Annotated in this window: 213 protein-coding genes and 4 tRNA genes (2 of these 217 cut by a window edge); 130 read left to right on the top strand and 87 right to left on the bottom strand. The window is 67.1% G+C overall.

Annotated features, from left to right (window positions below):
• The 5 genes from A3OK_RS0110200 to rpmG form a co-directional block, all read left to right on the top strand.
• On the top strand, positions 1-560 hold the 3' portion of the coding sequence (locus A3OK_RS0110200) for a M48 family metallopeptidase (RefSeq protein WP_019904764.1). 538 nt of this gene lie to the left of the window's left edge; only the last 560 of its 1,098 coding nucleotides appear in the window; its start codon lies off the left edge, out of view; the stop codon is at positions 558-560.
• 160 nt (positions 561-720) lie between these two features.
• Complete coding sequence (locus tag A3OK_RS0110195) at positions 721-3,948, top strand: efflux RND transporter permease subunit (RefSeq protein WP_019904763.1); 3,228 nt, start codon at positions 721-723, stop codon at positions 3,946-3,948.
• Between the two features lie 13 nt (positions 3,949-3,961).
• Positions 3,962-5,305: an efflux RND transporter periplasmic adaptor subunit gene (locus A3OK_RS0110190; protein ID WP_019904762.1), complete on the top strand. Its 1,344-nt coding sequence runs from the start codon at positions 3,962-3,964 to the stop codon at positions 5,303-5,305.
• A gap of 123 nt (positions 5,306-5,428) precedes the next feature.
• Positions 5,429-6,601 carry an MFS transporter gene (locus tag A3OK_RS0110185; protein ID WP_019904761.1) on the top strand — a complete coding sequence of 391 codons (1,173 nt, stop codon included), beginning with the start codon at positions 5,429-5,431 and terminating at the stop codon, positions 6,599-6,601.
• Positions 6,602-6,707: 106 nt separating this feature from the next.
• On the top strand, positions 6,708-6,875 hold the full coding sequence (gene rpmG, locus A3OK_RS0110180; protein ID WP_018044575.1) for a 50S ribosomal protein L33: 168 nt from the start codon (positions 6,708-6,710) through the stop codon (positions 6,873-6,875).
• Positions 6,876-6,953: 78 nt separating this feature from the next.
• On the opposite strand, the gene A3OK_RS0110175 is transcribed toward rpmG, so the two are convergent.
• A complete protein-coding gene (locus A3OK_RS0110175) occupies positions 6,954-7,598 on the bottom strand; it encodes a general stress protein (protein WP_019904760.1) in 645 nt (214 codons plus the stop codon).
• Between the two features lie 49 nt (positions 7,599-7,647).
• Positions 7,648-8,034 carry a hypothetical protein gene (locus A3OK_RS0110170; protein ID WP_026597107.1) on the bottom strand — a complete coding sequence of 129 codons (387 nt, stop codon included), beginning with the start codon at positions 8,032-8,034 and terminating at the stop codon, positions 7,648-7,650.
• A gap of 384 nt (positions 8,035-8,418) precedes the next feature.
• On the opposite strand from A3OK_RS0110170, the gene A3OK_RS0110165 reads away from it, so the two are divergent.
• The 6 genes from A3OK_RS0110165 (at position 8,419) to A3OK_RS0110140 (ending at position 16,581) form a co-directional block, all read left to right on the top strand.
• Entirely contained in the window at positions 8,419-9,417 is a 999-nt protein-coding gene (locus A3OK_RS0110165) for a calcium-binding protein (RefSeq protein ID WP_019904758.1), read from the top strand.
• Between the two features lie 208 nt (positions 9,418-9,625).
• The gene (gene gor, locus A3OK_RS0110160) at positions 9,626-11,011 is read left to right on the top strand and encodes a glutathione-disulfide reductase (protein ID WP_019904757.1); all 1,386 of its coding nucleotides are present in this window, start codon (positions 9,626-9,628) and stop codon (positions 11,009-11,011) included.
• A 94-nt stretch (positions 11,012-11,105) separates the two neighbouring features.
• Entirely contained in the window at positions 11,106-13,403 is a 2,298-nt protein-coding gene (locus tag A3OK_RS0110155) for an FdhF/YdeP family oxidoreductase (RefSeq protein WP_026597106.1), read from the top strand.
• Positions 13,404-13,487: 84 nt separating this feature from the next.
• A complete protein-coding gene (locus A3OK_RS0110150) occupies positions 13,488-13,787 on the top strand; it encodes an RNA polymerase sigma factor region1.1 domain-containing protein (RefSeq protein ID WP_019904755.1) in 300 nt (99 codons plus the stop codon).
• Positions 13,788-13,921: 134 nt separating this feature from the next.
• On the top strand, positions 13,922-15,064 hold the full coding sequence (opgC, locus tag A3OK_RS0110145) for an OpgC domain-containing protein (protein ID WP_019904754.1): 1,143 nt from the start codon (positions 13,922-13,924) through the stop codon (positions 15,062-15,064).
• Between the two features lie 134 nt (positions 15,065-15,198).
• On the top strand, positions 15,199-16,581 hold the full coding sequence (locus tag A3OK_RS0110140) for a 3-deoxy-7-phosphoheptulonate synthase class II (protein WP_019904753.1): 1,383 nt from the start codon (positions 15,199-15,201) through the stop codon (positions 16,579-16,581).
• A 292-nt stretch (positions 16,582-16,873) separates the two neighbouring features.
• On the opposite strand, the gene A3OK_RS0110130 is transcribed toward A3OK_RS0110140, so the two are convergent.
• The 10 genes from A3OK_RS0110130 to rpmI form a co-directional block, all read right to left on the bottom strand.
• Complete coding sequence (locus A3OK_RS0110130) at positions 16,874-17,617, bottom strand: NUDIX hydrolase (protein WP_019904752.1); 744 nt, start codon at positions 17,615-17,617, stop codon at positions 16,874-16,876.
• Positions 17,574-18,053, bottom strand: coding sequence for a DUF983 domain-containing protein (locus A3OK_RS0110125; RefSeq protein ID WP_019904751.1), 480 nt, complete (start codon positions 18,051-18,053; stop codon positions 17,574-17,576). Before A3OK_RS0110125 ends, A3OK_RS0110130 begins: the two co-directional genes overlap by 44 nt.
• A 103-nt stretch (positions 18,054-18,156) precedes the next feature.
• Positions 18,157-20,469, bottom strand: a complete 2,313-nt coding sequence (gene rnr / locus A3OK_RS0110120) for a ribonuclease R (RefSeq protein ID WP_019904750.1) — start codon at positions 20,467-20,469, stop codon at positions 18,157-18,159.
• Positions 20,470-20,618: 149 nt separating this feature from the next.
• Positions 20,619-20,945: a hypothetical protein gene (locus A3OK_RS0110115; RefSeq protein ID WP_019904749.1), complete on the bottom strand. Its 327-nt coding sequence runs from the start codon at positions 20,943-20,945 to the stop codon at positions 20,619-20,621.
• A 58-nt stretch (positions 20,946-21,003) separates the two neighbouring features.
• On the bottom strand, positions 21,004-21,582 hold the full coding sequence (locus A3OK_RS0110110; protein WP_019904748.1) for an NAD(P)H-dependent oxidoreductase: 579 nt from the start codon (positions 21,580-21,582) through the stop codon (positions 21,004-21,006).
• A 127-nt stretch (positions 21,583-21,709) separates the two neighbouring features.
• Positions 21,710-22,546: a DUF1186 domain-containing protein gene (locus A3OK_RS0110105; protein WP_019904747.1), complete on the bottom strand. Its 837-nt coding sequence runs from the start codon at positions 22,544-22,546 to the stop codon at positions 21,710-21,712.
• A gap of 52 nt (positions 22,547-22,598) precedes the next feature.
• The gene (gene pheT / locus A3OK_RS0110100; protein WP_019904746.1) at positions 22,599-25,022 is read right to left on the bottom strand and encodes a phenylalanine--tRNA ligase subunit beta; all 2,424 of its coding nucleotides are present in this window, start codon (positions 25,020-25,022) and stop codon (positions 22,599-22,601) included.
• Positions 25,023-25,149: 127 nt separating this feature from the next.
• A complete protein-coding gene (pheS, locus tag A3OK_RS0110095) occupies positions 25,150-26,232 on the bottom strand; it encodes a phenylalanine--tRNA ligase subunit alpha (RefSeq protein WP_019904745.1) in 1,083 nt (360 codons plus the stop codon).
• A gap of 180 nt (positions 26,233-26,412) precedes the next feature.
• Positions 26,413-26,787 carry a 50S ribosomal protein L20 gene (gene rplT / locus A3OK_RS0110090; protein WP_019904744.1) on the bottom strand — a complete coding sequence of 125 codons (375 nt, stop codon included), beginning with the start codon at positions 26,785-26,787 and terminating at the stop codon, positions 26,413-26,415.
• Positions 26,788-26,833: 46 nt separating this feature from the next.
• Positions 26,834-27,037, bottom strand: coding sequence for a 50S ribosomal protein L35 (gene rpmI / locus A3OK_RS0110085; protein ID WP_018044555.1), 204 nt, complete (start codon positions 27,035-27,037; stop codon positions 26,834-26,836).
• Positions 27,038-27,356: 319 nt separating this feature from the next.
• Between rpmI and A3OK_RS0110080 the strand changes: the two genes are divergently transcribed.
• The 4 genes from A3OK_RS0110080 to A3OK_RS0110065 all read left to right on the top strand — a co-directional run bounded on the left by A3OK_RS0110080 (position 27,357) and on the right by A3OK_RS0110065 (position 28,605).
• Positions 27,357-27,433: transfer RNA gene (locus A3OK_RS0110080), tRNA-Asp, on the top strand.
• Between the two features lie 57 nt (positions 27,434-27,490).
• Positions 27,491-27,567, top strand: a tRNA-Asp gene (locus A3OK_RS0110075).
• Between the two features lie 108 nt (positions 27,568-27,675).
• Positions 27,676-27,891: a hypothetical protein gene (locus A3OK_RS0110070; RefSeq protein ID WP_019904743.1), complete on the top strand. Its 216-nt coding sequence runs from the start codon at positions 27,676-27,678 to the stop codon at positions 27,889-27,891.
• Positions 27,892-28,089: 198 nt separating this feature from the next.
• Positions 28,090-28,605, top strand: coding sequence for a CAP domain-containing protein (locus A3OK_RS0110065; RefSeq protein ID WP_051092917.1), 516 nt, complete (start codon positions 28,090-28,092; stop codon positions 28,603-28,605).
• Between the two features lie 41 nt (positions 28,606-28,646).
• Here A3OK_RS0110065 and A3OK_RS0110060 read toward each other — a convergent pair whose 3' ends face one another.
• From A3OK_RS0110060 to A3OK_RS0110030, 7 genes are all read right to left on the bottom strand, one after another.
• On the bottom strand, positions 28,647-28,901 hold the full coding sequence (locus A3OK_RS0110060) for a hypothetical protein (protein ID WP_019904741.1): 255 nt from the start codon (positions 28,899-28,901) through the stop codon (positions 28,647-28,649).
• Positions 28,902-28,931: 30 nt separating this feature from the next.
• Positions 28,932-29,007 (bottom strand) — tRNA-Val (locus tag A3OK_RS0110055).
• 132 nt (positions 29,008-29,139) lie between these two features.
• Positions 29,140-31,569 (bottom strand): endopeptidase La, encoded by a 2,430-nt coding sequence (gene lon / locus A3OK_RS0110050; protein ID WP_019904740.1) that lies wholly within the window; start codon positions 31,567-31,569, stop codon positions 29,140-29,142.
• 254 nt (positions 31,570-31,823) lie between these two features.
• A complete protein-coding gene (clpX, locus tag A3OK_RS0110045) occupies positions 31,824-33,095 on the bottom strand; it encodes an ATP-dependent Clp protease ATP-binding subunit ClpX (protein ID WP_019904739.1) in 1,272 nt (423 codons plus the stop codon).
• A 222-nt stretch (positions 33,096-33,317) separates the two neighbouring features.
• Positions 33,318-33,944, bottom strand: coding sequence for an ATP-dependent Clp protease proteolytic subunit (locus tag A3OK_RS0110040; RefSeq protein WP_026176059.1), 627 nt, complete (start codon positions 33,942-33,944; stop codon positions 33,318-33,320).
• Positions 33,945-34,074: 130 nt separating this feature from the next.
• On the bottom strand, positions 34,075-35,511 hold the full coding sequence (gene tig, locus A3OK_RS0110035) for a trigger factor (RefSeq protein WP_026597104.1): 1,437 nt from the start codon (positions 35,509-35,511) through the stop codon (positions 34,075-34,077).
• 174 nt (positions 35,512-35,685) lie between these two features.
• Positions 35,686-35,770, bottom strand: a tRNA-Leu gene (locus A3OK_RS0110030).
• A 216-nt stretch (positions 35,771-35,986) separates the two neighbouring features.
• Between A3OK_RS0110030 and A3OK_RS0110025 the strand changes: the two genes are divergently transcribed.
• On the top strand, positions 35,987-37,546 hold the full coding sequence (locus tag A3OK_RS0110025; RefSeq protein ID WP_026597103.1) for a multicopper oxidase family protein: 1,560 nt from the start codon (positions 35,987-35,989) through the stop codon (positions 37,544-37,546).
• A gap of 237 nt (positions 37,547-37,783) precedes the next feature.
• On the opposite strand, the gene A3OK_RS0110015 is transcribed toward A3OK_RS0110025, so the two are convergent.
• Positions 37,784-38,710, bottom strand: coding sequence for a calcium-binding protein (locus A3OK_RS0110015; RefSeq protein WP_019904735.1), 927 nt, complete (start codon positions 38,708-38,710; stop codon positions 37,784-37,786).
• A 417-nt stretch (positions 38,711-39,127) separates the two neighbouring features.
• Positions 39,128-40,618: a bifunctional ADP-dependent NAD(P)H-hydrate dehydratase/NAD(P)H-hydrate epimerase gene (locus A3OK_RS0110010; protein WP_026597101.1), complete on the bottom strand. Its 1,491-nt coding sequence runs from the start codon at positions 40,616-40,618 to the stop codon at positions 39,128-39,130.
• A 261-nt stretch (positions 40,619-40,879) separates the two neighbouring features.
• Here A3OK_RS0110010 and A3OK_RS0110005 point away from each other — a divergent pair, with 261 nt between their 5' ends.
• The 4 genes from A3OK_RS0110005 to A3OK_RS0109990 all read left to right on the top strand — a co-directional run bounded on the left by A3OK_RS0110005 (position 40,880) and on the right by A3OK_RS0109990 (position 43,944).
• On the top strand, positions 40,880-41,218 hold the full coding sequence (locus tag A3OK_RS0110005) for a P-II family nitrogen regulator (protein WP_003600526.1): 339 nt from the start codon (positions 40,880-40,882) through the stop codon (positions 41,216-41,218).
• Positions 41,219-41,439: 221 nt separating this feature from the next.
• A complete protein-coding gene (glnA, locus tag A3OK_RS0110000) occupies positions 41,440-42,852 on the top strand; it encodes a type I glutamate--ammonia ligase (protein WP_019904733.1) in 1,413 nt (470 codons plus the stop codon).
• 164 nt (positions 42,853-43,016) lie between these two features.
• A complete protein-coding gene (locus A3OK_RS24565) occupies positions 43,017-43,670 on the top strand; it encodes an RNase A-like domain-containing protein (RefSeq protein WP_245259337.1) in 654 nt (217 codons plus the stop codon).
• Position 43,671: 1 nt separating this feature from the next.
• Positions 43,672-43,944, top strand: a complete 273-nt coding sequence (locus A3OK_RS0109990) for a hypothetical protein (RefSeq protein ID WP_019904731.1) — start codon at positions 43,672-43,674, stop codon at positions 43,942-43,944.
• Positions 43,945-44,079: 135 nt separating this feature from the next.
• On the opposite strand, the gene rocF is transcribed toward A3OK_RS0109990, so the two are convergent.
• Together rocF and A3OK_RS0109975 are read right to left on the bottom strand one after the other, a co-directional pair.
• A complete protein-coding gene (gene rocF, locus A3OK_RS0109985; RefSeq protein WP_019904730.1) occupies positions 44,080-45,009 on the bottom strand; it encodes an arginase in 930 nt (309 codons plus the stop codon).
• Positions 45,010-45,101: 92 nt separating this feature from the next.
• Complete coding sequence (locus A3OK_RS0109975; protein ID WP_019904728.1) at positions 45,102-46,142, bottom strand: ornithine cyclodeaminase; 1,041 nt, start codon at positions 46,140-46,142, stop codon at positions 45,102-45,104.
• 464 nt (positions 46,143-46,606) lie between these two features.
• Between A3OK_RS0109975 and A3OK_RS0109970 the strand changes: the two genes are divergently transcribed.
• Together A3OK_RS0109970 and A3OK_RS0109965 are read left to right on the top strand one after the other, a co-directional pair.
• Positions 46,607-48,019 (top strand): amino acid permease, encoded by a 1,413-nt coding sequence (locus A3OK_RS0109970; RefSeq protein ID WP_019904727.1) that lies wholly within the window; start codon positions 46,607-46,609, stop codon positions 48,017-48,019.
• A gap of 69 nt (positions 48,020-48,088) precedes the next feature.
• The gene (locus A3OK_RS0109965; protein ID WP_019904726.1) at positions 48,089-48,346 is read left to right on the top strand and encodes a hypothetical protein; all 258 of its coding nucleotides are present in this window, start codon (positions 48,089-48,091) and stop codon (positions 48,344-48,346) included.
• Positions 48,347-48,361: 15 nt separating this feature from the next.
• On the opposite strand, the gene A3OK_RS0109960 is transcribed toward A3OK_RS0109965, so the two are convergent.
• Positions 48,362-49,102, bottom strand: coding sequence for a trypsin-like peptidase domain-containing protein (locus A3OK_RS0109960; RefSeq protein ID WP_245259336.1), 741 nt, complete (start codon positions 49,100-49,102; stop codon positions 48,362-48,364).
• Positions 49,103-49,438: 336 nt separating this feature from the next.
• The gene (locus tag A3OK_RS0109955; protein WP_019904724.1) at positions 49,439-49,660 is read right to left on the bottom strand and encodes a hypothetical protein; all 222 of its coding nucleotides are present in this window, start codon (positions 49,658-49,660) and stop codon (positions 49,439-49,441) included.
• Between the two features lie 619 nt (positions 49,661-50,279).
• Here A3OK_RS0109955 and A3OK_RS0109950 point away from each other — a divergent pair.
• From A3OK_RS0109950 to A3OK_RS0109855, 20 genes are all read left to right on the top strand, one after another.
• Complete coding sequence (locus tag A3OK_RS0109950) at positions 50,280-52,160, top strand: methanol/ethanol family PQQ-dependent dehydrogenase (protein ID WP_026597098.1); 1,881 nt, start codon at positions 50,280-50,282, stop codon at positions 52,158-52,160.
• A gap of 239 nt (positions 52,161-52,399) precedes the next feature.
• Positions 52,400-53,287: a methanol oxidation system protein MoxJ gene (gene moxJ / locus A3OK_RS0109945; RefSeq protein ID WP_019904722.1), complete on the top strand. Its 888-nt coding sequence runs from the start codon at positions 52,400-52,402 to the stop codon at positions 53,285-53,287.
• 86 nt (positions 53,288-53,373) lie between these two features.
• Positions 53,374-53,964, top strand: coding sequence for a cytochrome c(L), periplasmic (moxG, locus tag A3OK_RS0109940; RefSeq protein ID WP_019904721.1), 591 nt, complete (start codon positions 53,374-53,376; stop codon positions 53,962-53,964).
• Positions 53,965-54,055: 91 nt separating this feature from the next.
• Positions 54,056-54,346, top strand: coding sequence for a methanol dehydrogenase [cytochrome c] subunit (locus A3OK_RS0109935; RefSeq protein ID WP_019904720.1), 291 nt, complete (start codon positions 54,056-54,058; stop codon positions 54,344-54,346).
• Positions 54,347-54,456: 110 nt separating this feature from the next.
• Positions 54,457-55,488: a MoxR family ATPase gene (locus A3OK_RS0109930; protein ID WP_019904719.1), complete on the top strand. Its 1,032-nt coding sequence runs from the start codon at positions 54,457-54,459 to the stop codon at positions 55,486-55,488.
• Between the two features lie 23 nt (positions 55,489-55,511).
• A complete protein-coding gene (locus tag A3OK_RS0109925) occupies positions 55,512-56,342 on the top strand; it encodes a DUF58 domain-containing protein (RefSeq protein WP_245259425.1) in 831 nt (276 codons plus the stop codon).
• Between the two features lie 7 nt (positions 56,343-56,349).
• The gene (locus tag A3OK_RS0109920; RefSeq protein WP_019904717.1) at positions 56,350-57,270 is read left to right on the top strand and encodes a hypothetical protein; all 921 of its coding nucleotides are present in this window, start codon (positions 56,350-56,352) and stop codon (positions 57,268-57,270) included.
• Between the two features lie 11 nt (positions 57,271-57,281).
• Positions 57,282-58,325 (top strand): vWA domain-containing protein, encoded by a 1,044-nt coding sequence (locus tag A3OK_RS0109915; RefSeq protein ID WP_155912146.1) that lies wholly within the window; start codon positions 57,282-57,284, stop codon positions 58,323-58,325.
• Positions 58,326-58,459: 134 nt separating this feature from the next.
• Positions 58,460-59,077 carry a hypothetical protein gene (locus A3OK_RS0109910; RefSeq protein WP_019904715.1) on the top strand — a complete coding sequence of 206 codons (618 nt, stop codon included), beginning with the start codon at positions 58,460-58,462 and terminating at the stop codon, positions 59,075-59,077.
• Positions 59,074-60,063 carry a vWA domain-containing protein gene (locus A3OK_RS0109905; RefSeq protein ID WP_019904714.1) on the top strand — a complete coding sequence of 330 codons (990 nt, stop codon included), beginning with the start codon at positions 59,074-59,076 and terminating at the stop codon, positions 60,061-60,063. The genes A3OK_RS0109910 and A3OK_RS0109905 overlap by 4 nt, the downstream gene beginning before the upstream one ends.
• Positions 60,064-60,066: 3 nt before the next feature.
• Positions 60,067-60,618 carry an SRPBCC family protein gene (locus A3OK_RS0109900; protein WP_019904713.1) on the top strand — a complete coding sequence of 184 codons (552 nt, stop codon included), beginning with the start codon at positions 60,067-60,069 and terminating at the stop codon, positions 60,616-60,618.
• Positions 60,615-61,568 (top strand): YncE family protein, encoded by a 954-nt coding sequence (locus A3OK_RS0109895; protein ID WP_019904712.1) that lies wholly within the window; start codon positions 60,615-60,617, stop codon positions 61,566-61,568. The genes A3OK_RS0109900 and A3OK_RS0109895 overlap by 4 nt, the downstream gene beginning before the upstream one ends.
• Positions 61,565-62,095, top strand: a complete 531-nt coding sequence (locus A3OK_RS0109890) for a hypothetical protein (RefSeq protein WP_026597096.1) — start codon at positions 61,565-61,567, stop codon at positions 62,093-62,095. The genes A3OK_RS0109895 and A3OK_RS0109890 overlap by 4 nt, the downstream gene beginning before the upstream one ends.
• A gap of 43 nt (positions 62,096-62,138) precedes the next feature.
• Positions 62,139-62,774 (top strand): response regulator transcription factor, encoded by a 636-nt coding sequence (locus A3OK_RS0109885; RefSeq protein WP_019904710.1) that lies wholly within the window; start codon positions 62,139-62,141, stop codon positions 62,772-62,774.
• Between the two features lie 161 nt (positions 62,775-62,935).
• The gene (locus A3OK_RS0109880) at positions 62,936-64,258 is read left to right on the top strand and encodes an SLC13 family permease (RefSeq protein ID WP_019904709.1); all 1,323 of its coding nucleotides are present in this window, start codon (positions 62,936-62,938) and stop codon (positions 64,256-64,258) included.
• Positions 64,259-64,414: 156 nt separating this feature from the next.
• The gene (gene sdhC / locus A3OK_RS0109875; RefSeq protein WP_019904708.1) at positions 64,415-64,816 is read left to right on the top strand and encodes a succinate dehydrogenase, cytochrome b556 subunit; all 402 of its coding nucleotides are present in this window, start codon (positions 64,415-64,417) and stop codon (positions 64,814-64,816) included.
• Between the two features lie 12 nt (positions 64,817-64,828).
• Positions 64,829-65,242 carry a succinate dehydrogenase, hydrophobic membrane anchor protein gene (sdhD, locus tag A3OK_RS0109870; RefSeq protein ID WP_019904707.1) on the top strand — a complete coding sequence of 138 codons (414 nt, stop codon included), beginning with the start codon at positions 64,829-64,831 and terminating at the stop codon, positions 65,240-65,242.
• A gap of 28 nt (positions 65,243-65,270) precedes the next feature.
• Entirely contained in the window at positions 65,271-67,091 is a 1,821-nt protein-coding gene (gene sdhA / locus A3OK_RS0109865; protein WP_019904706.1) for a succinate dehydrogenase flavoprotein subunit, read from the top strand.
• A gap of 56 nt (positions 67,092-67,147) precedes the next feature.
• Entirely contained in the window at positions 67,148-67,708 is a 561-nt protein-coding gene (locus A3OK_RS0109860; protein ID WP_036302755.1) for a hypothetical protein, read from the top strand.
• Between the two features lie 67 nt (positions 67,709-67,775).
• Positions 67,776-68,579, top strand: a complete 804-nt coding sequence (locus A3OK_RS0109855) for a succinate dehydrogenase iron-sulfur subunit (RefSeq protein WP_018044517.1) — start codon at positions 67,776-67,778, stop codon at positions 68,577-68,579.
• A 109-nt stretch (positions 68,580-68,688) separates the two neighbouring features.
• Here the strand turns inward: A3OK_RS0109855 and A3OK_RS0109850 are convergent, their stop codons facing one another.
• Positions 68,689-68,871 carry a hypothetical protein gene (locus A3OK_RS0109850; protein ID WP_019904704.1) on the bottom strand — a complete coding sequence of 61 codons (183 nt, stop codon included), beginning with the start codon at positions 68,869-68,871 and terminating at the stop codon, positions 68,689-68,691.
• Positions 68,872-69,087: 216 nt separating this feature from the next.
• Here A3OK_RS0109850 and A3OK_RS22650 point away from each other — a divergent pair, with 216 nt between their 5' ends.
• The 4 genes from A3OK_RS22650 to A3OK_RS0109830 all read left to right on the top strand — a co-directional run bounded on the left by A3OK_RS22650 (position 69,088) and on the right by A3OK_RS0109830 (position 73,511).
• Positions 69,088-70,326 (top strand): glycosyltransferase, encoded by a 1,239-nt coding sequence (locus tag A3OK_RS22650; protein WP_081631243.1) that lies wholly within the window; start codon positions 69,088-69,090, stop codon positions 70,324-70,326.
• 325 nt (positions 70,327-70,651) lie between these two features.
• Positions 70,652-71,011: a phasin gene (locus A3OK_RS0109840; RefSeq protein WP_019904702.1), complete on the top strand. Its 360-nt coding sequence runs from the start codon at positions 70,652-70,654 to the stop codon at positions 71,009-71,011.
• A gap of 269 nt (positions 71,012-71,280) precedes the next feature.
• The gene (locus A3OK_RS23305) at positions 71,281-71,970 is read left to right on the top strand and encodes a hypothetical protein (protein ID WP_019904701.1); all 690 of its coding nucleotides are present in this window, start codon (positions 71,281-71,283) and stop codon (positions 71,968-71,970) included.
• An 89-nt stretch (positions 71,971-72,059) separates the two neighbouring features.
• Positions 72,060-73,511 (top strand): DegQ family serine endoprotease, encoded by a 1,452-nt coding sequence (locus A3OK_RS0109830; protein WP_019904700.1) that lies wholly within the window; start codon positions 72,060-72,062, stop codon positions 73,509-73,511.
• 36 nt (positions 73,512-73,547) lie between these two features.
• On the opposite strand, the gene A3OK_RS0109825 is transcribed toward A3OK_RS0109830, so the two are convergent.
• Positions 73,548-74,402, bottom strand: coding sequence for an intradiol ring-cleavage dioxygenase (locus A3OK_RS0109825; protein ID WP_019904699.1), 855 nt, complete (start codon positions 74,400-74,402; stop codon positions 73,548-73,550).
• Positions 74,403-74,820: 418 nt separating this feature from the next.
• Between A3OK_RS0109825 and A3OK_RS0109820 the strand changes: the two genes are divergently transcribed.
• Complete coding sequence (locus tag A3OK_RS0109820) at positions 74,821-76,137, top strand: replication-associated recombination protein A (RefSeq protein WP_026597093.1); 1,317 nt, start codon at positions 74,821-74,823, stop codon at positions 76,135-76,137.
• 50 nt (positions 76,138-76,187) lie between these two features.
• On the opposite strand, the gene A3OK_RS22640 is transcribed toward A3OK_RS0109820, so the two are convergent.
• The gene (locus A3OK_RS22640) at positions 76,188-77,276 is read right to left on the bottom strand and encodes a calcium-binding protein (RefSeq protein ID WP_196805429.1); all 1,089 of its coding nucleotides are present in this window, start codon (positions 77,274-77,276) and stop codon (positions 76,188-76,190) included.
• Between the two features lie 282 nt (positions 77,277-77,558).
• Between A3OK_RS22640 and A3OK_RS0109810 the strand changes: the two genes are divergently transcribed.
• The 8 genes from A3OK_RS0109810 to A3OK_RS0109775 all read left to right on the top strand — a co-directional run bounded on the left by A3OK_RS0109810 (position 77,559) and on the right by A3OK_RS0109775 (position 86,316).
• Positions 77,559-79,055, top strand: coding sequence for a carboxypeptidase M32 (locus tag A3OK_RS0109810; RefSeq protein WP_019904696.1), 1,497 nt, complete (start codon positions 77,559-77,561; stop codon positions 79,053-79,055).
• A gap of 153 nt (positions 79,056-79,208) precedes the next feature.
• A complete protein-coding gene (locus A3OK_RS0109805) occupies positions 79,209-79,766 on the top strand; it encodes a TerB family tellurite resistance protein (protein WP_019904695.1) in 558 nt (185 codons plus the stop codon).
• 76 nt (positions 79,767-79,842) lie between these two features.
• The gene (locus tag A3OK_RS0109800; RefSeq protein ID WP_019904694.1) at positions 79,843-81,090 is read left to right on the top strand and encodes an Hsp70 family protein; all 1,248 of its coding nucleotides are present in this window, start codon (positions 79,843-79,845) and stop codon (positions 81,088-81,090) included.
• A 55-nt stretch (positions 81,091-81,145) separates the two neighbouring features.
• The gene (locus A3OK_RS0109795; protein WP_019904693.1) at positions 81,146-82,564 is read left to right on the top strand and encodes an RluA family pseudouridine synthase; all 1,419 of its coding nucleotides are present in this window, start codon (positions 81,146-81,148) and stop codon (positions 82,562-82,564) included.
• Positions 82,565-82,688: 124 nt separating this feature from the next.
• On the top strand, positions 82,689-83,072 hold the full coding sequence (locus A3OK_RS0109790; RefSeq protein WP_019904692.1) for a hypothetical protein: 384 nt from the start codon (positions 82,689-82,691) through the stop codon (positions 83,070-83,072).
• A 45-nt stretch (positions 83,073-83,117) separates the two neighbouring features.
• Complete coding sequence (locus A3OK_RS0109785; protein ID WP_019904691.1) at positions 83,118-83,816, top strand: HAD-IA family hydrolase; 699 nt, start codon at positions 83,118-83,120, stop codon at positions 83,814-83,816.
• A gap of 57 nt (positions 83,817-83,873) precedes the next feature.
• A complete protein-coding gene (locus A3OK_RS0109780; RefSeq protein WP_019904690.1) occupies positions 83,874-84,668 on the top strand; it encodes an ATP12 family protein in 795 nt (264 codons plus the stop codon).
• Positions 84,669-84,783: 115 nt separating this feature from the next.
• Complete coding sequence (locus A3OK_RS0109775) at positions 84,784-86,316, top strand: acyl-CoA carboxylase subunit beta (protein ID WP_019904689.1); 1,533 nt, start codon at positions 84,784-84,786, stop codon at positions 86,314-86,316.
• Between the two features lie 88 nt (positions 86,317-86,404).
• Here the strand turns inward: A3OK_RS0109775 and A3OK_RS0109770 are convergent, their stop codons facing one another.
• Complete coding sequence (locus A3OK_RS0109770) at positions 86,405-87,253, bottom strand: FkbM family methyltransferase (protein WP_026597092.1); 849 nt, start codon at positions 87,251-87,253, stop codon at positions 86,405-86,407.
• Between the two features lie 423 nt (positions 87,254-87,676).
• On the opposite strand from A3OK_RS0109770, the gene A3OK_RS0109765 reads away from it, so the two are divergent.
• Positions 87,677-89,023: an MFS transporter gene (locus tag A3OK_RS0109765; RefSeq protein WP_019904687.1), complete on the top strand. Its 1,347-nt coding sequence runs from the start codon at positions 87,677-87,679 to the stop codon at positions 89,021-89,023.
• Positions 89,024-89,183: 160 nt separating this feature from the next.
• On the opposite strand, the gene A3OK_RS0109760 is transcribed toward A3OK_RS0109765, so the two are convergent.
• Complete coding sequence (locus tag A3OK_RS0109760; protein ID WP_019904686.1) at positions 89,184-89,630, bottom strand: SRPBCC domain-containing protein; 447 nt, start codon at positions 89,628-89,630, stop codon at positions 89,184-89,186.
• 264 nt (positions 89,631-89,894) lie between these two features.
• On the opposite strand from A3OK_RS0109760, the gene A3OK_RS0109755 reads away from it, so the two are divergent.
• Positions 89,895-90,659 carry an alpha/beta hydrolase gene (locus A3OK_RS0109755; protein ID WP_026597091.1) on the top strand — a complete coding sequence of 255 codons (765 nt, stop codon included), beginning with the start codon at positions 89,895-89,897 and terminating at the stop codon, positions 90,657-90,659.
• Positions 90,660-90,683: 24 nt separating this feature from the next.
• On the opposite strand, the gene A3OK_RS0109750 is transcribed toward A3OK_RS0109755, so the two are convergent.
• The 10 genes from A3OK_RS0109750 to A3OK_RS0109705 form a co-directional block, all read right to left on the bottom strand.
• Positions 90,684-91,475: an ABC transporter permease gene (locus A3OK_RS0109750; protein ID WP_019904684.1), complete on the bottom strand. Its 792-nt coding sequence runs from the start codon at positions 91,473-91,475 to the stop codon at positions 90,684-90,686.
• Positions 91,472-92,398 (bottom strand): ABC transporter ATP-binding protein, encoded by a 927-nt coding sequence (locus tag A3OK_RS0109745; protein WP_019904683.1) that lies wholly within the window; start codon positions 92,396-92,398, stop codon positions 91,472-91,474. Before A3OK_RS0109745 ends, A3OK_RS0109750 begins: the two co-directional genes overlap by 4 nt.
• Positions 92,399-92,562: 164 nt before the next feature.
• Positions 92,563-93,048, bottom strand: coding sequence for an ATP F0F1 synthase subunit B (locus tag A3OK_RS0109740; RefSeq protein ID WP_196805478.1), 486 nt, complete (start codon positions 93,046-93,048; stop codon positions 92,563-92,565).
• A gap of 74 nt (positions 93,049-93,122) precedes the next feature.
• Positions 93,123-93,683, bottom strand: a complete 561-nt coding sequence (locus A3OK_RS0109735) for a hypothetical protein (protein WP_019904681.1) — start codon at positions 93,681-93,683, stop codon at positions 93,123-93,125.
• Positions 93,684-93,786: 103 nt separating this feature from the next.
• Positions 93,787-94,014 carry a F0F1 ATP synthase subunit C gene (locus A3OK_RS0109730; protein WP_018044493.1) on the bottom strand — a complete coding sequence of 76 codons (228 nt, stop codon included), beginning with the start codon at positions 94,012-94,014 and terminating at the stop codon, positions 93,787-93,789.
• A gap of 90 nt (positions 94,015-94,104) precedes the next feature.
• Entirely contained in the window at positions 94,105-94,860 is a 756-nt protein-coding gene (locus A3OK_RS0109725; protein WP_019904680.1) for a F0F1 ATP synthase subunit A, read from the bottom strand.
• An 81-nt stretch (positions 94,861-94,941) separates the two neighbouring features.
• The gene (locus A3OK_RS22635) at positions 94,942-95,355 is read right to left on the bottom strand and encodes an AtpZ/AtpI family protein (RefSeq protein ID WP_051092916.1); all 414 of its coding nucleotides are present in this window, start codon (positions 95,353-95,355) and stop codon (positions 94,942-94,944) included.
• A gap of 206 nt (positions 95,356-95,561) precedes the next feature.
• Positions 95,562-96,215 carry a DsbA family protein gene (locus tag A3OK_RS0109715; RefSeq protein ID WP_026597089.1) on the bottom strand — a complete coding sequence of 218 codons (654 nt, stop codon included), beginning with the start codon at positions 96,213-96,215 and terminating at the stop codon, positions 95,562-95,564.
• Positions 96,216-96,344: 129 nt separating this feature from the next.
• Entirely contained in the window at positions 96,345-96,836 is a 492-nt protein-coding gene (locus A3OK_RS0109710; RefSeq protein ID WP_019904677.1) for a DciA family protein, read from the bottom strand.
• 76 nt (positions 96,837-96,912) lie between these two features.
• Positions 96,913-97,203 (bottom strand): TM2 domain-containing protein, encoded by a 291-nt coding sequence (locus A3OK_RS0109705; RefSeq protein ID WP_019904676.1) that lies wholly within the window; start codon positions 97,201-97,203, stop codon positions 96,913-96,915.
• A 161-nt stretch (positions 97,204-97,364) separates the two neighbouring features.
• On the opposite strand from A3OK_RS0109705, the gene mutY reads away from it, so the two are divergent.
• A complete protein-coding gene (gene mutY / locus A3OK_RS0109700; RefSeq protein ID WP_036302741.1) occupies positions 97,365-98,669 on the top strand; it encodes an A/G-specific adenine glycosylase in 1,305 nt (434 codons plus the stop codon).
• A 60-nt stretch (positions 98,670-98,729) separates the two neighbouring features.
• Here mutY and A3OK_RS0109695 read toward each other — a convergent pair whose 3' ends face one another.
• Positions 98,730-99,923, bottom strand: coding sequence for a site-specific DNA-methyltransferase (locus tag A3OK_RS0109695; RefSeq protein ID WP_026597088.1), 1,194 nt, complete (start codon positions 99,921-99,923; stop codon positions 98,730-98,732).
• A 635-nt stretch (positions 99,924-100,558) separates the two neighbouring features.
• Here A3OK_RS0109695 and A3OK_RS0109690 point away from each other — a divergent pair.
• From A3OK_RS0109690 to A3OK_RS0109670, 6 genes are all read left to right on the top strand, one after another.
• Complete coding sequence (locus A3OK_RS0109690) at positions 100,559-100,864, top strand: septal ring lytic transglycosylase RlpA family protein (RefSeq protein ID WP_196805428.1); 306 nt, start codon at positions 100,559-100,561, stop codon at positions 100,862-100,864.
• Positions 100,865-101,078: 214 nt separating this feature from the next.
• Complete coding sequence (locus A3OK_RS0109685) at positions 101,079-101,396, top strand: polyhydroxyalkanoic acid system family protein (protein WP_019904672.1); 318 nt, start codon at positions 101,079-101,081, stop codon at positions 101,394-101,396.
• Between the two features lie 83 nt (positions 101,397-101,479).
• Positions 101,480-101,695, top strand: coding sequence for a hypothetical protein (locus A3OK_RS24560; protein WP_081631180.1), 216 nt, complete (start codon positions 101,480-101,482; stop codon positions 101,693-101,695).
• A gap of 57 nt (positions 101,696-101,752) precedes the next feature.
• The gene (locus tag A3OK_RS0109680; RefSeq protein ID WP_019904671.1) at positions 101,753-103,567 is read left to right on the top strand and encodes an ATP-binding cassette domain-containing protein; all 1,815 of its coding nucleotides are present in this window, start codon (positions 101,753-101,755) and stop codon (positions 103,565-103,567) included.
• A 220-nt stretch (positions 103,568-103,787) separates the two neighbouring features.
• Positions 103,788-105,860 (top strand): BON domain-containing protein, encoded by a 2,073-nt coding sequence (locus A3OK_RS0109675; RefSeq protein ID WP_019904670.1) that lies wholly within the window; start codon positions 103,788-103,790, stop codon positions 105,858-105,860.
• 15 nt (positions 105,861-105,875) lie between these two features.
• Entirely contained in the window at positions 105,876-106,163 is a 288-nt protein-coding gene (locus A3OK_RS0109670) for a hypothetical protein (protein WP_019904669.1), read from the top strand.
• Between the two features lie 81 nt (positions 106,164-106,244).
• Here A3OK_RS0109670 and A3OK_RS0109665 read toward each other — a convergent pair whose 3' ends face one another.
• Positions 106,245-108,551, bottom strand: coding sequence for a lytic transglycosylase domain-containing protein (locus A3OK_RS0109665; RefSeq protein ID WP_019904668.1), 2,307 nt, complete (start codon positions 108,549-108,551; stop codon positions 106,245-106,247).
• A gap of 185 nt (positions 108,552-108,736) precedes the next feature.
• On the opposite strand from A3OK_RS0109665, the gene dapA reads away from it, so the two are divergent.
• The 3 genes from dapA (at position 108,737) to A3OK_RS0109650 (ending at position 111,274) form a co-directional block, all read left to right on the top strand.
• On the top strand, positions 108,737-109,630 hold the full coding sequence (gene dapA, locus A3OK_RS0109660) for a 4-hydroxy-tetrahydrodipicolinate synthase (protein WP_019904667.1): 894 nt from the start codon (positions 108,737-108,739) through the stop codon (positions 109,628-109,630).
• 197 nt (positions 109,631-109,827) lie between these two features.
• Entirely contained in the window at positions 109,828-110,301 is a 474-nt protein-coding gene (gene smpB, locus A3OK_RS0109655) for an SsrA-binding protein SmpB (RefSeq protein WP_019904666.1), read from the top strand.
• 199 nt (positions 110,302-110,500) lie between these two features.
• Positions 110,501-111,274, top strand: coding sequence for a prephenate dehydrogenase/arogenate dehydrogenase family protein (locus A3OK_RS0109650; RefSeq protein ID WP_036302226.1), 774 nt, complete (start codon positions 110,501-110,503; stop codon positions 111,272-111,274).
• 79 nt (positions 111,275-111,353) lie between these two features.
• On the opposite strand, the gene A3OK_RS0109645 is transcribed toward A3OK_RS0109650, so the two are convergent.
• Both A3OK_RS0109645 and pyrE read right to left on the bottom strand, forming a co-directional pair.
• On the bottom strand, positions 111,354-112,025 hold the full coding sequence (locus tag A3OK_RS0109645; RefSeq protein WP_019904664.1) for an NYN domain-containing protein: 672 nt from the start codon (positions 112,023-112,025) through the stop codon (positions 111,354-111,356).
• Positions 112,026-112,362: 337 nt separating this feature from the next.
• Positions 112,363-112,962, bottom strand: a complete 600-nt coding sequence (gene pyrE, locus A3OK_RS0109640; protein ID WP_019904663.1) for an orotate phosphoribosyltransferase — start codon at positions 112,960-112,962, stop codon at positions 112,363-112,365.
• 165 nt (positions 112,963-113,127) lie between these two features.
• Between pyrE and A3OK_RS23955 the strand changes: the two genes are divergently transcribed.
• Complete coding sequence (locus A3OK_RS23955; RefSeq protein ID WP_155911990.1) at positions 113,128-113,280, top strand: hypothetical protein; 153 nt, start codon at positions 113,128-113,130, stop codon at positions 113,278-113,280.
• A gap of 4 nt (positions 113,281-113,284) precedes the next feature.
• Here A3OK_RS23955 and A3OK_RS0109630 read toward each other — a convergent pair whose 3' ends face one another.
• Together A3OK_RS0109630 and rpoZ are read right to left on the bottom strand one after the other, a co-directional pair.
• Positions 113,285-115,519 (bottom strand): bifunctional (p)ppGpp synthetase/guanosine-3',5'-bis(diphosphate) 3'-pyrophosphohydrolase, encoded by a 2,235-nt coding sequence (locus A3OK_RS0109630; RefSeq protein ID WP_019904661.1) that lies wholly within the window; start codon positions 115,517-115,519, stop codon positions 113,285-113,287.
• Between the two features lie 179 nt (positions 115,520-115,698).
• The gene (gene rpoZ / locus A3OK_RS0109625) at positions 115,699-116,109 is read right to left on the bottom strand and encodes a DNA-directed RNA polymerase subunit omega (protein WP_019904660.1); all 411 of its coding nucleotides are present in this window, start codon (positions 116,107-116,109) and stop codon (positions 115,699-115,701) included.
• A gap of 248 nt (positions 116,110-116,357) precedes the next feature.
• Here rpoZ and A3OK_RS0109620 point away from each other — a divergent pair, with 248 nt between their 5' ends.
• The 9 genes from A3OK_RS0109620 (at position 116,358) to A3OK_RS0109580 (ending at position 124,768) form a co-directional block, all read left to right on the top strand.
• On the top strand, positions 116,358-117,080 hold the full coding sequence (locus A3OK_RS0109620; RefSeq protein ID WP_019904659.1) for a carbonic anhydrase: 723 nt from the start codon (positions 116,358-116,360) through the stop codon (positions 117,078-117,080).
• 233 nt (positions 117,081-117,313) lie between these two features.
• Positions 117,314-118,255, top strand: coding sequence for an ACP S-malonyltransferase (gene fabD, locus A3OK_RS0109615; protein WP_019904658.1), 942 nt, complete (start codon positions 117,314-117,316; stop codon positions 118,253-118,255).
• A 14-nt stretch (positions 118,256-118,269) separates the two neighbouring features.
• Positions 118,270-119,010, top strand: coding sequence for a 3-oxoacyl-[acyl-carrier-protein] reductase (gene fabG / locus A3OK_RS0109610; protein ID WP_019904657.1), 741 nt, complete (start codon positions 118,270-118,272; stop codon positions 119,008-119,010).
• Positions 119,011-119,304: 294 nt separating this feature from the next.
• Entirely contained in the window at positions 119,305-119,541 is a 237-nt protein-coding gene (locus A3OK_RS0109605) for an acyl carrier protein (protein ID WP_018044468.1), read from the top strand.
• Positions 119,542-119,635: 94 nt separating this feature from the next.
• The gene (fabF, locus tag A3OK_RS0109600) at positions 119,636-120,898 is read left to right on the top strand and encodes a beta-ketoacyl-ACP synthase II (protein ID WP_026597087.1); all 1,263 of its coding nucleotides are present in this window, start codon (positions 119,636-119,638) and stop codon (positions 120,896-120,898) included.
• A gap of 384 nt (positions 120,899-121,282) precedes the next feature.
• The gene (gene mltG / locus A3OK_RS0109595) at positions 121,283-122,662 is read left to right on the top strand and encodes an endolytic transglycosylase MltG (RefSeq protein ID WP_026597086.1); all 1,380 of its coding nucleotides are present in this window, start codon (positions 121,283-121,285) and stop codon (positions 122,660-122,662) included.
• A gap of 149 nt (positions 122,663-122,811) precedes the next feature.
• Complete coding sequence (locus A3OK_RS0109590; RefSeq protein ID WP_019904654.1) at positions 122,812-123,690, top strand: YicC/YloC family endoribonuclease; 879 nt, start codon at positions 122,812-122,814, stop codon at positions 123,688-123,690.
• Between the two features lie 12 nt (positions 123,691-123,702).
• Positions 123,703-124,356, top strand: a complete 654-nt coding sequence (gene gmk / locus A3OK_RS0109585) for a guanylate kinase (protein ID WP_019904653.1) — start codon at positions 123,703-123,705, stop codon at positions 124,354-124,356.
• A gap of 13 nt (positions 124,357-124,369) precedes the next feature.
• Complete coding sequence (locus A3OK_RS0109580; protein WP_019904652.1) at positions 124,370-124,768, top strand: glyoxalase superfamily protein; 399 nt, start codon at positions 124,370-124,372, stop codon at positions 124,766-124,768.
• A gap of 49 nt (positions 124,769-124,817) precedes the next feature.
• On the opposite strand, the gene A3OK_RS0109575 is transcribed toward A3OK_RS0109580, so the two are convergent.
• From A3OK_RS0109575 to A3OK_RS23300, 10 genes are all read right to left on the bottom strand, one after another.
• Positions 124,818-125,933, bottom strand: a complete 1,116-nt coding sequence (locus A3OK_RS0109575; RefSeq protein ID WP_019904651.1) for a lysylphosphatidylglycerol synthase domain-containing protein — start codon at positions 125,931-125,933, stop codon at positions 124,818-124,820.
• A 180-nt stretch (positions 125,934-126,113) separates the two neighbouring features.
• Complete coding sequence (locus A3OK_RS0109570) at positions 126,114-126,413, bottom strand: (2Fe-2S) ferredoxin domain-containing protein (RefSeq protein WP_245259335.1); 300 nt, start codon at positions 126,411-126,413, stop codon at positions 126,114-126,116.
• 144 nt (positions 126,414-126,557) lie between these two features.
• Entirely contained in the window at positions 126,558-127,922 is a 1,365-nt protein-coding gene (locus A3OK_RS0109565; RefSeq protein ID WP_019904649.1) for a sigma-54 dependent transcriptional regulator, read from the bottom strand.
• Between the two features lie 53 nt (positions 127,923-127,975).
• Entirely contained in the window at positions 127,976-128,320 is a 345-nt protein-coding gene (gene fliN, locus A3OK_RS0109560; protein ID WP_019904648.1) for a flagellar motor switch protein FliN, read from the bottom strand.
• Positions 128,321-128,372: 52 nt separating this feature from the next.
• Positions 128,373-128,960, bottom strand: coding sequence for a FliH/SctL family protein (locus tag A3OK_RS0109555; protein WP_019904647.1), 588 nt, complete (start codon positions 128,958-128,960; stop codon positions 128,373-128,375).
• Positions 128,957-129,946, bottom strand: a complete 990-nt coding sequence (fliG, locus tag A3OK_RS0109550) for a flagellar motor switch protein FliG (RefSeq protein WP_245259424.1) — start codon at positions 129,944-129,946, stop codon at positions 128,957-128,959. The genes A3OK_RS0109555 and fliG overlap by 4 nt, the downstream gene beginning before the upstream one ends.
• 144 nt (positions 129,947-130,090) lie before the next feature.
• Positions 130,091-131,704 carry a flagellar basal-body MS-ring/collar protein FliF gene (fliF, locus tag A3OK_RS0109545; RefSeq protein WP_019904645.1) on the bottom strand — a complete coding sequence of 538 codons (1,614 nt, stop codon included), beginning with the start codon at positions 131,702-131,704 and terminating at the stop codon, positions 130,091-130,093.
• A gap of 303 nt (positions 131,705-132,007) precedes the next feature.
• Positions 132,008-132,283 (bottom strand): DUF1153 domain-containing protein, encoded by a 276-nt coding sequence (locus A3OK_RS0109540; RefSeq protein WP_018044452.1) that lies wholly within the window; start codon positions 132,281-132,283, stop codon positions 132,008-132,010.
• Between the two features lie 104 nt (positions 132,284-132,387).
• Positions 132,388-133,068, bottom strand: a complete 681-nt coding sequence (locus A3OK_RS0109535) for a flagellar hook capping FlgD N-terminal domain-containing protein (RefSeq protein WP_019904643.1) — start codon at positions 133,066-133,068, stop codon at positions 132,388-132,390.
• 10 nt (positions 133,069-133,078) lie between these two features.
• The gene (locus A3OK_RS23300; protein ID WP_019904642.1) at positions 133,079-134,449 is read right to left on the bottom strand and encodes a flagellar hook-length control protein FliK; all 1,371 of its coding nucleotides are present in this window, start codon (positions 134,447-134,449) and stop codon (positions 133,079-133,081) included.
• Positions 134,450-134,719: 270 nt separating this feature from the next.
• Between A3OK_RS23300 and mnmA the strand changes: the two genes are divergently transcribed.
• The 4 genes from mnmA to A3OK_RS0109510 all read left to right on the top strand — a co-directional run bounded on the left by mnmA (position 134,720) and on the right by A3OK_RS0109510 (position 139,101).
• Positions 134,720-135,892: a tRNA 2-thiouridine(34) synthase MnmA gene (gene mnmA, locus A3OK_RS0109525; protein ID WP_019904641.1), complete on the top strand. Its 1,173-nt coding sequence runs from the start codon at positions 134,720-134,722 to the stop codon at positions 135,890-135,892.
• A 50-nt stretch (positions 135,893-135,942) separates the two neighbouring features.
• A complete protein-coding gene (locus tag A3OK_RS0109520) occupies positions 135,943-136,593 on the top strand; it encodes a class I SAM-dependent methyltransferase (RefSeq protein ID WP_019904640.1) in 651 nt (216 codons plus the stop codon).
• A gap of 22 nt (positions 136,594-136,615) precedes the next feature.
• A complete protein-coding gene (locus A3OK_RS0109515) occupies positions 136,616-137,398 on the top strand; it encodes a VTT domain-containing protein (protein WP_019904639.1) in 783 nt (260 codons plus the stop codon).
• Between the two features lie 242 nt (positions 137,399-137,640).
• Complete coding sequence (locus A3OK_RS0109510; protein ID WP_051092998.1) at positions 137,641-139,101, top strand: HAMP domain-containing sensor histidine kinase; 1,461 nt, start codon at positions 137,641-137,643, stop codon at positions 139,099-139,101.
• Between the two features lie 3 nt (positions 139,102-139,104).
• Here the strand turns inward: A3OK_RS0109510 and bioB are convergent, their stop codons facing one another.
• The 3 genes from bioB to A3OK_RS0109495 form a co-directional block, all read right to left on the bottom strand.
• A complete protein-coding gene (bioB, locus tag A3OK_RS0109505; RefSeq protein WP_026597084.1) occupies positions 139,105-140,124 on the bottom strand; it encodes a biotin synthase BioB in 1,020 nt (339 codons plus the stop codon).
• A gap of 90 nt (positions 140,125-140,214) precedes the next feature.
• Entirely contained in the window at positions 140,215-141,207 is a 993-nt protein-coding gene (locus tag A3OK_RS0109500; RefSeq protein WP_019904636.1) for a DUF808 domain-containing protein, read from the bottom strand.
• 121 nt (positions 141,208-141,328) lie between these two features.
• Positions 141,329-142,213, bottom strand: coding sequence for a fumarylacetoacetate hydrolase family protein (locus A3OK_RS0109495; RefSeq protein ID WP_019904635.1), 885 nt, complete (start codon positions 142,211-142,213; stop codon positions 141,329-141,331).
• Between the two features lie 387 nt (positions 142,214-142,600).
• On the opposite strand from A3OK_RS0109495, the gene A3OK_RS0109490 reads away from it, so the two are divergent.
• Entirely contained in the window at positions 142,601-143,923 is a 1,323-nt protein-coding gene (locus A3OK_RS0109490) for a porin (protein ID WP_019904634.1), read from the top strand.
• Positions 143,924-143,927: 4 nt separating this feature from the next.
• On the opposite strand, the gene A3OK_RS0109485 is transcribed toward A3OK_RS0109490, so the two are convergent.
• Both A3OK_RS0109485 and phaC read right to left on the bottom strand, forming a co-directional pair.
• On the bottom strand, positions 143,928-144,395 hold the full coding sequence (locus A3OK_RS0109485; RefSeq protein ID WP_245259334.1) for a GNAT family N-acetyltransferase: 468 nt from the start codon (positions 144,393-144,395) through the stop codon (positions 143,928-143,930).
• Positions 144,392-146,194, bottom strand: a complete 1,803-nt coding sequence (gene phaC / locus A3OK_RS0109480) for a class I poly(R)-hydroxyalkanoic acid synthase (protein WP_019904632.1) — start codon at positions 146,192-146,194, stop codon at positions 144,392-144,394. The genes A3OK_RS0109485 and phaC overlap by 4 nt, the downstream gene beginning before the upstream one ends.
• Positions 146,195-146,307: 113 nt before the next feature.
• Here phaC and A3OK_RS0109475 point away from each other — a divergent pair, with 113 nt between their 5' ends.
• From A3OK_RS0109475 to A3OK_RS0109465, 3 genes are all read left to right on the top strand, one after another.
• A complete protein-coding gene (locus A3OK_RS0109475; RefSeq protein WP_019904631.1) occupies positions 146,308-146,679 on the top strand; it encodes a hypothetical protein in 372 nt (123 codons plus the stop codon).
• Between the two features lie 135 nt (positions 146,680-146,814).
• The gene (locus tag A3OK_RS0109470; protein WP_019904630.1) at positions 146,815-148,032 is read left to right on the top strand and encodes an LL-diaminopimelate aminotransferase; all 1,218 of its coding nucleotides are present in this window, start codon (positions 146,815-146,817) and stop codon (positions 148,030-148,032) included.
• Positions 148,033-148,164: 132 nt separating this feature from the next.
• Positions 148,165-148,377 carry a hypothetical protein gene (locus A3OK_RS0109465; protein WP_019904629.1) on the top strand — a complete coding sequence of 71 codons (213 nt, stop codon included), beginning with the start codon at positions 148,165-148,167 and terminating at the stop codon, positions 148,375-148,377.
• A gap of 99 nt (positions 148,378-148,476) precedes the next feature.
• Here A3OK_RS0109465 and A3OK_RS0109460 read toward each other — a convergent pair whose 3' ends face one another.
• The gene (locus A3OK_RS0109460; RefSeq protein WP_019904628.1) at positions 148,477-148,764 is read right to left on the bottom strand and encodes a hypothetical protein; all 288 of its coding nucleotides are present in this window, start codon (positions 148,762-148,764) and stop codon (positions 148,477-148,479) included.
• A gap of 229 nt (positions 148,765-148,993) precedes the next feature.
• Between A3OK_RS0109460 and A3OK_RS0109455 the strand changes: the two genes are divergently transcribed.
• Positions 148,994-149,317 carry a hypothetical protein gene (locus A3OK_RS0109455; protein WP_036302734.1) on the top strand — a complete coding sequence of 108 codons (324 nt, stop codon included), beginning with the start codon at positions 148,994-148,996 and terminating at the stop codon, positions 149,315-149,317.
• Here the strand turns inward: A3OK_RS0109455 and A3OK_RS22625 are convergent.
• A complete protein-coding gene (locus A3OK_RS22625; RefSeq protein WP_019904626.1) occupies positions 149,276-149,710 on the bottom strand; it encodes a DUF2809 domain-containing protein in 435 nt (144 codons plus the stop codon). The genes A3OK_RS0109455 and A3OK_RS22625 overlap by 42 nt on opposite strands.
• A gap of 168 nt (positions 149,711-149,878) precedes the next feature.
• Here A3OK_RS22625 and prfB point away from each other — a divergent pair.
• A protein-coding gene (prfB, locus tag A3OK_RS0109445; protein ID WP_155911988.1) for a peptide chain release factor 2 occupies positions 149,879-151,007 on the top strand; the annotation gives its coding sequence in 2 pieces (ribosomal slippage) (positions 149,879-149,947 and positions 149,949-151,007; 1,128 coding nt in all).
• Between the two features lie 70 nt (positions 151,008-151,077).
• On the opposite strand, the gene A3OK_RS0109440 is transcribed toward prfB, so the two are convergent.
• Positions 151,078-152,340 (bottom strand): M23 family metallopeptidase, encoded by a 1,263-nt coding sequence (locus A3OK_RS0109440; protein ID WP_019904624.1) that lies wholly within the window; start codon positions 152,338-152,340, stop codon positions 151,078-151,080.
• A 116-nt stretch (positions 152,341-152,456) separates the two neighbouring features.
• Positions 152,457-152,924: a peroxiredoxin gene (locus A3OK_RS0109435; RefSeq protein ID WP_019904623.1), complete on the bottom strand. Its 468-nt coding sequence runs from the start codon at positions 152,922-152,924 to the stop codon at positions 152,457-152,459.
• Between the two features lie 170 nt (positions 152,925-153,094).
• On the opposite strand from A3OK_RS0109435, the gene A3OK_RS0109430 reads away from it, so the two are divergent.
• A complete protein-coding gene (locus A3OK_RS0109430) occupies positions 153,095-156,553 on the top strand; it encodes an AsmA-like C-terminal region-containing protein (RefSeq protein WP_019904622.1) in 3,459 nt (1,152 codons plus the stop codon).
• Positions 156,554-156,640: 87 nt separating this feature from the next.
• Here A3OK_RS0109430 and tyrS read toward each other — a convergent pair whose 3' ends face one another.
• Positions 156,641-157,930 (bottom strand): tyrosine--tRNA ligase, encoded by a 1,290-nt coding sequence (tyrS, locus tag A3OK_RS0109425; protein ID WP_019904621.1) that lies wholly within the window; start codon positions 157,928-157,930, stop codon positions 156,641-156,643.
• A gap of 121 nt (positions 157,931-158,051) precedes the next feature.
• On the opposite strand from tyrS, the gene A3OK_RS0109420 reads away from it, so the two are divergent.
• The 3 genes from A3OK_RS0109420 to ribB are packed head-to-tail and all read left to right on the top strand — an operon-like array spanning position 158,052 to position 161,466.
• Complete coding sequence (locus A3OK_RS0109420) at positions 158,052-159,191, top strand: anhydro-N-acetylmuramic acid kinase (protein ID WP_019904620.1); 1,140 nt, start codon at positions 158,052-158,054, stop codon at positions 159,189-159,191.
• Positions 159,192-159,238: 47 nt separating this feature from the next.
• The gene (gene aroC, locus A3OK_RS0109415) at positions 159,239-160,342 is read left to right on the top strand and encodes a chorismate synthase (protein ID WP_019904619.1); all 1,104 of its coding nucleotides are present in this window, start codon (positions 159,239-159,241) and stop codon (positions 160,340-160,342) included.
• A gap of 47 nt (positions 160,343-160,389) precedes the next feature.
• Positions 160,390-161,466, top strand: a complete 1,077-nt coding sequence (gene ribB, locus A3OK_RS0109410) for a 3,4-dihydroxy-2-butanone-4-phosphate synthase (RefSeq protein ID WP_019904618.1) — start codon at positions 160,390-160,392, stop codon at positions 161,464-161,466.
• A 7-nt stretch (positions 161,467-161,473) separates the two neighbouring features.
• Here ribB and A3OK_RS0109405 read toward each other — a convergent pair whose 3' ends face one another.
• Positions 161,474-162,403: a histone deacetylase family protein gene (locus tag A3OK_RS0109405; RefSeq protein WP_026597081.1), complete on the bottom strand. Its 930-nt coding sequence runs from the start codon at positions 162,401-162,403 to the stop codon at positions 161,474-161,476.
• Between the two features lie 190 nt (positions 162,404-162,593).
• Here A3OK_RS0109405 and A3OK_RS0109400 point away from each other — a divergent pair, with 190 nt between their 5' ends.
• The 3 genes from A3OK_RS0109400 to A3OK_RS0109390 all read left to right on the top strand — a co-directional run bounded on the left by A3OK_RS0109400 (position 162,594) and on the right by A3OK_RS0109390 (position 166,218).
• On the top strand, positions 162,594-163,295 hold the full coding sequence (locus tag A3OK_RS0109400; protein WP_019904616.1) for a L,D-transpeptidase: 702 nt from the start codon (positions 162,594-162,596) through the stop codon (positions 163,293-163,295).
• A 206-nt stretch (positions 163,296-163,501) separates the two neighbouring features.
• Positions 163,502-163,954, top strand: coding sequence for a hypothetical protein (locus A3OK_RS0109395; protein WP_019904615.1), 453 nt, complete (start codon positions 163,502-163,504; stop codon positions 163,952-163,954).
• 260 nt (positions 163,955-164,214) lie between these two features.
• Complete coding sequence (locus tag A3OK_RS0109390; protein ID WP_026597080.1) at positions 164,215-166,218, top strand: acetyl/propionyl/methylcrotonyl-CoA carboxylase subunit alpha; 2,004 nt, start codon at positions 164,215-164,217, stop codon at positions 166,216-166,218.
• 123 nt (positions 166,219-166,341) lie between these two features.
• Here the strand turns inward: A3OK_RS0109390 and A3OK_RS0109385 are convergent, their stop codons facing one another.
• Positions 166,342-167,754 (bottom strand): HD-GYP domain-containing protein, encoded by a 1,413-nt coding sequence (locus A3OK_RS0109385; RefSeq protein WP_019904612.1) that lies wholly within the window; start codon positions 167,752-167,754, stop codon positions 166,342-166,344.
• A gap of 177 nt (positions 167,755-167,931) precedes the next feature.
• Here A3OK_RS0109385 and A3OK_RS0109380 point away from each other — a divergent pair, with 177 nt between their 5' ends.
• The gene (locus A3OK_RS0109380) at positions 167,932-168,363 is read left to right on the top strand and encodes a gamma-glutamylcyclotransferase family protein (protein WP_019904611.1); all 432 of its coding nucleotides are present in this window, start codon (positions 167,932-167,934) and stop codon (positions 168,361-168,363) included.
• Between the two features lie 129 nt (positions 168,364-168,492).
• The gene (map, locus tag A3OK_RS0109375; protein ID WP_019904610.1) at positions 168,493-169,245 is read left to right on the top strand and encodes a type I methionyl aminopeptidase; all 753 of its coding nucleotides are present in this window, start codon (positions 168,493-168,495) and stop codon (positions 169,243-169,245) included.
• A 267-nt stretch (positions 169,246-169,512) separates the two neighbouring features.
• Here the strand turns inward: map and A3OK_RS23550 are convergent, their stop codons facing one another.
• Positions 169,513-170,415 carry an SRPBCC domain-containing protein gene (locus A3OK_RS23550; protein WP_019904609.1) on the bottom strand — a complete coding sequence of 301 codons (903 nt, stop codon included), beginning with the start codon at positions 170,413-170,415 and terminating at the stop codon, positions 169,513-169,515.
• Positions 170,412-170,765 (bottom strand): metalloregulator ArsR/SmtB family transcription factor, encoded by a 354-nt coding sequence (locus A3OK_RS0109365; RefSeq protein WP_036302219.1) that lies wholly within the window; start codon positions 170,763-170,765, stop codon positions 170,412-170,414. The genes A3OK_RS23550 and A3OK_RS0109365 overlap by 4 nt, the downstream gene beginning before the upstream one ends.
• Before the next feature lie 292 nt (positions 170,766-171,057).
• On the opposite strand from A3OK_RS0109365, the gene A3OK_RS0109360 reads away from it, so the two are divergent.
• The 3 genes from A3OK_RS0109360 (at position 171,058) to A3OK_RS0109350 (ending at position 172,566) form a co-directional block, all read left to right on the top strand.
• Positions 171,058-171,357: an acylphosphatase gene (locus A3OK_RS0109360; RefSeq protein ID WP_019904607.1), complete on the top strand. Its 300-nt coding sequence runs from the start codon at positions 171,058-171,060 to the stop codon at positions 171,355-171,357.
• Between the two features lie 166 nt (positions 171,358-171,523).
• A complete protein-coding gene (locus tag A3OK_RS0109355; RefSeq protein ID WP_019904606.1) occupies positions 171,524-172,261 on the top strand; it encodes a DUF599 family protein in 738 nt (245 codons plus the stop codon).
• Positions 172,258-172,566 (top strand): DUF3253 domain-containing protein, encoded by a 309-nt coding sequence (locus tag A3OK_RS0109350; RefSeq protein WP_019904605.1) that lies wholly within the window; start codon positions 172,258-172,260, stop codon positions 172,564-172,566. Before A3OK_RS0109355 ends, A3OK_RS0109350 begins: the two co-directional genes overlap by 4 nt.
• On the opposite strand, the gene A3OK_RS0109345 is transcribed toward A3OK_RS0109350, so the two are convergent.
• From A3OK_RS0109345 to epmA, 3 genes are read right to left on the bottom strand one after another with little or no spacing between them, the layout of a single operon-like run.
• Positions 172,563-173,408 (bottom strand): YdcF family protein, encoded by an 846-nt coding sequence (locus tag A3OK_RS0109345; protein ID WP_019904604.1) that lies wholly within the window; start codon positions 173,406-173,408, stop codon positions 172,563-172,565. The two genes, A3OK_RS0109350 and A3OK_RS0109345, sit on opposite strands and share 4 nt — an antisense overlap.
• A 52-nt stretch (positions 173,409-173,460) precedes the next feature.
• A complete protein-coding gene (locus A3OK_RS0109340) occupies positions 173,461-174,516 on the bottom strand; it encodes a lysine-2,3-aminomutase-like protein (RefSeq protein ID WP_019904603.1) in 1,056 nt (351 codons plus the stop codon).
• A 20-nt stretch (positions 174,517-174,536) separates the two neighbouring features.
• Entirely contained in the window at positions 174,537-175,610 is a 1,074-nt protein-coding gene (gene epmA / locus A3OK_RS0109335) for an EF-P lysine aminoacylase EpmA (protein WP_019904602.1), read from the bottom strand.
• A 160-nt stretch (positions 175,611-175,770) separates the two neighbouring features.
• Between epmA and efp the strand changes: the two genes are divergently transcribed.
• The gene (gene efp, locus A3OK_RS0109330; protein ID WP_019904601.1) at positions 175,771-176,337 is read left to right on the top strand and encodes an elongation factor P; all 567 of its coding nucleotides are present in this window, start codon (positions 175,771-175,773) and stop codon (positions 176,335-176,337) included.
• A 57-nt stretch (positions 176,338-176,394) separates the two neighbouring features.
• Here the strand turns inward: efp and A3OK_RS0109325 are convergent, their stop codons facing one another.
• Entirely contained in the window at positions 176,395-177,396 is a 1,002-nt protein-coding gene (locus tag A3OK_RS0109325; RefSeq protein ID WP_019904600.1) for a heparan-alpha-glucosaminide N-acetyltransferase, read from the bottom strand.
• A 481-nt stretch (positions 177,397-177,877) separates the two neighbouring features.
• Here A3OK_RS0109325 and A3OK_RS0109320 point away from each other — a divergent pair, with 481 nt between their 5' ends.
• The 9 genes from A3OK_RS0109320 (at position 177,878) to A3OK_RS0109280 (ending at position 183,945) form a co-directional block, all read left to right on the top strand.
• Positions 177,878-178,495 (top strand): cold-shock protein, encoded by a 618-nt coding sequence (locus A3OK_RS0109320; RefSeq protein ID WP_019904599.1) that lies wholly within the window; start codon positions 177,878-177,880, stop codon positions 178,493-178,495.
• 63 nt (positions 178,496-178,558) lie between these two features.
• Positions 178,559-178,993, top strand: coding sequence for a DUF192 domain-containing protein (locus A3OK_RS0109315; protein WP_245259423.1), 435 nt, complete (start codon positions 178,559-178,561; stop codon positions 178,991-178,993).
• A 154-nt stretch (positions 178,994-179,147) separates the two neighbouring features.
• Positions 179,148-179,609, top strand: a complete 462-nt coding sequence (locus tag A3OK_RS0109310) for a hypothetical protein (protein ID WP_019904597.1) — start codon at positions 179,148-179,150, stop codon at positions 179,607-179,609.
• 84 nt (positions 179,610-179,693) lie between these two features.
• Positions 179,694-180,593: a dienelactone hydrolase family protein gene (locus tag A3OK_RS0109305; RefSeq protein ID WP_019904596.1), complete on the top strand. Its 900-nt coding sequence runs from the start codon at positions 179,694-179,696 to the stop codon at positions 180,591-180,593.
• Between the two features lie 236 nt (positions 180,594-180,829).
• Positions 180,830-181,264: a response regulator gene (locus A3OK_RS0109300; protein ID WP_019904595.1), complete on the top strand. Its 435-nt coding sequence runs from the start codon at positions 180,830-180,832 to the stop codon at positions 181,262-181,264.
• 114 nt (positions 181,265-181,378) lie between these two features.
• Positions 181,379-181,588: a hypothetical protein gene (locus tag A3OK_RS0109295; protein ID WP_019904594.1), complete on the top strand. Its 210-nt coding sequence runs from the start codon at positions 181,379-181,381 to the stop codon at positions 181,586-181,588.
• 162 nt (positions 181,589-181,750) lie between these two features.
• Entirely contained in the window at positions 181,751-182,941 is a 1,191-nt protein-coding gene (locus tag A3OK_RS0109290; protein WP_019904593.1) for an alpha/beta hydrolase, read from the top strand.
• Positions 182,942-183,066: 125 nt separating this feature from the next.
• Positions 183,067-183,678 (top strand): glutathione S-transferase family protein, encoded by a 612-nt coding sequence (locus A3OK_RS0109285; protein ID WP_019904592.1) that lies wholly within the window; start codon positions 183,067-183,069, stop codon positions 183,676-183,678.
• A gap of 66 nt (positions 183,679-183,744) precedes the next feature.
• The gene (locus A3OK_RS0109280; protein WP_019904591.1) at positions 183,745-183,945 is read left to right on the top strand and encodes a hypothetical protein; all 201 of its coding nucleotides are present in this window, start codon (positions 183,745-183,747) and stop codon (positions 183,943-183,945) included.
• A gap of 61 nt (positions 183,946-184,006) precedes the next feature.
• Here A3OK_RS0109280 and A3OK_RS0109275 read toward each other — a convergent pair whose 3' ends face one another.
• Positions 184,007-184,819 carry a MipA/OmpV family protein gene (locus A3OK_RS0109275; RefSeq protein ID WP_036302726.1) on the bottom strand — a complete coding sequence of 271 codons (813 nt, stop codon included), beginning with the start codon at positions 184,817-184,819 and terminating at the stop codon, positions 184,007-184,009.
• A 319-nt stretch (positions 184,820-185,138) separates the two neighbouring features.
• The gene (locus tag A3OK_RS0109270) at positions 185,139-186,320 is read right to left on the bottom strand and encodes an amidinotransferase (protein WP_019904589.1); all 1,182 of its coding nucleotides are present in this window, start codon (positions 186,318-186,320) and stop codon (positions 185,139-185,141) included.
• A gap of 209 nt (positions 186,321-186,529) precedes the next feature.
• On the opposite strand from A3OK_RS0109270, the gene A3OK_RS0109265 reads away from it, so the two are divergent.
• From A3OK_RS0109265 to hpnK, 5 genes are all read left to right on the top strand, one after another.
• Positions 186,530-187,693 (top strand): flippase-like domain-containing protein, encoded by a 1,164-nt coding sequence (locus A3OK_RS0109265; RefSeq protein WP_019904588.1) that lies wholly within the window; start codon positions 186,530-186,532, stop codon positions 187,691-187,693.
• Positions 187,684-188,322 carry an ABC transporter substrate-binding protein gene (locus tag A3OK_RS0109260; protein WP_019904587.1) on the top strand — a complete coding sequence of 213 codons (639 nt, stop codon included), beginning with the start codon at positions 187,684-187,686 and terminating at the stop codon, positions 188,320-188,322. Before A3OK_RS0109265 ends, A3OK_RS0109260 begins: the two co-directional genes overlap by 10 nt.
• Before the next feature lie 106 nt (positions 188,323-188,428).
• On the top strand, positions 188,429-189,658 hold the full coding sequence (gene hpnI, locus A3OK_RS0109255; RefSeq protein WP_019904586.1) for a bacteriohopanetetrol glucosamine biosynthesis glycosyltransferase HpnI: 1,230 nt from the start codon (positions 188,429-188,431) through the stop codon (positions 189,656-189,658).
• A gap of 59 nt (positions 189,659-189,717) precedes the next feature.
• Positions 189,718-191,151: a hopanoid biosynthesis associated radical SAM protein HpnJ gene (gene hpnJ, locus A3OK_RS0109250; protein WP_019904585.1), complete on the top strand. Its 1,434-nt coding sequence runs from the start codon at positions 189,718-189,720 to the stop codon at positions 191,149-191,151.
• 189 nt (positions 191,152-191,340) lie between these two features.
• On the top strand, positions 191,341-192,180 hold the full coding sequence (gene hpnK, locus A3OK_RS0109245) for a hopanoid biosynthesis-associated protein HpnK (protein ID WP_019904584.1): 840 nt from the start codon (positions 191,341-191,343) through the stop codon (positions 192,178-192,180).
• 84 nt (positions 192,181-192,264) lie between these two features.
• On the opposite strand, the gene A3OK_RS0109240 is transcribed toward hpnK, so the two are convergent.
• The gene (locus tag A3OK_RS0109240) at positions 192,265-194,937 is read right to left on the bottom strand and encodes an MMPL family transporter (RefSeq protein WP_019904583.1); all 2,673 of its coding nucleotides are present in this window, start codon (positions 194,935-194,937) and stop codon (positions 192,265-192,267) included.
• Positions 194,938-195,626: 689 nt separating this feature from the next.
• Here A3OK_RS0109240 and hpnH point away from each other — a divergent pair.
• On the top strand, positions 195,627-196,790 hold the full coding sequence (gene hpnH / locus A3OK_RS0109235; RefSeq protein WP_018044393.1) for an adenosyl-hopene transferase HpnH: 1,164 nt from the start codon (positions 195,627-195,629) through the stop codon (positions 196,788-196,790).
• Between the two features lie 103 nt (positions 196,791-196,893).
• Here the strand turns inward: hpnH and A3OK_RS0109230 are convergent, their stop codons facing one another.
• Positions 196,894-197,589: a phosphorylase gene (locus A3OK_RS0109230; RefSeq protein ID WP_026597075.1), complete on the bottom strand. Its 696-nt coding sequence runs from the start codon at positions 197,587-197,589 to the stop codon at positions 196,894-196,896.
• A 265-nt stretch (positions 197,590-197,854) separates the two neighbouring features.
• Here A3OK_RS0109230 and A3OK_RS0109225 point away from each other — a divergent pair, with 265 nt between their 5' ends.
• From A3OK_RS0109225 to A3OK_RS22610, 3 genes are all read left to right on the top strand, one after another.
• Positions 197,855-199,879, top strand: a complete 2,025-nt coding sequence (locus tag A3OK_RS0109225; RefSeq protein WP_019904581.1) for a hypothetical protein — start codon at positions 197,855-197,857, stop codon at positions 199,877-199,879.
• Positions 199,876-200,406, top strand: coding sequence for a TadE/TadG family type IV pilus assembly protein (locus tag A3OK_RS23295; RefSeq protein ID WP_019904580.1), 531 nt, complete (start codon positions 199,876-199,878; stop codon positions 200,404-200,406). Before A3OK_RS0109225 ends, A3OK_RS23295 begins: the two co-directional genes overlap by 4 nt.
• A 65-nt stretch (positions 200,407-200,471) precedes the next feature.
• A complete protein-coding gene (locus tag A3OK_RS22610) occupies positions 200,472-200,882 on the top strand; it encodes a TadE family protein (RefSeq protein WP_019904579.1) in 411 nt (136 codons plus the stop codon).
• Between the two features lie 22 nt (positions 200,883-200,904).
• Here the strand turns inward: A3OK_RS22610 and shc are convergent, their stop codons facing one another.
• Genes shc through hpnA form a run of 5 tightly spaced genes read right to left on the bottom strand, consistent with a single transcriptional unit; the run spans position 200,905 to position 207,059 of the window.
• Positions 200,905-202,902, bottom strand: a complete 1,998-nt coding sequence (gene shc, locus A3OK_RS0109210; protein ID WP_026597074.1) for a squalene--hopene cyclase — start codon at positions 202,900-202,902, stop codon at positions 200,905-200,907.
• A 38-nt stretch (positions 202,903-202,940) separates the two neighbouring features.
• A complete protein-coding gene (hpnE, locus tag A3OK_RS0109205) occupies positions 202,941-204,257 on the bottom strand; it encodes a hydroxysqualene dehydroxylase HpnE (RefSeq protein WP_019904577.1) in 1,317 nt (438 codons plus the stop codon).
• Positions 204,257-205,111: a presqualene diphosphate synthase HpnD gene (hpnD, locus tag A3OK_RS0109200; RefSeq protein WP_019904576.1), complete on the bottom strand. Its 855-nt coding sequence runs from the start codon at positions 205,109-205,111 to the stop codon at positions 204,257-204,259. Before hpnD ends, hpnE begins: the two co-directional genes overlap by 1 nt.
• Positions 205,108-206,022, bottom strand: a complete 915-nt coding sequence (gene hpnC / locus A3OK_RS0109195; RefSeq protein WP_019904575.1) for a squalene synthase HpnC — start codon at positions 206,020-206,022, stop codon at positions 205,108-205,110. The genes hpnD and hpnC overlap by 4 nt, the downstream gene beginning before the upstream one ends.
• Positions 206,019-207,059, bottom strand: coding sequence for a hopanoid-associated sugar epimerase (gene hpnA / locus A3OK_RS0109190; RefSeq protein ID WP_019904574.1), 1,041 nt, complete (start codon positions 207,057-207,059; stop codon positions 206,019-206,021). The genes hpnC and hpnA overlap by 4 nt, the downstream gene beginning before the upstream one ends.
• Before the next feature lie 296 nt (positions 207,060-207,355).
• Here hpnA and A3OK_RS0109185 point away from each other — a divergent pair, with 296 nt between their 5' ends.
• Both A3OK_RS0109185 and A3OK_RS0109180 read left to right on the top strand, forming a co-directional pair.
• Entirely contained in the window at positions 207,356-207,616 is a 261-nt protein-coding gene (locus A3OK_RS0109185) for a hypothetical protein (RefSeq protein ID WP_019904573.1), read from the top strand.
• 5 nt (positions 207,617-207,621) lie between these two features.
• Positions 207,622-207,903 (top strand): type II toxin-antitoxin system RelE/ParE family toxin, encoded by a 282-nt coding sequence (locus A3OK_RS0109180; RefSeq protein ID WP_019904572.1) that lies wholly within the window; start codon positions 207,622-207,624, stop codon positions 207,901-207,903.
• Between the two features lie 93 nt (positions 207,904-207,996).
• Here A3OK_RS0109180 and dxs read toward each other — a convergent pair whose 3' ends face one another.
• Positions 207,997-209,958: a 1-deoxy-D-xylulose-5-phosphate synthase gene (dxs, locus tag A3OK_RS0109175; protein WP_026597073.1), complete on the bottom strand. Its 1,962-nt coding sequence runs from the start codon at positions 209,956-209,958 to the stop codon at positions 207,997-207,999.
• Between the two features lie 318 nt (positions 209,959-210,276).
• On the opposite strand from dxs, the gene A3OK_RS22605 reads away from it, so the two are divergent.
• The 7 genes from A3OK_RS22605 (at position 210,277) to A3OK_RS0109135 (ending at position 216,660) form a co-directional block, all read left to right on the top strand.
• Positions 210,277-210,558: a hypothetical protein gene (locus tag A3OK_RS22605; RefSeq protein ID WP_155911987.1), complete on the top strand. Its 282-nt coding sequence runs from the start codon at positions 210,277-210,279 to the stop codon at positions 210,556-210,558.
• 104 nt (positions 210,559-210,662) lie between these two features.
• Positions 210,663-211,535 (top strand): DNA/RNA non-specific endonuclease, encoded by an 873-nt coding sequence (locus tag A3OK_RS0109165; protein ID WP_245259422.1) that lies wholly within the window; start codon positions 210,663-210,665, stop codon positions 211,533-211,535.
• A gap of 26 nt (positions 211,536-211,561) precedes the next feature.
• Positions 211,562-211,846: a hypothetical protein gene (locus A3OK_RS0109160; RefSeq protein WP_019904568.1), complete on the top strand. Its 285-nt coding sequence runs from the start codon at positions 211,562-211,564 to the stop codon at positions 211,844-211,846.
• Positions 211,847-212,142: 296 nt separating this feature from the next.
• Positions 212,143-213,795 (top strand): energy-dependent translational throttle protein EttA, encoded by a 1,653-nt coding sequence (gene ettA / locus A3OK_RS0109150; protein WP_019904566.1) that lies wholly within the window; start codon positions 212,143-212,145, stop codon positions 213,793-213,795.
• A 168-nt stretch (positions 213,796-213,963) separates the two neighbouring features.
• Entirely contained in the window at positions 213,964-214,572 is a 609-nt protein-coding gene (locus tag A3OK_RS0109145) for a phospholipase A2 family protein (protein ID WP_019904565.1), read from the top strand.
• A gap of 308 nt (positions 214,573-214,880) precedes the next feature.
• Positions 214,881-215,747, top strand: a complete 867-nt coding sequence (locus A3OK_RS0109140; RefSeq protein ID WP_019904564.1) for a hypothetical protein — start codon at positions 214,881-214,883, stop codon at positions 215,745-215,747.
• 163 nt (positions 215,748-215,910) lie between these two features.
• The gene (locus tag A3OK_RS0109135) at positions 215,911-216,660 is read left to right on the top strand and encodes a class I SAM-dependent methyltransferase (RefSeq protein WP_019904563.1); all 750 of its coding nucleotides are present in this window, start codon (positions 215,911-215,913) and stop codon (positions 216,658-216,660) included.
• Between the two features lie 23 nt (positions 216,661-216,683).
• Here the strand turns inward: A3OK_RS0109135 and A3OK_RS0109130 are convergent, their stop codons facing one another.
• From A3OK_RS0109130 to A3OK_RS0109120, 3 genes are read right to left on the bottom strand one after another with little or no spacing between them, the layout of a single operon-like run.
• Positions 216,684-217,550 carry a formyltransferase family protein gene (locus tag A3OK_RS0109130; RefSeq protein ID WP_019904562.1) on the bottom strand — a complete coding sequence of 289 codons (867 nt, stop codon included), beginning with the start codon at positions 217,548-217,550 and terminating at the stop codon, positions 216,684-216,686.
• Positions 217,547-218,317 (bottom strand): SDR family NAD(P)-dependent oxidoreductase, encoded by a 771-nt coding sequence (locus A3OK_RS0109125; protein ID WP_019904561.1) that lies wholly within the window; start codon positions 218,315-218,317, stop codon positions 217,547-217,549. The genes A3OK_RS0109130 and A3OK_RS0109125 overlap by 4 nt, the downstream gene beginning before the upstream one ends.
• Positions 218,318-218,371: 54 nt before the next feature.
• Positions 218,372-219,679, bottom strand: a complete 1,308-nt coding sequence (locus tag A3OK_RS0109120) for a capsular biosynthesis protein (protein WP_019904560.1) — start codon at positions 219,677-219,679, stop codon at positions 218,372-218,374.
• Between the two features lie 319 nt (positions 219,680-219,998).
• Here A3OK_RS0109120 and A3OK_RS0109115 point away from each other — a divergent pair, with 319 nt between their 5' ends.
• The 3 genes from A3OK_RS0109115 to A3OK_RS0109105 all read left to right on the top strand — a co-directional run.
• Positions 219,999-221,480 (top strand): capsular biosynthesis protein, encoded by a 1,482-nt coding sequence (locus A3OK_RS0109115; protein ID WP_026597071.1) that lies wholly within the window; start codon positions 219,999-220,001, stop codon positions 221,478-221,480.
• Positions 221,477-222,949 carry an LTA synthase family protein gene (locus A3OK_RS0109110; protein WP_019904558.1) on the top strand — a complete coding sequence of 491 codons (1,473 nt, stop codon included), beginning with the start codon at positions 221,477-221,479 and terminating at the stop codon, positions 222,947-222,949. The genes A3OK_RS0109115 and A3OK_RS0109110 overlap by 4 nt, the downstream gene beginning before the upstream one ends.
• A 271-nt stretch (positions 222,950-223,220) precedes the next feature.
• Positions 223,221-223,838, top strand: the 5' portion of a protein-coding gene (locus A3OK_RS0109105) for a polysaccharide biosynthesis/export family protein (RefSeq protein WP_019904557.1). Its footprint extends 552 nt past the window's final position; only the first 618 of its 1,170 coding nucleotides appear in the window; the start codon lies at positions 223,221-223,223; its stop codon lies beyond the right edge, outside the window.

The raw sequence follows: 223,838 nt of genomic DNA, 5'->3' as shown, positions 1-223,838 counted from the left end.
CGGCAGTGACCATCCGCAGGCACGGCATCGCCAACGCACTGACCCTTCCTGGCGGCCGGGTCGTCGTGCTCTCGGAGCTCATCGACAAGTCCGACACGCCCGACGAGTTCGCCGGCGTGCTCGCCCACGAATTCGGCCATGTCGCCGCGCACGATCCCATGCGGGCTTTGCTAGCAGCGAGCGGAAGCTCGTTCCTCCTCAGCCTCGTTCTCGGCGATCTCACCGGCTCGACGATCATTGTGGCGGTGGGCCAGGCCGCCATCTCCGCAGGCTATTCGCGCGAGGCCGAGAATGCGGCGGATGCCTATTCGGTGGAGGTGATGCGGCGGTCGGGCGGTGACGCCACCGCTCTCGCCACGATCCTCCGGCGCATCGCCAAGGACGACGCCAAGGACGAGTTCGCGAGCCTGCTGCGCAGCCATCCCTACACGGCGGAGCGCGCCGACCGCATCGCCGAGATGGCGGGCACCGAGACCGTCGGCCGGCGCATTCTCGACGAAGCGGAATGGGCAACGCTCAAGGGCATCTGCCGCAACCTGCCGGCCAAATCCGTGAAATAGGCAGGGAGCCCATCCGGGCCGCATCCGCGCGCGAGTTACATCCGGAAACAAATTTCCTGGCCGTGCCGGCTCATTGCGTCGCGTCGTCACGGCTACAGATCTCCCCGTGGCATGCGACGAACGTGGTACACCAGTTCGGCCAGGGAAACGCGGAGATCGGATGGGCCTCGTCCAGTATGCTCTGAAGTTTCGCATCACGATCTACGTGCTCGCCGTGCTGATGATGCTCGGCGGAGCCGCGGCCGTGGTCGTGGCACCTAAGGACGTACTGCCGACCGTCGATATCCCGGTCGTCGTCGTGGTGTGGACCTATACCGGCCTTTCGACCTCCGAGATGGAGCGTCGCATCACCACCTACGCGGAGTTCTCGCTCTCCAACAACGTCAACAACATCGCCCGAATGGAATCGACGACGCTCCAGGGCACGGCGATCCAGAAGATCTATTTCGATCAGGCGGTGAGTATCGATCTCGCCATCGCTCAGACCGTCTCGGCGATGAATTCGATCCGGTCGACCATGCCCCCGGGCGTCCAGCCGCCCATCGTCCTGCGCTTCTCAGCCTCGTCCGTTCCGGTGATCCAGCTCTCGCTCTCCTCCACGAGTGAGAGCCTGACCAAAGTCTACGATTACGCCCAGTACCGCATCCGGCAGCGGCTGACCCAGGTGCCGGGCTCGACACTGCCTTCGCCCTTCGGTGGAACGCCGCGCCAGATCATGGTCGATCTCGACCTCCAGGCGTTGCGCGCGCTCGGTCTGACCGCCCTCGACGTCACCAATGCCATGACGGCGCAGAACCTGACCGTACCGTCGGGTCTCGCCAAGATCGGAGAGCAGCAATATCCGATCCAGCTCAACGCGACTCCCGATGCCATCGAGGCGCTCAATCAGGTCCCGATTAAGGTAGTGGGCGGGCAACCGGTGCTGGTGCGCGATGTCGCCAATGTGCGTGACGGCGGCCCGCCGCAGGTGAACATCGTGCGGGCCGACGGCCTCAACTCGGTGTTGATGCGCATCTTCAAGAACGGCACCGCCTCGACCCTCGATGTCGTCAACAACGTGAAAAAGGCCTTGCCCGACATCCGCGCCGCCGCGCCCGAGGGCATGGCGCTCCGCGAATTGTTCGACCAGTCGGTCTTCGTCTCGGCCGCCATCGAGGGTGTGATCCACGAGGCGATCATCGCCGCCGGCCTCACCGGCCTGACGATCCTGCTGTTCCTCGGCTCATGGCGTTCCACCATCGTGGTGCTGGTCTCGATCCCGCTCTCGATCCTGACATCGCTGGCGATCCTCACGTCGCTCGGCGAGACCATCAACGTCATGACGCTCGGCGGTCTCGCCTTGGCGGTGGGCATCCTCGTCGATGACGCGACGGTTGCGATCGAGAACACCTATCGGCTGTTCGAAGAGGGCGAGCCGTTCCGCAAGTCCGTGGTCGAGGGTGCGGCGGGCATCGCCAAGCCGGCGCTGATCTCGACCCTCTCGATCTGCGCCGCCTTCGTCTCGGTCTTCGCGCTCACCGACACGCCGAAATACCTGTTCACGCCGCAGGCGCTGGCGGTCGTGTTCGCGATGCTGACGTCCTACGTCCTGTCACGCACCCTGGTGCCTGTTCTCATCGACGTGCTGGTGGCGCGCGAATACGAACAGCATCACGGGACGGGTGGGGAGCCGCCGCGAAGGGGCCGCATCGCGCGCGCGCTGGGGTGGGTGTTCGGACCGATCTTCCGCCTCGCCGGGCGTTTCCGCCAAGGTTTTGAAACGCGCTTCGCCCGGTTCCACCGTGGCTATCTCGGTCTGCTGCACGTGGTCCTGCGGCGCCGCTTCGTCACGCTCGCGACGGTGGCGGTGATCTTCATGGGGACGGCCGTTCTGTTCGGCTTCGTCGGGCAGGATTACTTCCCGCAGGTCGAATCGAGCCAGATGACGCTGCACCTGCGCACCCGGCCGGGCATGCGCATCGAGACCGCCGAACAGACCTTCGCCGAAGTCCATTCCGTCGTCCGCGAGATCATTCCCGAGGGCGAAATCGATCAGATTCTCGACAATATCGGCCTGCCCGCGAACAACTACAATTTCGCCTTCTCGGACGGATCGTTCGTCGCCAACAACGACGGCCAGATGCTGATCAACCTCAAGGAGGGGCACGGCTCGGTAGCGGGATACACTAAGCGCCTGCGCGAGATGCTGCGCGACCGATTCCCCGATCTGATCGTCTATTTCCAGCCGTCCGACATCATCACGCAGATCCTCAATTTCGGCACGCTGGCACAGATCGACATTCAGGTGTCCGGCCGCAACACGGCCAAGGATCTCGCGGTCGCGCAGAACATCGTCCGGCGCCTCAAGGAGACGCGCGGCGCGGTGGACGTCCATCTCCACCAGATCGTCGGCACCCCGCAATTCTTCGTCGATGTGGACCGTCGCCTGGCCTCCGAGCTCGGCCTGACCGAGCAGCAGATCGCGCAGGGGCTCAACGTCTCGCTGTCGGGCTCCTTCCAGGTGACACCGAACTTCTGGACCGACCCGAAGACCGGCATTCCCTACCAGCTCTGGGTGCAGACCCCGGAATACCGGAACGACAGCCTCACCGCGCTCCAGAACACCCCGCTCCTCGTCAACGGCAATTCCGATGCGCCGGGGGTTCTCACCCTCCTCTCCAGCGTATCGACCATGCGCCGCGAGGGCTCGCAGACGGTGATCAACCACGTCAACACGCAGCCGACCTTCAACATCTACGCCGCGGTCCAGGATTCCGATCTCGGCTCGGTGGCGAAAGACATCCGCAGGATCGTCGAGGAAGAGCAGAAGGCCCTGCCGGCGCCGGACAAGATCACCGTGCGTGGGCAGATCGAGAACATGCAATCGGCCTTCTTCCGCATGGGCGTCGGGCTCTCGATCGCGCTGGTGGCGGTCTACCTGCTCATGGCCGTGAACTTCCAGAGCTGGGGCGATCCTCTCGTTGTGCTGGCAGCCCTGCCGCTCGCCTTCTGCGGAATCGTGGCGAGCCTGTTCATCACCGGCACGACCTTCTCGATTCCGTCACTCTTCGGGGCGATCATGTCGGTGGGTATCGCCAGCGCCAATTCCATCCTCCTCGTCACCTTCGCCAAGGAGCATCGGGAGGCGACGGGCTGCGGCGCGGCCGAAGCGGCGCTTCTCGCCGGCGAGACGCGGCTGCGGCCGGTGCTGATGACGGCGGGTGCGATGTTTCTGGGCTTGATCCCGATGGCGTTGGGGACCGGCGAGGGCGGCGAGCAGAACGCGGCTCTGGCGCGCGCGGTGATGGGTGGGATCGCCATCGGTACGCCGTCGACGCTGCTCTTCGTGCCGTTCCTCTACACCCTCCTACGCCGGGGCAAGGTCGAGCCGCTTCAGGATTACGCATGAGCCAGAATTACGCATGAGCAAGGATAGCCCCGGCGATACTCTGGATCGGCGTCCCGATGGAAACACGGACGCGTCGACGCCGCACGGGCCAACCCGCGCGCCGGCCGAGGTGCCGCCGCCACCCGGAAAGGGGCCGTTCCTGCTCGTCGGCCTCGTCGCTCTCGGCCTTCTCGGCTGGGGCGGCTACGGCCATTGGCATCAGCGTGCCGCCGCCGAGGAGACGCAGCGCAAGGCCAAGGATTTCGTGCCGAAGCTGCGCACGGTCGCCGTCGAGCGCGCCACCCAACCGATCGAAGTGACCCTGCCGGGCCAGACCGACGCATTTGCCCGAGCCGCCCTCTTCGCCCGTGCCACCGGCTACATCGCCGAGCGTCGTGTCGATATCGGCAGCCGGGTCAAGCAGGGCGACATCCTCCTGCGCATCGCGGCCCCGGACCTCGACCAGCAATTGGCCCAGGCGGAAGCCCAGGTGGGGCAGCTCGATGCCCAATTGCTCCAGGCGAAGGCATCGGTCGATCAGGCCAAGGCCAACGTGAATCTGGCCAACGTCACCAACAGCCGCACGTCGACCCTGGCGGTGCAGGGCTGGGCCTCGAAGCAGAATGCCGACAATTCCCAGGCCAGCGTCCTGAGCCAGGGCGCGACATTGGCTTCCGCCGAGGCCGGCGTGAAGGTGGCCGAGGCCAACATCAAGGCGCAGCGCGCCACCGTGGATCGGCTGAAGGCGCTGACCGGCTTCAAGGACGTGACGGCGCCGTTCGATGGCGTCATCACCAGCCGCAGCGTGGATATCGGCGATCTCGTCCATGCCGACGGGACCGGCACGGCCCTGCTCTCCATGGACCGCGACGACATCCTGCGTGTGGTGGTGAACGTGCCTCAAAACCTGGCTGTCGGCGTGCGACCGGGGGTCACCGCCACGATCAAGGTCCCGCAGATGCCGGACCGGACCTTCTCCGGCGAGGTCGAGCGCAGCTCCGTCGCCCTGCTGACCTCGTCGCGAACACTCACAACCCAGGTCGACGTCCCCAACCGCGACGGCCTTCTGCGGCCGGGCCTCTACGTCTATGTGACGCTCAATGTGCCGCGGACGGGCCAGAACGTGGTGATCCCGGCGGAAGGCCTGGTCTTCAACCAGCGCGGCACGCAGGTGGCGATCTCCCGCGACGACGGCACGGTGGAATGGCGCGGCATCCATATCAAGCGTGACCTCGGCACGACGATCGAGATCGATCAGGGCCTGGACGGGGGCGAGCAGATCGTTCTGAGCCCGCCCGTCGACCTGCGCGACGGGCAGAAGATGGAGCGCCAACCGACGAAGCAGGACGGCAAACCGCTGAAATCGGCGGCTCGGTAAAGCCCTCGCTCCAGCGACGCAGCCCAGCCCATCCGATCCACCGGTTCCGTCCGAGTACGGGATTGGGGTAGAGGCACGCGTTCCCATGCGCCCCGCGCGCATCTTCCGGACCGCCGCCTCGCCATGCTCGACCGTCACGTCCGTGAGAACCTCGATCGCGCGCGCGTCGCGGCAATGAGCGCCGCGATCACCTGCGTCGCTGTGGTTGGAATCGGCCTCAGCCTGTCCATCCCGCTGCTCTCGCTCGAAATGGAGCGCATGGGCGCATCGAGCACGCTCATCGGCATCAACACGGCGGTGGCAGGGTTCGCGAGCATCGTCACCGTGCCGTTCGTGCCCAAGCTCGCCGCAAGGATCGGGGTCGTACGCCTCCTCATCCTGGCGATCTGCGTCGGTTCGGCATCGCTCATCGGGTTCAAGCTGTTTCACGAGATCCGCTGGTGGTTCCCCCTGCGCTTCGTCTTCTCGGCGACCCTCGGCGTGTTGTTCGTCCTGTCGGAATTCTGGATCAACGAGGTCGCCCCTCCGGCACGGCGCGGCCTCGTGATGGGCATCTACGCGACCGTGCTCGCACTCGGCTTCGCTATAGGGCCGACGCTGCTCGTCCTGCTCGGAACCCAGGGCTACGCGCCGTACTGCGCCGGAGCCGCCTTGTTCCTGCTCGGGACGGTGCCGATCGCCCTGGCGCGCGGCCTCTCGCCGGAGATCGAGGGTACGGGTAGCCGTGGCTTTCTGGGATACGTCCGGCTCGCGCCGGCTGCGACCTGCGCCGCCCTGGTCTACGGCGCGGTCGAGACCGGCGGCTTCGCCATCCTGCCGCTTTACGGCCTTCGGATCGGGCTCGATGCGGAGAGCGCGGCTGGCCTCGTCAGCATGCTCGCCCTCGGCAACGTCGTATTCCAAATCCCCTTCGGCCTGCTGGCCGACCGGTTCGACCGCCGCCGCGTTTTGCTGGCCTCGGCCGTGGGTGGGGCCATCGGTGCCGCGCTGATCCCCGCGGCATCGACCTCTTTGCTCTCTCTGGCCGTCCTGTTGATCGTCTGGGGGGGCCTCGCCGGCACGCTCTACACGGTGGGGCTGGCCCATCTCGGCGCAAGCGTGCGAGGTGCGGAACTCGCCGGCGCGAATGCCGCCTTCCTCGTCCTCTACAATGTCGGCCTGATGATCGGTCCGCCCCTCATCGGCGGCAGCATGGATCTGATGCCGCCCCAGGGCTTCGCCTATGCCCTCTGCGGGCTCTTCGTCGCTTATGCCGGACTGGTCCTTTGGCGGCTCCGGAAACCCGCTCGGCCTTGACGAAACGAGCCCGATGAGGCAATGACCGCGCGGAATTCAGCCGGTTCGTGCCGGCCATTTTGCGTTTCGCTCATGCGGAATGCCGCAATCTCAGGAGCACCGCGCCATGGCCAAGGCCGTCACCGTTAAAGTCAAGCTGATCTCGACCGCCGATACCGGCTACTTCTACGTCACGAAGAAGAACTCGCGGACGCAGACCGAGAAGCTCTCCATGAAGAAGTACGACCCCGTCGTGCGCAAGCATGTCGACTTCAAGGAAACCAAGATCAAGTAACGCTTTTCTCCTGACCGAGGAGACATGAAAAAGCCGCCCTTCCGGGCGGCTTTTTCCGTTGTCAGGTGACGTTGGCGATTACAGCGGGCCCGTGGGGTAGGAGCGGACGCCGGGGCGCGCACCCGGCAGCGTCGCGGTGTCGGATGGGGTCGCGCTCGGTGCCGTCCAGCCATCGGCCTTCCAACCCTCGGCGCGCTCGGTGACGTTGACCGATCCGTGCTCCTCCAGGACGTCCATGACGTGGGAGGCCCTGGCGTCGTCGACCTTCACCGTGACGAGCGTACCGCCCCGACGCACACCTTCACTGTAGGTATGGGCATCCGCCTCACTCAATCCGGCACCGGTGAGACCACCGACCAGTCCGCCCGCCGCAGCGCCGATCCCGGCACCGGTGAGGGTGGTCACGAGCCAACCCGCCGCGACAACCGGACCAACGCCCGGGATCGCCAGAAGGCCGAGTCCGGTCAGAAGTCCGGCCGCGCCGCCGAGCAGCGTGCCGACGCCCGCGCCGGTTCCGGCCCCGGTCGAGGCGGTTTCCGCGGTCTCCGTAGTGTGCCTGCGTGTGGTATCGGTGCTTGCGAGACGTCCGGAATGCCGGTCATTCTCATTGCTGCTGACGATGCTGATGTCGCTGTGGCTGATGCCCGACGATTCGAGCTTGGCCACCGCATTGCTGGCGTCATCGTAGGAATCGTAGAGAGCGGTGATGGTCTGATGGGCCATGGGATCGTTCCTCACATGTTTCGGCTGGCTGGGGACGTCGAAGGCGCTGCTACTTGGCTGAAACATTGCCCTTGAAGTCGACGCCGACCGTGACGGGCTTTCCGTTGAGCGAGGCCGCGCCGCGCCAGATGCCCTTGTCGTCCTTCTTGAGTTCCTTCACGTCCTTGTAGCCAGCCTGCTCTAAACGGCTCCGGGTCTGGCCTTCGGTGAAGCTGTTGGCGCCTTCCTCCAGCTTGGCGTTCGTCGCCGTGTTGGTGGAGGCGGGGTTGTTCGCGTCCGGCTTGTCGGTGTTCGGCCGCGTCACGGATTCCTGACCGCCGGATTTGGCACTCGTCGCCGCATCGGGAGCGGGCTTGCCGGTCACGGTGGTTTGCGCATAGGCCGCGCTCGAGCCAAGGAACGCCACAAAGGCGAGTGTAGCCAGCTGTCTTTGCATGATCATCTCCCTCAATCAGACTTATCCAATCACGAGGGCAGCCAAAGCGTTCCGTAGAGACATCGCAAAGCGTCGTCATCAAGCTTCGCTTTACCTCTCACATCGTCCAGTTGTCCTATGATGCCAGCACCACTCGGATCGATTATGCTTCGGGATTCGATGCGGATGCACGCCGTCCACGCCGAATTCCGATTCTTTCCGTTGGAGCCGCTGCTACCGCCACGAGCATGAGGCGCAGTCATGACAACCGCGCCGCCTCGCATCCGCCGGTCACGGCTGTGTGAATGTACATCCCCCACGACGCCCCATACCAAAGCGACAAGGCCGTGATCCCTCGCGTCTCCATGCGGTTCAGGGACCACAGTTAGAACAGGGGTGGAGACGATGGCGACGTACAGCGTCTACGACAAAGTCGATTTCAGAACGCTGGATATCTGGCACCTCGATAAGACGGGAGGGCGTTATTACGATACCGCATCCGACGGATACGAGCTCGATTTCAACGATGGGACAGCCATCCTCGTCCAGGGCCACGACCTGACCTATGCCACGAACGGTTCGCCGACCTCCGGGACGACGACGGCCCTGGATTATGCCGATGGCGCGGGCCTCTACAGCACGCTGCGAGACATCGATATCACCGTCGCCCACGAGCAGAAATTCTTCGATCACAACAGCACGCAATACGTGCTGAAGGACATCTTCTCCGGAGCCGACACGATCACCGGATCGCGATATTCGGATTACATCGACGGATTTACCGGCGCCGATACGATGAAGGGTGGAGACGGCAACGACGTCTACATCGTCGACAATATCGGCGACCGTGTCATCGAGCGGAGCCTGGAGGGCGTCGATCTCGTCAAGGCCTCAGTCTCTTTCTCCATGGCCGGGCAATTCATCGAGAATCTCACCTTGACGGGAACGGCAGCGATCAACGGCAGCGGAAATACCGGGGACAACGTCATCGTCGGCAACTCCGCCGAGAACACGCTGAAGGGCGGAGCCGGAAACGACACGCTGATCGGTGGCCGTGGCCAAGACGTGCTCCTCGGCGGGACGGGCGACGATACCTTCGTGTTCAGGTCGATCAAGGACAGCGCTCCGGGTGTGGAGCACCGCGACACGATTTCGGACTTCACCATCGGAGCCGACCAGATCGACCTGCACGTGATCCAGGCCGTCACCGGCGCTGGCACCGACCGGGCCTTCAGCTTCATCGGTGACGCGGCCTTCACCAAGCAGGCCGGCCAACTCCATGTCGTCCATTCCGGCAGCGCCACGATCGTCGAAGGCGACACGACCGGCGACGGCAAGGCCGATTTCCAGATCGCCCTCAAGAACGTCGTGGATGCCCTGCACGCGAGCGATTTCATCCTCTAGCCGAAGCGTCGGTCGGACACCGCCCTCGGCGCCCGACCGCCAAATCGACGGCGCCGCGAACACGTCGATGGCGTCACGAGCGTCGAGACGGTGGATTCTCGTCGTGCGGCGATGACGGGTACCCTCCACCTGCGATAGAGCGGGCAACGCCGGCCGTCTTGTCGGCCGGGATTGCCGACCGCCGACCCATCGCTACGAGGAGCCTGCCATGACCGAAGAGTTCGATGTCGATCTGTTCGTCATCGGTGGTGGTTCGGGGGGCGTGCGTGCGGCGCGCATCGCCGCCGGCTACGGCGCCAGGGTCAGCCTCGCGGAGGAATACCGCATCGGCGGCACCTGCGTGATCCGCGGCTGCGTCCCGAAGAAGCTGATGGTCTATGCGGCACGCTTTGCCGATGAATTCGAGGATGCGGCCGGTTTCGGCTGGTCGGTGGGCGAGCCGCGTTTCGACTGGAGCGTGCTGAAGGCGCACCGCGACGCCGAGGTCGCGCGCCTGGAATCGATCTACGACACCAATCTCGAACGGATGGGCGTCACCGTCATCGCGGAGCGGGCGGTGATCGAGGATGCCCATACGATCCGCCTCGTCGGCTCGAACCGCCGCGTGACGGCGAAGTACATTCTCGTCGCGGTCGGCGCGCATCCGGTGAAGGCCCCGGTCATTCCCGGCGGCGATCTCGGCATCACCTCCAACGAGGTCTTCGACCTGGAGAGCCTGCCCGAGCGCATCCTCGTCATCGGAGGCGGCTACATCGCGGTGGAATTCGCGGGCATCTTCGCGAGCCTCGGGTCGCGTACGACGCTGCTGCACCGGGGAGACCGTCTCTTGCGCGGGTTCGACCACGAGGTCCGCGATGCCCTGGGCCTCGCTTATGGCAAGCGCATGGACCTGCGCCTCAACCAGATCGTGGAGCGGCTGGAGCGGCGCGACAGCGGCATCGCCGCGACCCTCGGAGACGGCAGCGTCATCGAGGTCGATCAGGTCCTCGTCGCCACGGGGCGGAACCCGGCGGTGGCGGGCCTCGGCCTGGAGGCGGTCGGCATCGAGACCGACGCGAGCGGCGCGATCCCGGTCGACGCCTTCTCGCAGACCTGCGTTCCGTCGATCTATGCGGTCGGCGACGTCACCAACCGCGCCGCCCTGACGCCCATCGCCATCCGCGAAGGTCACGCCTTCGCCGACACCGTATTCGGCGGCAAGCCCTGGGCGGTGAACCATCACCTCATTGCTACGGCCGTGTTCTCCACGCCCGAGATCGGCACTGTCGGCCTCACCGAGGATCAGGCGCGCGAGCGTTGCGAGAGGATCGACGTCTACAAGTCGAGCTTCCGCCCGATGAAAGCGACGTTGTCCGGCAGCGAGGAGCGGGTTCTGATGAAGCTCATCGTGGATTGCGCCACCGACAAGGTCCTTGGCGTCCATGTCGTCGGCCACGATGCCGGCGAGATCATCCAGGCCGTCGCCATCGCGGTGACGATGGGAGCGACGAAGGCCGATTTCGACCGGACGATCGCGGTGCATCCGACAGCGGGCGAGGAACTGGTGACCATGCGCGTCCCGGCGGTGACGAAGCGGCCGGAGGGGGTGGGCTAGACGCGCCCAAAGCCGCACCCCGGAACAGGGACTCGACGCTGCCGTTGGACTTGAAAACGACGCAGCCTCGAGGGCTTTGTGAATGACCGACAAGATGGCCGAGCCCAAGATCGAACCCTATGACGGTCCGGCCGGAGGGTGGGGCTCGGCCCAGTCGCTCACCGAAATCCTGCTCCGCGAGGAGATTCCTGTCTCCGGGGCGACGCTGCTGATGAAGCAGAACAAGCCGGACGGGTTCATGTGCGTGTCCTGCGCCTGGGCCAAGCCACCCAAGCCACTGACCTTCGAATATTGCGAGAACGGGGCGAAGGCGACCGCCTGGGAACAGACCGCCAAGCGCTGCGGTCCCGATTTCTTCGCCGAGCATTCGGTGACCGAACTCCTCGACTGGACGGATTACGCTCTCGAGGAGCAGGGTCGGCTCACCCATCCCCTGCGTTATGACGCGGCGAGCGACCGCTATGTGACGGTGTCGTGGGAGGAGGCGACCACGGCGATCGGGCGGGAATTGCGCGCCCTCGATCCAAAATCGACGGTCTTCTACGCGTCGGGCCGTGCTTCGCTGGAAACGTCGTACATGTACGGGCTATTGGCCCGGATGTACGGCAACAACAACCTGCCGGATTCCTCCAACATGTGCCATGAGCCGACTTCGGTCGGGCTCAAGGCCTCGATCGGCGTGCCGGTCGGAACGGTGGTCCTCGATGATTTCGCGACGACCGACCTGATCCTGTTCTTCGGCCAGAATGTCGGTTCGAACGCGCCGCGGATGCTCCACCAGCTTCAGGAGGCGAGGAAGCGCCGGGTCCCGATCATCACCTTCAATCCCTTGCGCGAGCGGGGTCTGGAGCGCTTCACCAATCCCCAATCGGTGGTGGAGATGGCGACGGGCCACGCCACCGAGATCTCGACCCAGTACCACCAGCTAAAGGCCGGCGGTGACCTCGCGGCGATCACCGGCATGTGCAAGGCGCTCATCGCCGCCGACCGGGAAGCCCACCGGGTGGGTAGGCCCCGCATCCTCGATGTCAGCTTCATCGACGAGCATACACACGGGTTCGAGGCCTTCGCCGCCTATTGCGAGGCCCAGGATTGGAAGGCGCTTGAAGCCCGATCGGGGCTGACCCGCGCCGCGATCGAGGCGGCCGCGACCGTCTATGCCCGCTCGCGCGCCGTCATCGGTGTCTACGGCATGGGTTTGACCCAGCATCGCAAGGGCACGGAATCGGTGCAGATGCTGGTGAACCTCCTGCTGCTGCGAGGCAATGTCGGTCGGAAGGGGGCCGGCCCCTGTCCGGTTCGCGGCCATTCCAACGTTCAGGGCCAGCGCACGGTCGGGATCACCGAGAAGCCGGAACTCGCGCCCCTCGACATCCTCAAGGAGCAGTACGGTTTCGAGCCACCGCGCGAGAAGGGCCTCAATACGGTCGAGGCTTGCGAGGGGATCCTCTCCGGGGATGTGAAGGCCTTCATCGGCCTCGGCGGCAACTTCGTCCGCGCGATCCCCGAAACGGTGCGGATGGAGGAGGCATGGGCGGACATGCGCCTGACCGTGCAAGTCTCGACGAAGCTCAATCGCTCCCACCTCATCAAGGGCGAGATCGCCTACATCCTTCCCTGCCTCGGCCGGATCGAGATCGACAACCAGACGAGTGGCCCGCAGGCGGTCTCCATGGAGAGCTCGACCTCCTGTTTCCACGGGTCACGCGGCAAGACGAAGCCGGTGAGCGATCAGGTCCGCTCGGAGCCCTGGATCGTCGCCGAGATCGCCAAGGCGGCCCTGGAGCCGAACCCGAACGTCCCATGGGACGAGTGGGTCGGCGATTATTCCCGGATCCGCGGCGCGATGGAGGCGACCTATCCGGCGGTGTTCGACGATCTCGAACACCGCATGTTCGAGCCCGGTGGCGTCCACAAGAAGCTCGCCGCGCGCGAACGTCGCTGGGAGACGGAAACGGGCAAGGCCAACTTCGTGGTGCCGGAAGGAATCGATGCCGATCCCGACATGCCGCTGCGGGGCGCCGATGCCCTCGACCTCATCACCCTGCGCTCGAACGACCAGTTCAACACAACGGTCTACGGCTACGACGACCGCTTCCGCGGCGTGAAGGGCACGCGGATGATCCTGTTCATGAACCCGGCGGATATCGCCCGCCTCGGATTCGTCGATGCCGAGATCGTCGACCTCGCGACGGACGCCGATGACAGGGCTCGTTCGGTGACGGGGCTCCGCATCGTCGCCTACGACATCCCGCTCGGGAACTGCGCGGGCTACTATCCCGAACTCAATCCGTTGATTCCGCTCTGGCACCATGACGAACAGTCGAAGACGCCGGCTGCCAAGGCGATCCCGGTGAGAATCACCCGCTCCGGCGCGACGATTCACGAGTGAGGGTGCCGCCCGCCTGGGACACATGGATATCCGAGACGGCGGGCTCCCTTGTTTCGAGCGCCTTTCGCGCTCCATAACAAGAGCATGGCAAAGAACGACGAGGCGCACGACCGGCGTCAGGCGATCATCGACCGCATGCTGGCGCAGGCCTTGTTCCCCGAGGCCGACCGTCGTCTGCCGAGCCACGATGCCCTGGCGGACGACATGCGCGACACGGTCGACCGCCTCCTCGCCAAGGCGGATGCCCAACACGCCCGACGGCTGACCTACGAAGATCTGGAAGAGGCGCTGCCTCCGAGGGACGTGACCGCCGAGGATCTCGAAGCGATCTTCTGGATCCTGTCGGAGCACGGCATCGCCGTGGAGGATGGCGAGGGAGAATAGGCGGCCCATCGGCCCATCGATTGAATTTGCGACACCGCCATTTACCTATATATTTATAGAGCCCGTTATAAATTCAATCTTAAGGTGCGCTACTCCAGAATAAGGGTGCAGGGCAACCTTTAGACGAGATTTCCGTGATTGCGCGGCGAACGACAATCGATGCCATTCGCGGCCTGTGTCTCGTCAATATTTTCGTCAATCACCTCGAGGGCGGACATTTTTCGCAGATTTCGCCATCCCGCCTCGGCTTTTCCGACAGTTCCGAGATCTTCGTCCTGTTGAGCGGCATCTCGACGGCGCTCGCTTACTCGAACAACTCTGACACCGCCCCTTTTTCGAGCCTCGTCAGAACTCTCTGGTTGCGGGCACTGCGGTTGCACGCCTTCAACATCGCCCTCGTTCTGGCAACGCTGGCCGTGCTCAATCTGGCATTGGAGATGCTCGGGCCGGCCGGAGTGACCTCGGGCGACGCGGCGCTTCTTGCCGAGCACGGCTCCTGGACGATGTTCTGGCACGCGGTGACGTTTCGCCAGAACGTCGGCTATTCGTGCGTCCTACGCCTGTACGTGGTTCTGATGCTGCTCGCGCCCGTCTTCGTGCGCTTGGCGGAGTGGCGCTGGTGGGCACCGATCCCTCCCGCCCTGGTCACATGGGCTGCCGCCGGCCATTTCGATCTCGTCATACCCAACAGCCTTTCCGGCCAGCCGTTCACGTTGACGGTCCTGCCCTGGACGCTTCTCTTCGCGACAGGCGTCGCCATCGGTCGGGCGATGAAGCTGGATATGCCCCTGCCTTACAACGGCCTGGCGCTCGCTCTGGCCCTTGCCAATCTCGCCGGCTACCTGATCTTCGCCACCTGGGTCGTGCGCATCTCGCCTTCAGCCCTCGAATGGGCGGAGTCTCGCAACACGTCGTTCTGGTTCGGTGCCAGCAAGACCTACCAGTCTCCACTGCGCGTTCTGCACGTTCTGACCTTGGCTTACGTCGTCGCCGCCATGCCGCGGGCACCGCTGATTCGGCTGCTGCATCAAATGCGCCCGGATCACCCCTTATGCCGGCTCGGCAGGAACTCCATCGTCGTCTTCACCATCGGCGCCGTCGCCTCCGTAGCGGCGAGCGAGACGCTCCACATCGCCAGCATCGTCCTGGCCGATGCGCTGCTCGTGAAGATCGCGATCGAGATCGTGCTGATCGGTGCCTTCATCCGCCTCGCACTCTGCATGTCGCCCAGGCCGACATCCTCTCGCTCGAACGCCGTTGCCGACGCCGTGGCGTGATCCATCGCCTCGCGCGCCGGCAACCATGTCGCTGCGTATAGCTCGCTTCTCTTCGAGAACCGCTCTATAAGCCCCGCTCTTCGCGAGGGATTTCCCCTCGGCGAAGCCGGCCGAGAGGTGGACGGGAGATCATCATGGGCGAGCGTTGGACACCGAAGACTTGGCGAAACCTGCCGATCCAGCAGGTGCCGGCCTATCCGGATGCCGCTGCCCTTCAGGCGGTCGAGACCCAGCTCGGCAGCTTTCCGCCCCTCGTTTTTGCAGGTGAGGCGCGCAAGCTGAAATCCGCGCTGGCCCGCGTCTCCACCGGCGAAGCGTTCCTGCTCCAGGGCGGCGATTGCGCCGAGAGCTTCGACGAGCATTCGGCCGACAACATCCGCGATTTCTTCCGCGTGTTCCTGCAGATGGCACTGGTGCTCACCTTCGCCGGCGGTTCGCCGGTGGTGAAGGTCGGTCGCATCGCCGGACAGTTCGCCAAGCCGCGCTCCTCGCCCACCGAGACGATGGATGGGGTGAGCCTGCCGAGCTACCGGGGCGATATCGTCAACGGCCTCACCTTCACCGAGGAGGCACGCATCCCGGATCCGCGCCGGCAGTTGGAGGCCTACCGGCAATCGGCGGCGACGCTGAACCTGCTGCGCGCCTTCGCCACCGGCGGTTACGCCAACCTCGAGAACGCGCATCGCTGGATGCTCGGCTTCGTCAAGGACAGCCCGCAATCCTCGCGCTACCAGGATGTGGCGGAGCGGATGACCGATGCGCTCGATTTCATGCGCGCCATCGGCATCAATCCGGAGACGCACCAGGAGGTCCGCACCACCGACTTCTTCACGAGCCACGAGGCGCTCCTCCTCGGCTATGAGGAGGCCCTGACCCGCGTCGATTCCACCAGCGGCGACTGGTACGCCACCTCGGGCCACATGCTCTGGGTCGGCGACCGCACCCGTCAGACGGACCATGCCCATATCGAGTATGCGCGCGGCATCAAGAACCCGATCGGGCTGAAATGCGGGCCGTCGATGACCTCCGAAGGGCTGATCAAGCTGATCGACCAGCTCAACCCGGAGAACGAGGCGGGGCGTCTCACTCTGATCTGCCGCTTCGGCGCGGACAAGGTCGGCGATCACCTGCCCGGGCTGGTCCGCACGGTCGAGCGTGAGGGTCGCAAGGTCGTGTGGGTCTGCGATCCGATGCACGGCAACACCATCTCGGCCGGCCGCTACAAGACGCGTCCGTTCGAGCGGGTGATGACGGAGATCGAGGGCTTCTTCGGCGTGCACGGGGCCGAACGCACGGTCGCCGGCGGCATTCATCTGGAGATGACCGGCAAGAACGTGACGGAATGCACCGGCGGCGCCCGCGCACTGACGGCCGACGACCTGCAGGATCGCTACCACACGTATTGCGATCCCCGCCTGAATGCGGAGCAGGCTCTGGAAGTGGCGTTCCTCACCGCCGAACTCGTGAAGCGTGAGCGGGCGGATATCGTTCGTCCTCGCCTCGACGCCGCCGAATGAGCTCCCGTCGACGTCGCAGGACACGCGATTGAAACAAGAAGCCCCTCTTCCTGGCCAGGAAGAGGGGCTTTTCGTTTTCATGATCTACGACGATGACGTCTCGGATCGAGGCTGGCGAATCAGCCTGCCTCCGTGCATCTCAGTGCAGCCAGGACGTGAAGAAGTAGATCAGCAAAATGATCGGTAGAGGAATACCGATCAGCCACAGCAAACCACCCTTCAGCATCGTCGTACTCCAGCTACATCATCATCCGATCAACGGAATGTGAGCGGATACGGTTCCTGATGCCGCCTACAGAACCTCGCGGACGTTCTTGCCGTTACGGTCGTAGAAGAACGGTATCGGCAGATAGGGTGCGAATCCGCCGGCGATGTGCACTTCCAATTCGTCGAGGACGACGCGGGTAATGCGCGGCAGGTCGAGTTCCCGCGCCTCGGCAAAGCTCACCCAGGCGAGCTCCACCAACTCCGATGTCGGCGTGACGATGCCCGGCTGTTCGGCGACGACCGCCTTGCGGTCGATGGTGAAGAAGCGCGTGTCGAACCGGCGCGGCCGGCCGGGCGGCGTGATCGCCCGAGCGACGAGATGCAGCGCTTCGAGGTCGGGCATCACGCCAAGCTCTTTGAACGCCGACCAGCTTCCCTCCGGCGTGGTTTCCGGCGGCCCATAATCGGTCGTGCCGAGAAAGAGACCGGTCTCCTCGGAGGTCTCGCGGATCGCCGCCAAAGCGAGCGCCCGTCCCAGGGAATGCGAGGCGCGGGGCACGCGCTTGGCCAGCGCATCGTCCGCCCGCGACGAGAGCGCGCCAGCGACGCTCATGCGGCGGTCGCCGGGTTCGATCCGCCCGCCGGGGAATACGAATTTGCCGGGCATGAAGGCGAGGCCTTCGTGGCGCTTGCCCATCAGGAACTTGGGCTGACGTCCCGTGCGGTCGATGATGATGAGGGTCGCCGCATTACGCGGCCGCAGAGTGACCTTGCGCTTGGGAGAGTCAGGCGCGGCCGAGGTCTGGGATAGGATTGTCGCTTGGTCCAAGCTGAACCTCCTCGGATCGCGCAATTGCCACGCTTGAGCCCGTCGGTAGCGTGGCAAAGCCCCCCATGCCAAGGGCGTACTGCAATCCGATCACCGAGCCCTTCACCGGCTGGAGCAGCGCGAGGGCCGATCCGAGGGTGACGATCGGCCAGAACGAGAGCTGAAACCACAACGGCACGTCGTAGTTCGTCTCCAATTCCAGAATGAAGTAGCCGACGATGTGGCCGATGATGAAGATCACGACATAGGGAGGAAGATCGTCGGCTCGGTGGTGGTGGAACTCGAGTCCGCACGCGTCGCAGGAAGGGCGGACCTTCAGGAACTTGCCGAAGAGCTTGCCCTCGCCGCAATGCGGGCAGCGGCAGAGAAAGCCGCGGGCCATCGCCTTCATAAGGCCCACGCGCTCGCCGGGCAGGGTCTGGACGCTCGCAGTCATTGGCGTGCCTCTCCATTGCTCCCACCGCCGACCCCGCCACCCCGGAACGAGGCGATCGAGGAGGGGCGAAGAGCCCATCGACCATTCACCTACACGATGCCCCTCAGCGGCGCGACCCACGGTGGCGCGACCCGGTGCTGCGGATGCCTGCGGGCCGGCCTGGCGGACCGGCCTTATGGAAGCCGCGCGGCTTGGAAGGCTTCGTCCCACCGGCCTGCGGCCTCGCCTGCCCTTCGGAGAGAAGCTCGAAGCGCAGCGCACCCGCCACGGCCGCCGCCTCCACCAACCTCACTTCGACGCGGTCGCCGAGGCGATGGGTCTCGCCGCTGCGCTCGCCCACCAGGGCATGGCGCGCCTCGTCATGACGATAGAAATCGGCACCGATGGTCGAGATCGGCACGAAGCCATCGGCCCCGGTCTCGTCGAGCTTGATGAACAGCCCGGCGCGGGTCACGCCGGAGATCTGGCCGGTGAAGTTGGCGCCGACCCTGTCGGCGAGGTGATGCGCGATGAGCCGGTCGATCGTTTCGCGCTCCGCTGCCATGGCCCGGCGCTCGGCGGCGGAGATCTGCTCGCCGATCTGGTCGAGGGCCCCCACCGTCACGTCGGACGACAGACCGTCCGGGCCGAGCCTGCAGGCCGAGATCAGCGCCCGGTGGACGATGAGATCGGCGTAGCGCCGGATCGGCGAGGTGAAATGGGCGTAACGCCGGAGGTTGAGGCCGAAATGGCCGAGATTCTGCGCGGCGTAGACCGCCTGAGCCTGCGAGCGCAGCACCACCTCGTTGATGAAGATCGCGTGCTCCGTCTCCGCCACCGAGCCGAGGATGCGATTGAAGAGGGCAGGGCGCAGGGCGCCCTCTTTCGGGATCTTGATGCCGATGGAGGCCAACACCTCGCCAAGCGCCCGCATCTTCTCCAGGGCCGGCTCGTCATGGACACGGTAGATTAGCGGCTGCTTGGCCTGTTCCAGGGTCTCGGCGGCCGCGACATTGGCCTGGATCATGAACTCCTCGATGAGCCGATGCGCATCGAGGCGGGCGGGCACCACCACCCGGTCGACGGCGCCGTCGGGCGTCAGCAGCACCTTCCGCTCCGGCAGGTCGAGGGCGAGCGGTCCGCGCGCATCACGCGCCTCGGTGAGGGCGGCATAGGCGGCCCAGAGCGGACGCAGGACCGGCTCCAGCAACGGCTCCGTCGTCTCGTCGGTGAATCCGTCGATGGCCGCCTGTGCCTGCGCGTAGGACAGCTTGGCGCGCGAGCGCATCATGATCCGGTGGACGCTGTGACGACGCTTCACCCCGTCGGCGCCGAAGACCATGCGCATGGCGATGGCCGGGCGGTCCTCCTTCTCCCTCAGCGAGCAGAGATCGTTCGAGATGCGCTCGGGCAGCATCGGTACGACGCGGTCGGGGAAATACACCGAGTTGCCGCGCATCAGCGCCTCGCGGTCGAGAGCCGAACCGGGGCGGACATAGGCGGCGACGTCGGCGATGGCGACGGTGACGAGGAAGCCGCCGGCATTGGCCTCGTCCGGGTCCGGGATCGCCATGACGGCATCGTCATGGTCCTTGGCGTCGGGCGGGTCGATGGTCAGCAGCGGCTCTGCCCGCCAATCCTCGCGACCCTTCATCCCCACGGGCTCCACCGCATCGGCTTCCGCCAGGGTATCGGCGGCGAAGACGTGCGGGATGTGATGGAGATGCAGCGCGATCAGGCTCACGGCGCGCTCGGAACCGAGTGACCCGAGGCGCTCGGTCACCCGTCCCTGCGGCAGCCCGAACCGCGTCTCGCGCACGAGGCCGACGCTGACGAGATCGCCGTCCCGCGCCTCGCCTTCCTCGCCGGCCGGGATCGCGATCTCGCGCCCCTGCGCCCGCTTCTCGACAGGGACGATGCGGCCACCGTCCGGGCCGGACCGGTAGACGCCGATGATCTCGGCTTTGTTCTTGCCGATGACCTTGATGACGCGGCCGGAATATCGCCCGCTCTCGCCCTGGATCGGTTCGACGCGGAGCATCACCCGGTCGCCGATGCCGGGCGCGGCCCGGCCGGGCTTCTTGCCGCCGCGCGGCGACGAGACCAGGATCTTGGGAGGCGGCCCCTTCGCATGGTCCCATTCGACGGGGACGGCGAAGAAATCGCCGTCGCGATCCCGAGACTTGATGTCGGCCAGCGTCACCGCCGGCAAACGGCCGGCCTGGACGAGGCCGCTTCTGCCGCGCTCGATCTCGCCCTCTTCTTCGATCTCCTTGAGAATGCGCTTCAAACCGATGCGGTCGGCGCCCTTGATGTCGAACGCCGCCGCGATCTCGCGCTTGCCGACCTTCTCGGTCGCCTGTTCGATGAAGGCGAGGATCTGCTCGCGGGAGGGAAGGGCGCTCTGCCCGAGGTTGGGATTGATGCGTCTGGCCAAATGTCTCTGGGCTCGAAATCGTGTAACGCGCCGCTCGAAGTCTTGGCGGCGAGAGATCGGAAGGCCTCAGGCTCGGGCCTTTCCACGGACCTCAACATGGGACCGGGCGCGCCCTGGGGCAATGTTCTTCCACTCTTCATTGCCCGCCATCAACCGGTGGAAGCGGAATCGGCGATCCGCTCCACGCCGGCATCGATGTCGAAGCCAGCATCCGTGACCTCGGCGAGGGTGAACGGGCAGGCGACCGGCATGCCGAACGAGACCCTGCTCTCCGAGGCGCAAAACTCCGGCGCCTCGGCCTCCCTGACGGCCAGCGTCCAGATCCCGTCGATCTTCAGCCCCGCCACCGCCTGCGAATCCGCCACCAGGGCGGCCTGGGCGCGCCTCGTCTCATCGCGCCAGCGAAGGCTCGTCGCATCGTCCGAGATCAGAGCCGCCTTCACGAGGCTGGCGAGGAAGGTTTGAAGGATCGTCATCGGCGCCCCATCCGGTTTCACGGAGGTGAGAACGCGCAAATCCCGCGCCGAATGCGGCTCAATAGGGCGTGCCCTTGGCGCGCTGCGCCTTCAGGGCCTCGGCATGCCAGACGAGTTCGTCGAGGAAGCGCTTGGCCGCCTTCGACAGCCACTCCTCCTGCGCCACGCCTTCGGCGTCGAGCGCCTTGTGGATCCGAGGGATCGGCAGAAGCGACGCGATGCTCGGCGCACCGAGCTCCGCCATCATCGCCCGCAGCTGCATTGCCGCCCGGACGCCGCCATACTGGCCGGCCGAGTAGCAGACGATGGCCGATGGCCGCCAGAAATACTCTTCGAGGAAATGGTCGAGGGTGTTGGAAAGAGCCGGCGGGATCGAGTGGTTGTACTCGGCCGAGACGACGACGAAGGCGTCCGACCGGCGATACAGCGTGGCGAGCTCTTCCAGCACCGACGGCGCTTCGCCCTTGGGATATTCCTTGTACATCTTGTCGAGGAGCGGCAGCTTCAACTCGGCCGGGTCCACGAGCGGCGCCTCGATGCCGCGTTCCTCAAGCGCTCTCACCACGAAGCGCGCGCCCCGCAGACCCTGGCGCTCGCTGCGGACGGAACCGAGGATGACGGGGATTACGAGGGACATGCTGCTGCTCCGGCGAAGATGAACGCTGTGGGTGCATCGTATCTGCGCCGACAAATGCTGTCGCGATTCTTTGGCCGAGCCCTGAACTTTCGGCCGAGCCCTGAGCTCCGGGGGCCGGCGCCTTTCCTCACGCCGCGCCGAGGCAGCACTTCTTGTACTTCTTCCCGCTTCCGCACGGGCACGGATCGTTACGGCCGATCTTCACCGGGTTGCGGATCGGCAGGCCGGCACCTTCCGCCGTCCAATGCAGCTCCGTGACCGGATCGTCGAAGGTGCCGTAGTTGCGACTGTCGAAACGCTGCAGGTCGTCCGGCTTGGCCGTCGCCCGACGCAGGGTGGTGTGGAACCACTGCGCGTCGCTGAACTCGTTGGTCAGGCGGCCATCGGCCCGGGCCGCCGTGCTCCTCAGGGCGAGATCGGCGAATCCGAGGAGGGCGATGGTCTCCTCCCACCCGACCCAACCGATATCGACCTCGACCGCGGCGCGCTTGTCGTCGAAACGGACGAGGAGATCGTGAGTCTGTGCCCGGTCGATCCGCCCGGTCTGCGTCAGGAAGGCGAGGGCGGCGAAGACCTCGTTTCGGGCAAAGCCATCCACCGTCGAATCGAGCAGCAATGCATGCATCGGCGCGACGTCGCCATTGAAGACGCTGACGATCACCTTGGCCATGGTCGTCGTCAGGGCGTCGCCGAGGAGGGCGTCGAGGGTGTCGGCATCCTGACGCCGCAAAAGCTCCATGAGCGGCGCGAAGGCGCGCGTCTCACGGCCTGCCGCCAGGATGTGCAGCCCCCAGAACAGCAGGTTGCCCTGGGCCTCGTCGAGGTCCTTACCCTCGGCCGCCAAGCCAAGGACGGCAAGGACGGCATCGGCGATGTCCGACGGATTCGCCACGGCCTGAAGCACCGCTTCCTTCGGCAGATGCTTGGCGGCCGACAAGACCTCGATCAGTTCGCGGTTCGCCATGGCCGGCTTGTTTCCCTCGAAAGTATTGAATCCGTGCGTCGCACGACCCGGCTCAGCCCCTCAGGGTCGCGCCGGTCTTGCGGGTCACCTCGGCGACGATCTTGGCGGTCACGGTCTCGATTTCCGCATCGGTGAGGGTGCGTTCCACCGGTTGCAGCCTCACTGCGATGGCAACGGATTTCGCTCCCTCGGGGATACCGATGCCCTCGTAGATGTCGAAGACGTCGATGCCGGCGATCAGCTTGCGTTCCGCGCCCTGAGCCGCCTTCACCACATCGCCCGCCGCCACGTCACGGCTAACCACGAAGGCGAAATCGCGCGAGATCGGCTGGAAATCGGAGAGGGCGAGGGCGGGCTTGACCTTGGTGGGCCGGTATTTCGGCAGGGGTACGGCATCGAGGGTGATCTCGAAGGCGACGAGCGTGCCCTTGAGGTCGAGCGCCTTCATCACGCGAGGATGAATCTCGCCGAAATAGCCGATCTGGTTCTTCGGCCCGAATTGCATCGTGCCCGAGCGGCCGGGATGCAGCCAGCTCGGCCCGCCCGCCACGATCTGGAGCCCGCCGGTCGGCACGCCGAGCGCGGTGAGGAGCGCCAGCGCATCGGCCTTGGCCTCGAACGCATCGACGGTCGCGGCGGCGCCCTCCCAATGGCGACCGGCGCCTGCATGGCGCGCCGTGCCGCGGCGGATGGCAGTAGCGCGGATCGACTGGCCCTCGGGCTGGTCGGTCTCGAAGCATTGGCCGACCTCGAACAGGGCGACATCGCCATATCCACGGTCGGCGTTGCGCTGGGCCGCGCGGAGCAGACCCGGCACGAGGCTCGGCCGCATGTCGGAGAGGTCGGCGGCGATGGGGTTGGCCAATGCCAGATCCGCCTTGCCGCCGCCGAAGAGCACGGCGTCGTCATGCGGGATGAACGACCAGGTCACCGCTTCCACGAGCCCTCGCGTGGCCAGCGCCCGCTTGGCGAGGCGCGTGCGCTTCTGCAACGGCGTCAGCGTCGCCTTACCGATGGAGGCATCGTCGCGGGGCAGCGGTTTGGGCTCGATCCGGTCGAGGCCGGCGATGCGGATGATCTCCTCCACGAGATCGGCCTTGCCTTCGACATCCGGGCGCCAGGACGGGGTGAGAACCTTCACCCGGTCTCCCGCGCCGGCCACATGGAAGCCGAGCGTCTCCAGCGTGACCTTCATCTCGGCGCGGGACAGCTCGATTCCGGCGAGCCTGCGAGTCTCGGTCCAGGGGAAGTCGATGACGCGCTCGGTCTCGGGCAGGTCACCGGCGATCACGGCCCGGCTCGGCGTGCCGCCGCAGATGTCCAGCACCATGCGGGTGGCGAGATCGAGTCCGGGCAGGGCGAAGACGGGATCGACTCCGCGCTCGAACCGGTAGCGCGCATCGGTGATGATGCCGAGGCGGCGTCCGCTCTGGGCGATGTTCACCGGATCCCAAAGCGCCGATTCGATCAGCACATCCACGGTATCGGCATCGCAGCCCGAGGCTTCGCCACCGATGATGCCGCCGATGGATTCGGGGCCGTTCTCGTCGGCGATGACGACGATGCCTTCGTCCAGGGCGTAGGTCTTGCCGTCCAGAGCCTTCAGGCTCTCGCCGTCGCGGGCGCGGCGGATGAGGAGTGCCCCCTTCACCTTGGCCGCATCGAAGACATGGAGCGGCCGGCCGCGATCGAAGGTCAGGTAGTTGGTGATGTCGACGAGCGCATTGATCGGGCGCAGGCCGATGGCGCGCAAGCGGGCCTGCATCCATTCGGGGGAAGGGCCGTTCTTCACGCCGCGCACGAGGCGCAGGGCGAAATAGGGGCACAACCCCTTGTCCGTGGGCTCGAAGTCGAGGGTCACCGGGACAGGGCAGTCGTCGTCGCCACGCACCGGCGGCATCGACTCGCGCTTCAGCACACCGAGGCCGGCGGCCGAGAGATCGCGGGCGATGCCGTGGATCGAAGTGCAATCCGGCCGGTTCGGCGTGAGATTGATCTCGATGACCGGATCGTCGAGCCCGGCATAGAGCGCGTAGGGCTGCCCCGTCGGGGCGTCCGCCGGCAGGTCGAGGATGCCGTCATGGTCGTCGCCGAGGCCGAGCTCGGCGCCCGAGCACAGCATGCCCCGGCTCTCGACGCCGCGAATGCTGCCTACCGACAGGGTGATGTTCTTGCCCGGCACGTAGGTGCCCGGCGGCGCGAAGACCGACTTCATCCCGGCCCGCGCATTAGGCGCCCCGCAGACGACCTGCAGCGGCTGCCCATCACCGGCATCCACCGTGCAGACGCGCAGGCGATCGGCATTGGGATGCTGTTCGGCCGTGAGCACATGGGCGACGACATAGGGAGCGAGCGACGCCGCCTTGTCCTCGATGCCTTCGACTTCGAGACCGATCCGCGTCAGCGTCTCGGACACATGATCCAGGGACGCCTCGGTTTCGAGGTGTTCCTTGAGCCAGGAGAGGGTGAATTTCATCGGACAGCCCCTTCGGCGCCGGTATCGCCGCCAATCGTGGGCGGCCCGGTCCCAATCAGGATGAAAATAGCCGGTGCCCGCTCACGAGACCCGGAGAAAAATGAGACATCCTCGGCAGCGCAGCGCCTTAGGATGTCAGCCCCGCCACCAGGCTCGGGATATCGAGCGGGCGGAAGCCGTAATGCTCGAGCCAGCGCACATCCGCCTCGAAGAACGGACGCAGGTCCGGCGTGCCGTATTTCAGCATGGCGATCCGGTCGATCCCCATGCCGAAGGCGAAGCCCTGAACGAAATCGGGGTCGTAGCCGCAATTCCTGAGCACATTCGGATGGACCATGCCGCAGCCGAGGATCTCGAGCCAGTCGGTGCCCTCGCCGAAGCGGATCTCGCCGCCCTTGCGCGAGCACTGGATGTCCACTTCCGCCGACGGCTCGGTGAAGGGGAAGAATGATGGCCGGAACCGCATCTTCACCCCATCGACTTCGAAGAAGGTGCGGCAGAACTCTTCCAGAACCCATTTCAGGTTGGCGATATTGGCGCTCTTGTCGATCACCAGCCCTTCGACCTGATGGAACATCGGCGTGTGGGTCTGGTCGGAATCGTGGCGATAGGTCCGGCCGGGGCAGATCACGCGGATCGGCGGCTCCTGGGACCGCATGGTGCGGATCTGGACCGGCGAGGTGTGAGTGCGCAGCACCTTGCGCTGGCCGTTGCGGTCGGGGGCCAGGAAGAACGTGTCATGCATCTCGCGCGCCGGGTGGCCGGGCGGGAAGTTGAGCGCGGTGAAATTGTAATCGTCGGTCTCGATGTCCGGACCTTCCGCCACCGAGAAGCCCATATCGGCGAAGATCGCGGTGATCTCATCCATGACCTGGCTGATCGGATGGATGCGCCCGCGCGCTTCCGGTGCCTCACGCACCGGCAGGGTGACGTCGATCCGCTCCGCCGAGAGGCGGGCTTCGAGGGCGGCCTCGGCGAGGGCGTCGCGACGGATCGCGATGGCGCCCTGGACCTTGTCGCGAAGGCCGTTGATGAGCGGGCCGCGCTCCTTGCGCTCGTCGGGCGTCATGCTGCCGAGAGTCTTGAGCAGCTCGGAGATCGAGCCCTTCTTGCCGAGGGCCGCAACGCGCACGGCATCGAGGGAGGCCTCGTCGGACGCGTTCCCGACCTGCCCGAGCAGATCGCCTTCGAGGGTGTCGAGATCGGTCATCGGTTCAACCCACCGGTTGGCATGCGGCCTTCGGATCGTATTCCGGCCCCGCGAGGGTTTTGCGGGTTGGCGCCGCCAATGCAAGCGCGCCGGCCGACGATCCTTTGCAAAAGACGAAGGCGCGGCACCTTTCGGCCCGCGCCTTTCGCATCGACGAAGATGAGGGCGTGGGGGCGCGCCTCAGGCAGCCTTGGCGAGATCCGGAAGAGCGGCCTTGGCCTTCTCCACCACCACCGCGAAGCTCGCCGGCTCGTGAATGGCGAGCTCGGACAGGGCCTTGCGATCCACCTCGATGCCGGACTTCATCAGACCGTTGATGAAGCGCGAATAGGTCAGGCCATGCTCGCGGACAGCGGCGTTGAGGCGCTGGATCCAGAGAGCGCGGAACGTGCGCTTCTTGTTCTTCCGATCGCGGTAGGCATACTGCATGCCCTTCTCGACCGCCTGCTTGGCGATCCGGATCGTATTCTTGCGGCGACCGTAATAACCACGGGCGGCCTTGAGGACTTTCTTGTGCTTCGCGTGACTGGTCACGCCGCGTTTGACGCGGGCCATGGGTTCTCTCCTGAATTACGAAAACAGTATCGGCTGCGGCGAAGGATTACCGGCTGTTGGGCAGGAAATACTTCTTCACGTTGGCAGCATCGCCCTCGAACAGGGTGGTGGTGCCGCGCAGGTTGCGGATCTGCTTCGTCGTCCGCTTGATCATCCCGTGGCGCTTGCCGGCCTGGGCATACATGACCTTGCCGGTGCCGGTGATCTTGAAGCGCTTCTTCGCGCCCGACTTGGTTTTCAGCTTGGGCATTTGGCTCTCCTGAACGCGCATGCCCTCCGACCCGGCGACAGGTCGAAGGCGTGCGCTCGGTTGATGCTTCTGATGGAGCAGCACGAACCGCCACGGCAGCCCTATCGGCCGGGCGGTTCAACGCGAGGGGGCGTATGACAGAAAAGAGACGCGGTTTCAATGCCGTCTCCGCTCTCGCCGGCGGCGTCCTTCACCCTCGCCTACGCCTGACGCTCAAGACAAGACGGGATTTCGTTTGAAATGCTGCGTGGTGTTGCTTGACAGGTCGGGGTGCGGAAACTAGACCCCCGACACCGCCGGAAACGGGGCGGGACGCCGTGCGGGCGTAGCTCAGTTGGTTAGAGTGCCGGCCTGTCACGCCGGAGGTCGCGGGTTCGAGTCCCGTCGCCCGCGCCACGTCCATCATAGACGCTCGTCATGATGGATGATCCGAATGCCTGACTACCCAGATACGCGGGCGTAGCTCAGTTGGTTAGAGTGCCGGCCTGTCACGCCGGAGGTCGCGGGTTCGAGTCCCGTCGCCCGCGCCACCGTCCAGCCTTAACTTTCCACGCATGCACCTCGGCAACCCTCGACTTGGGCCGTTCGTGCACTAGCCTCATCCTGAGAATGTCTCGCGGATACGGGCTCTCGGAACGATGGCAGGCTTCTTCTTTCTTTATTTCACCGCTTGCATGGCGCAGTCGCCGGACACCTGCGAATCGAAGCGGCTCCCGCTCGATGTCGTCGATGCCAGGGGCTGCATCCGGGTAGCGCAGCCACAACTCGCGCGATGGATCGGGACCCATCCCGATTATCGCATCACCGCCTGGCGCTGCGGTTCACCCCCGCGCGACCACGGCACCCGGATCTGAGCGGATCGATCCTCGCTCGCCCTCGACTCCATCGTGTTGCGGGCCGAGCGAGCGCTCGTCACGACGGGTCTGAGGAGTGGCGGATCGGACACATCGGTCCGTGGAGCGAGATGGTTCGCGCCGCTGCCGCGTTTTCGCCCTATCGGGCCGGGATGGCGGAGCCAACGACCCTGAAGCGCAGCGAACCGGCTCCGATCGATGTCCTCATTTCTCACGTCTCCCACCCTCTCGCGGGTCTGTGCCGCAGCGATGGCTGCGAGCCTTCTGATGCTGGCCGGCTGCGGCTCACCGGGCATCCTGCCGGAGGCCGACAACCTGACGAGCCCGGTCATCCTCGACGAGAGTGCTGCCGCCGCGGCGATCTCCCGTTACCGGGCCTCCCATGGGCTCGGCCCGGTCGTGCTGGATTCAAGCCTGATCCGAGCTGCGTCCTACCAAGCGGAATCCAATGCCAAGGCCGGCCGTCTCAGCCACGAGATCGGCGGGACCTTCGATTCCCGCATGGCGAAGGCCGGGTTCGGCCGTTCCTTCGCTGCCGAGAACCTGAGCGCCGGCTCCACCACCTTCGACGAAGTCCTCGTCCGCTGGAAGGCCTCGCCCGAGCACAACAAGAACATGCTGATGCCCCAACTCAAGCGCGTGGGCATCGCTCGCGTCGACGCGCCGGGCACGCGCTACAAGCGGTTCTGGGCCCTGGTCCTCGCTGGGAACTGACGAAGACCCGGCGTGTCGGAAACCGGCACTCGCCGCGCCGTTCAACCGGCGGCGTCATCCGATTCGGCCAACCCATCCTGGATGCTGCGAATGATCGTCCGCATTTCCGGGATCATCGCGACGGCCTTCGCGATCCGCAGCGCTTCCTCGCGGTTCATGAGACCCGTGGCCTCCCGCTTCTCCGCATCGTCCGAGAAATAGGTCCAGGCGACAGACGACCCGTCCGCATCCTCGATGCAAAAGCTCTCGGTCTTCTCGACGACGAGCCAGGGTGTTGGGAAACCGCGCGCGGTCATCGCTCGTCTCTCGGGCCGGGGGAGGGGGCATGGTGGGCGGTGACGGGCTCGAACCGCCGACCCTCTCCGTGTAAAGGAGACGCTCTACCAACTGAGCTAACCGCCCGACGCGCGCCGCATCGTTAATCCAAGCGTCATCGGAATGGCAACCCTCTCCCGCTCGCGTGGTCATGTCCCGCGATACGAAAAGGCCCCGGAGGATGCTCCGGGGCCTTCTCCGTTCTGAGGTTCCGCGCCTTTAGTGCGCGATCACCGTCGTCGGCTCGTCCTCGCCGACCACCGGCCTGCGAGCGACGGGGAGGGGCTCCTCCCACTCGATGCGTTCCGGCACCCGCACCAGGGCGTGCTGCAGCACCTGATCCATCCGCGAGACGGGAATGATCTCCATCCCGTTCTTCACGCTGTCGGGCACCTCGGCGATGTCCTTGGCATTCTCCTCCGGGATCAGGACCGTCTTGATCCCACCGCGAAGGGCGGCCAGCAGCTTCTCCTTGAGGCCGCCGATGGGGAGCACGCGGCCCCTCAAAGTGACCTCACCGGTCATCGCCACATCCTTCTTCACCGGGATACCGGTGAGGGTCGAGATGATGGCGGTGGCCATGCCGATACCGGCGGACGGACCGTCCTTCGGAGTCGCCCCCTCGGGAACGTGGACGTGGATGTCGCGACGCTCGAACAGCGGCGGCTCGATGCCGAAATCGAGAGCGCGGGAGCGTACATAGCTCGCCGCAGCCGAGATCGATTCCTTCATCACGTCGCGCAGGTTGCCCGTCACCGTCATCTTGCCCTTGCCCGGCATCATGACGCCCTCGATGGTCAGCAACTCGCCGCCCACTTCGGTCCAGGCCAGCCCCGTCACCACACCGACCTGATCCTCCTCGTCGATCTCGCCATAGCGGAATTTCGGCGCGCCGAGGAAGTTCGGAAGATTCTCCTCGGTGACGGCCACCGACTTCACCTTGGTGATGAGAATCTCCTTCACCGCCTTGCGGATCAGGTTCGAGATCTCGCGCTCCAGGTTACGCACGCCCGCTTCCCGCGTGTAGCGGCGGATGAGCATAAGGATGCCGGAATCGTCGATCTCCCATTCCTTGACCGTGAGACCGTGCTTCTTCACCGCACCCGGGATGAGGTGCTTACGGGCGATCTGAAGCTTCTCTTCCTCGGTGTAGCCGGCGATGCGGATCACCTCCATGCGGTCCATCAGGGGCGCCGGGATGTTCAGCGTATTCGCCGTCGTCACGAACATCACGTCCGAGAGGTCGTAATCCACCTCCAGGTAGTGATCGTTGAACGTGCCGTTCTGCTCGGGGTCGAGCACCTCGAGGAGCGCCGCCGACGGATCGCCGCGGAAATCCATGCCCATCTTGTCGATCTCGTCGAGCAGGATGAGCGGATTCGAGGTCTTCGCCTTACGCATCGACTGGACGATCTTGCCGGGCATCGAACCGATATAGGTACGACGGTGGCCCCGGATCTCGGCCTCGTCACGCACACCGCCCAGCGACATGCGCACGAACTCGCGTCCCGTCGCCTTGGCGATGGACTTGCCGAGTGACGTCTTGCCCACGCCGGGAGGACCGACGAGGCAGAGGATCGGACCGGTGAGCTTGTTGGCGCGCTGCTGCACGGCGAGATACTCGACGATCCGCTCCTTGACCTTCTCCAGACCGAAATGGTCGTGGTCGAGCATGGTCTGGGCGCCGAGCAGATCCTTCTTGATCCGCGAGCGCTTCGACCACGGGATGCCGAGCATCCAGTCGAGGTAATTGCGAACGACCGTCGCCTCGGCCGACATCGGCGACATCTGGCGGAGCTTCTTCAGCTCGGCCGTCGCCTTCTCGCGGGCCTCCTTCGAGAACTTGGTCTTCTCGATCTTTTCCTCGAGTTCGGCGAGCTCGTCCTTGCCGTCCTCGGAATCGCCGAGTTCCTTCTGGATCGCCTTCATCTGCTCGTTGAGGTAGTACTCGCGCTGGGTCTTCTCCATCTGCCGCTTCACGCGGGTCCGGATGCGCTTCTCCACCTGGAGCACGGAGATCTCGCTCTCCATCAACGACAGCACGCGCTCGAGGCGCTCGGCCACCGTCGGGATTTCGAGGATCGCCTGCTTGTCGGCGATCTTGACCGCGAGATGCGAGCCCACCGTGTCGGCGAGCTTCGAGGGCTCGTCGATCTGCGTGACGGCGGAGACGACCTCGGGCGAGATCTTCTTGTTGAGCTTCACGTAGTTCTCGAACTCGGAGATGACCGAGCGGGCGAGCGCCTCCGCCTCGACGGGATCGCCGAGCTCGTCGGTGAGCGTCTCGACATCGGCCTCGTAGAACGAGTCGGACTTGCTGAAGCGGGTGATCTTGGCACGGCCAGCACCTTCGACGAGCACCTTCACGGTGCCATCGGGAAGCTTCAGGAGCTGCAGCACGCTGGCGAGCGTGCCGATCTTGTAGATCGCATCCGTCGACGGATCATCGTCGCTGGCATTGATCTGAGTGGCCAGCAGGATGTGACGGTCGGTGCGCACGGCCTCTTCGAGGGCGCGGATCGACTTCTCGCGGCCGACGAAGAGCGGCACGATCATGTGCGGGAAGACGACGATGTCACGCAATGGCAAGACGGCGTAGGAGCCCGTCGAACCCGGGACGACCGGCTGGCGAGATTTCGATTGGGTCATGTCGGACTTCCTCTTGATGGACTCCGGGCTTTAGCTCCTCGAAATGAGCAAGCATCCTGCCACGGGCCGACCTGACCGCATCGCGGGGTCGGAAGCATCGTTGAACTGTGAGGCTGGAGGCGGGACACCGCACCTCAGAAGGTGAGCGCGCGGCCGTCGCGTCTGACAATTCAGATGGAAGCCGGGGAGGGCTTTTTCAAGAATTCTCCCCGGACCATTTCGGCGGCTAAATCCCATGCCGCCGTTCGACGCCTTCAGGCGCTGACGCTCGCCGGAACGTCCTTGTTACGATCACCGTGGATGTAGAGCGGGCGAGACTTGCCCTCCACCACCTCGGGACCGATCACGACCTGCTCCACCGAGTCGAGGCCGGGCAGATCGTACATCGTCTCGAGCAGGATGGTCTCGAGGATCGAGCGCAGACCACGGGCGCCGGTCTTCCGCTCGATGGCCTTGCGGGCCACCATGGACAAAGCCTCCTCCTGGAAGGTGAGGTCCACGTTCTCCATCTCGAACAGCCGCTGGTACTGCTTCACCAGGGCGTTCTTCGGCTCCTGCAGGATGCGCTTGAGGGCGACCTCGTCGAGGTCCTCAAGCGTCGCCAGCACGGGCAGACGACCGACGAATTCCGGGATCAGACCGAACTTCAACAGATCCTCCGGCTCGACATTGCGGAAGATCTCGCCGGTGCGGCGGTCGTCCGGTGCCTGCACGGTCGCGCCGAAGCCGATCGAGGTGCCCTTGCCGCGGGCCGAGATGATCCGCTCCAGCCCGGCGAACGCGCCGCCGCAGATGAAGAGGATGTTGGTCGTGTCGACCTGCAGGAATTCCTGCTGCGGATGCTTGCGTCCGCCCTGCGGAGGCACGGAGGCGACGGTGCCTTCCATGATCTTCAGAAGGGCCTGCTGCACGCCTTCGCCCGACACGTCGCGGGTGATCGAGGGGTTGTCGGATTTCCGCGAAATCTTATCGATCTCGTCGATGTAGACGATGCCGCGCTGCGCCCGCTCGACGTTGTAGTCGGAGGCCTGGAGCAGCTTCAGGATGATGTTCTCGACGTCTTCGCCGACATAGCCCGCCTCGGTGAGCGTCGTCGCGTCGGCCATGGTGAAGGGCACGTCGAGGATGCGCGCCAGCGTCTGCGCGAGCAGGGTTTTGCCCGAGCCGGTGGGCCCGATCAGCATAATGTTGGACTTCGCCAGCTCGACGTCGTTGTGCTTCGAGGCGTGGGCGAGGCGCTTGTAATGGTTGTGGACCGCGACCGAGAGGACCTTCTTCGCGAAATCCTGACCGATGACATAATCATCGAGGACGCGGCGGATTTCCTTCGGCGTAGGCACGCCATCGCGCGACTTCACCAGGGAGGATTTCGATTCCTCGCGGATGATGTCCATGCACAGTTCGACACACTCGTCGCAGATGAACACCGTCGGGCCCGCGATCAGCTTGCGGACCTCGTGCTGGCTCTTGCCGCAAAACGAGCAGTACAGCGTGCTCTTCGAGTCGTTGCCGCCAGTCTTGCTCATGTCGGTCTCCGTTCGCGGGTGCGACGCCAGCCCCGGGGCGCACGCGCATCTCTCAGATCTAAGGGTGCCCGCCTAAAGAAACAGTCACCTGCGCGCTTTCTGCCGGTAGGTCAGACTCGCGATGCAAGCATGCTGCCGCGACGGGATCAAGGCAAAGCCACTCTCATGGGTTGCCTCTAAAGGACGCGCCGGGGCCATAGCGGGGCCACGGCGCGGTTATCGTCAGGCAGCGGCCGGCTCGGGGCGCTTCTGGATGACTTCGTCGATCAGACCGAATTCCTTGGCCGCATCGGCGGTCATGAAATTGTCGCGCTCCAGCGCCTGGACGATGGTGTCGTAGTCGCGGCCGGTATGCTTCACGTAGATCTCGTTGAGGCGCTTCTTCAGCGCTTCGATCTCGCGGGCATGGATCAGGATATCCGTCGCCTGACCCTGGAACCCGCCGGACGGCTGGTGGACCATGATCCGCGCGTTGGGGAGGGCGAATCGGTGTCCCGGCTCACCGGCGGTGAGCAGCAGCGATCCCATCGAGGCGGCCTGACCGACGCAGAGCGTCGTAACCGGGCAGCGGATGAACTGCATCGTGTCGTAGATCGACAGGCCCGACGTCACCACGCCGCCGGGCGAGTTGATGTAGAAGGAAATTTCCTTCTTCGGGTTCTCGGCTTCGAGGAACAGCAGCTGCGCGACGATCAGCGAAGCGCCGTAATCCTCGACCGGGCCGGTGAGAAAGATGATGCGCTCGCGCAGGAGGCGGGAATAGATGTCGAACGCACGCTCGCCGCGGCTCGACTGCTCCACCACCATGGGCACGAGTGCGCTGTTATAATAGTCGACCGGATCTCTCATCATTCTCGTACCCCAGGCTTCAAGGGGTCCGGCCGCGCGAATCACGCGCGGCACGGACGTGTCAGCGAACTATGGCGGCGGTGAACGCCGCCTTTACATCCGAGCCCGCCGCCCTTTCGGAGCCTCGGGCTCAATCGGCCTTGGCAACGGCCGGCAGTTCGTCGCTCGAAGGAGCCTGGGATTCGTCCGCCGCCGACTCGGCCGATCCGGCGCTGGCCGCCTCGGCATCCTCGTCAGCGAACAAAGCTTCCTTCGAGACGGGCTCTTCGACGAGCTTCACCTGGGCGAGGACGTGGTCGACGACCTTTTCCTCGAACAGCGGTGCGCGAAGCTCGGCCAGGGCCTGTGCGTTCTTCCGGTAGAAGTCCCAGACCTGCTGCTCCTGCCCGGGATATTGCCGGACACGAGCGATCAGGGCCTGGTTCACCTCTTCGTCGCTTACCTTGATATCGGCGGTCTCGCCCACCTGCGCAAGCACCAAGCCGAGTCGCACGCGACGCTCGGCGATCTTGCGGTACTCGGCCGTCGCCTTCTCCTCGGTGGTCCCCTCGTCCTCGAAGGTCTTGCCGCGGGTCTTCAGGTCCTGTTCAACCTGGGCCCAGACGGCCGCGAATTCCTGGTGGACGAGGCTCGGGGGCAGATCGAAGGCATACTTGCCGTCGAGGGCGTCGAGCAGCTCCTTCTTGAGCTTGCGGCGCGACTGGGCCTCGAAATCGCCGCCGAGGGCGCCGGCGACGGCCTCCTTCAGCTTCTCCAGAGATTCCATGCCGAAACCCTTGGCGAGCTCGTCGTCGATCTTGCTCTCGCCGGGAGCCTGGATCGCCGTGACGGTCACGTCGAATTCGGCATCCTTGCCGGCCAGGTGCTCGGCACCGTAGGCCTCGGGGAAGGTCGACTTCACCACGCGCGAATCGCCGACCTTGGCGCCGATGACCTGGTCCTCGAATCCGGGAATGAAGGAGCCGGAGCCGAGCTCCAGATCGACACCCTCGCCCTTGCCGCCGTCGAACTCGACGCCGTCGATCTTGCCGACGAAGTCGATGGTGACGCGATCGCCGGTCGCGGCCTCGGCACCCTCGTCCTTGGGCGTGAACGCCCGGTTCGACGACGCCATGCGATCGATCGCCTCGTCGATCTCCTGGTCGCTCGGCTTGGCGACCTGCTTCGTCAGGGTGACGTCGGACAGGTCGGCGAGCTCGAAGCTCGGCAGGACTTCGAGGGCGACGTTGAAGGAGACGTCGTCCTTGGCGGTCAGCGCGCGGTCGACGATGGAGGCCTCGCCGGGGAACTCGATCTTCGGCTCGAGAGCGAGCTTCAGATTGTTGTCAGCGACGATCTTCTGGTTGGCCTCGTTGACCGCGTTCTGCAGCACGTCGGCCATCACCGAGCGGCCATAGAGCTTGCGCAGATGGGCGACCGGCACCTTGCCCGGACGGAAGCCCTTGATCTGGGCCTTGTCCTTGAGCGTGGACAGCTCGGTCGTCAGGCGCTCTTCGAGCTCCTTGGCGCCCAGAAGCACCTGGAACTCGCGCTTCAGACCCTGGGAGAGTGTCTCGGTCACCTGCATCGTCGTCTTCCCGCTGTCGTCCGTGTGATCGGTCAAAAAATCTCAGATGGCGCCGCCGAAGAAACGCGACACCACAGGCGGCATTCGAAGAAGCGCGCCCGACCGGGAGCCGACTCCGAGCGGCAGAGCGGGCCGGCCATCGCTGTGAGCCAATCCGTTCCCGACGGCGGAGGCTGGTGCGGGCGGAGGGGCTCGAACCCCCACGACTCTCATCACTGGAACCTAAATCCAGCGCGTCTACCAGTTCCGCCACGCCCGCAAGCGCCAACGCCCGGCGCGCCTTTTCAGCCGCCAGAGCGCGGTCCTATAGCATGCGGGCGCGAGACCGCAGCAAAAAAATAAGGCGCTGAACTTCACGGGCAGGCAGTGGTTGGCGATGCGCGAGGACGCCGTCTACAAGCGGGTCGACCCACCGGATACGGCCGCCCGTCCGTTGATCCCGGCCCGAGGTGACATGCCGACATCCGAAGGTGACATGCCAGTTTCCGATCCGACGAATGCCCGCTCCTCGCTCACGACCTTACCGTCGACCGAGCCTCCGCCGGAGACGAGCGGCTTGTCCCGCCGGTCCCTTCTTGGGGGAGTGGCGACCATCGGCCTCGTCGGACCGGCCTTCGTGCGGCGCGCGGAGGCGCAAGCCGGATCGGGCAAAGCCGCGCCCAAGGCGGCTCCCGCTCCGGCCAACCCCGCTCCGGCCAAGCCCGCCGACCCCCTGCCGGAGCCGCGCCCGCTCGTCGCCGGTCCGGGCAAGAACCGGCTCAAGCCCGAGCCGGCGACGGAAACGGCGGTCTGGATTTTCGACGGCGGGATCGGCGGCGGCAAATCCAGCCTTCCGGTGATCCGCGCGAAGCTCGGAGACACCGTCCGCCTGCGCGTCGAGAACCGGACGGACAAGCCGCTCTCGCTCCATTGGCACGGGGTGCGCAACCAGAACCCCATGGACGGCGTCGGCGGCGTGACCCAGCCGCCGATCGCGCCGGGCGCGGATTTCACCTATTCCTTCGTGCCGCCGGACGCGGGCACCTTCCTGATCCGGCCGCTTCTGATCGGCGGTTCGAGCGAACCCTCGGGGCGCGGCCTCGCTGGCGCGCTGATCATCGAGGAGACGGTTCCGCCCTCCCTCGATCAGGATCTCGCGCTGCTCATGCAGGATTGGCGGCTGGAGGATTCGGGCGCGCTGATGCCGTTCGGGCAGGTCGCCTTCGCCGCCGCCTCCGGGCGGCTCGGCAACCTCGTCACGATCAACGGCAAACCGGTCCCGGAAGCGATCGAGGTCCGTCCGGGCTCGCGGGTCCGCCTGCGTCTCGGCAACGTCTGCAATGCTCGCGGCACGCGCATCCGCTTCGAGGGCGCCAAGGTCTACGTGGTGGCGGTGGACGGCCAGCCCACCGACACGTTCGAACCCTTGCGGGCGACCCTGCCTTTCCCCCCCGGCACCCGTTACGACCTGATGCTCGACATGCCGACCGAGATCGGCGCGAACGTCAGCGTCAACGCCCTGGTCGGCAACGGCCTCGTGCTGGCGACGCTCACGACCAAGGGCGAGCCGATCACGGAGAAGCGCCCGCCGATCGCCCCCATCGGCGAGAACAAGCTTCTGCCCGCGGAGGTGAAGCTCCAGAACGCCGTCCGTCGCGACATCGCGATCACCGGCGGGGCCAAGCTCGACAAGGACAAGCCCAGTGCCGAACCGGTCTATTCGGGCGACCCGAACCGGGTCTGGGCCATCAACGGCATCACCGGTGCGGCCGGCACCGCGCCGTCGTTCACGGTGAAGCGCGGCCAGGTGGTGGTCCTCGCGATCCGGAACGACACCGCCTTCCCGCAGGCCCTGCACCTGCACGGCCACGCGTTCCGGCTGCTCCACCCCCTTGACGACGGCTGGGAGCCCTATTGGCTCGACACGTTCCAGCTGCTCGAGGGACGCATGGCCCGGATCGCCTTCAAGGCGGACAATCCGGGTCGCTGGGTCATCGGCTCCACGGTGCTGGAGCGGTTCGACACCGGGCTGTGGACGAGCTTCGAGGTGACGTGAGGGACGGGCGCCGCTCACCGCGACCGCCGCCGATTTGCTCAGAGCCGCTCGAGTTGTTTCCTCAAGGCTTTACCTCATCCTGAGGCGCCGCGTAGCGGCCTCGAAGGAGGGCTCCAGATATCGCAGTGGCTTCTGGAGGGCTCCTTCGAGGCCCTTCGCCGAGGCGAAGGACACCTCAGGATGAGGTGGTCTGCTGGGATGATCGACTGCGCGCCGAGACATCCGATCTGCAGACCTTCAGGCGCCGAACAGGAACAGCTCATTTTGAGCGTCACGGACATCGTCGACGTTCATGTCGTGCAGGATGATCTTGTTGCCGGCTTCCACGCCCTCGAACGTCACCAGGGTGTGGCGGCCGTTATTCAATGAGCGGAGCACGATATCGCCGACACCGGCGACGTCGATGAGGATGTGATCGGCGTTCAAGTCCAGGCCGTAGAGGTTATCGCGTCCGAAGCCGGCCTCGAACCGGAAGCTGTCGGCACCCGTGCCTGCGAAGAGCCTATCGCTGCCTGTGCCACCATCGATCGTATCCCAGCCCTTGCCGCTCTTGATCGTGTCGTTGCCCGACGTGCCGACGATCTCGACGGCGCGGCCCGAGGTCGATTGCGAGACGATCCTGCTCCCGACCTGCACGTCGGTCATGTGGAGATGGGTGTCGTTGCGGACATAGACGGCCTCGATGCCGTCGAAATTCATCCAGCCGAGGCTGACGGTGCCGCCGCCCATCACGATGAGGACATCCTCGCCCCCGTCACCACCGACGGAGCCGGGCGTCGAGGACACGACGATCCGGTCGTCACCGTCCCGGCCGGCGATGTCGTCCAGCCCGCCATTGCCGCGAAGGGTGTTGTTGTTGTCGTCTCCGATCAGGGAATCGGCGAAGGCGCTTCCCGCCAGGTTCTCGATGTCGAAGAGCTCGTCGTCCTGAGCCTCGCCACCGTAACCGACCATCGAGTCGAGCCTTACGTAAACACCGCCGCCAGCATGCTCGTAGCTCGCCGTGTCGATACCCGAGCCGCCCTCGATCCTATCGGCACCCACGCCGCCTTCCAGCACGTCGTTTCCACCTCCCCCCTTCAGGGTATCGGCGCCGGAGCCTGCCCGCAGGATATCGCCGAAATTACCGCCCTCGAGATAGACCGCGGCCGTGTTGTCCGACATGTCGGCCGAGACCGAGTATTCGGTCGGTTTAGTCGCGTATCCGGGAAATCCAGCCTCGCTCCTGTTCGCATCGATGAAGTACGCTCCACCCCTGCTAGTGTCTAAATCGTTATTGAAAACGAAATTCCACGATGCATAGGGCCCAAAGGAGTGAACTCCATTCGGACCGGTCGAAGAGCTGGACCCGTCCTGCCTCAAGGTGACCATGTTGAGGGGATCATAATCGCCGTTATAGGTAAAAGAGAACGTCGACACTTGGCATTTCCGATACGGGAGGTAGATAACTCCCCCATTCTAGTTCCGATTCATTGATAAAACCCTCCTTATTCCAATAGTTTCGTCCGGACCGGGACGGCGTGGCTCATCGATCCGGACGAGCCGGACCTCCGTCCACACCCTTGCCGAGGCGGTCGACCGTCACCGCAGGCCGGCGAGAACCCTCGGCATCATTTCCGGCAGATCCTCGGCGATGAGGCCCGGCCCATGCCGCAACCCGGCATCTCCATGGAGCCAAACCGCCGCGCAGGCGGCCTCGAAGGGCGGCATGCCCTGCGCCAGCAGGCCGGCGACGAGGCCGGCGAGAACGTCGCCCGAACCGGCGGTGCCGAGATAGGGGGTGGCGTGGTCGTTGATGGCGGCGCGCCCATCGGGAGCCGCGATGACGGTATCGGCGCCCTTCAACACGACGACGGCGCCGATGAGGGCCGCGGCCCGTCGCGCCCCTTCGAGCTTGCTCGCCTGCGGGTCGACGGCGTCCGTGCCCGCTAAGAGGCGGCCGAACTCTCCGGCATGCGGGGTCAGCACCGCTTGGCCCCCGCCATCCGCGATGAGGCTCGACAATGGGGCGACCTCGCCCTTGAAGCTCGTGAGCGCGTCGGCGTCGAGGACAAGGCTTCTCCCGACGCCGGCCGCCACGGCGACCCGCTCGCGGGTCGCCTCGCCGCTGCCCAGGCCGGGGCCGGCGAGGATGACGTTGAGGCGCTCGTCCACGAGGAGATCGTCGAGGTCGTCGGCCGTCTCGCACGGCGTCAGCATGATCGCGGTGAGATGCGCGGCGTTCTCGGCCATGGCGGCGGCAGGGGAGGCGATGGTGACGAGGCCGGCGCCGATGCGCAGGGCCGCCCGTGCCGCCAGCCGGATCGCCCCGGTCTTGTAGGCGGGGCCGGAGAGGGCGAGGACGTGGCCCCTGGTATATTTGTGGCTGCCGGCTTCGAGCTTCGGGAAGCGATCCTCCCAGAGGTCCGGTCCATTGCGACACAGCAGGGGCGTCCCGTCGAGACAAGAGTCCAGAGCGACGTCTGCCATGCCGATATCGGCCACATGAAGGTCGCCGCAATAGCTGCGTCCCGGCTGGAGCAGGTGCCCCGGCTTGAGCGCGACGAAGGTGACCGTCGCCACGGCCTTCAGCGCGATCCCGCGCAACGCGCCGGTATCGCCGTCGATGCCGCTCGGAACGTCGATGGCCAGAACCGGAACGCCGGCGGCAGCGACCCGCTCGATCAGCATTCTCGGCAAGCCGTCGAGGTCGCGTGACAGGCCCGCCCCGAACAGGGCGTCGATGACGAGGGCCGCGCCCTCCGGCTCGGCATCGTACAGAACCGGCCCTTCCCATTCGGCGGCGGCCAGGGCGGCATCGCCCGTCAGGCTCTCGACCGGCACCGTGCAGACGAGATTGACGACATGGCCATCCCGTTCGAGGAGGCGCGCCGCAACGAAACCATCGCCACCGTTATTGCCGGGGCCGCAAAGGACCAGGATCCGCGACAATGCGGCCACCAGGCCGGTCGCCGTCTCGGCCACGGCCGCACCGGCCCGGCGCATCAGCTCGATTCCGGGAGTGCCCGCGGCGATGGCGGCGGCATCGAGCCGGCGCATCGCCTCGACGGTGAACAAACGATGTGTCGGCATTCCGCACCCTCGGCGTGTGTTTTCAGACCCGGTCCAAGCCCTGGTTTCCGAACGCAACTTCCAAGCTTGGCGCTTTGCCTGCGCACCGCTCAGGCCGCGCCGCTATTTCAGGCGCTCTGCCAGCTTGGCTGAAACGATTTGCATTCAATGCCTACCGAATGGGCAATTTAACACCCGTCTCCGGGAAAACGGCGTGGCGGAGGCTCGGCCACGATGGTAGGAAAAGGACCCGGAGCAGCATTCAGGTCAGGCCCGTTCGGCATGAAGAAGATCGAAGCGATCATCAAGCCATTCAAGCTGGACGAGGTGAAGGAGGCCCTTCAAGAGGTCGGCCTTCAGGGCATCACCGTGATCGAAGCCAAGGGGTTCGGCCGGCAGAAGGGCCATACCGAGCTTTATCGCGGCGCCGAATACGTGGTCGACTTCCTGCCCAAGGTGAAGCTCGAGATCGTCCTCTCCGATGCCCTCGTGGAAGGCGCCGTGGAAGCCATCCGCAAGTCGGCCCAGACCGGGCGCATCGGCGACGGCAAGATCTTCGTCTCGACGATCGAGGAAGCCATCCGCATCCGCACCGGCGAGACCGGCACCGACGCCATCTAGCCCTGTCCGGAGAGGCGGCGGCCCGCCTGCGGCGAGGATGAGCGGGACAATGGCAGCCGAAGGCACCGGCCTGTTACAATCCGGTCGCGCACGGCTCTAGCCTCGCGCCGTCCCAGAAGCTAAGTCCCTTCGCGTACGCCCCTTCCCATTCCGCGGCACGCCACCGCGTGGCGCGGCAAAACCACGGCCGAAACAGGCCGAGCCTCGAAGGAGACACAGGGATGGCAAAGACCGCCGATCAGGTCCTCAAGGAAATCAAGGACAACGACGTCAAGTACGTCGATTTCCGCTTCACCGATCCCAGAGGCAAGTGGCAGCACGTCACCTTCGACGTGTCCCTCGTCGATGAAGAGATCTTCGCCGAAGGCACGATGTTCGACGGTTCGTCGATCGCCGGCTGGAAGGCGATCAACGAATCCGACATGCTGCTGATGCCGGACCCGGCGACCGCCTGCATGGACCCGTTCTTCTCGGCCTCCACCATGTCGATCGTCTGCGACGTGCTCGAGCCCTCGTCCGGCCTGCCCTATTCGCGCGATCCGCGCAGCACTGCCAAGCTCGCCGAGGCCTTCCTCAAATCCACCGGCATCGGCGACACGATCTATGTCGGCCCCGAGGCCGAGTTCTTCGTGTTCGACGACGTGAAGTTCGGCTCCGACCCGTACCATACCGGGTTCCAGCTCGATTCGGTCGAACTGCCGACCAACGGTTTCACCGATTACGAGGGCGGCAACCTCGGCCACCGCGTCGCCACCAAGGGCGGCTACTTCCCCGTGCCGCCGCAGGATTCGGCGCAGGACATGCGCGGCGAGATGCTGGCCGCCATGCAGTCCATGGGCGTCAAGGTGGAGAAGCACCACCACGAGGTCGCCTCGGCCCAGCATGAGCTCGGCATGAAGTTCGACACGCTGACCCTGCTCGCCGACCACATGCAGATCTACAAGTACGCGATCCACAACGTGGCCCAGAGCTACGGCAAGACCGCGACGTTCATGCCGAAGCCCGTCTTCGGCGACAACGGCTCGGGCATGCACGTGCACCAGTCGATCTGGAAGGATGGCAAGCCGATCTTCGCCGGCGACAAGTATGCCGACCTCAGCCAGGAATGCCTCTGGTACATCGGCGGTATCATCAAGCACGCCAAGGCACTGAACGCCTTCACCAACCCGTCCACCAACTCCTACAAGCGCCTGGTGCCGGGCTACGAGGCCCCCGTGCTGCTGGCCTACTCGGCCCGCAACCGTTCGGCCTCCTGTCGCATCCCGTGGACGACGAACCCGAAGGCCAAGCGCGTCGAGGTCCGCTTCCCCGATCCGATGGCCAACCCCTACCTCGCCTTCTCGGCCCTGCTGATGGCCGGCCTCGACGGCATCATCAACAAGATCGATCCGGGCCCGGCCATGGACAAGGATCTCTACGACCTGCCGCCGCGCGAGTTGAAGAAGATCCCCACCGTCTGCGGCAGCCTGCGTGAGGCCCTGACCAACCTCGATCGCGACCGCGGCTTCCTGAAAGCTGGCGGCGTGTTCTCGGACGATCAGATCGACTCGTTCATCGAACTGAAGATGACGGAAGTGATGCGCTACGAGATGACCCCGCATCCGGTCGAGTTCACGATGTACTACTCGCTCTGAGAGCGAACCGGCCGGGCGCTCGACGCCCGGCCTTTCGGACAGTTCGCGACGCCGGGGCCTCGAAAGGGGCTCCGGCGTTTCGCGTTCGGCCCCCCGGTTTCGTGATTGAAATTATGCTATTATTCCTCTATAGGCATAATAGCTTGGTCGTGGGGGTGAATCCGATGTCGTCGAGCACAACTACGCTGCTGCAAGCGAAATGGCTGATCACGTCGTGCCGTCTTCAGGTTGCGTTTCAGCGGTTGCGTCTGTCGCTCCGTGCGTACCACGCCGATCAACCCCGCGTGCCGGCTGGACATCCGGATGGCGGCCAATGGACCGACGGCGGTACGGGCGATGGATATGATTCCGGTGACGATGCGCGGATCGCCCAAGTCTCGGATGACGCCACCCGTCGGTACACGGTCTTGCTCTACGAAGAAGAGATGCGCGGCGGCCATACGCTTCGCGAGCATGTCGGTAAGTCAGATGCGCAAATGCTGGCTCGTGTCCAGGCTAGCAAAAGAACGTTCCTGTTCGTAGACTATGGCCTTAGACGAGATGGCTCGTTCGAGTCTGTGGAGACAGCTAACGACCTCATCAATCGTACCTTGAAAGAGAATGCCTCCGAAGTTGATGACGTCGCAACCGGGACAAAGGCCAATGCATTCCTAAAGTCCCGCTTTGGATACAAAACCGGGCGGGAAGCCTACACGGCGGGGCAGCTTGAGCCGTACATGCGTACGACCTACGGTGTCGGAATCTTTATACTTCACGATCCGGGCAACCCGCGCGGGTACCGCATCCATACCGCCTATCCGCGCAACGACGGAGATTGACATGCAGGCGTCCCCGGAATTCCTGAAGTTCGGCCGTTGGTTCATGCAGGACATCGGTGGCGGCGCGCCGACGCTCAACGAGATGTATGATTTTGTTCTCAACCTCTTTCGCAGCGAGGAGCGTGTACGCCTGCGGCAGTTCATCGACCGCGCCCTCCGCGAGGCCTCCGACGAGACGTTGAAGCAATTGTGGAACGAGACTGATGCCGACATCTACTTTCCCACCGTGCAGGACCTGCGCGGGTTCTTGATCGGCGCCCGCGATCGGCTCTAAATGCCGTTTCGTTCGCCCTGCGCGGATGTCGGCAGCCTACGATAATCGCACATTTCGCGGGATGCGCGGCTCTCTCCCCCTTGTGGGGAGAGTCACGCGTACCGCCTGTCAACGCAGAGGTGTGAACCCGGTCGGTCAAAAACTCCGCGTCGGGCGGTCGAGGACGCTGCGTCCCATCAGGCTAGCGGCGAGATCCGTCATCAGGATCGCGGTGCGGCCGCGCTCGTCGAGGAAGGGGTTGAGCTCCACGAGGTCGAGGCTGCGGACGAGGCCGCTGTCGTGCAGCATCTCCATGGCGAGATGCGCCTCGCGGAACGTGGCGCCGCCCGGAACGGTGGTGCCGACGCCCGGCGCGATGGCGGGTTCGAGAAAATCGACGTCGAGGCTCACATGCAGCCACCCGCCGGCGGCAGCCACGCGTTCGAGAAAGGCCTTCAGCAGAACGCCGATGCCGAATTCGTCGATGGCGCGCATGTCGTGGACCGTGATTCCCGCCTCGCGGATCGTCCGCCGCTCCGCCGGATCGACGCTGCGCAGGCCGATCATGCAGACGTTCTCGGGCTTCACCGGCGCCACCGGCGGCGGCAGGTAGGGATCGAACCCCGGCAGGCCGAGCGCATAGGCCATCGGCACGCCGTGGAGATTGCCGCTCGTCGTCGTCTCGAGGGTGTGGAGATCGGGATGGGCATCGAGCCAGAGCACATGCAACTCGCGCCCCTCCTCGGCCGCGCGCCGGCTCATTCCCGATACCGAGCCCGCCGAGAGACTGTGGTCGCCGCCGAGGAAGATCGGCATCCCTTCGCTCGCCGCCCGATAGGCGGCCTCGGAGAGGGCCTCGGTCCAGAGCGCGAACTCGGACAGCTTGGTCAGGTTCGGGTTGGGATGGTCGACCGCCGCCCCGCGTGGCGGGGCGATGTTGCCGCGATCTTCGACGATCAGCCCGAGTGATACGAGCGTCTCACTGAATCCGGCCGCCCGGTAGGCGCTCGGTCCCATATCGCAGCCGAGGCGGCGCGTACCATCCTGGACCGGGACGCCGATGAGGATGCAGCGTTTCTCGTCCATGCGTTCATTCTCCGAATCGATAGTTCATGAGCGCGGCATCCGCGAAGGCACGGGCCGCGAGGTCATGGAAGGGCGGCACCATCGCCGCCGGTTCAGGCTTCCGCACGCAGAAGCATCCCGAACAGGTCTCGGGGATCGTCGGGGTCGGCGAGCAGGTCGAGATCGTCGAAGAAGCGTGTGCCCGTGAGCGCCGACCTCACGTAGCGCAGGGCCGAAAAATCCTCGACGGCGAAGCCGACGGAATCGAACAGCGTGATCTGACGGCCGTCGCGGCGACCCACCGCCTCACCCGCGATCACCTGCCACAACTCGGTGACCGGGTGATCGGCGGGCAATTGCTGGATCTCGCCCTCGATCCGGGTCTGAGGAGCATATTCGACGAATATGTCCGACCGCCGGAGAATGTCGGAATGCAATTCCGTCTTGCCCGGACAATCGCCGCCGACCGCGTTGATGTGGATGCCGGGTCCGACGAGGTTGTCGGTGAGGATGGTGGCGCATTGCTTGTCGGCCGTCGCCGTCGTGACGATCTGCGCCCCCTCCACGGCCTCTTCGGTGCTGGAGCAGATGCGGATGTCGAAACCGAAGCGGGCGAGATTGCGCCGGCACTTGGCGCTCGCGGCGGGATCGATGTCGTAGAGGCGCAACGCGTCGATGCCCAGGAGGGCCTTGAAGGCCAGCGCCTGAAACTCAGCCTGGGCGCCGTTTCCGATGATCGCCATGGTCCGCGCGCTCTTCGGAGCGAGGTACTTGGCGGCGACCGCCGACATGGCGGCGGTGCGCAACGCCGTGAGGATCGTCATCTCGGTGAGCAGCATGGGATAGCCGTTGCCCACATCCGCCAGCACACCGAAGGCGGTCACGGTCTGGCGTCCGCTATGGGCATTCTTCGGGTGCCCGTTGACGTATTTGAAGCCGTAGGTCGTCCCGTCGCTGGTCGGCATCAGTTCGATCACGCCCTCGGCGCTGTGGGAGGCCACGCGAGGCTGCTTGTCGAACACGTGCCAGCGCCGGAAATCCTCCTCGATCGTGGCGGCCAGTTCGGTGAGGAACCGCTCGATCCCGGTCGCGAGGACCAGCTTCATCATGTTGTCGACGCTGACGAAGGGAACGACGTTCAAATTAACCGACATGGTGCCGCATTTCCTTAAACCTTGAAGCTGCCACGGCGGCTATGTGCGGCCCGGCCATTTCCATCCTCGTCGCACCGCCACGCCTGCGCGCAGACACCGTGCTCGATGTCGACCATCCGCCGTCCACGCGATCCCCGCCTCTCGAGACCGTGCGAAAAGGTCGTTCCGGCAGGGGGAGAGTGATCCCGGCATCGATCCCGCATACGGATCGGACATGGCCGTTCCGGGCGCTTCCCGAATGGAACACGCATTACATGTTTGAGGAGACAAAAGAACCAGCCTCGAACATCTTCTTTTCACTTCGTTGAAGCGACAAAGGCCAATACAGGCGAATCCGGATGGCGGCATAGCCCTTGCGGAGGGAAACCTGCATTGTCGCCGGCACGCCTTCGTCTCAGGCGCCATGGGGTATCGTTGCAGTGTGGTCGCGGATCGGATCGGGCGGCGAGTGGCGGGCTGCCGTGATGAGGCGCAAGCCGGTGGCGGACCCGACCGAGGTCGGCGCCGGAACGCCTCCCCTCGAACGATCCATCGGCCTGTTCCGCCTCGTCATGCTGGGCGTCGGCGCGACGGTCGGCACGGGCATCTTCGTGATCCTGAGCGCCGCCGTGCCGGAGGCCGGCCCCGCCATCCTGGTCTCGTTCGTCCTGGCAGCGGTCACGGCGGGGCTCACCGCGCTCTGCTACGCCGAACTGGCCTCGGCCCTTCCCCTCTCGGGTTCGTCCTATTCCTATGCCTACGCCACCCTCGGCGAACTCGCCGCCTTCCTGGTCGGGGCCTGCCTCCTCCTCGAATACGCCGTCTCCGCCTCGGCCATCGCGGTGGGGTGGGGGCAGTATCTCAACGAGATCTTCGCGGCCCTGGTCGGCTGGACCATGCCGGCCTCCATTAGCCAGCCTCCCGGCCGTGGCGGCTACGTCAACCTGCCTGCCGTTGTGCTCATCGCCCTGTGCGGCCTGCTGCTTCTGCGCGGTGCGGCCGAATCCACCGCGATCAACGCGGTTCTCGTGCTGGTGAAACTCGCGGTGCTGGTCTTCTTCGCCATCGTCGCCCTGACGGCCTTCAGGCCCGAGAACTTGAGGCCCTTCGCGCCCTTCGGCTGGGCCGGCATCGCCACCGCCGCCTCGACGATCTTCTTCTCCTATATCGGGCTCGACACGATCTCCACGGCGAGCGAGGAGGTGCGTGATCCGGCCCGGACGCTGCCCCTCGGCATCATCCTCTCCCTCGTCATCGTCACCGCGATCTACCTCCTCGTCGCCTTCGCGGGGATCGGCGCCCAGCCCTGGACCCTGTTTTCGGGGCAGGATGCCGGCCTGGCGGTGATCCTGCGAAACGTCACCGGAACGGCATGGCCGGCCCTCGTCCTCTCCATCGGCGCCGTGATCTCGATCTTCTCGGTGACCCTGGTGACGATGTACGGCCAGACCCGCATCCTCTTCGCCATGAGCCGGGACGGGCTGCTGCCGAAGGTCTTCCAGAGGGTCGATCGGCGAACCCGGAACCCGAACGGCAACACGCTCTTCGTGGCCCTCTTCGTCGCCCTGCTCGCGGCGCTGGTTCCCCTCGACGTGCTCGCCAATCTGACGAGCATGGGCACGCTGGTCGCCTTCGCGGCCGTATCCCTCAGCGTCATCATCCTGCGCCGGACGCGACCCGATCTTCCGCGAGGATTCCGGGTTCCGTTCTTTCCGTTCGTGCCGATCGCCAGTCTCGGCTGCTGCCTCGCCCTCATCGCCGCGCTACCGCGCGACACCTACCTGCTCTTCGCAGTCTGGATCGCCGTCGCGCTCGCGATCTACGCCGCCTACTCGCTGCGCCATTCCCGCCTCGCGAGGGCCCGAGACCTCGATCGGCCGGCCTCGGCGGGCCGATGAGGCTTGCGCTTCCCGCCTGGAATTTCCAGTTGACGATCGGTTGTCCCTGAAACCCGGTCGAGCGCGACGATGCCCCGCTTCTTCTTTCACACCCATATCGGCCGGGAGGTCATCACCGATGCCACCGGGACTGAATTGAGGGATGCCGACCATGCCTGGGAGGTCGCACGCGATACGATTCAGGCGACGATGAGCGAGACGGAGGCTCAGGCGCGGCTGATGGGAGCGGTCCTCGTCGTCACCGACGAATCCGGCGAGACCGTTCTCGAATTTCCGTTCTCCGAAGTCATCGCCGTCGCACCGGAATCCGGACCGACGCTGCATTGATGTGCGCCGACCGATTCATCGGGTCTTGGACCCGGCATCGTCCGCCTCGACCGCTCGTCTGATCGCCTCCAGCAGGGCGCCCTCGAACAGGAGGGCGGAGCCGTAGTGGAAATCGAGGTCGAAGGGCCGTCGCGAGTTCATCGAGAGCGACGCGCTCTGCATGGCGACGAGACGCGCCGACAGGTCGAACAGGCCTGAGCCGGAACCGCCGAAGCCGTCGTTGCAATTGTGCCGGACGCGGCGGATGTCGTCCTCCGTCGGCGTGTCGACCTGCTGGATCGTGCACGTCTCCGTGCTGCTCGGCCCGCGATAATTCTCGTGTCCGCCGGGCGAGACCATCACGATCGGAATTTCGGCGGTGCCCGTCTTGAGAGCGGGCGCTTCGGGAACCGGCTGCGGCGGAACCCCCACGACAGGCTCGACGAGGTCGATCAGCGCCCAATCGTCGGTGATGTGCAGAGCCTTGGCGTCTGAGGCCGCGCCGAGGCGAAGGCTCGACGGGACGAACGTGTAGTTGCGGCCGCCGATCTGGAAGAAGCAATCCTCTACCTCCCGCGTCACCTCCATCCGCCGGTTGCGGAAGTTATGGGCGTTGAGCACCACGAGGCGCGGCGAGCCGACGAGCCAGGCGGCAGCCGCCTTCTGCGGAATGCCATCGGGCCGGCGGTGACAGAACAGGACCCCCGCACCGGGATATCGGGTGATATCCGCTCCGGTCAGGTCGCGGCGACCGTCATGCGGATACAGGGCCGCCATGCGGAGTTCTTCCGCCGCCGCGGCGCCGATCCATTCCTCCCTCGACGGCCCGAATCCCGGACCCGCCAACCCGATCAGGCACATCCCTATCCGGGCCGATATCCATCTCGGCCGGATCCGGCTTCTCCGCTTCGGGCAAAACCGGCGTTCGGCTGCGACATGAATCATCTGCGACGTCAACCAATGCTGATGCTGCGCCATCGCCGCCCGGTCCGGGGGGAGGGCGGTTCGAGACGATCCCGTGCCCCGGACAAGCGGATCCTCGACCGCCGGGACACCCTACCGAGCGGTTATCCGGGCTGGCCGAAACGGTTGAGGACCGTATCCGCCTGCCACCTATTCCGGCGGATCCTTCTTGACGGACACACATATCTTCACGGCCGATTCCAGCTTGATGTCGCCGGGATTGCCGATGTTCGCCGTCTCTTCCAGGCAGCGGATGAAGTAGTTCTGGTCGAGCTCCGCGTTCAGACTCGAAAACGCCTTGCCCATGCGGGTCGCGAAATCGACCTTCTCGTCAGTGGAGGCGCGCGGCCAACGCGACACCTTGTCGTCCATCGTCAATCGTGCTGCCTCGGCAATCGACGGCAGGACAATTAGGCAAAACAAGAGTGCACTTGTTCTTCTCAGCATCGATTGTTCTCGTTTTTGTTTCCAACCTTACTCCATTTTAGCGCCGAGCGGCCGCGAGTAAAGCTTAGGCTCGCGACAAGAGGACGGTTTTCCTGAACCGCGATTGTATTCGAAACGCGCGGGTCTGATCCTCGGCCCTTGCCCCTGCAAATTTTTCCCTCACCGGAGCCTGCGCCGAACGACTCGCGCACGATCCGCGCGACGTCTTTCACAATCGACGCAAAATTCGTTTCTCCGGGTCGAGAGACAAGTCGAGTTCGACGACAACAATGGTGAACGGACTGCATAAATGCACCGAACCAGTTGCCAAATCATCCTGTAAAAAAAGGTTGAAGTGGCTAAAGACATCAGGCAAATCAAATGATTATATAGCTAGCCGATGGATCAGTAATAAATCTTTTATAAGAACGACCAAAGTCAGGTTAGTCTTATGAATACGATTTTACATCATCAGATCGACCGATTTCTTGCTGAAGCGGCGAAAGCAATGGCTGCGGCCGGCCCTCACGGGACGAGCACGCAGCAGAAGGGCAGGAGACGCAGAATGAACAGGTTACTGAATTCAGTCTCGGTGCTGGCCGTTTTGGCCCTGGCGCCGATCGGATTGTCAGGGATCGCCTCAGCTAACGACAAGCTCATCGATCTGTCGAACAGCGATGAAAACTGGGTGATGCCGGGCAAGAACTACGATTCGGACAATTACAGCAAGCTCAAGCAGATCAACACCACGAACGTGAAGGACCTGAAGGTCTCCTGGACGTTCTCGACCGGCCTGCTCAACGGCCACGAAGGCGCGCCCGTCGTCGTCGACAACAAGATGTACATCCACACCTCCTTCCCGAACAACACGTTCGCGCTCGGCCTCGACGATCCGGGCAAGATCCTGTGGCAAGACAAGCCCAAGCAGAACCCGGCCGCCCGCGCCGTAGCCTGCTGCGATCTCGTGAACCGCGGCCTCGCCTACTGGCCCGGCGACGGCAAGACCCCGGCCCTGATCCTCAAGACGCTGCTCGACGGCAACGTCATGGCGCTCAATGCCGAGACCGGCGAGACAGTGTGGAAGGTCGAGAATTCCGACATCAAGGTCGGTTCGACGCTCACGATCGCTCCCTACGTGGTCAAGGACAAGGTCATCATCGGGTCTTCGGGCGCCGAGCTCGGCGTGCGCGGCTACCTCACCGCCTATGACGTGAAGACCGGTTCCCAGGTCTGGCGCGCCTATGCGACCGGCCCGGACAAGGACCTGCTGCTGGCCTCCGACTTCAACGTCAAGAACGCCCATTACGGTCAGAAGGGCCTCGGCACCTCCACCTGGGAGGGCGATGCCTGGAAAATCGGCGGCGGCACCAACTGGGGCTGGTACGCCTACGATCCCGGCACCAACCTGATCTATTTCGGCACCGGCAACCCGGCGCCGTGGAACGAGACCATGCGTCCCGGTGACAACAAGTGGACGATGACTATCTTCGGCCGCGACGCCGATACCGGTGAAGCCAAGTTCGGCTACCAGAAGACCCCGCACGACGAGTGGGATTACGCCGGCGTCAACGTGATGATGCTGTCGAACCAGAAGGATAAGGACGGCAAGGACCGCAAGCTCCTGACCCATCCGGACCGGAACGGCATTGTCTACACCCTCGACCGGACCGACGGTTCGCTGGTCTCGGCCAACAAGATCGACGACACGGTCAACGTGTTCAAGTCGGTCGACCTGAAGACCGGTCAGCCGGTGCGCGATCCCGAATACGGCACCCGGATGGACCATCTCGCCAAGGACGTCTGCCCCTCGGCGATGGGCTACCACAACCAGGGCCACGATTCCTACGATCCCGAGCGCAAGCTCTTCTTCATGGGCATCAACCACATCTGCATGGATTGGGAGCCCTTCATGCTTCCCTACCGTGCCGGTCAGTTCTTCGTCGGCGCCACACTCAACATGTATCCCGGCCCGAAGGGCGATCGCCAGAACTACGAAGGTCTGGGTCAGATCAAGGGCTACAACGCCATCACCGGCGAGTTCAAATGGGAGAAGATGGAGCGCTTCGCCGTCTGGGGCGGAACGACGGCCACCGCCGGCGGTCTCGTGTTCTACGGAACGCTGGACGGCTACATCAAGGCGCGCAACTCGGACAACGGAGACCTTCTCTGGAAGTTCAAGATGCCGTCCGGCGCCATCGGCTACCCGATCACCTACACCCACAAGGGTGACCAATACGTCGCCATCTATTACGGCGTCGGCGGCTGGCCGGGTGTCGGCCTCGTGTTCGACCTCCAGGATCCGACGGCCGGTCTCGGCGCGGTCGGTGCCTTCAAGAAACTCGCCAACTACACCCAGATGGGCGGCGGCGTGATGGTGTTCTCGCTGAACGGCAAGGGTCCTTACGACGATCCGAGCATCGGCGAGTACCAGACGGCCGCCAAGTAAATCTCAAGCAACGCTGCGAGCGGGACTTTCGTCCGCGCTCACAGCCAAGGTCCCCGCCGGTCGTCGTGCCGGCGGGGACAATGCGAGACGAAAACCTCGGCCCCTGGGCACGCCATGCCCGCGCCGCCGGGGTGACCGCACGCCCGAGCCTTCCCGGCCGGAACGCTCGCGGCCCGAGACCGCACAAGACTTCGCGCCGCGATCTCGACGCCTCATCTCAAGAAAAACGGAAATGCTCCATGTCGTTCGTCAACGGACGCCGCACGTCGGCGCTCTCCGCAGCGGCCCTGTCCGCGGCGGTTCTACTGGCCCTCGGCGGCGTATCCGTCGCTCAGACCGGCACACAGGCCGCCGATTCCCAGGCGTCGGGCGACAGCGTCCTCCGGGTCTGCGCCGCCAACCAGCCTCCGCTCTCGATGAAGGACGGGACAGGGCTCGAAAACCGCATCGTCTCCGCCGTCGCGGAGGCCATGGGCCGCAAGGCGCAGTTCGTCTGGTCCGACAAGGCGGCGATCTATCTCGTGCGGGACAGCCTCGACAAGAAGCTGTGCGACGTCGTGGTCGGCCTCGACAGCGACGACCCGCGCGTCCTCGCGACGAAGCCCTATTACCGCAGCGGCTACGTCTTCATCACCCGCGCGGACAGGGACCTCGACATCAAGTCCTGGACCGACCCGCGCCTCAAGACGATCGACCACATGGTCGTCGGCTTCGGCACGCCCGGCGAGGCGATGCTGAAGGATATCGGCCGCTACGAAGAGGACATGGCCTACCTCTACTCGCTGGTGAACTTCCGCGCGGCCCGCAACACCTACACTCAGATCGATCCGGCCCGGATGGTCAGCGAAGTCGTCGCGAACAAGGCCGACGTCGCCGTGGCCTTCGCCCCGGACGTCGCCCGCTACGTCAAGGATTCGAGCCAGCCCCTGCGCATGACGCCCGTGCCCGACGACACGATGCGCAGCGACGGCCAGAAGATGCCCCAGAGCTTCGACCAGTCCATGGGCGTCCGGCGTGACGACCAGGCGCTGAAGACCGCTCTCGACGCGGCGATCACCAAGGCCAGGCCACGGATCGAGGCGATCCTGCGCCAGGACGGCGTGCCCACCACCGCCGCCTCCAACTGATTGTCCAACCCTGTCCCGCGTCGCCGGTGCGATCGCACCGGTACGCCCACCTCGGCCGCAAGTCCGGGGATAAACAGAGCAGATTCATGCGTCACACGAACCGTGTCATCGCCGCCCTTCTCGGGCTCGGCCTCGCCTCCGCAGGCGCGGCGGCCCTGGCCCAGCCGAATGCGGGCCCCTCCACCGGCATGACCTTCCGCAACACCGTCACCGGCGAGCAGCTCGATACGTCCGAGGGCAAGGAGGGCGGCCGCGACACTCAAGCGGTCAAGGAGTTCTTCCAGACCGGCAAGAACAGTTACATCGACGACAAGTCATGCCTGCGCAACGGCGAATCCCTGTTCGCGACGTCCTGCTCCGGCTGTCACGGTCATCTCGCCGAAGGCAAGCTCGGACCGGGCCTCAACGACAATTACTGGACCTATCCGTCCAACACCGAGGATACGGGCCTGTTCGCCACGATCTTCGGCGGCGCCAACGGCATGATGGGTCCTCACAACGAAAACCTGAACCCGGACGAGATGCTCCAGGTCATCACCTGGATCCGCCATCTCTATACTGGTCCGGTCAAGGATGCTGTCTGGCTCAACGATGAGCAAAAGAAGAAATACACGCCCTACAAGCAGGGCGAGACCTTCCCCACGGACGTGAAGGGCCAGTGCAAGCCGCTGGAATGAGCGTTCGAGGAAGTCACCTCGCGCGAGGGGACATCGCGCGGTGAGCGAGAAGCGGCGAACGCCGTAACAATCAAAACCAGAGGAGACGACCATGCGGACATTCATCACGGCCCTGGCAATCGGTGCGGGCGCGCTGCTCGCCGTTCCCGCGCTCGCCTATGACGGCACCAAGTGCAAGGCCGCCGGCAATTGCTGGGAGCCCAAGCCCGGCTTCCCCGAGAAGATCGCCGGCTCGAAATACGATCCGAAGCACGACCCGAAGGAACTCAGCAAGCAGGCGGATTCGATCAAGCAGATGGAGGAGCGCAACGCCAAGCGCATCGAAGCCGCCAAGAAGACCGGCAAGTTCGAATACGACGTCACCAAGCTTTCCTCCAACTAACGTCGCCGCCGCCCTCACATCGGGGCGGCCATCACGGTGACCGCGATCCCCCCTGGCGCCTGGACCGCTCCGTCGGGAGATCGCGGCCACTGTCCTCAAAGGCAAACCCCATGAACGACATCCGCTCCGGCGACGCGATGCTCACCGACTGGCGCGAGGCGGCCGGCCGGTTCGAACGCACGGTTCGCGGCGCCGTCGTCGGCCAGGACCGCGCGATCAGACTCCTCACCATCGCGCTGTTCGCCCGCGGCCACGTGCTGCTGGAAGGGGATGTCGGCGTGGGCAAGACCACCCTGCTGCGCGCCGTGGCGCGCGCCCTCGGCGGCGCCTATGAGCGGATCGAGGGCACGGTGGACATGATGCCGTCCGACCTCATCTACCACACCTACCTCGCCGATGACGGCCGCCCCCGCGTCGAGCCGGGTCCGGTCCTGCGGCAATCCGAAGACCTGTCGATCTTCTTCTTCAACGAGATCAACCGTGCGCGACCGCAGGTCCATTCGCTCCTGCTCCGCCTCATGGCCGAGCGCAGCCTGAACGCGTTCAACCGCGAGTATCGCTTCCCCAATCTCCAGGTCTTCGCCGACCGCAACCGCGTCGAACGCGAGGAGACCTTCGAATTGCCGGCCGCCGCCCGCGACCGCTTCATGATGGAGATCGGGCTCGACGCACCGCGCGATGCCGAGGCGCGCCGCGCGCTGGTGTTCGACCCGCGCTTCCACGACACCGACGCGCTCATCGCCGGCATCGACGGCGGCGTCCTCGATCACGCCGCCATGGCCGGGATCGGCGCCGCGATCCAGCACGGCATCCAGGCAAGCCCCGCCATCGAGGCCTATGTGGTCGGACTCTGGGAAGCTCTGGTACGCCCGGCCGAGGCCGGCATCCGGCTGTCCGGCATCGACATGTCGGCACTGATCCAGGGCGGCGCCTCGCCGCGCGGCGTCGCCTTCCTCGTCCGCGCCGCCCGCGTCCGCGCCTGGCTCGAGGGCCGCGACTGGCTCGTGCCCGAGGATATCCGCGCGATCTTCCCCGAGGTGATGGCGCACAGGGTGTTCCTCGAACCGATCTACGAGATGCGTCGCAGCACCATCGTGCCGGAGCTGTGCCGGGCCGTGTTCGACACGGTTCCCGCACCGTGACGGGCTCCGAGCCGGTCCCGGACATCGTCTACCGCCCCCGCGGCCGCGTTCCCGGCACGGCGGCCGGCGCCCATCGTGGCCGCGATGCCGGCGGCCTCGGCACCTTCCGCGATCAGGTTCCGTTCCTTAGGATGCCGGATGCCCGCCGCATCGATGTGCGCTCGACCCTGCGCGATCCGTTCGAAGGCACCTATGTCCGTCGCTTCGAGAGCCGCACGGCCCTGGAAGTCTGGGCGCTGGTCGACCTGTCCGCCTCCATGCGGTTTTCCGGTGAGGCCGACCGGATGGAGCTGGTCTGCGCCCTCTGCAGATGTCTCGCCGCCTCGGCCACCCGCATCGGCGACGCCTTCGGCCTGATCGGCTGCGACGGGTCCGTGCGCGAGGACGTCTTCCTGCCGGCGAGCCGGCGCCGCAGCATCGCCGACGAGGCGGCGTCCCGCCTCAAAGAGGCCGCCTGCACCGCGGACCGCGCGGACGGGATGGAGCAGGCGGCCCGCCGCCTCGTCGGCCGGCCCAAGATCGTGTTCCTGGTCTCGGACTTCCGCTGGCCGGAAGCCTCCATCGCGAACACCTTCGCTTGCCTGTCGCGTCACGACCTCGTGCCGGTGGTCGTCGCCGACGCGGCCGAGGAGGACGGGCTTCCCGAATGGGGCCTGATGGAACTCGACGATCTCGAAGTCGCCGGGCGCCGTGTCGTCTTCATGCGCCCGAGCCTGCGCCGGCGCTGGATCGCCCGCGAGGCGGAGCGGGCCGAAATCCTCCGCCGGATCGCCTCCACTTACGGGCGCCCGCCCTTCCGTCTATCCGGGCAGCTCGACCCGGACGCGGTCAGCCGCCACCTGTTGGCGAGCTGAAGCCCCAATGCGCCGCTTCGCCCCACTCCTCTTCCTCCTCTGCTCGACCGCCGCCGCACAGGCCCAGGTGCGCTCCGTCGAGGTGCGCACGCCGCGCCCGTTCGGGTATTTTCTCGGCGATCTCGTGCGCGCGCAGATCGACATCGTCGTCGAGCCCGGCTTCGCCCTTCAGGCCGCGTCGCTGCCCCAGCCCGGCGCCATCGCCTATTGGCTCGATCTCCGGACCGTCGCCGTATCCGAAGCCGCGGCGGGCGATGGCCGCCGCGTGCGCCTCGATCTCACCTACCAGAACTTCTACGCCGCTCTCGATGCGCGGGCGCTGGAGATCCCGGGCTTTGCCGTCACCTTCGTGAGCGACACCGACACAGGCGCGACCACGGCCAAGGCGCAGGTCCCGTCATGGTCGTTCACCATCTCGCCCCTGCGCGAGATCCAGCCGCCGGCCCGCGAGGATCCTCGGAGCTACATGCGCCCGGACGGGCGCGTTGCGGGCCTCGATCCGCAACCGCTACTCGTCGGAGGTGCCGGCTTTGCGGCCATGGCCCTCCTCGCCTTCGCCGGGCTCGCCTGGGACCGGACGTGGTGGCCGTTCGCCAAGCGGGGCGGGCGGGCCTTCGCCCTGTGCCTGCGCCGGCTGCATTCGCTGGCCGGCCGGAACGACGCCGAGACCGCCTATGGGGAGGCGCTGCTGGCCCTTCACCGCGCCCTCGACGAGACCGACGGCCGCCGGGTTCTGGCCGACGACCTTCCCGCCTTCCTCGTCCGGCACCCCACCTATGGCCGGGAGATGGCGGGCCTCGCCGCATTACTCGACGCCTCGCGCCACAGCTTCTTCGGGACCGGTCCGGCGGCCGGCATGCGCCGTCTGCCCCTGGCCGAGATCGTCTCGCTGGCGCGGCGGCTCGCCGCCATCGAGCGCGCATCGTGAGCGCCGCCTTGATGCGCCTTTCCGCCGATACTCCCTGGGTGCTGTGGCTGATGCCCCTGGCATTCCTGCCGCTCGCCGTCTCGAGCCAGCGGGTGACGCAGGTCTCCAGCATCGCGGCCGGTCCCGTCGACGGCCTCTCGCGGCTGATCGGGTGGATCCTGCGCGCCGCCGGAATCCTCGCCATCGCCGGCCTCGTCGTCGCTTTGTCGGGCCCCTACAGAACGGGCGAGACCATCACCCGCACCGGCATCGGCGCGCAGGTCTCGGTGCTGGTCGACCGTTCGGGGAGCATGAACGAGACCTTCGCCGGGCGTCAGCCCTCGGGGGCCGAGGAATCGAAGGCGGCGGCCTCGCGCCGGCTGCTCGGCGATTTCGTCGGCAGCCGCGCCCATGACCAGTTCGCCGTCACCGCCTTCTCGACGGCGCCCATGCTCGTGGTGCCGATGACCGACCGGCACGAGGCGGTCCGCGCGGCCATCGCCGCCATAGACCGGCCGGGCCTCGACTACACCAACGTCGCGCGCGGGCTCGCCATGGCGCTCTCACAGTTCGGAGCCACCGGGGGCAACGTCTCGCGCGCCCTGCTCATCGTCTCCGACGGCGCGGCGGTGATCGACCCGCGCGTGCAGGGAAACCTGCGCGCCGAGTTCACCCGCATCCGGCCCAACCTCTACTGGCTGTTCCTGCGCACCAAGGGCTCGCCGTCCATCGCCGACAAGCCGTCGGGCGAGGACACGCCCCAGGCCGCGCCCGAGCGCCATCTCGACCTGTTTTTCAAGAGCCTCGGCACGCCCTATCGCGCCTTCGAGGCCGAGGGCGCCGAGGCGGTGGCCGAGGCCATCCGCCAGATCGAGCGGCTGGAGCGCGACCCGATTCCCTATACCGAGCAGCGCCCGCGCCGCGACCTGTCGGGATGGGCCTATGTGCTGAGCCTGATCGGCCTTCTCGTTCTGGTCGCGGGCAAGCTCGCGGAAGCGGATCTGAGCCTGCGGCGGAGACGAGGGCGTGTCGACGCCTCGGTCGTAGAGCCGGGTACATCGAGACTCGCCACATGAGCAGGATAATCAGACTGGCATCGACTCGCGCCGCCAACCCTCCCCCCTCTGTGGGGGAGGATGGCCCTCGCGTCAGCGAGGGTCGGGAGAGGGGAGCGCGCTATCCGGAGAGGTCGCCCCCTCTCCCGGCCCGCATGCGCGGGGCACCCTCTCCCGCAGAGGGGAGAGGGAAAGTCCGCGCCAGACTGGGCGGCGCTCTGCGCCGCGCCCGCCCGCACCTCCTCATCTCCCTGCCGATCCTCCTGCTCCTCGTGGCCCTCGGCTTCGGCGCGGCGGCCTGGCGGGTGGCGCGCGACAACGCCACCATCGCGGCGCTCGCTTCCGGCAAGGACGTGCCGGTCTCCCTCGCTGCGGCACCTCCCGTCCTGCTCGCCCGAGTGCAGCACCTCGCCCGGCGCGGTGTGGCGGAGGAGATCGAGCCACTGATCGAGGCTCTCGACCGGAAGAGCGAGACCGACCGCTCGGCACGCGCCCGCTACGCATTGGCCAATGCCCGCCTGCGACAGGCCTTCGGCCATCTCGAACGCGGCGACCTCGACCCCGCCGGTCCGCTCATCACCCTGGCACGCCAGGATTACCGCCGCGCCCTTCAGGGCCGGCCGGACCTATGGGACGCCAAGTTCAACCTCGACGTCGCCTCGCGCCTGCTGCGCGACTTTCCGGAATTCGACCGCAAGACCGGCGACGAGCTGAAGGCCGAGCCGAAGAAGATCTGGACCGAGATCCCCGGCCAGCCACGGGGGGAGCCATGAGCGCCATCGGCCTCGTCCGGCGCAACCTGCGCGACCGGCGGTTCCAGCTCCTGGCGGGAGCCTTCAGTCTCGTGGCGCTCACCTTCGTGGCGCGGCCCCTGTCGCTGACCCGCAACGGCGTCGAGGTTCTCGCGGTTCTCGACATCACCGGCAGCATGAACGTGCGCGACTATGCCGGGCCGGACGGCAAACCGGCGAGCCGGCTCGAGACGGCGAAGGCGGCCCTGCGCGATCTCGTCGCCTCGCTGCCCTGCGGCTCGCGGGTGGCGCTCGGCCTCTTCACCGAGCGGCGGCCGTTCCTGATGTTCGCGCCGATCGAGGTCTGCGCCGATTTCGCGCCCCTCGACGGCGCGATCCAGGCCGTCGACTGGCGCATGGCCTGGGAGGGCGACAGCCGGATTTCGGCCGGGCTGTTCCGGTCGGTGGAGATGGCCGCGGAACTCGGCACCGACCTCGTCTTCGTCACCGACGGGCAGGAAGCGCCGCCGCTGCCCAGCACGGGCGGTCCGACCTTCGACGGCAAGCCCGGCGCCGTGCGCGGCCTCATCGTCGGGGCCGGCGCCTACGGCCTGTCGCCGATCCCGCGCTACAACGATCGCGGCCGCGAGATCGGGTTCTACGGGTCGGGTGACGTCCAGCAGGAGAACCGCTTCGGGCCACCGCCGGCCGATGCCGAGAGCCGCGAAGGCTACAATCCGCGCAACGCGCCCTTCGGCGCCGCCGCGGCCTCCGGCACGGAGCATCTCTCTTCCGTTCGCGAGCCCTATCTCAAGACCCTCGCGCAGGCGACGGGCCTGACCTACGCCCATCTCGACGGCCCCTCGGGCCTCGGCGACGTCCTCGCCCGTGCGGCGACTCCGCGCCCGCTCCCCGGAAGCCTCGACCTGCGCCCCCTGTTCGGCGGGATCGCCCTCGCTCTGATCCTCGTCGTCTTCGCCGCCCCGCTCGTCGGGGCCGGCCGTTCTGTCCTGGTGAAAAAGGTCTGATCGATGCGTCTTGCCCTGCCGACCACGCTCCTCGCTCCCCTGGCAACCTCATTCCTTCTCGCGACCACGGCCCTCGCTCACGGCCCGACCCCGCAGAAGATCGACCAATCCATCACCATCGCGGCAAAGCCTGACGCCGTCTGGGCCGTGGTCGGCGATTTCGCCGGCGTCTCGAAATGGCATCCGGATGTGGCGACAAGCACCGGCACCGGAGGCAACGCCTCGGGCGGCCGCCGCACGGTGACCCTGAAGAACGGCGGCACCCTCGATGAGGGTCTCGACGAGTGGGATGCGGGCAAGCGCAGCTATTCCTACCGCCTCGGGGAGGCCGATCTGAAGGCGCTGCCGGTCTCGTCCTACTCGGCGTCGCTCACCGTGACGCCGGAGGGCGACGGCTCGAAGGTCGAGTGGATCGGTCGCTTCTATCGCGGCGATACCGGCAACGAGCCGCCGGAAGATCTGAGCGACGCCGCCGGCAAGGAGGCGATGAACCTCTATTTCGGCAACGGCCTGAAGGGCTTGAAGGCACGCCTGGAGGGCAAGGCGACGCAATGAGCGCGATGCATTCGATCCTGCTCGCCGCTCTCGCCCTCGGCCTCGCCGTCCCTACGGTCGAGGCCGGGCCGGTCTATGTGGCGAGCCAGGGGGCGGGAGCGCTGAGCCGCATCGAGGCCGGCTCGAACAGCGTCGTGGCCTCGGTCTCGGTCGGGCAGGGGATCGCGCAGGTCGCTGCCGGGCCGGACGGGCGCCTCTACCTGACCCAGCCCGACCATGCGGGGATCGATGTGGTCGACGGACCGAACACTACCGTCCTGCGGCGCCTGCCGTTTCCGGGACAGGCCTTCGGCACCGCCGTCTCCGCCGATGGCGCGAGCCTCTTCGTCGGTGACTGGGCCGGGGGGAGGGTGGTGCGATTGTCGGCGCTGACGGGCGCCGTCGATGGAATCTGCGCCGTGGGCAGAGACCCGGCCGGTCTCGTCATCGATCGCAAGGGCCGGCTCTACGTTGCCGACCGCGAGAGCCGGCAGGTCAGCGTGCTCGATACGGCGCGGATGGAGCGCATCGCGACCGTATCGGTGGGCGAGGGGCCGTTCGCCCTGGGGCTGAGCCCGAGCGAGGATCGGCTCTACGTGGCGAATGTGCGCAGCGGCGACGTCAGCGTCATCGATACCGGCACCCTTTCGGTCACCGCCACGGTGACGATCGGCGGGATGCCCTACGGGGTCGCGACGAGCGAGGATGGTAGCCTCGTTCTCGTCACCAACCAGCAGGCCGGCACGGTGGCGGTGCTCGACGCCAGGACCCTCGTCCTGAAGGCGACGATCCCGGTGGGGCGCTACCCGGAGGGCATCGCCGTCGATGGCGCGTCGGCCTTCGTGGCGAACTGGTTCTCGGATTCGGTGTCGGTCATCGACCTGGATTCGCTGAAGGAGACCGCCCGAATCCCGGTGGCAGAGGGGCCGCGCAGCCTCGTCGTCGGCCGGGCATCGGAGGCGGCGCGATGAGACGGTTCGCACCTGCCCTCCTTTGCCTCCCGCTCGCGCTCTCCGCCTGCGACAGGGGTGAGGAGAGCAGCACACGAGAGGCGAATACCGAGGATCAGGCGGTGGTCGCCACGAAATCCGATGCGGATGTCCCAACCTGGCTGTCGCATACGGATCCGATGGAGCCGGCCCGCTGGCTCGCGAGCCGTGAGACCGGCACGCCGGCACCGGAGGTGGGGTCGCAGACCGAGCACCTCCGCCACAGCCTCGCCCGCGCCAAGGAATCCTTCATCGAGGATCCGCGCATGATCGCCAACCGCACCGTCCAGCTCGGAGAGATGCTGGCGGAGGCGGGCAAGCCCGAACCCTATGCCGACCTCCTCGACGGGCTGGAGGAGGTCGCAGCAGCGACCCACCGCAAGCAGCTCTTCGGCGAGATGTGCCAGCACTATTACAACACGCGACAGCAGGGTGCCGACCGGACGAGCGCTCTCTCGCGGCTGAACGAACGCTATTCGGTCCAGAACGAAGGACGAGCGACGCCGTGACCGCCCTTACCCCACGAACATCAGGCGACGGCGAGGCCGGGCGATGACGGCCGTCCTCGTGGTGGACGACCACCCCGTGGTCCTGCGCGGCTTCCGCCGTTTGATGGAGGATGCCGGGGTCGAGACGATCCATGAGGCGACCGACATCATGGCGGCCTACCGGATCTTCCATCGCCTGCGGCCGCAGATGGTCGTCGCCGATCTGAGCCTGCAGGGGGAGGGGCTGTCCGGCCTGTCGCTGATCAAGCGGATCCACAAACTGGCGAGAGACACGCGCATCCTCGCCTTCAGCATGCACAACGACCCGGTCATCGTCTCGCGCGCCCTGGAGAGCGGCGCCATCGGCTACGTCTTCAAGGACGTGCGAACCGCCGAATTCCTGAAAGCCTTCGAGGCGGTGCGCGCCGGACGGAGCTATCTCGATCACGATCTCGCGGTCGAGATCGCGGTGCTGCAGGCGGGGGCCCGCCGCTCGCCCCTGGCCGATCTGAGCCATCGCGAGCGTGAGATCCTCTCGCTCCTCAGCCGTGGCACCTCGTATCAGAGCATCGCCGACACCCTCTCGATCAAGTACCGCACCGTCCTCAACACCTGTTCCGCCATGCGCCAGAAGCTCGGCGTGCGGACGCTGGCCGACCTCATCCGCGTCGCCGTGGATCAGGAGAAACGGGTGCGCTGAACAGCGGCCACGATGCGCTCCATAGCTGCGATCCTTCGCCGTTCGCGAAGGATCGGTGGGCAACATCCGAATTGCGAACCACTCCAATTCGAGATCAGTGTCCGCGCCACGATGTCGGGCACGATCTTTCGTGCCCGGTCGGAGCGGAGCGTTTCCCTCAGATGCAGGCGGCGTCCATCCTCGCAGGCGATTCCACGGTCCTCGTGACCGGTTTTCTGCTCGTCGTCTGCATGGGTCTGTGGGCGAGCGGCATCGTGGCCGAGGTGGTGACGGCGATGCTGTTCTTCGCCGCCGCGATGCTGTTCAAGCTCGCGCCGGCAACAACGGTCTTCTCCGGATTCTCGTCATCCGCCTTCTGGCTCGTGCTGAGCGGGATGGTGGTCGGGCTAGCGATCACGCGGACCGGCCTCGGCACCCGGCTCGCGCGCAGTCTCGCGGGCCGTCTGTCGGGCTCCTATACCGGCTTCATCGCGGCCATCGTCACCCTGGCCTTCGCCCTCGCCTTCGTCATGCCCTCGAATCTCGGACGCATCGCCCTGCTGATCCCGGTGGTGCTGGCGCTCTGCGACACGTTCGGCCTCGAGCCGGGTCGGCCCGGACGGCACGGAGCGGTCCTCGCGGTGGGGCTGGCGACGCCGCTCCTCTCGGCCGCCATCTTGCCGGCCAACGTTCCCAACCTCGTCATGGCCGGCACGGCCGAGACCTTGTACGGTCTGCATCTCGCCTACCTGCCCTATCTGCTGCTCCACGCGCCGGTGCTCGCCGGCGTGAAGGGCATCATCCTGGTGGCGGCCATCGTGCGGCTGTTCCCCGACCGGATGAGCCCCGCCGCGACGGATGCGAGCGAGTCGATGCCGCCCTTCTCGCCCCAGGAGCGGCGCCTCACCGTCATCCTCGCCCTCACGCTGGCCTTCTGGGTGACCGACAGCCTCCACCATATCGCCCCGGCCTGGGTCGGACTGACGGCGGCGGTGATCTGTCTCCTGCCGCGGATCGGCGTGTTGCCGGCGGAGGCCTTCGGCGCGGTGAACCTGCGGACCTGCTTCTACGTGGCGGCCCTTCTGGGCCTGGTGGCAATCGTCAACGAGACCGGGCTCGGCGCCAGGCTCGGCCATGCCCTGCTCGCCGTGGCACCGTTGGAACCCGGCGCGTCGGCGCAGAATTTCGGCGTTCTGACGATCATCGCGTCGGTCTTCGCCGTCTTCGTCACCGCGAACGGCGCTCCCGCCCTCTACACGGCATTGGCCGGTGAGATGTCGCGCGCGAGCGGTCTGGACCTTGCGAGCGTGGTGATGATCCAGGTCGTTGGATACTCGACGCTGTTCCTGCCCTACCAGGCGCCACCCATCGTGATGGCGATGGATCTGGGGCGGGTTCCGCTCCGGTCGGCGACCATTCTGACCCTCGTCACGGGTCTGGCCTCGCTCCTCGTCGTGACGCCGCTCGACTATCTCTGGTGGCGCGTGCTGGGCCACTTTCCGTGAACATTCGCCAATGACGATCGGGCGGGTGTGTCACACCGCAATGCACATCAACACCGGTTGGCGCATTGGCGCATAGGCCGTACCCCTTTAGAGACGGTCCAATCTGAGCAGCATCGCTGCTGCCATTGGCACCACAACGCCGAGGACTTTCGCAGAATGGCACCTACCGTTCGACCCACGGTCGCCCCGCCGCTCTCGCCCCATCTCCAGATCTACCGCTGGACCTGGACCATGGCGATGTCGGTGTTCCACCGCGTCACCGGCACCGCTCTCTACGGCGGCACCGCCCTGGTGGCGATCTGGCTCGTGTCGCTGGCCTCCGGGCCGGCAGCCTATGCCTGGGTCGCGTGGTTCTTCGGCTCCATCGTCGGGAAGCTGGTCCTGTTCGCCTATACCTGGATCCTGATGCACCACATGCTCGGCGGCCTGCGCCACTTCGTCTGGGATTTCGGTTACGGCTTCGACCGCGAGCAGCGGATGGGGCTGGCCCGCGCCACTCTGATCGGCTCCGTGATCCTGACCGTCCTGATCTGGGCGCTCGCCCTCGTCCTGCGCTGAGGAGCGATCGCCATGGCAGACATCCGTCAGACCCCGAACGCGACCATGCGGACCCCGCGCGCCCGGGTTAAGGGGCTCGGCGCCTCCGGCCACGGGGCAGGCCACTTCTGGCACCAACGCCTCACCGCCGCGGCCAACGTCCCGCTGATGCTCGGCTTCATCGTGATCGTCGCGATGATGGCCAACCGCCCTTATCCCGAGGCGGTCGCGCTGATGTCGCACCCGCTCGTCGCGCTCGTCCTGATCCTCGCCGTGATCTCGGTCACGCTCCACATGAGGATCGGCATGCAGGTCGTCATCGAGGATTACGTCCACGACAAGGGCCTGAAGTTCGCCAGCCTGTTCGCCAATAACGCCTACGCGGTCGTCGTCGCCGTTGCCTGCCTCTACGCGATCCTGCGCGTGAGCCTCGGCAAGCTCGTCTGACCCGCCCCCGAAACCGAAGGATCTGCCCATGGCCACCAACGGAACCAACGGCAACGGCGCGCCCGCCTATTCGATCATCGATCACACCTTCGACGTGGTCATCGTCGGCGCCGGCGGTGCCGGCCTGCGCGCCACGGTGGGCTGCTCCCAGGCCGGCCTGCGCACGGCCTGTATCTCGAAGGTCTTCCCGACCCGCTCACACACCGTGGCGGCGCAGGGCGGCATCTCGGCCTCCCTCGGCAACATGGGCCCCGACGATTGGCGCTGGCACATGTACGACACCGTGAAGGGATCGGACTGGCTCGGCGACCAGGACGCCATCGAGTACCTCGTGCGCAACGCCCCGGCCGCCGTCTACGAGCTGGAGCATTGGGGCGTGCCGTTCTCGCGCACCGACGAAGGCAAGATCTATCAGCGTCCGTTCGGCGGCATGACCACGGATTACGGCAAGGGCACCGCCCAGCGCACCTGCGCGGCGGCCGACCGCACCGGCCACGCCATGCTGCACACCCTCTATGGGCAGGCGGTGAAGAACCACACCAACTTCTTCATCGAATACTTCGCCCTCGACCTGATCATGGACGAGGAGGGCCGCTGCCTCGGCGTCATCGCCATCGATCAGGCCTCCGGCGAGATCCACCGCTTCCGCGCCCAGATGACGATCCTCGCCACCGGCGGCTACGGCCGCTCGTACTTCTCGGCGACCTCGGCCCATACCTGTACGGGCGACGGCAACGCCATGGTGCTGCGCGCCGGCCTGCCGCTGCAGGACATGGAATTCGTGCAGTTCCACCCCACCGGCATCTACGGCGCCGGCTGCCTCATCACCGAAGGTGCGCGCGGCGAGGGCGGCTACCTCACCAATTCCGAGGGCGAGCGCTTCATGGAGCGCTATGCCCCGTCGGCGAAGGACCTCGCCTCGCGCGACGTGGTCTCGCGCTCGATGACGATGGAGATCCGGGCCGGACGCGGCGTCGGCAAGACCAGCGACCACATCTACCTGCATCTCGACCATCTCGACCCGGCGATCCTGCACCAGCGTCTGCCGGGCATCTCGGAATCGGCCAAGATCTTCGCGGGCGTCGACGTCACCAAGGAGCCGATCCCGGTCCTGCCGACGGTGCATTACAACATGGGCGGCATCCCCACGAACTATCACGGTGAGGTGCTCACCCTGAAGAACGGCAACCCCGACACGGTGGTGCCGGGCCTGATGGCGCTCGGCGAAGCCGCCTGCGTCTCCGTGCACGGGGCGAACCGCCTCGGCTCGAACTCGCTCATCGACCTCGTGGTGTTCGGCCGGGCGGCGGGCCTGCGCTGCGCCGAGATCGTCGAGCCGGGCGCGCGCCAGATGGAGTTGCCGAAGGATTCGGCCGAGAAGGCGCTCACCCGCCTCGACCGCTTCCGCTACGCGAACGGCGGCACGCCGACGGCGGAACTGCGTGCCGAGATGCAGAAGACGATGCAGAACAACTGTGCGGTCTTCCGCACCGGCGAGGTTCTGGAAGAGGGCAAGGCCCTGATCCACAAGGTCTGGCAGGGCGAGGCCGACATCAAGATCACGGACCGTTCGCTGATCTGGAACACCGACCTGCTCGAGACCCTGGAATTCGACAACCTGATCGGTCAGGCCGTCGTCACCATGGAATCCGCCGCCAACCGCAAGGAGAGCCGCGGCGCCCATGCCCGCGAGGATTTCCCCGACCGCGACGACAAGGAGTGGATGAAGCACACCCTGTCGTGGCTGGACGACAAGTCCCATGAGGTGAACATCGATTATCGCCCGGTTCACACCTACACGATGTCGAACGAGATCCAGTACATCGAGCCGAAGGCACGGGTGTATTGATGAAAGTTCGGGGGCTCCGCGCACGTTCGCCGGGCGGATTGGGGCGTGCCGGATCGGTGTTCGCGACCCGGCAGCGTCGAGCGCGAACCCTCCTGCTCGGCGTCTCGGGGCTCTTTCTGATCGTTCCGGCGCTGGCGCGTGCGCCGGATTTCGCCTTCCCGGAAAACCTGTCCGGTTTCGCTCGCGGACCCAGGACGGACTACGAATCCCGGGCACCCGGTTACGGCTATTCCGTCGTTTACACGAACGGCCGCTGGAAGGCGGATGTCTATGTCTATGACGGCGGCGTGGCCTCCATTCCCGAGGGGGCGACGTCACCAGCCGTCGCGACGCAGGCCGAGCATGCCGTCCGCGAGATCGGCGCGATGGTGGAGCGGGGGCATTACCGTAGCAGTCAGGATCGCGGAGTTGTCCGGCTGAACGGGGCGACCGGACGGAAATTCGCCTGTCGCGCCTTCGCGATCGATCACACGGCTCTCGGGTCGACCGAAAGCCTGATGTGCATCACCGGCCTGCGCGGGAAGTTCGTGAAGTTCCGCCTGTCGAGCCCCGTGGCGGCGCAGGCGCCACAGGCAGAAGCTGAGCAATTCATCACGCGCTGGCTAGCCCAGCAATAGGGAATCCGGTGGTTCGCAGTGGGTCAGACCGCTGCTCGAAGCCACAGCATCCATCGAGGTACGGAACATGGCCCAGTTCAACCTTCCCAAGAATTCCCAGATCACCGAGGGCAAGACCTGGCCTCGGCCGACGGGCGGCAACAACCTCCAGGAATTCCGCATCTATCGCTGGAACCCGGATGACGGAGCCAATCCGCGCGTCGACGTCTATCAGGTCGACCGCGACGATTGCGGCCCGATGGTCCTCGACGCGCTTCTGTGGATCAAGGCCAAGGTCGACTCGACCCTGGTGTTCCGCCGCTCCTGCCGCGAGGGCATCTGCGGCTCCTGCGCCATGAACATCGAAGGCCAGAACGCGCTCGCCTGCACCATGGGCATCGACGAATGCCAGGAGCACGCCAAGGGCAAGAAGACCGGCGCGGTGCGGATCTATCCTCTGCCGCACATGCCGGTGCTCAAGGATCTGGTGCCCGACCTCACCAATTTCTTCGCCCAGCACGCCTCGGTCGAACCCTGGCTCCAGACCGAGACCCCTGCGCCGGAAGGCGAGTGGAAGCAGACACCGGAGGACCGCGCCCAGCTCGACGGGCTCTACGAGTGCATCCTGTGCGCCTGCTGCACGACCTCGTGCCCGAGCTACTGGTGGAACGGCGACCGTTTCCTCGGTCCCGCGGCCCTGTTGCAAGCCTATCGCTGGCTGATCGACAGCCGTGACGAGAATACCGGCGAGCGCCTCGACGCCCTTCACGACCCGTTCCGGCTCTACCGCTGCCACACGATCATGAACTGCGCCAATGCCTGCCCGAAGAGTCTGAACCCGGCAAAAGCCATCGCCGAGATCAAGAAGATGATGGTGTCGCGCGAGGTCTGACGCAGGCTGACCTGCCACGGCCCAGCGTCGAACCGTTCAAGACCAACGAACACGAGGCGCCGCGATGGCTTGCATCGCGGCGCCTCTTCTTATCCGTCGCTCGATCCCGCTACTTCGTGATTTTCACCGAGACCGGATCGCTCGACGGAAACGTCTCCTCGAGCGCCTCGTCCAGGCGTTCGCTCATCTGATCCTGATGGTTTTCGGGATTCTTCTTGTCGCCGGTGCGCGCAGGATCCATGCGGCGCTGATCGTCGTTCTCGGATTTCGGTGTCTGCTTCGTGTCCGACATGGCGTCTCTCCTCGCGCTTGCCTGACCGCCTCGACGGACGGCACCTTCATCGGAACCAACGCGAGGGGCGGGGACCCGATCCCTTCATTCGCCGGCCGACCAGCGATCGGTTCCTCGGCGGGCGGCGTTTACCGGACGTGAGGCGATGACGCCTACCCTGGCGCTCGCGGCATGGACGGCACTGGTTCGGAGGCCGGCCGAGGCTTCGGACACGTCATGCATATCGTGATCCTCGCAGAATTCGCCGTGGCGAGCGGTGGCGCCGAGAAGGTCGCGGTGGAATCCGCTCGCGGTCTCGCCGAGGCCGGCATCGACGTCACCTTCATCCAGGCGATCGAGGGACCGGCCGATCCGCTCCTCGACCATCGGAAGATCCGGCGGATCTGTCTCGGCAATTCCGATATCTGGAACCGCCCGGCCCTGGAGGCCGCACTCTCCGGGATCTGGAGCCGGGATTCTGCGGCACGGCTGCGCGCCGCGCTCGCTGACCTCCCGCATCCGGCGAATGCCATCCACCTGCATCAATGGACCCGGAGCCTGTCGCCGAGCATCTTCCCGGTCCTGCTCGACAGCGGCCTTCCCCTGGTGGTGACGCTCCACGATTACTTCCTGGCCTGCCCCAACGGCGTCTATTACCGGTTCGATCAGGGCCGTCCCTGCGGGCTGACGCCGCTCTCGACCGCCTGCATCGCCGCTCCCTGCGATCCCAAGACTCGCCTCCACAAGGCGATCCGCGTCAGTCGGAGCGTCGCTCAGCGCGTCGCCTTGCGCGCCCGCCATCTCGACGTGATCCATGTCTGCGATGCCAGCATCCGACGCATGGACGGGCTGTTCGGCTCGCTATCCGTCAGCCATCACCGCATCGACAATCCCGTCCGCATCGAGAAGGGCGTGCGGGCCGATCCGGCGGGAGCGGAGGCCATCGCCTTCGTCGGTCGCCTCACCCGCGAGAAGGGAGCGGACCTCGTGGCCGACGCGGCGCGGGATGCCGGGATGCCGGCACTCTTCGTCGGCACCGGCCCGCTGGAAGCGGAATTGCGCGCGCAGCCGCATGTGGAGATGCTCGGATGGCGATCGCCGGAAGAGGTGTCCGCGATTCTCACGCGTCGGGCGCGGGCACTCGCCGCCCCCTCCCGCTGGTTCGAGACCGGCCCACTGACCGTCTACGAGGCCTTGGCGTCCGGGCTTCCCGTCGTGGCATCGAATCGCTCGGGCGCCGCCGAAAAGGTCATCGACGGCGTCACGGGTTTCATCGTGGCGCCCGAACGGGATGCTCTCGCGGGAGCGTTTCGGCGCCTCGACGCGACGACGGCCGAGAATCTCGGGCGCTCCGCCCATGCCCGCTACTGGGACGCACCCCTGACGATCGGCGCTCATGCCGACGCCCTCGTCACGCTCTATGAGCGCTTGGCGCGAAAGCTCCCACCCCAGCGGGCCGGTGTCCTCGGCGCGTAGATACCCGAACGTCCGGCAAGAACTCTGCCGCCCGCAATCTCCGGATACCCGCACGGCGAGCCATGATTCGCCCCTTGGAATACATGACACAGCCGCGGCGTTGTCATTACTATCGGTCCTCGATTTGACCTCCGCGCTGCCGCCTGCCTACATTGATGAACCCTGCATGTTTTCTGCCCGGATTGTTGAGATCGACCGATTTTGCGGCACGGCTACTGCGCAGAGGTTGTTCCCCTCTGGATCTTGACTTCTATATTGCACTGCAACATATCGATGTTGCGGCGCGCTGCAACGTGTCGCGCTCGATCATTGAGTGAGGAACGACATGAACGCCCCGACTTACGAGATCCCCGCCGAGCTGCGCGACTTCGCGGAAAAGAGCGTCCATCAGGCCCGGACCGCCGTGAGCAGCTTGCTCGGCACCGTCATCAAGTCCGCCGAGCAGGTCCAGTCGTCGTCGAAGACGGTGAACGAGTCCATGCAGGCCGTGGTCGCCAAGGGTCTCGACCAGGTTCAGCAGAATGCGAGCTCCACCTTCGACTTCGCCCAGAAGCTGGTGCGCACCCGCGATCTGAAGGAGGCCTTCGAGCTTCAGAGCGATTTCCTGCGCACGCAGATCGCCACGATGCAGGCCCAGGCCAAGGATCTCGCCGCCCTTGCTCCGAACGTCACGAAGAGCGTTTGATCCAGGATCGTCTTCGCGCGAACCGGCTCGGTGCCGGATCGTGCGAAGGGTGAAGAGCCGGGATACGGGTCGGCTGCCCCGGTGGCAGCCAACCCGGATTTCGGCGTGAACCGCGAGACGGCACTCGCCAGGATCGGGCGGTACGCGGCGGACTTTGGACGAGGAGGACGCGAATCATGGCCATACGCCGACAAGGACGCCCCATCGATCGCGCGAGGAGCAAGACCACACGCCCGACCCAGCTTTCCACGACTGAAGCGAGTGCAGCCATGACGTACGTCCCAGAACTCGCCGCGACCGCCGACGATGCCGCGGCCGTGCCGCAGGATGCGACGGTGGACGAGGGAACGGTCGAGATACCCGCTGCCGATGTCGTCGAGGCACCGGTGACCGAGACTCTGTTCGAGAGCGTCTCGCCGGCAGCGCTGCTCTCGGCGCAGGCGGCGGAAGAGGCTCCCGCCATCGGCGACGGCGCGATTGCCGAAACCATCGCATCGAAGGAATCGTCTCTCCAGGCGCCCACGCCCCAGGAGCCGGAAGCCGAGCACGTCTCTTCCGACGACACCGCCGCCGTCGCGCAGGGCGAGGACGCCGCGCCGCCTCCGATCGCGGACAGCGCGGCTGAGGAGAGCGAAGCCCTGTCGGAGTCGCTTCTGCCGGTCGAGATCGAGACCGCCATCGCATCGGCCCAGGATCTCGCCTCGCAGCAGCAGCGGATCGTTCCCGCCTCCGCCCTGACAGAGATCACCGCCGCGAACGACACGCTGACGGCCTATGTCCGGAACGAGAGCATCGCCACGTTCGCACATTGGCGTGCCCTGTCGACGGCGAAGAACCCGGCCGATGCCCTCCGGCTTCAGGTCAGCGAGATGCAGCGGGCGGCCGATGCCTCGCTGAGCTGCTTCGCCAGCCTCGCGCGCCGCGCCGGTCGCATCGCCGCATCGGTCCGCGTGGCCTGAACACCCCTCGCGCCGACGGGCCGGCGCGTCTAGATATCCCGGATTCCGCGGCGGTCCTGCCGTTCGCGCGCGCAATCCGGGAGATCGCGATGTTTCGTCGGCCGCTGCTCGCCTGCCTCGTCACTGCGACGTTCCTCGTCTCATCGGGCGCCAACGCGCAGATGATGAAGACGCAGGAGCCGCACGGATCGGCGAAGGCCGTGCCGTCCTCGAAAGGTGAGGTCCAGCTCTCCTTCGCCCCGGTGGTGAAACGGGCGGCGCCTTCGGTGGTGAACGTCTACGCCTCCCATACGGAGCAGCGCGGCACGTCGCGCAGCGCCATGGAGGAGTTCATGCGCCGCTTCTTCGGCGAGCAGGGCTCCGGACGCGGGCGCGGCATGCCGGGCGAGCGGGCGCAGAAATCCCTGGGCTCCGGCGTCATCGTCGACGAATCCGGCCTCGTCATCACGAATAACCACGTCATCGACAACATGAACGAGGTCCGGGTCTCGCTCTCCGACCGGCGCGAGTTCGAGGCGACCATCGTCCTGCGCGATCCCCGCACCGATCTCGCCGTGATCAAGATCAAGAGCCCGGTCGGCGGCCTCGTGCCGATGCCCATGGGGGATTCGGAAGCCCTGGAAGTCGGCGACTTCGTCATGGCGATCGGCAATCCGTTCGGCGTCGGCCAGACGGTGACGCAAGGCATCGTCTCGGCTCTGGCGCGCACCCAGGTCGGCTCGTCCGACTACCAGTTCTTCATCCAGACCGATGCCGCGATCAATCCGGGCAATTCGGGCGGCGCCCTGGTCGATCTCCAGGGACAACTCGTCGGCATCAACACCGCGATCTATTCGCAATCGGGGGGAAGCCACGGCATCGGCTTTGCCATCCCCACCAGCATGGTCCGCGCCGTGGTCGAGACGGCCAAGGGCGGCGCCACCACTGTGCGCCGTCCCTGGCTCGGCGCGCGGGTGCAGAACGTGACGCCCGACATCGCCGAGAGCATGGGCCTCGACCATCCGACCGGCGTCCTGGTGGCGAGCCTTCAGCCGAAGAGCCCCGCCGAGGAAGCGGGCCTCAAGCGCGGCGACCTGATCCTGACGGTGGACGACAAGGTCGTCGACGATCCGGAAGCCTTCGGCTACCGCTTCGCCCTCAAGGGCATCAGCGGAGCCGCGAAATTCGGGATTCTGCGTGGCACCACCCGCTCCACCGTCTCGGTCAAGCTCGCCTCGGCTCCGGAGACACGTCCGCGCGATGCGCTGAAGGTGCGCACGCGCTCACCTTTCCTCGGCGCCACCCTGGTCAACACCTCTCCGGCCGTGGCCGAGGAGCTGCAGAAGGACTTCGCCAGCGAGGGAGTCGCGGTCTCGTCCGTCGACGAGGGCTCCATCGCAGCCCGTGCCGGCCTCCAGATCGGCGACGTGATCGTGGCGATCAACGGCGCACCGGTGACGACCACCAAGGACCTCGAGCGCCTGACACGGTCCACCGCCGGGATGTGGGAAGTCTCGATCAATCGCGGCGGCGAGGTTCTGACGTCGGTTTTCGGCGGCTGATGCCGGATCGCGACGGGGCGGCGGGGAAAGCCGCTGCTATGGCCGGGCCCTGGCGCCCGGCACGAGGGCATCGACCCTGTCCGCGAAGTTGGGGGTCGAGCCGAAGCCGAGGAGGCTTCTGAGCGGCGGGGGGAGAAGGAACCCTGCTCCCGCGATCGGGCCGAGGCCGCCGGAATGCCGGGGGGCTCGGCGGTCGACACCCACCGACAGGGTCGCCACGTAGCGGTCGCGTTCCTCCTTGATGGCGCAGAAGGCAAGACGCTGCGGGTCTTCGTCCAGCGCGATCCTGTCCGTGGCGTTGAGGATCTCGCGCGGCTGATGACGCTTCCCGTAGGCGGGGATGTTGCCGTAGACGAACTCGTTGATCGCCTCGACGAGATACATCTGCCCGGTCACGAGCGTGCGCTCGTCGAGGAAGACCTTGAAGTGGATGTGGGTCGCCCGGCCGGGATACCAGCCGGGATAGATCGTCTCGAACGTCGCCCAGCCATTCTCGTCGCTGGCCTGCGTTCCGCGCAGGAAGGCCTGCCCCAGGGTCGAGATTTTTCGGGTATCGCCCTGGCCCTGGTAGCCGGAATAGAGCCCCTGGGCGTCGGCATGCCAGACATCCACGCGGGCACCGTGAATCGCGATGCAGGCTGCCGCGTGGATCACGCGCAGGCGAAGGCGGAGGGGAACTCCGCTGCGACCTTCGGCGATGTCGGAACGCACGAGACGCGGGTCGAGGTAGTAGGGGCCCTCGATCGATTGCGGTGTCAGGATGCAGGCATCGGAATCGAGGGGGATCCTCCGGGCGGGATGCGCGTCCTTCGTCGCGGCGAAGGCGCCGGTGGATGAGGCCGTCAGCCCGAACAGGGCAGCGCGGCGGGACAGGCCGTGGTCGCAGGACATGGCGTGGGGCTCCGGTTCGACGACATCCTCTCGGCGATGGGGCACTTTCTGCCCTGTCCCTGTATCCCGAATGTTGCCGCAAATGGCGATCGGCGCGGATGAGCCGTTCCATCGGCTGCCCGACGATCCGAGGGATCGCGATCCACGCCTCCTTATAGCTTCGTGCAGCGATAGCCGATCCCGTCTCCTCCGCCACCTCGCGGATCGGCGACGTGATGAGGGAGCCGCTCGATCTGCTCTATTCGGAGCTGGTGCTGCTTCCGATCTGAGACCGACCCGAGGCCGGGATATGCCCGATCGACGGGATGCCGCCGAGCGGCATTCCCGAGTCGTCACGGCTACGGGTGAGCCATGGAATCGCGGGGACGATGCCATTTCCGGATTGCGGGATGAGGCGGCCCGCGTCTTCTATGCGCCGATGTCCGATCTCTTCGCCTCCGCCGGCCTGCAGAACGACGCGCCGCGGCCGCTCGCCGACCGGCTGCGGCCCCGTTCCCTCTCGGAGGTGGTGGGACAGGAGCACCTGACCGGGCCGGACGGTTCGCTGACCCGCCTGCTCAATTCAAAATCCTTCGGCTCTCTGGTGTTCTGGGGGCCGCCGGGCACCGGCAAGACGACGGTGGCCCGCCTCCTCGCGCATGAGACCGATCTTAAGTTCGAGCAGATCTCCGCGATTTTCTCCGGCATCGCCGACCTGAAGAAGGTGTTCGAGGCGGCCCGCCAGCGCAGGACGATGGGGCAGGGGACGCTTCTCTTCGTGGACGAGATCCACCGCTTCAACCGGGCGCAGCTCGACGCCTTCCTTCCCGTCATGGAGGACGGGACGGTGACGCTCGTGGGCGCCACCACCGAGAACCCCTCCTTCGAACTCAACGCCGCGCTGCTGTCGCGAGCCCGCGTCCTGCTGTTCCGGTCCCTCGACGACGCGGCCATCGCCAAACTGCTGGTCCGCGCCGAGGCGCTGACGGAACGGCCGCTGCCGCTGGACGAGGAGGCGCGCGGCGTTCTCGTCCGCATGGCCGACGGCGACGGGCGCGCCTGCCTGACCCTGGCGGAAGAAGTCTGGCGCTCGGCCAAGCGCGACGAGATCTTCGACGCGGCCACCCTGCAGGAGATCGTCCAGCGCCGGGCGCCGATCTACGACAAGAGCCAGGAGGGCCATTACAACCTCATCAGCGCCCTGCATAAGACCGTGCGCGGCTCGGACCCCGATGCGGCGCTGTACTATCTCTGTCGCATGCTCGACGGAGGCGAGGATCGCCTGTTCATCGCCCGACGCCTCGTCCGGATGGCGGTGGAGGATATCGGCCTCGCCGATCCGCAGGCCCTGGTGGTGGCCACCGCTGCCAAGGACGCGTTCGACTTCCTCGGCTCCCCGGAGGGCGAGCTGGCCCTCGCCCAGGTCACCGTCTACCTTGCCTGCGCACCGAAATCGAACGCGGTCTACAACGCCTACAAGGCGGCGACGCGGGTGGCGAAGGAGCACGGCTCATTGCCGCCGCCCCGCACCATCCTGAACGGCTCGACCAAGCTGATGCGCAAGATCGGCTACGGCGAGGGCTACCGCTACGACCATGACGAACCGGACGCGTTCTCGGGCCAGGATTACTGGCCGGAACAGCTCGGACGCCAGCACTTCTACGAGCCCACCGACCGAGGCATGGAGACCCGCTACGGCGACCGCCTCGCGCATTGGGAGCGCTTGCGACGGGAGCGCCGCGAGGAGGAGAGCTGACGCGCCAGTTTTCGATTCCTTTCGTCCCGAAGAATGATCACACTTCCCGATCAGACGAACCAGAATGCATCTTCCGATACCGCCGAAGCATCGACTCCGTGCAGAATGATCTTTTGGTTGGGATCAACGCTACCGGAAAACGTAATCTCGGTGTCGGCGCCACCATGGACGGACTTAATGTTAATGTCGTCCATTGACTTCGCAAATTTATAGACCAACAAATTATCGGTTTTTATGTTAAATTTGTAAATCTCATCACGCCCGAAATCGTCATCGAAATTGAAAATGTCGGCACCAGCACCACCGAACAACTTGTCGTTCCCCTTATGCCCATCGAGATAGTCGCCGCCTGATCCAGCGGTTATCCGATCGGCTCCAGAGGTACCTGTTATATCGACGTCATGCGCGATCCCATGATCCGCAGTGCTCAACGATTTGATGGACACTCCGATCTCGACGTTCTTCAAATTGAGAGTGGCATCGTTCTCGACATTAATCTTCTCGACCCCCGTAAAGCGACCGCTCGTCAGCGCCACGAAGGAGCCCTCCGTGATCGTAAGGGTATCCTGACCGGATCCACCATCGATACGGTCGATCTTCGAGCTAATGACGATGTGGTCGTTCCCAGCTCCTCCTTCGAGGGTATCGTACCCACCGTTGCTCACCAACGTGTTCGCTTTTGCATCCCCGATCAGATGGTCGTTATTCGCGCTTCCAACAATGTTCTCGATGCTCACCAGGCGATCGCCGGCGGCATCGCCCCCCTTGCAAAGGCCGGTCTCAAGATTCACGCTGACTTTGGTGTTGGAATGTTCGTAGCTGACGGTATCTCGACCGGCCCCACCGTTGATGAGGTCGCCACCGGCACCACCATCTAGGAGGTCGCCCTTAAGGCCTCCGATCAAGACATCGCTGTACTTGTAGCCCTGTATCGAGACTACGGCCACGTTCTTGGCAAAGTTGAAGGCGAAGGCGGCGATGGATGGGATGCCGTAGGACAGCATCGAACCAGATGGATACCCGAAAAAAAGGGTATCGCCGGATGCGCCGTAGCCAACTGAGACCTCATACGAGTCGCTCAAATCGTCCCCAAATGAACCCACGACTCCGAAATCGCGACTATCATGATCTTGAAACACCTTACCGCTCGTAATTTTTATCGAGTTCATCTTTGCACCAGGTCACAACAGCGTTGATTTCGACAAAATACAGCCGAACGTATTTTGCGCATTCGCGAAACATAGCGCTTTTTCCGTACTCCGCAGTAGCCTAGAGGACACGCCGTGGCTGAAATCGAGCCATGGAATTCATCCATCGTCTGACGCCTCGCTCGTCTAAGATTCGATGGACATGCGCGCGCTTCCTGAGACTGGTGGTTTCATTGTAGGGCGCCCCCGGAAGCAGAAAGGCCAGCCGCGACAATGCACCCTTACCGAACCCTTGCCACCCGCTTCGCCCGCATCGGCGCCGTCGAGGATGCCGCCGGCATCCTCGGTTGGGATGCGCAGACGCTGATGCCGGATGGTGCAGCCGACGGCCGGGCCGAGCAGCTCGCCCAGTTGCGGGTCATCGCCCACGAGATCCTCACCGCCGCCGAGACCGGTGATCTGATCGCCCGTGCCTCCGATGACGAGGCCGCCCTCGGCGAGTGGGAGCGGGCCAACCTGCGCGAGATGCGGCGTGCCTATCTCCACGCCTCGGCCGTCCCGGCGGACCTCGTGGCCGCGAGTTCCAAGGCCTCCTCCCGCTCCGAGATGGTCTGGCGCGAAGCAAGGGCGGCATCGGATTTCGCGATGCTGGCTCCCCATCTCGCCGAAACCCTGCGGCTCCAGCGCGAGGTGGGCGAAGCCAAGGGCGCCGCCCTGGGGCTCGATCCCTACGACGCGCTCCTCGACGGCTACGATCCCGGCATGCGCCGCGCCACGATCGATCCGCTCTTCGCCGAGCTTCGCGCGACACTGCCGGGCCTGATCGCAACGGTCCGCGACCGGCAGGCAGCGATGCCGGCTCCGATCCCGCTGCCCGGGCCTTTCCCGGTCGAGGCTCAGAAGGAGCTGGGCCTCACGCTGATGCGGGCGGTCGGATTCGATTTCGAGCGTGGCCGCCTCGACGTCAGCCTGCACCCGTTCTGCGGCGGCGCCACCGACGACGTCCGCATCACCACGCGCTACGAGGAGGCCGACGCCAGCCGGGCCCTGATGGGCGTGCTGCACGAGACCGGCCACGCGATCTACGAGCAGGGGCGCCCGGCCGCATGGCTGCGGCAGCCGGTGGGGTATGCACGGGGGATGAGCCTGCACGAGAGCCAGTCGCTCCTCATCGAGATGCAGGCCTGCCGCTCGGCCGAGTTCTGCGCCTATCTCGCGCCACTCCTGCGCGAGGCCTTCGGCGGGGAGGGGAGGGCGTGGGACGCCGACAACCTGCACCGCCTCTACACGCGGGTCGAGCCGGGGCTGATCCGGGTCGATGCCGACGAAGTGACGTATCCGGCCCATATCCTCCTGCGCTACGACCTCGAATCGGCGATGATCGCCGGCGATCTCGCGGTAGCCGACCTGCCGGGCGCCTTCGACCGTGGCATGCGCGACCTCCTCGGTCTCGCCGTGCCGAGCGACCGGGTCGGCTGTCTGCAGGACATCCACTGGCCGGGCGGCAGCTTCGGCTATTTCCCGACCTACACGCTCGGCGCCATGGCGGCGGCGCAGCTCTTCCGCGCCGCCCGCGAAACCCTGCCCGGCATCTCCACCGATTTGGCGGCGGGCGATTTCACCGCCCTGCGCGGCTGGCTCCGCGAGAGCGTGCACGGACGCGGGTCCCTGCTGGAGACCGACGAACTCCTCGTCGTCGCCACCGGCAAGCCCCTCGGCGCGGCGGATTACATGCGCCACCTGCGCCATCGGTATCTCGGGGAAGGTTGAGCGCACGAAACGCGAGGCCGCGAATCGATCGGGACGGGGCGATCCCTCGCATGGCGGCACGTCCCGTCGGGTTTTGTCGCGACAACCGCGACGCTATGCTCCCGCCCGATTCAATCGTCCGACCGGGCCGGCTCCGGGGAAAGGCACGTTGAGATGGTCGTCATCGCCGCTGTGGTCGGGATCGTGGGTGCGATCCTGTTCTGGGTCATCCGCATGCACGGCACCGCGACGGCGCTGAAGGAGGTCAACCGCGATACGAAGGGGCTTCAGCGCCGGGCGAAATCGACGCTCGAGGACATCATCGGCACGCCGCTGAAGCGGGTGCGGGACGTCCGGCTCGCGGCGGTGATCCTGATGATCCAGCTCGTCCGCACGGGCAGTCCCGTCACCGCCGCCGAGAAGACCAAGATCCTGGAATTCATGGATTCTCCGCTGCAGATCGATTCGATCTCGGCCACGTTCGAGCGGGCCTGGACCTACACCGAGGCGCGGCGGCCGTTCTCGGTGGTGGCGGACGAATTGCTGCCCCTGCTGCGGGACAATCTCACCGAGGCGGAGCGTCTGCACTTCATCGACATGCTGCAGCAGGTCGCCGGCGCCCATTCGGCCGCGAGCGAGTTGCAGCGGGAAGCGATCGTGCGGCTCAAGCGGCGGCTCGCGGGCGCGAGCCCTGCATTGAAGGCGAGCCGGGCCGGCGATTTCGGGCGCTGAGACCGGTGGACCCGGGGCGGCGTAGCCTGTAGGTCGACGGCCCCCCATTCCAGCGGACTTTCGTCCGGAGACCCTCATGGCGGCCTGCGGCCTCGATTTCGGCACGTCCAACACCACACTCGGCCTCGTCACCGAGGGGCGGCCCGCCTTGCTGCGGCTGGAGGGCGACCACGTCACCATCCCCAGCGCGATCTTCTTCCCGCCGGGCGGGATGCCCCTGGTCGGACGTGCGGCCATGGACGAGTATGTCGAGGGCACGCCGGGACGGCTGATGCGCAGCCTCAAATCGGTGCTCGGTTCCTCGCTGCTCGAGGAGACGACGCCGGTCGGACGCGAACGCATCCGCTTCCGCGACGTCATCGCCCGCTACCTCGCCGCCGTGAAGACGCGGGCCGAATCGCAGGCGGGAGCGACCATCGACACCGTTGTCCACGGAAGGCCGGTCCATTTCGTCGACGGCGATCCCGAAGGCGATGCGAGGGCCGAGGACGCCCTGCGCGAGATCGCCCGGAGCATCGGCTTCCGCCATGTCTCGTTCCAGTACGAGCCCATCGCGGCGGCGCTCGATTACGAGCAGCAGGTGAGACGGGAGGAGATCGCCCTCATCGCCGATATCGGCGGCGGCACCTCCGATTTCTCGATCGTCCGGCTCTCGCCCGAGCGCCATGCCAAGGTGGATCGGTCCGGCGACATCCTCGCCAATGACGGCGTGCGCATCGGCGGCACCGATTTCGACCGGCGGCTCAGCCTCGGCACGGTGATGCCGCTCTTCGGCCTCGGCAGCCCGATGAACCGGGGCGACCTCGACGTGCCGAGCGGCTATTTCCACGACCTCGCCACCTGGTCGAGCATCAACCGGCTCTACAATGCCAAGACCCTGCGCGAGATCGAGGAAGTCCGCCGCGACGCGCGCCGGCCCGACCTGATCGGGCGGCTCTACACCGTGGTGGAGGCCGAGCGCGGCCATTCCCTGGCGATGGAAGTCGAGGGCGCCAAGATCGCCGCCTCGGATGCGGGCCATGGCGGCGTGGCGCTCGGCTGGGTCGAGCCGGGGCTCTCGGCCAATCTCGATCATGCCGGCCTCGTGGCGCAGACGGAGGAGCTATCGCGCCGGATCGCCGAGCGGATCGGGCGTTGCCTGAAGCAGGCGGGATTGCCGGCCGAGGCCATCGACGCCCTGTTCCTCACCGGCGGATCCACCGGGCTGCCGCATGTCCGCGCCGCCCTAGTGGCGGGGGTGCCCAAGGCCCGCGTGGTCGACGGAGACACGTTCGGCTCGGTCGGGACCGGCCTTACCATCGAGGCGGGCCGCCGCGCGGCCTGACATCGGCGTTCTCGTAGCACTTTGCCGAGAGAGGCGAGGGTGTTACGAGCACCCGATGACCACCAGACCACCATCACGCGGCAGCGCCGGACGCAAAGGCTCCGGTGCCGGCAAGGGCGGACAGCCCGGAAGCGGCGGGAAACCGTACCGCACCGGCAAGCCCGGCGCGTTCCGCAGGCCCGACCGTGAAGGCACCGGCCCGCGCACCAGCGCCCTCGACGCGGCCCAGCGCGCGGCCCAGATGCGCGGCGACGCCGACAAGCGCGCGCCGTGGCGCCCCGGCGACGCGCCGGAAGCGACGGCCGACGACGAGGCGGTCGCTCCCCGCGCCCCACGGACGCGTGCGCCGCGCAACGAGGTCGCGGCGAAATCCTTCGATGCCCCGCACCCCCGTCGTACCGGCGCGAAGCCTCCGGAACCGGCACCCGAGGGACCGACCCGGCGCGAGCAGCGCGCCGCCGCCTCCGCCACCCTCGCTTCCGGCGTGCAGACGCTGATCGTCGAGGAGGACGAGGCCGAGATGCGGATCGACCGCTTCCTCACCACGCGCTTCCCGCAACTGCCCTTCACCCGCGTCCAGAGCATCGTCCGCAAGGGCGAGCTGCGGGTGGACGGCAAGCGCGCCAAACCCAATGACCGCCTCCTGCCCGGCATGAGCGTGCGCGTGCCGCCGCTGAAGCTCGACGCCGTCTCGGAACGCCCGCGCAGTCCCGCCCGCGACGCCAACGACGCCGACTACCTGCGCTCGCTCATCCTCTACGAGGATGCGGACATGATGGTGCTGAACAAGCCCTTCGGCCTCGCCGTCCAGGGCGGCTCCGGCACGGTGCGTCACGTGGACGGGCTGCTGGAAGCGCTGACCGGTCCCGACGGGCAGAAGCCGCGCCTCGTTCACCGCCTCGACAAGGATACCGCCGGCTGCCTCATCGTGGCCAAGACCCGGATCGCCGCCTCGACTTTGGCCAAGAGCTTCCGCTCGCGTGCCGCACGCAAGGTCTATTGGGCGCTCACCGCCGGCGTTCCGCGCGTTCCGCAGGGCCGGATCTCAACCTACCTCGCCAAGGACGAGCCCGCCGACGGCGATGCCCGCATGCGGGTGGCGAAGCACGGCGACGACGGCGCCGCCCATGCCCTGACCTATTACGCGATGGTGGACAACGCGGCGCAGAAGCTGTCCTGGCTGTCGCTGAAGCCGGTCACGGGGCGCACGCACCAGCTGCGCGCCCATGCCGCCCATATCGGGCATCCCATCGTCGGCGATCCGAAATACTTCAGCATCGAGAACTGGGAATTACCCGGCGGCATCCAGAACCGGCTGCACCTGCTCGCCCGGCGCATCGTGATCCCGCATCCGCGCACGTCCAAGCCGGTGGACGTGACCGCGCCCCTGCCGCCGCATATGGCGCAGAGCTGGAACCTGCTCGGCTTCGACGCCTCCCGCTACGACCCCATCATCGAGGCGCCGGAGGCCTGACACGCCGCCGCGGACGTCTTCCGCTGGGGCGCATCGACGGGGAACACTCGTGGATGCGCCTTGGCAATCAGGCGACATGGCTTATCCTTGTGGTCGACCTCATGTGCCGTTGCAGCGAGAAAACATGCCGATGACGTTCGCGACCATGGCCTGTACCGCATCCATCGGCCTGTTCGTGTGCCTCGGATCAGCGTCGCTGACCTCCGACGCTGCGGCACAGGTGCCGGGTCCGCAACAGAGCCAGTCGATCCCCGCTCCGAAGGCGGCGACCGTGCCGGCCGCGCAGAACCAGACGCCTCCACCCCCCTCCGTCGGCCGGCAGGGGCCGCAGGCTCGGTCGGGCGATCGCAGGCGCCGATCCTATGCCAGCTGCAATCGGCTCTCACATGCGCGCAACCTGCGCGGTGGCGTGCGGCGGCGCTTCCTGATCCGGTGCAAGCTCGGCTACGAACGCCCGAAGCCCGGCCAGAACCCGGCGCAGCAATCCCCGCAGGGGCGCCAGCCGTGAGCCGGCAGGGATGCGGGCCGTGAACCGGCCGCGAGGAAGGCTCTCGTGAAGCTCGTCGTCTTCGACGTCGACGGCACGCTCGTCGACAGCCAGCATCTCATCGTCGCCGCCCAGGGCGTGGCCTTCGCCGAGCATGACATGGCGGCACCGTCGCGCGCGGTCTCCCTCTCCGTGGTCGGATTGTCGTTGCCCCAGGCCTTCCGGCGCCTCGTGGGTGAGCAGGGGCCCATCGAGAGCCTGTCGGAGAGCTACAAGCGGGCTTTCAACACCTTGCGGCTCGATCCCGCCTACGAGGAACCGCTGTTTCCCGGCATGGGAGAGCTGATCGAGCGCCTGCGCGCCCGCGACGACCTGCGGCTGGGGCTCGCAACCGGCAAGTCCCGGCGCGGCGTCGACCGGCTCATCGAGAGCCATGGCTGGGGCGACGTGTTCGCCACCACCCAGACCGCCGACGACGCGCCGTCGAAGCCGGACCCGACCATGCTGCGTCGGGCCATGGCCGAAGTGGGCGCCCTGCCGGAGACCACGGTGATGATCGGCGACACCACCTACGACATGGACATGGCGGTGAATGCCGGCGCGGCCGCGGTTGGAGTCGCCTGGGGCTATCATCCGCCCGGCGCCTTGTACGGAGCGGGCGCGGTGACGGTGGTCGAGACGGCCGCCGCGCTGGCCGACCTGTTCTCGGGCGCCTTCATCGAAGTCGGTGGCGACACCATCGTCGCCGGGCTCGCGCCCGAGTAGAGTTCGCCCCGGCTTGGCGCTCGCGGGCCGGGAAGCGATGCGCTAGAACCCGCCATCATGAGCAACGACGATCCCGCCGACTGGCTCGGCGCCTCCGATGCCCCTCCCGTGCACGATCCGCACAGGGCGGTGCGCGCGCAGACGCGCCCGGCGCTGCCGAAGCGTTTCTATGAGACGGCCGGCCTCTCCAAGAACGATGAAGGCTTCCGCCTGACCCTCGACGGGCGCCCGGCCAACACACCGGCCCGCAACCCGCTGAGCCTGCCGACGCGGGCGCTCGGCGAGGCCGTGGCCGCCGAATGGGCGGCGCAGGTCGCGTCCATCGATCCGGCGACCATGCCGCTGACGCGGCTCGCCAACACCGCCATCGACGGCGTCGCCCCCCGCCGCGAGGCGGTGATCGACGACCTCTCGGCCTATGCCGGCACGGATCTCGTGGCCTACAGAGCCGCCGATCCCGAACGCCTCGTGGCCGATCAGGCGCGCGCCTGGGACCCTTTGCTCGACTGGGCCCGCGAGACGCTGGGTGCGCGCCTCATCCTCAGCGAGGGCGTGATGCACGTCACCCAGCCCGAACCGTCCGTGGCCGCGCTCCGCAGCGCGATCGCGGCCGTCGATGGTCCGTTCCGGCTGGCCGCGCTCCACACGATGACCACGCTGACGGGCTCGCTCCTCATCGCGCTCGCCACCCTGCATGGCCGCCTCACCCCGCAGGAAGCCTGGACAGCCGCGCATGTGGACGAGGCCTATCAGGCCAGCGTCTGGGGAAGCGACGCCGAGGCGGAAGCCCGGCACGTCTTGCGCAAGCACGAGTTCGAGGCGGCGGCAACGCTGGCAAAGCTTGTCCTTTAAATCCATTTTCGCTGCCTGTCCTCCGTGCTAAGGCGCGTTTGAAGTTTACCGCCAAGCCTCGTCGCGACATGCGGCACGGCCCGTCTCCTCGCACCCATCTCAAGGCTCACCGCGCATGAAGGATATTCTCGAGAAGCTGGAAGAGCGGCGCGCCCAGGCCCGCCTCGGCGGCGGCGAGAACCGCGTCACGGCCCAGCACAAGCGCGGCAAGCTGACGGCGCGCGAGCGTATCGAACTCCTTCTCGACCATGGGTCGTTCGAGGAATTCGACATGTTCGTGCAGCATCGCTCGACCGATTTCGGGATGGAGAAGCAGAAGATCCCCGGCGACGGCGTGATCACCGGCTGGGGCACCATCAACGGCCGCACCGTCTTCCTGTTCTCCAAGGACTTCACGGTGTTCGGCGGCTCGCTTTCCGAGACGCACGCGGCCAAGATCGTCAAGGTCCAGGACATGGCGCTGAAGATGCGCGCCCCGATCATCGGCATCTTCGATGCCGGCGGCGCCCGCATCCAGGAGGGCGTCGCGGCGCTCGGCGGCTACGGCGAAGTGTTCCGCCGCAACGTCGCCGCCTCCGGCGTCATCCCGCAGATCTCGGTCATCATGGGCCCCTGCGCCGGCGGCGACGTCTACTCGCCGGCCATGACCGACTTCATCTTCATGGTCCGCGACACGAGCTACATGTTCGTGACCGGCCCCGACGTGGTGAAGACCGTGACCAACGAGGTGGTGACGGCCGAGGAACTCGGCGGCGCCAAGGTCCACACCACGAAATCCTCCATCGCAGACGGCTCGTTCGAGAACGACGTCGAGGCGCTCCTCCAGATTCGCCGCCTCGTCGACTTCCTGCCCGCCAACAACATCGACGGCGTGCCGGAGATCGAGAGCTTCGACGACCCGCTCCGTCTCGACAAATCCCTCGATACCCTGATCCCGGACAACCCGAACAAGCCCTACGACATGGGCGAGCTGATCCGCCGGGTCGCCGACGAGGGCGATTTCTTCGAGATCCAGTCGACCTATGCCCGCAACATCATCACCGGGTTCGGGCGCATCGAAGGTCGCACCGTCGGCTTCGTCGCCAACCAGCCGATGGTGCTGGCCGGCGTTCTCGACTCGGACGCCTCGCGCAAGGCCGCCCGCTTCGTGCGCTTCTGCGACGCGTTCTCGATCCCGATCGTGACCTTCGTCGACGTGCCGGGCTTCCTGCCGGGCACCGCCCAAGAGTACGGCGGCCTGATCAAGCACGGCGCCAAGCTGCTCTTCGCCTACAGCCAGGCGACGGTGCCGCTGGTCACCATCATCACCCGCAAGGCCTTCGGCGGCGCCTACGACGTGATGGCCTCCAAGCATGTGGGCGCCGACCTCAACTACGCCTGGCCCACCGCGCAGATCGCCGTGATGGGCGCCAAGGGCGCGGTGGAGATCATCTTCCGCAGCGAGATCGGCGACAGCGACAAGATCGCGGCGCGGACCTCCGAATACGAGGACCGCTTCCTCTCGCCCTTCGTGGCGGCCGAGCGCGGCTACATCGACGAGGTGATCATGCCCCACTCGACGCGCAAACGCATCGCCCGGGCGCTGGGCATGCTGCGCACCAAGGAGATGGAGCAGCCCTGGAAGAAGCACGACAACATCCCGCTCTGAACGGGCAGGTTCAGCCGATGGATGGGCTCCACCATCCATCGGCGCATCCTGACATGCTCGGCCGGGTCCGGCGACCCGACGGGCGCCCTCAGTCGCCGTTCCGCTCGAAGATCAGGTTCAGGCGCGTGCGGGCGATCTGGCGGTAGCCTCGCGCCTCGAGGAGGCCGACGAGATCGATCTGCCATTGCGCGGTGCCGTCCTCGATGACGAGGAGGCGCGGATGGAGAGAGACCGGGGCTTCCCGCAGGAACGGCTCCAGGATCAGGTCTTCGGCACCCTCGACATCGAGCTTGATCGCATCGATCCGGGTGATGCCCTCGCCCTGCGCGAGGCCGAGCAACGTCACCGCCGGAACGCGGATCTGCGCGCCCTCATTGGTCCCGACGATCTTCAGGCTCGATTCGCCGCGGTTGCGCGGGTCCACGAACAGTGTCAGTTCGCCGGCCTTGTCGGCTACCGCGCAGGCCACCGCCTTCACCGTGCCGAACGGGTTCTGCGCGATGTTGTAGGTCAGACGGTCGAACACATCCGGCTGCGGCTCGACGGCGAGGATGCGGGCACGAGGGCCGGCGAAAGCGGCGACGGACAGGGCGTAGGCGCCGATATTCGCCCCGATATCGAGGAAGGTGCAGCCCGGCTCCAGCCGCGACCGCAGCAGCGCACGCTCCTCGGGATCGAAGAATTGCGGCGTGAACAGCACCTTCTTCTCGCAATTGTTGTTGTAGGGGTGCAGCCGCATCCGCGCACCGAACCGCTCCACGTCGAGGGGCTGTCCGTGCAGCATCGTGATCGCGAGCCGGCGCAGGAAGAAGCCGAGGCGTCGCCCCGCCCAGCTTCGGCCTGACAGGTTCACCGTGCGCTCGGTGATGCGTGCCACGAGCCCCTTGGGCGCGTAGGTGCCGAAAGGCCGGATGCCGGAAGATTGCGTGTCGTTCATGGCGGCGGGTGATGCCAGCCCCACGGGCGCACGGCAAGCGCCACCTGTCGGCCAACGACCCGCGAGCGCCACTGCCTAATTAAGCGCCGTGACTGAAAACAGAGCATCTTTGAGGCTATCGACTGCGCAGGCGACCATCGGAGAGGCATGCCGACGAGAAGCGATCGGCTTCGGGCCCGCGTGCCGAAACGCCCGGCACAGGGCGCGATGACCGTCGGAGGGGCCGCGTTTCCAGAAGCGTTCCAGTTGGCATGTGCAATGCAACAGCGCCCCCCGTGGGCAACGGCGCCCGCGAGAGACGCCTCGGACGACAGGCGCCTCGTGCTCACTGTGGCGTGAGCGACCAGTCTCTCCCCACCCCGCGCGACGGGGGCCACTCGCGAGGAGTGCCGGGAGAAATCCGATCGCCTGGAGCCTCTTCGAATGCACTCCCAAAAAGCCACCCGAATCGATCTCTTCAGTCTGGCCACGCCGCAGATGCGGGCCTTCCACATCACGTGGCTCGCCTTCTTCGTCTGCTTCTTCGCCTGGTTCGCCGTCGCGCCGCTGATGCCGGTCATCAAGGGCGAGTTCCACCTCACCAACGATCAGGTCTACAACATCAACATCGCCGCCGTGGGCATCACCATCCTGGTGCGCCTGCTGATCGGGCCGATGTGCGACCGGTTCGGGCCTCGTCTGACCTATACGGCGCTCCTGACCCTCGGCGCGATCCCGGTCGTGGGCATCGCCTTCGCCAATTCCTACGAGAGCTTCCTGTTCTTCCGCCTCGCCATCGGCGCAATCGGCGCGAGCTTCGTCATCACCCAGTTTCACACCTCGGTGATGTTCGCGCCGAACGTGGTCGGCACCGCCAACGCCACGGTGGGCGGCTGGGGCAATGCCGGCGGCGGCGTCACACAGAGCGTCATGCCGCTCATCCTCGCGGCCCTCGTCAGCATCGGCGTCGAGAAGACGATGGGCTGGCGCCTGTCGATGCTCGTGCCCGGCGTGATGATGCTGATCGTCGCGTTCCTCTACTACCGGTTCACGCAGGACACGCCCGAGGGCAACATCATGGAACTGCGCGCCCGTGGCGTCGCGGTGGATTCCGGCAAGAAGGGCGGCTGGGCCGTCTTCAAGCAGGCGATGACGAACTACCGGGTCTGGATGCTGGCGATCACCTACGGTGCCTGCTTCGGCGTCGAGATCTTCATCCATGCGGTGGCGGCGACCTATTACGTCGAGCGCTTCAGCCTGGATCTGACCCAGGCCGGGCTGGCGGCAGGCAGCTTCGGCCTGCTCGCCCTGTTCGCGCGCGCCCTCGGCGGCATCGCCTCGGACCGGGTCGCCCGGGCCAAGGGTCTCGACGGCCGCACCCTGCTGCTGTTCGGGCTGATGGTCGGTGAGGGGATCGGCCTCCTGGCCTTCGCCTATGCCGGCTCGGTCACGCTCGCCGTCGTCGCCATGCTGGCCTTCGGCCTGTTCACCCACATGGCCTGCGGCGCGACCTACGCTCTCGTACCGTTCATCGACCGCAAGGCTCTGGGCGGCGTCGCAGGCATCATCGGCGCGGGCGGCAATGTCGGCGCCGTGGCGGCGGGCTTCCTGCTCAAGGGGGTCGGCAACCTGCCCGGCGCCCTGTTCATCCTCGGCATCGCCGTGCTGATCTCGTCGCTCTGTGCGATCTCGGTGCGCTTCTCGCTCACCCACAAGGAGAGCGAGCAGAAACTCTACGATGAGGCCGTCGCCCAGCGCGCCGTCACCAGCGGTCAGCCTGCCTTCGCCTGAGCCTTCCGCTTTCTGAACCATCGAGAAGGGGGGCTGCGGCGCGAGCCGTGGCCCCTCGATCGTTCGCAACCAGGAAAGCGGCATCCCGCCTTGGACCCGGGATCGGGTTATCGACCAACCCGTCCGGGAAGGAATGTGCGGGAGACGATCCGGCCAGATCTCAGCCCAAAGCGGCCTGAAGCCTGTCGAAGCAATGGCGCCAATGCTCCCGATAGGCGTTGCGAACGTCCACGTCGACGATACGGCGATGAGTCAGGGTGACTTCCGTGGCCTGGTCGCCGACGGAGAGGAGGTCGGTCTGGACCACCGTCTCGCCGATCCGCAACCGGTCGTTCGACCCGTCATAGTTCCAGCTCTGATGCAGGTGATGGCCGCGCCGGATCTCCTCGTAGCGGCCGGTGACGCTATGGAGCGCTCCGCTCGCGTCCCGCCCCCGCAGCAGAAAGGCGCCGCCGACACGCAGGTCGATCTCCGCATGCACCGCGTCCGTCCCGGGCGGTGCCAGCCAGCGCCTGGCGAGGGCCGGGTCGGTCAAGGCACGGAACACGTCAGGCTGCGAGGCACGGACGACGTGCTTGAGGACGACGACGGGTACGATCTGGATCATGGTCGTCCGTATCCTCGCTGGTCGACGCATGACCGCACGACCGAAGCTGCGCCCGCGCGACGATTTCCTCGTTCATCGCGCCGGAGGGGCCGGGCGGCAAGGGGGGCCAGGCCGGGCGCGCCCATGTGGGACGAGGGAAGTGCACTCTTGTCACCCCTGCGACCACTCCCGGCTTGCCTCTGTGCCGCTCAAGGGCGAGTTTGGCGGCCAATAGGGACCGCCCCTCGACCGACGGCGGCTTTTTCGAAAGGCATGGACCGCTCGATGCAGACCTTCGATTCCGACGGGACCACCATCGCCTATATCGACGCGCCGGCGAAGGGCGGCAGCGGCGATCCGATCCTGCTGATCCACGGCTTCGCCTCGAACCACTCGGTGAACTGGGTCAACACGCTGTGGGTGCGGACCCTGTCCGAGGCAGGGCGCCGGGTCATCGCCCTCGACAACCGCGGCCATGGCGAGAGCGAGAAGCTGTACGATCCCGAGGCTTACGGCTCCGATATCATGGCGCAGGACGCGCGGCGCCTGCTCGACCATCTCGGCATCGAGCGCGCCGACATCATGGGCTATTCCATGGGCGCGCGGATCTCGGCCTATCTCGCCCTCGACAATCCGGAACGGGTGCGCTCGGTGCTTCTGGGCGGGCTCGGGCTGCATCTGGTCGAGGGTAGGGGATTGCCGAACGGCATCGCCGAAGCCCTGGAAGCCCCGCCCGGCGAGAAGGCACCGAACCTCACGGCGGCCGCTTTCCGCACCTTCGCGGAACAGACGAAGAGCGACTTGCGGGCGCTTGCGGCCTGCATGCGCGGTTCGCGCCAGACCCTGTCGCGGGAGGAAGTCTCGCAGATCGAGGCGCCGACCCTCGTCACGGTGGGCACCCTCGACACGGTGGCCGGCTCGGCTCCGGCGCTGGCCGCGCTCATGCAGAACGCGAAGAGCCTGGAACTGCCCAATCGCGACCACAGCACCGCTGTCGGCGACAAGCAGCACCGGCAGGGCGTGCTCGCCTTCCTCGACGAGCGTCCCTGACCCTCAGGATCGTCATTCGTCGATTCAGGTCTTGAGGCGATACCCCGTGCGGAAGATCCAGGTCACGCCGCCGAGGCAGAGGGCGAGGAACACCAGCGTCATCGCGAGGCTGATCTCGACCCCCACATCGGAGGTGCCGAAGAAGCTCCAGCGGAAGCCGCTGATGAGATAGACGACCGGATTGACGAAGCTCACCGCCCGCCAGAACGGTGGCAGCATCTCGATGGAATAGAAGCTGCCGCCGAGGAAGGTCAGCGGCGTCACGATGAGGAGCGGCACGAGCTGCAGCTTCTCGAACCCATCGGCCCAGAGCCCGATGAGGAAGCCGAACAGGCTGAACGTCACCGCGGTGAGCAGCAGGAACGCCACCATCCAGAACGGATGCTCGATCCTCAACGGCACGAACAGCGCGGCGGTCGCGAGGATGATGAGGCCGATCAGGATGGATTTCGAGGCGGCCGCGCCGACATAGCCGAGCACGATCTCCAGGGGCGAGACCGGAGCCGACAGGATCTCGTAGATCGTACCGGCAAAGCGCGGGAAGTAGATGCCGAAGGAGGCGTTGGCGATGCTCTGCGTCAGCAACGACAGCATGATCAGCCCCGGCACGATGAAGGCGCCGTAGGCGACCCCGTCGACGGAGGCCATGCGGGAGCCGATCGCCGCGCCGAAGACGACGAAGTAGAGCGACGTGGCGATGACCGGAGCGACGATGCTCTGGAGCCCGGTGCGCCAGAAGCGCGCCATCTCGAAGAGGTAGATCGCGCGGATCGCGGGCCAATTCATCGCAAGTGGGTTCATCGAGGCGGCGCTCATGCCTGCTCCCTCACGAGATCGACGAAGATGTCTTCGAGCGAGCTCTGGCTGGTGGAGAGATCGCGGAAGGGGATCCCGGCGGCGGCGAGGTCGGTGAGGAGCGTGGTGATTCCGGTGCGCTCGCCCTTGGTATCGTAGGTGTAGACGATCTCATGGCCATCCGCCGACAGTGCGAGTCCGTGCGGCGCCAGCTCGTCCGGGAGGGCGGGGAGGGGGGTCTGCAATTGCAGCGTCAATTGCTTCTTGCCGAGCTTGCGCATCAGCTCGGCCTTCTCCTCCACCAGGATGATCTGCCCTTTCCGGATCACGCCGACCCTGTCGGCCATCTCCTCGGCCTCGTCGATGTAATGGGTGGTGAGGATGACGGTGACGCCCTGGTCGCGAAGCTTGCGCACCAGCCGCCACATCTCCTGGCGCAACTCCACGTCGACGCCCGCGGTGGGCTCATCGAGGAACAGGATGCGCGGCTCGTGGCTCAGCGCCTTGGCGATCAGCACGCGCCGCTTCATGCCGCCCGACAGCGTCATGATGCGGCTGTCCTTCTTGTCCCACAGGGACAGGTCGCGCAGCACGCGCTCGATATGGGCGGGATCGGCTTTCATCCCGAACAGGCCACGGCTGAAACTCGTCGTCGCCCAGACCGTCTCGAACGCGTCGGTGGTGAGTTCCTGCGGTACCAGGCCGATGGCCCTGCGTGCCTCGCGGTAATCCTTCGCGATGTCGAGCCCGTCGACGGTCACCGTTCCGCTGCTGGCCCGCACGAGGCCGCAGACGATGCTGATCAGCGTGGTCTTGCCCGCTCCGTTCGGGCCGAGCAGGGCAAAGATCTCGCCCTTGGCGATCTCGAGATCGATGTCCTTGAGGGCGTGGAGACCGGACGCATAGACCTTGGACAGGCCGGAGATGGAAATGATCGGCGGCATCGGATTCCATGGATCATGTGCGTCGGCGCGACGACGGGCGCTGCCATGCCGTGCTGCCATACCATGATGGGCGCCATAGCCCGCGAGTGTGAAGCGGCACGTCGGGCAACAAAAAAGCCGCCTCGCGGCGGCTTTCTCGAAACGATGGGTCGTGGACGCGAAGCTCAGGCGCGAAGCCGGCCCTTGACCTCGTCGAGGCCGGAACGGACCAGCGACAGGCCGGCATCGCCCTGCAGACGCTCCCGCAGCACCACCTCGGAGACCTTGACGGCGGCGTCGGCCGCGGCGGCGCGGACTTGGGCGGTGGCCTGAACTTCGGCCTGCGCGATCTTGGTCTCGGCCGACTTGGTGCGGCGGGCGATGAACTCGTTCAGGCGGGCATGGCCCTCGTCGGCGATGCGCTGGGCCTCCTCGCGGGCTCCGGCGACGATGGCCTCGGCCTCGGACTCGGCCTGAGCGCGGCGCTTCTTGTAGTCGGCGAGGACGGTGGCAGCCTCCTCGCGCAGGCGGCGGGCCTCGTCGAGTTCGGTGCGCACGCGGCGACCGCGGGTGTCGAGCCCCTTGGTGATCTGCGCGAAGCCGCCGACCTTCCACACGACGGCCATGAACAGGACGAAGGCGACGGCGACCCAGAACTCGGCATCCAACAACATTCTCGTCGTCCTAACTCGTTGGCGTCCGGCGGGGCAGGGCCGGATCAGTCACGTCTGGCGCGGTCGCCGGTTCAGTGCGGAAACGCGACGCGGTTCAGCGCGGTGTCGAGGCTGCCCTGGTCGGGAGCCTGTCCGGTGAGGCGCTCGACGATGGCGGAAGCCGTCTCGCCGGCGATGGAGCGTACGCTGCCCATGGCCTCGGCGGTGCGGGTGCGGATCGTGGCCTCGGAGGCGGCGATCTTGTCGTTGAGTTCGGCCTCCAGCGTCTTGCGACGGGTCTCGGCCTCGGCGGTGAGGGCGGCGCGGGTCTCAGCGGCGATGGTGCGGGCCTTGGCCTGAGCGTCGGCGAGCGACTTCTCGTAGGCGGCGCCGGCGGCCTCGGCCTCGGCCTTCATCCGCTGCGCTTCGTCGAGATCCGACGACAGCCGCGTGGCGCGGTCGTGAAGGATCGCCTGGATGCGGGGCAGGGCCACCTTGTCCATCAGGTAATAGAGCAGGCCGAAGGCCAGCGCGAGCCAGATCAACTGGGAGAGAAAAGTATGGCTCTCGAAGGGCGGAAAGCCGCCGCCATGTTCGGACGCAGGCGATGCGACGATGCCTTGCGTTGCGGTCGAATGGGCCGGCTGAGCCATGACGTCCTTCGCTCAAAGAAATTCGTGTGATGGACCGGGCGCGCCTCCGATGAATCGGGGCGCCCGGTCCGGGTCTGCTGTCGGATCGACGGGAACGCCGGTCTTAGACGGCGAACAGGAGAAGCAGGGCGACGAGCAGCGAGAAGATGCCGAGCGCTTCCGTCAGGGCGAAGCCGAGGAGCAGGTTGCCGCGCTGGCCGTCGGCGGCCGACGGGTTGCGAAGTGCGCCGGCATAGAACTGGCCGAAGAGATTGCCGAGGCCGATGGCGGCGCCCGCCATTCCGAGGCAGGCGAGACCGGCGCCGATGTACTTAGCGGCTAAGGGATCCATCAAATTGCTCCTGGTGTCGGTTCGTTCGTTGCGTGGAGAGAAATCCGGCCGCAACCGCGGACCGGGGACGGAAGGGTGTATCGCCGCGGCCTAGTGGCCGGGGTGAAGCGCGTCGCTGAGGTAGATCGAGGCAAGCGTCGCGAAGACGTAGGCCTGCAGACCGGCGACGAGGAATTCGAGAGCCGTCACCGCCACGCTGAGAGCCAGCGGCAGCGGCGAGATCGCACCCCAGGCGCCAGCGGCGAGGAGCGCCGGCACGAAGCCCGCGAAGATCTTGAGGGCGATGTGGCCCGCCAGGACGTTGGCGAAGAGACGGACGGCGAGGCTGATCGGCCGCGAGACGAAGGAGACGATCTCGATGGCCACGATCATCGGCATCAGCCAGCCCGGCACGCCCGAGGGCACGAACACCTTCAGGAACTTGGTGCCATGGGCCATGAAGCCGTAGACGATGACCGTGCCGATCACGAGGAACGCCAGGGCGAAAGTCACGATGATGTGGCTTGTCACGGCGAACGCGTAGGGGATCATGCCGAACATGTTCAGCACGAGCACGAACATGAAGAGAGAGAAGATCAGCGGCATGAACCGCTCGGAGCCGTGCCCGGCCGATTGGCGCAGGGTCGAGCCGATGAACTCGTAGAACACCTCGGCCACGGACTGCATGCGGCCCGGCACCACCGAACGCTGCGACGTCGCCACGATCGTGATCAGAGCGATGATCCCGACGGCGGCGAACATGTACAGGGCCGACTGCGTGAACGCGAGTTCCTGGTTGCCGATATGACCGAAGGAAACGAGCGGCTTGAGCTCGAACTGGTGGATCGGATCCATCTTTACGGCCATTGCCGCTACCGTCCTTCTGTCCACGAGCGGGCGAGATGCCCGCTTCCCCCACGACCGCCCGAAAGCGGCAAAGCTCACGTATCAGGACCGCTCGCGATCCTGGTCGTTCTTGTCCGCGCTCTTTTCGACCACGATTTTCCTGGCCGATCCCGGGAGCGAGCCCGAGACACGCATGACGTTATAGACGCCGGTTGCGAAGCCCAGCATGAGCAGAACGATCAGACCCCAGGGCTTCGTCCCCAGAAACTGATCGCATAACCAGCCGAGAATGCCTCCCGCCAGGACACCGGCGATGAACTCGGTGGAGAGTCGCATCGCCTGGCCCAAGGGTGACGCCCCGCTTGAGGCGCCGGGACGCGGCAGAGGACCGGACGAAGCGGCGGGCCGTTTCTCCTCGATCCGCCTCTCAAGACGTTTGAGCCTTGTCGAGAGGTCCTCGTCCGGCTTCTGCTGACGTCCGTCCCCACGCCCATCCCCTGCGTCGTTACCGCTCACGGCGAAAACTCACATTGGCGAGAGGAGAGGGAACAGGTCGGAAAGCCTCCTGCAAGCGCGGCGCACCATAGTTTCGCCCATCTTGGGTGTCAAGGCGCGCCGGACACGGGCTAACCCATTGTAAAAACTAGATAAAACCGATCTTTTGGCTCATCTTCCGCGATGTGCCCAGTGCATGAGGGGCAATCAGCAGCCAAGCTCGGCTCTCACGCTCCCAGGATCGGCTTGATGACTTTCTCCATTCCCTCGATCGACATCTCGCCCTTGAAGCGCTCGCCGTTGATGAAGAAGGTCGGGGTCGAATCGACCTTGAAAGTGTCCAGGCCCTTCTGCTTCACCGCGTTCACGGCGCCGTAGAGCTTCTGGTCCTTGAGGCAGGTCTCGAACTTCTCCTTGGAGAAGCCGGCTTGGCGGAGCATCTGCTCCAGGGCATCCACCGGCGATTGCGGCTTCTGCACGTAGGCCCAGGCCTGCTGCTGGTCGAAGAGCAGATCGGTGATCGGGTAATATTTCGCATCGCCGTCGCAGCGGGCCAGCATGAAGGCGGCGGTGGCCAGCGGATCGAGCGGAAACTCGCGCAGGGTGAAGCGCACCTTGCCGGTATCGATGTAGCGCTCTTTCAGGACCGGCCAGGTCTGCTTGTGGAACGCGGCGCAATGCGAGCAGGTCATCGAAGCGTATTCGATGATCGTGACCTTGGCGTCCTTCGGCCCGAGCCAGACGTCGCCGAGCGGACCCGGCTCCATCAGAGAGGCCAGGTTCGCATCCTGCGCGAAGGCGTCGAGGGTCATCCGCGGCAGAAGCGCCGCAGCGCCGATCGCCATGCCGGTGAGTTTCAGGGTGTCGCGACGGGTGATCATGCTGTCGACGGGCTCCGCTCGCAGATCCGATCCATGCGGCTTGCGGTAGAGACCCGCGGACAATCTGACAAGACGGGACAGGCGGTCCCGCTTCCATGCGCCGCTGCACCTGTGGAGCGAGAGGAGGCTTCAGGCGGAACCGGGAGGCGCCGACGAGACGATCGCCACGCCGAGCCGATCGAGGGCATCCCGCAAGGCGTCGTCATCGATCGCGGAGACGGCCAGGGCCACTTCGCCGCGCTTGGCGGGATCGAGGGGCGGAGCCACCCGCTTCCGCACGACCTGATGGACGCGCCCCTGTTTCAGGACCAGCTTGCCGATGCAGGCCCAGCCGTAATGGGCGTTGATGCGCTGGATCACCACGGGCGCCAGATGCTGCAATTCCAGGGCGAAGACGCCTTCCACCCGCACCACCAGGGTCCCGGGGTCCGGCCGACCCTGCTCCTCGCGCCGGGCACGGCGCGGCCATTCGAGCTTCGAGGGCTGGCAGAACCGGGCAAGACGCTCGCCGACGATATCGGGCCACGCCGCCAGGATATCGGTGGAGGCGAACCCCTGCGCGGCGAAGGCCGGGCCGATGCAGGTTTCGATCAGTTCGGCGAGGGGTTTGATGCGGGCCATGATGGTGGATGCGACCCTGCGATGCCTCGGGACAGCCGAGCCTCACGCTACCATGCGGTTGCCGCGGCCTGAAGCGTCAGGCCGATCCCATGGCCGTGGCCTGGGCGGTAAAACGGTCGCGCAGCTCTCCCTGCTTGCCCCGCACCATGGCGGGTATCAGGAACGCGTCGATCAGAAGCCAGATGAAGCCGACCAGAAAGAGGTAGGAAACGATCTGCAGGATCGCCGTCCCCGGCCGGCCGAGATAGAAGCGATGCGCGGAAACGATCCCGAGGAAGAACCACAGGGCATAGGCGAGGCCGACGCTGGGGGCCTCGTTGCCGATCCTCGTCTCGATCAGGATGCGGTCTTGAATGGTGAGGGACATCGGGACGACTCGGGTATCTAACAGCCAAGCTTCGCCTATCACGCCCGCAACCTGAGGTCGAGCGATGGAGGACCGAAGCAGCATTTTCGAAAAGGGCTTTTCGCCCGAACCGGATGCCTGCGCTTCCATCGGCGATGCCGCGCCTTTATGGACGGCCCCTGATGCGCGCGTCCGCCACCTCCGATCCCCGGCCGCAGGCCGCCGATCTCCTCACCTGGTACGACCGGCATCGCCGTGTCCTGCCCTGGCGCGCCCTGCCGGGCGAGACACCTGACCCCTACCGGGTCTGGCTGTCCGAAGTGATGCTGCAGCAGACCACCATCGCGGCGGTCAAACCCTATTTCCAGCGCTTCCTCGAACGCTTCCCCACCGTCGAAATCCTGGCGGCGGCACCGGAGGAGAGCGTGATGTCGGCCTGGGCCGGGCTCGGCTATTATTCCCGCGCCCGAAATCTCCATGCCTGCGCCAAGGTGATCGCCGAGGCCGGTGCCTTTCCCGATACGCTCGACGGCCTGCGCAAGCTGCCCGGCATCGGCGCCTATACGGCCGGCGCCATCGCCGCCATCGCCTTCGACCGGCAGGAAGCGGCGGTGGACGGCAATGTCGAGCGGGTGATGACGCGGCTCTTCGCCATCGAGACCCCGATCCCGGCAGCCCGGCCGGACATCCGACGATTGACCCAAGCTCTGGTGCCGGTGGAGCGGCCCGGCGATTTTGCGCAGAGCCTGATGGATCTCGGCTCCACGATCTGCACCCCGAAACGGCCGGCCTGCGCGCTCTGTCCGTGGATGGCGCCGTGCGCGGCGAGAGCGATCGGGATGCAGGAGACGTTTCCGCGCAAGATCAAGAAGGCGAAGGGCGTCGAGCGCCGCGGCGCGGCTTTCGTGGCGATCCGCAGCGGCGACGAGGCGGTGCTGTTGCGGACACGTCCGCCGGAAGGATTGCTCGGAGCCATGGCCGAGCCGCCGACCAGCGCATGGGAGAGCGGCTACGACGTCGCCCAGGCTCTCCTCGACGCTCCCCTCGACGCGCGCTGGAAGCGCCTGCCGGGCGTCGTCCGCCACGTCTTCACCCATTTTCCACTGGAACTGACCGTCTTCGTCGCCCGCGTCGGCCTCGGCACGAGGGCTCCCGCCGGCCTGCGATTCACGCCCCGTCGCGACCTCGATGACGAGCCGTTGCCGGGCGTGATGAAGAAGGTGCTCGCCCACGCCTTCGATCCGAAGCCCGACGTGGTGAAGGCGCCGCGCGGACGGCCGCGAAAGGAGCCCGCACCGGCGCCGCTTCTCGCGATCGCCGAGCCGCCCCCCGACCCGGTGCCGAGCTTCCGCCCGTCGCCGAAGCCGAGCCCGCGCATCCCGCCCGCTCGACCGGCGGAATACGAGGGCGAGGAGGACGAGGCAATCGCGGCGCCGGCACCACAGGCGCCGCGCAGACGACCTCGCGGGACGACACGGCGCGCTTGAGAAGATCCCGGATGCGCCGATCGCCCAGGCGAGCCGGATCGCATCGAGATCAGCCGGCGATCAGGCCGCCGATCCCATCGCAGCCCGCATCTTGCCGCGGAACACGTCGATCAGGACGAGCTTGCCGTCGCGCTTGGCGTGCCAGAAATCCCATCCGTTGCAGGAAGGGAAGCCCTGGACGAGGGCGCCGATCTTGTGAATCGAGCCCATGGCCGGCCCGACCATCAGGGTCCCGTCGGGGCGGACCACGGCTTCGTGGCGACCGCGCGCATCGGTGAGCATCTCACCGGCGCGGATATGGCCGGCCTCGATCACGCTGAGGAAGGCGACCCGTGGTTCGGCCCGCTTCGTCGGAGCGACGAGGAGCGCGGCCTTGGACAGAGGCTCCACCGCCTCGATCCTGGCGCGGGCCGCATCGGCATAGACCGTCTCGCGCTCGATGCCGATGAAGCGGCGGCCGAGGCGCTTGGCGACCGCACCTGTCGTGCCGGTCCCGAAGAACGGGTCGAGCACCACGTCGCCGGCATTCGTCGCCGAGAGCAGGGTCCGGGCGAGCAGGGCCTCGGGCTTCTGGGTCGGGTGGACCTTCTGGCCATCGGCGCCCTTGAGGCGCTCGTCGCCGGTGCAGAGCGGGATGAACCAGTCCGAGCGCATCTGGACGTCGTCGTTGCCGCCCTTCAGCGCCTCGTAATGGAAGGTGTAACTCTTCGCTTCCGCCGAGCGGGAGGCCCAGATCAGGGTCTCGTGGGCGTTGGTGAAGCGCTTGCCGCGGAAGTTCGGCATCGGGTTGGCCTTGCGCCAGACGATGTCGTTGAGGATCCAGAAGCCGAGGTCCTGGAGCACGCTGCCGACGCGGAAGATGTTGTGATACGAGCCGATGACCCAGAGGGTGGCGTTCGGCTTCATCACCCTGCGGGCGGCGGTGAGCCAGGCGCGGGTGAACTCGTCATAGGCGGCGAAGCTCGAGAACTGGTCCCAGGCGTCGTCGACGGCATCGACGCGGCTCTGGTCGGGCCGCAGCAGCGAGCCGTCTCCGAGCTGGAGGTTGTAGGGTGGGTCGGCGAAGACGCAATCGACGCTGGCCGCCGGCAGGGCGTTCATGGCGGCAATGCAATCCCCGACGATGATCTCGTCGAGGGGGAGACGCTGGGCGGCGGGTACGAGACCCATCCGCGGCGCCGACACGAGTCGCCCGGTACGCGAGACACTTTTCCGGGCGACGGTGTCGGCAACCGCGGTACGCAGGGAAGCCATGGCAAACACCGGTTACGCGACTGACCGGCAGACCATGGGGCCGTTAACGTAAAGAGCGGGTTGCCAAGGTGCGAACAATGCGTCTCGATTTGGGGCTGCAGATTTTGCCTACCTGACCGAATACTGTTATTTTAGCGTCATCTATTCATATTTATGACTTATACTAAATCTAGAATTCGTAGACGAACGCATAGTCAGAATTTTCTCGGCGGCCTCGACTTACGAAGCCCTGGCAACGCCGATCCCTGAGCATCCTGTCCATTGACCGCACTCTCCGGAAGGGCCTTTCCCGCCAGGGTCACGGCCGACGCACATCCCCCATGCAACGAGCGCCGAGCCTGGACAGGCTTCGCCATCGATGTGGCAAGGCAAAGAGCGTCCGCCGAAGGCCAGCATCGACAGTCTCCGCGCGCTCTCAATATAGAATTCGGCGGCACGCCGAACTGGAAATATATTTAGATTTTATTCATACATTCTGCGAGCGGTCCTAGGCTAAAAATGGCAGACCTCGCCACAATCTACTGATCTCATTTTGGCCTTCATCGGCCCTATGTTCCGCGACCTCTGCAATAACAAAGGGAATGCGGATGAATATGAAACCTGTTCGTTGGACCGCCGTCGCTTTCGGAACCGTGATGTCTCTCGCCGCACTCAGTGCACCGGCTGCCGCCCAATCCGGCGCAGCCTCCTGGTACGGCAGCGGCCGCAAGACGGCGAATGGCGAGCGCTTCAATCCGAACGGGATGACCGCCGCCCATCGCAGCCTGCCGTTCGGCACCCGTGTCCGGGTCGAGAACAAGCGCAACGGCCGCTCGGTGGTGGTGCGCATCAACGATCGCGGGCCGTTCATACGCGGGCGGATCATCGATCTCGCCAAGGGCTCCGCCCGGGCGCTCGGCATGGGCGGCACGACCTATGTCTCGCTCAGCGTCGTGAAGTGACGCGAAGCCCGTGACGTCGCGCGGGCATGCCGAGGTGTCGCCAGGCCGGGAGCCGGCGGAGCACGGCAGACCCATCGTCCTGATGTCGAATGGTGAATCCGCGTTTGGCGGCTTTCACTGCCGTACCTGATGGACTAAGGGGCCGGTCGCCGTTGCATGGTCGGCGATCGGCCCCATCTTGACGGCTGGAAGCGTGTTTGAGGATCGTTGCACCATGGCAAAGCCCCTGATCGTCGAGATTCCCCACGAGATCGGCCCCGTCGAGGCGAAGCGCCGGATCTCGAGCGGGCTCGACAAGGCAAAGGCGGCCTGCGCCAAGGCCGGCATCAGCGTCGAGCACATGACCTGGACCGACGATCGGCTGAACTTCGCCATGTCCGCCATGGGCCAGAAGGTCGATGGCGAGGTCGACATCCTGCCCGAGACGGTGCGCATCGAAGTGCGGCTGCCGATGCTGCTCGCGCTGTTCGCCGAGCGGATGAAGAAGATCATCGGCAAGGAAGGCAACCAGCTTTTGATCAAGAAGGGCTGAGCCGCGCATTTCGGGGGAACGGCGCCGGGCATTCGCCCGTTTCCAGGCCTCTCCCGAAACTTTGCGATCAGGTGGCGTAGCCGATGTCGAATCCTGGACCCATCCCGGAAGCCCCGATTCCCGACACTCCCTACGAGGCGCCGCAGACACCGCCGCCGGGTCCTGGACCGGACATTCCGGCGACAACCCCGACCGAGGCACCCTCCGAGACCCCGACGGAGATCCCGGTGAACGATCCGAGCCCGGCGCCTAGCTCGCCCGATCCGTCGCCTACGGGGCCGGCCAACCCGACGATGTAGCCGTTCGGGCAAAACCGCATTTGTTCGGGAGCGGTTGCGCTGCCATAAGCCCGCATCATGGCCGCTCCCCCGCTCCTCACCCTCCAGAACGTCGCGCTCACCTTCGGCGGCACGCCGCTGATCGAACAGGCGGATCTCGCGATCTCGCCCGGCGAACGGACCTGCCTCGTCGGCCGCAACGGCTCGGGCAAGTCGACACTGATGAAGATCGCCTGCGGTCTCATCGAGCCCGACAAGGGCGTGCGCTTCGTCCAGCCCGGCACGACCATCCGCTACCTCGCCCAGGAACCGGATTTCTCGGGGTTCACCACCACGCTCGATTTCGTCGAGCACGGCCTCACCCATGGCGACGACGCCTATCGCGCCCGCTACCTGCTCGAGAGTCTGGGCCTGACCGGAGCCGAGGACCCGAAGAGCCTGTCGGGCGGAGAGGGGCGGCGCGTGGCCCTCGCCCAGGCGCTGGCGCCCGAGCCCGACATCCTGCTGCTCGACGAGCCCACCAACCATCTCGACCTGCCGGCCATCGAATGGCTGGAAGCCGAGCTGAAATCCGTGCGCGGCGCGCTGGTCCTCATCAGCCACGACAGGCGCTTCCTCTCGGCCCTGTCGAAGACCACGGTCTGGCTCGACCGCGGCATCACCCGGCGGATCGAGCAGGGTTTCTCCACCTTCGAGGCCTGGCGCGACGCCTTCTTCGAAGAGGAGGAGCGCGACCGGCACAAGCTCGACCGCAAGATCGCCGACGAGGAGCATTGGCTGCGCTACGGCGTGACCGCGCGGCGCAAGCGCAACGTCCGGCGGCTCGGCAACCTCCATGCCCTGCGCAAGGACCGCCGCGAGGACCGCCGTCCCGTCGGCACGGCGACGATGACCTCCACCGAAGCCGAGAGTTCGGGCGCCCTCGTGATCGAGGCGAAGAGCGCCGCCAAGGCTTACGGCGAGCGCAGGATCGTCGACGACCTCTCGATCCGGGTGATGCGCGGCGACCGGCTCGGCATCGTCGGTGCCAACGGTGCCGGCAAGACCACGCTGATCAACCTGCTCACCGGGCAGGCCGCGCCGGATTCCGGCAGCGTCGCGCTCGGCACCAACCTCAAGATGATGCTCCTCGACCAGGCCCGCGCGGTGCTGGAGCCGTCGATGACGGTGACCGAGGTGCTCACCGGCGGCAGCGGCGACAGCGTGGTCGTCGGCGGCGTGAGCCGTCACGTGATCGGCTACCTCAAGGACTTCCTGTTCGCGCCGGAACAGGCCCGGACCCCAGTGAGCGTGCTCTCCGGCGGCGAGCGCAACCGCCTGCTCATCGCCCGGGCCCTGGCCCAGCCCGCCAACCTCCTCGTCCTCGACGAGCCCACCAACGACCTAGACCTCGAAACCCTCGACCTGTTGCAGGAGATGCTGTCGGATTATTCCGGCACGCTGATCCTGGTGAGCCACGACCGCGACTTCCTCGACCGCGTCGTCGGCAGCGTCCTCGTCAGCGAGGGGGAGGGGCGCTGGGTCGAGTATGCCGGCGGCTACACCGACATGGTCACCCAGCGCGGGCAGGGCGTCGAGGCGCGCAAGAGCGCCACGGCACCGCGGCCCGACGGCAAGGTGAAGCCGGGGCGCCTCGCCAGCACCTCGGCGGCGCCGGCGCCGAAGACGAAGATGGGTTTCAAGGACCAGCACGAGTTGAAGACGCTGCCGGAGCGGATCGCGAAGCTGCAGGCCGGCATCGCCAAGATCCGCACCGTGCTCGCCGATCCGCAGCTCTACAGCCGCGATCCGGCCCTGTTCCAGAAGGCCTCGGCCACCCTCGCCGCCGCCGAGGCAGACCTCTCGGTGTCCGAGGACCGCTGGCTGGAACTGGAGATGCTGCGAGAGGGGTAGGGTTCCGGTACCCTTCCTCTTCCCCTTCCGCGGAAGACGGGGAGCGACCTTTCCGGCGACGGCGTTCCCCCGAATCCCTCTCGATGGGCCAGTCTCGCCCGTCGCGGCGAGAAGGAAGCGCCCGAGGATCGGGATAATCCACGCGTCGTCTTCATGATGCCGTGAAGCTGGTATGATCTGGCCCCGATCGGATGGCCGTTCCCGATCGTCGAGGTCAGACGTGCCAACCCTGTCGTTTCCCGTTTCCCTGAAGACCTACGGTTGGGCCTGCGGCCTTCCCGGCCTCGCGCTCATCATCGGCGTCGCGACGCCGCTCCTCTCGCCCCAGATGGAGCAGCGGCTCGATGCCAAGGCCGAGGCGGTCGCGCGCGGCACCGCAGAGACGGGGTTCGAGCCCTGGCTTCGCCTCAAGGTGCGGGGCCGCGATCTCATCGCCACGGGGGAAGCGCCGGACGATGCCGGACGCATAGCTGCCCTCGACCGGCTGAAACGCCTGCCGGGCCTGCGCCACGTGGTCGGACGTATCGGCATCGTCGAGGATGCCTCGCCCTTCATCTGGACCGCGACACGCACGAGCCCGGAACGGATCGACCTGACCGGCAATCGTCCCTCCGAGATCGGCCCGCGGGCGCTGGCGGCGCAATTGGCCACCGAGCTGCCGTCCGAGACCAGGATCGTCGATCAGGCGAAGGCCGCGCGGGGCGCGCCGCCGGACTTCGCCGCAGCGTCCTCCTTCGCCCTCGAACAGCTGAAGCCGCTCGCTCCGGGGGCCAGCGCCACCATCGCCGACACCACCGTTTCGCTCAGCGGAGAAGCGGCGAGCGTGGCGGATTACGAAGCCCTGCGGCAGGCCGTGGCCAATCCGCCGGCCGGCTTCACCATGGGAAAGGTCGATATCCGGCCGGCCTCGATCCCGGATTTCCGGTTCGCGGTGACCCGTGAGCGCGGCGGAAACCTCGTCCTGTCTGGCAACGTCGTCTCTGAGGCGGCGCGCGAGGAAATTCGCGCCATGGCCGCGGATTCCGCCGACGGAGCGACGGTGGAGGACAGGATGCAGACCGCCCGAGGGCTCGCGGACGGAATCGATCCGAACCGCCTCGGCCGCTTCGCCTTCCAGGTCTCGTCCCTGATGCAGGATGGCAGCGTGACCTATGCCGATTCGCGCCTGACGATCACCGGCACGGCGCTCGACGGACAGGCCATCGGCGAGATCGATGCGCTTCTGCGCGATGCGCGGCCCTCCGGCACCCGGGCGGGACCGGTCGATCTCGCCGCCATGCCGCTCTCGCCCTATCGCTTCATGGTTCGGCGCGAGAGCGATGCGGTGACGCTCACCGGGCATCTGCCGGACAGCGCCACGCGCGACCGCGTGCTTGCGGCGATGAGGCCGAAATTCTACCGCGAACGCATCGTCGACAAGAGCCGCATCGCGGACGGTGCGCCCGCCAACCTCACCGGCGCCGTCGAGGCTGGAATCGCCACCCTCGCCATGCTGGCGACCGGCGAGATCCGCATCTCGGACAGGAACCTGGCGCTCAGCGGCGACAGCCTCTACCGCGAGAGCGCCGGACGGTTCGAGGCCGATCTCGCCCGGCGGATGCCGGCCGGCTGGTTGGCGCAGGCCGAGGTGAAGCCGCCGGCCACCGCGATGATCGACGATGCGGAAGCCTGCCGAAGCGCGTTCGATCGCGCGATCCAGGGGAACCGCCTCCTGTTCGCCCCCGGCAGCGTCACGCTCAAGGCCGAGTTCTATCCCATCCTCGACGCGGTCGCGTCAGCCGCGAAAACCTGCGCCGGCCTGCGCATCGAGGTCACGGGCCATGCCGACCCGGCGGGTGCGGCCACCGCACCGAAACCCGTCCTCGATGCCGGCGTGGAGAACACCGCCTCGGTCGATGCGGCCAAGGCGCAGGACGAGAAGAAGACCGCGAAACCGGCGGCAGCGAAAACCGACACGCCGGCAGGGAAGGCGACCGATCTCAAACCGCCCACCACCAAGGACGGGAAGGTCAAGTCCGCGAACGGCGAGGATGGCAAGGCCAAGGATCCCAAGTCCAAGGATTCCAAGGCGAAAGACGTGAAGACCAAGGATGGCAAGGCGGATGCGTCGAAGGAATCCAAACAGGCCGAGGCGAAGCCGGCCGAGCCGGAGCCGGACCTCGCCCGCCAACGCGCGCTGACCATCGTCGAGTACCTGCTCCAGGCCGGAATCCCGGCGGACAGGATCGTCGCCGCTCCTCCCGGCCGCGCCACTGCCGCGGGGCAGGGCGTCGGCTTCGCATTGCGTTCCTGACCCGAGATCGTCCCGATGATTCTGTTGCTGACGATCCTGTGGCCGGCACTCCTCGCCAGCCTCGCGCTGGGTGGTTCCATCGGCTGGCATGTCGGGCTGCCGCGGAGGCGGACCGCGCTCACCGCTGCGATCGGGCTCGCATCCGGCGCCCTCGTGCTCGCCGGGATCGCCCTTGCCGGCATCGTGCCGGGCCGTCCCGGCTTCTGGGTCGAGAGCGCGGCGCTGAACCTGACGGTCTACCTGATCGGAACCGGCCTCGGAGCGCTGGCGAGGATGGCCCGGCCGGCGTCCGAGAGAGCGTAGGCCATCGACATCCTCGCCGGCGTCACCTTCTCCAACCGGAACACCTCATCCTGAGGCGGTCGAGCGACGGAGCTCGTCCGCTCACCGCGCTCCGCGCTGGAGATCCCCCTCGATCAGCAAGGCGCTCTTGCCTTCCAGGCGGCTGCGATAGACCTGCAGGTTCTCCATCACGCGCTGAACGTAGTTGCGGGTCTCGGTGAAGGGGATGCGCTCGACCCAGTCGATCGGGTCGATCCCACCCTTGCGCGGATCGCCATAGGCGTCGATCCATTTCTTCACGTTGCCGCCCCCGGCATTGTAGGAGGCGAAGGCGAGGATGTAGGAGCCGCGCCAATCCTCCATCAGCTCGCCGAGATGGGCCTGGCCGAGACGGGCATTGTAGGCGGGGTCGCTGGTGAGGCGATCCTGATCGTAGGAGGCGCTGACCCGCCGCGCCGTGCGCTGGGCGGTGGCCGGCATCATCTGCATCAGCCCGCGTGCGCCGACGCTGGACTGGGCGCGCGGATCGAACTGGCTCTCCTGGCGGGCGATGGCGAAGACCATGGCCTTCTCCACCAGCGGCACCGCGGCGGAGGCCTCGTAATCGGGGATGCCGATGGTCGGATAGGCATGGGCGTCGAGGGGCAGCCCGCGCTGGACCGCGAGCTTGCCGACCGCGACGAGGGCTCGGGAATCCCGCACCTCGACGGCGAGGTTGCCGAGCGCGTTGATCTCGGCCGGGTTGGTCAGGCGGTTCGCCGTGTCGATGTAGAGCGGCAGCGCCAGATCCTTCAGCGAGGCCGCCTCCAGGATCCGAAGCGCCCGCGTGGTCAGGCGGTTCTCGAAGGCCGCAGCGGCGGCGGGTTCGAGGTCGGGGACGACGCGGAGCGGCAGGCTCGCCTGTCCGAGCTTCGCCCGGGCGAGCTGTCCGTAATAGGCGATCGGCTGAAGCGCGGCGCGCTCGTAGAAGGTCTTGGCGAGGCCGGCATCGCCCGCCGTCTCGGCGGCGCGCCCCTGCCAATAGGCGACGCGCGCCAGCGAGATCGGAGTCTCGGCGATGGTCGCGGCCTTGGCGAAATGGCTGGAGGCCCTGGCCGGATCGTCGAGGAAGCGCAGCGCGATCCAGCCGGCATGGAACTCGGCCTCGATCCGCTTCTCCACGGTGCGGCCACTATGGCCGGCGGCGACCGCGTAGGCGAGGCTCGGATTGCCGATATCGACGAGCTTGCGGGCGACGATCCGGCGCTCGACCCACCACTCGTCGCCATCGACCAGCACGTCGCCGTTGGTGGGCGCGGTGGCGAGGATCGCGGCGGCCTCCACGGGCTTGTCGGCCCGGCGCAGGTATTGCGCGCGCGACAGGATGTAGGAGGGATCGCTGCGCAGGGATGGCGGCACCGCGTTGAGCGCCGAGGCCGCCGACGAGCTCTTGTCCTCGACGGCGCGGCGGGCCCGCACCAGGGTCGCATAGGCGCCGCCGGCATAGGAGGCGGCGCGGCCCGCCGAGTCGTAATCCTCCTTCAGGAGCGCGCGCTCCATGCGGAAGCGATGGTCGACGCGGGTGAGGAGGCCGGGGAAGGCGTCGAGCACCTTCGTTTCCAACGCCTTGCCGAAGGTCTCCGAGCGCCACAGGTCGCGTACCAGGGTGGCGGCATCCTCGTCGAGGGACTCCGCCCGGAAGGCGAGGGCCAGGGCGAACTTGCCCGGCGCGCTTGCCGGTCGCGCGCCGGAGAAGAAGGCGCGCACGGTCGCAGGATTCTTGCGCTCGGAGAGGAGCGCCTCCTCGGCGCGGCGGCGCAGCAGCGGGCCCGCCGGCCATTCCGGGTTGGACCGGGTGAAAGAGACGGTGCGCTCGAAGCCGATGCCCGACCCGGCGCGAATCGCGACCCATTCGAGAAGGGCGAGAGCGGCAGGGTCGGTGAAGCCGTCGCGCAGGCGGTCGCCCTCGGAGACTTTGCCGCGGCGATAGGCGTCGATGGCCTGGCGCAGGGTCGGCAGGTCGATATCGGGCGCGACCTGTGCCGCGCGGGCGGGGTCGGGCACCTCGGGCACGGGAGCGGCGGGCGTCACGGCCGCGTCGGGGAGGGGGAAGGCGATGGGGGCTTCCGGATCCGCTGAGGCGTAGGCCTTGGCGGCGGCGGGCAGCGCCTTGCTCGGCGCGGTCTCGGCGCTGCGGTCTTCCAGACTGAGGGCATCGGCGGCGACCGCGTCCGTGGCGGCGGCCTTGCTGTCGGGAACGAGGGCGGAGGGAGCGACGGCATCGCTCGCCGGGCGGCTGGCGAATTCCTCCCCCTGTCCGGCCGCCACGGGAAATACCGAGGCCGGGACCGCCAGCATCGTCGTTCCCGCCAGCGCGAGCGCGAAGGAAACGGGGAGCGCGGCACGATGCGAGCGCGTACAGAACGCCATGGCTCTTCCAGTCCCGTCGGATGCGGACATGCCTAAGCTGTCCCGGAGGGCATTAAGAAGTCATTAACCGCGCCGACAGAGCGTTTGCGCGAGTGCGGGTGAGGCCCTATGTCTGCCCGTCCGCGAAAGCGGTGACGCGGCCGGCACACCGGCCCACCGAAAGATCGACGGCCGGGAACGCCAGGATGACCGACACCACGACCCAGCGCCTCAGGGGCGCCATGACCGCGCTCGCGACTCCGTTTCGCGACGGCGCCTTCGACGAGGACGCCTTCCGCAAATTCGTGAACTGGCAGATCGAGCAGGGCATCCATGGCCTCGTGCCCGTGGGCACCACCGGCGAGACGCCGACCCTGAGCCATGCCGAGCACGACCGTGTCGTGGCCGCCTGCATCGCCGAGACCGCCGGCCGGGTTCCGGTGATCGCGGGCGCCGGCTCCAATTCCACGGCCGAGGCCGTCGAGCGCGCCGTCAACGCGGAGAAGGCCGGCGCCGACGCCGTCCTGGTGGTGACGCCCTATTACAACAAGCCGACGCAGGCCGGGCTCTACGCGCATTTCAAGGCCGTCAACGACGCCATCGGCATCCCGATCATCATCTACAATATTCCCCCGCGTTCCGTGGTCGACATGAGCGTCGAAACCATGGCCCGGCTGTTCGAACTCAAGAATATCGCCGGCGTGAAGGACGCCACGGCCAAGCTCGACCGCGTCAGCCTGCAACGCCAAGCCATGGGTGAAGACTTCATCCAGCTTTCGGGCGAAGATGCGACGGCGCTCGGATTCAATGCGCAGGGCGGCGTCGGCTGTATCTCGGTCGTCTCGAACGTCGCACCGCGCCTGTCGGCCACGTTCCAGGAAGCGACGCTGTCGGGCGATTACGCCACGGCTCTTCGGATCCAGGACCGGTTGCTGCCGCTGCATGTGGGATTGTTCGCGGAGGCGAATCCCTCGCCGGTGAAATACGCCCTGTCGCGGCTCGGCCACATGTCCGACGAGGTGCGCCTGCCGCTCCTCACGGTCAGCGATGGCACCAAGGCGATCGTCGACGCGGCCCTGCGCCATGCCGGCCTGATCTAGGGTTGATACCAGACTTCGAGGAGCCCGACCGTTGGGTCGGGTTCATGGAGACTCGGTATGAATCCCCCTCGCAGGGGGAGTCTCGGCGAACCATATGATTGTGGTCCGGCCGCATCGCGCGGCCGGCGACGGCATCCGCTTCTTTCCAGAAAAGTGGCATCGGCTTTTCGGGCCGGTGCTGCAGAACCGACGATGTGATGGCTCCCAAACCTCAAGATCCCCGCCGCGTCGTCGCCGACAACCGCGCCGCCCGCTTCCATTATGAGATCTCGGACGTCCTCGAGGCGGGCATCGCCCTGACCGGGACGGAGGTCAAATCCCTGCGCAAAGGCAAGGCGGCGATCGGCGAGGCCTATGCCGGTCCGTCGGGGAACGAGTTGTTCCTGTTCAACGCCTACATCCCGGAATATCTCGAAGCCAATCGCTTCAACCACGAGACCAAGCGTCCGCGTCGCCTGCTGCTGCATCGCAAGCAGATCAACAAGCTCATCGGCGCGACCAAGCGCGAAGGCTACACCGTGGTGCCGCTGAAGATCTACTTCAACGAGCAGGGCCGCGCGAAGATCGAACTCGGCCTCGGCCGCGGCAAGAAACTCCACGACAAGCGCGAGAGCGCGAAGGAGCGCGATTGGGAGCGCGACCGCGCACGGATCATGCGCGACAAGGGCTGACCTGCGAATGCGCCCATTGACGGGCGAAGCCGGCCCTGCCTAGAAGCCCTGATGACGACGAGCCCGATCCTCTCCGGACTTTATTATTCGCCGCTCCCTTAGCGGCGAGGTGCTCTGTCACGTCTCAACCGCCCCGGTCGTCGGCGGTTGACCCTCTCTCAAGGACCGCTGACCCCTCGGCTCCATCGAGGTCAGTTCCGTGTCTTTGCTTATTTCCCCCTCATCGAGCAGTCCCGTCGGGATCATCGGGTTCGGCGCGTTCGGCCGGCTGATCGCCCAGCATCTCGGCCGGCATTTTCCGCTCCGCGCCTACGATCCCGCTTTGCCGCAACATGGCAGCGACGACGGCGCGACGCTCGGTACGCTCGCCGAGGTGGCGGCTTGCCCCGTGGTCGTCCTGGCCGCTCCGGTCTCGAATCTCGCCGAGGTCGTCTCCGCCATCGCGCCCCTTCTGAGGCACGGCGCGCTCGTCCTCGATGTGGGCTCGGTGAAGATGGTCGCCGCGCAGATCATGGCGGAAGGGTTGCCCGATCACGTGGACATCGTCGCGACGCATCCTCTCTTCGGCCCGCAAAGCGCGCGCTCGGGTCTGAAGGGACTGAAGATCGCCATATGCCCGATCCGGGGGCAGGGTGGCGTTCGCGTCGCGGCCTTCCTCCGGAAGTGCCTGGGCCTCGACGTCATCCTCACGGATCCGGAGGCGCATGACCGGGCGGCGGCCTCGGTCCAGGGACTGACGCATCTCATCGCCAAGGTCTTCGTCGAGATGGAGCCGCTACCGACCCGGATGACGACGAGGAGCTTCGACCTGCTGATGCAGGCCGTCGGCATGGTCAGACACGATGCGCCGGAAGTCTTCGATGCCATCGAGCGCGCGAATCCCTACGCGGCCGATGTCCGACACCGCTTCTTCGCGCATGCGTCACGGCTGGCGCGTGAGCTGTCACAGCCACGCTCCGATGCCATGAATTGATAGTGGCTCTCGCGAACTCACGCATTCGCACCACGGGGAAAGGAGCCGGCAAGGCGTCCTTATTCCCCGTCGGCAGGTCTTACTGCTCGGGAGCGTCGTCGCCCTGGCGGATGCCGTAGCGCGTCTCGAGACCCGGATTGGGCCGGGCCGGCCGCTCGGGCACGTCGCGCGGCAGTTCGCGCGGGCTGCGCGGCGGGCCGTCGCCCTGGCTTCGGACGCCACGCTCACCGGGATCGCGACCGACGCGGGGAATGAGATGGACGAGGTCGATGAACTCGTCGGCCTGCCGGCGAAGGTCGTCGGCAATCATGGCCGGCTGGGTCTGGATCGTCGAGACGACGGTGACGCGGACACCGCGCCGCTGCATCGCTTCGACGAGCGAGCGGAAATCGCCATCGCCCGAGAACAGCACCATGTGGTCGATACGGGGAGCGAGTTCGAGGGCATCGATCGCGAGCTCGATGTCCATGTTGCCCTTGATTTTGCGGCGGCCGGCGGAATCAGTAAATTCCTTAGCCGGCTTCGTCACGACACGATACCCGTTATAGTCGAGCCAGTCGATCAATGGGCGAATCGAAGAATATTCCTGGTCTTCAACCATCGCAGTGTAGTAAAAGGCTCGGATCAGATTATCGCGAGCTTGAAACTCCTTCAGCAGACGGCGATAGTCGATATCGAACCCGAGAGCTTTCGTCGCTGCGTAGAGATTGGCCCCGTCGATGAACAGGGCGCTGCGCTGTTGTGCGCTCATTGAACGATCCATTTTCTCGTCAGAATTTTTGCATACCTAACGCGACAGTATTTGAAATAAATCTGTCTCGACTAGACTTGTTCTCTCGATCTTCACCACGTTGGATAAAAATCGATTCATTCCAAGCTGCAAAATGAGCGAATAATTTTTGACAATCGGCAGATAGCCCCCATCCCTGCCAATAATGATCCTTGCTATTGACAGAAGGACGCGACTGTCAACCGGGCTGTGCCCACAATCGTTCGAAACATTGGAGTAAAATAGGAACTGCCTAGAATATGAACGTCGACATGAGTGTTGTTCGCAATTGTGTGACAGCCAATTGGCTACCTTAAGTTTAAGTTTTGCTTGAATCGACCATCCGTCGGCTGCCGGGCTTCACGGCGGGCAAAGCGGCCAGTTCGGGCGGCAGTGCATCGGCAGGGTAGGCCGGAATGTCGAGAGTGACCAGAGTGACGAGAGGCAGGCCGATCTCACCGCGGCCACCCGAACGATCGATGAGGCAGGCGGCGCCGACGACGTCACCCGCCTCGCTCTGGAGCGATGCGAGGCATTCGCGGGCGGACAGGCCGGTGGTCACGATATCCTCGACGATCACCGCACGCTTGCCGGCGGGAATGCTGAAGCCGCGCCGAAGGGCGAAGGGACCGCCGGGATCGCGTTCGACGAAAATGGCGCGCGCGCCGAGATGGCGCGCCGTCTCGTAGCCGGGCACGATGCCGCCGATGGCCGGAGAAACGACGATATCGATGGGCCCGAAACGGGCGACGATGACGTCCGCCAGGGCCTTGCACAGGCGCTCGGTGCGAACCGGATCGGAGAAGATCGCCATCTTCTGAAGGAACACGCCGGAATGAAGCCCGGAACTCAGGACGAAATGCCCTTCGAGCAGAGCCCCCGCGTCGCGAAATTCCGTGAGCACCGCGTCTGGTGTCATGAGAGTGGCGCTCCTTGAATGGGCTGTAAGGGCCGCGCTTGTGGCAGCGCGGGGCAAAGAGCGCAAGGCGGACCCTGGACCGCCCCTGAGCCGGCGGATTTACGCCGACGCGAGGTTACCGTGATTCCCGGAGCCTCGAACGCGCGTCCGTTTCGACGAAGCCTGATGCCATTCGTGCCCGATCTTGCGCCATTGCGGCTGTGCTGCATGACGACCGGCATGGCCTGTTGCCCGGTGGTGCCGTCCCATGCCGTGGCGATGGCCGGCCGAACCTTCTGCGCCGCCAAGGCCCCGGGCCAGGCACGCATCATGGCATGAACCTTCAGCCGTTGACGCGGTCGACCTTGCTCACGGTGCGCTTGCCGCGCAACTCGGCGACGATGGCGTTGAGGTGCTTCAGATCCCAGACCGAGAGGTCGATGACGATCTCGGTGAAATCCTGCGTCCTCCGCTTCATCGAGACGTTGTCGATATTGCCGTCATGGTCGGCGATGACCTGGGCGATCTGGGCGAGGACGCCGGGCTCGTTGATCGATTGCAGGGCGAGGCGCGCGGGGAACCGCTCGATCGCGCCGGCCTCGACATCCCAGCGCACATCGAGCCAGCGCGCCGGCTCGTTGTCGAAGGCGGCGAGTGCCGCCGATTGGATCGGATAGATCGTCACCCCGACGCCGGGGGTGAGGATGCCGACGATACGGTCTCCGGGCACCGCGCCGCCATTGGGGGCGAAGCTCACCGGCAGGTCGTTGTCGAGACCACGGATGGGGATGGCGTCGGCCCGCCCCATATCGGCGCTGCCCTCCGGGAAGGTGAGGCGCATGGCCTGTCCCTTGGCGAGGCTGAGGCGTCCGGCGCCCCCATCCATCGGCTGCTGCAGCGGCGACGCCGTGCGGCGCTCGTCCTTGTGGTCGGGATAGACCGCCCGCACGACGTCGCCCGAGAACATCTCGCCACGTCCCACCGCCGCGAACACGTCTTCGGTGCTCTGGCGGGCCAAGCGGGGAAGCGCGCCGCGCAGCTTGTCCTCGGAGAAGCTCTTTGCGGCCCGCTCAAAGGCGCGGTCGAGGATCTGTCGGCCGAGACCGGCATATTGCCGCCGCACGGCCGAGCGGGTCGCCCGCCGGATCGCGGCGCGGGCCTTGCCGGTGACGACGAGGGATTCCCAGGCCGCCGGGGGCGATTGCCCGTCGGCCCGCGCAATCTCGACCTCGTCGCCGTTGACGAGTTCGATCAGCAGGGGCGCCATGCGGCCGTTGATCTTGGCCCCGACGGCCGTATTGCCGACATCGGTATGGACGGCGTAGGCGAAGTCGATCGGGGTCGCGCCGCGCGGCAGGGCGATGAGGCGGCCCTTGGGCGTGAAGCAGAAGACCTGATCCTGAAACAGTTCCAGCTTGGTATGTTCGAGGAACTCCTCCGGGCTGTCGCCCTCGGCCAGGAGTTCGATGGTCCGTCGCAGCCATTGATAGGCGCCGCTCTCGGTGGCGAGGCGCGGATGGACACCGCCGATCTCGTCCTTGCCGCCGGTTTCCTTGTAATGGGCGTGCGCGGCGATGCCGTATTCGGCGATCTCGTCCATGGCCGCCGTGCGGATCTGCAACTCGACGCGCTGGCTCTTCGGCCCGATCACGGTGGTGTGGATCGAGCGGTAATCGTTCTGCTTCGGGGTCGAGATGTAGTCCTTGTAGCGCCCCGGCACCATCGGCCAAGTGGTGTGGACGACACCGAGCGCGCCGTAGCATTCGGAGAGCGATTCCACGATGACGCGGAACCCGAAGATGTCCGAGAGCTGCTCGAAGGCGACCGACTTGCGCTCCATCTTGGCGGAGATCGAGAACGGCCGCTTCTGACGGCCGGTGACCACGGCATTGATGCCCTGCGCCGCGAGCTTGGCGGTGAGGTCGCGCTCGATGCTTTCCACCAGCCGCTCGGACTTGACGGCGAGATCGGCGAGGCGCTGGGCGATCGTCGCGTAGATCTCGGGCTTGAGGTTGCGCAGCGCCAGGTCTTCGAGCTCCTCGCGCAGCTCCTGCATGCCCATGCGGCCGGCGAGCGGCGCATAGATGTCCAGCGTCTCCTGGGCGATCCGCTCGCGCTTCTCCAGCTTCATGTGGTGGAGCGTGCGCATGTTGTGCAGGCGGTCGGCGAGCTTGACGAGCAGCACGCGCACATCCGCCGCCACGGCCAGCAGCAGCTTGCGGAAGTTCTCGCCCTGCGCCGCGCGCTTCGAGACCAGATCGAGCCGCTTGAGCTTCGTCAGCCCGTCGACCAGGGCGCCGATCTCGGGGCTGAAGATCGCGCTGATCTCGTCGAGGGTGGCGGCGGTGTCCTCCACCGTGTCGTGAAGGACCGCGGCGACGATGGTGGCGTCGTCGAGCCGGAGATCCGTGAGGATCGCCGCGACCTCCAGCGGATGGGCGAAAAACGGATCGCCGGATGCCCGCTTCTGCGTGCCGTGGGCGCGCATGGCGTAGACATAGGCACGGTTGAGAAGGGCCTCGTCCGTGGCGGGGTTGTAACGCCTCACCCGCTCGACGAGCTCGTACTGGCGCATCATCCGCCGCAACACCCTTCACTCATCGTCACTGCCCGCCTCGCGGTCGATTGTTTCGCATCGCGCACGGGCACGCCAGACCCATGGCGCCGCATGACACGGCTTTCTCGCCCCGGAAAACAAAAAACCCGGCACTCGGCCGGGTTTCTCGCGCGATCGTCAGGACAGGACCGGTCGGCCGATCACTCGGCCTCTTCGTCCGTCTCGGTCGGGGGAGCGAGGTTCTCAAGGCCGCGCAGGAGATCCTCTTCGCTCATCCGGTCGAACTGGACGGCGCCGTCGTCGCTGGACGATTGCGGCGCGACGGCAGCGGCGGCCGGCGAGCTCGACAGCAGCGGCACGGTCTCGGCCTCCGGCTCGTCCACCTCGACGTATTTCTGCATCGAGTGGATCAGCTGTTCCTTGAGGTCGTCGGCGGTGATGGTCTCATCGCCGATCTCGCGCAGGGCGCAGACGGGGTTCTTGTCGCGATCGCGGTCGATCGTCAGCGGCGCGCCGGCGGCGAGCAGGCGGGCGCGGTGGCTCGCGAGCAGAACGAGCTCGAAGCGGTTCTCGACCTTGTCGATGCAGTCTTCAACGGTGACGCGAGCCATGCGAAGCGGCTCCTTCCATGGGACCGGGAATTTCGTGATTGAACGGGCCTCTTACACCGGCTTGCGCGGCGCAACAAGCGCAACGGCAGAACCGGCAGCGGCGATCGACGAGCACGTGCGGTGACACCGATCCATCCCCGTCGCCGCCGCCGCTTAAAGACCCGGCGACACGGCCAAGCCCTGGCGCTACGCATGACGCCGTCATCTCGCGCGCGCCTCACCGCCGGGATGCGGGGGAATCCATCGCAATGACGAGTACGCTCAGCCGCCGCAATCTGTTCAGTTGCGCCTGCCATCTCGGCGCAGCGGCCTTCGCCGCCACCGCGATGCCGAATCTCGGCCTCGCCGCCAGCCCGTCCACCAAGAAGACAGACCTGACGGCGGATCAGGCGCTGGAGCTGATGAAGGAGGGCAACCGGCTCTACAAGACCGACAGCCCGGTCCGCGCCGTGCAGGGCCGCGAGCGCCGGATCGAGATCGCCCTGGGGCAGACGCCGTTCTGCGTGCTGGTGAGCTGTTCCGATTCCCGCGTCTCGCCGGAAATCCTGTTCGGGCGCGGCCTCGGCGAGCTCTTCATCGTCCGCAATGCCGGCAACACCGCCGACACCTCGGCCCTGGGATCGGTGGAATACGCCGTGTCGCAGCTCGGCGTGCCGCTTATCCTCGTCATGGGCCACAGCCGCTGCGGCGCGGTCCAGGCGGCGGCGGATGTGGTCGAGAACAACACCGTCTATCCCGGCTCCATCGGCCGGATGATCGAGCCGATCGTGCCGGCGGTGCTCTCCGCGCGCGGCAAGCCCGGCGACTTCATCGAGAATTGCGTGCGCGCCAATGTCGACCGGGTGGTGAACCGCATGCGCACCGCCTCGGAGCCGGCCCTGCTCGACCCTCTGAAAGCCGGCAAGCTGCGCATCGTCGGCGCCTCCTACAGCCTCGACACCGGCACGGTGGATTTCTTCAACGAGGCCTGAGACCGGCGGATCGTCGAGACCGGACGCCCGCGGCGCAGGCGGCGGGTGATCCGGAACGGAGCGTGCGAGGAGGGGACACGCCCGGCCGTCCTGGCCCGGACCGTGACCTCGGCCCCGGTCAGGACGGGGTATTCGTCCCCCGCTTCGGCCCTCGTCGTGTTGACACCTGCGGCACACGGTGCGACTGCGCCGCCCTTTCCCGTGCGACGACGTGGCAAAGGATTCTGACGAGCATGGCGCGCGCATTCATCTTTCCGGGTCAGGGCAGCCAGGCCGTCGGCATGGGCCGGGCCCTGGCCGAATCCTTTCCTCAGGCACGAGCCGTCTTCGACGAGGTCGACGAGGCGTTGGGCCAGTCCCTCTCGACGCTGATGTTCGAGGGGCCGGTGGAGGAGCTGACGCTCACCGCCAACGCCCAGCCCGCCCTGATGGCGGCGAGCCTCGCGACCTTGCGCGTGCTCCAGGCCGAGCGCGGCCTCGATCTCGTCCGCGACGTCGCGGCGGTGGCGGGCCATTCGCTCGGTGAATACACGGCGCTCGCCGCCGCCGGCACCTTCACGATCTCCGACGCCGCCCGTCTCCTGCGCATCCGCGGCGAGGCGATGCAGAATGCGGTGGCACCCGGTGCCGGCGCCATGGCCGCCCTGATCGGCGCCGATGCTGAACTGGCCCTGTCCGTCGCCGCAGAGGCGGCCGAGGGAGACGTCTGCGACGTCGCCAACGACAACGGCGCCGGGCAGGTGGTGCTCTCGGGCACGAAGGCCGCCGTGGAACGCGCGGTGGCGATCGCACAGGCGCGCGGGATCAAGCGCGCGGTGATGCTCAACGTCTCGGCCCCGTTCCACTGCTCGCTGATGATTCCGGCGGCGGAGGCCATGCAGGAGGCCCTGACGCGGGTCGCGATGAAGGCGCCGCTGGTGCCGGTCTATTCCAACGTGCTGGCCTCTCCGGCCCTTGAGCCGGCGGCGATCCGCCAGGCCCTCGTCGCCCAGGTGACGGGCACCGTGCGCTGGCGCGAATGCGTCGAGGCCATGGCGGCGGCCGGCATCGACCAGTTCTACGAGATCGGCACCGGCAAGGTGCTCACCGGCCTCGTCAAGCGGATCGCCTCCGGCTCCACCGCGACCCCCGTCGGCACGCCCGACGACGTGGCCGCCTTCCCGACGCTCAGCTGAAGACAGGATTGTCCATGTTCGACCTGACCGGCCGCAAGGCCCTCGTCACCGGCGCGACCGGCGGCCTCGGCGGCGCCATCGCCAAGGCTCTGCATGCGCAGGGCGCCATCGTCGCCATCTCGGGCACCCGCACCGAGGCGCTCGACGCCCTGGCCGCCGAACTCGGCGGCGAGCGTATCCACCTCGTGCCCGGCAACCTGTCGGACAAGGAATCCGTGGAGGCCCTGGTGCCCGCCGCCGAGGCCGCGATGGGCGGGCTCGACATCCTGGTCAACAATGCCGGCATCACCCGCGACAACCTGATGTTGCGGATGAAGGACGACGAGTGGGAAGCGGTGATCGCGGTGAACCTCACCGCGGCGTTCCGGCTCTCGCGGGCGGCGGTGAAGGGCATGATGAAGCGGCGTCACGGCCGCATCGTCAATGTCGGTTCCGTGGTCGGCGCCACCGGCAATCCGGGACAGGTGAACTACGCCGCCGCCAAGGCCGGGCTCGTCGGCATGACCAAGGCGCTGGCCGCCGAAGTCGCCACCCGCAACCTCACCGTCAATTGCATCGCGCCGGGCTTCATCACCTCGCCGATGACCGATGTGCTGAACGAGAAGCAGCGCGAGGGCATCCTCTCCCGCGTGCCGATGAACCGCCTCGGCACCGGCGCGGAGATCGGCGCCGCAGCCGTGTATCTCGCCTCCGACGAGGCCGCCTATGTCACCGGGCAGACCCTGCACGTGAATGGCGGCATGGCGATGTATTGAGGCGCCCGCCGCCCCCGGAGGAGGATGCGGCCTTGCTGCACCGCACACTCGAATTTATCATCCGTTCGCTCGAAAAAGTCACAGCGATGAACGGTTTGTGAACCGCCTCTCGCCAGCGCCAAAACCCTGTGCTACCACCCCGGCTGCCGTGCGAGGGGGGTTGACGGTTCAGCGTGTTGCGGGCTCTCAAGGCCACGCGCGATCGGACACCGGCCGCTTTCAGAAATCCGCATCAGCGGGATAGCGGCCACGGCGCCTTCACCATCACGATCGAATAGCTAAGGACCAAGAACGATGAGCGATATCGCTGAGCGCGTGAAGAAGATCGTTGTCGAGCACCTCGGCGTTGAGCCGGAAAAGGTGGTCGAGGGCGCGAACTTCATCGATGATCTCGGCGCCGACAGCCTCGACACCGTCGAGCTCGTGATGGCGTTCGAGGAAGAGTTCAACGTCGAGATCCCCGACGATGCCGCCGAGACCATTCAGACGGTTGGCGATGCCGTGAAGTTCCTCGAGAAGAACTCCGCGTAAGCGCGACGGGACAAACGGCGCCGACACAAGCGGGGCCTTGGCGCCCCGCGCGCCATTTGGATTGATAATGACGGGACCGGTTCGGGATAACGCGATGCGTCGGGTTGTGGTGACGGGCTTAGGCATGGTGACGCCGCTGGGAAGCGACGTCGAGACCACCTGGAGCCGGTTGATCGCGGGAGATAGCGGAGCGTCGCAGGTGACAGCCTTCGACGTCTCCGATCTCGCCTGCCGCATCGCCTGTTCGGTCCCGTTCGGAGACGGCAGCAACGGCACCTTCAACCCCGACCGGTGGATGGAGGCGAAGGAGCAGCGCAAGGTCGATCCGTTCATCGTCTACGCCATGGCCGCCGCCGGCCAGGCCCTCGACGATGCAAATTGGCACCCGACCACCTACGAGGATCAATGCGCCACCGGCGTGATGATCGGCTCCGGCATCGGCGGGATCGGGGGCATCTACGACGCCTCCGTGACCCTGCACGACAAGGGGCCGCGACGGATCTCGCCGTTCTTCATTCCCGGCCGCATCATCAACCTCGCCTCGGGCCAGGTCTCGATCGCGCACGGGCTCAAGGGGCCGAATCACGCGGTGGTCACCGCCTGCTCCACCGGCGCCCACGCCATCGGCGACGCGGCCCGGCTGATCCAGTTCGGCGATGCCGACGTGATGGTGGCCGGCGGCGCCGAATCTCCGGTCAACCGCCTCGCGCTCGCGGGCTTCGCCGCCTGCCGCGCCCTATCCACCGGATTCAACGACGCGCCGACCAAGGCCTCGCGCCCCTACGACAAGGACCGCGACGGCTTCGTCATGGGCGAGGGCGCCGGCGTGGTGATCCTCGAGGAATACGAGCACGCCAAGGCGCGCGGCGCCAAGATCTACGCTGAAGTGGTCGGCTACGGCCTCACCGGCGACGCCTACCACATCACCTCTCCGGCCCCGGACGGCGACGGCGCCTTCCGCTGCATGAGCGCCGCCGTGAAGCGCGCCGGCCTCCAGGCCTCCGACATCGACTACATCAACGCCCACGGCACCTCGACGCCCATGGGCGACGAGCTCGAGCTCAAGGCCGTGGAGCGTCTGCTCGGCGAGCATGCCGGCAAGGCCGCGATGTCCTCCACCAAGTCGGCCGTAGGCCATCTGCTGGGAGCGGCCGGCGCCATCGAGGCGATCTTCTCGGTGCTCACCATCCGCGACGGCGTGATGCCCCCGACCCTCAACCTCGACACCCCCTCCGTGGAAACTGCGATCGACCTCGTGCCGCACGAGGCCAAGCGCAAGCAGGTGGATGTCGTGCTGTCGAATTCCTTTGGGTTCGGTGGCACGAATGCGTCGCTGGTGATGCGGCGGGTCGAATAGATCACCGCATCTCCAGTCGGTTTTTGGACGCTGGAACGACGGTCGTGGTCACGTGGGCGCTGAGATCTCCGCGCCTGACATCGCGTTCGAAATACGTCCATTTGAAAATATATCGCCGTGGAACCGACGATGGTTCGAACCATCGCTCAAGTATCGGCGATTTAGAACCCGATTTTATAATCCGGATATCCAATCTTCGGGCGGGCGAACGCGCTTCCGGCTCCGTAGGCTCTCGGTCCTTCCTACCCCCATTCCGCCACAAAAACGGCTAAGGTCGCGTGTGAATGCCCGCCCTTCGCGCCTGACGGCTCGACTCAGGGTGGAGGTGCCCCTTACACTCCGGCGGCGGCCGGGGAGGGGCATCGAGGCCCGAACAGGATGTCCATGTTCTTCCGCAAGCGCAAAAATCCGGACCCGGCGCCGATCCCGGTCCCGTCCGACGAGCCGGCACAGCTGAACCGGGCCTCCCCGCGCAGCCCGAGCGAGGCGATCAAGCCCACGGCCGCGCCGCCCCCGCCGGACCGCCCCCAGCGCGAGCGCGGCGGCCTGCTGAGCACGATCAGCGGCCTGCTTACCGCCTCCGTCGTCCTCGCCATCGCCGCGATGATCGGCGTCACCCTGTTCGACCGCCAGATCCGCGAGCCCGGCCCGCTCTCCGCCGACAAGGTCGTGGTCATCCCGCCCCGCAGCGGCACCTCCGAGATCGCCGACGCGCTGAACCGCGAGGGCGTCATCAGCCACACCGCCCTGTTCGAATGGGCCTCCCGCTTCTCGGGCAAGGCGCTGAAGGCCGGCGAGTACACGTTCAAGGCCCATGCCAGCATCTCCGACACGATCGACACCCTGGCCACCGGCCGCCAGGTGCAGCACGCCGTCACCTTCCCCGAGGGGCTGACCAGCGAACAGATCGTGATGCGGCTCAACGAGAACGACATCCTCACCGGTGACGTCAACGAGATCCCGCCCGAGGGCTCGCTCCTGCCCGACACCTACAAGTTCGAGCGCGGCGCCACCCGCCAGCAGATCGTCAACCTGATGCGCGCCAAGCAGCGCGAGGTGCTGAACCAGATCTGGCTGCGCCGCTCGGCCGAGATCCCGGTGAAGACCCCGGCCGAGATGGTGACGCTGGCCTCCATCGTCGAGAAGGAGACCGGCCGGGCCGACGAGCGCCCGCGCGTGGCCGGCGTCTTCGTCAACCGCCTCAACAAGCGGATGAAGCTGCAATCGGACCCCACCATCGTCTACGGCCTGGTGGGCGGGCGCGGCACGCTGGGGCGCGGCATCCAGCGCTCCGAGATCGACCGGGCGACGCCCTACAACACCTACGTCATCGAAGGCCTGCCGCCGGGCCCGATCGCCAATCCCGGCCGCGCCGCGCTCGAGGCCGTCGCCAACCCCTCGCGCACCAAGGATCTCTACTTCGTCGCCGACGGCACCGGCGGCCATGCCTTCGCCGACAGCCTGGAAGGCCATTCCCGCAACGTCGCCCGCTGGCGTCAGGTCGAGCGCGCCCGCAAGGAGACGCCGACCGACGCCGCGGCCCCCGTGGACAAGGCGGACCCGCCGGCCGATCCGTCGGGCGTGCCGGGCCGGGCCTCGGCCTACGCGCCGGACGGCACCAACTTCGCCGGCAGCGCCCCCGACCCCTCGGCCCCGCGCCCGAAGGCCTTCGACGCCTCGGAGGGCACGCGGCTCGACCCGCTGCGCAACAAGACCTTCGACCTGAACTCGGCCAAGAGCGTCCCGGCGCTGAAGCCGCAATAGACCGGGACGGCCTCTCTCCTCTCACTCGCGGGGAGGAGCTTGCAGGTGGGGTGTCGGGTGACCCTTCACCGGGCCGGCTCGACCTTTCCTATCCCGGTCCATCCCCGCAAGGGGAAAAGACCGCGCGCGCTCGACCACGGTATGACGCCATGATCCTCTCCAGCATGACGGGTTTTGCCCGCGCCAACGGCACAACTGGCCCGGTGCAATGGGCCTGGGAGGTCCGCAGCGTGAACGGCCGAGGGCTCGACGTGCGCCTGCGCGTGCCGAACGGCCTCGAAGCCCTGGGGGAGGTGGCCCGCACCGCCCTGCAGAAGACCCTCGCCCGAGGCCAGTGCCAGCTCTCGCTCAACCTCACCCGGCCCGAGGCCAGGGCGCGGGTGCGCATCAACGAGGCGCTGCTGGCCGAACTCGCCGCCGCCACCGCCCGCGTGCCGCGCCCGGAGGGCCTCGCCCCGGCCTCCCTCGACGGGTTGCTCGGCATCCGCGGCGTCATCGAATCCGAGGAGGAGCCGGCGGCGGAATCCGACAGCCTCGCCCACGACCTCGCCGAGGGCGTGGTCCGGCTCGTGGCCGACCTCGTGGAGGCGCGCCGCGCCGAGGGGCGCCAGCTGCGCGCCATCATTGAGGGCCAGCTCGTCGCCATGTCCCGCCTCACCGAGGCCGCCGAGACCTGCCCCGGCCGCCAGCCTGAGGCGGTGAAGGCCCGGCTCTCCGCCAGCATCGCCGCGCTGATGGAAGCTGGCGGGCTCGACCCCGACCGCCTGCACCAGGAGGCCGTCCTCATCGCCGCCAAGGCCGATGTGCGCGAGGAACTCGACCGCCTGCGCGCCCATCTCGACAGCGTCGGCGAGTTGCTGGGCACCGGCGGCGCCATCGGCCGCAAGCTCGATTTCCTTGCCCAGGAACTCGGCCGCGAGGCGAATACCCTCTGCGCGAAGGCCGGAGACATCGCACTTTCACGGATCGGACTCGACTTGAAGGCCGTGGTGGAGCAATTCCGCGAGCAGGTTCAGAACGTCGAGTAGGTTATTTCCACCATGCAGGGCACGACGATCGGACGGCGCGGGTTCATCCTCATCCTGTCCTCGCCCTCGGGGGCGGGAAAGACCACGTTGACGCGCGCGGTGGCCAGCGACCCGAAATGGGGGCTCGACCTCTCGATCTCGGTGACGACGCGCCAGCGCCGCCCCTCCGAGATCGACGGCAAGCACTACAATTTCATCGACCGCGAGGCCTTCGACGCCCTGCGCGGGGCCGACAACCTGCTCGAATGGGCCGAGGTCCACGGCAATTTCTACGGCACCCCGCGCCGTCCGGTGGAGAAGGTGCTGGGCGCCGGCCGGGACATGATCTTCGACATCGACTACCAGGGCACGCGGCAGGTGCGGGCGAAGCTCGCCGAGGACGTGGTGACGGTGTTCATCCTGCCGCCGAGCCTCGCCGAGCTGCGCCACCGGCTGGAGCGGCGCGCCGAGGATTCGCCGGAGACCATCGAGAAGCGCCTCGCCAATTCCCGGGTCGAGATCCAGCGCTGGAACGAGTACGATTACGTCCTCGTCAACGACGATCTCGACGACGCATTCCACGCATTGAAGGGCATCCTCACGGCCGAACGCCTGAAGCGCGCCCGGAACACGGGGCTCTCCGACTTCGTCGACGGGCTTCTGGCCGAACCCGACACGATCGCCTGACGAGCGCAGCGCGATGATGCCGACGGACGCCCCCGCCCACGACATCCGCTTCGCTCAGACCTGCCCGATCCTGCGTATCTTCGACGAAGACAAGGCGCGCGAATTCTACCTCGGCTTCCTCGGCTTCACCCTCGATTGGGAGCATCGCTTCCGCGAGAACTTCCCGCTCTACGCCCAGGTCTCGCGCGCGGGCCTGGTCCTGCATCTGAGCGGCCATCACGGCGACGCCACGCCCGGCTCGACGACCTTCGTCCGGATGGCGGGCATCCATGCCTTCCAGCGGGAACTGAGCGCCAGGAACGACAAGCACACCAAGCCGGGGGTGGAGAGCCTGCCCTGGGGTCTGGTGATGACGGTGACCGACCCGTTCGGCAACAGCCTCCGCTTCTGCGAGGCTCCGGCGTCTCCGTAGGCGTTCGACAGCCTTCGTCCGCGACCCCGCGCAAGACCCGCGGGCGTCGTCAGACGCGCGGCGCTATTACCGTGGCGCGCCGGGCTTCCAGGGTCTGCCACAGCATCAGGGACGGCAATCCGAGCACCACGTCGGGCACGCGCTTGGCGAGGGACAGGGCGATGGCGGTGCCGGGATCGATGCCGAACAGCCCGCCGACCAGGACGAACCCGCCTTCCTGAACCCCGAGCCCGCTCGGCACCGGGAAGGCCGCCGATTTGATGGCCTGGCTCAGGGCCTCGATGACGATCACCTCGGTCGGGCCGAGCCCCTCGACGCCCATGCAGGTCAGCGCGATCCAGATCTCCACCGCACCGAGCATCCAGGCGAGCAGGTGCAGGACGAAGCCCTGGAAGAGCAGGGGCCAGCGTCTCGGTGCCCAGACCGTATCGAGTGCGCCGTGCACACCGGCATCGGCAGCGCCGGAAACGGTGGTCGAGGCGCAAGTCGCCTGCGCTGAGCCAAAAGCCGCCTGCGCTGAGCCGGAAGTAGCCTGCGCAGGGTCGGGAGCTGCGTCCTCCTCGTCGCGCAGGAAGCGTCGTCCGAGTTCGGCGATGCGGCGCTCGACGCCGAGGATCAACGGGCTGCGCTGGAAGACGAAGAAGGCGGCGAGGAGAGCGGCGGTGACGCCCAGCGCCCGCAACGCCCAGGCCGCGAGGGAGGCGGCAGACTCGCCCTCCATCTGCATCAGCAGTGCGACGCCGATGAGGACGAACACGGCCTGCGTACTGACCTGGATCAGCATGTCCACCAGGATCGATGCCGCCGCGAGTTTCCCCGGCACGCCCCAGAAGGTGAGGAGACGCCCGCCGACCACGTCACCGCCGACGGAAGCGACCGGGAGCAGCACGTTGATCCCGTCGCGCACGAAACGGAGGATGAGGAAGGCGCCCGCCTCGGCGGTGGACGAGAGGCGGTGCAGCACCCGTTCCCAGGCGACGCCGCAGAGGGTCAGGACGACGATGCGCATCAGCACGATGCCGCCGAGACCGAGGATACCGATCCGCCCGAAGGCATCGGCCACCGAGGCGAGATCATGGGTCGCCACCAGCCAGATCGCCAGGACGAGGCCGAGCACCGTGCCCAGGACGGGCAGGTAGCGCAGGATCGATCGTCCGATTCCCATACGGGCGGGGGGAGGTGCCACGACGCGGGGGGTCAAATGCCTGAGCCTCCGGAAAAGACGAGCGCCAAGGGCGACGATCCTGTCTGCTCGGCGGTTACCGCATCCGGCATGGTGCCCGCCACGAAAAATCGGTCTCGGACCGGGCCTATCGCGGCATTGGGGCTGAAATCGGAGGTCGCTTCACTCGAACCTGCGGGCGGCCGGATAGACCGTATCGAGGGTCTGCGCGGCGTCGCCGTCGGGATCGATGAGGACGATACGGTTGCGCGACAGGCTGAACGAGGTCGCGACCGCCACGAACTTCTTCGGGCAGGGGCCGAGGCAGCCCGTCGAGACCACGCGGGTCACCCGGCCGAGGCCGCGCCGCTTGACCTCGCGCTTCAAACGGCCCCGGATCTCGTCCTTCTTCAGGCCGACGCGCTTGGTGCATTTCGCGCAGACCAGGACGATGTCGGAATAGCCCGACTTCGCCGTCCGCACGGTGGTGTTCGTCTCCTGCTTTGCCAAATCCGAATGCCCGCCCCGTTTCGGGCGAACCGAGGAACGGGCCGCCGTCACACCCTCACCTAGTCAAAGGAGCGGGGAGCGGCAACGGCGCGCGACGGTTGGCCCGGCCCCGGTGCTTTAGCCATAGGCCGCCACGGCACGGACGGCGCCGGGCTCGGCAACGCTGATGCCGGCATCGACATACTCGTTGAGCTTGTTGCGTAGGGTGCGGATCGAGATGCCGAGGATCTTGGCGGCATGGGTGCGGTTGCCGAGGCAATGGTCGAGGGTGTCGAGGATGAGCTCGCATTCCACCTGCGCCACCGTGCGCCCGACGAGGCCGCGGGTCGCGGCTTCGGCGACCTGCGCGGCGCGCTCCACCGGCCCGGCGGAACGGGCGAAGGACTCGCCTTCCGGCGTCGAGATCGCGTCGGCGTCGATCTCCGACCCGCTCGCCAGCAGAACGGCCCGGTGGAGGGTGTTCTCGAGTTCGCGCACGTTGCCGCGCCAGGGGTTCTCCCGAATGATGCCTTGCGCCTCACGGCTCAAGGCACGGACTGGCATGCCGTTCACCTCGGCGTATTTCTTGGCGAAATGCGTGGCCAGTTCGAGGATGTCGGCCGGGCGCTCGCGCAGCGGCGGCAGGCGCAGGTGCACCACGTTGAGGCGGTAGAACAGATCCTCGCGGAAGGTGCCCTTGCGGACCTCGTCGAGGAGGTTGCGGTTGGAGGTGGCGAGCACCCGGATATCCACCTTGACCGAGCCGGTGCCGCCGACCCGGTCGATCACCCGCTCCTGCAGGGCGCGCAGCAGCTTCGACTGCAGTCGGACATCCATCTCCGAGATCTCGTCGAGGAGCAGCGTGCCGCCATTGGCCTCCTCGAACCGGCCGATCCGGCGGGCGACGGCGCCAGTGAAGGCGCCCTTCTCGTGGCCGAACAATTCCGATTCCAGCAGAGCCTCGGGGATCGCGGCGCAATTGACCGACACGAACGGCCGGCTCGCGCGGGTCGACTTCATATGGACGTGGCGGGCGAGCACCTCCTTGCCGGTGCCGCTCTCGCCGGTGATCAGCACCGAGGCCTCCGAACGCGCGACCTGCTCGGCGAGCTTCACCACCTTCTCCATGGAAGCGTCGCGCCAGACGAAGGCGCGCCCGTCCTCGGAGACGGCCTGGAGCACGGCGGCGATCAATTCCGGATCGGGCGGCAGGGGGATGTATTCGCGGGCGCCGGCCTGGATCGCGGCGACCGCCGCCTTGGCATCGGTGGCGACGCCGCAGGCGACCACGGGCGTACGGATCCGCTCGTCGGCGAGCGCCGTGACGAGTTCGCGGATCGGCTGCCCCACGTCGATCATGACGAGGTCGGCGCCCTTGGCGCGCAGTACGGCGAGGCCCTGCGCCACCCCGTCCGCATGGGTCACGGCGGCCCCGCGATTCATGGCGATCTTGGAGGCGGTGACGAGTTCGCCGCTCAAGCGTCCGATGATGAGTAGCCGCATGGTCTAGGATCCTGTGTCGGTGGGGGCCTCGCGCCGAAGCGCGGCGGGCGGGATCAGTGGTCGCTCTTGATGATCTCGGTCATCGTCACGCCGAGGCGATCCTCGACGAGGACGACCTCGCCGCGGGCGACGAGCCGGTTGTTGACGAAGATGTCGATGGCCTCGCCGACTTTGCGGTCGAGCTCCAGCACGGCCCCCGGCTGTAGCCGCAGCAGATCGCCGATCGGCATGCGCGACGAGCCGAGCACGGCCGAGACCACCACGGGCACGTCGAAGACCTGTTCGAGGTCGGCGGCGCTCTTCGGGGTGGTGGGCGCTTCACGGATCGATTCGGAGCCGAGGCCGTCGAAGGACGCTTCGATACCATTGAGCTGCGGCAGGCTGAAATCGTCGGACATCGTGGGCTTTCAGGTTCGGGACGCGGCGAAGGCGATCGTCGACGGATCAGGATTAGAGAGGGTGGCCGATGGCTTCGAGAACGGCGGCCTCGATGCGGGCGCGGTCGCGCACGACGCCGCCATCCGCCCATTCCATGCGGGCATCGCCGGGGGCGAGATCGGGCTCGCCGAGGACGATGAGGCGTCCCTCGAAACCGCGCTCGCGGGCGAGCCCCTTCACCAGGGCCTCGGCATCGTCCACCAGCCCGTCATTCACGCGGACCACGAGATGCGGCACGCCGCGCAGATGCTGCAGGGCGGCGCGCGCCGCGTCGCCGATGGCCGCCAGCGGCTGGGTGTCGAGGGCATCGCCGGCGATGCGGCGCGCCAGGGACACGGCGAAGGCCAGGGCCTCCTCCTCGCGGGCCGTATCGCGGGCATCGGCCTGACCGATGAGGCCGGCCGCGGCGAGACCGACGCGGGTGAGGGCATCGGCCATGCGGGCCTGGGCCTGGGCTTCCGCCTGGGCGCGTCCCTCCTGGACGCCGCGGGCATGGGCCTGGGCCACGGCCTCGGCCAGGGCGGCCGCCTCCTTCGGCGAGGCGGTCGCGCCGTCGCGAGGGCGGAAATCGGTGTCGAAGAGGAAGCGGCGGGCGTTCAATAGACGAGCTCCTCTTCGCCGCTGGACTTGGCGATCATGATCTCGCCCTTCTCGGCCAGTTCCTTGGCGAGCTCGGTCATCTTGGCCTGCGCCTCGTCGACATCCTTGAGGCGGATCGGCCCGAGAGAGCCCATCTCGTCGGTGATGTTCTTGGCCGCGCGGGTGGACATGTTCTTCAGGAAGAAGTTGCGGACGCGCTCGTCGGCGCCCTTGAGAGCGCGGCACAGGGTGTCGTTGTCGACCTTGCGCAGCAGCGTCTGCACGCTGCCCGCATCGAGCTTGAGCAGATCCTCGAAGGTGAACATGAGCTGGCGGATCTTCTTGGCCGAGCCGCGATTGGCCTGGTCCAGGGCCGCGAGGAAGCGGCCTTCGGTCTGGCGGTCGAAGGCGTTGAACACGTCCGCCATCAGTTCGTGCGCATCGCGTCGCGTCGTCTGCGCGATGGTGGAGACGAACTCGACGCGGAGGGTCTCCTCGATATGGCGCAGGGCCTCCTTCTGCACCGTCTCCATCCGCAGCATCCGGTTGAGGACGTCGATGGCGAAATCCTCGGGCAGGATCGTCAGAACCTTGGCGGCGTAGTCGGGTCGCACCTTCGACAGCACCACGGAGACGGTCTGCGGATATTCGTTGCGCAGGAACGAGGCCAGGATCTCGGGGTCGATCTGCGTCAGGCTCGCCCAGACGCGCTTGCCCGAGGCGCCCTTGATCTCCGCCATGATCGAGGAGACCTGCTCGGTCGGAAAGATCTTGAGCAGGAGCGATTCCGTCCGCTCGAAATTCGAGGTGATGCCGCCGCCGGACGAGAGCCGCGAGACGAAATCCACGATGAGCCGCTCGACGGTCTCGGCTTCCAGCGAGCCGAGCTGGACCATGGCGTGCGAGACCATCTTCACCTCTTCCTCGTCGAGCATCTGCCAGATCGGCGCCCCTTCGGTCTCGCCGAGGAGGAGGAGGAGGGCCGCCGCACGCTGCGCGCCGGTCATGGCGCTCAGGCCGACCTTGCCGCTCTCCTGATCCGCTCCGATGGTCAACCCCGAGGCCATGCCCTCAATCCCTTTCCGCTGTTACCGGTCCTGGTCCCGTCGCCGCCGCTCCCGTGCCGGATGCGGCTTCCGTCTCCCTTGCCCTCAACTGTCGTGGATCCAGTTGCGCAGGACCTCGACGGTCTCGCTCGGGCTGCTGCGGACCATGTCGACGACCCTCTGGACCGTCTCCGCCTGCACCTTTCCGTTGAGCTGCGCGAAGTCGACGAGGCGGGCGGTGGGGTTGTCGCGCGGAGCCAGCATCTGATCGAGGACCGGATCGCCCGTGGAGATCGACGGCCCCGCGACCATGATGGCGGGGACGGGTTCGGCGGTGAGGACGCGGCGCACCAGGGGACGCACGACGGCGAGAAGGACGATCACCGTCAGAAGGAACAGGACGGTCAGTTCGACCACCCGCATGATGTCCTCCTTCGTCGGGGCCAGCAGCGACTGGACGAGGGAAGGCTCGGTGAACTCGGCCGGTGCCGGTGTCTCGGCAAAGCGCAGGTTGACGACCTCGACCTGGTCGCCGCGGCTCTTGTCGAAGCCGATGGCGGTGCGGACCAGGGTGGCGATCCGCTCGATCTCGCCGGCCGGGCGCGGCTGGTAGACCGGCTTGCCGTCGGCTCCGGGCGCGTAGGCGCCGTCCACCAGAACCGCCACCGAGAGCCGCTTCAGGCGCCCGCCTTCCTCCACCACCGTCTTGGTGACGCGGGAAATCTCGTAATTCGTGGTTTCCTCGTCCTTCTTGGACGTGTCCTTCGGTCCGGCATTCTGGCTCTGCTGGGTCGCGCCCGGCAGTTCGTTGCCGACCGTCACGGCGCCCTCGGCGCCTCCGGTGAGCGCGCTTTCGCTGCGGGTCTGGGTCGAGCGGACGACCTTGCTCTCTGGGTCGAAGGTTTCCGAACGGCTCTCGATGCGGTTCCGGTCGAGTTCCGCCGTGACCTGAACCCGCGAGCGGCCGGCGCCGACGATGCCGGCCACGATCTCCTCGATCTGCGACCGCAGGCGGCGCTCGAGCCCGACCTGCTTCTCCTCCAGGCCGGAGCCGGTCTCGGCCTCGGCGCCACGGGCCCCGTCGGCCAGCAGGCGGCCACGCTCGTCGACGATGGAGATCCGCTCCGGCTTCAGGCCCTCCACCGCGGAGGCGGCGAGATGGCGGATCGCCCGGACCTGGGACGGATCGATGTCGCCCACGAGCTTGAGGACGATGGCGGCGCTCGGCATTTCGCGGTCGCGCTCGAACAGGCGGCGCTCGGGCATCACGAGATGGACGCGCGCCGCCTGGACCCGGCCGATGGCGCGGATCGAACGGGCGAGTTCACCCTCCAGGGCGCGCAGGTGATTGACGTTCTGGACGAAGTTGGTGGACGAGAACGCGTCGCCCTTGTCGAAGATCTCGTAGCCGACGCCTGTGGCGCTGGGCAGGCCCTTGCCGGCGAGATCCATGCGCAGGCGCGGCAGGTCGGCGCGCGGTGCCAGGATGGTCTGTCCGGCATCGCCGCGCGTCTCGTATTTGATCCCGCGCGCATCGAGGTCGCGGATGACGGCGCCGGAATCCTGCATCGACAGGTCGGCGAACAGGACGCCCATATCGGGCTTCGACACCCGCAGGATCACGAAGGCGAAGAAACCGACCAGGGTCAGCGTCACGGCCACCATGGCCGCGAGCCGCGCCGGTCCCAACTTCGTCACCAGTTCGAGAACCGACTTCACGACGCGACGTATCCACCCGAACCGGAGCGACGGATGGGCCGCGCTCGCTCGGCAAAATTTGCCCAGGCCGTGGTTAGCGTCCGGTTAACGAATGGTGTCGCGGATCAAAAAGGCCGACGCCGGGCGACCTTTTCGATGGCCTGCGACAGGAGCGGACATACTTGATCAGACGTCGCCTCTCTCGCGCCGGACCCCGAAAACGAAAGAACCGCGCCCTGGGAAGGGGCGCGGTTCTTTGTTCGGAACGACCATTCGTCGAAGGGTACCATCGGCATCCGACGCGGATGCCGACCCGTTTCGACGTCAGTGGCGGTAATGCTGGATGCGGGTGGTACGTAATCCGGCAAGGCCGTGCTGGTCGATGGAGAACTGCCAGCTCAGGAATTCCTCAGTGGTGAGGGTATAACGCTGGCAGGCCTCCTCGAGACTGAGAAGACCGCCGCGGACGGCTGCGACGACCTCCGCCTTTCGGCGGATGACCCATCTTCTGGTCGTGGTCGGCGGAAGATCGGCGATCGTCAACGGACTGCCATCTGGCCCGATGACGTACTTGACTCTCGGGCGGCTTGGTTCGGTCATGATACGCTCTACAACTCGACTGACCTGTCGAGCTTGGAAGCTACTTGCGCCCGCTTAAGATATGTTGAAGCGGATCGATTGCATCTGATTCGTTTTTTCCAGGATCATGTGGACAACCCCGTTCCGATGTTCTGCACGCTCGAGATCGGCACCCGTAATTTGCCGATCAGCAGGACCGGCGACGTGCCGCTGAGGTCGACGCCGTCGACCTTTCCGGCGACTTTGGTGTCGACGTTGACCTTGGCCCCGGTGGCGTCGATGGCATCGACCTTGATCGAGTAGCTGCCATTGGCGGAGGTAAAGCCGGAGGTGGACCGCCCATCCCAGGTGAAGCTCTGTGCACCTTCGCTGAGGGTCTTGGTCTGCGTCGCGACCACGTTGCCCTTGGCATCGGTGATCGTGATCGCCGCCTGCTTGGCGGCCCGCGACGGTGTCAGCGTCCAGGTTGCGGAACCGTCCTTGAGGTCGGCGACCTGCCCATCCGCCGTAACCGTCTGACCGACGAAGCTCGTGGCGGAGGCCGCACTTGCCGCTTTCGAATTGCTGAGGATCGAGTCCAGCCGGTCGTTCGATTTCAGCTGCTGTTCGACGCCGGCATATTGCACGAGCTGCTGCGTGAACTGGTTGGTGTCCAGCGGATCGAGCGGGTTCTGGTTCTTCAGCTGCGTCGTCAGCAGGGTGAGGAACTGCTGGAAATTGCCGGCGATCTCCTGCGAGGTGCCGGTGGCCGTCTTCGTGCTGGACGTCGAGGACGTGCTCGTGGTTCCCGTGATGCCGGATGTCATGGCGCTCTCCTCAGATACGGATGTCGATGCAGGCGAGGCCGCGCAGCATTCGCAGCGGCATGGCATCGATGGACGGGCGTGGGTCTTTCAGGTCGGAACCGGGTCCGCCGGAGGGGCCTCCGCGGCCGCTTCCGCCCTCCTGCTCGGTGCCGCGGCGTCCGTCGGAGCCGGTATCGCTGCGCAGGGACAGGTTGATGCTGGTGTCGCCGGTATCGAAGCCGGCCTGCGACAGGGCCTGCTGGAGATTGCCGGCATCGCGCTGGAGAAGCGCCAGGGTCTCGGGCCGGTCGACCACCAGATGGGCGGTGACGGTGCCGTTGTCCTTGTCGATATCGAGATTGACGTCGATCCGCCCGAGATCCTTGGGATCGAGGCGGATCTCGAACCGGTTCGACCCGGCGAGCGACCGCAACCCGATCGTCATCGGCACCGCGCCGAGCGGCACCGGCGCGGATTGAGCCTGAGTCGGTGCGGCGCCGGAATCGGGGGTCGGTGCGACGGCGTTCGCGGCCGGCGCGGATGCGGAAGCGGTCGGCGCAGCGGCGACGAAATCACCGAAGGAGGCGGTCGCGACCGGCGCGAGCGCCTCGAAGGCCTTGCCGACCGACGCATCGCCATCGGATGCCACCTTCGCATCGGTTTCGACGACGGGCACCACATTCTGCTGGGCGGCCTGCTGGGCGGCGCTACCCGACGGCCCGAAGACGTGGGCCGGGGCGGCTTCGCCCGCACCCGGCGAGAATGTGCCGGTCCGGGCCTGGATCGTGGCTGCATTCGCCGGAGGCGGCGCGATGAGTAGACCCGGCAGCACCGCAGGCGCCTCCGCCAGGGCCGACTTGTCCGAGGTCTCGCCGTCGGTCTCGTCCGCGGAAACCTCCGTGTCCTCGGTCTCGCCCGGTGTTCCCACGACCGCACCGGCTTCCTGAGCAGCCTGCGCCTGGACCGTGACGGGCGCTCCCATCGCGGCATTCGGGGCGGGCGCCTGGACCTTTACCGCCTGAGGGACAGCGGGGGAGGGCCCTGCGTCAGCCTTCGCCGGGGCGGGAGCAGGCCGTGTCGCCTCTCCCGATGATGGGGCGTTCGATTCGGTGGCCCGCTTGGCCTTCGACGCGGAATCGGCCGGCCTGGGCGCAGCAGCCTCGCGCTCGGGACGAGCCTCCCGCTCGGCCGGTTTCGGTTCCGCCTCCCGACGCGGCATGGCCCTTTGAGCCTGCTCGCGCGGCACATCCAGTGGTCGGCGCGCTGCCGGGGCCGGGTCGCGCTCCAGAACGGCGAAGGCTTCGCGGCTCGTCGCGTCGAGTCGGGAGGTCGTGGCGGGACGCGCGGCCGTCATGGTCGCGGAGCGCACCGGATACTCCATCTTGGTCGACGTCAGGGCCATCAGGCACACTCTCCTCTGACCCTCTCCGCGCAAGGTCCGAGCCAGATGCCGCTTTGCGCAAAGCCTTGACGGAGAACGATAATTTTTATGGACAGAGGGATCGTCACGGCGCGGCTCGGCGGAAACGGCCGTGACCCGGCAAGATCTGCCGGGCACGACGCTCCGAGGTGCGGGAACGGGCGACCCCGGCGCGCCTGGAAGTTCGGCGTCAGGATCGCTATAGACTCGGCGTGAGCGGGCATTGCGGCCTGCCGGCGAACCCGTGACGTGATGAACTCCCTCGACCTACCCAAGGCCCCGCACGAGACGCGTGTCGTCGTCGCCATGTCCGGCGGCGTGGATTCGTCCGTCGTGGCCGGCCTGCTGAAGCAGCAGGGCTACGATGTCGTCGGGATCACGCTCCAGCTCTACGATCACGGCGCTGCGGTCCATCGCAAGGGCGCATGCTGCGCCGGGCAGGACATCCACGACGCGCGCCGCGTGGCCGAGACCCTGGGCATCCCGCACTACGTGCTCGATTACGAGGACCGGTTCCGGGAATCGGTGATCGACCGTTTCGCGGAGAGCTATCTCGCCGGCGAGACGCCGATCCCGTGCGTCGAGTGCAACCGCTCGATCAAGTTTCGCGATCTTCTCGCTACGGCACGCGACCTCGATGCCGACGTGCTGGCCACCGGCCATTACGTGGCGAGCCGGCCCCTGGAATCGGGCGGTCGCGGCCTCTACCGCGCCCTCGATCCGGCCCGCGACCAGAGCTACTTCCTCTACGCGACGACGCGCGAGCAGCTCGATTTCCTGCGCTTTCCCCTCGGCGAACTGCCCAAGGACGAGACGCGGCGCCTCGCCCGCGAACTCGGCCTCGCCATCGCCGAGAAGGCCGACAGCCAGGACATCTGCTTCGTGCCGCAGGGGCGCTACGCCGACGTGATCGCCAAGCTGCGGCCGGATGCGGCGCGCGCGGGCGACATCGTCGATCTCGACGGCCGCGTGCTCGGCCAGCACGAGGGCATCATCCATTACACGGTCGGCCAGCGGAAGGGCCTTCGCCTCGCCGTCGGCGAACCACTCTACGTGATCCGGCTGGAACCGTCATCGGCCCGCGTGGTGGTCGGCCCGCGCTCGGCCCTCGCCACCAGCCGCATCCGCCTCGACGACCTGAACTGGCTCGGTGAAGCGCCGTTCGGCGAGGTCGAGGACATGCCGGTGGCCGTCCGCGTCCGCTCGACCCGCGAGCCGCGTCCGGCCTTCCTGACCTTCGCCCCGGGCGGAGCGAGCGCCGAGATCGTTCTCGCCACGCCGGAGGACGGCGTCTCGCCGGGCCAGGCCTGCGTCATCTACGTCGATGAGAACCCGCGCTCGCGCGTGCTCGGCGGCGGCACCATCCGGCGCATCGACGCGTTGGCAGCCGGAGCGGCGCAAGACGCATCGATCCGAGCGGCCTGAAACCGCCGCCCGAGACACCACCCTTCCCATCCGCAGGATCCAGAGACGATATGCTGAGCGAGCCGCAGGCCGGTCCGAGCACGGCCCTGATGCGCAAGGCCTATGCCCGCTGGGCACCGGTCTATGACGTCGTCTACGACAAGCTCACCGAGCCCGCCGCCCGCGACGCGGTGATGGCCGCGACCGCCTGCGGGCCGCGCATCCTCGAGGCGGGCGTCGGCACCGGCCTGTCCCTCGGCTATTATCCAGCCGGCAGCTTCGTCTGCGGCGTCGATCTCTCCGAGGACATGCTGAAACGCGCCCGCACCAAGGTGCTGCGCCGCCGGCTCAGCCATGTCCGCGGCCTTCAGGTGATGGATGTATGTCGCCTCGGCTATGCCGATGCCAGCTTCGACGCGGTGGTCGCCCAGTTCCTCATCACCCTGGTCCCGGACCCCGAGGCCGCGCTGTCGGAATTCCTCCGTGTGGTGCGTCCGGGCGGCGAGATCGTGCTCGCCAACCATTTCGGCCAGACCAAGGGCGCCGTCGCCAAGGTCGAGGAGATCGTGGCGCCGCTCTGCACCAAGATCGGCTGGTCCTCGGCCTTCAAGTCGACGCGGATCGAGGCCTGGGCACAGCGCAACGGCGTCGAGTTCATCGGCGTCTCGCCGACCTTCCCGGGCGGCTTCTTCAAGATCCTCCGGATGCGGAAGGCCGGCTAATCCGGCGCGGCGAAAACGGGCCATGACGCGCCCATCGCGCGGTTCCGTCCGCCGCGTCCTGCGGTGGCTGCCCGTTCTCGCGCTGATCGCGATCTCGCTGGGCGTCCTCGTCTCGGGCGCCTCGCATCTCCTCAGCCTCGACCGCCTGCTGTCCTATCGCGCCTGGCTGGTCGAGGCGGTGGCCCAGGACCGGCACCGCGCCATCGCGATCGCGGGACTGATCTATGTCGGCTGCGTGATCGTGTCGGTGCCGGCCTCGCTGGTGCTGACGATCCTGTGCGGTTTCCTGTTCGGCGTGACCACCGGCGCGGGCATCGCCCTCGTCTCGGCGACGACGGGGGCGGCCATCGTCTTCGTCATCGGCCGGGGGCCGGTCTCGGACCTCCTCCTGGCCCGCGCCGGGCCGCGTCTCGCCCGCCTCGCCGCGGGATTTCGCGACGACGCCTTCGGCTACATCCTCGTCCTGAGGCTGCTGCCGATCTTCCCCTTCTGGATGACGAACCTCGCCCCGGCGGCGTTCGGCGTGTCCTTGCGGATCTTCGTCACCGCCACCTTTCTCGGCCTGATGCCCGGCGCCTTCGTCTATGCCACGGCCGGATCGGCGATCGAGGATGTCGTCGCGGCCAACGAGGCGGCCAAGGCCGCCTGCCTCGCGAGCGGCGCCACGGCCTGCGACGAAGCCCTATCCCTGCGGTCGCTCGTCACCGTCAAGACGGTCGCCGGCCTCGGCAGCCTCGCCGCCTTCGCCCTTCTCTCGATCGGCCTCAGGCGCCGGTTCGCCCGCAGACGAGCCGGTGCGGCATGATCCCTGAAATCGGGTACTCGACGGGCGCGCGCCCGGAGCGTAACCGTCATGCGAGGTCGTCTTGTAGAACTGTTTTGCAAGACTGCCTTGCAAAACTGTCCCGGCGCGTATTCCTGCCGGGCATCGAGAGTGCGGAATGACGGTCGGGGCTCGGAGCCGCGCCGGAAAAACCGGGACGCGCGAAGAAGCCCGGGACCATGGATGATCGGGGACCCGTGATGGACGCGACGCCGCGCGCCGGCATGGAGGCGCCTATTGCCGTCCAGGCGGAGACGCGGAGGGGAATCGTCCGCCATCTCGGCCTGTCGGGCCGCCTGTTCCTCGTCACCATCGCCTTCGTCGCGCTGGTCGAAATCCTGATCTACGTGCCGACCGTGGCGAATTACCGGCGGATATGGCTGTCGGACCGCATCGCCGCCGCCCAGATCGCCGCCCTGGTCCTCGACGCTTCGCCCGACCAGCGCGTCTCGGAGGATCTCGCGCGGCATCTCCTGAAAGGCGTCGGCGCCAGGGCCATCGCGGTGCGCGGCGACGGGACACGCCGTCTCCTCGCGGTGGAGGCGATGCCCTCGGAAGTCTCGGGCCTCGTCGACCTGCGCTCGCACGATTGGGTCGCCTCCATCGGGGGGGCGTGGAACACCGTCTTCACCGAAAATACCGCGCCGATCCGGGTGGTCGGCCACGGGCGCGACGGGTTCGACCTCGTCGAGATCCTCATCGACGAAGCGCCCTTGCGCGAGGCGCTGATCGACTTCGCCGGCCGTCTGCTGCTGTCGTCGCTGGCGATCGCCGCGGCCGTCGCCGGCCTCGTCTTCCTGATGCTGCAGCGGATCATCGTGCGTCCGGTCCGGCGTCTCGCCCGCAACATCACGGAATTCGCGGACGATCCGCAGGGCAGCGACCGCATCATCACGCCCTCGCGCAGAACCGACGAGATCGGCCATGCGGAGGTGGCCCTTGCCCGCATGGAGAGCGCGCTCGCCAACGAGCTCCGCCAGAAGCGCCGTCTCGCCGAACTCGGCCTGTCGGTGAGCAAGATCAACCACGAACTGCGCAACCTGCTCACCACCGCGCAGCTCCTCGGCGACCGGCTCGAAACGGTGCCCGACCCGGCGGTCCAGCGCATCGCCCCCCGACTGCTCGCGACCCTCGGCCGGGCGATCCGCTTCTGCGAGGAGACGCTGGCCTATGGGAGGGCGACGGAGGCCGTGCCGCAGCGGCGGAAGGTGAGGCTCGCGCCGCTGCTCGACGAGCAATCCGACCTGTCCAGGCTCGACGATGCGTCACGGGTGACGATTCGCGTGGTCTGCGGGCGGGATCTCGAGGTGGAGGTCGATCCCGATCAGTTCTCGCGGGCACTCGCCAACATCGTGCGCAACGCCGTCCAGGCCCTGAGCGCGGACAGCACCCGGACGCCCGACCCGGTCATCGAGATCCGGGCCACGCGTCAGGGCCGGTTCGGGGCGGGACAGGTGACGGTCGTGATCTCGGATAACGGACCGGGACTTCCCGAACGGGCGAGGGCGAACCTGTTCTCGCCCTTCGAGGGGTCGATGCGGGCGGGCGGAACCGGACTCGGGCTGCCGATCGCCGCCGAGCTGATCCAGTTCCAGGGCGGCAGCCTCACCCTCGATCAGACGGAGGACGGGGAGGGCGCCCGCTTCCGGATCGTGATCCCGGACCGCGCGCCGTCCTCGCTCTGAGGTCTATTCCGCGGCGGCGAGGGTCAGCCCCGGCACGGTGATGCCGATGTCGCGGAGCAGTTCGGCGTCAGCATCGGTCTCGTTATTGGCCGTGGTGAGCAGGCGCTCGCCGTAGAAGATCGAGTTGGCGCCGGCCATAAAGCACAGGATCTGCGCTTCGCGAGTCAGGTCCTTGCGGCCGGCGCTGAGGCGCACGCGGGCCTTCGGCATCACGATCCGCGCCGTCGCGCACATGCGCACGAGATCGAGCGGGTCCACCGGCGGCCGATCTTCGAGGGGCGTGCCCTCCACGGCCACCAGCGCGTTGATCGGAACGCTCTCGGGATGGGGAGCGTGGGTGGCGAGCACCTGGAGCATCGCCGCGCGATCCTTCACGCCCTCGCCCATGCCGACGATGCCGCCGCAGCAGACGCCGATCCCGGCATCGCGCACGTTCTGCAGGGTGTTCAGGCGGTCTTCGTAGGTCCGCGTCGAGATGATGTCGCCGTAGAAGTCGGGGCCGGTATCGAGGTTGTGGTTGTAGGAGGTCAGCCCGGCCTCGGCGAGACGACCCGCCTGCGAGGGGGTGAGCATGCCGAGCGTGACGCAGGCCTCCATCCCGAGGCCACGGACACCGCGCACCATCGACAGGACGGCATCGAATTCCGGTCCGTCCTTGGGCTGGCGCCAGGCGGCGCCCATGCAGAAGCGGTGAGCGCCGGCGGCCTTCGCGGCAGCGGCTTCCTTCAGCACCGTGTCCACCGGCATCAGGCGCTCGCGCGGCAGGTCGGTGCCCTTGTGATGCGCCGATTGCGGGCAATAGGCGCAATCCTCGGGGCAGGCGCCGGTCTTGATCGACAGGAGGCTGGCGCGCTGGATGTCGGCCGGATCGTTATGGGCGCGATGGACCTGCGCCGCCCGGAACACGAGGTCGAGCAGCGGCAGGTCGTGGATCGCCTGGATCTCGGCCACGGTCCAATCGTGGCGGATCGCAGCGATCTCGGTCGCGGGGAAGGGGGCGAGGGCGGCCACGGTCTCGGTCATGGCCCCCATGAGGCGAATCTCGCCGGGAAAATCAAGCCGGGCCGCTGCATGCCCGGTCGGTTTCCGCTTCAGGGGAGGGGTTCAGGCGGCTCACGCCGTCTTGCTGCGCAGCCCCGACAGGCCCGACCAGACCGGCGCGATGAGATAGCTGGCGATGGGTATGAGTGCTGCGCCGACCACGAGGCCGACGAGGCCCGACCCTGCCGCCGTCACCACCCATTCGAGGATGGATCCGATCGGCGGGACGAGCTTCGCGGTGGCCGCGGCGGCCTCATGGATCGCGTGCGCCACCTGGGGCAGGCCGTAGCCTTCGAGTCCATGGACGAGAATGCCGCCGCCGACCCAGATCATCGCCGCCGTCCCGACGATGGCGAGAAGCTGCAGGAAGACCGGCATCCCCTTGACCAGGGCACGGCCGAAGCCGCGGATCGCGCTGCCGAACACGGAGGCGGAGGCGTTCTTCGCCATCGCGACCCCGGCATCGTCCGCCTTCACGATGAGCGCGACGCCGCCATAGACGAAGACGGTGATGCCGATGGCGACGACCGCGAGGACGATGGCCTTCGTCCAGATGCTGCCCTCGGGCAGGGAAGCCAGGGAGATCGCCATGATCTCGGCCGACAGGATGAAATCCGTCTTGATCGCGCTGGAGACCTTGCGCGCCTCCAGCGCCTGCCCGTCACCGGCATCGGCGTCGAGCTTGGCCTCGTGCGCATGAGCCTGATGCGGGAACAGCGCCTCGTAGACCTTCTCGGTCCCCTCGTAGCAGAGATAGGCACCGCCGAGCATCAGCAGGGGGGTGATCGCCCAGGGGGCGAAGGCCTGGAGCAGGAGCGCCGCCGGCAGCAGGAAGAACATCTTGTTGCGCAGCGAACCGATGGCGATCTTGGCCACGATCGGCAATTCGCGCTCGGCCGCGAAGCCCACGACATAGCGCGGCGTTACGGCGGCATCGTCGATGACGACGCCCGCCGCCTTCGCGCCGGCCTTGGCGGCTTGCCCGGCGACGTCGTCGAGGGACGCGGCCGCGACCTTGGCGAGCCCCGCGATGTCATCGAGGAGGGCGATCAGTCCGATGCTCAAGGGGAGGTCCTTCCAACTGCCTGGGCTCGGCCACGCGACGCAGTTTACCTGCCAACCCGTCCGCCAAGCCGGCTACAGCAGATAGAGACGAACGAGCGGGGATTTCGATCCCCGACTCATCTCAATGAGTCGGTTCGCCGGCAGCGACCTTCGCCGTCCAGTCGTCGAAGGCGACGATCTCCTGGCGCTGCTCGCCGAGGCCGGAGATGCCGAGGGTCATCACGTCGCCGCTCTTGAGGAAGCGCGGGGGCTTGCGGGCCATACCCACTCCGGGAGGGGTGCCGGTGGTGATCACGTCGCCCGGCTCCAGCATCATGAAATGCGAGAGATAGGCGACGATCTGGGCGACGCCGAAGATCATCGTCGAGGTCGAGCCGGCCTGCATCCGCTCACCATTCACGTCGAGCCAGAGGTCGAGGCCGGCCGGGTCGGGGATCTCGTCCAGCGTCACCAGCCAGGGGCCGAGCGGACCGAAGGTCGGGCAGCCCTTGCCCTTGGTCCAGGTGCCGCCGCGCTCGAGCTGGTATTCGCGCTCGGAGACGTCGTTGCAGAGGCACAGGCCGGCCACGTAGGACAGGGCCTCGTTGGCGTGGACATAGGATGCGCGCGCGCCGATGACGATGGCGAGTTCCACCTCCCAATCCGTCTTGGCCGACCCCTTCGGCAGGATCACCCGGTCGTTGGGGCCGGAGATGCAGGACGGCGCCTTGTTGAACACGATCGGCTCGGCCGGGATGTCGGCCCCGATCTCCGCCGCGTGGTCGGAATAGTTCAGCCCGATCGCGATGAAGTTGCGCGTGCCGCCGACACAGGGGCCGAGGCGCGTCTCCGGCTTCAGCAGCGGCAACGTCTCGGGATCGATGGCGCGCAGGCGCTCGAGCGAGGTCGTGGCGAGGGTCGCCCCAGAAATATCGCGCACGACGCCCGACAGGTCCCGCAATCCGCCCTGCGCGTCGATCAAGCCGGGCTTCTCGTCGCCCACATCTCCGTGACGCACCAGTTTCATCGGCTCTCGCTCCGCTTCGATCAGTTCGTTGGCAGAGACATCGGTCCCTCCACCCTCCCTGGCAAGGTGTCGAGGCCAGACAGGGCCATGTTGCATAATTCAGACAGGCCGGGGCAAAGCCGCCGGAACACGCATTTTCCTGCCGGTCCGCCACTAGGCAAAACAGATAGTTTAGATGTGAACCATTCTTTCCGATGCGTCTCGGCGACAGATGACGACAATCCTTCTCGCTGCTGCTGAAGTATATCGTGGTTTACGAATTGTTTAACACTTCGCTACGCATGGATTGCCTAGATCGGGCAAGAACGGCACTCTTCTGCACAAGATGCAGGCCGGGGATCACGCCACGGTACAACCGAGCATCACAGCAAGGGTCGGGAGCAGGACATGACGACGACGATTCGCGGCACGGCCCTGGCGGGTATCTCTGCCGCTGTCCTGACTTTGACGGCGGGTGGAGCCTTTGCCGGCGCGTTCGGCATTCGCGAGCAGAGCACGCTGGCCCAAGGTGAAGCCTTCGCCGGTGCCGCCTCTGGTTCCGGCGGCGTCTCGTCGATGTTCTGGAACCCGGCCACGATCACGATGAATCCGGGCTGGGTGAGCGAGCAGAACCTCACCTTCATCAACCTCTCGTCGAAGATCACCCCGACGGATGGCACCAACCCGGCCTTCGCGGGTCTCGGCGGCAGCGGCGAGATCGGCCAGGGCGCCGTGATTCCGTCCGGCGCCACCTCCTATCAGGTCAACGACCGGCTCTGGATCGGCATCCAGACCGGCGCGCCCTTCGGCCTCGTGACGAAGCCGCGCGATAACTGGGCCGGCGAGGTCTACGGCCGGTCGAGCCGCATCTTCTCCCTCTCGATCAACCCGACCGTCGGTTTCAAGGTCAACGAGTGGCTCTCGATCGCCGCCGGCCCGAACATCGAGTATTTCCGACTGACCCTGCGCCAGGCCCTGCCGATCTCGGCGAACCTCCTGGCCCTTCCCAACGCATCGCTGAAGGGCGAATCCTGGGGCGTCGGCTTCACCGCCGGCGTGCTCGTCACCCCCTGGGCCGGCACGGCTCTCGGCGTCGGTTATCGCTCCTCGGTGCATCACGACATCGAGGGCGCCTTCGCGCTGCCGGCACCGGTCTCCTTCCTCAGTCAGCAGGTCACGGCCAACCTCAACACGCCGGAGAAACTCAGCGTCGGCCTGACCCAGGCCGTCAGCCCGGTCGCCCGCATGAGCCTCGGTTTCGAGTGGGACAATTGGTCGAGGCTCGGAACCATCGGCGTCGTCGGCCGCACCACCGGCGGCATCGCGACCACGCTGCCCCTGAACTACAAGGACGGCTACACCTATTCCGTCGGCGGCGAATACGATTGGTCGCCCGCCCTGACCGTCCGGGCCGGCGTCGCCTACGAGCAGTCGCCGATCGATTTCTCGAACCGGTCGGTGCGGCTGCCCGATAGCGACCGCTTCAACGTCTCGGTCGGCGGCAGCTACCGCTGGAACGAGAAGCTGACCCTGAACATCGCCTATTCCCACCTGTTCCTCGTCGGCGATTCGAAGCTCCTCGCCGGTCCGGGTCGCGACTACAATGTCGGCAACATCGCCCTCGCCGCCGAGACGAGCGGCAGCGCGGACATCGTCTCCGTCGGCTTCCGCTACGTCTTCGGCGCCCCGGCGGCGCCGATCGCTCCCGCGCCGCTGGTTCGGAAGTTCTGAACGATCAGCGTGCCGCGTCCGACTTCGCGGCGAGCCGCTTCATGAAGAAGATGCGGTCGTGTCCCGGTGGATAATCCGGGATGCGGCCGCATTCTTCGTAACCGAGCCTTCGATAGAAATCGGGGGCCTGAAACGTCCAGGTATCGAGCCAGATGCCGGACAGGCCGCGGGCGAGGGCTTCCGCCTCGGCCATCGCCATGATGCGGCGCCCCAGGCCGTGGCCGCGTGCCTCTCCCAGCGCGAGCAGTTCCACGAACAGGAAACCGTAGCCGGTGCGTCCCCACAGGCCGCCGACGATCTCGTCTCGCGCATCACGGACGGTGACGGCGAGAAGCCCCCATTCGCCCGGCCCCGCCGCCGCTTCGTTATGAGCGACCAGGGGCGCCAGGATCGCCTCCCGGTGGGAGGCATCCGGCTGCGGCTCCATCCGCAGACTCCATCCGGCGCCACCGGACTTTGGTGCGTCGGTCACGCCTTCATGCGGACATAGGTTCCGGGCGCCGGCCCGAGGGAGGGAAGACCGCCTTCTCCGGGAATGCGGGCGGGCACGCGGGCGGGGGCCTGCTGCTCCAGCCATTCGAACCAGTAGGGCCACCACGACCCCTTGTGCTCGGTCGCCGCCGAGATCCAGTCCTCCAGGCGCCCCTTGGCCTGGCCGCCGGTCCAGAACCCGTATTTGGGCTTGGCGGGCGGGTTGACCACGCCGGCGATGTGACCTGACCCGGCCAGCACGTAATCGACCTTGCCGCCAAATTTCGAGGACCCTTCGAACACCGAGATGGCCGGGGCGATGTGGTCCTCGCGGGCGGCGAGGTTGAAGATCGGCACCTTCACCTTCTTCAGGTCCAGGCGGACGTTGCCGAGGATCATCCGACCCTGCGCGAGGGTGTTATCGAGGTAGCAGTTGCGCAGGTAGAAGGAATGGTTCGCGGCCGGCATGCGCGTGGCGTCGGCGTTCCAGTAGAGCAGGTCGAAGGCCGAGGGCGTCTGCCCCTTCACGTAGTTGTTGACTACGTATGACCAGATCAGGTCGTTGGGACGCAGCATGTTGAAGGCGGTCGCCATGCCGGAGCCTTCGAGGTAGCCGCGCTTCTTCATGCGCGCCTCGATTCCGCGGATCTGCTCCTCGTCGGCGAACACCTTGAGGTCGCCGGCATGGGTGAAATCCACCTGCGTCGTCAGGAAGGTGGCGCTCTTGATGCGCTTGTTGCCGGTGGCCGCCTGCATCGCCAGAGTCACCGCGAGGAGCGTACCGCCGACGCAATAGCCCGCCGCCGCGACGTCGTTCTCCCCGGTGGCGGCGGCGATCGCGTCGATGGCCTCCTCGATGCCCTCGCGCATGTAGCTCTCGAAATCCTTCTCGGCATGGCGCTCGTCGGGATTGACCCACGAGATGCAGAACACCGTCAGGCCCTGGGACACCATCCAGCCGATCAGGCTTTTGGCCGGGTTGAGATCGAGGATGTAGAACTTGTTGATCCAGGGCGGCACGATCAGGAACGGCCGCTTGAGCACCGTCTCCGTGGTCGGCGAATACTGGATGAGCTCCATCAGGTCGTTGCGGAACACCACCTCGCCGGGGGTGACCGCGACGTTGACCCCGACCTCGAAGCCGGACGGGTCGGTCTGGCGGACGCGCAGCTGCCCCTTACCGGCCTCGATGTCCTCGGCCAGCATCTTCATGCCGCGCACGAGGTTGGCGCCGTTCTCCTGCAGCGTGTGCCGGATCAGTTCGGGATTGGTCATCACGAAGTTGGAGGGCGAGAGCGCGCCGACGATCTGCCGGAGGTAGAACTGCGCCTTGTGGCGGGTGTGCTCGTCGATCCCCTCGGCCTCGTCGACCAGATCCTCCGCCCAGCGCGAGGTGATGAGGTAGCTCTGCTTGATGAAATCGAAGATCGGGTTGGTGGACCATTCCGCGTGCTTGAAGCGGTTGTCCTTCGGCTCGGGCAGCGCCACGGGAGAGGCTTCCTCGCCCTGGAGACGATGCCAGGTCGAGCCCCAGAGGGTGATGAACGATTCGCTCAGCTTCTTCTGGGCTTCGAGCGTCTTCTGCGGGTCGACCATCCAGCGCTCGACGACGGTGCCGAGGGTCTTGACGACGTCGTTGACCTCTTCCGGGGGCTTGGCCAATTCGGGATCGAGCGGATCGGCTTGGCTGATCGGCTTCATATAGGCACTGGCGGTCCGGCCGAATTCCTCGATCAGCAACGACGCGTTGCGTGATAAAGCGTCGATATTGGGAAGCGGCGTCGTCCTGTCGGTCGTCACGCGTCTGTTTCCCCTCAATCCTCGGGACGATCCGGTCGAACCGTCCTCGTTCCCGACAAATTAACGCGGCGCCTCGACTTTGCGCCAGGGCGCGGCTTACGTTTCGGGGCAATATGTCAGAGCCTTCATCACAGAATCGAACATGGCGCGGCTCCGTTCCGCGTCTGGCCCTCGTCCTCGTCGGCCTCGGCGCCGTGGGCGGCTGCTCGAGCGACCTCAATCCGATGCGCGACGCCTATGCGCTGGCCGGGGGAGGGCAGAAGGATCTGAAGGCGCCCGGCTTCGTGACAGAAACCCGCAAGCCCGATGCGGATTACCTGCCGGTCGGCGTCGCGGCGCCCGCCCGATCCATCCGCGCCCGCACCGCCGAAGGGACCAAGGCCCTCGAGAACGACCTGATGGGCGCACGCGGGCAGAACGAGGCGAAGGGCCGGGCCGCCGAGAGCGCCGCGCGCGCCACCGGCCAGACCCCGCCGGCACAATGAAGCCGACCGGACGCCACGCGCACAAAAACGGTCGGTTCTCGGCGATCGTGATGGTAGACAGGACGACCACGTCAGAGTGATGACAGTTTTGAACGCGCGAATCATGCGATTGGCGCATCGGACCCCGTGAAGCCCATGACCGATTTTCACCGCATTAAGCGCCTGCCCCCGTACGTGTTCGAGCAGGTCAACCGGATCAAGGCCCAGGCACGGGCCAATGGCGCCGATATCATCGATCTCGGCATGGGCAATCCCGACCTCGACGCGCCGCGTCACGTGATCGCCAAGCTGGTGGAGACGGCGGGCCGCCCGCGCACCGACCGTTACTCCTCCTCGAAGGGCATCGCCGGCCTGCGCCGGGCGCAGGCGAACTACTACAAGCGCCGCTTCGGCGTGAGCCTGAACCCCGACACGCAGGTCGTGGCGACGCTGGGCTCGAAGGAAGGCTTCGCCAACATGGCGCAGGCGATCACCGCGCCGGGCGACGTGGTGCTGGTGCCGAACCCGAGCTACCCGATCCACGCCTTCGGCTTCCTGATGGCGGGCGGCGTCATCCGCTCCGTCCCGGCCGAGCCGACGCCGGCCTTCTTCCCGGCGGTGGAGAAGGCGATGCAGCACTCGATCCCCAAGCCCGTAGCGATCGTGGTCTGCTATCCCTCGAACCCGACGGCCTATGTGGCGAGCCTCGATTTCTACCGGGACCTCGTCGCTTTCGCCAAGCGCCACGAGATCATCATCCTGTCGGATCTCGCCTATGCCGAGGTCTATTTCGACGGCGAGCCGCCGCCCTCCGTGCTGGAGGTGCCGGGTGCCATCGACTGCACGGTGGAGTTCACCTCGCTCTCCAAGACCTTCTCCATGGCCGGCTGGCGCATGGGCTTCGCGGTCGGCAACGAGCGCCTGCTCGCCGCACTCACCCGCGTGAAATCCTACCTCGATTACGGCGCCTTCACGCCGATCCAGGTCGCGGCCACCGCCGCCCTCAACGGGCCGGAGGATTGCATCGTCGAGATGCGCTCGATCTACAAGAAGCGCCGCGACGCGCTGATCGAATCGTTCGACAAGACCGGCTGGAAGATCCCGAGCCCCTCGGCCTCGATGTTCGCCTGGGTTCCGATCCCGGAGAAGTACCAGAGCCTCGGCAGCCTGGAATTCTCCAAGCTCCTCCTCGAAAAGTCCGACGTGGCGGTGGCGCCGGGCATCGGCTTCGGCGAGCACGGCGACAATTACGTCCGCATCGCCCTGGTCGAGAACGAGCAGCGCATCCGCCAGGCCGCGCGCAACATCCGCCGCTTCTTCGAGACCTCGGACCGCACGCTCCACAACGTCGTGCCGCTGACGAAGACGGCCTGAGGCGGGGCACCGGGCTGATGTTGCGGTGGGGAGACAGCCGCCACCAAAGCGGCCGTCGTCCATCCGTTGTACTTGTCACGCGCCCCGCAGGTCAGCAGGGTCACGGACATGTCGTCTGTCACCGAGGATCGTATGCGCGGATTGAGCCTGACCGTCGCGCTGCTGCTGGCCGGATCGGCCGGTGCCTGCGCGCCGAACCCGATCGTCGCGCGCGATCCCGTTCCCGCGCCCGAGCCCGGCCTCAGCTATGTCTGCGACTCGCAGCCGCTCGTCCTGAACGCGGTCCGCACCAGCTGCGAGCCGGTGCATCGCGAGCCGCGCGCCATCCTCCGCGCCAAGGGTTGAGCCCACTCGCAGGGTTTAGCGGGAATGGCATCGACACCATGAAAAAAGGCCGGAGAGTTTCTCCGGCCTTTTCCTATTGTCGAACGGTGAGTCGTGGACTTAGCGCGGGGCCGGGGTGACCGGCCGCGGGGCGGCGCTCGGGTCATTGGTCGTCATGCCGGGATTGGCAGGCACGGCATTGCCGGGTGCCATGCGGGCGCCGGGTGCGGTCGCGGTTCCGGTCGTGGCGGGTCCCGTCTCCAGGCTGTCACCCTTGCCGACCACACCAGACTTGGAGCCGGCGGCGTTCGTGCCGTGGCTCTCGGGCATTCCGGCCTGGGCGAAGGCGGCACCGGAGAGGCCGAGAACGACGGCGGCAGCGGCGGCGGACATCTTGATGGCGGTCACGTCAGGCTCCTTGCTGATTGCGCGTGTTGGGTGCGCTTGGGAGATTAACGCGGACAATCCGGGCCGGTTGCCGATTTCGTGAAGCCGGTCGCCCGTCTCGCCCCAGGGCGCGGCTCCCGAAAAAGTTGAGACTTGGCGCGGCGAGGACACGGACAGGCAAGGTATGGTCGGGCATGGTAGAGGCATGAGCGGCTGCGGCCGCGTGCCTTCATCCGCGACGGAGCGACCCGTGCAGCAGCTTTCGACATTCGTCCTCGCCGCAGGCGTGATCGGCCTCGGCCTGTCCGTCGCCACCGGTGCCGTCGCACAGACCACCTATTCGGGGGCGACCGGCCCCTACATCCTGCCGACGGACAGGGCGACGGGCCGTCCCGTCCCCGACGATGTGCGCGCGATCCCGGTGCCGAGCGTGATGAATGGCGGAGGGTTCGGCCTCACGGGCAACAGCTATTACGAGGACTCACCGTCGGAAGGTCCGCTGAACGGACGTCGCCGCCCGCACGAGTACGTCCTAGCTCCGGCCCGTGTCGCGCCCCCCGCCTACGGTCGCTGACTGCGTTTCTCGCTCGCCCCTGAGGCTGGCCAACCGATCGGCGAGTGCCGCTGCGGCGAGGCCCGCCGCGTAGGCGACGAGGTTCCACGGCGAGAAGATCCTCCCGAGCAGGAGGGCGCCGGGAAGCGTCAATCGGAAGGCGTCGAGCCAGGGCGTGTGCACGAGGCGGGACAGCTCCACCACCAGGGCGATCGCTCCGGCGACGAGGACGGTCCCCCGCAAGCGCCCCATCGGCGCAAGGACCGCCACCAGCCCGTAGACCATCGCCGCCCACAGGGCCGAGCCGCCATATTTGACGATCCCCATCGGCAGCCCGAGGGGAACGAAGCGGAGGGTGAGCCCCGCGCCGATGACGGCGAGGCTCGCGGCGAGGTAGATCGCTCGTGCCCGCATGCGGCGGGGTGGTCCGGATCGGATATCGGGCGCCATGCGGGTCGCGCGTCTCGGGTTGCGAAGGGACGGGAAGGCGGAAGCCGCCGTTTACACCGGGCGGGCGTCTCGGTATCACCCGCGCTCGCACACCGTACCCTCATACCTTCGCACCACGGGCCGAAACACCAGATGCGCGCCGAGATCGAACAACTCTCGGATGCCGCCAAGCAGTCGATCGGACTGCTGAGGAGGCATCTTTGACTGGGATACCGTCGAGAAACGCCTCGCGGAGCTGAATGCGGCTTCCGAGGACCCCGACCTCTGGAACGATGCAGAGGCCGCGCAGAAGGTCATGCGCGAGCGCGGCGCCCTGGAAGATGCCGCGGGCGCGATTAGGAAGCTGTCTCAGGATCTCGACGACGCCGCGACGCTGATCGAACTCGGCGAGATGGAGAGCGACCAGGACACCATTCTCGAAGGCGAGAACGGGGTTCGGGCCGTCGAGAAGGAGGCCGCGCGCCGCCAGATCGAGACCCTCCTCTCCGGCGAGGCCGATGGGCTCGACACCTATGTCGAGGTTCATGCCGGTGCCGGCGGCACCGAGAGCCAGGACTGGGCCAACATGCTCCAGCGCATGTACGGTCGCTGGGCCGAGCGCCGGAAGTACAAGGTCGACATCGTCGAATGGTCGGATGGCGACGAGGCCGGGATCAAGGGCGCCACGCTCATGGTCAAGGGCCACAACGCCTATGGCTGGCTCAAGACCGAATCCGGCGTCCACCGCCTCGTGCGGATCTCGCCCTACGATTCCAGCGCGCGCAGGCACACCAGCTTCGCCAGCGTCAGGGTCTATCCGGTGATCGATGACCGCATCGTCATCGAGATCAAGGAATCGGACTGCCGCATCGACACCTATCGCTCGTCGGGCGCCGGCGGCCAGCACGTGAACACTACGGATTCGGCGGTGCGCATCACCCACAACCCCACCGGGATCGTGGTGGCGTGCCAGCAGGAGCGGTCCCAGCACAAGAACCGGGCGACCGCCTGGAACATGCTGCGCGCCCGGATGTACGAGGCCGAGCTCAAGAAGCGCGAAGAGAAGGCCAATGCCGAGAACGCGGCCAAGACCGATATCGGTTGGGGCCACCAGATCCGGTCCTACGTGCTGCAGCCGTATCAGCTGGTGAAGGACCTGCGCACCGGTACCCAGTCCACGGACCCGGACGAGGTGCTGGACGGGGCGCTCGACCCGTTCATGGAAGCGTCCCTGGCCCAGCGCGTCTATGGCGGCGCCGGCGAGGTCGAGGATCTCGACTGAGCGTCACCGAGGGGCGACGGCATCGCCGGGCCATCGAGGCCGTCCGGATTCAATGCGGGGGCGCGCCCTCCTACCGGGCGGCGAGAAGCCGGGCATCGGCTCCGCTGAGCACGCGCAGGAAGCGCTGCGGGTCCACCGGCTCGCCGTCGATCCGGGTCTCGTAATGCAGGTGGGTTCCCGTCGAACGGCCGGTCGAACCGACCCGGCCGATGGGCGCTCCGGCATCGACCCATTGGCCCGTGCCGACCGACACGGAGGAGAGATGGGCGTAGCGGGTGGCGAGCCCGTTGCCGTGATCGACCTCGACCATGTTGCCGTAGCCGCCATTGTAATCCGCGATCGTGACCCGGCCGGCCGCCGTGACGCGGGCGACCTCGCCGAACTCGGCCTTCATGTCGAGGCCGGTATGCATGGCGAGCCCGCGCGTGAGCGGATCGAGGCGGGGTCCGAAGCTGCTCGACAGGGTGTAATCGCCGGATAGCGGCCGCCGCACGGGCAGGGCCGAGGCGATCCGGCGAAGGCGCTCTTCCTCGCCCAGCGCCCGCTGGACCTGTCCGACCGCGATGCCGAACGGATCGGTGGCGAGCGGCACCAGCGGTCCGCCGATTCCCGCCTCGCGCTGGCGCTCGAAACGCTGCGGATCGAGCCCGACCCGGATGACGATGTCGCGCAGGCGCTGCGAGCCGCGGATCGCGCGCACGCCCAACCCGTCGAGGGTCCGGATCTGGTCGGCGCCCAGAGAATCGACCCGCCGCTCGAGTCCGGCCAGAACCTGCTCGGCCTCGCGCATGGACTGGCGGCCGGGATCGGCGATGCCGTCGCTGTCGCGTGAGCGCAGCTCGAGGGCATCGGGCGTGGGGAACGGCTTCGGCATCGGCTTTATGAAGGGCTTGGCGGCCGGCTTTTCCGGGCTCGCATAGCCGAGCGCGCCGGTCTCGGCGGGATAATCCCCCTCGAACGGGCCGGCCGCCGCGACCGGGCGCCCCGCCTCGGTCGCCAGGAGCGAGAGCTGGGCCTGCCGCTTCTCCATCGCCGCCTGCCGCTGGGAGAGGTCGGCGACCCGTGCCGTCACGCCCTCGCGCGTGGCGAGATGCTCCATCGCGGCCCGGTCGAGCTGCAGCCTGAGGGCGCCGATCCGCTCCTCGTAGCCGTATTGCAGGGCGCTCTGCTGGGACACGAAGCGGGCCAGCACCTCGTCGTGGAACACGAGGTACCAGGTGGCCGCGCCGGCCCAGAGCGTGGCGAGCGCGAAGCCGCAGGCGAGCGCCGGGACCATGCGACGTCCGGCACCCGGCAGGCGCATCCCTCCGGCGAAGGGCAACGAAAGGCGCATTCACAACCCCGATCCAATTCGCACCATTGGAGGGGAACAGGGTTAACGAAGCGCAAAGTCGACGCTACGCGGACTCACCATACGCCTTGATGAGCCCTGCCGATGAGGGACGATGTTCAGGCGAGGGCGCGGGCCGCCGCCAGCACCTCGTCGGCATGGCCCGGCACCTTCACCTTCGGCCAGATGCGGGCGATCCGGCCCTGCCCGTCGATCAGCACGGTGGTGCGCTCCACCCCCATGTATTTCCGGCCGTACATGCTCTTCTCCACCCACACGCCGTAGGCTTCGAGCATGGCCTTGCTCTCGTCGGAAGCCAGCGGAAAGGTCAGGCCGTATTTCGAGCGGAACTTGTCGTGGCTCTTCACCGAATCCGGCGAGACGCCCACCACGACGGCGCCCGCATCCCCGAAGGCCTCGCCCAGCGCGTTGAATCCTTGCGCCTCCAGCGTGCATCCGCTGGTGTCGTCCTTGGGGTAGAAGTAGAGGACGACCTTGCGACCCTTGAGCGCGTCGAGGCTGATCTCCTCACCGCCCGCACCCGGCAATGTGAACGCGGGAGCCTGATCTCCGGTGTCGAGAGGCATGATGCCTTCCTTTCGGCCGATTGATAGTGTGCCACAAGCGGCATTGATCGAGGGGTGTATGGCAACCCTCGGCTGAGGACCGACAGATTGCCGGGTCAAGGCAACCCCGAATCCACGGACATCCGCTCGATAGCGCGCGCGGCCCGTCCGATCCAGCGGCTCAAGGATCGATGAATCAGGACACGGCCACAGGTTTGCGACGGGGCGGGTCGCCCCGGCGGCGGCGGCCCCTGCTATGGCTTTCGCTCGTCCTGATCGCCGGGCTGGTGATCGGCATGTCCGGCCTGGTCTGGCGTCTCACCAACGGTCCCTTGCGCATCGATGGCATGTCCGAGCGCGTGGCCCTGGCCATCGCCGGAAGCATCGGGCCGGGCTGGAAGGTGGACCTGCGCGACAGCACCGTCGAGCTCGATGCCGAGAACTCCCTGGCGCTTCAGGTCGCCGGGCTCGACATCCGCAACCCGGAGGGCGCCCTCGTCCTGCGCGCGCCGATGGCGGTGGTGAGCCTCGACAGCTGGGGCCTGCTGCACCTCTCGGTTCAGCCGAGAGCCATCGAATTCCGCGACCTGCAGATGACCGCGCTCGTCCACCGCGACGGGTCGATCGCCTTCGCCGGCTCCGATCCGAGCCGCGCCGCCGCGGAGCCGCATACCCTGCCCAGCGTCGATTCCACCCGGGGAACCACGTCGCCGATCTCGGCCGCCGTCGCCTCGATCTTCGGCATCGTGCTCGATCCCGCCGGTGTGGTCGGAGCCCTCGACCGGGCACGGATCACCAATGGCCGCCTGACCCTGATCGACGACGATGCCCGCCAGCGCGGCGTGTTCGAGCACGTGAACGGCCTGTTCCGCCGCGATCCGGTGCGGGATTCGCGCGTCTTCGAACTGCGCATCGACGGCCCCCACGGCGAATGGCGCTTCGGCGGCGACCTGCACGAGGGCGGCAACGGGAAGCGCAACGGCGTCATCACCCTCGACGACCTGCCGGTGACCGACCTGCTGCTTCTCTCGGGCCAGTCGAAACTGCCAATCGAGACCGACCTGAAAGTCTCGGCCAGGACCGAGGTCGCCCTCGATAATGGCCGCGTCGAGACGTTGACCGCGACGGTGAAGACTAGCGACGGCAATTTCCTGATCGAGGAGAAGGACTTCAACCCGGTCACCATCGAGAGCCTGACCGCCTCGGTCAGCTGGGACGAGGCGAGGCGGGTCCTGAACCTCGACAGGATCGATTATCTGGGAGCCGGTAACGCCGTGCATCTCGCCGGTGTCTGGACCGCGAGTCCGGTGGGCGGGCCGACGGCCTGGACCCTGGCGCTCGCGGGCAAGGACGCGATCCTGCGGGGCGCCGCCAGGTCGGACAAGCCGGTGAAGCTCGACTCCCTCTCGGCTCACGTGACCGGACGCGACGGCGGCATGTCCATCGATGACTTCACCGTCGCCGGCGCCGGGGGAGCGACCGGCCGTCTCACCGGCACGGTGGACACCACGGCGGATGAGGGCGGCCTGACCCTGCACATCACCGCCGCCCATACCGACGGGCGCATGGCCCTGCGCCTGTGGCCGGAGCATGTCGCCCCTCCGGCCCGCGAGTATCTCGTGGACAATCTCCAGGGCGGCATCGCGGACAAGGTCGACATCGTCGTGGACATGAGCGGCAGCGAACTCGCCGCCGCCACGCGGGGCGAGCCGATGCCGGACGGCGCCGTCCATATCGACTTCTCCGTCTCCGACGCGACGCTGGCGGTGACCGCCGACGCTCCGCCCCTGACACGCGGGCGCGTGGCGGGAACCATCACCGGCCTGACGACGAGCATCCGCGGCGTGACCGCCGATATCAGGCTGCCCGACGACCGGGCGCTCTTCATCACGGACGGGTCGTTCGTGATTCCGAAGATCACGCCGGAGAACGTCGTCGCCCAGATCGGGCTGAAGCTCGGGGGCGGGGCGGATGCCCTCGTCGCACTGATGCAGACCAAGATGTTCAAGAGCCTGACGGGGGTCGATATCGACCCGGCCACGGTCAAGGGCAACACGGACCTGCGCATCGATTTCCCGCTCAACCTCAAGCGCATCCCAGAACTGCCCGACCTGCCCGTGAGCCTCACCGGAACCCTGAGCGACGTCGCCGTCGACAAGGCCTTCGGCAAGGAGAGGCTGGAAGGCGGCCGCTTCGCCGTCGCCTATGAGCGCGGCGGCTTCACCCTCAAGGGCGACGGGAGAGTGCTCGGCTCGCCGCTCACCGTGGAATTGCGCCAGCCGAAGGCCGGTGCGCCGGGCGAGGTCAACGCGACGCTGCTCCTCGACGAGGCCCTGCGCGCGCGGAAAGGCCTGCCGGTGGCGCCTCAGCTCGCCGGGCCGATCCCGCTGAAGATCAACCTCGCCATCGGCAAGGGCAGCCCGGCCCGCGCACCCATCCGGGTGGAGGCGGATCTCGGCCGCGCCTCCATCGACGGGCTGATCCCCGGTTTCGTCAAGGCGGCCGGCAAGCCGGGCCGCGTCGGCTTCGTCATGACCGAGGTCAATGCCAGCGGGGCCATGGACCTGCGCGACATCGTCCTCGATGCCGGCAGCGCCAGCGCGCGCGGCACGGCCGCGATCAACGGCGACGGACAATTCGACCGGGCCGACCTCTCGAGCTTCAAGCTCTCGCCCGGCGACGACATGCGCATCCAGATCGATCGCAGCGGCAGCCTCTACAAGGTCGGGGTGAAGGGCGCCGTGGCCGATGCGCGGCCGTTCCTGAAATCGCTCGGAGGACCGGACGGCAAGCCCGCCAAGGAGAGCGGCCGCGATCAGGCGAAGGAAGTCGAGGCCGACATCAACCTCGGGATCATCACCGGGTTCAACGGCGAGGCCCTGACGGGTGCCAGTGCGAAACTGTCGATGAAGGGCAAGGACATCCGCTCGGGACGCCTGCAGGGCCGCTTCAACGGCGCCGGGTTCTCCGCCGTGGTGACGCGTTCGAGCCGCGGAGACCCCGCGATCAACATCGAAACCACCGATGCCGGGGCGACCCTGCGCTTCGCCGACATCTACAAGCGGATGTATGGCGGGAAGCTGCTCCTCGGCAGCAATCTCGGCGACGGGCCGCAGACCGGCGTGGTCCAGATCCGGGACTTCGTGCTGCGCAGCGAGCCGGCCCTGTCCAGCATCATGGCGCAGGGACCGGCGACCAGCGAAGTCGTCGATGCCAAGGGCCGCAAGCAGGTCATCCAGAATGCCGGCAACGACGTGAGCTTCGACCGGCTGCGGGCGAACTTCACCCGCATCGGCAGCCGCGTCGACTTCAGCGACGCCGCGATCTCCAACGCCGCCATGGGCTTCACCATGAGCGGCTACCTCGACACGGCCAAGGAACGCGCCGACATCAACGGCACCTTCGTCCCGCTCTACGGCCTGAACAACGTCGTCTCCCACGTGCCGCTGTTCGGCCAGCTTCTCGGCGGCGGCAACAACGAGGGTCTGTTCGCGCTGAACTTCCGGGTCTCGGGCCGCCTGTCGAAGCCCGACGTGAGCGTGAACCCGCTCTCCGTCCTGGCGCCGGGCATCCTGCGCCGGCTGTTCAGCGCCGGCGGCGGCAATGAAGGCCTCCTCGGCGCGGCGCCGGCCGGCGAGACCGAACGCTGAAGCCGGTCATGGCCCCGCCCCCAATAGCGGGAAGGGGGAGGGACTGAGGCGCCGTTCGGGAGCCCTGAAGGGAAGTCCTCCGGGACCTCACTCCACGCGCAGGAGCACGTGCTTCTTGCGGCCGAAGGAGAGCTTGATCACGCCGTCCTGCGTCAGGTCGCTCGCCGTCAGCACCGCCTTCTCGTCGGTGATCTGGACGTCGTTGACGCGCAGGCCGCCGCTCTTGATCTGGCGCCGGGCCTCGCTGGTGGAGGGAACGAGCTTGGCGTGGTCGGGGCCGAAGGCCGAGAGCACGCCGAGGCCGGCCTCCAGGAGACCGCGCGCGACGGTGACGCTCGGGAGGTCCTGCGCCACGGCGCCCTCGACGAAGGTCTTGCGGGCGGTCTCGGAGGCGGCGTCGGCCGCCTCGCGTCCGTGCATCAGGGCGGTCGCCTCGGTGGCGAGCACCTTCTTGGCCTCGTTGATCTCGGCGCCCTGAAGTGCCTGCAGCCGGGCGATCTCGTCCATCGGCAGCAGCGTGAACAGCTTGAGGAAGCGAGCGACGTCGGCATCCTCGGTGTTGCGCCAGAACTGCCAGTAATCGTACGGGCTGAGCATGCCCGCATCGAGCCAGACCGCGCCGGCCGCCGTCTTGCCCATCTTGGCGCCCGAGGCCGTGGTGAGCAGCGGGCAGGTGAGCCCGTAAAGCTGCGGCGTGCCCATACGGCGGCCGAGATCGATGCCGTTGACGATGTTGCCCCACTGGTCCGACCCGCCCATCTGCAGGATGCAGCCGTAGCGGCGGTTGAGCTCCACGAAGTCGTAAGATTGCAGGATCATGTAGTTGAATTCGAGGAACGACAGTTCCTGGTCGCGCTCCAGCCGCATCCGCACGCTGTCCATCGACATCATGCGGTTGACCGAGAAGTGGCGTCCGATGTCGCGCAGCATCTCGATGTAGTTGAGCTTCGTCAGCCACTCGGCATTGTCGACCATGGTCGCGGCATTGCCGCCGGTGCCGAAGGTGAGGAAGCGCGAGAACGTCTTCTGGATGCCGGCCTTGTTCTCCTCGATCTGCTCCAGCGTGAGGATCTTGCGCGATTCGTCGCGTCCCGACGGGTCGCCGACGCGGGTCGTGCCGCCGCCCATGAGGGTGATCGGCGTGCCGCCCGTGGCCTGGAGCCAGTGCAGCATCATGATCGACAGCAGGTGGCCCACATGCAGCGAGGCCGCCGTGCAATCGTAGCCGACATAGGTCGTCAGCCGCCCTTCGAGGGCGGCGGCGTCGATCCCGGCGAGATCCGAGCCCTGGTGGACGTAGCCGCGCTCGGACAGGATCCGCAGGAAGTCGGATCTGGGCGCGAAGGGTTCGGCGGGATTGGGCGTGGCGGAGGACATGCGGGGTTCCGAATTCGACGGGTCGCGGCACGGGACAGGAGAAACGCCCGCGTGATAGCAGCACGTGCAATGAAGGGCGGCTCTTAGCAGGGCTCACCGCGGAAGGCACGGGGCAGACGGCATGACGATGATGCGGGCGATCGGCCTGATGAGCGGCACCTCCCTCGACGGCGTCGACGTGGCCCTGATCGAGACCGACGGCGAGGACGTGAAGGTCGTGCGGAGCCATAACGGCTATCTCGAGCCGCTCGGCCCCACCGGCTATCGCGGCTATACCGACGAGGATCGCGAACTGCTCCGCCGCGCGCTGTCCGATTCGGAGGCCGTCGTCGCGCGCGAGGACCGGCCCGGCTGCCTGCCGGAGGCGGAGGCCTTCGTCACCGCCGCCCATGCCGAGGCGGTGGAAGCCTTCCTCGCCGCCAACGGCCTCTCCGCGACCGATATCGACGTGATCGGCTTCCACGGCCAGACCGTGGTCCACCGGCCCGACCAGCGCATGAGCGTCCAGATCGGCGACGGGGCCGCGCTGAGCCGCCGTCTCGGCATCCCGGTCGTGTCGGACCTGCGCCACGCCGACATCGCCGCCGGCGGTCAGGGCGCGCCGCTGGTGCCGGTCTTCCACAAGGCGCTGGCCAAGGCCGCCGGATTCGAGGGAGCCCTCGGCATCCTCAATATCGGCGGGGTCGCCAACGCCACGCTCATCGCCTCGAACGGCGACGTCATCGCCTTCGATACCGGCCCCGGCAATGCGCTCATCGACGATTGGATGCGCGAGCGCACCGGCCGTCCGCTGGACGATGGCGGGCGCACGGCGGCGAGGGGACGGCCGGACGAACCGTTGCTCGCCTGGCTCCTGACCCATCCGTTCTTCTTCCGCCGGCCGCCGAAATCCCTCGACCGCAACTGGTTCTCGCACAAGCTGGCGGGACAGCTCTCCACCGAGGACGGCGCGGCGACGCTCACCGCCTTCACCGCGCGCTCGGTCGCCCGCGCCCTCGACCACGCGCCCGAGATACCGACCCGCTGGATCGTGGCCGGCGGCGGCGCGCGCAACGGCGAGCTGGTGCGGCTGCTGAACTATCACCTGCGCGCCGAGATCACGACGGCGGATGCCATCGGCTGGTCCTCGGCCTATCTCGAAGCCCAGGCCTTCGCGCATCTCGCCGTGCGCTCGATGAAGGGCCTGCCGATCACCTTCCCGAGCACCACCGGGGTGCGCGAGGCGATGACCGGCGGGGTGCTGGCACGGCCCGGCGCATGAGCCCGGCGCTGGCACTCCGCCCAAACCCGCGCTAGAGCGTCCTCGCCATGTCTCACAACACCTTCGGCCACCTCTTCCGCGTGACCACCTTCGGCGAGAGCCACGGGGTGGCGCTCGGCTGCGTCGTCGACGGGTGCCCGCCGGGGATTGCCATCGAGGCGGCCGACATCCAGGCCGAGCTCGACCGGCGCAAGCCCGGCCAGTCGCGCTTCACCACCCAGCGCCGCGAGCCGGATCAGGTCCGCATCCTGTCGGGGGTGTTTTCCGACGACCGCACCGGCGGCGTCCAGCTCACCACCGGCACGCCGATCGCCCTCGAGATCGAGAATACCGACCAGCGCTCGAAGGATTATTCCGAGATCCGCGACAGCTATCGGCCGGGCCATGCCGATTACGCCTACGATGCCAAATACGGCATCCGTGATTATCGCGGGGGAGGGCGCTCCTCCGCCCGCGAGACGGCGGCGCGGGTCGCCGCCGGCGCCATCGCGCGCCGCGTCCTCCCGGCCGGGATCGTCATCCGGGCCGCCCTGGTGCAGATGGGGCCGCATGCCGTCGACCGGTCGCGATGGGATTGGGACGAGGTCGGCCGCAACCCGTTCTTCTGCCCCGACGCGGAGACGGCCAAATTCTACGAGGGCTATCTCGACGGCATCCGCAAGGACGGCTCGTCGGTGGGCGCGGTGATCGAGGTGGTGGCCGAGGGCGTGCCGCCGGGCCTCGGCGCGCCGATCTACGGCAAGCTCGACGCGGATCTGGCCGCCGCGATGATGTCGATCAACGCGGTCAAGGGCGTCGAGATCGGGGACGGCTTTGCGGCGGCCTCCCTGCGCGGCGAGGAGAATGCCGACGAAATGCGCTCGGGCAATGCCGGCGCGCCGACCTTCCTCGCCAACCATGCCGGCGGCGTCCTCGGCGGCATCTCCACCGGCCAGCCGCTGATCTGCCGTTTCGCGGTGAAACCGACCTCCTCCATCCTGACGCCGCGCATGAGCGTGACGAACGACAACCGCGACGTCGATCTCGTCACCAAGGGGCGTCACGACCCCTGCGTCGGCATCCGGGCCGTCCCCGTCGCCGAGGCGATGATGGCGTGCGTGCTCGCCGATCACTATCTGCGTCATCGGGGGCAGGTCGGGACGCGGGGGTGACCCGGCGCGCCGCAGCCCATCCGTCCAGAGATTCCAAGAGACATCCCGTGCCCCACACCCACGTCACGCAGGCCATCGAGGCCTATGCCCGCGGCGAGATCGTCGTCGTCACCGATGACGACGACCGCGAGAACGAGGGCGACCTCGTCGTCGCGGCTTCGCTCTGCACGCCGGAGAAGATGGCCTTCATCGTCCGCAACACCTGCGGCATCGTCTGCGCGCCGCTGACGCGCGCCGAGGCGCGGCGCCTGCGGCTCGACCCGATGGTCGCCTCCAACGACGCGCCGCTCGGCACCGCCTTCACCGTCACGGTGGACGTGAAACACGGGCTGACCACCGGCATCTCGGCCGAGCAGCGCTGCAACACCGTGCGGGCGCTCGCCAACGGCAATATGGGCGAAACGGATTTCGTCCGTCCGGGCCACGTCTTCCCGCTCATCGCCAAGGATGGCGGCGTGCTCATGCGGTCCGGCCATACGGAAGCGGCGGTCGACCTGTGCAAGCTCGCCGGATTGCCGCCCGTGGGCGTGATCTGCGAACTCGCCAACGACGACGGCACGGTGATGAAGGGGCCGCAGATCACGGCCTTCTCGGAGCTGCACAACCTCAGGCGCGTCTCGGTGGCCGACCTCATCGCCTACCGCCAGGCGCGCGAGAAGCTGGTGGAACGGGTCGGCACTTTTCCGGTGAAGTCGGAATTCGGCGACCTCACCGGCTTCGCCTACACGACCCCGTTCGAGACGGTGCAGCAATTCGCCTTCGTCCAGGGCCAGATCGGCGACGGCCGCGACGTGCTGGTGCGCCTGCACCGGTCCAACGTGGTGGCGGACGTGATCGGCGGCGGCAAGCAGATCGACTGCGTCCTGCGCCGCTTCGCCAAGGAGGGCCGCGGCGTCCTGGTCTATCTGCGTGACGGAACGGCCGGCGTGCCGCTCTCCTCTTATGCGGAGGAGGGGGCTGAAGCCCAGCGCGTGCGGCAATGGCGCGAAGTCGGTCTCGGCGCCCAGATCCTGCGCGACCTCGGCATCGTCTCGATCCGCAACCTCGCGACCTCGTCCCGCTCCTATGTCGGCCTGTCCGGCTTCGGCATCGACCTGTTGGGCGACGAGCCGCTGGAAGGGTGAGCGAAGCTCACCGCCCCATCAGCGCATCCACATGGGCCGTCACCGACCGGGTGAGGCCGTCGAGGCTGTAGCCGCCTTCCAGCACCGAGACGATCCGGCCGCCTGCATGCCGGTCGGCGATCTCCATCAGCTTGCGGGTGGCCCAGCCGAAATCGCTTTCGTCGAGCTGGACGCTGGCCAGCGGATCGAGGCGGTGGGCGTCGAAGCCGGCAGAGATCACGATGAGGTCGGGCTCGAAGGCGGCAAGTCGCGACAGCACTCCCTTCTCGAACTTCTCGCGGAAGATCGCGCCGTCGTCGCCGGCGCGAAGCGGCACGTTGACGATGGTATCGTGGGTGCCGCGCTCGCCCACCGCTCCGGTGCCGGGAAACAGCGGCATCTCGTGGGTCGAGGCGTACATGACCGCCTTGTCGTCCCAGAAGATGTCCTGCGAGCCGTTGCCGTGATGGACGTCCCAATCCACCAGCGCGACGCGGCCGGCCCCGTGGCGTTCCCGCGCGTGGCGCACGGCGATGGCGGCGCTGTTGAACAGGCAGAAGCCCATCGCCTGCATGCGCTCGGCATGATGGCCCGGCGGCCGCATCGCCACGAAGGCGTTCGCGCAGGCGCCGCCCATCACCTCGTCCACGGCGTGGACGGCCCCGCCGACGCCGCGCAGCGCCGCCTCGAGGGTGCCAGGCGACATCAGCGTGTCCGAATCGATCTGGACGTAGCCCGACCGGGGCGACGCCGCGATGATCGCCTCCACGTAGGGAACGGGATGGGCGAGGGCGATGGTCGCCGTCTCCGCGCGGGGAGCCGATTCGCGCAGCAGGCCGGAGAACCGCTCCTTTTCCAGGGCGGCATCGACGGCGCGTATCCGGTCCGCCCGCTCCGGGTGCCCTTCCGGCATCTCATGATCCAGAGCGGAGGGGTGGCTCACGTAAAGGGTCGTCACGTCATCCCTCCGAACAGTCTCTGGCCGGCCTACTCGGCTAAACTGTGCTTTGAGCACAACATACGGTGCAAATGCGCCACGGTTACAGGGCCGAGAGATTACGCATCGGCAAGTCTGCGGGTTAGATGGCGCAATAGTCCATCAACCACATTCTTCGATGCCTTCCGGCGTCGAGACAGGCTCTCTTCTCATGTCGTCCGCGCCCTGGTCGTTCCTCCCGTCCCGTGACATCGACCTGCGCCGCTCGCTCGGAGCCGCGACGATCCTGTCCGCCTTGTCCCTCGGCGCCTGCAACACGCAGACGGCGAACGCTCCGCTGGCCCCGCCGATCGCGCACACCGCGCTGACGCAGCCCGGTGCCCTGGCTCAGCCGGGCGCCCTGACCGGGGAAGCCCGCGACAAGGAATGGCTGAAACAGGCGCCCCAGGCCACGATCGATCCGGCGATCGCTCGGACGACCGTCGACTACAAGACGAACGAGCCGGCCGGCACGGTCATCGTCGTGACGAAGGAGCGCCGGCTCTACTACGTGATGCCGGACGGCAAGGCGATGCGCTACCCCGTGGCCGTCGGCCATGCCGGCATGGCCTGGGCGGGCACCGCGAATGTCGACCGCAAGGGCGAGTGGCCGGATTGGAACCCGCCGCCGGAGATGATCGCCCGCCGGCCGGAACTGCCCAAGCGTCTCGAGGGCGGCCCCACCAGCCCGATCGGCGCCCGCGCGCTCTACCTCGCCGAGGGCAAGAAGGACACGCTGTTCCGCATCCACGGCACCAACGAGCCGGAGAAGATCGGCCAGGCCGTGTCCTCTGGCTGCATCCGCATGCTCAATGCCGACGTGGTCGATCTCTACGAGCGCGTGCCGATCGGCGCGAAGGTCGTGGTGCGCTGAGAGCGACGAGGAGAAGCCGGCTCCGCTGCCATCGCGGCGGGGCCGTTCGGCAAAGATACGATTGCGAAAGGCTCATTCGTGAGCAGGCTTTAACCTGAACGTTGATTCAGATTTGGCCGTTAACTCCTTGAACGGTTGCCTCCTGCATAGTCATCGACATGCAGAAACACAGACCGGCGCAAATAAAGCCGGGGAGGCATCAACCAATGATCAACCGTTCGCTTCAGCTCTTCTGTAACCGTGTCGTCGCCGCCGGCCGCATCACCGCCGCCGACGTCCAGATCCTCGGCCGCGACGTGCTCCCGGACGGCATCTCGCATGCCGACGAAGCCGACATGCTCATTGCCCTCGACCGGGCCGTGCCGCAGAGCGACGTGTCCTATGCCGATCTGGTCAGCGCCGCCGTCGTGAACTTCGCCGTCTGGGGCGAGCGCCCCACCGGCTATGTCGATGTCGAGATCGCCCGCTGGCTCGTCGGCTCCCTGCGCAGCGATGCCGGCCCGACCCCGCTCGCCGCCCGCATCGCCTTCGAGATCGTGCGCGAAGCCGAGACGAGCCACGAGATCCTCGTCGCCTTCGCCATCGGCTGCGCCCACCGCCGCCACCGGGCCGAGGACGTCGCCATCGTCGTCGAAGGCGATCTCCGCGACGCGGCCTGAGACAACACGACCGGCCGGGACGGCATCGCGCCGCCGCATCGCCCCTGCGATGCCACGGCGAGAAGAAGCCGGAACAGGCCGTTGATCCGCCTCTGACGCGCTCTGCGTTCGGTCAGATGTCGAAAATAATGGTATGCCAGACGAAGAGAACGATCCTCCGGTCGTCCAGCTTTGCGAAGCCGCGCAACTGCTTTAACGGGAACGAGCTTGAGCGCGCCGACGCTCGTGACCTTTCCTGATTGACCAGAGTGCCCGGACCGATGTTCGAGAAAATCCTGATTGCGAACCGCGGCGAGATTGCGTGCCGCATCATCAAGACCGCTCGCAGGATGGGCATCAAGACGGTCGCCGTCTATTCCGATGCCGACCGGGACGCCGTGCACGTGGCGATGGCCGACGAGGCCGTGCATATCGGGCCCGCCCCGGCCGCCCAATCCTACCTGATCATCGACAAGATCATCGAGGCCTGCAAGCAGACGGGCGCCCAGGCGGTTCATCCGGGCTACGGCTTCCTCTCCGAGCGCGAGGCGTTCCCGCGCGCGCTGGCCGAGGCCGGCATCGTCTTCATCGGCCCGAACCCCGGCGCCATCGCGGCGATGGGCGACAAGATCGAGTCGAAGAAGGCGGCCTCCGCCGCCAACGTCTCCACCGTGCCGGGCTTCCTCGGCGTCATCGAGAGCCCCGAACACGCCGTCACCATCGCGGACGAGATCGGCTATCCGGTGATGATCAAGGCCTCCGCCGGCGGCGGCGGCAAGGGCATGCGCATCGCCCATTCCTCCGACGAGGTCGCCGAGGGCTTCGCCCGCGCCAAGTCCGAGGCCGCCTCGTCCTTCGGCGACGACCGCGTGTTCGTGGAGAAGTTCATCACCGACCCGCGCCACATCGAGATCCAGGTGATCGGCGACAAGCACGGCAACGTGATCTATCTCGGCGAGCGCGAATGCTCGATCCAGCGCCGCAACCAGAAGGTCATCGAGGAGGCGCCGTCGCCGCTTCTCGACGAGGCGACGCGCAAGAAGATGGGCGAGCAGGCCGTGGCCCTGGCTAAGGCCGTGGCCTACGATTCGGCCGGCACGGTCGAGTTCGTCGCCGGCCAGGACAAGTCCTTCTACTTCCTCGAAATGAACACCCGTCTGCAGGTCGAGCATCCGGTCACCGAGATGATCACCGGCCTCGACCTCGTCGAAATGATGATCCGCTCCGCCTATGGCGAGCCGCTTCCCCTCGGCCAGGACGAGGTCAAGCTCAACGGCTGGGCCGTCGAGAGCCGCGTCTACGCCGAGGACCCGACCCGCAACTTCCTGCCCTCGATCGGCCGTCTGACCACCTACCTGCCGCCGGAAGAAGGCCCGTTCGGCAACGCCATCGTGCGCAACGATACCGGCGTGGAGGAAGGCGGCGAGATCGCGATCCACTACGATCCGATGATCGCCAAGCTCGTCACCTGGGCGCCCACACGCGCCGAGGCCATCGAATCGCAGGGCGAGGCGCTCGACGCCTTCGCCATCGACGGCATCCGCCACAACATCCCGTTCCTGGCGGCCCTGATGGCGCATCCGCGCTGGCGCTCGGGCAATATCTCCACCGGCTTCATCGCCGAGGAATTTCCCGAGGGCTTCGTCGCCCCCGAGCCCAAGGGCGAGATCGCCCAGCGCATGGCCGCCGCGGCCGCCGCCATCGACCACAAGCTCAATACCCGCAAGCGCGGCATCTCGGGCCAGATGCGCGATCCGGCCCTGCTCCATTTCGAGCGCGACCGCATCGTGATCCTGGCCGGCCAGTCCTATCCGGTCACGGTGGACGATCTGGGCGAGCAGATCGTCGTCACCGCCGAGGACGGCAAGACCTGGACGGTGGAGAGCGACTGGCGTCCGGGCGAGCCGGTCTGGTCGGGCGAGATCGACGGCACCCGCGTCGCCATCCAGGTGCGCGGCCTCCTCAACGGCGTGGCGCTCCAGCATGGCGGTGCCGCGGCCGAAGCGCGGGTCTTCACCCGGCGCGAGGCCGAACTCGCCGCCCTGATGCCGATCAAGGAGAATGCCGGTTCCGGCAAGCAGGTGCTCTGCCCGATGCCCGGCCTCGTGAAGGCGATCCTGGTCAAGGAAGGCCAGGAGGTGAAGAACGGCGAGCCGCTCGCCATCGTCGAGGCGATGAAGATGGAGAACGTCCTGCGCGCCGAGCGCGACGCCACGATCTCCAAGATCGCGGCGAAGGAAGGCGACAGCCTCGCCGTCGACGCCGTCATCATCGAATTCGCCTGAGGGCGTAGTTCGCGAATCGAGGGGGCGGTCCCTGACCGTCCCCTTTCCTGAATTCCGGTCTGGGCTCCGCTGCCGCTCGACCGGTTCGGGGAGAGGCGCCTGCGCGACGGGCGCGCGCGTGGATCAGGCCGCCTCGGCCAACCCGTCGACGATGTCGAGCGCGCGCTCCAGAGCCGCGAAACAGGCCGGATCGAACGACGCCCCGATCTCCGACCGCATGATCCCCATGGCTTTCGGGAGCGGCATCGCCGCGCGGTAGGGCCGGTCGGCGGTGAGCGCGTCGAACACGTCCGCCACCGAGATGATGCGGGTCTCGATCGCGATCGCGTCTCCGGACAGGCCACGCGGATAGCCCTTGCCGTCGAGGCGCTCGTGGTGGCTGCCGCCGATGCGCGCCATGTCGCGAAACGCCTTCACCCGCGACAGGATCGTCTCGGACAGGGCCGAGTGGTTGCGCATCGATTCCCACTCGGTCTCGTCGAGCTTGCCGTTCTTGTCGAGGATCGCGTTGGAGACGCCGAGCTTGCCGATATCGTGCAGCAACGCGGCCCGCTTGAGCCAGCGCCGACGCTCCGGCGTGAAGCCCATCTGCTCGGCGATCATGTCGGCATAGACCGCCACGCGCTCCGAATGGCCGGCGGTGAAGGGGCTCTTGGTATCCACCACCTGCGCGAAGGCGCGGGCGATATCGTCGAGGTAATCCTCGTCGATCACGACCTCCCGCCGTCCCGGCTCGAGGGCGAACACCGCCTCCTCGATCCGTTCCGACGCGAGGGTCGACCAGAACGCGTCGTCCTCGGCCACGCGCTCGAAACTCGCGACGACGTCGGGATCGAACCACGAGCCGATGCGGGAGCGCACTTCCGCCATCGCCGCCGCCCGGCCGGCCGAGCAATGGAAGACGTCGACCACCTGAGCCAGGAGCGCGATGCGCGCATAGAGCGGGATCGCCGCGCCGGCGAGGCGATTCGGCTTGCCCTGGCCGTTCCAATGCTCGTCGAGGGACAGGATCCCCTCGCAGACGGTCTCGGGAAACCGCATCCGCCGGGCGATCTCGGCGCCGCGCTGGCAGCGGGTCTCGATGAGTTCGCGCGCGATCTCGCCGCCATTCTGCATGATGTTGAGGATGGCGCGGAACCGATCGGCGAGGCCCGCCTTCAGGCCGGTATGCGAGAAGACGAAGCCGAGGACCTGCGGGAGGCGGTCGCTCACGGTCTTGAAGTCGTGTTTGAAGGCGAGATCGTCGGTCAGGTAGAGTTCGCAGATGCGCGCGGCGTTCGAGGAGCAGCCGAGGTCCTTCAGCAGGATGGCGTAGTAAAGGTCCCACAGGTCGCGCTCGGCCAGACCCATCTCGCGGCCGATATGGGTGCCGATCCAGCACGCGCGCACGCAATGCCCCACCGGCTGCCCCTCCGTGAGGTCGAGCGCGTGGCTGAGCGCACCCAGGAGTTCCGAGAGCCGGATGCTCTCGTCGCTCGGAGCATGGTCGAAATCGGTGCGGGATGGCGCGGTGGCGTCGGTGATGGCTCGGAGCATAGTGCGCGGCAGGCCCTGGTCGTGATGTCGACCACGGCGTCTTGCGCCATCGTCGTTGACAGCGGCTTACGAGATCGGGCCTCTCGCGAAACGTGGTTGCCGAACGGTCAAGCCGACGACGATCGCGAAACCGGGCACGACCGTCGCCCGTCTCTCCCTTCTCGGGACATCAGGTCCATGCCCCTCTACTTCTCCTACGGCGCCAACATGGATGCCGCCGCGATGGCGTCGCGCTGCCCCGGCTCGACCTCGCTCGGCACCGGCCGGCTCAACCGGCACCGCTTCATCATCATGCGGGAGGGCTATGCCTCCGTGGTGCGGGCTCCCGGTTCCACGGTCTGGGGCGTCCTGTGGGATCTGGCGCTCGCCGACGTCCCGGCTCTCGACCGCTACGAGGGTGTCTCCGGGCGCCTCTATACGAAGGCCTATCAGCCGGTGACGACGGCGACGGGAGTGAAGCGCGCCCTGATCTATCTCGGATGCAGCGCCGTCGCGGGCGTCCCGAGACCCGATTATCTCCAGCCCGTCCTGGCTGCGGCCGAAGCCGCCGCCTTGCCGCCGGCCTACATCGCGGAGATGCGCCGATGGCTGCGCGCGCCACGCAACTGAGACGGGGGTTCGCGGCGGCGGGAATCCGAAGAGCGTCCGTCCGGTCGCTCGCGCCGGCTTTTCCGGGCGCGCCGAGAATGGCAGAAACGTCCGGTCCGGGCCTCCGCCGGCTTCACCAAAGGAAACGACATGACGGTGTCGAACGACGACGAGCTGACGGGGCTGAAGCAGATCGGGCGCATCGTCGCCGACACGCTGGAGACGATGGGCAAGGCGATCGAGCCCGGCATGACCACGCTCGAACTCGATCGGATCGGGCGGGCGTTCCTGGACGCCGCCGGGGCTCGTCCGGCTCCGGAGATGGTCTATTCCTTTCCCGGAGCGACCTGCATCAGCGTCAACGAGGAGATCGCGCACGGCATTCCGGGTGCGCGCAGGATCGCTCCCGGCGACCTCGTCAACATCGACGTGTCTGCCGAGAAGGACGGCTATTTCTCCGATACCGGAGCGTCGTTCGCCGTGCCGCCCGTGACGCGCGCGGTCGAGCGGTTGTGCAAGGACGGGCGCCGGGCGATGTGGACGGGCTTGCGCCAGGTCGGCGCCGGCAAGCCTCTGGCCAATATCGGACGGGCCGTCGGCGCCTTCGCGCGGAAGAACGGCTACACCCTGGTGCGCAACCTCGCGAGCCACGGCGTCGGCCTGTCGCTGCACGAGGAGCCGACCGAGATCGCGACCTGGCCCGACGCCTCCGAGCGACGGATCATGCAGGAGGGACTGGTCTTCACCGTCGAGCCGTTCCTGTCCCTCGGCGCCGACTTCGCCGAGGATGGCGACGATCCCTGGACCCTCTACAGCCAGCCGCGCGCCCTCACGGTCCAGTACGAGCACACCGTCGTCGCGTCACGCAACGGACCGCTGATCCTCACCATGCCGGGGCAATAGAGCACCATCGAGGGGCGTGTGTCGGTTTGAATTCCGGGGGGAAGGTCCGCGACAGGTGGGGAGCCGTTTCCCGCTCATCGCCGGAACGCGGCCATTCAATTTCGCACCCCGCTCGGTCGTTTCAGGCGACGGACACGCATCTCCGAAGCGGAGCCTCGGGACGAAAGGTGAAAGGCGGGGCTTTGTAGGAAGCCGACCACTCGGCGCTTCCGAATGTGTCTCAAAAATTGGAAATCGGGGCATGCGAAACGGTTCAGCCTGCCAAGCTCATCCGAGGAGCGCGTAAAGGTCCGTCCCGCCATCGGCCCGATAGACCTCCCAATTGAGCCCAGTGACGGGCCAGCCGTGGCTGCGGCAGGCATCGAAGAGGTGCGGCCAAGCCGCCGGGAGATGCTCGAAACCGCCGACGAGCCGCAGGTGCGCGGCACGGCCCGCAGGGAGGGGGAAAGCGGAGACCGCGCCGTTGCCCGCGACAGCTCGGGGGACGAGGCGACCAGGGGCGTAATCCACTTTGCCGTCCTGCATTCGCCATACGGTGAGGCGGGGCGCGTCGGCCAGACCGGCGTCACGCACGGCCTCATCGAGCAGCGGCGCGGCCTCCTGCTGCGTGGCGCGCATCTCGGCGAACGAAACGGTTTTGCGGACAACCAGCGTGTGTTGTTCAGTAACGTCGAGGATGCGGGGCGCCGTGACCGGTAGGGCCAGGACCTTGTCGAGCTGCACGTAGCTCGCGTCCATGCCCGTCTCCATCCCGGAACGGGCCGCGGTGTCGCGAGCCTCGCGGGAGGAATAGAGGATTGCGATGCGGGCGCTCGTCGTGCCGGCGGACTCGGCGAAGGTCGTTGTCACGAGGGTTTCGCCGCCGGTCCAATCCGCGTCGAAAAGCTCGGTATGGACGAGCCGCTCGTTAGGAACGATCTCGCGAAAGGCTCCCCCGAGACCCATCTCGCGGCCGTCCGTGTGGCGCCAGACGTAGCGAAAGACGCCGCCGACCCTGAGGTCGATCTCGCAGACCGGCATGGTCCAGCCGGGCGGCCCGAGCAGCCAGCGGCCGACCAGCGCCGGCTCGGTGAAGGCGCGGAAGACGAGCGCGCGGGGCGCCTGGAAGCGCCGCGCCAGGACGATCTCGCGATCCCCTGCCAGGGTCAGGTCGAGCTTCGATGTCATCATGATCTGCCCCCCTCCGTCTTCAGCTGGCCGAGCACCTGGTCCAGGCGGGCGAAGTTGGCTTCCCAAGCTTTGCGGTAGTTTTCGAGCCAATCATGGGCCTCGGCGAGCGCGCGGCCCTCCAGCCGACACGGCCGGCGCTGCGCTTCGCGGCCGCGCGAGATGAGACCCGCCTTCTCCAAGACTTTGATGTGGCGCGAGATTGCCGGCTGGCTGATCGCAAAGGGAGCGGCGAGCTCGTTGACCGAGGCCTCCCCCAACGCGAGGCGGGCGAGAATGCCGCGCCGGACCGGATCGGCGAGAGCGGCAAACGTCGTATCCAACGGGGCTGACGTATATAACGAATCAATCATATAACGAATATGTTATATAAGACGCCTCCAGTCAAGTCCGGTGCATCTGACGGAGGCTTCGAGAAAGATCGCGAACGATCGGCCGGACCAACGTCCGATGAGCTGCTTCACTCGCCCGGCAGCCGTCGTGGCCTTTCGGCCAAGCTCTGTAATCCTCGGCCCATCTGACTTCCGGCAGGCAGACATCCTGAAGGTCCGCAGAGCGTCGGACGCAACCGGCCGGGCAGGCTCGCATTTCAAACTGAGACACGCCCCCATCGAGAGGCGACGAACGGCCGGGAGCAGTCGAGAAATGTGGAAGGAGCGTCCCCTGGAGCCGATCAGAACCGTCGACGTGGTGATCCTCGGCCGGGTCCAAGGCGTCGGCTACCGCGACTGGACCATCGGGCAGGCCGAGCGCCGAGGCCTCAGCGGGCATGTCCGCAACCGCGCCGATGGCAGCGTCGCGGCGACCTTCAGCGGGCCGCCCGATGCCGTCGCCGCCATGCTCGATGCCTGCCGGCGGGGGCCGGACAGCGCGCGCGTCGACGCGGTCGAGGTAACGGAAACGGCCGAACCTCCCCCTGCGGGGTTCCGTCTTCGGAGAACCTGATCCATAGCCAGCCCGGTCAGGGGGACCGGATCGCATCGCTCGGCCCGGATGGGAGATTCGTGTCCCACCTGTCGGGCCGATGCCCTATGGTCGCCCCCGACGCCGCAGGACGCCTTGCCGCCGGGACCGGGGCGGTCCGTCACGCGTCGAGAACCGATCGGAGCCCATGCCGCACCCGTTGACCCTCGCGGATTTCTCGCCGCTCGACATTGCCGGCCTTCTCTACTTCGTCACCGCATGGGCCGGTTACGGAATGGCGGTCGCGCGCATGCGCGGGCGGCGTACGAGCCTCAGCCAGATCATGAACCGCCAGCGCGAGAACTGGTCGCGCCAGCTCACCGTGCGCGACAACCGGGTGGTCGACACCACGATCAACGCCTCCCTCCAGAACGGGACGGCCTTCTTCGCCTCCACCTCCCTCATCGCGCTCGGCGGCGTGCTGACCCTGTCGCGCTCCAGCGACGACGTGCTGACCCTGTTCGGCGCGCTGCCCTTCGGCGCCATCGCCACGAGGGTCACCTGGGAGGTCAAGGTCGCGGGTCTCGCGGTGGTCTTCGTCTACGCCTTCTTCAAATTCGCCTGGGCCTACCGCCTGTTCAATTACGGCGCGATCCTCATCGGCGCGGTGCCACCGAAAGGGGCCGGTGCCTCGCCCACCGAAATGGACCGCGCCGCGCGCCGGGCCGCCGCCATGAACATCGCCGCGGGCAGCCATTTCGCGAAAGGGCAGCGGGCCTTCCTGTTCGCGCTGGCCTATCTCGGCTGGTTCGTGAGCGCGTGGTTCCTCATCATCGCCACGACGGGGGTGGTCTGCGTCATGTGGCGCCGGCAATTCGCCTCCGACATCCGCGCCGCCCTCCTCGTCGAGGACGACGACATTACCCTGCGGGACACCGAGTCATGAGCACAGCGCGCATATCCGTCAGCGAGGAGGAGATCGGCGAAACGATCCTTCGCCTCGTCGCCGAGCGGGGAGAGGGCAAGACCGTCTGCCCCTCGGAAGTGGCGCGCCATCTCGGCGGACCGCATCCGGACAAATGGAGCCCGCTGATGCAGCCGGTCCGGCGCATGGCCGTGCGCCTCACCAAGGAAGGCCGCATCGCCATCCTGCGCAAGGGCAAGCCCGTCGCCGATCCCGACGACTTTCGCGGGATCTACCGGCTCGGAATGCCGGGCGCGTCAGCGGGGGAAGAGCAGGACGACGCCTAGGCGGGGCCGGCGCTCGCCCCATCGACGGGGTCGGTCGGCATTCGCAGGGGAGCCGGCATCACTGCATCGGTGTAGCCGGCGAGCCGGTAGACGATCAGCCCGATCCATTCCTTGATCATCAGGTCGAGGACGAGCAGCCCGTCGGATGCGTAGGTCTTCAGCATCAACGCGTCGCGCCATCCCGAGGTACGGTAATCCACGGGGTAGGCGGTCACGTCGAACCCGGCCTTGCGGAAGCAGCCCACGGCGCGCGGCATGTGCCAGGCCGAGGTGACCAGGAGCCAGCGCTCGCCCGCCACCGGCTTCACCAGATCGGCCGAGAAGCGCGCATTCTCGTGGGTGTTGCGCGAGCGGTCCTCCAGGATCAGCCGCGTGCGCGGCAATCCGAGCGTATCGGCGAAACGGCTGACGACTTCGGCTTCCGAGGTCCCCTCGCTGCCGAGCAGGCCGCTGCCCCCGGAGAAGAGCAGCCGCGCCTGCGGATAGCGGCGGGCCAGATCGGCGAAGGCGATCTGGCGCTCACCCGCGTCGTTGACCGAGAGCTGGCCGCGAGCCAGGGTCGTCTGGGTCTCGACCGCACCGCCGAGCACGATCACACCCGTGACCGGCGCATCGTCGCCGGTAAAGCGCGGGAAGCGGTTCTCGAGGGGCAGGGCGAGCCAGGCGGACAGAGGCATCAGGCCGCCGAGGAACAGCCCGGCAAAGCCGAGCAGGGCCAGCCCGCGCCCGAGACGCGGCGTCCAGCCGCCGAACAGCAGGACGCAGCCGACGAGCCCGATCAGGATGAAGAAGTTCGAGGGCGTGATCACGAAATAGATCAGCTTCGAGAGCGGGAAGAACATGTCGGGTACCTGAAGCCTCGTCTCTGGCGAACGATCCGTCCGAGGGGCGGGCTCAGCCCGGTTCTTCCGCGTCCGGCGGGTAGGGATGGTCACGCCCGTGCGGATCGGTCACCCGCCAGCCGGCCTCGTCGGCGCGAAGATAGGACGGTCCCACCGGCACCTTGCCGTGACCGCCGGGGATATCGAGCACGTAGAGCGGCTGGGCGAGGCCGGACAGCCGCCCGCGCACATGCTCCATCAACTCACGCCCCGCCGACAACCCGGTGCGCAGATGGCCGGTGCCCGGCGCGAGATCGCCGTGGTGGAGGTAATAGGGTTTGATCCGGTTCTCGACGAAGCTCCGCATCAGTCGCGAGAGCGTTTCGGAATCGTCGTTGACCCCGGCGAGCAGGACGCTCTGGCTCACCATCGGGATACCGGCATCGACGAGACGGGCGATGGCGGCCCGGGCGGCGGGCGTGAACTCGCGCGGGTGGTTGGCGTGGAGGGCGACGTAGACCGCACCCTCGAAGCGCTTCAACGCGGCCACGAGATCGGCATCGACGCGGGCCGGTTCGACCACGGGCACGCGGGTATGGACGCGAAGGACCTTGACGTGCGGGATGGCGGCGAGCGCCTCGGCGATCTGCCCGAGCCTGCGGGCCGAGAGCGCGAACGGATCGCCTCCGGTGAGGATCACCTCCCAGATCTCGGGCCGGGCGGCGATATAGGCGAGGGCAGCGGCGAGGTCGTCCTCGCTCAGGGTGCCGAGCCCGTCCGGCCCCACCATCTCGCGCCGGAAGCAGAAGCGGCAATAGACCGGGCAGATATGGAGCGGCTTCAGCAGCACCCGGTCGGGATAGCGATGGACGAGGCCGGGCAGGGGAGAATGCGCGGCATCGCCGATCGGGTCGGCATCCTCCTCCGGCCGCGTCGTCAGTTCCTCGGCGCGCGGCACGAACTGGCGGGCGATGGGGTCGTCGGGGTCGGACGGGTCGATCAACTCGGCCATGTCCGGCGTCACCGAGACCGCGTAGCGCGCGGCCACCGCCTGCAAGGCCGGCAGGTCGGAGGCCGAGACGAGCCCGGCCTCGCCGAGCTGCGCGGGGTTTTTCAGGGAGCGGGTCAAGGTTTGGGATACGGGCCTGTTCATGCCGCGCTACCCGAAAGTGCCGGCGAATCTGCCACCGGTGTCCAGATCACGTCATCGATGCGCGGCGCGCCGACCGCGAGCATGACGAGACGGTCGAGACCGAGCGCGATGCCGCTCGCCTCCGGCATGATGGCGAGGGCCGCGAGGAAATCCTCGTCGATCGGGTAGGATTCGCCGTAGACCCGCGCCTTCTCCGCCATCTCGGCCTCGAACCGGCGCCTCTGCTCGTGCGGGTCGGTGAGTTCGCCGAAGGCGTTGGCGAGTTCGACGCCGCAGGCATAGAGCTCGAACCGCTCGGCCACGCGCGGATCGCGGGGGCTCGGGCGGGCGAGGGCCGCCTCGCTCACCGGATACTCGCAGAGGATGGTCGGCCGCCCATCGCCGAGCTTCGGCTCGATCGACGCCACGAGCACGCGGCTGAACAGGTCGGCCCAGGTATCGTCGGGCGCCACTCGCAGGCCGCGGGCCGCGAGCCCGGCCGCGAGTGCATCCCTGTCCGTGCTGCCATCGGCGGCGATCGTCGCCAGGAGGTCGATCCCGGCATGGCGCTCGAAGGCCTCGGCGAGGGTGAGACGTTCGAAAGCCGCGAAGGGATCGGATTCGCGTCCGCGAAAACGCAGGGTGCGGACCTGCGCCTCCTCGGCGGCGAGCGCCAGGATCTCGGCGCAGTCGCGCATCAGCACCTCGTAATCCTGCCCGGCCCGGTACCATTCGAGCATGGTGAATTCCGGGTGGTGCAGGGGGCCGCGCTCGCGGTTGCGGAACACCCGCGCGAGGCTGAACAGCCGCGTCTCGCCCGCCGCCAGAAGCTTCTTGCAGGCGAATTCGGGGGAGGTGTGGAGATAGAGCCGGGATTCCGCACCGTCATTGCCGATGACTGAGGTGGCGAAGGCCGAGAGATGCGCCTCGTTGCCGGGCGAGACCTGGAGGGCCGCCGCCTCGACCTCCACGAAATCACGGGCCGCGAAATGCCCGCGCAGGGAGGCGACGATGCGGTTTCGCGTGAGCAGGGCAGGGCGCCGGTCGGCATGGCGATGCGGCGACCACCAGGGAGACGGAGACGCGCTCATGCCCGACAATCCGGCAGCCGGCTCGCCAAATGCGGGCGGGCGCGCCGTGCTGCTGGCAACGCGCCGCCGGATAGGATAGTGGCGGAGCACACATGTCGCTCCCGTGGGCAGAATCCACGCCGGGGCGTTGCATATATTGTCTCGAACAGGATCTGACCCCGTGAAGGTGATCGCCTCTACGCTCCGCAAGGGCAACGTCGTCGACAAGGACGGCAAGCTCTACGTCATCCTGACGGTGGAGAACATCCACCCCGGCAAGGGTACCCCCGTGACGCAGCTCGACATGCGCCGCATCACCGACGGGGTGAAGGTGTCCGAGCGCTACCGCACCACCGAGTCGGTGGAGCGCGCCTTCGTCGAGGATCGCGAGCACACCTTCCTCTACGACGACGGCGAGGGCTACCACTTCATGAACCCCGAGACCTACGAGCAGGTCGCGGTGCCCAAGGACGTCGTCGGGAGCGCGGCGCCCTACCTGCAGGAGGGCATGAAGGTGATGCTGGCCTCGCATAACGACGTGCCGCTCACGATCGAACTGCCCCAGCGCGTCACCCTGGAAATCACCGAGACCGAGCCGGCGATGAAGGGCCAGACGGCGTCGTCCTCCTACAAGCCCGCGATCCTCTCCAACGGCGTGCGCACCACCGTGCCGCCGCATGTGGCGGTGGGCACCCGCGTCGTCATCATGACGGAAGACGGTTCCTACGTGGAACGCGCCAAGGATTGAGGGTTCTGGCTGCATTCGCCTCGTTCGCAAAGCGGATGCAGCCTTCCAGGCTCTACCTCAAGGCGACACCGCCGGACCGTCGGCCGCGTCGTAGCAGGTCTGGGACAGAGCCTGGGCTTTCGCCCGCTCCTCGACCGTGAAACCCCGCCCCGTAATCGCCCAGAGATTTTCGCGCTGGAGGGCGTCGCCGACGCAGCGCGCGGCCACACGGCAGGTCCGCGCCGAGCCGCCCGTCGATTCGCACTGCGCCCGGTAATCCGCGCGGAAGGCCACGAGACCAGCTTTCGGATGGGGGCCGGTCAGCGTGACGAGCCCCGTCAGCAGGGCGAGCAGCACCGGCTGGTGCACGAGATAGACCGCGAGGCTGTGGCGCCCGGCAAGGGCCAGCCCCCGTGAGGCGAGCGCTCGAGGCCGCCAATCCGGCAGGGTCGTGCGCCGGAAAGCCGGCAGCCCCAGCCGGGCCAGCGCCAGCCCGAGCAGCACCAGCCCGAACCAGGGAAACAGCGGCACGTAATCGTTGGTGCGGGGCGGCAGCATGCCGAGGCCGAGGAAACTCAGGATCGGATCGTCGAAGACGGCGAGATGATAATCCGGGTTCGCCATCACGGCGGGTGCGGCGAGCACCACGATCCCCACCACCACCGACGCGACCGGCGACACCCGCAGGAACGGCACGGCGAGTATGCTCGACACGGCGATGCAGTGCAGGATGCCGAAGAAGATGTAGCTGTCCGGCATGGCGTAGCGCGTCGCCGCCGTGATGAGGAGCGCGGCGCCACCGATCCGCGCGAGGCGCAGGAGAAACGCCCGCGGCCTCAGCCCGTCCCGGTTCATTAGCACGAGGCCGATTCCAACGAGCACCAGGAACGCGCCGGCGATGAGATGGGCCGCGACCTTGCCCAGGGGCGCAAGGGCGTAGTTCTCGGGCGTGAGCGCCAGATACCCGAGATCCCAGGTCGTGTGGTAGGCGGCCATCGCCAGAAGGGCGATGCCGCGGGCGACGTCGAGGATGTCGAAGCGTGGCTTCGTGCCCTGCGAGCGGGTGGCGGCCGGTTCCATTCCGGCGCCGAGGACCGGGCCTGTCGTCGAAGCGCTCACGCGACCGCCCCCCTCTGCCGGCGCCGTTCCGTCGGGCGCGATGGGAACTTGCACGGCGGGGACCCGGTATCCGGCCAGACGATCTGTATCATGCGCGGTGGCTATCGCCGGTGGCGAGGTCGGCGCAAGGGCGGAACGGGTGCGGGTTCACCCGATCGGGCCGGCACCGTCAGCAGAATGGACACCTCTCCGAAACGTGATGAGCCGCCGAACACACAGCGTCCGACGGTATCCGACGCGGCGTTTAGGAGAATCCGATCATCGACTTGGGCCAAATCGATGCTTTCGCGGCGGTGTCCGAGGCTTTGTGGCGTCCGTGCCAATATGCTGAAGAATGTATCAATCCGCGGCATCGATGACGGTCAAACAGGCTTCCGCCGAGTCATGACTTTGTTAATCTCTCGTGCGGATCGCGTCGCGTGATTCGGTGTGGGTTGCTTACATGTCGGACGATTTCGGATCAGGCCAGCTCGGCCTTCGCGCGATGGGAGAATCGGCCAACGGACGTGGCACCGATCTTCTCGACGGGGACGTCCAGCCCCCGCTCGACCTGATCGAGGTTGCTGGCCGAATCAAATGGTTCGACGTCTCGAAGGGCTTCGGCTTCATCGTGCCCGATGACGGCTCCACCGACGTCCTTGTCCACATCACCTGCCTTCGCCGCGACGGACATCATGCCGCGAGCGAGGGCGCCCGGATCGTGGTGGAAGCCACCGAGCGGCCGCGCGGCTGGCAGGCCTTCCGCGTGATCTCCCTCGATCAATCGACGGCGACGCATCCGTCCGAACTGCCCATGCCCCGCACCCATGTGAGCGTGACCGCCACCAGCGGGCTCGAGACGGCTGTGGTGAAATGGTTCAACCGCCTGCGCGGATTCGGCTTCCTCAGCCGTGGCGACGGTTCGCCGGACATCTTCGTGCATATGGAGACGTTGCGCCGCTACGGTATCGCCGAACTGAAACCCGGCGAAACCGTTCTCGTCCGGTATGGCGACGGTTCGAAGGGCAAGATGGCGGCCGAAGTCCGGCTTCTGGACGGCGCGTTGCCTGCCTCCCACTGACGGAATGACCCCGTGACATCGATCCGCGACGTTCGCTCGTGCGCTCCCTTTCGCGCGCTTCTGATCCTGCTCTTCGTCATCGCCGGAATCGGCGGAGCCACCGCTCAGGACGCGGCGGCGGTCGAGCCGCTCGGCATCACCGGCAAGGGCGGCCGCCACAGCTTCTCCGTCGAGGTCATGCGCGATGACGAATCGCGCTCGCGCGGCTTGATGTTCCGCCGCGCGATGGCGCCGGAACACGGCATGCTGTTCGACTTCCAGAAGGTCGAGCGCGTGGCGATGTGGATGAAGAACACCTACCTGCCGCTCGACATGCTCTTCATCCGTCCGGACGGAAGCATCGCCCGCGTGGCGGCCAATACCGAGCCCTTGTCCACCAAGGTCATCCCGTCGGGCGAGCCGGTGCTGGCGGTGCTGGAGCTCAATGCGGGCACGGCGGCCAAGCTCGGCATCAAGGCGGGCGACCGGGTCGAGCACCCGATGTTCGGGTCGCGCTGAGCCGACCGGCCGGATATCGGCCTATCTCCGCGCCAACGAACACAGCGTGAACAGGCATCTTGACGCCTGTTCCGTTTCGAACCAATGTTCCCTTATTGTTCCAGGGTGAGCGGGTCTGCCACGGCATGCTCCCCGACAATGGCAGGGGAACGCGATGATCGACATCGAGGCTTCGTGCGACGATCGGGTGCTGTTCGAGAACGCCGATTGGCGCGTGATCGAGGATGGGATCGAGCATCGCGAGACGGGCTATTTCATCGCGCGTGACAGCCTGAGCCGACGCTCCGGGGCCGGCCTGTGGGAATGGCCGCTTCATCTCGCCGAGAAAAGCTGGTGCTCGCCGCGCCTGTTCCGCGAAGCCTTCCTCGCGGCCACCGATCTGTTCGCCGTGGATCGCGACGAGTCGCTGGCGCGATCCTTCATCGCCGGCTTCGGCCTCAGGATGGGGCAGGGCGGTGTGGCCGGCAGTGACGGCTTCACCAAGCTCGCCGAGCTGGTGCGCCCGAAATCCATCGCCCGGAGGCGCCCTGCCATCTCGGATATGCGTCCATCCTCCCATCGCAGCAGCGCCGGATGGATGGAGGAGACAGAAACGGCGCGTGCGGCCCTGTCGTGACGTGACCTCTCGTGACGTGACCTCGCCCGGGGATGCCCTAGTTTCCTGAGAAGCCGGACGCGGCGTCGGGCGGGAGGGCATCTCATGGACGATCACGGCACGGGCAAGGACCGTTCGACCAAGGCACTCGGCGGGCTCGACGGGCTCGTCATCCCGCCTTTCTCGCGCCGGGGCTTCGTCATGACGAGCCTCATCGCCGGCTTCACCCTGGCCGAGGCGAATGCGCAGGCGCAGGTGATCGCGACCGATGCGACCGGGCTCGTCGCCGGAGAGGTGAAGATCCCGGCGACCGACGGGCCGATGCCCGGTTACCGGGCGATGCCGGATGGGGCGGGGCCGTTTCCGCTGATCCTCGTCATCGAGGAGATCTTCGGGGTTCACGAATACATCAAGGATGTCTGCCGACGTCTGGCCAAGGCCGGCTATTGCGCGGTCGCGCCCGAGCTCTACGCGCGGCAGGGCGATCTCTCCACGATGACGGATGTGAAGGCGATCGTCCGCGACGTCATCCTGAAGACGCCGGACGCCGAATGGATCGCCGATCTCGATGCCGCCGCCTCCTGGGCCGTCGCCGATTCGAAAGCCGACCCGGAGCGGATCGGCACGATGGGATGGTGCCGTGGCGGACGGGGCGCCTGGCTCTATGCGGCGCATCGGCGGGATCTGAAGGCGGCGGTGGCGTGGTACGGCCCACTCGGCGGCGACCGTACCGACCTGCAGCCGAAGACGGCGGGAGACGTGGCGCCCGATATCCACGCGCCGCTCCTGGCGCTCTATGGCGGAGCCGATACCGGCATTCCCGTCGCCAGCGTCGAGGAGGCCCGAGATCGTGCGAACGCGGCCGGCCGCACGGTCGAACTCGTGGTCTTTCCCGAAGCACCGCACGGGTTCCACGCCGATTACCGGCCGAGCTATCGCAAGGACAGCGCCGAACAGGGCTGGGCGCGTGCGCTGGCGTTTCTCAAAAGCCACGGGGTCGGCTAAATCGCACCGTCCTCGCTCGGTCTTGAAAAGTGCGGTTCTTCACGCTCCCGCGTCTCCCACAAGAGCGTCCGCTCTGCTAAAATCGAGAAACCGCCGCGAGGATCGTGAATTTCGCGAGTGACGATCGTGCAACTCATGGTCCGAGCGCCGGATCGACACATTGACGGGTACGACGACATAGCGTTGCTGAGGTGACGGCCGATACGGCCGTCAAGCCTGAAGAGCGTTCCGGACCCATGAGTGCTGTGAATCCATCGGGCGAGAAACCGGTGATCCTCGTCGTCGAGGACGAGCCCGATGAGCGCTTCCTCGCGGCCGCATTGCTGGAAGAGACGGGTTTCAGCGTCATCGAGGCGGAGACCGCCGAGCGGGCGCTCGCCATCCTGAACGAGAAGGACGGCGCGGTCAGCGTCGTCTTCTCCGACGTGCGGACGCCCGGCCCCATCGGCGGCTTCGAACTCGCCCGCATCATCGGGGTCACCTGGCCCCGCGTGCGGGTCTTGCTGACATCGGGCGATGCCGGCGATCAGCCGAGCGATCTGCGGGTGTCCGCGACCTTCATCCCGAAGCCGTGGCGCGCGTCCGATATCCTCGCCTGGGTCGAGGAAGCGGCGGGCCGCACCCCGGAGCAGGGACCGGGCATCGACGTGATCGGCGGCAACGCCCCCTGACGTCGGGCTTTTCCCCGCGCCAAAAATTATCATGGATTAAATGGAAACTTGATCGGCTCCGGCAGTTGACCAGTTCAATCATCGATTGATCAATCACGGTCCTCCGGGTTTCCAATGAACACCGCCGCCAACGTCAACATGGCCAATATCAATCGCCCTGGCCAATCGTATACGATCTTCTCCGAGTCGCGCCTGATGCAGATCGTCGGTGACGATCTGCGCGCGCTCTATGGCGATATGATCGATCCCGCCGCTCCCGAAGAACTGCTTCGCCTGGCGTCCTTGATCGACGAGATGCGCGATACCGACGAAGTCGCGGGATAGGCAATTCGATCCGTCCTGTCGTAGTCGCCGGCCAGTGACCGGTGCGGCTCGAATGACGCAGAGCGCCAGGACTTGACCGTAAGACTTGCATCACCTCCCCATCGCTCAGACAAAACCTGATATGCCGGACGCGCCCTTCCGGATCGATCTGACGAGCCTGTCATGCGTTTGAAAGCCTGCCTCGTACTCGGCGTGTCGCTCGTCGTCGCGTCCTTGTGCGAACCGGTCCTCGGCGCGACACCGCCCGCCCAGCCCGCGGATGGCCCCGGAGGCGTCGGAAACCGGTCGCTCTCCATCGTCAAGCGTGCGCTCGGCCGTCCCAGTGCGGCGACTTTCGTATTCTACTCGGCCGGAGCGGCCCCGGCCGAAGGGCGGCCGGTGGTGGTTTTCCTCCATGCCTGGGGCGCCCCCAACCCGCAGCCCTATGGCGCGTGGATCGAACACCTCGCCCGCGCCGGATATCTCGTCCTGTTCCCGCGCTTTCAGGAGGTCAACCGGACCCGGCCGGCGGATGCCACCGCCAATGCCGAGAAACTGGTGAAGGCCGCCCTGGCGGATCTCGAGAGCGATCCTGATGCCAAGCCGAATCCGAAGCGTCTCGCCCTGATCGGCCATCTGGCCGGCGCTCCGATCGCCGCCAACCTCGCGGCAGATGCCGAAAGCTCCGGCCTTCCGGCGCCTCGCCTGGTCTTCGCCATCATGCCGGGCGGCATCGCGAGCGATCCGAAGTCCAGGGGCGTGGTGTTGCGCGACCTGTCCAAGATCGCCCCGGAGACGCTGGTGATCACCGTCATCGGCGATCGCGATGCCCGCGCCGCCGACCTCGCGGCACGCCGGCTCCTGCGCGAATCGAGCGCCGTCGCGCCCGAGCGCAAACTCTTCATCCGCGCCCTCTCGGACGATCACGGCTTCCCCTCGCTGACGGCGACGCTGACCTCGCCCGGCGCGGTGGACACGGCCTATGACGGGGGCGCGATCAAGCTGCCGCCGGAGCCGCCACGCGACCCGAAGCAGCCTCCCGCTCCGTTCAAATGGTCGGCGGACATGTCGCTGTCGGGCGAACAGACGACGCTGCTGGCGCAGCTGAACAATTCGCGGGCCGACAGCCTCGATTACCTCGCCTATTGGAAGACCTTCGATCTGGCCGCCGCCGCGGCCTTCGGCGGAGATCCGGCGACCCTCAAGGTCAATCCTCGCCTCAGCGACATGGAGCGCTGGAGCGACGGCTGGCCGGTCAAGCGCCTCGTGGTGGAAACCCCGCGCGCCACCGCCGCGCCCGCCGCAGCGGCCCCCGTCGTGCCTACGCCCGCGGCAGCGACGCAACCCAAGCCGAAGCCCGTGCGCCGCCCCTGATTTCCGGCCTCGCCGAGCCCATTCGAGGGTCGGCGAGGTGCAGCCGGGGCTTGTCTTCGGATCGGGTTTTCCCGAAAGCAGGCCGGCACATTCTCGTGCCGATGCGTCGAGCCCAGCGAGTCCCGATGAAGCTGTTCCATTCGCACTTCTCGCCCTTCGCGCGGAAGGTCATGGTCTGCGCCCACGTGCTGGGTCTCACCGACCGCCTCGAATTGCTGGCGAGTGCGGCACATCCGGTGAAGCGCGACGGCACCATCCTCGCCCATCACCCGCTGGCACAGGTGCCGACCCTCCTCGACGAGGAAGGTCATGCCATCGCCGATAGCCGGGTGATCTGCGAATACCTCGATGCGCGCGCCGGCGGTCACCTGTTCCCACCGGCCGGTCCCGCCCGCTGGGCGGCGCTCAACGCGCAATCCATCGCCGACGGCATCCTCGATGCGGCCCTGCTGATCCGTTACGAACTCACGGCCCGCGACGCGTCCGAACGCTCCGTCGCCTGGATGGACGGGCAGGAGGCCAAGATCGTCAGCGCACTCGCGCATCTGAACGCGGAGGCGGACGGCTTCGGGGAGAGGATCGATATCGGGACGATCAGCATCGCCTGCGCGCTGGGCTATCTCGACCTTCGCTTCGCGGAGCTCGGCTGGAAGCGGGAAAACCCGGATCTGGCAGCGTGGTTCACACGCTTTGCCGCGCATCCGGCCATGATGGCGACGATCCCGCCCACGGCCTGATCACCTGAGAGAGGCGGCTGGCGCGCCGCTTGCTACGCCGAGATCCGGTTCTCCGGATGTCGCGCCATGCCCGATTTCGTTGCCGCCCTCATCACTGCCGCAGCGTTCTGCGCGGCCGTCATCGTGACGAACGCCCTCACGCGCTGGGCGCTCCAGATGCATCTCGCCCCGGCGGACCTCGCCGAGAACGGCTTTCTGCAATACGGCGTGTCTCTCGCCTTCGCAGCCTCTGCGTGGCGGCGGGTGCTGGCCCGGCGACCGATCTGAAGCCCACGGAATCCGCACCGACCCGGTGCGTATTCCGTAGGCTCTTCAGAACCGGGGCCTGTCAGAACCAGGGCTTGGTGACGAAGCTGTAATTCACCTTCATGCCGAACGTGTACTGGTTCGGTGAGCCGAAGCGACCGCGCACCAGCGGGCTGTCGGCCGAGGAGCCGACGATCCGGTTGTAGCCGACATACCCCGTCACGGCCCATTTTTCGTCGAACGTATAGGTGAGGGCCCCGAGGGCGCCCACTGTGAGGTAATTGTCGGGCTTGAACGGCGTCAGCCCGCCGTTGAGGGCGGCTTCGAACGGCTGCACGCCGAAATAGCGCTTGGCGAAGGATTCGTCGCCGAAATTGAAGCGCGGGCCGAGCGAGACCTGCCAGCGGTCGAAGGGCTGGATCACATCGGCGCCGAGCGATCCGACGAAGCCGTGATGGCCGAAGATGCCATGGCGGATCTCGGCGCGGGTGCGCAGCCATTCCACGGGATAATATTCGACGAAGAGGCCGGGCTCGATGGCGAATTGCGCATCGCGCAGGCCGAAGAGGTTGCGGCGGTCGTCACCGTAATAGCGGCCGGGGACGTAGCGCGCGGTGACGCCCGCGGTGAAGCGGGCCGAATCGTAGAGCGAGAAGCTGATGCCGTCATCCGGCGACGAGAACCGGCGCGGCGCCCCGACCTTGCTGATGCTGATCGAGGGATAGCCGATCGGGGTGTAATCTTGCGAACCCGGATATCGCGGCGTCACCTGGACGTTCGCGGTCACCGTCACCAGCCAGAGGTTCTGGTCGATGGCGGCGAATGTCGGGGGCCGCTGCACCTCCATGAGGTCGGCGGCGTGGGCGCCGGTCCCGGATGCGAGACAGGCCGACAACGCGAGCGCCGCGCCGGCGGAAGCCGTGCGGTTGCGTTGACCAAGATGCGATCGGGGTGTCGGAGGCATTGTGTCCATGACGTCGGTTGTGGACACAATTCCCTAATTCATCCCACTGAAATCCGCGCGCCAGGGATGTTTCCCAGCCGGTGTGTCCGAGGAAACACGGAGGAACACCGGGTCGCCACGACCGTGTCCGACGCGACGAAGCCTCGCGTCTCCGCGATCCTCGTCCGGACAGCGCCTCCGGGACGCGGGTCCAGCCACCTCCCGGACAGCAGCTATTCCGAGAGGTGGCGTCTCCGTACCGGAGCGGGGCCTAGAAATAGGATTTCAGGACACCCCGGCGGCGCACGTCGAGGGTGGCGCAATGGAAGGAGCCGCCGAACGGCCCGTAGGACAGGAACGGGGCCGGGATCGGATCGAAGCCCCAATCCTTCAGGGCCTTGATCAGGGTCGGCTGGCTCGCGTCGACGACGATCTTCTTCTCGTCGATGGCGAGTACGTTGATCGAGGTCCAGGGCGAGCACATCGAGATCTTGCTCATGAAGCCGTCCACCGGGTCGGGGCGGGGCGCGATCAGCACGTCCCAGGTCTTCAGCACGGCGGGGAGCTTCTCGACGTCGATGTAATCCGGGTTGACCAGGACCTTGCCCGGCGCCAGCGGCATGAAGGACGAGTCGATGTGCATCGGCTGCGGGCAGCGGCTCTCGATCTCGTGGATGCGGAAGCCCGGACCGAGATGGCGGCGCAGCCACTCGATGCCCATGAGGTTCGTCACGTTGGAGCGGGTGACGAAGAGGTCGCGGCCGCACCGGACGAAGTCGGCGGCATCGAAGACCGGCTCGAACTCGTTGACGGTGAACTGCATTGGCTCACCGGCCTTCAGGTTCGGCACTCGGTAATCGTAATTATAGAGCTCGTCGGTAAGCTGGGGCCGCGGCGCCGAGGTCCAGCGCGCGCCGTTGCGGAAATATTCCTTGAACAGCGAGCGGTAGGCGTCGCCCTCGAAATAGCGCGAGCGCCAGCACATCGGGCTCTCGATGATCTCGTCGCCGATGACGAGATACGGGTCGCGCGGGCAGGCGACGCAGAACCCGCGCGACGACCAGCGCGGGGCCTTGTACTTGCGCGAGAAATCGATCGTGTCCGGCCGGCGGATCTTCACGCCCTCGCCGGCGAGGATCGTGATAAAGTTGTCGAGCTCCTTCTGCGCGAGCTTCTTCATGAACGCCGGATAGCGGAAGCCCGCGGCAAGCCGGTAGAACGGCTGCGCGGCGCGCGGCAGATTGAAGATCACGGTGAGGTGGTGGGACGGGATGGTCGCGCCGTCGAGGCTGCCGACGATCACCTCTTCGAGCGGGTCCCACTCGTTCCAGGCCATGACCGGCGATTGCGGGGCGGGGGGGGCGCGATAGCTGGCCGAGCCGGTGTCGTAGGTGTCGATCTGCGCGTCAGCGAACACGGCGTCCTGCGCCGTGGTGAAAACTTCGCGGTCCATCACTCGTCCCTTGTGAGCCTTTAATACGGCTGTTTCTTCGGGGCTTGGCCCCTGCGCCGCTTTGGACCGCACTGTGTCTATCGGGTGATAGACAACGAAATCCAAAGCTGCAACTTCCGATGATGCCAACGTTTTCCGGATGGTTTTTCGTCCGGGCGGCGGTGAATTTCTCTAAAAAAATCGTCCGCGCCGACGGTCGAAGGGGGATCATGAAGCGTCTGACGACATTGGCCCTCATCGTCGGCCTCTGCACGGTTGCAGGCTTGTTCTTGTCATCGGGATTGGATGACGTGGCGGCCGCGGTCGTGAGCGCCGGCTGGGGCGCCGCCCTCGTCGTGGTGGCGCGCGCCGCCGCCGTGGGCTGGGCCGGCCTTGGCTGGTTCGCGGTGTTCCCCCGGTCCGAACGGCCGAGCCTGTGGGATTGCGTCTCCCTGCGCTTCGTGCGCGAGGGCATCAACACGCTCCTTCCCGTGGCGACCGTCGGCGGAGACTTCGTCGGCGCCCGGCTGTTGGCGCAGCGCGGCCTGTCCGGCGGCCTCGCCGGGGCCAGCATGTTCGTCGACCTGATGACCCAGGCCGTCACCCAGTTCCTCTTCACGGTCGGCGGCGTCGCCCTTCTCGCCTGGCTGCACGGCGACGGCCCGGTCGTGCGCACCGTCGCCGGCGGCCTCGCCATCGCCGCCCCGGCGCTCGGCGCCTTCTTCCTGATCCAGCGCCGCAGCGGCCACCGGATCATCCAGGCCCTGCTGAACCGCTTCGCCGCCGCGCGCGAATGGCGGGCGCTCGGCGCCGTGGACGTGCTCTACGACAATCTCCGCCGACTTTATTCCTCGCCCAAGCGGGTCGTCGGCGCCATGGGCGTGCACATGATCGGCTGGATCATCGGCGCGGCCGAGGTCTACGTGGCACTTCACTTCATGGGCTATCCGGTCAGCGTCGCCGAGGCGATCGTGATCGAGAGCTTGGCCCAGGCCGTGCGCGGCGCGGCCTTCGCGGTCCCCGGTGCCCTCGGTGCCCAGGAAGGCGGACTCATCGCCCTCTGCGCCGTCTTCGACATTCCCGCCGAGGCCGCCCTGGCGCTCTCCCTGGTGAAGCGGCTGGCCGATCTCATGGTCGGCGTTCCGGGCCTGGTGGCCTGGCACTTCATGGAAGGCAAGACGAAGGGCAAGTCGAGCGCGCCCGACACCGACGCGCTCGATGCCTCCGACACGACCTCCGGGGACGCGGGCACCACGAAGACCGGCGGCGAGACTGCCCGGTCGGGAAGCGTGGACGCCATGTCGGTCGCCCGCCTGCCCGCCAACCTTGCCGGAAGCCATACCGTCCTGCGGTCGATGGAGAGCGAGATGGGGACTCTGCGGAAATGCGCGTGAGCGGCTTCGCCTCGGGGCTCGTCGCCTCGACCCTTCTTGCCTTCGCCGTACTGCCGGGGCTTCTCCTCTCGGGAAGCCCCGCGCGCGCCGCGGAGGATGCGGCCGTGCAGACCGTGCGCGGGCTCTATGCCAGCTTCGAGGGTGCGCTCAAGGCGCCCGAAGCCGGCGTGAAGGGGAGGGCTCTCGTCATCGGCCCGGCCCTCGACCAGAGCATGGATTTCCCGGCCATGGCGCGGGTCGCCGTCGGGGCGAAATGGAAGGGCTTCACGCCCGAGCAGCAGGGTGCGCTGACCGAAGCCTTCAAGCAGTATTTCACCGCGACCTATGCCACCCGCCTGTCCCAGGCGGCCGGCGGCAAGTTCGACGTCAAGCCCGACAGCGACGCGCGCGGGCAGAACCGCGTGGTCCAGACCGAGGTCGCCAACGCCGAGGGCGATGCCTCGCAGATCGATTTCCTCGTCGGCTCCGGCAACCGGATCCAGGACGTCTACCTCAACGGCAATGTCAGCGAAGTCGCCGCCATGCGGGGCAGCTTCGCCGACCCGCTGAAGGCCGGCGGCGCGGACGGCCTGCTGAAATTCCTCCGCGATCGAACGGCGACGATGCTCGCCGCCAAACCAAAGCCTTAGACGCAGGCCAGACGCCCTTCGCCGGCTCTGGCCGGACCATCCCATCCGTGCCGCCTTCCCGACCCTGCGGCACCCTCATGCAAACCGTGACCGAGCTTCGCCCATCATGGACCTCACCTTGACGGACCTGCCCCTGACGGATCTGCCTTTGGCGAACCTGACCTGGCTGTCGCTCCTGTTCCAGCTCATGGCGCTGGTCGGATGCGTCTACGGGTTGACGGCCGCCTTCCTGGCAAGCCGCTACGCCCGCCGCGCCGTTCCGGTGCTAGCAGCGAATGCCGCGCGTCCGTCGGTCACCATCCTGAAGCCGCTCTGCGGGATGGAACCCCATCTCTACGAGAACCTCGAGACCTTCTGCCGCCAGGATTACGCCGGCCCGATGCAGGTCGTGTTCGGCGTCCAGAACGCCACCGATCCGGCCATCGCCGTGGTGCGCCGCCTCGCCGAGGCCTATCCGGCCCTCCGGCTCGATCTCGTCATCGATGCGCGCCAGCACGGCTCGAACCGCAAGGTCTCCAACCTGATCAATATGTCGGCCGAGATCGCCCATGACGTGATCATCCTCGCCGACAGCGACATGGTGGCCAAGCCCGACTACCTCGAACGCATCGTCGCCGAGCTGGCGCAGCCGGGCATCAACGGCGTCACCTGCCTCTATCACGGCGTGCCGGCGCATCGCGGCATCTGGGCCCATCTCTCGGCCCTGGCCATCGACGTGCAGTTCCTGCCCAACGTCGTGATGGGAACTTCGCTCGGCCTCGCCAAGCCCTGCTTCGGCTCCACCATCGCCTTCACCACCGCGGCGCTCGCCGAGATGGGCGGGTTCGAGGCCTTCCGCGACGACCTCGCGGACGATTACGCAGTCGGCGAGGCTCTGCGCGCCAAGGGCGGCCTCGTTGCGATCCCGACCTTCACGATCGGGCATACCTGCGTCGACACCGACTTCGCCGGCCTGTGGAAGCACGAGCTGCGCTGGAACCGCACCATCCGCAACGTCGATCCGGCCGGTTATGCCGGCTCGATCGTCACCCATGCCTTCCCGCTGGCCCTCATCGGCGCGCTGATTCCCGGCGCCGGCACCAGCGGCCTCGCGGTCGCCGCCCTGGCGCTCGCCTGCCGGATCATCCTCTGCGTCCGCCTCGAGCGCGCCTTCGACCTCGCTCCGCACCCCTACTGGCTGTTGCCGATACGTGACATCCTCTCCTTCATGAACTTCTCATGGAGCTTCGTGTCGGGGGCGGTGACATGGAAAGGTCATGATTATCGGGTGGTTGCGGACGGTACGCTGATCCCGGAGCGAAGCCTCGGCCACGATGCCGGCGCGTCCCCGCTCTGAACCTCGCTTCGCTCTGAATCCGCCCCCATTCCCGCCCTCCCGCTGAGGCCTTGAACCCCATGCGCACGCTCTTCCTCCAGGCTCCCACGTTCGATGGTTTCGATGGCGGAGCGGGCTCCCGCTACCAGGCCAAGCGTGAGATCAAGTCGTTCTGGTACCCGACTTGGCTGGCCCAGCCGGCCGCCCTGGTGCCGAACTCGAAGCTGATCGACGCTCCCCCGCACAACATCAAGCTTCCCGAGATCGTGGCCCAGGCCCATGACTTCGACCTCGTCGTGCTCCACACCTCGGTGCCGTCGTTCAAGTCCGACGTTAAGACCGTCGAGGCGCTGAAGGCCGCCAACCCGAAGCTCATCGCCGGCCTCATCGGCGCCAAGGTCGCGGTCGACGCCGCCGGCGCCATGGCCCAGGCCCCGTGCATCGATTTCTGCGCCCGCAACGAGTTCGACTTCACCGTCAAGGAAGTCGCCGACGGCACGCCGATGTCGGAGATCAAGGGTCTGTCCTACCGGGACGCCAATGGTGTCGTGATCCACAACGTGGACCGCGAGATCATGACCGACATGGATCAGCTTCCCTTCGTCACGAGCGTGTACAAGCGCGATCTCGAGATGGAGAAGTACTTCATTGGGTACCTCAAGCACCCCTACATCTCGTTCTACTCGGGCCGGGGCTGCAAGAGCCGCTGCACCTTCTGCCTCTGGCCGCAGACCGTCGGTGGCCACACCTACCGCACCCGCTCGGTCGCGCACGTGATCGAGGAGATCAAGTACTGCCTGAAGGAGTTCCCGCAGACGAAGGAGTTCTTCTTCGACGACGACACCTTCACCGACAACCTGCCGCGCGCGGAAGAGATCGCCCGCGAACTCGGCAAGCTCGGCGTGACCTGGTCGTGCAACGCCAAGGCGAACGTGCCCCGCGAGACCCTGAAGGTCCTCAAGGAGAACGGCCTGCGCCTGCTCCTCGTCGGCTACGAATCCGGCAACCAGCAGATCCTGAACAACATCAAGAAGGGCATGCGCGTCGAGGTGGCCGAGCGGTTCACCAAGGATTGCCACGACCTCGGCATCGCCATCCACGGCACCTTCATCGTCGGCCTGCCGGGCGAGACCCGCGAGACGATCCAGGAGACCATCGCCTTCGCCAAGCGCATCAACCCGCACACGATCCAGGCCTCGCTGGCGGCACCCTACCCGGGCACTTTCCTCTACAAGCAGGCAGTGGAGAACGGCTGGCTCGACATCGCCAATGCCGAGCTCGTCGACGAGAACGGCGTGCAGATCGCTCCTCTGCACTACCCGCACCTCTCGCATTCCGAGATCTTCGCGGCGGTGGAGGAGTTCTATCGGAAGTTCTACTTCCGCGCTCCGAAGATCGCTTCCATCGTCTCCGAGATGGTCCGCTCGCCCGACATGATGAAGCGCCGCCTGCGCGAGGGCGTCGAGTTCTATCGCTTCCTCAAGGAGCGCCAGGGCACCGCTAAAGCTGCCTGAACTCGATGGCTGCCTGAACACTCAAGGCTGCCTGAACTTATCGGCTTCTGTGGTCACGGCCGGGCTCTCGAGCCCGGCCGTTCCCGTTTCGGCGGGGTCGGAGCGGGACGGTCCGGGCTCGCGACGGAGGCCTCCAGGGAGCGCCGGCCATGCTCGCTGCCCCGCGCCCGAGCCTTGAAAGGAAGACGCATGAAGCGCCTCGTCGTCACCGCCGACGATTTCGGCCTGAGCCTGGAAGTCAACGAGGCCGTCGAACAGGCCCATCGCGACGGGATCCTGACGGCGGCGAGCCTGATGGTCTCCGCCCCGGCGGCCGCCGATGCCGTGGCGCGGGCCAGGCGCATGCCCTCCCTGCGCGTCGGACTCCACCTTGTCATGGTCGAGGCGTGGCCGACGCTGCCGCCCGCCGAACTGCCCGACCTCGTGGACGCGGATGGGCTGATCCGCCGCGACATGGGTCGCCTCGGGCTCGATCTGGCGGTGAAACCGTCGGCGCGCCGCCAGCTCTCGGCGGAGATCACGGCTCAGTTCGAGGCCTACAGGGCCACCGGCCTGCCCCTCGACCACGTCAACGCCCATAAGCATTTCCACGTGCATCCGCTCATCGCCGGGCGGGTTCTGGCGATCGGCCGCGGCTACGGCATGCGGGCGTTGCGGGTGCCGCGCGAGACCCGCGCCATCCTCCGTGCCGCCGAGCCGGGCGCGAACCCGAAGCCGGCCCTCGACATCGCACCCTGGGCCGGGCTGCTCGCCGTCCGTGCCCGTCAGGCGGGCCTGCTGATCCCGGATCGCACCCTCGGGCTCGCCTGGTCGGGCGCGATGACGCCCCGGCGGGTGGCAGGTCTGCTGGAGCATCTGCCGGACGGCCTGACCGAACTCTACACCCACCCGGCAACCAGCGGCGGCTTCCCCGGCGAAGCGCCGGGCTATGCCTACGCCGCCGAGCGCGACGCCCTGATCGCACCGGACGCGATCGCGGCCATCGGGAAAGTAGGCGCGGTGACGGGCGGGTTCTCGGACTTCCTGTAGAATTTCCGTCGCAGGACGGGTGACGAAAAAAGGCAGGCGCCGCGCGATGCGACGCCTGCCTTTTTCATGACCTCGATCCTGAGGCTATTTCACCGCCATCGGCTCGCGCTCGGCCTTCGCCAGCGTCACGCCGGCCATGGCCTCGTCGCCTTCGGGGCGCTTGCGGTCGGGCTGCTTCGGCGGAGGCCCGAGGAAGGCCGGGACCACGAAGAAGGCGGCGACGAGGGTGAAGAACAGCGACAGGGCGAGAAGCTTGCCCATGCTCGCCGTGCCGGGATGGCTCGACAGGACCAGCGAGCCGAAGGCCGTGCCCGTGGTCAGAGCCGAGAAGAAGATCGCCCGCGTCAGGCTCGACGCCAGCATGTCGGTGACGCCGGCCCGCCAGGCGATGACGTAGTAGATGTGGAAGGCCACGCCCACCGCGAGCATCAGCGGCAGGGCGATGATGTTGGCGAAGTTCAGCGGCATGCCGACCACGTGCAGCGCCATCAGCGTCCACAGCGTGGCCAGCACCAGCGGCCCCAGCGTCATCGCCACGTCCCAGGGTTTGCGAAGCGCCACCGACAGGATGATGAAGATCGCGACGAGGGCCGTCAGCGCCGCCTGCACGAAGGCGCCGAGGATGGTGTAGCTCGACGAGGTCGTGGCCACCGGCGCGCCGGTCGCGTGAGGGGCGACCGTCTGCACCTCCTTGGCGAAGCGGCGCAGGACGAGGTTGTCGTTGGCGTCCCCGCTCGGATGCACCTCGATCCGTGCCCGTCCGTCCGAGGCGATCCACTCGGCCTTCAGCGCCGGCGGGATGTTGGTGAGGGTGACCTTCTCCGGCGCGAGCAGGCCGCGGAGGCGGACGAGCAGGGACTTGAGGTCGGTCGTCACGGCGACGTTGGCGGCCTCGCGGATCTGCGGGGTCGCGACAGCGAGCGAATCGAGGGTGCCGGCAAGGGAGCCCGCGGCCTTCGCCCCGCCGGCATCGCCCGTGGCGATGCTCTTGAGCGCGGTGGCGGCTTCCTTCAGCGCCTTCACGGTATCGGCGTCGGTGGGCGGCGGCGGCTTGCGCACGGGGTTGAGGATCGGGCCGAGGAGTTCGGCCGTCTCCGCGATGGTCGCGAGCTTCTGGTCCTGATCCGGCGGCACGAAGGTGTCGATGTCGATGACCTTGGCGACCGAAGGCAGCGCCTTCAGCTTGGCGGCCAGTTCCGGAACGGCGGCCACGGAGGGGGCGATCACGTCGATCAGGTTCGGGCTGGTCTCCGGGTCCTTGATCAGGTCGAGATAGGTCGAGATCGACTCCACCTTGGTGCTGCGCAGGTGCATCGGGTTGGAATCGAACGGCAGCTTGAACAGGAGCGGGATGCCCGCCACCGTGATCACGCCGACGACGATGAGCACGAGCTTGCGGTTCCGGATGATCCAGGGATCGACGCCGGCAAGCCAGGTCGTCTCCACCGCCCGCGCCTCTCCCTTGGGCTTGAACACGGCGATGAGGGCCGGGAGCAGGGTCAGCGAGAACAGATACGCCACGATCATGCCGACGCCGGCGATGAGGCCGAGCTCGGACACGCCGCGGAAGGCGGTGGGCAGGAAGGCGAAGAAGCCCGCCAGAAGGGAGATGGCGGCCAGACTCAGGGACCAGCCGACACCGCGCGCGGCGGCGCGGATCGCGCTCGGCAGGTCGGGCTGCTCGAACCGGTCGGCCCGGTAGCGCACGGCGAACTGGATGCCGAAATCGATCCCGAGCCCCACGAACAGGGCGGTGAACGCCACCGAGATCGGGTTCAGCTCGCCGACCATGAGAAGGCCGAGGGCGGTGGTGACGATGAGGCCGGCGAAGGTGGTGATGATCACCGCCACGACGAGCGGGCCGGAGCGCAGGGCGAGCCACAGGAACAGCACGATGGCCGCCACGGTGACGCCGTTGTTGAGCAGCGCGTCGTCCGAGAGCGTGGCGAACTCGTCATCGGCGACGGCGACCGGGCCGGTGAGGCGCATGCGCGGGTTGTCGACGCCGTCGAGGCCACCGAGGGTGTTGATCTTCAGATCGGTGGCGATCCCCCGGATGAGCTTCGTCGCATCCGCGCCGGGCTGAAGCGCGGCATAATCCAGTTTCGGCTGGATCATGATGAACTTGCGCAGCTCCGTGCTCTGGGCCTTGCCGTTGGAGAGGAGCAGCTGCCACGACAGCCGGGCGGGTTCGCCGGCCAGCACCTTGCGCAGCACCTCGTCGATCCGCGTCATCGGGCCGTCGAGGTCTTCGAGTTTGGCGTCGCCGCTCTTGATGCCCTTGGCGCCGAGGCCGAGCACGCGCATGACGCCGCGCAGGGTCGGGTCGGCCGCGAGCGGGCCGAGCAGGCCCTGCTGCTGGACGAGCTGGTCCATTGTCTTGGTCAGTTCTTCCTGCGACATCAGCAGGAAGCCGTTCTTGTCGTAGAACGGGCCGCCATCCGGGCGGTAGACGGTCTCGATCTGGTCGGGATGGGCGAGGATCGCCTTGGCGAGGGAGGCGGCGGCCTCCTCGGCGAGTTCGGGCGTCTTGCCGTCGATCACGGCCACGAGAGTGCCGGTCCGCTGCGGAAACGCCTTCTCGTAGTTGATCTCGTCCTGGCGCCAGGGCACATCCTTGTCGATGAGCCGCTCAACATCGGTGTTGATGCGAAACAGGTGCGCGCCAAGCGCCGCGCTTGCCACGGTGAGAATCGCCACCAGGGTGATGACGAGCCAACGCCGATGGACGGAAAACGCGACGAGACGTTCGATCACAAGTATCCTGCCTGACTAGCGACGCGGCCGCCCGAACGTGACCGGCCGGCCTCGCGGATGCGACGGACGGGCGATCCTCTCGGCACGGGACCGGTCTCGGTCCAAAGGTCGGTTACCATCTGGCGGCGCAATCCACGAGTCCCTGCGGCGCAGCGTGCCGCCCTGACCCGAAGAATCGGTGCCGGTGTGGTCTCCGGTTCCGTCCGCGCTCCTGCAAGCGGCGGTCCGTCTCGATGGACCGTTTCCGTAATGATCCGCAGGTAAAAATGCAACGCGCGGGCGTTTTAGGGGGTCGTCCCGCCGCCCGCGTGCCGGCTCAGGTGCGCTGGCGCACCGCGGCATGGCCCGGACGGGTCGAGAGACCGTGGTCCCGGCGTGACTGAGCGCGGGAAAGATGGCGGTACGAAGGATTCTGCCGGACTCGCCCCGATTGGCGCAGTTCTGGCATTCCCTGACCGAATAGGGAAAAGCTCCGGGCTTTGAGATAAGAACCCGAACTTTGCACGACGTCTGTGCTGTCGCCACGGATCAACCTGTGGCTGGATTGTCCCAGGATCGCGCAAACACGTGGCTCCCGCCGGCTAAGGCGTGTCCATCGACGGCGGTTCTTACCTAGTTCGCTGGAATTCCGCCGCTTTTCACGGTAATGCACCCGATCATATCGGGGCCAAAAACTAAGGAGCCGCGTCTTGGGTATTCCCCTCCGTTACGTCGCGAAGATTGGCGGCTACATCCTCAAGCAGCACCTCACCGGTCGCAAGCGCTATCCGCTCGTGATGATGATGGAGCCGCTGTTCCGCTGCAATCTCGCCTGCGCCGGCTGCGGGAAGATCGATTATCCGGACGAGATCCTGAACAAGCGCCTGCCCGTGGCGGACGCCCTGGAATCCGTGCGCGAGTGCGGCGCACCCATGGTCGTGATCGCCGGCGGCGAGCCGCTGCTTCACAAGGATCTGCCGCAGATCGTCGAGGGCATCATCGCGCAGAAGAAGTTCGCGATCGTGTGCACGAACGCGCTCCTGCTCGAGAAGAAGATCAAGGACTACAAGCCCAGCCCGTACTTCACCTGGTCGATCCATCTCGATGGCGACAAGGAGATGCACGATCAGTCGGTGTGCCAGCGCGGCGTCTACGACAAGGCCGTCTCGGCCATCGCCAAGGCGAAGGAGATGGGCTTCCGGGTCACCATCAACTGCACCTTCTTCAACAATTCCTCGGCCGACAAGATCGCCGACTTCTTCGACACCGTGACGAAGCTCGGCATCGACGGCATTACCGTCTCCCCCGGCTACGCCTACGAGCGCGCCCCCGACCAGCAGCACTTCCTCAACCGTAAGGCGACGAAGGACCTGTTCCGCGGCGTGTTCCGCCACGGCAAGGAGAAGGGCCGCCAGAACTGGACCTTCCAGCAGTCGGGCCTGTTCCTCGACTTCCTGGCCGGCAACCAGACCTACCATTGCACCCCGTGGGGCAACCCGACCCGCACCGTGTTCGGCTGGCAGAAACCCTGCTACCTGCTCGGCGAGGGCTACGCGGCCACCTTCAAGGAGTTGATGGAGGAGACCGACTGGGATTCCTACGGCACCGGCAACTACGAGAAGTGCGCCGACTGCATGGTCCATTCCGGCTACGAGGCCTCCTCGGTGGTCGATTCCGTGAAGAAGCCGTGGAAGCCGCTGATCCACGCCATTCGCGGCATCAAGACCGAGGGCGAGATGGCCCCCGAGGTCAGCCTGGAGAACCAGCGCCCGGCCGAGTTCGTGTTCTCGCGCAACGTCGCCCAGAAGCTGTCCGAGATCAAAGCCTCCGGCGTCGACACCAAGCGCGAAGCCCGGAACCGCACCGCGGCCTGAGGCGGATACGCGCCGGGTCGTCCGGCGTCGCAGAAGACAACAAAGAAGCCCGCGACACGCCGTGTCGCGGGCTTCTTCGTCGAGAGCCACCCGAACGGTCTTACTACGGGATGCCGAGGCCGGGACCGAGCAGGCCCCGACAGCGTTTCAACGCGGCGAAGGCCCGTCCGGAATCGCGCGCGAGGTGCACGAGCGGTCCGATCTGTGATGGGTCGCGCAGGACCGCCGACAGAACGGCGAGAATATCCGGCTCGCCATTCGGCTTGAGCGCCCGTGCGGCGAAAGCGGGGATCGCCCGGTCGGCGGGATCGCAGACCACCCGAATCGCGGCGAAGGGGAGGGACCAGCGCTCGGCGAAGGCGGCGGCGACGTGCGATTCCATGTCGACGGCCACTGTGCCGGTGCGGGCCCGGAGGGTGGCTTTGTCGGCGACGGTGAGGATGGCCGTCTCGACGCCGGCGACGGGCGACAGGCGCGCCCGGACCGCCCGGACCGCCGGGACGGTGAGCCGGGCGAGCAAGGCCTCGGCGATGATCGGATCCGCCGCATAGGTGCGGTCCTCCGCAAGAACGTGCGAGGCGATCACGACATCGCCCGGCACGAGATCCGGGTCGAGACCGCCGGCGATGCCGATGCTGATCACGGCGCGGTATCCGGTCGCCAGATCGGCGGCAAGAAGACGCCGCAGGCGACCAGGGTTTCCGCCGGCGCCCAAGGCCTTCACGCCGGGCCCGGAAGCGATGCGCGCCTCCTTCGCCAGTCCGGTCACAGCAAGCACATATCCATCTCCGCCGCGCATACTTTCGCCCATCCCGGTCCTGCCCATGAAAAACTATCGACCCTCGTTTTTTACAAACAATGCCATTTCAAAATAGCCAATATCTACCTAGATATACTATAGTAAAATGAATAAAATAAAATCTATATTTGATTTAATTTCTTATCATACAGATAGAATGCACTGTAATTCAGTTTAGAATTTATTTTGATTGATGGGATAGTTTACCACTGAGTGGCCGGCCGGAATCAGTCCGAACAGGCGACGGTGACAAGACGAAACCCGCATGCGTATCGTTTTCCAGTTCCGGCGATTTCGCGCTCATGACAAGGGTTCGATCGCCGTCCTGGCAGCCTTGATCTTCAGTGTCATCGCCCTTGCCATGGCCTTGTGCTTCGAAGCCGCCAATCTCTACGTGGCCAAGCTCGAGAATCAACGCGCGGCGGATCTCGCAAATCTGGCCGCAGCGGCGACACCGAACCCCATCGTCAACAACTTGCCCAGCGCCACGGCCATCGCCACCGCCGCGAACGTGGTGGCGATCAATGGATTGGCGGGCGCGACGGTGTCCACCACCAGCGGGACGTCTCCGGCAAACGCCGACAACCCGTCCCTGTCGACCAGCGTGACCCGCGACATTCCCGTCCTGCTGCCGAATCTCGGAGCGATCGGGACCTCGAACGGCGTCTTGGCCGCATCGACGGCCGAACTCACACCCTCCACCGCCAGCGGAGCCTGCCTCGCCTCCTTCCTAGGCCCGACCAACATCTACGGTTCGGCCTCGGTCAGCGGGAGCAGCTGCGCCGTCAGCGCGAACACCTATCTCTACGTCTGCGGCGGCGCTGCGGTCGCGGTCGGCAAGGCGACCGTCAAATACACGTCCGGCCAGGAAGCCCCGTACCTGTGCTCGACGGCGTCGATGTCTCCCCCGGCATCGGCCTTCACCTATGGCGCGACGATCACGGACACGATCGCGACCCACCCGGAGATAGTCGCCGTCAAGAACCATCTCACGGCGATGGGCAGTCCGGGCTGGCCCTATGGCTCTACCTCGCCCCGATCCACGCTCAATCCCGCCGTCTCGGCCGGCACCGATAAAACCTATGCGGCAGGCTCGGTTGAGACCCTGCCCCAGAACGTCCGTTACGGCACCCTGACGATCACCGATTCGGCCCTGACCTTCAGCGGAAGCGGGATGGCCGATCCGTCCTGCGCCTCTCCGACCACGCTCTCGGGCAACATGGTGCTGAACGGCGCGAACACCCTGACCTTCGCCAGCGGCTGCTACGTCATCTCCGGCTATGTCGTCGCGCAGGGGAGCGCGACCACGACCTTCGCCATCGCCCCGAACGCCGTCGTCACCTTCGTCTTCAAACAATACGTCACCAACGGCAGCGGCACGATGCGGCTCCCGGACGCCACCTATTCGTTCAACGGCAACGTCAACAACACGAATGCCGGAACCCTGAAGGTCGGGAACGGGACCAAGGTCTTCGGTGCGGGCATCGTCAACGGCACCGGATCGATGAGCTTCCTCGACGGCCAGCACTACGTCAATGGCGGTTCGATTTCGAATGGGACCGGCACGATGAGCTTTGGAAATGGCGCGTTCTATCTTTGGGGCGGCAGCATGTCCAACAGCAATACGGGGACGATGACCTATGGAAACGGGCCATTCTATTTCTACGGCGGGACGCTCTACAACGTGAAGGGAACCCTCGTTTTCGGCAATGGTCCGTTCTACTTCAAGGGCGGGTCGGTCGCGTTCAGCAATGGGTCCACGACGCGGTTCGGCGTCGGCGATGTCGACTTCTACGGCGGATCGATCTCGCTGGCCGGGACGAGCACCACCTTCGGCTATGGCGGCTCGGCCACGACCGGCTCCGCCACCGTCTCGCTCTATGGCGGTTCGTTCTCGCTGACGACGCAGAATCTCACGGCGGTCGGCGTCACCTTCGCGTTCTACGGCGGATCGATCAGCATGCTGGGCGTCGGCAACATCGTCGCCACCGCGCCCACCGGCATGAACCCGCTCTGGGGCCACAAGGACATTCTCATCGTCGTCCTGGGCGGCGCGCTGAGCCTCTACCAGTCGAACAATCCCTCCGACACCATGTCGGGGCTGATCTACGTTCCCACCAGCAATGCCTCGATCTACGGCAACCAGACCGTCAACTATCCCATCGGCGGCTGCTTCCAGATCGTCTCCGGCGTCCTCGACATCTACCAGAACGCCAAGATCAACGTCGCTCCCTGCGCCGGCCTGACGATCGGCGCGAGCGGCAGCCTCCGCCCGGTCCTGGTCCAGTGATCCGGCGATTCCGGGCCTCGTTCGCCCGTCTCTCGCGGGCCCGCGACGGGCTCGCGGCGGTGGAATTCGCGCTCATCATGCCCGTCTTCCTGCTGATCACCGTGGCGATCGTCGATATCGGCCACGCCTTCTACATGAAGCTTCGGATCGTCAACGCCACCACGGCCGCCGCTCTCTATGCCCAGATGAACGGCCAATCGCTGACTTCGAGCACCCTGGGGGCCTTCCTGAGCCGGGTCCAGGCGGTGGCGGTGGCCTCCGCCGACCTGCCCGAGCCTCCCGTCGTCACGGTGCTGTTCAACAACGCCTCGGACGCCGCCAACCTGAACGGCTTCTACTGTCTCTCGGGTTTCCCGGCCGTCTGGACCGGCACGGGAAGCGCCTCGGGCACCTGCGGCGGCAGCGTCTCGTCGGGCAAGTTCGTCACCATCACGATCAGCGCCAGCACGTCGACGCTGCTCGTGTCCGACACGATCCTGGGCCCGACCTTCGCGACCAGCGACCTCGCGATCGTGAGGGTGCAGTGAGGCGGGCGTCGATCGATCGGAGCGAAGCGGGGATCCACGGCGCGAGGAGAGCGAAGGGATGTCGCATGACGCGCCGCATCGGGGGCGACGAGAGCGGGACCTCGGCCATTGAATTCGCCCTGCTGGCTCCCGTCTTCCTGCTCCTGGCCTGGGGCGCCTTCGGGCTGGCCCTGGCGCTCTGGACCAAGAGCGCCCTGCAGGAAACCGCGGCCGAGACCGCGCGCTGCCTCGCCATCGGCGCATCCACCTGCGCAGCAGCGGACGCGACCTGCGCCGCGACGGCGGGCGAGTGCTTCTTCACCAGGCTCGCAGCCCGGCGCGGGATCGGGGACGTGCTGGCGGGTCAGATCACCGTCAACCGCACCGCGTTGGTGGGCGGCGTGAGCTTCACCACCGTGACCGTCACCTATCCCTATTCCGTCCTGGGCAACCCCATCCCGCTGACGCTGACCGGGCACTTTCCGAACCCGATCTGATCCGCCGCGCCCCTCGACGGGCCTACATCCCGTAGGCGACGGAGCGCGTGTTGCTGCGCTTGAGGTTGCGGTAGCGCGCCATGGCCCAGAGCGGGAAGAACTTCGGGTAGCCGTGGTAGCGCAGGTAGAACACCCGCGGGAATCCGGTCGCCGTGTAGCGCTCCTCCGACCAGAAGCCGTCCGCCCCTTGCGTCCGCGTCAGGTAGTTGATGCCCCGCGTCACAGCCGGATCGTCGGACTCGCCCGCCGCCATCAGGGCGAGGAGCGCCCAGGCTGTCTGCGAGGCGGTGGAATAGCCGGGCTCGAAGGCCGGATCGATCTTGTAGGACGAGGCGTCCTCGCCCCAGCCGCCATCCGGGTTCTGGATCCGGATCAGCCAGGACACCGACTTGCGGATCTCCGGCGAGGCCGGATCGACGCCGGCGGCGTTCAGCGCGCACAGGACCGACCAGGTTCCGTAGATGAAGTTCATGCCCCAACGGCCGTACCAGGAGCCGTCCTCCTCCTGATCGTCGAGGAGGTATTTCACGCCGCGATCGAGGGCCTTCGAGGATTCGCGGGTCTCGCCGAGCTGAGACAGCATCGAGACGACGCGGGCCGTGACGTCGGCGGTCGGCGGATCGAGCAGGGCGCCGTGATCCGAGAACGGGATGTTGTTGAGGTAATGGTGGTTGTTGTCGGCATCGAAGGCCGCCCAGCCGCCATCGCTCGATTGCAGACCCTCGACCCATTCACGGGCGCGGGCGATCGAGACGGCATAATCCGGCACGTCGGCGACGAGCCCGTGTTGGCGGGTCGCCCGGTCCATCGCCATGACCACCACGGCGGTGTCGTCGAGATCGGGGAAATGCGGGTTGGCGTATTGGAACGCCCAGCCGCCGGGGCGGACGTTGGGGCGGCCGGCCGCCCAATCGCCCTTGATGTCGAGCACCTGGAGCGGACGCAGCCAATCGAGGCCGCGCCGGGCCTGATGCTCGGCATCGGGTCCGCCGGCCTCGAGAAGGGCATGGCCGGCCAGGGCCGTGTCCCAGACCGGAGACAGGCAGGGCTGGACGTAGGCCTCGTGCTCCTTGACCACGACGAGCTTCTCGACCGCCTCGCAGGCGATCCGCACCTGCGGGTGATCGGCGGGATAGCCCAGCACTTCGTACATGAGCACGGTGTTGACCATGGCCGGGAAGATAGCGCCGAGGCCGTCCTCGCCGTTCAGGCGCTCGCTGGTCCAGGCCACCGCCTTGTCGATGCCGCGCTGGCGCCGCTTCTTCGGGAAATGGTCCTGCGTCGCCTGCAGCAGACGGTCGATGGCGCCGAAGATCGGCGTCCAGGGCCAGGTCGCGTGTGGGCTGCCGGGCCAGGACCGCACGTGGTCGGGCGGCGTCACGAACAGCTCCGGGATGCCCAGGCCGAGCGGATTCTTGGCGAGCGGCTTCTTGGCCTGCAGCACCAGCAGGGGCACGATCACGCAGCGCGCCCAGTAGGAGATCTTGTCGAGGTGGAAGGGAAACCACTTCGGCAGATGCATGATCTCGACGGGCATCACCGGCACGGCGCGCCAGGGCACCTCGCCGAACAGGGCCAGCAGGAAGCGGGTGAAGACGTTGGAATTGGCGGCGCCGCCGCGGGAGAGGATGGCCTCGCGGGCACGCCGCATATGCGGGGCCTCGATCGAATCGCCGACGAACTTCAGCGCGTAATAGGCCTTCACGCTGGCGCTCATGTCGAACGGGCCGTCATGAACCAGCGACCAGCCGCCGTGCTTGCCCTGCGTGCGCCGAAGGTAATTGCCGATCTTGGCCAGCAGGTCGGGCGCGATGGGTGTCGCCCGGAACTGGTGGAACATGATGTATTCGGACGGGATCGTCGCATCCGCCTCGAGCTCGAAGCAGAGATGCCCATCCGCATGGACGAGATTCGTCAGGGCCTGCGTCGCGCGCATGACTCCATGCTCGACGTCGTCCAGGGAGATTTCCTGGGTCTTGGGACGCTGGAGCGTCTCGACCTTCTTGAATGCCTCTCGCATCGTCCTCGCCTCGAGCGCCGCCTGACGCGGCCCCATCCTCACGCCGCGCCGCGCGCCACAGCTTCACGGCGCGCTGGCGCGCCCTTGAGGAGCGCGTGCGCAGCCGTCGTTCCCGAACGGATCGCTCCCTCGATCGTCGATGGCAGGCCGGTCGCGGTCCAGTCGCCTGCCAGGACGAGATTGTCATGGGCCGTCACGGCGCTCGCGCGTCGTGCGGCCTCTTCGGGCGTCGCCGCGAAGGTCGCCCGCTTCTCCTTGACGATCTGCCAGCTTGGCAGTTCCGGTGCAAGTCCGGTCAAAGTCGAGATCTCGGCCCAGATCTGCCGCCCCAAGTCTTCGCGCGGCACATCGAGCAGGCGATCGGCGCCGCTGATGGTCACCGACAGTCGATCCGGATAGGCGAAGAGCCATTCGGTCAGACCATTCACCACGCCGAGAAGTAACGGCGAGCCCTGTGGAGGAACGATCGCGAAGTGAGCATTGACGATCGACCGGTAGGATCGCGGCGCAGAAAGGCCCGGGATCAGGTCGGCGGCGACCCATGGCGGCAGGGCGAGCACGACCGAATCATCGCGACCGAGGGTGATTGATTCGTCGCTGAAGAGCAGGGTATCGACCCGGCCCTCGCCGGCACCGAGGCCGCGCAGGCGGCGCCCGAAGCGCATCTCCGCGCCGCGCCCGGCCAGATAGGCCAGGGCCGGATCGACGAAGGCCGCCGAGAGGCCGCCGACGGCGATGAGCGGCCGGCAGGCGGCACCGCCCGCGCCCAGCGTCTCGCGCAGGATCGTGGCGGCGAGCCCGACATCGCTCTCGTGCGGGTCGGTATTGAGCGCCGCGAGCAGCACCGGACGCCAGAGGCGCTCGTAGAGCGGCCCGGAACATTCCATGCGCTCGCCGATCGTGCCGCCACGGCCGGGAGCCTTGCCCGAGGCGGCCCGCAGGATGCTCAGGGGAGCGAGGTAATCCATGGCGCGGCTGCCGGGCACGCGGCGCGAGGCCTGCAGCACCCACCACGGCACCCGGCCGGAATTCGGCCGCAGGGTCCAGCGCTCGCCGGTCTTCAGGTCGGCGAACGGGAACTCGGCCTCCTCCGGCCCGGCCAGGGCATCGGAAGGCGCGCCGATCAGCTTCAGGAAGTCGAGGGACGAGCGGTTGCCCGACAGCAGCAGGTGGTTGCCGTTGTCGATGGTCAGGCCGAGCGTCGAATCGAAATAGGAGCGGCAGCGCCCGCCCGCCTGCTTGGCGGCCTCGTGCAGGACGACATGCCGGCCCCGCTCCGCCAGCGACACGGCGGCCGACAGGCCGGCGAGGCCTGCGCCGATGACATGGACCGTCCCGGTCTCCGCGCCCGCCATCACAGGATCCCGTGACGGAGCGCGACGCCGAGCAGCGCGAGCTTCGAGGGCTTCACCCGGGCGCGGGGCATCGCCCAGCCGCGCTTCAGCACCGCGTCGAGATAGAGCCGGTAGGCCGCAGCCATCAGACGGGGCGCCTTCGTTTCCTTGCGCGGGTTGCGATCGATGATCGACCAGGTATCGCGGTAATGCGCCTCCGCCTCGCCGGCGACGGCGATGCAGACCTCGCCGATGCGGGGATGGGCGATGGCGGAATGGGGCGTCGGATCGGTGAGACCGATGGCGGCCAGCTTCTCACGCGGCAGGTAGAGGCGGCCGCGCTCGGCATCCTCGTCGATGTCCCGCAGGATGTTGGTGAGCTGCAGCGCGCGGCCCTCATGGTAGGCGAGGCGGATGCCGTCGGCCTCGGGCAGGCCGAAGATGCGCACGGACAGCCGTCCGACGGCGCTGGCGACGCGGTCGCAATAAAGATCGAGGGTGGCTTCGTCGGGAGCGACGATGTCCTCGAACGCATCCATCGCCATGCCGTCGATGACCGCCTGGAAATCCTCGCGCAGCAGGCCGTAGCGCCGGATCGGCACGACCAGATCCTGCACGCGCGGCACCGGGTTGCCGGCATAGAGGGCGTCGATATCGGCGCGCCAGCGGTCGAGTTCGGCCGCGCGGACGGGAGCCGGCCCGCCATCGTCGGCGACGTCGTCGACCGAGCGGCAGAAGGCGTAAACCGCGTACATCGCCTCGCGGCGATCCTTCGGCAGCAGCCGCATGGCGGTGTAGAACGAGGAGCCGGCGGCCGGCAGCGCGGCATCCGGCACGTCTGCGGTCCCCGATACGGGCGATGCGGTGGCGCTCATGGCCGGGCTCCGTGGCTCGCGACGCGCGTGGCCTGACGGCGCAGGATGCGCGCGCGCAGCGGGCGCCGCGCCAGCGTCGCGGCGATCCCGCCGAGGGCGGTGAGGGCGAACCCCGCCTTGCCGTGATGGACCTTCTCGCTCAGCGGGTCGCGGGTGAGCAGGCCCTTCGTGAGCACCACGGCGAGACGGTGGATCGCCGCGATCTCGAGGCTCAGGCGCAGGTCGTCGATGAGGTCGGGCAGGATCGCGCCCTCGTCGAGCAGGACCATCGTCCGCTCGGCGAGTTCGCGGATGACGGCGCGCAGGGCAGGGGACGCCCTGTCGGCGGCGAGCGCGTCGACGGTGACGCCGTGGCGCTCCAGCACGTCCCTCGGCAGGTAGACCCGGTCGTTGCGACGGTAATCCTTCGCGCAATCCTGGAGGTGGTTGATGATCTGGAGCGCGGCGCAGATCGCGTCCGACGGCCCCCACACCACGGCCGGGTCCTCGCCATGGACGTCGAGGACATAGCGGCCCACCGGCAAGGCCGAGAGCCGGCAATAGGCGATGAGGTCGTCCCAGTCCTCGTAGCGGTTCTTGACGGCGTCGAGGCGGAAGGCGTCGAGGAGTTCGAGCGCGTGCGTCGGCGGCAGGCCGCGCGCGGCGAGTTCGCGCTTCAGCGGCTCGGCCTCCGGATCGGACGGCCCCTTGCCGGTCACCGCATCGGCGAGATGGTCGAGAAGCTCGATCTTGCGCTCGGGCGACAGGTCGGCATGGTCGGCGACATCGTCGCCGGCCCGGACGAAATCGTAGAACGCCAGGATCGCGCCGCGATTCTTCGGGTGGATCAGGTGGGAGGCGACGGGGAAGTTCTCGTCCTTGTGCCCCTTGCCCGAGCGCGCATCCGTCGCGCTGTCGAGGGTGGCGCTCACTTCAGATACCCCGATTGGCGGAACCAGCCGAGCGCATCCGACAGCCCCTCGCGATAGGGCCGCGCGCTGTAGCCGAGCTCGGCCCGTGCCTTGGCATCGGTGAAGAACATGCGGTAGCGCGACATCTTGATGCCGTCGATGGTCGCGAACGGCGTCTTGCCGGTGATCCGCGCCATCTGCTCGGAGAAGAAGGCGATCGGATAGACGACCGCGCGCGGCAGGTTGATCGTCGGCGCCTTGCGGCCGACCATCCCGGCGATGTCGCCGAGCATCTGCGACAGCAGCACGTTCTCGCCGCCGAGGATGTAGCGCTCGCCCACGCGGCCATGCCGCAGGGCCAGGAGATGGCCGTAGGCGACGTCGTCCACATGGGCGAGGTTGAGGCCGGTATCGACGAAGGCCGGCATCCGGCCGAGCGCCGCTTCCACGATGATGCGGCCGGTGGGCGTCGGCTTCACGTCGCGCGGGCCGATCGGCGTCGAAGGGTTGACGATGACCACGGGCAGGCCGTTGCGGGCCGCCATCTCCTCGACCACGCGCTCGGACACGACCTTGCTGCGCTTGTAGGCGCCGATGGCCGTGCCGGGGGTGAGGGGGCGCGTCTCGTCGGCCGAGGTGCCGTCGTCATGCGGCTTGATGGTGGCGACGCTCGACGTATAGACGATGCGCTCGATCCCCGCCCGCAGGGCTTCTTCCATGAGGATCAGCGCGCCGTCGCGGTTGGTGCGGACGATCTCTTCCGGGTCCGGCGCCCAGAGCCGGTAATCGGCGGCGGCGTGGACGAGGTAGCGCTGTCCGGCGAGAGCGGCGGCGACCGACGCGCGATCGCGCATGTCGCCCTCGACGATCTCGACATCGGTCCAGGTCAGGTTGGTGCGCGGGGATGAGGCCCTCACCATGATCCGCACGGCGAACCCGGCCTTGCGGAACACGTCCACGAGAGCGGCACCGAGGAAACCACTCGCTCCGGTGATGAGCACCGGGCCGGCATCGAATTGGCTCTCGTCGAACCTGCCGGAAGGGGTGGCCTCTGTCATTTCTCTCGTAGGGTCAGGAGTCGGACGGGAGTCGGGCCACGACGGGTCCGACCGCAGGATGGCGCTTTTGTCATCGATACCGGCACGGGACAAGCGCAGGCGAGCCACACCGGGGAACGGTCGTGCGCCACGACACAGACGATGGTGCGCATTCTCGATGGTTTTGGGCATCGTCGTCGGTCGCCTTTTGGGCCACCGATCCCGATATCTTGGCGCATCTCCAGCTACAGAATGCGCGTCTTGGCGGTGGGGCGCGGAGGTCGAGATATGTTAGGATCCCGGGCGGAGGGCCACCGATGAGCGATATCGTAGATCAGGCTGCCGAGGCGATGCGTCGAATGCCACCCGCCGAACGGGACAGCGTGGCGCACGCGATCCTGACCCTTGCCGGCAGGAATCCCGCCGGGGAAGATGCCGCAATCGACATCGAACAAGAGGATCTGCCGTTCGTCCTAGAGGGACTGGCGCAGATCGAAAGCGGAGACGTCGTCGAGGGGGATGCGGACGCGCTCGTTGCCGCCGCGTTCAAGCGGCACGGGCCTCGTACATCGATGTAGGGACGATGAGACTTCTTCTCTCTCGCCGCGCCGCCCATGATCTCGACGAGATCGCGGCCTACATCACTCAGACCTCCCCGCAGGCAGCGGAAAACGTCCAGGCCCGGCTCACGGACGCACTTCGGACGCTCGCCGAGCAACCTCATGCGGGACGTTCGATGGGGCGGGGGCTGCGTCTCTTCGCCGTGCCTCGCCTTCCCTACCTCATTATCTACCGAGTCGATACCATAGCCGGGGTCGTTGCCGTCGCCACCATCCGTCACGGCGCACGACGACCCATCGTGTGAGTCGATGGCGCCGCGGGACGGCGATGCTATCGCTGAAGAGATCGGCACGGGAGGCGAACGCACCTCAGTGCCTCTCCTCCTGCCCCGACGATGTCAGGCCAGCCTGAGGCGGCCGGCCTTCTGTTCCGGCAAGGTGGCCATGACGGTCTTGACGATGCTGTCGGCGTCGAGGCCGGCTTCGGCGTACATCGTGTCCGGGTTGTTGTGGTCCTGGTACAGGTCCGGCAGCGTCAGCGTCCGCACCCGCACCCGGCCCGCATCCAGCGCGCCCTTCTCCGACAGGAGATGCAGCACCATCGCGCCGAAGCCGCCGACCGAACCCTCTTCCAGGGTGATCAGGACCTCGTGGGAGGCGGCCAGATCCAGGATCAGCGCCTCGTCGAGCGGCTTGGCGAAGCGCGCATCCGCCACCGTCACGGCGATGCCGGCGCTCTCCAGCTGGTCGGCCGCCTTCAGCGCCTCGCCGAGGCGCGTGCCGAGGCTGAGCAGCGCCACGCGGGCCCCCTCGGGGCGCCGCACGATCCGGCCCTTGCCGACCGGCAGCGGTACGCCGCGCTCGGGCAGGTCGACGCCCACACCCTCGCCGCGCGGATAGCGCAGGGCGATCGGGCCGCTGTCATGGGCGTGCGCCGTGGCCACCATATGCACCAGCTCGGCCTCGTCCGAGGCCGCCATCACCGTCATGTTCGGCAGGCAGCACAGATAGGCGAGATCGAACGCGCCCGCATGGGTCGCGCCGTCCGCCCCCACCAGGCCGGCCCGGTCGAGGCAGAACCGCACCGGCAGGTTCTGCAGCGCCACATCGTGCACGACCTGGTCGTAGGCCCGCTGCAGGAAGGTCGAGTAGATCGCCACGAACGGCTTGTAGCCCTCCGTCGCCAACCCGCCGGCGAAAGTCACCGCGTGCTGCTCGGCGATGCCGACATCGAAGGTCCGGTCGGGATGCGCCTTGCCGAACAGGTCGATGCCCGTGCCGCCCGGCATCGCGGCGGTGATCGCCACCACCTTGTCGTCGGCATCCGCCGCCTTGATCAGGCTCTCGCCGAAGACGCGGGTATAGGCCGGCGCGTTCGGCTTGGCCTTGGCCTGCACCCCCGACAGCACGTCGAACTTGACGACGCCGTGGTAGCGGTCGGCCGAGGCCTCCGCCGGCGCGTAGCCCTTGCCCTTCCGGGTCACCACGTGGAGCAGGATCGGGCCCTCATCCGAATCGCGCACGTTCTTCAGGATCGGCAGGAGATGGTCGAGATTGTGCCCGTCGACCGGGCCGACATAGTGGAAGCCCATCTCCTCGAACATCGTGCCGCCGCCCACCACCAGCGAGCGGGCATATTCCTCAGCCGCCGCGGCGCGCTGGTAGAGTGCCTTCGGCAGGAGCTTGCCGAGCTGCTTGGCGGTCTCGCGCAGGGAGCGATAGGTCCCGCCCGAGGCCAGGCGCGCGAAATAGGCCGACATCGCCCCCACCGGCGGGGCGATCGACATGTCGTTGTCGTTGAGGATCACGATCAGGCGCGAATGCAGCGCGCCGGCATTGTTCATCGCCTCGTAGGCCATGCCCGCCGACATCGAGCCGTCGCCGATCACCGCCACCATGTTGCGGCGCTTGGGTGCGGGCGCGCCCTTGGCCTTGGCCGACGCCTCGTCGAGATCGCGCCCCACCGCCATGCCCAACGCCGCCGAGATCGAGGTCGAGGAATGCGCTGCGCCGAACGGGTCGTAGACGCTCTCCGAACGCTTGGTGAAGCCCGACAGCCCGCCCGGCTGGCGCAGGGTCCGGATCCGGTCGCGCCGCCCCGTCAGGATCTTGTGCGGATAGGCCTGGTGACCGACATCCCACACGATCCGGTCGTCGGGCGTGTCGAACACGTGATGCAACGCCACCGTCAGCTCGACCACGCCGAGACCCGACCCGAGGTGACCGCCCGTCACCGACACCGCGTCGATCATCTCAAGACGCACCGCGTCCGCCACACCCTGGAGCGCGCTCTCCGGAAGCGCACGAAGAGAAGACGGCTCGTCAAGCCCGTCGAGGATCGAGGTTTCTATCCGTGACAATGGCCCACTCACTTCTTTGAATCAGGTAACCGATCGACAGGGTACCCCGCCTGCCGCTATCGGCTTCGGGCGGGATTTCCGGCGATCCCGGCTTTGGCGACTTTTCACGCAACGAGGCCGCCATGACCGACGCGCATTATAACGCTACCATCGGTCAATACCACGCCGACATATCGTGTCTGCTGGCCGCGTCCCACGCTTTTGGCGTTTGGAACGGCCGAAGGAGTTAAGGATTTGCGGCCGATCGATCAATGTCGAAGAATGGTTTTTCCGTCGGCGATGACTTCGCCGCGCGCCGGGATGACCTGCTTTCGACGCATGTCCGCGGTGCTGTTCTTGGGCCTTTCGGCCTGTGTGACGCTATGTCCTGAACCATCCGCGGCCTCTCCCCTGGCCGGCCGGGGCGTTCTGGACGACATCCCGGCGCCGGTCCTCGAATTCACGCTCCCCTGCGACAGGCTCGACGGCTGCAGCCATCCCGGCGCGTCGCAGCAGCCCGATCGACGGGTCCATCCCTTCGAGGGGACGCTCGGCCGGCCCTGCGGCTATCGCTGGCGGCCGACACCCTCCGGCACGCGCAAGGTCCGGGTCTGCTATTGAGGGCAGTCGTCTCGACAAGCCCGTCGCGGCGCCGGGTCCGCGTGTCGGCGGCGGTTCCGGCGGCGGCCCTCGTCCTCGGCCTCGTCGCCTGGCCGGGTGACGGCTTGTTGAGTGACGGCTTGGCGGGTGACGGCTTGGCGGGTGCGGGCTGCCCCTCCCTGTTCGCCCGCGGACGGGCGCCCGTCCTCGTCAACCGCAAGCTCGCCACCGAGACGGTCCGCCTCTGCTACGAGGCTTTCGCGGTTCTGCATTCGGGAATCTCCCGAACCCCCATCTACGTCTCCGAGCCCTTGACGCGAGCGAGTGTCAGGAACGCCCGCGCCATCGACCGGACGGATTCCTTCCACGAGGAGGAGCGCCTGCCCGAAGCCGACCGCGCCCGGCTCGACGACTATGTCCGCAGCGGATTCGACCGGGGCCACATGGCGCCGGCCGGCGACATGCCGAGTGCCGCGGCACAGGCCGAATCGTTCAGCCTCGCCAACGTGGTGCCGCAGAACCGCGTCCTGAACCGGGGCCTGTGGGCGGCGATCGAGGAGAGCGTCCGGCGCCTCGCCGTCGCGCGGGGCCAGTTGTTCGTCGTCACCGGGACGATCTATGCGGGCACCACCATCGACTCCCTTGATGGGCGCGTCCTGGTGCCGACCTCCCTGTTCAAGGCCCTGTACGATCCGGCGCGCGGCGAGGCGGCGGCCTATCTTGTGGCGAACCGGGCCGATGCCGAATGGCGCTCGATCCCGCTCGGCGAGTTGGCGACGCTCTCGGGCATCGACGTCTTTCCCGGACTCGCGGCCACGGCGATGGACCTGCCCGAACCGCGGACCTATTCCAGGGGCGATGGGGCCGGGAGTGACATGGCGGGCGGACGGCCGAAGGGGCGCATGCGCGAGGAGCCGGGCTTCGAGGAATGGGCGCTCGCGACCCTCCACCGGATGGCGCGGCGGCTGCTTCGCGAGGTTCTGCGATCGATCTTCTGAATGCTCGAACGGGACGAGAGGCGGATATGACGAAGCCGGCCGAGACGAAGGCGCCCCTCCCGATCTTCACGCCCTTCGCGGATGACGCCACGGTCGAGACCATCGGGGGCCTCTCGCTGGAAAATGGCGCCGAGTCGATCGCCATCCACGGCAGCCTGGACCTGCCTAGGGACAGGACCGGACTGGAACGGGCGCGCAAGCTCAAGGCCGTCGCCGACGCGATCGTGGCGGCCCTCGAAGCGGCCGACCTGCCGGACGAGGCGCCGCGAACGGCATCGAATTCGCGGACGGTGGAGAACCCTTTCGCCTGAACGACCCGAACCGGCGCAGAAAGACGCGCGCGGGCGCGCCGACCGACCATACCCGTTCTTGCCGCTGACCCGCCGCCCTGGTACGTCCAGCCATCGTCTCACGCGTGCGGGTCCGATGGCGGCTCGATGCCGTCCGACGCCGCCGCACGCGGGACGGCCTGGGCGGGCCGGAGCAACGCGCGCTGCTTTTCAAGGCGCGCGACCTCCGCGGCGAGCCCCACCCACGCCATTTCCGGCGGCCGATCCAGCGCCCGAGCGCTGAGCCGCCCAGCAACAGTCAAGGATACCGGACGCTCATGGCGCGCGAATTCATCTACCACATGAAGGGTCTGACCAAGACCTATACCGGCGGCAAGAAGATCCTCGATAACGTCAACCTGTCGTTCTACCCGGATGCCAAGATCGGCGTGCTCGGCATCAACGGCTCGGGCAAGTCGACCCTGCTCAAGATCATGGCCGGCATCGACACCGAATGGACCGGCGAAGGCTTCGTCGCCCAGGGCGCGCGCGTCGGCTACCTGCCGCAGGAGCCGCAGCTCGACGCGAACAAGTCGGTGCGCGAGAACGTGATGGAGGGCGTCGCCGAGAAGCAGGCGCTGCTCGACCGCTACAACGAACTCGCGATGAACTATTCCGAGGAGACGGCGGACGAGATGACCGCCCTCCAGGATCAGATTGAGGCCAAGGACCTCTGGGAGCTCGATTCGAAGGTCGATCAGGCCATGCTGGCCCTAGGCTGCCCCAGCGACGACCAGCCCGTCGCCACCCTCTCGGGTGGCGAGCGCCGCCGCGTCGCCCTGTGCAAGCTGCTGCTGTGGGAGCCCGAACTGCTCCTCCTCGACGAGCCCACCAACCATCTCGACGCCGAGACGGTCAACTGGCTCGAAGGCCACCTGAAGCAGTATCCCGGCGCGATCCTGATCGTGACCCACGATCGCTACTTCCTCGACAACGTCACCGGCTGGATCCTCGAGCTCGACCGCACCCGCGGCTACCCCTACGAGGGCAATTACTCGGCCTGGCTGGTGCAGAAGCAGAAGCGCCTCGCCCAGGAAGGCCGCGAGGACATGGCCCGCCAGCGCGCCATCAACCGCGAGCAGGAATGGATCTCGGCCTCGCCCAAGGCGCGTCAGTCGAAGTCCAAGGCCCGCATCACCCGCTACGACGAGCTGGTGGCCAAGCAGAATGACAAGATCGACGCCTCGGCCCAGATCGTCATCCCGATCGACGAGCGCCTCGGCAACAACGTCATCGAGTTCGACCATCTCAACAAGGCGTTCGGCGACCGCCTGCTGATCGAGGACCTGTCGTTCAAGCTGCCGCCCGGCGGCATCGTCGGCGTGATCGGCCCCAATGGCGCCGGCAAGACCACGCTGTTCAAGATGATCACCGGCTCGGAGACGCCCGACGGCGGCACCATCTCCGTCGGCGAGACCGTCCATCTCGGTTATGTCGACCAGTCGCGCGACGCCCTCGATCCCGGCGCCACCGTCTGGCAGGAGGTGTCCGGCGGCAACGACATCATCTATTTCAACAAGCGCGAGATCAATTCCCGCGCCTATTGCGCGGCCTTCGCTTTCAAGGGCTCGGACCAGCAGAAGAAGGTCGGCACGCTCTCGGGCGGTGAGCGCAACCGCGTCCATCTCGCCCGCACCCTGAAGGGCGGCGCCAACGTCCTCCTCCTCGACGAGCCCACCAACGACCTCGACATGGAGACCCTGCGGGCCCTCGAAGAGGCGCTGGAGGATTACGCCGGCTGCGCCGTCATCATCAGCCACGATCGCTGGTTCCTGAACCGCATCGCGACCCACATCCTCGCCTTCGAGGGCGAGAGCCACGTGGAATGGTTCGAGGGCAACTTCTCGGATTACGAGGAGGACAAGAAGCGCCGCCTCGGCGCCGATTCGCTGATGCCGAAGAAGATCAAGTACAAGAAGTTCTCGCGCTGACGATGGCCGCCCGGTCTCGGAGCCTTTCCTGCCCGTGCGGGGAATGCCTCGAGACCGGGCCGAGCCTATAGGCCCGGAAGGATTCCTGTCCTAAGCTTTGAGTGACGCCGGAACGCTTTTCGGCATCTCCGTGTTGCTGGCCTGCATTTTAGGCAGGAGCTCGGGCACGTGCGGCAACATTTCAAGGCATCGCTGGCCCTCGTAGCCTTCTTCTGGGCTTCGCACGCCGGCGCACAGGCAACGCCGCCGGATTCCCCACCGCCCAGCGCCGACCAGCGGCCGGCCACCGAAGAGCCGGACGATCCCGTTCCGGGTCCGCCGCCGCCGCTCGCGGAGCAATCCGATCCGAATGGCCGCTCGGGCGAATCCCTCGCCGAGCCGGGTCGCGATTCGGGGATCCCGTCCTCCCTGCGCAATTCGGCGCAGCGGGCCGGCGGACCGGCCAACGCCTTCAACCGCGGCGGAGCCGCACCGGAGACCGCCTTGCCGGAGGCACCCCTGGTGGATGCCATCACCGGCAAGGCCTTGTTTCACGGCAATTACTGCGGTGCCGGCCAGCGCGGGGAGGGACTGCCGCCGACCGACGATCTCGACGCCGCCTGCATGCGCCACGATGCCTGCTACGAGGCGGCGGGGCACCGCTCCTGCGCCTGCGACGCGGTTCTGCGACGGGAAGCATCCGCCGTCTCGGAACGCCCCTCTGTATCCGTCGGGGTGCGCAAGCGCGCGCTGACGGTGGCGCAGGCCGCCGATGTCATGTCCTGCGAGGCTCCGTAAACGCAGGTTGCTCCGCCCCGCGCCGGTGCCGCCTCCGTGCTTGCTTGGTGGCGAGACGGCACCGAATGGTATCGGTCTTGCAAGGCCGACAGGCAGAACCGGCCCGGCCCCTGCGTCGGGCTGGATACGAGCGCAGGGCTGTCATCGCTCTCACGGATTGGCACACCGCAGATCGGGATGACCGGTCGAAGCGGGCGATGACTCACGCCCATGCAATTCTGAGTATCGGTGTGGCGCGCCGGTCATAGTCGCCCCGTGGCCGACGCGGTAGTTTGACCGCAAGGTCAGCTCCTACGGACACTCTCACCATGATCGCGAAGCTTCTTCTCGCCGGCACCGCTACGGTTCTCCTGGCCGGCGCCGCTTCGGCCGCGGATCTTCCGCGCCGCGCCGCCCCCCCGCCCGTCTTCGTGCCCGTCCCGGTCTTCACCTGGACCGGCTTCTACCTCGGCACCCACAGCTCGTACGCCTTCAGCGACGAGCAGACGATCCGCACCACCGGCAACAACATCAACACGGCCGATAACGTCCGCCTGAACCGCCGTCCGGGCACCTTCCGGTCCGAGCAGGACGGCATCGGCAATGTCGGCGGTGGCGTCGGCTACAATTACCAGTTCACCCCGGGCTCGGGCTTCGTGGTCGGCCTCAACGCCGACGTGACCTGGACCGACATCTCGAAGAGCTACGCCTATTTCGGCCCCGCCAGCACTCCCGGCGGTGCTCTCAATCCCAGCAACCTGCGCCAGCGCCTCGATTATCTCGGCACCGTCCAGGGCCGCATCGGCTACGCCTTCGACACGGTCCTCGTCTACGGCACCGGCGGCTTCGCCTATGGCAACGTCAATTACGGCGCCAACTTCTTCAACGGCGCCGGCGCCCTGGCCTATGCCGGCCGCTACAACGACATGGAGACCGGCTACGCTTATGGCGGCGGCATCGAGTGGGCGATCCCCACCGACAGCTTCCTCAACCGCTTCAACTTCATCGGCAGCTTCATCGGCGCCAGCGCCATCACCCTGAAGGCCGAATACCTGCATTACGACCTCGGCAGCCGCAACGTGCTGGTGAACAACACCGGCCTGGGCGCTCCCTCCACGGGCTCCTACACCTCGCGCTTCAGCACCGAGGGCAACCTCATCAAGGCGGGCTTCAACTACAAGTTCGGCGGCCTCTGAAATCTCTTCCTGCCGAAGCGGAACACGTTTCGGCAGGCTGACGGCAACACGCGAATGGCCCGGTCCTCAGGATCGGGCCATTCGCGTTTGAAGTCGGCTCCGCCCATGTCCGCGACGGGACCACGCGACGACATCCGGCACCTGATCGCGTAGCCTGACGGCCATGGCGCGTTTCAAGGACCATTTCTCGACCCACTCGGCGGATTACGCGGCTCATCGCCCGGTCTATCCGCAGGCGCTGGTGGATCGCCTCGCTGATGCGGCGCCGGCCCTGGATCTCGCCCTCGATTGCGGCTGCGGGACCGGACAATTGTCGACCCGTCTCGCGAGCCGCTTCCGGCGCGTCGTCGCCACCGACGCCAGTGCCGAGCAGATCGCCAACGCGACACCCCACCCGCACGTGGCGTACCGGACGGTCCCGGCGGATCGGAGCGAATTGCCGCCGGGGAGCGTCGATCTCGTCACCGTGGCGCAGGCCGCGCACTGGCTCGATCTCGACGCCTTCTATGCCGAGACGCGGCGCGTGGCGCGCCCACGGGCGGTCATCGCCCTCATCACTTACGGCATCCTTGAGGTGGAAGGCGACGCGGCCGATGCGGTGGTCCGGCACTTCTACCACGACGTGCTCGGCCCGCACTGGCCGCCGGAGCGAAGGCATGTGGAGGACGGCTACCGCTCGCTGCCGTTTCCCTTTGAGGACATCCCGATGCCGTCGCTCGCCATCGAGGCGTCATGGGGCCTGCGCGACCTGATCGGCTATACCGAGACATGGTCGGCGGTCAGGCAGGCGGAGAAGGCTGTCGGACGGGCGCCGATCGATGCGTTCCGGGCCGAATTGGCAGAGGCGTGGGGCGATCCCGAGACGCAGAGGAGGGTGACCTGGCCGCTGTCGCTGAGGACCGGCCGGGTCTGAGGATCGTGGCTCGAGGATAGGCGTCAGCCGCGCGTTCGGACGCCGGCGTTCAGGGCCAAGGCGGCGCGCAGATCGGCCCCGTCGACGAGCTTTCGTCCCCGCGCCGCGAGGCTCGCCAGCAGGGCCCGGTCCGGAAACGGGCAATAGGGCAGGGGCTCGGGCGCCGGGCCCTCGTCGAGGGTGCCGGAGGCGAGATCGCCGAGCACCCGGTCGAGCAGGATGCGCCCGCTTTCGTGCAGAAGGATCGCCGCGCGGGTGGCGGTGGTGTCGGACGGCAAGACCGCCGCTTCCTGCGCGAGGATCGCTCCCGCATCGATGGCGGCTGTCAGGCGATGGATCGTCACGCCGAAATCGGGCCTCTCCTCGGCGAGGGCGTGGATCGTCGGCACCGGCCCGCGATGGCGCGGCAGCAGGCCGGGATGGACGTTGAACCCGCCGAGGGGCGCCAGGGCCAGCGTCGCGGCCGAGAAGATCTGGTCGAAATGGAAGGCGACGATGAGGTCCGGCGCATGGGTCTCGAAGGCTCGCGCCACGTCCGGCCCGTTCACCGCGTCGATCCGCAGAGTCGGAATCCCCTGCGCCCGACAGAAGGCCTTCAGCGGCGTCGCCGTGGCCTCAACCCGCGTCCCGGTCAGGCGCCGCAGCATCCCGGAAGCCGGTGCCAGGAGATCCGGCACGCCGAAATTCACCGCCAGATAGGGCAGGAAGGCCGGCCCGGAGCGGGCGAGATGCCGCCGGACCTGGCCGGTCAGGCCGCCGGAACTCGGGCGCTCGGCATTCGACAGGCCGACGAAGGCGATGTCCGCGGCATGATCCTCCACGAACCGGCGTACGGCACGGGCGTTCGGCAGGGCCTCCAGGACGAACAGCGCGATACGCGGGCGCCTCATCGCTTGCTGCGCCCGACCTTGAACCGGAAGCCGCGCATGCTGAGACGGCGCAGACCTTCCGGCAGCAGGGCCGATCCGCGCGCGAGGGAGGCGAGGGGTTCCGGAAAAGCGATGATGTCGCGATCTCGGGCGAGACCGCGCGCGATGCGGGCGGCCGCCTCCTCGGCGCTCATCTCCATCGGGCGCCAGCCCTCGTAATCCCCGCCCATGGTGGTCTTCACGTACCCGGGCGTCACCACGTTCATCCGGACGCCGCGCGGTCCGAGCTTGGCGCGCAGCGCCAGTCCGTGGGCGAGGAGAGCCGCCTTGGTGCCGCTATAGGCCGGCGCATCGGGCAGCGGCGCGAAGGCCGCGAGCGAGGAGATCAGCGCGATCTGCCCGCGCCCGCGCGCCAGCATCAGGGTCACGCAGGGCAGGGCGACGTTGAGCGCGCCGTTGAGATTCACGTCCACGGTCTCGAAGGCCATCGCCTCGGTCTCGATCTCGCCGCCCGGATGGCCGCCATTGATGCCGGCATTGACGATGACGAGGTCGAGGGCCGCCGCCGCGTCGGTCTCGCGCAGCCACTCGGCCACGGCCTGCCTGTCGCGCACGTCGAGGGAGCGGGTGGCGACGGACGCGCCCTTGGCGCGGCATTCGGCGGCAACGGCGTCCAGCCTGTCGAGACCGCGCGCATTCAGGACGAGGTGGGTGCCCGGCGCGGCGTAATGCCGGGCGAGGGCGGCGCCGATTCCGCTCGAGGCGCCGGTGATGAGAATGACGGGCATGGGGAGTGTCTTAGAGCATCGGCCCGGACAGGGGGAGACGAGGCGGGCGCCCGGTCAGTAGACCGGCGCGAGTTCCGGTGCCGTCGTCCCCTGCTCGCGCACCGCCTGCGCCGCGGCGAGAGCATGGGCGGGTAGGGTGGCTTCCAGGCGCAGGACGCTGCCCGCCACCGCCCGGTCGATCGACGGCCGGGAGAAGAAGCCGCCATTCACCTGGGTCCGGTGCAGGACGACCCGGCGAAAATCCGCCACGAGGCCACGGTCCGGGGCTTCGGGTCTTCTCCAGAACGTGTCGAGCCCGCTCTGATGGGTGAGGCCGGGAAGATTGTAGATCGCCTCGCCCGCCGCGAGGGTCGGGCGCCCGAGTTCGAGGGACAGCATCCCGACGGTGCTGTTCACGAGCACCACGCCCCGGCTGCCCGCGATGAGCTTCGGCAGGTCACCGCCGTCGATGAAGTCGAGCCGCTCGTCCACGCCGTGCCGCTTGGCGGAGTTGCGGGCATGCTTGCGCCAATTGACCAGACCGCTGTCCAGGGGATGGAGCTTGATCAGCAGGCGGGCCGTGTCGGATGCGTGGGTGGCAAACGACGCGATGACACGGTCCATGAACCCCTCGACCCCGAGGAAGGGCGAGTGGATGCGGATCTGGTAGTCGCTGTCGAGTTGCAGCGGCAGCAGGAAGTAGTCCGACCTGCGCGCCAGATAGGTCGCGTTGAGTTCCCGCGTCTGCCGCCGGGTGCGGCTCCGGCCGGCGAACTTCTTAATCCAGCCCACATATTCGGCCGCGATATGGATTGGCCGGTGGCTGCGGAAATGCGGGAAGAAGTAGGGAAACCCGATATTGGCGATGTTGTAGGCGACGTCCCACAGGCTGCGCCGGGCCATGTCACCGCTCGCCGGCATCGCACGCCCGGCCAGGGGCAGGCGCCGGGCGATGGCGCGGATCTCGTCGGGGTCGCGGGGCAGCGAGGAATGGCCGTTGACGCCGCCGAGTTCGCACGTCACCCAGTTCGGCCGCAGGTAGCCTTCCTCAAACACGTGGATGCGGATGCCGAAGGGCTGGGCCGCTTCGCGCGCCGCGACGTGATAGGGCCTGCAATCGCCGAACAGGACGATATCCGTTACGCCGTGCTCGACGATGTAGCCGGCGACGTAATCGCTCCAGCCGTCGCGAGAGCCACGGTAATTATCGGAGGCGAGGCGCCAGAACAGCCAGTCGCCCGAGGAGAAATTGATACGCCGAACCCGATGGCCGCGCTGCAGCAGCGCCCGGCCGAGATCCGCGAAGAAGGGCGAGGCGATCCCCTGCAGGAACAGGAAGGTCGCGGGCCTCTCGCGTGGGGTGTCTACGCGTATCGGCAGCATGCGAAGGTGCTTGCTCCTGCGCCCGAACCGGGCGGGTCGAATGGGCACGTATCGCGTTGGTCGCATGGATGGTGCGGCGCGGCAATTACGTAGCATGGCATAAGTCGCTGAATTCCTGGCTGCGTGTTGTGTCTGCAACAAGGCCGCCTCGCGCGCTCCACAGGAACCCGCGCGGGCTCCGGCGGATACCGGGTCGGGAGGAGGGGGGCGGCGAGATGCGTTCGCCTGGAAGGACGGATCGTCGTATGGCTGCGGCCACCCCGAACCGGAACCACCGCCGCCTTTGACCGACCCTTCGACGCCTTCCCCTGCCTCAACGCTGTCGTCGCGACCGCTGCTTGCCACGAGCCGGTCCATTCGCGCGTTGCGGCCCGAGATCGAAGCCGCCACCGGCCTCGGCTTCGGCCGTGCCCTCGCACCGGACGCGATCAGCGTGGTCTGGGGGCGGCGCAGCCTCGCCGGAACTGGGCTTCGCCTGATCGGTCGGTCGATCCTGACCGTGGAGCCCGGACCACTGATCAGCCCCTACGATTCGCCGGAACGAGGCCTGTCCAGCCTGCGTCTGTCCCTCGACGGCGTCCCATTCGGGGATGAGGCCGGGCTCCACACCTTCGATCCGTGGACGCGGCGGCCGATCCCGCCCGACGAGTGCCGGGACAAGGTGACGTGGCTGGAGCGCCGGTTCCTGGAGAATGACCGCCCCACGATCCTCGTCGGCATCTCGCGCTGGAAGCGGCCGGGCCTCGACGTCTTCGTCACGGGACCGGCGGGCAAGCCAGTCCACGCCATGAATGCCGAGGATGCGGTGGCGCAGGCCAGGGCCCGCGATGCCCGCATCCTCGCCTGGGCGACGCGGATGCCCGAACGGCTGCCGTCGCTCTGCGCGGAACACGGCATTCCCCTCGCGCGGATCGAGGACGGGTTCCTGCGCTCGGTCGGTCTCGGCGCGAGCCTGCAGCCGGGCGCGTCCATCGTCGTGGACGATAGCGGCATCTATTACGATCCGCGCACCGAGAGCCGTCTCGCCCGCATCCTCCGGAACGATGCATTCCCGCCGGAGATCGTGTCGCGGGCAGCGTCCCTGCGCCGTCTCGTGGTCGAGCGGCGCCTGACGAAATACAATGTCGGTCTGGCCGGCGATGCCTCCAGCTGGCCCGACGACCGGCGCATCGTGCTGGTTCCGGGGCAGGTGGAGGATGATGCCTCCGTCCGGCACGGCTCGCCGCACGTCAGTTCCAACCTCGCGCTCCTGCGCGCCGCCCGCGCCCGCAACCCGGAGGCGTTCCTCCTCTACAAGCCGCATCCCGACGTGGAGGCCGGGTTCCGCCCCGGCGCCATTCCGCAAGCCGACGCCCTGGCGCTGGCCGACCGGATCGTGGCCGGCCTCTCCATCGTCGATCTCCTCGACCGGGCGCACCATGTGGAGACGATGACCTCCCTCGCCGGGTTCGAGGCCCTGATCCGGGGCCTGACCGTGGCGGTCCATGGCCGCCCCTTCTATGCCGGCTGGGGCCTCACCGAGGATCTCGCCCCCGACGCCGACAGGGGCCGGCGGCTCGCCCTCGACGAACTCGTGGCCGGGGCACTCCTGGTCTACCCGCTCTATCTCGACCCCGTCGCGATGAAGCCCTGCACGCCCGAGCAGTTGCTCGACCGGCTGAGCGAGAGCCGCGAGGCGGCGGCACCGTCGAGACTCGCCCTCAGCCGCCGGGCACAGATCGTCATGCGCCTGCGCTACGCCGTGCTGAACCCCATCGTCCGCCTGATCCGGGCGCGGCGCGGGATCGGGGGCGGGCGATGACGATCCTCGCCGCCCTCGCTGTCGCCATCCTCGCCTCCCTCGCCATCGAGGCGGCGGACGGCGCGCGCGATCGGCCGATCGGTCGGCGCCCCGGCGAGATCGCCCTGCGGCTCACCGGCTACGCGCTGCTCACGGCGTTCTGGTTCTGCTTCTCGTGGCGCCCCTGGCTCGCGGCGTTCTCGTGCATCCTCACCACCGCGATCCTCGTCGTCGTCAGCCGGCTGAAACACGCGGTGATCGGCGAGCCGCTGGTGTTCAGCGATTTCGCTCTGCTGCGGCAGGTGCCGCGCCACCCCGACCTCTATTACACGCGGCCGCTCACCGACCCGCGCATGGCCGTCCCCCTCGGAGCGAGCCTCGCCTTGGTGGCCCTGTGGTACGGGCTGGAGCCGACCGCGCTGCCCGCTGAGCCGAGCGTCGCCGTCGTGGCGCTCATCGGGTTGCCCTTCGCCCTCCTCGGGCTGGCCGGCTCGCTTCGCTCGGGATCACCGGCGCGCCGGCTCGCCTCCCGGTTTCCGCGGCCCGACCTCGAGGCGGATTGCGCCCGCTACGGGCTCCCGGCCACGATCATCGCCTATACCCTGCGCTGGAGGACCGAGCCGCCGACGGATCGGCATGGCATCGCTTCGGCTTCGGCTTCGGCTTCGGCTTCGGCCGATCCGGCCCCGGTGGTGGTGGTCGTCCAGCTCGAATCCTTCGTCAACCCGACCCGGCTCGACGGGCCGGCCCTCCCGCTGATGGAGACGATCCGACGCCGTGCCCTGCGCTACGGCCGGCTGACGGTCCCGGCGCACGGCGCCTACACCATGCGGACCGAGCACGCGCTGCTCACCGGAGACGCGCCCGAAAGCCTCGGCTTCAACCGCTACGACCCCTATCTCAGCGGCGGCGGCGACGAGCCGGCGAGCCTCGCCCGGCTGGCGCGATCCGCCGGCTACGCGACCCTGTTCGTGCATCCCTTCCATCGCGATTTCTTCCACCGCGCCGCGGTGATGCGGCGGTTCGGCTTCGAGCGCCTGGTGATGGAGAACGATTTCGCCGGCGCCCCCCGCATCGGCCCCTATATCGGCGACGAAGCCCTGGCGGCGCGCATCCTCGCGGAGGTCGAGGCGGCACCGAAACCCGTCCTCGTCTTCGCCGTCACGATGGAGAACCATGGGCCGTGGAAGCCCGGTCGGCTCGACGGCATCGACGATCCGCTGGCGCAATATCTCCACCACGTCGTCCATACCGGCCGCGCCGTCGAAACCCTGATCGCCGGTCTGGAGGGGCGCGACGCGGTCCTGTGCGTCTACGGCGACCACGCGCCGTCGCTGCCCACCTGCCGGCCGGGTTTCGGCGGAACGGCCACGGATTACGCTGTCTTCCGGTTCGGCGCCTCGCCGTCGATCCCGCAACGCGCGGACCTCACGGCCGATGGTCTCGGCCGATTTCTCAAGACTGTCATCGCGCGGCACTCGTCGGACTAGGGCCGGATCGGCTATCGACGGGGCATCGTCCTGACACGAACGTGACCGGGGCGGGCGAGCGCATCGTTCCGACAATGCGGTAGGAGAACGATCGTTTAATCGATCGCAGAGATTTCGCGCTATGACAGGCGGACCGTTGGTGACGACCGGCTTCGCGCCGGCCGGGACCGGCCGGCGACTGAGAACGACGCTGACAGACGGTTCGTATCCGCCGACCCGACACGTGATCCGACAAGACACTCGTCGTGGGGGCGGGTCCTAGGAGAGTTCCATGCTTCCCAAAGCCACGCTGGCCGTCGCCATCGCCGTCTCGGTGTCCGGCTGCAACGCCTTCCTGCCCGCCGCCGGTCCGTCGACCTCGGCCGTGGTGGATGGGGCCGACAAGGCGACGAGCGAGGGGGTCTTCGCCCGCTACGAGTTCATCGAGGTGACCTCCGCCGTGGTCGAGGCCATGCGCGGCCGTCCTCTCGACAGCCTGCTCGCCTCCTTCGGAGACCGGCGCCTGCCGGCCGAGCCGGTGATCGGCGTCGGCGATGCGGTCTCCGTCTCGGTGTTCGAGGCAGGGTCGGGCGGGCTCTATTCGGGACCGCTCACGGTCAATTCGATGTCGGCGGGCTCGAAGGCGGCGCAGCTGCCCGAGCAGATCGTCTCGCGCGACGGCGCCATCTCGGTGCCCTATGCCGGCCGCATCAAGGTCGCGGGACGACGCGCCCAGGACGTCCAGTCGCTGATCGAGACCGAGCTCGCCGGCAAGGCGATCCAGCCCCAGGTGATCGTCTCGGTGACCCGTCCGGTCTCGCAATCGGTGACGGTGGGCGGCGAATCCATCGGCGGCGCCCGCGTCCCGCTCGGTGCCCAGGGCGACCGCATCCTCGATGTCGTCGCCACG

Source organism: Methylobacterium sp. 77, from assembly GCF_000372825.1.
GTDB lineage: Bacteria > Pseudomonadota > Alphaproteobacteria > Rhizobiales > Beijerinckiaceae > Methylobacterium.
This window is presented reverse-complemented; position numbering and strand designations above follow the sequence as displayed.

What these genes read in the sequence shown, in the direction of transcription:
- A3OK_RS0110195 (WP_019904763.1), top strand. Translation starts at nt 721, where the DNA reads ATGGGCCTCGTCCAGTATGCTCTGAAGTTTCGCATCACGATCTACGTG.
- A3OK_RS0110190 (WP_019904762.1), top strand. Translation starts at nt 3,962, where the DNA reads ATGAGCAAGGATAGCCCCGGCGATACTCTGGATCGGCGTCCCGATGGA.
- A3OK_RS0110185 (WP_019904761.1), top strand. Translation starts at nt 5,429, where the DNA reads ATGCTCGACCGTCACGTCCGTGAGAACCTCGATCGCGCGCGCGTCGCG.
- rpmG (WP_018044575.1), top strand. Translation starts at nt 6,708, where the DNA reads ATGGCCAAGGCCGTCACCGTTAAAGTCAAGCTGATCTCGACCGCCGAT.
- A3OK_RS0110175 (WP_019904760.1), bottom strand. Translation starts at nt 7,598, where the DNA reads ATGGCCCATCAGACCATCACCGCTCTCTACGATTCCTACGATGACGCC.
- A3OK_RS0110170 (WP_026597107.1), bottom strand. Translation starts at nt 8,034, where the DNA reads ATGCAAAGACAGCTGGCTACACTCGCCTTTGTGGCGTTCCTTGGCTCG.
- A3OK_RS0110165 (WP_019904758.1), top strand. Translation starts at nt 8,419, where the DNA reads ATGGCGACGTACAGCGTCTACGACAAAGTCGATTTCAGAACGCTGGAT.
- gor (WP_019904757.1), top strand. Translation starts at nt 9,626, where the DNA reads ATGACCGAAGAGTTCGATGTCGATCTGTTCGTCATCGGTGGTGGTTCG.
- A3OK_RS0110155 (WP_026597106.1), top strand. Translation starts at nt 11,106, where the DNA reads ATGGCCGAGCCCAAGATCGAACCCTATGACGGTCCGGCCGGAGGGTGG.
- A3OK_RS0110150 (WP_019904755.1), top strand. Translation starts at nt 13,488, where the DNA reads ATGGCAAAGAACGACGAGGCGCACGACCGGCGTCAGGCGATCATCGAC.
- A3OK_RS0110140 (WP_019904753.1), top strand. Translation starts at nt 15,199, where the DNA reads ATGGGCGAGCGTTGGACACCGAAGACTTGGCGAAACCTGCCGATCCAG.
- A3OK_RS0110125 (WP_019904751.1), bottom strand. Translation starts at nt 18,053, where the DNA reads ATGACTGCGAGCGTCCAGACCCTGCCCGGCGAGCGCGTGGGCCTTATG.
- A3OK_RS0110115 (WP_019904749.1), bottom strand. Translation starts at nt 20,945, where the DNA reads ATGACGATCCTTCAAACCTTCCTCGCCAGCCTCGTGAAGGCGGCTCTG.
- A3OK_RS0110110 (WP_019904748.1), bottom strand. Translation starts at nt 21,582, where the DNA reads ATGTCCCTCGTAATCCCCGTCATCCTCGGTTCCGTCCGCAGCGAGCGC.
- A3OK_RS0110105 (WP_019904747.1), bottom strand. Translation starts at nt 22,546, where the DNA reads ATGGCGAACCGCGAACTGATCGAGGTCTTGTCGGCCGCCAAGCATCTG.
- pheT (WP_019904746.1), bottom strand. Translation starts at nt 25,022, where the DNA reads ATGAAATTCACCCTCTCCTGGCTCAAGGAACACCTCGAAACCGAGGCG.
- pheS (WP_019904745.1), bottom strand. Translation starts at nt 26,232, where the DNA reads ATGACCGATCTCGACACCCTCGAAGGCGATCTGCTCGGGCAGGTCGGG.
- rplT (WP_019904744.1), bottom strand. Translation starts at nt 26,787, where the DNA reads ATGGCCCGCGTCAAACGCGGCGTGACCAGTCACGCGAAGCACAAGAAA.
- rpmI (WP_018044555.1), bottom strand. Translation starts at nt 27,037, where the DNA reads ATGCCCAAGCTGAAAACCAAGTCGGGCGCGAAGAAGCGCTTCAAGATC.
- A3OK_RS0110070 (WP_019904743.1), top strand. Translation starts at nt 27,676, where the DNA reads ATGGCAGGCTTCTTCTTTCTTTATTTCACCGCTTGCATGGCGCAGTCG.
- A3OK_RS0110065 (WP_051092917.1), top strand. Translation starts at nt 28,090, where the DNA reads ATGTCCTCATTTCTCACGTCTCCCACCCTCTCGCGGGTCTGTGCCGCA.
- A3OK_RS0110060 (WP_019904741.1), bottom strand. Translation starts at nt 28,901, where the DNA reads ATGACCGCGCGCGGTTTCCCAACACCCTGGCTCGTCGTCGAGAAGACC.
- lon (WP_019904740.1), bottom strand. Translation starts at nt 31,569, where the DNA reads ATGACCCAATCGAAATCTCGCCAGCCGGTCGTCCCGGGTTCGACGGGC.
- clpX (WP_019904739.1), bottom strand. Translation starts at nt 33,095, where the DNA reads ATGAGCAAGACTGGCGGCAACGACTCGAAGAGCACGCTGTACTGCTCG.
- A3OK_RS0110040 (WP_026176059.1), bottom strand. Translation starts at nt 33,944, where the DNA reads ATGAGAGATCCGGTCGACTATTATAACAGCGCACTCGTGCCCATGGTG.
- tig (WP_026597104.1), bottom strand. Translation starts at nt 35,511, where the DNA reads ATGCAGGTGACCGAGACACTCTCCCAGGGTCTGAAGCGCGAGTTCCAG.
- A3OK_RS0110025 (WP_026597103.1), top strand. Translation starts at nt 35,987, where the DNA reads ATGCCAGTTTCCGATCCGACGAATGCCCGCTCCTCGCTCACGACCTTA.
- A3OK_RS0110015 (WP_019904735.1), bottom strand. Translation starts at nt 38,710, where the DNA reads ATGTCGGACAACACGGCCGCGGTCTATCTCGAGGGCGGTAATTTCGGC.
- A3OK_RS0110010 (WP_026597101.1), bottom strand. Translation starts at nt 40,618, where the DNA reads ATGCCGACACATCGTTTGTTCACCGTCGAGGCGATGCGCCGGCTCGAT.
- A3OK_RS0110005 (WP_003600526.1), top strand. Translation starts at nt 40,880, where the DNA reads ATGAAGAAGATCGAAGCGATCATCAAGCCATTCAAGCTGGACGAGGTG.
- glnA (WP_019904733.1), top strand. Translation starts at nt 41,440, where the DNA reads ATGGCAAAGACCGCCGATCAGGTCCTCAAGGAAATCAAGGACAACGAC.
- A3OK_RS24565 (WP_245259337.1), top strand. Translation starts at nt 43,017, where the DNA reads ATGTCGTCGAGCACAACTACGCTGCTGCAAGCGAAATGGCTGATCACG.
- A3OK_RS0109990 (WP_019904731.1), top strand. Translation starts at nt 43,672, where the DNA reads ATGCAGGCGTCCCCGGAATTCCTGAAGTTCGGCCGTTGGTTCATGCAG.
- rocF (WP_019904730.1), bottom strand. Translation starts at nt 45,009, where the DNA reads ATGGACGAGAAACGCTGCATCCTCATCGGCGTCCCGGTCCAGGATGGT.
- A3OK_RS0109975 (WP_019904728.1), bottom strand. Translation starts at nt 46,142, where the DNA reads ATGTCGGTTAATTTGAACGTCGTTCCCTTCGTCAGCGTCGACAACATG.
- A3OK_RS0109970 (WP_019904727.1), top strand. Translation starts at nt 46,607, where the DNA reads ATGAGGCGCAAGCCGGTGGCGGACCCGACCGAGGTCGGCGCCGGAACG.
- A3OK_RS0109965 (WP_019904726.1), top strand. Translation starts at nt 48,089, where the DNA reads ATGCCCCGCTTCTTCTTTCACACCCATATCGGCCGGGAGGTCATCACC.
- A3OK_RS0109960 (WP_245259336.1), bottom strand. Translation starts at nt 49,102, where the DNA reads ATGGCGGCCCTGTATCCGCATGACGGTCGCCGCGACCTGACCGGAGCG.
- A3OK_RS0109955 (WP_019904724.1), bottom strand. Translation starts at nt 49,660, where the DNA reads ATGGACGACAAGGTGTCGCGTTGGCCGCGCGCCTCCACTGACGAGAAG.
- A3OK_RS0109950 (WP_026597098.1), top strand. Translation starts at nt 50,280, where the DNA reads ATGAACAGGTTACTGAATTCAGTCTCGGTGCTGGCCGTTTTGGCCCTG.
- moxJ (WP_019904722.1), top strand. Translation starts at nt 52,400, where the DNA reads ATGTCGTTCGTCAACGGACGCCGCACGTCGGCGCTCTCCGCAGCGGCC.
- moxG (WP_019904721.1), top strand. Translation starts at nt 53,374, where the DNA reads ATGCGTCACACGAACCGTGTCATCGCCGCCCTTCTCGGGCTCGGCCTC.
- A3OK_RS0109935 (WP_019904720.1), top strand. Translation starts at nt 54,056, where the DNA reads ATGCGGACATTCATCACGGCCCTGGCAATCGGTGCGGGCGCGCTGCTC.
- A3OK_RS0109930 (WP_019904719.1), top strand. Translation starts at nt 54,457, where the DNA reads ATGAACGACATCCGCTCCGGCGACGCGATGCTCACCGACTGGCGCGAG.
- A3OK_RS0109920 (WP_019904717.1), top strand. Translation starts at nt 56,350, where the DNA reads ATGCGCCGCTTCGCCCCACTCCTCTTCCTCCTCTGCTCGACCGCCGCC.
- A3OK_RS0109915 (WP_155912146.1), top strand. Translation starts at nt 57,282, where the DNA reads ATGCGCCTTTCCGCCGATACTCCCTGGGTGCTGTGGCTGATGCCCCTG.
- A3OK_RS0109910 (WP_019904715.1), top strand. Translation starts at nt 58,460, where the DNA reads ATGCGCGGGGCACCCTCTCCCGCAGAGGGGAGAGGGAAAGTCCGCGCC.
- A3OK_RS0109905 (WP_019904714.1), top strand. Translation starts at nt 59,074, where the DNA reads ATGAGCGCCATCGGCCTCGTCCGGCGCAACCTGCGCGACCGGCGGTTC.
- A3OK_RS0109900 (WP_019904713.1), top strand. Translation starts at nt 60,067, where the DNA reads ATGCGTCTTGCCCTGCCGACCACGCTCCTCGCTCCCCTGGCAACCTCA.
- A3OK_RS0109895 (WP_019904712.1), top strand. Translation starts at nt 60,615, where the DNA reads ATGAGCGCGATGCATTCGATCCTGCTCGCCGCTCTCGCCCTCGGCCTC.
- A3OK_RS0109890 (WP_026597096.1), top strand. Translation starts at nt 61,565, where the DNA reads ATGAGACGGTTCGCACCTGCCCTCCTTTGCCTCCCGCTCGCGCTCTCC.
- A3OK_RS0109885 (WP_019904710.1), top strand. Translation starts at nt 62,139, where the DNA reads ATGACGGCCGTCCTCGTGGTGGACGACCACCCCGTGGTCCTGCGCGGC.
- A3OK_RS0109880 (WP_019904709.1), top strand. Translation starts at nt 62,936, where the DNA reads ATGCAGGCGGCGTCCATCCTCGCAGGCGATTCCACGGTCCTCGTGACC.
- sdhC (WP_019904708.1), top strand. Translation starts at nt 64,415, where the DNA reads ATGGCACCTACCGTTCGACCCACGGTCGCCCCGCCGCTCTCGCCCCAT.
- sdhD (WP_019904707.1), top strand. Translation starts at nt 64,829, where the DNA reads ATGGCAGACATCCGTCAGACCCCGAACGCGACCATGCGGACCCCGCGC.
- sdhA (WP_019904706.1), top strand. Translation starts at nt 65,271, where the DNA reads ATGGCCACCAACGGAACCAACGGCAACGGCGCGCCCGCCTATTCGATC.
- A3OK_RS0109855 (WP_018044517.1), top strand. Translation starts at nt 67,776, where the DNA reads ATGGCCCAGTTCAACCTTCCCAAGAATTCCCAGATCACCGAGGGCAAG.
- A3OK_RS0109850 (WP_019904704.1), bottom strand. Translation starts at nt 68,871, where the DNA reads ATGTCGGACACGAAGCAGACACCGAAATCCGAGAACGACGATCAGCGC.
- A3OK_RS22650 (WP_081631243.1), top strand. Translation starts at nt 69,088, where the DNA reads ATGCATATCGTGATCCTCGCAGAATTCGCCGTGGCGAGCGGTGGCGCC.
- A3OK_RS0109840 (WP_019904702.1), top strand. Translation starts at nt 70,652, where the DNA reads ATGAACGCCCCGACTTACGAGATCCCCGCCGAGCTGCGCGACTTCGCG.
- A3OK_RS23305 (WP_019904701.1), top strand. Translation starts at nt 71,281, where the DNA reads ATGACGTACGTCCCAGAACTCGCCGCGACCGCCGACGATGCCGCGGCC.
- A3OK_RS0109830 (WP_019904700.1), top strand. Translation starts at nt 72,060, where the DNA reads ATGTTTCGTCGGCCGCTGCTCGCCTGCCTCGTCACTGCGACGTTCCTC.
- A3OK_RS0109825 (WP_019904699.1), bottom strand. Translation starts at nt 74,402, where the DNA reads ATGTCCTGCGACCACGGCCTGTCCCGCCGCGCTGCCCTGTTCGGGCTG.
- A3OK_RS0109820 (WP_026597093.1), top strand. Translation starts at nt 74,821, where the DNA reads ATGTCCGATCTCTTCGCCTCCGCCGGCCTGCAGAACGACGCGCCGCGG.
- A3OK_RS0109810 (WP_019904696.1), top strand. Translation starts at nt 77,559, where the DNA reads ATGCACCCTTACCGAACCCTTGCCACCCGCTTCGCCCGCATCGGCGCC.
- A3OK_RS0109805 (WP_019904695.1), top strand. Translation starts at nt 79,209, where the DNA reads ATGGTCGTCATCGCCGCTGTGGTCGGGATCGTGGGTGCGATCCTGTTC.
- A3OK_RS0109800 (WP_019904694.1), top strand. Translation starts at nt 79,843, where the DNA reads ATGGCGGCCTGCGGCCTCGATTTCGGCACGTCCAACACCACACTCGGC.
- A3OK_RS0109795 (WP_019904693.1), top strand. Translation starts at nt 81,146, where the DNA reads ATGACCACCAGACCACCATCACGCGGCAGCGCCGGACGCAAAGGCTCC.
- A3OK_RS0109790 (WP_019904692.1), top strand. Translation starts at nt 82,689, where the DNA reads ATGCCGATGACGTTCGCGACCATGGCCTGTACCGCATCCATCGGCCTG.
- A3OK_RS0109780 (WP_019904690.1), top strand. Translation starts at nt 83,874, where the DNA reads ATGAGCAACGACGATCCCGCCGACTGGCTCGGCGCCTCCGATGCCCCT.
- A3OK_RS0109775 (WP_019904689.1), top strand. Translation starts at nt 84,784, where the DNA reads ATGAAGGATATTCTCGAGAAGCTGGAAGAGCGGCGCGCCCAGGCCCGC.
- A3OK_RS0109770 (WP_026597092.1), bottom strand. Translation starts at nt 87,253, where the DNA reads ATGAACGACACGCAATCTTCCGGCATCCGGCCTTTCGGCACCTACGCG.
- A3OK_RS0109765 (WP_019904687.1), top strand. Translation starts at nt 87,677, where the DNA reads ATGCACTCCCAAAAAGCCACCCGAATCGATCTCTTCAGTCTGGCCACG.
- A3OK_RS0109760 (WP_019904686.1), bottom strand. Translation starts at nt 89,630, where the DNA reads ATGATCCAGATCGTACCCGTCGTCGTCCTCAAGCACGTCGTCCGTGCC.
- A3OK_RS0109755 (WP_026597091.1), top strand. Translation starts at nt 89,895, where the DNA reads ATGCAGACCTTCGATTCCGACGGGACCACCATCGCCTATATCGACGCG.
- A3OK_RS0109750 (WP_019904684.1), bottom strand. Translation starts at nt 91,475, where the DNA reads ATGAGCGCCGCCTCGATGAACCCACTTGCGATGAATTGGCCCGCGATC.
- A3OK_RS0109745 (WP_019904683.1), bottom strand. Translation starts at nt 92,398, where the DNA reads ATGCCGCCGATCATTTCCATCTCCGGCCTGTCCAAGGTCTATGCGTCC.
- A3OK_RS0109735 (WP_019904681.1), bottom strand. Translation starts at nt 93,683, where the DNA reads ATGGCTCAGCCGGCCCATTCGACCGCAACGCAAGGCATCGTCGCATCG.
- A3OK_RS0109730 (WP_018044493.1), bottom strand. Translation starts at nt 94,014, where the DNA reads ATGGATCCCTTAGCCGCTAAGTACATCGGCGCCGGTCTCGCCTGCCTC.
- A3OK_RS0109725 (WP_019904680.1), bottom strand. Translation starts at nt 94,860, where the DNA reads ATGGCCGTAAAGATGGATCCGATCCACCAGTTCGAGCTCAAGCCGCTC.
- A3OK_RS0109715 (WP_026597089.1), bottom strand. Translation starts at nt 96,215, where the DNA reads ATGATCACCCGTCGCGACACCCTGAAACTCACCGGCATGGCGATCGGC.
- A3OK_RS0109710 (WP_019904677.1), bottom strand. Translation starts at nt 96,836, where the DNA reads ATGGCCCGCATCAAACCCCTCGCCGAACTGATCGAAACCTGCATCGGC.
- A3OK_RS0109705 (WP_019904676.1), bottom strand. Translation starts at nt 97,203, where the DNA reads ATGTCCCTCACCATTCAAGACCGCATCCTGATCGAGACGAGGATCGGC.
- mutY (WP_036302741.1), top strand. Translation starts at nt 97,365, where the DNA reads ATGCGCGCGTCCGCCACCTCCGATCCCCGGCCGCAGGCCGCCGATCTC.
- A3OK_RS0109695 (WP_026597088.1), bottom strand. Translation starts at nt 99,923, where the DNA reads ATGGCTTCCCTGCGTACCGCGGTTGCCGACACCGTCGCCCGGAAAAGT.
- A3OK_RS0109690 (WP_196805428.1), top strand. Translation starts at nt 100,559, where the DNA reads ATGTCTCTCGCCGCACTCAGTGCACCGGCTGCCGCCCAATCCGGCGCA.
- A3OK_RS0109685 (WP_019904672.1), top strand. Translation starts at nt 101,079, where the DNA reads ATGGCAAAGCCCCTGATCGTCGAGATTCCCCACGAGATCGGCCCCGTC.
- A3OK_RS24560 (WP_081631180.1), top strand. Translation starts at nt 101,480, where the DNA reads ATGTCGAATCCTGGACCCATCCCGGAAGCCCCGATTCCCGACACTCCC.
- A3OK_RS0109680 (WP_019904671.1), top strand. Translation starts at nt 101,753, where the DNA reads ATGGCCGCTCCCCCGCTCCTCACCCTCCAGAACGTCGCGCTCACCTTC.
- A3OK_RS0109670 (WP_019904669.1), top strand. Translation starts at nt 105,876, where the DNA reads ATGATTCTGTTGCTGACGATCCTGTGGCCGGCACTCCTCGCCAGCCTC.
- A3OK_RS0109665 (WP_019904668.1), bottom strand. Translation starts at nt 108,551, where the DNA reads ATGGCGTTCTGTACGCGCTCGCATCGTGCCGCGCTCCCCGTTTCCTTC.
- dapA (WP_019904667.1), top strand. Translation starts at nt 108,737, where the DNA reads ATGACCGACACCACGACCCAGCGCCTCAGGGGCGCCATGACCGCGCTC.
- smpB (WP_019904666.1), top strand. Translation starts at nt 109,828, where the DNA reads ATGGCTCCCAAACCTCAAGATCCCCGCCGCGTCGTCGCCGACAACCGC.
- A3OK_RS0109645 (WP_019904664.1), bottom strand. Translation starts at nt 112,025, where the DNA reads ATGAGCGCACAACAGCGCAGCGCCCTGTTCATCGACGGGGCCAATCTC.
- pyrE (WP_019904663.1), bottom strand. Translation starts at nt 112,962, where the DNA reads ATGACACCAGACGCGGTGCTCACGGAATTTCGCGACGCGGGGGCTCTG.
- A3OK_RS23955 (WP_155911990.1), top strand. Translation starts at nt 113,128, where the DNA reads ATGCCATTCGTGCCCGATCTTGCGCCATTGCGGCTGTGCTGCATGACG.
- A3OK_RS0109630 (WP_019904661.1), bottom strand. Translation starts at nt 115,519, where the DNA reads ATGATGCGCCAGTACGAGCTCGTCGAGCGGGTGAGGCGTTACAACCCC.
- rpoZ (WP_019904660.1), bottom strand. Translation starts at nt 116,109, where the DNA reads ATGGCTCGCGTCACCGTTGAAGACTGCATCGACAAGGTCGAGAACCGC.
- A3OK_RS0109620 (WP_019904659.1), top strand. Translation starts at nt 116,358, where the DNA reads ATGACGAGTACGCTCAGCCGCCGCAATCTGTTCAGTTGCGCCTGCCAT.
- fabD (WP_019904658.1), top strand. Translation starts at nt 117,314, where the DNA reads ATGGCGCGCGCATTCATCTTTCCGGGTCAGGGCAGCCAGGCCGTCGGC.
- fabG (WP_019904657.1), top strand. Translation starts at nt 118,270, where the DNA reads ATGTTCGACCTGACCGGCCGCAAGGCCCTCGTCACCGGCGCGACCGGC.
- A3OK_RS0109605 (WP_018044468.1), top strand. Translation starts at nt 119,305, where the DNA reads ATGAGCGATATCGCTGAGCGCGTGAAGAAGATCGTTGTCGAGCACCTC.
- fabF (WP_026597087.1), top strand. Translation starts at nt 119,636, where the DNA reads ATGCGTCGGGTTGTGGTGACGGGCTTAGGCATGGTGACGCCGCTGGGA.
- mltG (WP_026597086.1), top strand. Translation starts at nt 121,283, where the DNA reads ATGTTCTTCCGCAAGCGCAAAAATCCGGACCCGGCGCCGATCCCGGTC.
- A3OK_RS0109590 (WP_019904654.1), top strand. Translation starts at nt 122,812, where the DNA reads ATGATCCTCTCCAGCATGACGGGTTTTGCCCGCGCCAACGGCACAACT.
- gmk (WP_019904653.1), top strand. Translation starts at nt 123,703, where the DNA reads ATGCAGGGCACGACGATCGGACGGCGCGGGTTCATCCTCATCCTGTCC.
- A3OK_RS0109580 (WP_019904652.1), top strand. Translation starts at nt 124,370, where the DNA reads ATGATGCCGACGGACGCCCCCGCCCACGACATCCGCTTCGCTCAGACC.
- A3OK_RS0109575 (WP_019904651.1), bottom strand. Translation starts at nt 125,933, where the DNA reads ATGGGAATCGGACGATCGATCCTGCGCTACCTGCCCGTCCTGGGCACG.
- A3OK_RS0109565 (WP_019904649.1), bottom strand. Translation starts at nt 127,922, where the DNA reads ATGCGGCTACTCATCATCGGACGCTTGAGCGGCGAACTCGTCACCGCC.
- fliN (WP_019904648.1), bottom strand. Translation starts at nt 128,320, where the DNA reads ATGTCCGACGATTTCAGCCTGCCGCAGCTCAATGGTATCGAAGCGTCC.
- fliG (WP_245259424.1), bottom strand. Translation starts at nt 129,946, where the DNA reads ATGACCGGCGCGCAGCGTGCGGCGGCCCTCCTCCTCCTCCTCGGCGAG.
- A3OK_RS0109540 (WP_018044452.1), bottom strand. Translation starts at nt 132,283, where the DNA reads ATGACCGAACCAAGCCGCCCGAGAGTCAAGTACGTCATCGGGCCAGAT.
- A3OK_RS0109535 (WP_019904643.1), bottom strand. Translation starts at nt 133,068, where the DNA reads ATGACATCCGGCATCACGGGAACCACGAGCACGTCCTCGACGTCCAGC.
- A3OK_RS23300 (WP_019904642.1), bottom strand. Translation starts at nt 134,449, where the DNA reads ATGGCCCTGACGTCGACCAAGATGGAGTATCCGGTGCGCTCCGCGACC.
- mnmA (WP_019904641.1), top strand. Translation starts at nt 134,720, where the DNA reads ATGAACTCCCTCGACCTACCCAAGGCCCCGCACGAGACGCGTGTCGTC.
- A3OK_RS0109520 (WP_019904640.1), top strand. Translation starts at nt 135,943, where the DNA reads ATGCTGAGCGAGCCGCAGGCCGGTCCGAGCACGGCCCTGATGCGCAAG.
- A3OK_RS0109515 (WP_019904639.1), top strand. Translation starts at nt 136,616, where the DNA reads ATGACGCGCCCATCGCGCGGTTCCGTCCGCCGCGTCCTGCGGTGGCTG.
- A3OK_RS0109510 (WP_051092998.1), top strand. Translation starts at nt 137,641, where the DNA reads ATGGAGGCGCCTATTGCCGTCCAGGCGGAGACGCGGAGGGGAATCGTC.
- bioB (WP_026597084.1), bottom strand. Translation starts at nt 140,124, where the DNA reads ATGACCGAGACCGTGGCCGCCCTCGCCCCCTTCCCCGCGACCGAGATC.
- A3OK_RS0109495 (WP_019904635.1), bottom strand. Translation starts at nt 142,213, where the DNA reads ATGAAACTGGTGCGTCACGGAGATGTGGGCGACGAGAAGCCCGGCTTG.
- A3OK_RS0109490 (WP_019904634.1), top strand. Translation starts at nt 142,601, where the DNA reads ATGACGACGACGATTCGCGGCACGGCCCTGGCGGGTATCTCTGCCGCT.
- A3OK_RS0109475 (WP_019904631.1), top strand. Translation starts at nt 146,308, where the DNA reads ATGTCAGAGCCTTCATCACAGAATCGAACATGGCGCGGCTCCGTTCCG.
- A3OK_RS0109470 (WP_019904630.1), top strand. Translation starts at nt 146,815, where the DNA reads ATGACCGATTTTCACCGCATTAAGCGCCTGCCCCCGTACGTGTTCGAG.
- A3OK_RS0109465 (WP_019904629.1), top strand. Translation starts at nt 148,165, where the DNA reads ATGCGCGGATTGAGCCTGACCGTCGCGCTGCTGCTGGCCGGATCGGCC.
- A3OK_RS22625 (WP_019904626.1), bottom strand. Translation starts at nt 149,710, where the DNA reads ATGCGGGCACGAGCGATCTACCTCGCCGCGAGCCTCGCCGTCATCGGC.
- A3OK_RS0109440 (WP_019904624.1), bottom strand. Translation starts at nt 152,340, where the DNA reads ATGCGCCTTTCGTTGCCCTTCGCCGGAGGGATGCGCCTGCCGGGTGCC.
- A3OK_RS0109435 (WP_019904623.1), bottom strand. Translation starts at nt 152,924, where the DNA reads ATGCCTCTCGACACCGGAGATCAGGCTCCCGCGTTCACATTGCCGGGT.
- A3OK_RS0109430 (WP_019904622.1), top strand. Translation starts at nt 153,095, where the DNA reads ATGAATCAGGACACGGCCACAGGTTTGCGACGGGGCGGGTCGCCCCGG.
- tyrS (WP_019904621.1), bottom strand. Translation starts at nt 157,930, where the DNA reads ATGTCCTCCGCCACGCCCAATCCCGCCGAACCCTTCGCGCCCAGATCC.
- A3OK_RS0109420 (WP_019904620.1), top strand. Translation starts at nt 158,052, where the DNA reads ATGACGATGATGCGGGCGATCGGCCTGATGAGCGGCACCTCCCTCGAC.
- aroC (WP_019904619.1), top strand. Translation starts at nt 159,239, where the DNA reads ATGTCTCACAACACCTTCGGCCACCTCTTCCGCGTGACCACCTTCGGC.
- A3OK_RS0109400 (WP_019904616.1), top strand. Translation starts at nt 162,594, where the DNA reads ATGTCGTCCGCGCCCTGGTCGTTCCTCCCGTCCCGTGACATCGACCTG.
- A3OK_RS0109395 (WP_019904615.1), top strand. Translation starts at nt 163,502, where the DNA reads ATGATCAACCGTTCGCTTCAGCTCTTCTGTAACCGTGTCGTCGCCGCC.
- A3OK_RS0109390 (WP_026597080.1), top strand. Translation starts at nt 164,215, where the DNA reads ATGTTCGAGAAAATCCTGATTGCGAACCGCGGCGAGATTGCGTGCCGC.
- A3OK_RS0109385 (WP_019904612.1), bottom strand. Translation starts at nt 167,754, where the DNA reads ATGCTCCGAGCCATCACCGACGCCACCGCGCCATCCCGCACCGATTTC.
- A3OK_RS0109380 (WP_019904611.1), top strand. Translation starts at nt 167,932, where the DNA reads ATGCCCCTCTACTTCTCCTACGGCGCCAACATGGATGCCGCCGCGATG.
- map (WP_019904610.1), top strand. Translation starts at nt 168,493, where the DNA reads ATGACGGTGTCGAACGACGACGAGCTGACGGGGCTGAAGCAGATCGGG.
- A3OK_RS23550 (WP_019904609.1), bottom strand. Translation starts at nt 170,415, where the DNA reads ATGATGACATCGAAGCTCGACCTGACCCTGGCAGGGGATCGCGAGATC.
- A3OK_RS0109365 (WP_036302219.1), bottom strand. Translation starts at nt 170,765, where the DNA reads ATGATTGATTCGTTATATACGTCAGCCCCGTTGGATACGACGTTTGCC.
- A3OK_RS0109360 (WP_019904607.1), top strand. Translation starts at nt 171,058, where the DNA reads ATGTGGAAGGAGCGTCCCCTGGAGCCGATCAGAACCGTCGACGTGGTG.
- A3OK_RS0109355 (WP_019904606.1), top strand. Translation starts at nt 171,524, where the DNA reads ATGCCGCACCCGTTGACCCTCGCGGATTTCTCGCCGCTCGACATTGCC.
- A3OK_RS0109350 (WP_019904605.1), top strand. Translation starts at nt 172,258, where the DNA reads ATGAGCACAGCGCGCATATCCGTCAGCGAGGAGGAGATCGGCGAAACG.
- A3OK_RS0109345 (WP_019904604.1), bottom strand. Translation starts at nt 173,408, where the DNA reads ATGTTCTTCCCGCTCTCGAAGCTGATCTATTTCGTGATCACGCCCTCG.
- epmA (WP_019904602.1), bottom strand. Translation starts at nt 175,610, where the DNA reads ATGAGCGCGTCTCCGTCTCCCTGGTGGTCGCCGCATCGCCATGCCGAC.
- A3OK_RS0109325 (WP_019904600.1), bottom strand. Translation starts at nt 177,396, where the DNA reads ATGGAACCGGCCGCCACCCGCTCGCAGGGCACGAAGCCACGCTTCGAC.
- A3OK_RS0109320 (WP_019904599.1), top strand. Translation starts at nt 177,878, where the DNA reads ATGTCGGACGATTTCGGATCAGGCCAGCTCGGCCTTCGCGCGATGGGA.
- A3OK_RS0109310 (WP_019904597.1), top strand. Translation starts at nt 179,148, where the DNA reads ATGATCGACATCGAGGCTTCGTGCGACGATCGGGTGCTGTTCGAGAAC.
- A3OK_RS0109305 (WP_019904596.1), top strand. Translation starts at nt 179,694, where the DNA reads ATGGACGATCACGGCACGGGCAAGGACCGTTCGACCAAGGCACTCGGC.
- A3OK_RS0109300 (WP_019904595.1), top strand. Translation starts at nt 180,830, where the DNA reads ATGAGTGCTGTGAATCCATCGGGCGAGAAACCGGTGATCCTCGTCGTC.
- A3OK_RS0109295 (WP_019904594.1), top strand. Translation starts at nt 181,379, where the DNA reads ATGAACACCGCCGCCAACGTCAACATGGCCAATATCAATCGCCCTGGC.
- A3OK_RS0109290 (WP_019904593.1), top strand. Translation starts at nt 181,751, where the DNA reads ATGCGTTTGAAAGCCTGCCTCGTACTCGGCGTGTCGCTCGTCGTCGCG.
- A3OK_RS0109285 (WP_019904592.1), top strand. Translation starts at nt 183,067, where the DNA reads ATGAAGCTGTTCCATTCGCACTTCTCGCCCTTCGCGCGGAAGGTCATG.
- A3OK_RS0109280 (WP_019904591.1), top strand. Translation starts at nt 183,745, where the DNA reads ATGCCCGATTTCGTTGCCGCCCTCATCACTGCCGCAGCGTTCTGCGCG.
- A3OK_RS0109270 (WP_019904589.1), bottom strand. Translation starts at nt 186,320, where the DNA reads ATGGACCGCGAAGTTTTCACCACGGCGCAGGACGCCGTGTTCGCTGAC.
- A3OK_RS0109265 (WP_019904588.1), top strand. Translation starts at nt 186,530, where the DNA reads ATGAAGCGTCTGACGACATTGGCCCTCATCGTCGGCCTCTGCACGGTT.
- A3OK_RS0109260 (WP_019904587.1), top strand. Translation starts at nt 187,684, where the DNA reads ATGCGCGTGAGCGGCTTCGCCTCGGGGCTCGTCGCCTCGACCCTTCTT.
- hpnI (WP_019904586.1), top strand. Translation starts at nt 188,429, where the DNA reads ATGGACCTCACCTTGACGGACCTGCCCCTGACGGATCTGCCTTTGGCG.
- hpnJ (WP_019904585.1), top strand. Translation starts at nt 189,718, where the DNA reads ATGCGCACGCTCTTCCTCCAGGCTCCCACGTTCGATGGTTTCGATGGC.
- hpnK (WP_019904584.1), top strand. Translation starts at nt 191,341, where the DNA reads ATGAAGCGCCTCGTCGTCACCGCCGACGATTTCGGCCTGAGCCTGGAA.
- A3OK_RS0109230 (WP_026597075.1), bottom strand. Translation starts at nt 197,589, where the DNA reads ATGCGCGGCGGAGATGGATATGTGCTTGCTGTGACCGGACTGGCGAAG.
- A3OK_RS0109225 (WP_019904581.1), top strand. Translation starts at nt 197,855, where the DNA reads ATGCGTATCGTTTTCCAGTTCCGGCGATTTCGCGCTCATGACAAGGGT.
- A3OK_RS22610 (WP_019904579.1), top strand. Translation starts at nt 200,472, where the DNA reads ATGACGCGCCGCATCGGGGGCGACGAGAGCGGGACCTCGGCCATTGAA.
- shc (WP_026597074.1), bottom strand. Translation starts at nt 202,902, where the DNA reads ATGCGAGAGGCATTCAAGAAGGTCGAGACGCTCCAGCGTCCCAAGACC.
- hpnE (WP_019904577.1), bottom strand. Translation starts at nt 204,257, where the DNA reads ATGGCGGGCGCGGAGACCGGGACGGTCCATGTCATCGGCGCAGGCCTC.
- hpnD (WP_019904576.1), bottom strand. Translation starts at nt 205,111, where the DNA reads ATGAGCGCCACCGCATCGCCCGTATCGGGGACCGCAGACGTGCCGGAT.
- hpnA (WP_019904574.1), bottom strand. Translation starts at nt 207,059, where the DNA reads ATGACAGAGGCCACCCCTTCCGGCAGGTTCGACGAGAGCCAATTCGAT.
- A3OK_RS0109185 (WP_019904573.1), top strand. Translation starts at nt 207,356, where the DNA reads ATGAGCGATATCGTAGATCAGGCTGCCGAGGCGATGCGTCGAATGCCA.
- A3OK_RS0109180 (WP_019904572.1), top strand. Translation starts at nt 207,622, where the DNA reads ATGAGACTTCTTCTCTCTCGCCGCGCCGCCCATGATCTCGACGAGATC.
- A3OK_RS22605 (WP_155911987.1), top strand. Translation starts at nt 210,277, where the DNA reads ATGTCCGCGGTGCTGTTCTTGGGCCTTTCGGCCTGTGTGACGCTATGT.
- A3OK_RS0109160 (WP_019904568.1), top strand. Translation starts at nt 211,562, where the DNA reads ATGACGAAGCCGGCCGAGACGAAGGCGCCCCTCCCGATCTTCACGCCC.
- ettA (WP_019904566.1), top strand. Translation starts at nt 212,143, where the DNA reads ATGGCGCGCGAATTCATCTACCACATGAAGGGTCTGACCAAGACCTAT.
- A3OK_RS0109140 (WP_019904564.1), top strand. Translation starts at nt 214,881, where the DNA reads ATGATCGCGAAGCTTCTTCTCGCCGGCACCGCTACGGTTCTCCTGGCC.
- A3OK_RS0109135 (WP_019904563.1), top strand. Translation starts at nt 215,911, where the DNA reads ATGGCGCGTTTCAAGGACCATTTCTCGACCCACTCGGCGGATTACGCG.
- A3OK_RS0109130 (WP_019904562.1), bottom strand. Translation starts at nt 217,550, where the DNA reads ATGAGGCGCCCGCGTATCGCGCTGTTCGTCCTGGAGGCCCTGCCGAAC.
- A3OK_RS0109125 (WP_019904561.1), bottom strand. Translation starts at nt 218,317, where the DNA reads ATGCCCGTCATTCTCATCACCGGCGCCTCGAGCGGAATCGGCGCCGCC.
- A3OK_RS0109120 (WP_019904560.1), bottom strand. Translation starts at nt 219,679, where the DNA reads ATGCTGCCGATACGCGTAGACACCCCACGCGAGAGGCCCGCGACCTTC.
- A3OK_RS0109110 (WP_019904558.1), top strand. Translation starts at nt 221,477, where the DNA reads ATGACGATCCTCGCCGCCCTCGCTGTCGCCATCCTCGCCTCCCTCGCC.